206 protein-coding genes, 3 rRNA genes, 3 pseudogenes and 1 riboswitch (2 of these 213 running past the window's edge) are annotated in these 230,686 nt (G+C 70.2%); of the genes and pseudogenes, 89 read left to right on the top strand and 123 right to left on the bottom strand.

Features of this window, described 5'->3' with window-relative positions:
- The 7 genes from OG266_RS35675 to OG266_RS35645 all read left to right on the top strand — a co-directional run.
- A protein-coding gene (locus OG266_RS35675) for a S8 family peptidase (protein ID WP_266466682.1) crosses the window boundary here: on the top strand, positions 1-409 show its 3' portion. The gene continues 800 nt to the left of window position 1, outside the view; 409 of the gene's 1,209 nt are visible here — the last part of the coding sequence; the start codon falls outside the window, past its left edge; its stop codon occupies positions 407-409.
- Between the two features lie 190 nt (positions 410-599).
- Positions 600-1,019, top strand: coding sequence for a hypothetical protein (locus tag OG266_RS35670; RefSeq protein WP_371550758.1), 420 nt, complete (start codon positions 600-602; stop codon positions 1,017-1,019).
- Between the two features lies 1 nt (position 1,020).
- Positions 1,021-2,115, top strand: coding sequence for a GNAT family N-acetyltransferase (locus tag OG266_RS35665; RefSeq protein WP_371550756.1), 1,095 nt, complete (start codon positions 1,021-1,023; stop codon positions 2,113-2,115).
- A gap of 372 nt (positions 2,116-2,487) precedes the next feature.
- Positions 2,488-3,306, top strand: coding sequence for a glycosyltransferase family 2 protein (locus OG266_RS35660; protein ID WP_266466676.1), 819 nt, complete (start codon positions 2,488-2,490; stop codon positions 3,304-3,306).
- Entirely contained in the window at positions 3,303-4,319 is a 1,017-nt protein-coding gene (locus OG266_RS35655) for a glycosyltransferase family 2 protein (protein WP_371550753.1), read from the top strand. Before OG266_RS35660 ends, OG266_RS35655 begins: the two co-directional genes overlap by 4 nt.
- Positions 4,316-5,113, top strand: a complete 798-nt coding sequence (locus OG266_RS35650) for a polysaccharide deacetylase family protein (RefSeq protein WP_371550751.1) — start codon at positions 4,316-4,318, stop codon at positions 5,111-5,113. The genes OG266_RS35655 and OG266_RS35650 overlap by 4 nt, the downstream gene beginning before the upstream one ends.
- Positions 5,106-8,948, top strand: a complete 3,843-nt coding sequence (locus OG266_RS35645; protein WP_371550748.1) for a lipopolysaccharide biosynthesis protein — start codon at positions 5,106-5,108, stop codon at positions 8,946-8,948. The genes OG266_RS35650 and OG266_RS35645 overlap by 8 nt, the downstream gene beginning before the upstream one ends.
- 30 nt (positions 8,949-8,978) lie before the next feature.
- Here the strand turns inward: OG266_RS35645 and OG266_RS35640 are convergent, their stop codons facing one another.
- Positions 8,979-10,394 (bottom strand): xylan 1,4-beta-xylosidase, encoded by a 1,416-nt coding sequence (locus tag OG266_RS35640; protein WP_371550746.1) that lies wholly within the window; start codon positions 10,392-10,394, stop codon positions 8,979-8,981.
- Between the two features lie 216 nt (positions 10,395-10,610).
- On the opposite strand from OG266_RS35640, the gene OG266_RS35635 reads away from it, so the two are divergent.
- Positions 10,611-11,705, top strand: coding sequence for a DUF5925 domain-containing protein (locus tag OG266_RS35635; RefSeq protein WP_266466666.1), 1,095 nt, complete (start codon positions 10,611-10,613; stop codon positions 11,703-11,705).
- A gap of 199 nt (positions 11,706-11,904) precedes the next feature.
- Here OG266_RS35635 and OG266_RS35630 read toward each other — a convergent pair whose 3' ends face one another.
- Positions 11,905-12,273, bottom strand: coding sequence for a GntR family transcriptional regulator (locus OG266_RS35630; protein ID WP_266466664.1), 369 nt, complete (start codon positions 12,271-12,273; stop codon positions 11,905-11,907).
- Between the two features lie 71 nt (positions 12,274-12,344).
- Here OG266_RS35630 and OG266_RS35625 point away from each other — a divergent pair, with 71 nt between their 5' ends.
- Both OG266_RS35625 and OG266_RS35620 read left to right on the top strand, forming a co-directional pair.
- Positions 12,345-13,274 (top strand): GNAT family N-acetyltransferase, encoded by a 930-nt coding sequence (locus OG266_RS35625; protein WP_371550743.1) that lies wholly within the window; start codon positions 12,345-12,347, stop codon positions 13,272-13,274.
- A complete protein-coding gene (locus tag OG266_RS35620; RefSeq protein WP_371550740.1) occupies positions 13,255-13,773 on the top strand; it encodes a DUF402 domain-containing protein in 519 nt (172 codons plus the stop codon). The genes OG266_RS35625 and OG266_RS35620 overlap by 20 nt, the downstream gene beginning before the upstream one ends.
- A gap of 17 nt (positions 13,774-13,790) precedes the next feature.
- Here OG266_RS35620 and OG266_RS35615 read toward each other — a convergent pair whose 3' ends face one another.
- A complete protein-coding gene (locus tag OG266_RS35615; RefSeq protein WP_266466658.1) occupies positions 13,791-14,414 on the bottom strand; it encodes a bifunctional 2-polyprenyl-6-hydroxyphenol methylase/3-demethylubiquinol 3-O-methyltransferase UbiG in 624 nt (207 codons plus the stop codon).
- A 137-nt stretch (positions 14,415-14,551) separates the two neighbouring features.
- Between OG266_RS35615 and OG266_RS35610 the strand changes: the two genes are divergently transcribed.
- Complete coding sequence (locus tag OG266_RS35610) at positions 14,552-14,686, top strand: hypothetical protein (protein ID WP_266466656.1); 135 nt, start codon at positions 14,552-14,554, stop codon at positions 14,684-14,686.
- Between the two features lie 40 nt (positions 14,687-14,726).
- Here OG266_RS35610 and OG266_RS35605 read toward each other — a convergent pair whose 3' ends face one another.
- The gene (locus OG266_RS35605; protein WP_371550737.1) at positions 14,727-15,206 is read right to left on the bottom strand and encodes a GNAT family N-acetyltransferase; all 480 of its coding nucleotides are present in this window, start codon (positions 15,204-15,206) and stop codon (positions 14,727-14,729) included.
- Positions 15,207-15,399: 193 nt separating this feature from the next.
- On the opposite strand from OG266_RS35605, the gene OG266_RS35600 reads away from it, so the two are divergent.
- On the top strand, positions 15,400-16,431 hold the full coding sequence (locus OG266_RS35600) for a lytic polysaccharide monooxygenase (RefSeq protein ID WP_323178344.1): 1,032 nt from the start codon (positions 15,400-15,402) through the stop codon (positions 16,429-16,431).
- Positions 16,432-16,497: 66 nt separating this feature from the next.
- Here the strand turns inward: OG266_RS35600 and OG266_RS35595 are convergent, their stop codons facing one another.
- Both OG266_RS35595 and OG266_RS35590 read right to left on the bottom strand, forming a co-directional pair.
- Positions 16,498-17,373 (bottom strand): triacylglycerol lipase, encoded by an 876-nt coding sequence (locus OG266_RS35595; RefSeq protein ID WP_266466650.1) that lies wholly within the window; start codon positions 17,371-17,373, stop codon positions 16,498-16,500.
- Positions 17,374-17,546: 173 nt separating this feature from the next.
- Positions 17,547-17,993, bottom strand: a complete 447-nt coding sequence (locus tag OG266_RS35590; protein ID WP_371550735.1) for a MarR family winged helix-turn-helix transcriptional regulator — start codon at positions 17,991-17,993, stop codon at positions 17,547-17,549.
- Between the two features lie 101 nt (positions 17,994-18,094).
- Between OG266_RS35590 and OG266_RS35585 the strand changes: the two genes are divergently transcribed.
- Positions 18,095-18,469 (top strand): cupin domain-containing protein, encoded by a 375-nt coding sequence (locus tag OG266_RS35585; protein WP_371550733.1) that lies wholly within the window; start codon positions 18,095-18,097, stop codon positions 18,467-18,469.
- On the opposite strand, the gene OG266_RS35580 is transcribed toward OG266_RS35585, so the two are convergent.
- Positions 18,447-19,589: an NADAR family protein gene (locus tag OG266_RS35580; RefSeq protein WP_371550731.1), complete on the bottom strand. Its 1,143-nt coding sequence runs from the start codon at positions 19,587-19,589 to the stop codon at positions 18,447-18,449. The two genes, OG266_RS35585 and OG266_RS35580, sit on opposite strands and share 23 nt — an antisense overlap.
- A gap of 164 nt (positions 19,590-19,753) precedes the next feature.
- On the opposite strand from OG266_RS35580, the gene OG266_RS35575 reads away from it, so the two are divergent.
- Positions 19,754-23,218, top strand: a complete 3,465-nt coding sequence (locus tag OG266_RS35575; RefSeq protein WP_371550729.1) for a DNA polymerase III subunit alpha — start codon at positions 19,754-19,756, stop codon at positions 23,216-23,218.
- A 62-nt stretch (positions 23,219-23,280) separates the two neighbouring features.
- Here OG266_RS35575 and OG266_RS35570 read toward each other — a convergent pair whose 3' ends face one another.
- Positions 23,281-24,114 carry an alpha/beta fold hydrolase gene (locus OG266_RS35570; protein WP_266466636.1) on the bottom strand — a complete coding sequence of 278 codons (834 nt, stop codon included), beginning with the start codon at positions 24,112-24,114 and terminating at the stop codon, positions 23,281-23,283.
- A gap of 261 nt (positions 24,115-24,375) precedes the next feature.
- The gene (locus OG266_RS35565; RefSeq protein WP_266466633.1) at positions 24,376-24,678 is read right to left on the bottom strand and encodes a tautomerase family protein; all 303 of its coding nucleotides are present in this window, start codon (positions 24,676-24,678) and stop codon (positions 24,376-24,378) included.
- Between the two features lie 330 nt (positions 24,679-25,008).
- On the opposite strand from OG266_RS35565, the gene OG266_RS35560 reads away from it, so the two are divergent.
- Genes OG266_RS35560 through OG266_RS35545 form a run of 4 tightly spaced genes read left to right on the top strand, consistent with a single transcriptional unit; the run spans position 25,009 to position 27,005 of the window.
- A complete protein-coding gene (locus tag OG266_RS35560; protein ID WP_266466629.1) occupies positions 25,009-25,416 on the top strand; it encodes a nuclear transport factor 2 family protein in 408 nt (135 codons plus the stop codon).
- Between the two features lie 55 nt (positions 25,417-25,471).
- A complete protein-coding gene (locus OG266_RS35555) occupies positions 25,472-25,762 on the top strand; it encodes a YciI family protein (protein ID WP_266466627.1) in 291 nt (96 codons plus the stop codon).
- Positions 25,759-25,980: a hypothetical protein gene (locus tag OG266_RS35550; protein ID WP_371550724.1), complete on the top strand. Its 222-nt coding sequence runs from the start codon at positions 25,759-25,761 to the stop codon at positions 25,978-25,980. Before OG266_RS35555 ends, OG266_RS35550 begins: the two co-directional genes overlap by 4 nt.
- 50 nt (positions 25,981-26,030) lie before the next feature.
- The gene (locus tag OG266_RS35545; protein WP_371550722.1) at positions 26,031-27,005 is read left to right on the top strand and encodes a zinc-dependent alcohol dehydrogenase family protein; all 975 of its coding nucleotides are present in this window, start codon (positions 26,031-26,033) and stop codon (positions 27,003-27,005) included.
- Positions 27,006-27,025: 20 nt separating this feature from the next.
- Here OG266_RS35545 and OG266_RS35540 read toward each other — a convergent pair whose 3' ends face one another.
- Positions 27,026-29,818: an AAA family ATPase gene (locus tag OG266_RS35540; protein WP_371550720.1), complete on the bottom strand. Its 2,793-nt coding sequence runs from the start codon at positions 29,816-29,818 to the stop codon at positions 27,026-27,028.
- A gap of 237 nt (positions 29,819-30,055) precedes the next feature.
- Here OG266_RS35540 and OG266_RS35535 point away from each other — a divergent pair, with 237 nt between their 5' ends.
- Positions 30,056-31,039 (top strand): hypothetical protein, encoded by a 984-nt coding sequence (locus OG266_RS35535; protein ID WP_371550718.1) that lies wholly within the window; start codon positions 30,056-30,058, stop codon positions 31,037-31,039.
- Positions 31,040-31,170: 131 nt separating this feature from the next.
- Here the strand turns inward: OG266_RS35535 and OG266_RS35530 are convergent, their stop codons facing one another.
- The 11 genes from OG266_RS35530 to OG266_RS35480 form a co-directional block, all read right to left on the bottom strand.
- A complete protein-coding gene (locus OG266_RS35530) occupies positions 31,171-32,250 on the bottom strand; it encodes a S1 family peptidase (RefSeq protein ID WP_371550716.1) in 1,080 nt (359 codons plus the stop codon).
- A gap of 280 nt (positions 32,251-32,530) precedes the next feature.
- A complete protein-coding gene (locus OG266_RS35525; protein ID WP_371550714.1) occupies positions 32,531-33,400 on the bottom strand; it encodes a slipin family protein in 870 nt (289 codons plus the stop codon).
- A 163-nt stretch (positions 33,401-33,563) separates the two neighbouring features.
- Positions 33,564-34,466, bottom strand: a complete 903-nt coding sequence (locus OG266_RS35520; protein WP_266466607.1) for a S1 family peptidase — start codon at positions 34,464-34,466, stop codon at positions 33,564-33,566.
- Between the two features lie 440 nt (positions 34,467-34,906).
- On the bottom strand, positions 34,907-35,689 hold the full coding sequence (locus OG266_RS35515) for a DUF1684 domain-containing protein (protein ID WP_266466605.1): 783 nt from the start codon (positions 35,687-35,689) through the stop codon (positions 34,907-34,909).
- A gap of 4 nt (positions 35,690-35,693) precedes the next feature.
- Positions 35,694-36,992, bottom strand: coding sequence for an NtaA/DmoA family FMN-dependent monooxygenase (locus OG266_RS35510; RefSeq protein ID WP_371550711.1), 1,299 nt, complete (start codon positions 36,990-36,992; stop codon positions 35,694-35,696).
- Entirely contained in the window at positions 36,989-38,068 is a 1,080-nt protein-coding gene (locus OG266_RS35505; protein WP_371550709.1) for an LLM class flavin-dependent oxidoreductase, read from the bottom strand. Before OG266_RS35505 ends, OG266_RS35510 begins: the two co-directional genes overlap by 4 nt.
- Positions 38,069-38,139: 71 nt before the next feature.
- Complete coding sequence (locus OG266_RS35500; RefSeq protein WP_329548489.1) at positions 38,140-39,117, bottom strand: ABC transporter substrate-binding protein; 978 nt, start codon at positions 39,115-39,117, stop codon at positions 38,140-38,142.
- A gap of 59 nt (positions 39,118-39,176) precedes the next feature.
- Positions 39,177-39,953 (bottom strand): amino acid ABC transporter ATP-binding protein, encoded by a 777-nt coding sequence (locus OG266_RS35495; protein WP_371550707.1) that lies wholly within the window; start codon positions 39,951-39,953, stop codon positions 39,177-39,179.
- The gene (locus OG266_RS35490; protein ID WP_371550706.1) at positions 39,950-40,831 is read right to left on the bottom strand and encodes an amino acid ABC transporter permease; all 882 of its coding nucleotides are present in this window, start codon (positions 40,829-40,831) and stop codon (positions 39,950-39,952) included. The genes OG266_RS35495 and OG266_RS35490 overlap by 4 nt, the downstream gene beginning before the upstream one ends.
- 88 nt (positions 40,832-40,919) lie before the next feature.
- Positions 40,920-42,737, bottom strand: coding sequence for an FAD/NAD(P)-binding protein (locus OG266_RS35485; protein WP_371550704.1), 1,818 nt, complete (start codon positions 42,735-42,737; stop codon positions 40,920-40,922).
- On the bottom strand, positions 42,734-43,579 hold the full coding sequence (locus OG266_RS35480) for an amino acid ABC transporter permease (RefSeq protein ID WP_266466586.1): 846 nt from the start codon (positions 43,577-43,579) through the stop codon (positions 42,734-42,736). Before OG266_RS35480 ends, OG266_RS35485 begins: the two co-directional genes overlap by 4 nt.
- 514 nt (positions 43,580-44,093) lie before the next feature.
- Here OG266_RS35480 and OG266_RS35475 point away from each other — a divergent pair.
- Positions 44,094-45,056 (top strand): ABC transporter substrate-binding protein, encoded by a 963-nt coding sequence (locus tag OG266_RS35475; protein ID WP_371550702.1) that lies wholly within the window; start codon positions 44,094-44,096, stop codon positions 45,054-45,056.
- 62 nt (positions 45,057-45,118) lie between these two features.
- On the opposite strand, the gene OG266_RS35470 is transcribed toward OG266_RS35475, so the two are convergent.
- The gene (locus tag OG266_RS35470) at positions 45,119-46,312 is read right to left on the bottom strand and encodes a DUF5685 family protein (protein ID WP_371550700.1); all 1,194 of its coding nucleotides are present in this window, start codon (positions 46,310-46,312) and stop codon (positions 45,119-45,121) included.
- Positions 46,313-46,602: 290 nt separating this feature from the next.
- Here OG266_RS35470 and OG266_RS35465 point away from each other — a divergent pair, with 290 nt between their 5' ends.
- Entirely contained in the window at positions 46,603-47,043 is a 441-nt protein-coding gene (locus tag OG266_RS35465) for a cell division protein SepF (RefSeq protein ID WP_266466576.1), read from the top strand.
- A 65-nt stretch (positions 47,044-47,108) separates the two neighbouring features.
- Here OG266_RS35465 and OG266_RS35460 read toward each other — a convergent pair whose 3' ends face one another.
- Together OG266_RS35460 and OG266_RS35455 are read right to left on the bottom strand one after the other, a co-directional pair.
- On the bottom strand, positions 47,109-48,299 hold the full coding sequence (locus tag OG266_RS35460) for an acyl-CoA dehydrogenase family protein (RefSeq protein ID WP_371550698.1): 1,191 nt from the start codon (positions 48,297-48,299) through the stop codon (positions 47,109-47,111).
- A 179-nt stretch (positions 48,300-48,478) separates the two neighbouring features.
- The gene (locus OG266_RS35455; protein WP_266466570.1) at positions 48,479-50,086 is read right to left on the bottom strand and encodes an MFS transporter; all 1,608 of its coding nucleotides are present in this window, start codon (positions 50,084-50,086) and stop codon (positions 48,479-48,481) included.
- Positions 50,087-50,389: 303 nt separating this feature from the next.
- On the opposite strand from OG266_RS35455, the gene OG266_RS35450 reads away from it, so the two are divergent.
- Both OG266_RS35450 and OG266_RS35445 read left to right on the top strand, forming a co-directional pair.
- On the top strand, positions 50,390-51,595 hold the full coding sequence (locus OG266_RS35450) for a glycosyltransferase family 39 protein (RefSeq protein WP_371550696.1): 1,206 nt from the start codon (positions 50,390-50,392) through the stop codon (positions 51,593-51,595).
- A 239-nt stretch (positions 51,596-51,834) separates the two neighbouring features.
- Positions 51,835-52,863 carry a phosphatase PAP2 family protein gene (locus OG266_RS35445; RefSeq protein ID WP_266466562.1) on the top strand — a complete coding sequence of 343 codons (1,029 nt, stop codon included), beginning with the start codon at positions 51,835-51,837 and terminating at the stop codon, positions 52,861-52,863.
- A gap of 108 nt (positions 52,864-52,971) precedes the next feature.
- Here the strand turns inward: OG266_RS35445 and OG266_RS35440 are convergent, their stop codons facing one another.
- Entirely contained in the window at positions 52,972-53,187 is a 216-nt protein-coding gene (locus tag OG266_RS35440) for an I78 family peptidase inhibitor (protein ID WP_266466558.1), read from the bottom strand.
- A gap of 401 nt (positions 53,188-53,588) precedes the next feature.
- Between OG266_RS35440 and ctaD the strand changes: the two are divergent.
- A pseudogene (ctaD, locus tag OG266_RS35435) lies at positions 53,589-55,115 on the top strand (cytochrome c oxidase subunit I); the annotation flags it as partial.
- A gap of 43 nt (positions 55,116-55,158) precedes the next feature.
- Here the strand turns inward: ctaD and OG266_RS35430 are convergent.
- From OG266_RS35430 to OG266_RS35420, 3 genes are all read right to left on the bottom strand, one after another.
- Positions 55,159-56,205 (bottom strand): helix-turn-helix transcriptional regulator, encoded by a 1,047-nt coding sequence (locus tag OG266_RS35430; protein ID WP_371550694.1) that lies wholly within the window; start codon positions 56,203-56,205, stop codon positions 55,159-55,161.
- A 79-nt stretch (positions 56,206-56,284) separates the two neighbouring features.
- Positions 56,285-57,571: an ABC transporter substrate-binding protein gene (locus OG266_RS35425; protein WP_371550692.1), complete on the bottom strand. Its 1,287-nt coding sequence runs from the start codon at positions 57,569-57,571 to the stop codon at positions 56,285-56,287.
- On the bottom strand, positions 57,546-58,082 hold the full coding sequence (locus OG266_RS35420) for a hypothetical protein (RefSeq protein WP_371550690.1): 537 nt from the start codon (positions 58,080-58,082) through the stop codon (positions 57,546-57,548). The genes OG266_RS35425 and OG266_RS35420 overlap by 26 nt, the downstream gene beginning before the upstream one ends.
- A 136-nt stretch (positions 58,083-58,218) precedes the next feature.
- Between OG266_RS35420 and OG266_RS35415 the strand changes: the two genes are divergently transcribed.
- Genes OG266_RS35415 through OG266_RS35405 form a run of 3 tightly spaced genes read left to right on the top strand, consistent with a single transcriptional unit; the run spans position 58,219 to position 62,644 of the window.
- Positions 58,219-58,701 carry a hypothetical protein gene (locus OG266_RS35415; RefSeq protein WP_266466545.1) on the top strand — a complete coding sequence of 161 codons (483 nt, stop codon included), beginning with the start codon at positions 58,219-58,221 and terminating at the stop codon, positions 58,699-58,701.
- Positions 58,701-61,922, top strand: coding sequence for an ATP-binding cassette domain-containing protein (locus OG266_RS35410; RefSeq protein WP_371550688.1), 3,222 nt, complete (start codon positions 58,701-58,703; stop codon positions 61,920-61,922). Before OG266_RS35415 ends, OG266_RS35410 begins: the two co-directional genes overlap by 1 nt.
- Positions 61,919-62,644 (top strand): ABC transporter ATP-binding protein, encoded by a 726-nt coding sequence (locus OG266_RS35405; protein WP_371550687.1) that lies wholly within the window; start codon positions 61,919-61,921, stop codon positions 62,642-62,644. The genes OG266_RS35410 and OG266_RS35405 overlap by 4 nt, the downstream gene beginning before the upstream one ends.
- On the opposite strand, the gene OG266_RS35400 is transcribed toward OG266_RS35405, so the two are convergent.
- Both OG266_RS35400 and OG266_RS35395 read right to left on the bottom strand, forming a co-directional pair.
- Positions 62,541-63,203, bottom strand: coding sequence for a transglycosylase family protein (locus tag OG266_RS35400; protein WP_371550685.1), 663 nt, complete (start codon positions 63,201-63,203; stop codon positions 62,541-62,543). The two genes, OG266_RS35405 and OG266_RS35400, sit on opposite strands and share 104 nt — an antisense overlap.
- Before the next feature lie 121 nt (positions 63,204-63,324).
- Complete coding sequence (locus tag OG266_RS35395) at positions 63,325-63,999, bottom strand: transglycosylase family protein (protein ID WP_371550683.1); 675 nt, start codon at positions 63,997-63,999, stop codon at positions 63,325-63,327.
- A gap of 533 nt (positions 64,000-64,532) precedes the next feature.
- On the opposite strand from OG266_RS35395, the gene OG266_RS35390 reads away from it, so the two are divergent.
- Positions 64,533-65,306 (top strand): hypothetical protein, encoded by a 774-nt coding sequence (locus OG266_RS35390; protein WP_326724078.1) that lies wholly within the window; start codon positions 64,533-64,535, stop codon positions 65,304-65,306.
- A 73-nt stretch (positions 65,307-65,379) separates the two neighbouring features.
- Positions 65,380-65,754: a hypothetical protein gene (locus OG266_RS35385; protein WP_266466527.1), complete on the top strand. Its 375-nt coding sequence runs from the start codon at positions 65,380-65,382 to the stop codon at positions 65,752-65,754.
- Positions 65,755-65,812: 58 nt separating this feature from the next.
- Here OG266_RS35385 and der read toward each other — a convergent pair whose 3' ends face one another.
- The 6 genes from der to OG266_RS35355 all read right to left on the bottom strand — a co-directional run bounded on the left by der (position 65,813) and on the right by OG266_RS35355 (position 70,864).
- Positions 65,813-67,288: a ribosome biogenesis GTPase Der gene (gene der, locus OG266_RS35380; protein WP_371550680.1), complete on the bottom strand. Its 1,476-nt coding sequence runs from the start codon at positions 67,286-67,288 to the stop codon at positions 65,813-65,815.
- 76 nt (positions 67,289-67,364) lie between these two features.
- Complete coding sequence (locus OG266_RS35375) at positions 67,365-68,042, bottom strand: 1-acyl-sn-glycerol-3-phosphate acyltransferase (protein ID WP_266466518.1); 678 nt, start codon at positions 68,040-68,042, stop codon at positions 67,365-67,367.
- On the bottom strand, positions 68,039-68,734 hold the full coding sequence (gene cmk / locus OG266_RS35370) for a (d)CMP kinase (RefSeq protein ID WP_371550679.1): 696 nt from the start codon (positions 68,732-68,734) through the stop codon (positions 68,039-68,041). Before cmk ends, OG266_RS35375 begins: the two co-directional genes overlap by 4 nt.
- Before the next feature lie 135 nt (positions 68,735-68,869).
- Complete coding sequence (locus tag OG266_RS35365) at positions 68,870-69,955, bottom strand: prephenate dehydrogenase (protein WP_266466504.1); 1,086 nt, start codon at positions 69,953-69,955, stop codon at positions 68,870-68,872.
- On the bottom strand, positions 69,952-70,314 hold the full coding sequence (gene aroH / locus OG266_RS35360; RefSeq protein ID WP_054234458.1) for a chorismate mutase: 363 nt from the start codon (positions 70,312-70,314) through the stop codon (positions 69,952-69,954). The genes OG266_RS35365 and aroH overlap by 4 nt, the downstream gene beginning before the upstream one ends.
- A gap of 118 nt (positions 70,315-70,432) precedes the next feature.
- Positions 70,433-70,864, bottom strand: a complete 432-nt coding sequence (locus OG266_RS35355) for a YidB family protein (RefSeq protein WP_266466497.1) — start codon at positions 70,862-70,864, stop codon at positions 70,433-70,435.
- Positions 70,865-71,053: 189 nt separating this feature from the next.
- Here OG266_RS35355 and OG266_RS35350 point away from each other — a divergent pair, with 189 nt between their 5' ends.
- From OG266_RS35350 to OG266_RS35335, 4 genes are read left to right on the top strand one after another with little or no spacing between them, the layout of a single operon-like run.
- Positions 71,054-71,737: a hypothetical protein gene (locus OG266_RS35350; protein ID WP_266470809.1), complete on the top strand. Its 684-nt coding sequence runs from the start codon at positions 71,054-71,056 to the stop codon at positions 71,735-71,737.
- 46 nt (positions 71,738-71,783) lie between these two features.
- Positions 71,784-72,368, top strand: a complete 585-nt coding sequence (locus OG266_RS35345; RefSeq protein WP_266466494.1) for a DUF6529 family protein — start codon at positions 71,784-71,786, stop codon at positions 72,366-72,368.
- Positions 72,365-72,778: a Rieske (2Fe-2S) protein gene (locus OG266_RS35340; RefSeq protein ID WP_266466490.1), complete on the top strand. Its 414-nt coding sequence runs from the start codon at positions 72,365-72,367 to the stop codon at positions 72,776-72,778. The genes OG266_RS35345 and OG266_RS35340 overlap by 4 nt, the downstream gene beginning before the upstream one ends.
- 22 nt (positions 72,779-72,800) lie before the next feature.
- A complete protein-coding gene (locus OG266_RS35335) occupies positions 72,801-73,544 on the top strand; it encodes a DNA polymerase beta superfamily protein (protein ID WP_266466487.1) in 744 nt (247 codons plus the stop codon).
- On the opposite strand, the gene OG266_RS35330 is transcribed toward OG266_RS35335, so the two are convergent.
- The 15 genes from OG266_RS35330 to OG266_RS35260 form a co-directional block, all read right to left on the bottom strand.
- Positions 73,470-74,219 (bottom strand): nucleotidyltransferase domain-containing protein, encoded by a 750-nt coding sequence (locus tag OG266_RS35330; RefSeq protein ID WP_266466484.1) that lies wholly within the window; start codon positions 74,217-74,219, stop codon positions 73,470-73,472. The genes OG266_RS35335 and OG266_RS35330 overlap by 75 nt on opposite strands.
- Before the next feature lie 3 nt (positions 74,220-74,222).
- Positions 74,223-75,245: an ADP-ribosylglycohydrolase family protein gene (locus tag OG266_RS35325; protein ID WP_266466482.1), complete on the bottom strand. Its 1,023-nt coding sequence runs from the start codon at positions 75,243-75,245 to the stop codon at positions 74,223-74,225.
- The gene (locus OG266_RS35320) at positions 75,242-76,000 is read right to left on the bottom strand and encodes an NUDIX domain-containing protein (RefSeq protein WP_266466479.1); all 759 of its coding nucleotides are present in this window, start codon (positions 75,998-76,000) and stop codon (positions 75,242-75,244) included. The genes OG266_RS35325 and OG266_RS35320 overlap by 4 nt, the downstream gene beginning before the upstream one ends.
- Before the next feature lie 80 nt (positions 76,001-76,080).
- Positions 76,081-77,517 carry an MFS transporter gene (locus OG266_RS35315; protein ID WP_266466476.1) on the bottom strand — a complete coding sequence of 479 codons (1,437 nt, stop codon included), beginning with the start codon at positions 77,515-77,517 and terminating at the stop codon, positions 76,081-76,083.
- 31 nt (positions 77,518-77,548) lie between these two features.
- On the bottom strand, positions 77,549-78,157 hold the full coding sequence (locus OG266_RS35310) for a TIGR03086 family metal-binding protein (RefSeq protein WP_266466473.1): 609 nt from the start codon (positions 78,155-78,157) through the stop codon (positions 77,549-77,551).
- Positions 78,154-79,113, bottom strand: coding sequence for a sigma-70 family RNA polymerase sigma factor (locus OG266_RS35305; protein ID WP_329548464.1), 960 nt, complete (start codon positions 79,111-79,113; stop codon positions 78,154-78,156). The genes OG266_RS35310 and OG266_RS35305 overlap by 4 nt, the downstream gene beginning before the upstream one ends.
- A 100-nt stretch (positions 79,114-79,213) precedes the next feature.
- Complete coding sequence (locus tag OG266_RS35300) at positions 79,214-80,476, bottom strand: pseudouridine synthase (RefSeq protein ID WP_266466468.1); 1,263 nt, start codon at positions 80,474-80,476, stop codon at positions 79,214-79,216.
- Positions 80,476-81,132, bottom strand: a complete 657-nt coding sequence (scpB, locus tag OG266_RS35295) for an SMC-Scp complex subunit ScpB (RefSeq protein ID WP_266466465.1) — start codon at positions 81,130-81,132, stop codon at positions 80,476-80,478. The genes OG266_RS35300 and scpB overlap by 1 nt, the downstream gene beginning before the upstream one ends.
- Complete coding sequence (locus OG266_RS35290; protein WP_371550671.1) at positions 81,129-82,136, bottom strand: ScpA family protein; 1,008 nt, start codon at positions 82,134-82,136, stop codon at positions 81,129-81,131. Before OG266_RS35290 ends, scpB begins: the two co-directional genes overlap by 4 nt.
- Positions 82,137-82,155: 19 nt before the next feature.
- Positions 82,156-82,725, bottom strand: a complete 570-nt coding sequence (locus OG266_RS35285) for a hypothetical protein (protein ID WP_371550669.1) — start codon at positions 82,723-82,725, stop codon at positions 82,156-82,158.
- Positions 82,710-83,837 (bottom strand): ParA family protein, encoded by a 1,128-nt coding sequence (locus OG266_RS35280; protein ID WP_266466456.1) that lies wholly within the window; start codon positions 83,835-83,837, stop codon positions 82,710-82,712. The genes OG266_RS35285 and OG266_RS35280 overlap by 16 nt, the downstream gene beginning before the upstream one ends.
- Positions 83,838-84,226: 389 nt before the next feature.
- Positions 84,227-85,342 carry an alanine dehydrogenase gene (gene ald, locus OG266_RS35275; protein ID WP_266470808.1) on the bottom strand — a complete coding sequence of 372 codons (1,116 nt, stop codon included), beginning with the start codon at positions 85,340-85,342 and terminating at the stop codon, positions 84,227-84,229.
- Between the two features lie 172 nt (positions 85,343-85,514).
- On the bottom strand, positions 85,515-87,596 hold the full coding sequence (locus OG266_RS35270; RefSeq protein WP_329548460.1) for a tetratricopeptide repeat protein: 2,082 nt from the start codon (positions 87,594-87,596) through the stop codon (positions 85,515-85,517).
- 182 nt (positions 87,597-87,778) lie between these two features.
- Positions 87,779-88,405, bottom strand: coding sequence for an NUDIX hydrolase (locus OG266_RS35265; protein WP_266466452.1), 627 nt, complete (start codon positions 88,403-88,405; stop codon positions 87,779-87,781).
- A 127-nt stretch (positions 88,406-88,532) separates the two neighbouring features.
- Positions 88,533-90,200 (bottom strand): CTP synthase, encoded by a 1,668-nt coding sequence (locus tag OG266_RS35260; protein WP_266466449.1) that lies wholly within the window; start codon positions 90,198-90,200, stop codon positions 88,533-88,535.
- A gap of 462 nt (positions 90,201-90,662) precedes the next feature.
- Between OG266_RS35260 and OG266_RS35255 the strand changes: the two genes are divergently transcribed.
- The 3 genes from OG266_RS35255 to OG266_RS35245 all read left to right on the top strand — a co-directional run bounded on the left by OG266_RS35255 (position 90,663) and on the right by OG266_RS35245 (position 95,673).
- Entirely contained in the window at positions 90,663-92,465 is a 1,803-nt protein-coding gene (locus OG266_RS35255) for a glycoside hydrolase family 15 protein (RefSeq protein ID WP_266470806.1), read from the top strand.
- Positions 92,466-92,585: 120 nt separating this feature from the next.
- On the top strand, positions 92,586-93,971 hold the full coding sequence (locus OG266_RS35250; RefSeq protein WP_371550668.1) for an FAD-binding oxidoreductase: 1,386 nt from the start codon (positions 92,586-92,588) through the stop codon (positions 93,969-93,971).
- 73 nt (positions 93,972-94,044) lie between these two features.
- Positions 94,045-95,673, top strand: a complete 1,629-nt coding sequence (locus OG266_RS35245; protein WP_329548457.1) for a PucR family transcriptional regulator — start codon at positions 94,045-94,047, stop codon at positions 95,671-95,673.
- A gap of 15 nt (positions 95,674-95,688) precedes the next feature.
- On the opposite strand, the gene OG266_RS35240 is transcribed toward OG266_RS35245, so the two are convergent.
- The 6 genes from OG266_RS35240 to OG266_RS35215 all read right to left on the bottom strand — a co-directional run bounded on the left by OG266_RS35240 (position 95,689) and on the right by OG266_RS35215 (position 102,071).
- Positions 95,689-96,825 (bottom strand): glycosyltransferase family 4 protein, encoded by a 1,137-nt coding sequence (locus tag OG266_RS35240; RefSeq protein WP_371550666.1) that lies wholly within the window; start codon positions 96,823-96,825, stop codon positions 95,689-95,691.
- Positions 96,826-97,192: 367 nt separating this feature from the next.
- Positions 97,193-97,951 carry a hypothetical protein gene (locus OG266_RS35235; RefSeq protein WP_371550664.1) on the bottom strand — a complete coding sequence of 253 codons (759 nt, stop codon included), beginning with the start codon at positions 97,949-97,951 and terminating at the stop codon, positions 97,193-97,195.
- Between the two features lie 191 nt (positions 97,952-98,142).
- Positions 98,143-99,873, bottom strand: a complete 1,731-nt coding sequence (recN, locus tag OG266_RS35230) for a DNA repair protein RecN (RefSeq protein WP_266466434.1) — start codon at positions 99,871-99,873, stop codon at positions 98,143-98,145.
- A 167-nt stretch (positions 99,874-100,040) separates the two neighbouring features.
- Entirely contained in the window at positions 100,041-100,946 is a 906-nt protein-coding gene (locus OG266_RS35225) for an NAD kinase (protein WP_266466431.1), read from the bottom strand.
- The gene (locus tag OG266_RS35220) at positions 100,943-101,758 is read right to left on the bottom strand and encodes a TlyA family RNA methyltransferase (protein ID WP_371550663.1); all 816 of its coding nucleotides are present in this window, start codon (positions 101,756-101,758) and stop codon (positions 100,943-100,945) included. Before OG266_RS35220 ends, OG266_RS35225 begins: the two co-directional genes overlap by 4 nt.
- A 7-nt stretch (positions 101,759-101,765) precedes the next feature.
- Positions 101,766-102,071: a hypothetical protein gene (locus OG266_RS35215; RefSeq protein WP_371550661.1), complete on the bottom strand. Its 306-nt coding sequence runs from the start codon at positions 102,069-102,071 to the stop codon at positions 101,766-101,768.
- Between the two features lie 42 nt (positions 102,072-102,113).
- Here OG266_RS35215 and OG266_RS35210 point away from each other — a divergent pair, with 42 nt between their 5' ends.
- Positions 102,114-102,461 (top strand): SCP2 sterol-binding domain-containing protein, encoded by a 348-nt coding sequence (locus tag OG266_RS35210; protein WP_266466423.1) that lies wholly within the window; start codon positions 102,114-102,116, stop codon positions 102,459-102,461.
- A gap of 12 nt (positions 102,462-102,473) precedes the next feature.
- On the opposite strand, the gene OG266_RS35205 is transcribed toward OG266_RS35210, so the two are convergent.
- The 4 genes from OG266_RS35205 to OG266_RS35190 all read right to left on the bottom strand — a co-directional run bounded on the left by OG266_RS35205 (position 102,474) and on the right by OG266_RS35190 (position 106,650).
- The gene (locus OG266_RS35205; RefSeq protein ID WP_371550660.1) at positions 102,474-103,364 is read right to left on the bottom strand and encodes an ABC transporter ATP-binding protein; all 891 of its coding nucleotides are present in this window, start codon (positions 103,362-103,364) and stop codon (positions 102,474-102,476) included.
- Positions 103,361-104,443 (bottom strand): FecCD family ABC transporter permease, encoded by a 1,083-nt coding sequence (locus OG266_RS35200; RefSeq protein ID WP_371550658.1) that lies wholly within the window; start codon positions 104,441-104,443, stop codon positions 103,361-103,363. The genes OG266_RS35205 and OG266_RS35200 overlap by 4 nt, the downstream gene beginning before the upstream one ends.
- Positions 104,440-105,483 (bottom strand): FecCD family ABC transporter permease, encoded by a 1,044-nt coding sequence (locus tag OG266_RS35195; RefSeq protein WP_371550656.1) that lies wholly within the window; start codon positions 105,481-105,483, stop codon positions 104,440-104,442. Before OG266_RS35195 ends, OG266_RS35200 begins: the two co-directional genes overlap by 4 nt.
- Positions 105,484-105,621: 138 nt before the next feature.
- The gene (locus tag OG266_RS35190) at positions 105,622-106,650 is read right to left on the bottom strand and encodes an HAD hydrolase-like protein (protein ID WP_371550654.1); all 1,029 of its coding nucleotides are present in this window, start codon (positions 106,648-106,650) and stop codon (positions 105,622-105,624) included.
- A gap of 72 nt (positions 106,651-106,722) precedes the next feature.
- Here OG266_RS35190 and OG266_RS35185 point away from each other — a divergent pair, with 72 nt between their 5' ends.
- Positions 106,723-108,015, top strand: a complete 1,293-nt coding sequence (locus OG266_RS35185) for a DUF1015 domain-containing protein (RefSeq protein WP_371550652.1) — start codon at positions 106,723-106,725, stop codon at positions 108,013-108,015.
- A gap of 65 nt (positions 108,016-108,080) precedes the next feature.
- On the opposite strand, the gene OG266_RS35180 is transcribed toward OG266_RS35185, so the two are convergent.
- The 6 genes and pseudogenes from OG266_RS35180 to OG266_RS35155 all read right to left on the bottom strand — a co-directional run bounded on the left by OG266_RS35180 (position 108,081) and on the right by OG266_RS35155 (position 116,862).
- On the bottom strand, positions 108,081-108,956 hold the full coding sequence (locus OG266_RS35180; protein ID WP_371553076.1) for a hypothetical protein: 876 nt from the start codon (positions 108,954-108,956) through the stop codon (positions 108,081-108,083).
- Between the two features lie 495 nt (positions 108,957-109,451).
- Positions 109,452-110,312, bottom strand: a pseudogene (locus tag OG266_RS35175) (hypothetical protein); the annotation flags it as partial.
- 141 nt (positions 110,313-110,453) lie between these two features.
- Positions 110,454-110,570 (bottom strand): 5S ribosomal RNA (rrf, locus tag OG266_RS35170).
- 138 nt (positions 110,571-110,708) lie between these two features.
- Positions 110,709-113,833: ribosomal RNA gene (locus tag OG266_RS35165) — 23S ribosomal RNA — on the bottom strand.
- A gap of 318 nt (positions 113,834-114,151) precedes the next feature.
- Positions 114,152-115,679: ribosomal RNA gene (locus OG266_RS35160) — 16S ribosomal RNA — on the bottom strand.
- The 16S, 23S and 5S rRNA genes sit together here, the layout of an rRNA operon.
- 541 nt (positions 115,680-116,220) lie before the next feature.
- Positions 116,221-116,862 (bottom strand): DNA-3-methyladenine glycosylase, encoded by a 642-nt coding sequence (locus OG266_RS35155; protein WP_371550650.1) that lies wholly within the window; start codon positions 116,860-116,862, stop codon positions 116,221-116,223.
- Between the two features lie 167 nt (positions 116,863-117,029).
- Between OG266_RS35155 and OG266_RS35150 the strand changes: the two genes are divergently transcribed.
- The 3 genes from OG266_RS35150 to OG266_RS35140 all read left to right on the top strand — a co-directional run bounded on the left by OG266_RS35150 (position 117,030) and on the right by OG266_RS35140 (position 119,048).
- Positions 117,030-117,815, top strand: a complete 786-nt coding sequence (locus tag OG266_RS35150; protein WP_266466403.1) for a sporulation protein — start codon at positions 117,030-117,032, stop codon at positions 117,813-117,815.
- A gap of 41 nt (positions 117,816-117,856) precedes the next feature.
- The gene (locus OG266_RS35145) at positions 117,857-118,396 is read left to right on the top strand and encodes a YbhB/YbcL family Raf kinase inhibitor-like protein (RefSeq protein WP_266466400.1); all 540 of its coding nucleotides are present in this window, start codon (positions 117,857-117,859) and stop codon (positions 118,394-118,396) included.
- Positions 118,397-118,541: 145 nt separating this feature from the next.
- Positions 118,542-119,048 (top strand): HNH endonuclease, encoded by a 507-nt coding sequence (locus OG266_RS35140; RefSeq protein WP_266466397.1) that lies wholly within the window; start codon positions 118,542-118,544, stop codon positions 119,046-119,048.
- 69 nt (positions 119,049-119,117) lie between these two features.
- On the opposite strand, the gene OG266_RS35135 is transcribed toward OG266_RS35140, so the two are convergent.
- The 3 genes from OG266_RS35135 to OG266_RS35125 form a co-directional block, all read right to left on the bottom strand.
- The gene (locus OG266_RS35135; protein WP_266466395.1) at positions 119,118-120,056 is read right to left on the bottom strand and encodes an SPFH domain-containing protein; all 939 of its coding nucleotides are present in this window, start codon (positions 120,054-120,056) and stop codon (positions 119,118-119,120) included.
- A 130-nt stretch (positions 120,057-120,186) separates the two neighbouring features.
- A complete protein-coding gene (locus OG266_RS35130; RefSeq protein ID WP_371550644.1) occupies positions 120,187-120,621 on the bottom strand; it encodes an NfeD family protein in 435 nt (144 codons plus the stop codon).
- A gap of 93 nt (positions 120,622-120,714) precedes the next feature.
- Positions 120,715-121,506 carry an ABC transporter ATP-binding protein gene (locus OG266_RS35125; protein WP_266466391.1) on the bottom strand — a complete coding sequence of 264 codons (792 nt, stop codon included), beginning with the start codon at positions 121,504-121,506 and terminating at the stop codon, positions 120,715-120,717.
- Between the two features lie 121 nt (positions 121,507-121,627).
- Here OG266_RS35125 and OG266_RS35120 point away from each other — a divergent pair, with 121 nt between their 5' ends.
- Positions 121,628-122,416, top strand: coding sequence for a hypothetical protein (locus tag OG266_RS35120; RefSeq protein ID WP_266466388.1), 789 nt, complete (start codon positions 121,628-121,630; stop codon positions 122,414-122,416).
- 205 nt (positions 122,417-122,621) lie between these two features.
- Here OG266_RS35120 and OG266_RS35115 read toward each other — a convergent pair whose 3' ends face one another.
- The 4 genes from OG266_RS35115 to OG266_RS35100 all read right to left on the bottom strand — a co-directional run bounded on the left by OG266_RS35115 (position 122,622) and on the right by OG266_RS35100 (position 125,262).
- Entirely contained in the window at positions 122,622-122,861 is a 240-nt protein-coding gene (locus OG266_RS35115) for a chaplin (protein ID WP_266466385.1), read from the bottom strand.
- A 228-nt stretch (positions 122,862-123,089) separates the two neighbouring features.
- Positions 123,090-123,338, bottom strand: coding sequence for a chaplin ChpE (gene chpE, locus OG266_RS35110; RefSeq protein ID WP_266466382.1), 249 nt, complete (start codon positions 123,336-123,338; stop codon positions 123,090-123,092).
- Positions 123,339-123,482: 144 nt separating this feature from the next.
- Positions 123,483-124,124 carry a response regulator transcription factor gene (locus OG266_RS35105; protein WP_266466379.1) on the bottom strand — a complete coding sequence of 214 codons (642 nt, stop codon included), beginning with the start codon at positions 124,122-124,124 and terminating at the stop codon, positions 123,483-123,485.
- On the bottom strand, positions 124,117-125,262 hold the full coding sequence (locus OG266_RS35100) for a GAF domain-containing sensor histidine kinase (RefSeq protein ID WP_266466377.1): 1,146 nt from the start codon (positions 125,260-125,262) through the stop codon (positions 124,117-124,119). The genes OG266_RS35105 and OG266_RS35100 overlap by 8 nt, the downstream gene beginning before the upstream one ends.
- A gap of 189 nt (positions 125,263-125,451) precedes the next feature.
- On the opposite strand from OG266_RS35100, the gene OG266_RS35095 reads away from it, so the two are divergent.
- The 3 genes from OG266_RS35095 to OG266_RS35085 all read left to right on the top strand — a co-directional run bounded on the left by OG266_RS35095 (position 125,452) and on the right by OG266_RS35085 (position 128,278).
- Entirely contained in the window at positions 125,452-126,147 is a 696-nt protein-coding gene (locus tag OG266_RS35095; protein WP_371550640.1) for an SDR family NAD(P)-dependent oxidoreductase, read from the top strand.
- Positions 126,144-127,229, top strand: a complete 1,086-nt coding sequence (locus OG266_RS35090) for an S-adenosylmethionine:tRNA ribosyltransferase-isomerase (protein ID WP_371550638.1) — start codon at positions 126,144-126,146, stop codon at positions 127,227-127,229. Before OG266_RS35095 ends, OG266_RS35090 begins: the two co-directional genes overlap by 4 nt.
- A 299-nt stretch (positions 127,230-127,528) precedes the next feature.
- Entirely contained in the window at positions 127,529-128,278 is a 750-nt protein-coding gene (locus tag OG266_RS35085) for a transglycosylase SLT domain-containing protein (protein WP_371550637.1), read from the top strand.
- Between the two features lie 80 nt (positions 128,279-128,358).
- Here OG266_RS35085 and OG266_RS35080 read toward each other — a convergent pair whose 3' ends face one another.
- Entirely contained in the window at positions 128,359-130,848 is a 2,490-nt protein-coding gene (locus OG266_RS35080; RefSeq protein ID WP_266466367.1) for an FHA domain-containing protein, read from the bottom strand.
- A gap of 241 nt (positions 130,849-131,089) precedes the next feature.
- On the opposite strand from OG266_RS35080, the gene OG266_RS35075 reads away from it, so the two are divergent.
- Together OG266_RS35075 and serB are read left to right on the top strand one after the other, a co-directional pair.
- Positions 131,090-132,856: a streptophobe family protein gene (locus OG266_RS35075; protein WP_371553074.1), complete on the top strand. Its 1,767-nt coding sequence runs from the start codon at positions 131,090-131,092 to the stop codon at positions 132,854-132,856.
- Positions 132,857-133,016: 160 nt separating this feature from the next.
- Positions 133,017-134,228, top strand: a complete 1,212-nt coding sequence (serB, locus tag OG266_RS35070; RefSeq protein ID WP_266466365.1) for a phosphoserine phosphatase SerB — start codon at positions 133,017-133,019, stop codon at positions 134,226-134,228.
- Positions 134,229-134,314: 86 nt separating this feature from the next.
- On the opposite strand, the gene OG266_RS35065 is transcribed toward serB, so the two are convergent.
- The 4 genes from OG266_RS35065 to OG266_RS35050 form a co-directional block, all read right to left on the bottom strand.
- Positions 134,315-134,833, bottom strand: a complete 519-nt coding sequence (locus OG266_RS35065; protein ID WP_266466362.1) for a histidine phosphatase family protein — start codon at positions 134,831-134,833, stop codon at positions 134,315-134,317.
- A gap of 200 nt (positions 134,834-135,033) precedes the next feature.
- A complete protein-coding gene (locus OG266_RS35060) occupies positions 135,034-135,249 on the bottom strand; it encodes a hypothetical protein (protein WP_266466360.1) in 216 nt (71 codons plus the stop codon).
- A gap of 205 nt (positions 135,250-135,454) precedes the next feature.
- Complete coding sequence (locus tag OG266_RS35055; RefSeq protein WP_266466357.1) at positions 135,455-135,571, bottom strand: SGM_5486 family transporter-associated protein; 117 nt, start codon at positions 135,569-135,571, stop codon at positions 135,455-135,457.
- A gap of 85 nt (positions 135,572-135,656) precedes the next feature.
- Entirely contained in the window at positions 135,657-137,015 is a 1,359-nt protein-coding gene (locus tag OG266_RS35050) for a CynX/NimT family MFS transporter (RefSeq protein WP_371550633.1), read from the bottom strand.
- A gap of 76 nt (positions 137,016-137,091) precedes the next feature.
- On the opposite strand from OG266_RS35050, the gene OG266_RS35045 reads away from it, so the two are divergent.
- Positions 137,092-137,799: a FadR/GntR family transcriptional regulator gene (locus OG266_RS35045; RefSeq protein ID WP_371550631.1), complete on the top strand. Its 708-nt coding sequence runs from the start codon at positions 137,092-137,094 to the stop codon at positions 137,797-137,799.
- Here the strand turns inward: OG266_RS35045 and OG266_RS35040 are convergent.
- From OG266_RS35040 to fabG, 3 genes are all read right to left on the bottom strand, one after another.
- Entirely contained in the window at positions 137,783-138,133 is a 351-nt protein-coding gene (locus OG266_RS35040; protein WP_371550629.1) for a hypothetical protein, read from the bottom strand. The two genes, OG266_RS35045 and OG266_RS35040, sit on opposite strands and share 17 nt — an antisense overlap.
- A 179-nt stretch (positions 138,134-138,312) precedes the next feature.
- The gene (gene fabI / locus OG266_RS35035; protein WP_326724029.1) at positions 138,313-139,080 is read right to left on the bottom strand and encodes an enoyl-ACP reductase FabI; all 768 of its coding nucleotides are present in this window, start codon (positions 139,078-139,080) and stop codon (positions 138,313-138,315) included.
- Positions 139,081-139,085: 5 nt separating this feature from the next.
- Positions 139,086-139,805 carry a 3-oxoacyl-[acyl-carrier-protein] reductase gene (gene fabG, locus OG266_RS35030; RefSeq protein ID WP_266466342.1) on the bottom strand — a complete coding sequence of 240 codons (720 nt, stop codon included), beginning with the start codon at positions 139,803-139,805 and terminating at the stop codon, positions 139,086-139,088.
- Positions 139,806-140,114: 309 nt separating this feature from the next.
- On the opposite strand from fabG, the gene OG266_RS35025 reads away from it, so the two are divergent.
- Genes OG266_RS35025 through tyrS form a run of 3 tightly spaced genes read left to right on the top strand, consistent with a single transcriptional unit; the run spans position 140,115 to position 144,348 of the window.
- Positions 140,115-141,638 (top strand): TldD/PmbA family protein, encoded by a 1,524-nt coding sequence (locus OG266_RS35025; RefSeq protein ID WP_266466339.1) that lies wholly within the window; start codon positions 140,115-140,117, stop codon positions 141,636-141,638.
- Positions 141,635-143,035: a metallopeptidase TldD-related protein gene (locus OG266_RS35020; protein ID WP_371550626.1), complete on the top strand. Its 1,401-nt coding sequence runs from the start codon at positions 141,635-141,637 to the stop codon at positions 143,033-143,035. Before OG266_RS35025 ends, OG266_RS35020 begins: the two co-directional genes overlap by 4 nt.
- Before the next feature lie 44 nt (positions 143,036-143,079).
- Entirely contained in the window at positions 143,080-144,348 is a 1,269-nt protein-coding gene (gene tyrS / locus OG266_RS35015; RefSeq protein WP_371550624.1) for a tyrosine--tRNA ligase, read from the top strand.
- Positions 144,349-144,417: 69 nt separating this feature from the next.
- On the opposite strand, the gene OG266_RS35010 is transcribed toward tyrS, so the two are convergent.
- Positions 144,418-144,693, bottom strand: a complete 276-nt coding sequence (locus tag OG266_RS35010) for a GlsB/YeaQ/YmgE family stress response membrane protein (RefSeq protein ID WP_266466328.1) — start codon at positions 144,691-144,693, stop codon at positions 144,418-144,420.
- Positions 144,694-144,938: 245 nt separating this feature from the next.
- Here OG266_RS35010 and OG266_RS35005 point away from each other — a divergent pair, with 245 nt between their 5' ends.
- A complete protein-coding gene (locus tag OG266_RS35005; protein WP_371553072.1) occupies positions 144,939-145,325 on the top strand; it encodes a DUF3099 domain-containing protein in 387 nt (128 codons plus the stop codon).
- Between the two features lie 268 nt (positions 145,326-145,593).
- The gene (locus OG266_RS35000) at positions 145,594-145,836 is read left to right on the top strand and encodes a hypothetical protein (RefSeq protein WP_266466325.1); all 243 of its coding nucleotides are present in this window, start codon (positions 145,594-145,596) and stop codon (positions 145,834-145,836) included.
- Here the strand turns inward: OG266_RS35000 and moaA are convergent.
- From moaA to OG266_RS34985, 3 genes are all read right to left on the bottom strand, one after another.
- Complete coding sequence (gene moaA / locus OG266_RS34995) at positions 145,833-146,822, bottom strand: GTP 3',8-cyclase MoaA (RefSeq protein ID WP_371550621.1); 990 nt, start codon at positions 146,820-146,822, stop codon at positions 145,833-145,835. The genes OG266_RS35000 and moaA overlap by 4 nt on opposite strands.
- 148 nt (positions 146,823-146,970) lie before the next feature.
- Positions 146,971-148,590 (bottom strand): cation acetate symporter, encoded by a 1,620-nt coding sequence (locus OG266_RS34990; protein ID WP_266466320.1) that lies wholly within the window; start codon positions 148,588-148,590, stop codon positions 146,971-146,973.
- A complete protein-coding gene (locus tag OG266_RS34985) occupies positions 148,587-148,943 on the bottom strand; it encodes a DUF485 domain-containing protein (RefSeq protein ID WP_266466317.1) in 357 nt (118 codons plus the stop codon). The genes OG266_RS34990 and OG266_RS34985 overlap by 4 nt, the downstream gene beginning before the upstream one ends.
- A gap of 379 nt (positions 148,944-149,322) precedes the next feature.
- Between OG266_RS34985 and OG266_RS34980 the strand changes: the two genes are divergently transcribed.
- A complete protein-coding gene (locus OG266_RS34980; protein ID WP_371550618.1) occupies positions 149,323-150,849 on the top strand; it encodes a S8 family serine peptidase in 1,527 nt (508 codons plus the stop codon).
- Between the two features lie 78 nt (positions 150,850-150,927).
- Here OG266_RS34980 and OG266_RS34975 read toward each other — a convergent pair whose 3' ends face one another.
- Together OG266_RS34975 and OG266_RS34970 are read right to left on the bottom strand one after the other, a co-directional pair.
- On the bottom strand, positions 150,928-151,269 hold the full coding sequence (locus tag OG266_RS34975) for a DUF6281 family protein (RefSeq protein WP_371553070.1): 342 nt from the start codon (positions 151,267-151,269) through the stop codon (positions 150,928-150,930).
- Positions 151,270-151,344: 75 nt separating this feature from the next.
- Positions 151,345-152,397, bottom strand: coding sequence for a peptidase M10 (locus OG266_RS34970; protein ID WP_371550616.1), 1,053 nt, complete (start codon positions 152,395-152,397; stop codon positions 151,345-151,347).
- A gap of 485 nt (positions 152,398-152,882) precedes the next feature.
- Between OG266_RS34970 and OG266_RS34965 the strand changes: the two genes are divergently transcribed.
- Positions 152,883-154,268: a CoA transferase gene (locus OG266_RS34965; protein WP_371550615.1), complete on the top strand. Its 1,386-nt coding sequence runs from the start codon at positions 152,883-152,885 to the stop codon at positions 154,266-154,268.
- A 142-nt stretch (positions 154,269-154,410) separates the two neighbouring features.
- Positions 154,411-155,427, top strand: coding sequence for a CopD family protein (locus OG266_RS34960; RefSeq protein WP_371550613.1), 1,017 nt, complete (start codon positions 154,411-154,413; stop codon positions 155,425-155,427).
- A 51-nt stretch (positions 155,428-155,478) separates the two neighbouring features.
- Here the strand turns inward: OG266_RS34960 and OG266_RS34955 are convergent, their stop codons facing one another.
- From OG266_RS34955 to OG266_RS34920, 8 genes are all read right to left on the bottom strand, one after another.
- Entirely contained in the window at positions 155,479-156,522 is a 1,044-nt protein-coding gene (locus OG266_RS34955) for a zinc-dependent alcohol dehydrogenase family protein (protein ID WP_266466304.1), read from the bottom strand.
- Positions 156,523-156,562: 40 nt separating this feature from the next.
- Positions 156,563-157,234, bottom strand: a complete 672-nt coding sequence (locus OG266_RS34950; protein ID WP_371550611.1) for a lysoplasmalogenase — start codon at positions 157,232-157,234, stop codon at positions 156,563-156,565.
- Entirely contained in the window at positions 157,231-158,103 is an 873-nt protein-coding gene (locus OG266_RS34945) for a sterol desaturase family protein (protein WP_371550609.1), read from the bottom strand. The genes OG266_RS34950 and OG266_RS34945 overlap by 4 nt, the downstream gene beginning before the upstream one ends.
- Before the next feature lie 130 nt (positions 158,104-158,233).
- A complete protein-coding gene (locus OG266_RS34940; RefSeq protein WP_371550607.1) occupies positions 158,234-158,932 on the bottom strand; it encodes a VIT family protein in 699 nt (232 codons plus the stop codon).
- Between the two features lie 46 nt (positions 158,933-158,978).
- Positions 158,979-160,205, bottom strand: coding sequence for an amidohydrolase family protein (locus tag OG266_RS34935; protein WP_371550606.1), 1,227 nt, complete (start codon positions 160,203-160,205; stop codon positions 158,979-158,981).
- Positions 160,202-161,488: an amidohydrolase family protein gene (locus OG266_RS34930; RefSeq protein WP_371550604.1), complete on the bottom strand. Its 1,287-nt coding sequence runs from the start codon at positions 161,486-161,488 to the stop codon at positions 160,202-160,204. The genes OG266_RS34935 and OG266_RS34930 overlap by 4 nt, the downstream gene beginning before the upstream one ends.
- 10 nt (positions 161,489-161,498) lie before the next feature.
- A complete protein-coding gene (locus OG266_RS34925) occupies positions 161,499-162,383 on the bottom strand; it encodes an SDR family NAD(P)-dependent oxidoreductase (RefSeq protein WP_371550602.1) in 885 nt (294 codons plus the stop codon).
- Positions 162,383-163,180 carry an acetoacetate decarboxylase family protein gene (locus tag OG266_RS34920; protein WP_371550600.1) on the bottom strand — a complete coding sequence of 266 codons (798 nt, stop codon included), beginning with the start codon at positions 163,178-163,180 and terminating at the stop codon, positions 162,383-162,385. Before OG266_RS34920 ends, OG266_RS34925 begins: the two co-directional genes overlap by 1 nt.
- 260 nt (positions 163,181-163,440) lie before the next feature.
- On the opposite strand from OG266_RS34920, the gene OG266_RS34915 reads away from it, so the two are divergent.
- From OG266_RS34915 to OG266_RS34895, 5 genes are all read left to right on the top strand, one after another.
- Entirely contained in the window at positions 163,441-164,409 is a 969-nt protein-coding gene (locus tag OG266_RS34915) for a DEDDh family exonuclease (RefSeq protein WP_371550598.1), read from the top strand.
- A gap of 119 nt (positions 164,410-164,528) precedes the next feature.
- On the top strand, positions 164,529-164,762 hold the full coding sequence (locus tag OG266_RS34910) for a hypothetical protein (RefSeq protein ID WP_266466275.1): 234 nt from the start codon (positions 164,529-164,531) through the stop codon (positions 164,760-164,762).
- An 84-nt stretch (positions 164,763-164,846) separates the two neighbouring features.
- Positions 164,847-165,638, top strand: coding sequence for an SURF1 family protein (locus tag OG266_RS34905; protein WP_266466270.1), 792 nt, complete (start codon positions 164,847-164,849; stop codon positions 165,636-165,638).
- 92 nt (positions 165,639-165,730) lie between these two features.
- The gene (locus OG266_RS34900) at positions 165,731-167,515 is read left to right on the top strand and encodes a glycoside hydrolase family 15 protein (protein WP_371550596.1); all 1,785 of its coding nucleotides are present in this window, start codon (positions 165,731-165,733) and stop codon (positions 167,513-167,515) included.
- Positions 167,516-167,520: 5 nt separating this feature from the next.
- Positions 167,521-168,276: an SDR family oxidoreductase gene (locus OG266_RS34895; protein WP_371550594.1), complete on the top strand. Its 756-nt coding sequence runs from the start codon at positions 167,521-167,523 to the stop codon at positions 168,274-168,276.
- A 169-nt stretch (positions 168,277-168,445) separates the two neighbouring features.
- Here the strand turns inward: OG266_RS34895 and amaP are convergent, their stop codons facing one another.
- From amaP to OG266_RS34870, 5 genes are all read right to left on the bottom strand, one after another.
- On the bottom strand, positions 168,446-169,024 hold the full coding sequence (amaP, locus tag OG266_RS34890; RefSeq protein WP_371550592.1) for an alkaline shock response membrane anchor protein AmaP: 579 nt from the start codon (positions 169,022-169,024) through the stop codon (positions 168,446-168,448).
- A 5-nt stretch (positions 169,025-169,029) separates the two neighbouring features.
- Positions 169,030-169,707 (bottom strand): DUF6286 domain-containing protein, encoded by a 678-nt coding sequence (locus tag OG266_RS34885; RefSeq protein WP_266466251.1) that lies wholly within the window; start codon positions 169,705-169,707, stop codon positions 169,030-169,032.
- On the bottom strand, positions 169,704-170,087 hold the full coding sequence (locus OG266_RS34880) for an Asp23/Gls24 family envelope stress response protein (protein WP_266466248.1): 384 nt from the start codon (positions 170,085-170,087) through the stop codon (positions 169,704-169,706). Before OG266_RS34880 ends, OG266_RS34885 begins: the two co-directional genes overlap by 4 nt.
- Positions 170,088-170,090: 3 nt before the next feature.
- Positions 170,091-170,276 carry a hypothetical protein gene (locus OG266_RS34875; protein WP_266466246.1) on the bottom strand — a complete coding sequence of 62 codons (186 nt, stop codon included), beginning with the start codon at positions 170,274-170,276 and terminating at the stop codon, positions 170,091-170,093.
- Positions 170,277-170,351: 75 nt separating this feature from the next.
- Positions 170,352-170,834, bottom strand: a complete 483-nt coding sequence (locus tag OG266_RS34870) for an Asp23/Gls24 family envelope stress response protein (protein ID WP_266466245.1) — start codon at positions 170,832-170,834, stop codon at positions 170,352-170,354.
- 87 nt (positions 170,835-170,921) lie between these two features.
- Between OG266_RS34870 and OG266_RS34865 the strand changes: the two genes are divergently transcribed.
- Positions 170,922-171,650 (top strand): nucleopolyhedrovirus P10 family protein, encoded by a 729-nt coding sequence (locus OG266_RS34865; RefSeq protein ID WP_371550589.1) that lies wholly within the window; start codon positions 170,922-170,924, stop codon positions 171,648-171,650.
- A 68-nt stretch (positions 171,651-171,718) separates the two neighbouring features.
- Here the strand turns inward: OG266_RS34865 and OG266_RS34860 are convergent, their stop codons facing one another.
- From OG266_RS34860 to OG266_RS34845, 4 genes are all read right to left on the bottom strand, one after another.
- On the bottom strand, positions 171,719-172,510 hold the full coding sequence (locus tag OG266_RS34860; protein WP_326724005.1) for an enoyl-CoA hydratase/isomerase family protein: 792 nt from the start codon (positions 172,508-172,510) through the stop codon (positions 171,719-171,721).
- 131 nt (positions 172,511-172,641) lie between these two features.
- Positions 172,642-172,863, bottom strand: coding sequence for a helix-turn-helix domain-containing protein (locus OG266_RS34855; protein WP_006123601.1), 222 nt, complete (start codon positions 172,861-172,863; stop codon positions 172,642-172,644).
- Positions 172,864-173,249: 386 nt separating this feature from the next.
- Complete coding sequence (locus tag OG266_RS34850) at positions 173,250-174,848, bottom strand: ABC-F family ATP-binding cassette domain-containing protein (RefSeq protein ID WP_266466235.1); 1,599 nt, start codon at positions 174,846-174,848, stop codon at positions 173,250-173,252.
- Between the two features lie 92 nt (positions 174,849-174,940).
- Positions 174,941-175,798 carry a hypothetical protein gene (locus tag OG266_RS34845; protein ID WP_371550583.1) on the bottom strand — a complete coding sequence of 286 codons (858 nt, stop codon included), beginning with the start codon at positions 175,796-175,798 and terminating at the stop codon, positions 174,941-174,943.
- 189 nt (positions 175,799-175,987) lie between these two features.
- Between OG266_RS34845 and OG266_RS34840 the strand changes: the two genes are divergently transcribed.
- The gene (locus OG266_RS34840; protein ID WP_266466223.1) at positions 175,988-176,878 is read left to right on the top strand and encodes a neutral zinc metallopeptidase; all 891 of its coding nucleotides are present in this window, start codon (positions 175,988-175,990) and stop codon (positions 176,876-176,878) included.
- Positions 176,879-176,972: 94 nt separating this feature from the next.
- On the top strand, positions 176,973-177,386 hold the full coding sequence (locus tag OG266_RS34835) for a VOC family protein (protein WP_266466218.1): 414 nt from the start codon (positions 176,973-176,975) through the stop codon (positions 177,384-177,386).
- 31 nt (positions 177,387-177,417) lie between these two features.
- On the opposite strand, the gene OG266_RS34830 is transcribed toward OG266_RS34835, so the two are convergent.
- The 3 genes from OG266_RS34830 to OG266_RS34820 form a co-directional block, all read right to left on the bottom strand.
- On the bottom strand, positions 177,418-178,818 hold the full coding sequence (locus OG266_RS34830; RefSeq protein WP_266466212.1) for a hypothetical protein: 1,401 nt from the start codon (positions 178,816-178,818) through the stop codon (positions 177,418-177,420).
- 156 nt (positions 178,819-178,974) lie between these two features.
- Entirely contained in the window at positions 178,975-180,102 is a 1,128-nt protein-coding gene (locus OG266_RS34825) for a S9 family peptidase (RefSeq protein WP_266466209.1), read from the bottom strand.
- A 374-nt stretch (positions 180,103-180,476) separates the two neighbouring features.
- Positions 180,477-181,208 carry a class II aldolase/adducin family protein gene (locus OG266_RS34820; protein WP_266466205.1) on the bottom strand — a complete coding sequence of 244 codons (732 nt, stop codon included), beginning with the start codon at positions 181,206-181,208 and terminating at the stop codon, positions 180,477-180,479.
- Positions 181,209-181,405: 197 nt separating this feature from the next.
- Between OG266_RS34820 and OG266_RS34815 the strand changes: the two genes are divergently transcribed.
- From OG266_RS34815 to cobI, 10 genes are all read left to right on the top strand, one after another.
- Positions 181,406-182,149, top strand: a complete 744-nt coding sequence (locus OG266_RS34815) for a lysozyme (RefSeq protein WP_371550581.1) — start codon at positions 181,406-181,408, stop codon at positions 182,147-182,149.
- Positions 182,150-182,350: 201 nt separating this feature from the next.
- Complete coding sequence (locus OG266_RS34810; protein WP_266466198.1) at positions 182,351-183,583, top strand: inorganic phosphate transporter; 1,233 nt, start codon at positions 182,351-182,353, stop codon at positions 183,581-183,583.
- 12 nt (positions 183,584-183,595) lie between these two features.
- The gene (locus OG266_RS34805; protein ID WP_266466195.1) at positions 183,596-183,817 is read left to right on the top strand and encodes a hypothetical protein; all 222 of its coding nucleotides are present in this window, start codon (positions 183,596-183,598) and stop codon (positions 183,815-183,817) included.
- Positions 183,818-183,956: 139 nt separating this feature from the next.
- Positions 183,957-184,099: riboswitch (cobalamin riboswitch) on the top strand.
- Between the two features lie 99 nt (positions 184,100-184,198).
- Positions 184,199-185,143, top strand: coding sequence for a cobalamin biosynthesis protein (locus OG266_RS34800; protein WP_371550578.1), 945 nt, complete (start codon positions 184,199-184,201; stop codon positions 185,141-185,143).
- A complete protein-coding gene (locus tag OG266_RS34795; protein WP_371550577.1) occupies positions 185,140-186,690 on the top strand; it encodes a cobyric acid synthase in 1,551 nt (516 codons plus the stop codon). Before OG266_RS34800 ends, OG266_RS34795 begins: the two co-directional genes overlap by 4 nt.
- Positions 186,687-190,340 carry a cobaltochelatase subunit CobN gene (cobN, locus tag OG266_RS34790; RefSeq protein ID WP_371550575.1) on the top strand — a complete coding sequence of 1,218 codons (3,654 nt, stop codon included), beginning with the start codon at positions 186,687-186,689 and terminating at the stop codon, positions 190,338-190,340. Before OG266_RS34795 ends, cobN begins: the two co-directional genes overlap by 4 nt.
- Entirely contained in the window at positions 190,337-192,337 is a 2,001-nt protein-coding gene (locus OG266_RS34785; protein WP_371550573.1) for a putative cobaltochelatase, read from the top strand. The genes cobN and OG266_RS34785 overlap by 4 nt, the downstream gene beginning before the upstream one ends.
- The gene (gene cobO / locus OG266_RS34780; protein WP_266466175.1) at positions 192,337-192,936 is read left to right on the top strand and encodes a cob(I)yrinic acid a,c-diamide adenosyltransferase; all 600 of its coding nucleotides are present in this window, start codon (positions 192,337-192,339) and stop codon (positions 192,934-192,936) included. Before OG266_RS34785 ends, cobO begins: the two co-directional genes overlap by 1 nt.
- Complete coding sequence (locus OG266_RS34775) at positions 192,930-194,375, top strand: cobyrinate a,c-diamide synthase (protein WP_371550571.1); 1,446 nt, start codon at positions 192,930-192,932, stop codon at positions 194,373-194,375. The genes cobO and OG266_RS34775 overlap by 7 nt, the downstream gene beginning before the upstream one ends.
- Positions 194,372-195,103, top strand: a complete 732-nt coding sequence (gene cobI / locus OG266_RS34770) for a precorrin-2 C(20)-methyltransferase (RefSeq protein ID WP_329548400.1) — start codon at positions 194,372-194,374, stop codon at positions 195,101-195,103. The genes OG266_RS34775 and cobI overlap by 4 nt, the downstream gene beginning before the upstream one ends.
- Before the next feature lie 17 nt (positions 195,104-195,120).
- Here the strand turns inward: cobI and OG266_RS34765 are convergent, their stop codons facing one another.
- A complete protein-coding gene (locus tag OG266_RS34765; RefSeq protein WP_266466167.1) occupies positions 195,121-195,849 on the bottom strand; it encodes a ZIP family metal transporter in 729 nt (242 codons plus the stop codon).
- Between the two features lie 148 nt (positions 195,850-195,997).
- Here OG266_RS34765 and cobM point away from each other — a divergent pair, with 148 nt between their 5' ends.
- The 6 genes from cobM to cobC are packed head-to-tail and all read left to right on the top strand — an operon-like array spanning position 195,998 to position 202,528.
- Complete coding sequence (gene cobM, locus OG266_RS34760) at positions 195,998-196,834, top strand: precorrin-4 C(11)-methyltransferase (RefSeq protein ID WP_266466165.1); 837 nt, start codon at positions 195,998-196,000, stop codon at positions 196,832-196,834.
- Positions 196,831-198,138, top strand: a complete 1,308-nt coding sequence (cbiE, locus tag OG266_RS34755) for a precorrin-6y C5,15-methyltransferase (decarboxylating) subunit CbiE (RefSeq protein WP_323178326.1) — start codon at positions 196,831-196,833, stop codon at positions 198,136-198,138. Before cobM ends, cbiE begins: the two co-directional genes overlap by 4 nt.
- The gene (cobJ, locus tag OG266_RS34750; RefSeq protein ID WP_371550569.1) at positions 198,135-199,907 is read left to right on the top strand and encodes a precorrin-3B C(17)-methyltransferase; all 1,773 of its coding nucleotides are present in this window, start codon (positions 198,135-198,137) and stop codon (positions 199,905-199,907) included. Before cbiE ends, cobJ begins: the two co-directional genes overlap by 4 nt.
- Before the next feature lie 14 nt (positions 199,908-199,921).
- On the top strand, positions 199,922-200,524 hold the full coding sequence (locus OG266_RS34745; RefSeq protein WP_371553068.1) for a precorrin-8X methylmutase: 603 nt from the start codon (positions 199,922-199,924) through the stop codon (positions 200,522-200,524).
- Positions 200,521-201,459, top strand: a complete 939-nt coding sequence (locus OG266_RS34740; protein ID WP_371550567.1) for a sirohydrochlorin chelatase — start codon at positions 200,521-200,523, stop codon at positions 201,457-201,459. The genes OG266_RS34745 and OG266_RS34740 overlap by 4 nt, the downstream gene beginning before the upstream one ends.
- Positions 201,437-202,528: an Rv2231c family pyridoxal phosphate-dependent protein CobC gene (gene cobC, locus OG266_RS34735; RefSeq protein ID WP_266466155.1), complete on the top strand. Its 1,092-nt coding sequence runs from the start codon at positions 201,437-201,439 to the stop codon at positions 202,526-202,528. Before OG266_RS34740 ends, cobC begins: the two co-directional genes overlap by 23 nt.
- A gap of 213 nt (positions 202,529-202,741) precedes the next feature.
- Here cobC and OG266_RS34730 read toward each other — a convergent pair whose 3' ends face one another.
- Positions 202,742-203,644, bottom strand: a complete 903-nt coding sequence (locus tag OG266_RS34730) for an SCO1860 family LAETG-anchored protein (protein WP_371550565.1) — start codon at positions 203,642-203,644, stop codon at positions 202,742-202,744.
- A gap of 382 nt (positions 203,645-204,026) precedes the next feature.
- On the opposite strand from OG266_RS34730, the gene OG266_RS34725 reads away from it, so the two are divergent.
- Entirely contained in the window at positions 204,027-210,983 is a 6,957-nt protein-coding gene (locus tag OG266_RS34725) for a polymorphic toxin-type HINT domain-containing protein (RefSeq protein ID WP_371550562.1), read from the top strand.
- 79 nt (positions 210,984-211,062) lie between these two features.
- On the opposite strand, the gene OG266_RS34720 is transcribed toward OG266_RS34725, so the two are convergent.
- The 5 genes from OG266_RS34720 to OG266_RS34700 form a co-directional block, all read right to left on the bottom strand.
- Positions 211,063-211,722, bottom strand: coding sequence for a hypothetical protein (locus tag OG266_RS34720; RefSeq protein ID WP_371550561.1), 660 nt, complete (start codon positions 211,720-211,722; stop codon positions 211,063-211,065).
- Positions 211,723-211,792: 70 nt separating this feature from the next.
- Positions 211,793-212,884: an amidohydrolase family protein gene (locus tag OG266_RS34715; protein ID WP_371550559.1), complete on the bottom strand. Its 1,092-nt coding sequence runs from the start codon at positions 212,882-212,884 to the stop codon at positions 211,793-211,795.
- Between the two features lie 10 nt (positions 212,885-212,894).
- Positions 212,895-213,725: an amino acid ABC transporter ATP-binding protein gene (locus OG266_RS34710; RefSeq protein WP_371550557.1), complete on the bottom strand. Its 831-nt coding sequence runs from the start codon at positions 213,723-213,725 to the stop codon at positions 212,895-212,897.
- The gene (locus tag OG266_RS34705; RefSeq protein WP_266466140.1) at positions 213,722-214,555 is read right to left on the bottom strand and encodes an amino acid ABC transporter permease; all 834 of its coding nucleotides are present in this window, start codon (positions 214,553-214,555) and stop codon (positions 213,722-213,724) included. Before OG266_RS34705 ends, OG266_RS34710 begins: the two co-directional genes overlap by 4 nt.
- Complete coding sequence (locus OG266_RS34700; protein ID WP_371550555.1) at positions 214,552-215,394, bottom strand: ABC transporter substrate-binding protein; 843 nt, start codon at positions 215,392-215,394, stop codon at positions 214,552-214,554. The genes OG266_RS34705 and OG266_RS34700 overlap by 4 nt, the downstream gene beginning before the upstream one ends.
- Positions 215,395-215,587: 193 nt before the next feature.
- Here OG266_RS34700 and OG266_RS34695 point away from each other — a divergent pair, with 193 nt between their 5' ends.
- The 5 genes and pseudogenes from OG266_RS34695 (at position 215,588) to thpD (ending at position 220,341) form a co-directional block, all read left to right on the top strand.
- Positions 215,588-216,688 (top strand): alanine--glyoxylate aminotransferase family protein, encoded by a 1,101-nt coding sequence (locus OG266_RS34695; RefSeq protein ID WP_371553066.1) that lies wholly within the window; start codon positions 215,588-215,590, stop codon positions 216,686-216,688.
- A 416-nt stretch (positions 216,689-217,104) separates the two neighbouring features.
- Positions 217,105-217,644, top strand: a complete 540-nt coding sequence (gene ectA, locus OG266_RS34690; RefSeq protein ID WP_371550553.1) for a diaminobutyrate acetyltransferase — start codon at positions 217,105-217,107, stop codon at positions 217,642-217,644.
- Between the two features lie 75 nt (positions 217,645-217,719).
- A complete protein-coding gene (gene ectB, locus OG266_RS34685; RefSeq protein ID WP_266466131.1) occupies positions 217,720-218,991 on the top strand; it encodes a diaminobutyrate--2-oxoglutarate transaminase in 1,272 nt (423 codons plus the stop codon).
- Between the two features lie 52 nt (positions 218,992-219,043).
- Positions 219,044-219,448 carry an ectoine synthase gene (locus tag OG266_RS34680; protein ID WP_266466127.1) on the top strand — a complete coding sequence of 135 codons (405 nt, stop codon included), beginning with the start codon at positions 219,044-219,046 and terminating at the stop codon, positions 219,446-219,448.
- Between the two features lie 5 nt (positions 219,449-219,453).
- Positions 219,454-220,341 (top strand): annotated as a pseudogene (thpD, locus tag OG266_RS34675) (ectoine hydroxylase).
- A gap of 33 nt (positions 220,342-220,374) precedes the next feature.
- Here thpD and OG266_RS34670 read toward each other — a convergent pair.
- The 6 genes from OG266_RS34670 to OG266_RS34645 all read right to left on the bottom strand — a co-directional run bounded on the left by OG266_RS34670 (position 220,375) and on the right by OG266_RS34645 (position 225,618).
- Positions 220,375-221,397, bottom strand: a complete 1,023-nt coding sequence (locus OG266_RS34670; RefSeq protein ID WP_371550551.1) for a maleylpyruvate isomerase family mycothiol-dependent enzyme — start codon at positions 221,395-221,397, stop codon at positions 220,375-220,377.
- 103 nt (positions 221,398-221,500) lie between these two features.
- Positions 221,501-222,097 (bottom strand): RNA polymerase sigma factor, encoded by a 597-nt coding sequence (locus OG266_RS34665; RefSeq protein WP_266466118.1) that lies wholly within the window; start codon positions 222,095-222,097, stop codon positions 221,501-221,503.
- Positions 222,098-222,151: 54 nt separating this feature from the next.
- Positions 222,152-223,201 (bottom strand): aminotransferase class V-fold PLP-dependent enzyme, encoded by a 1,050-nt coding sequence (locus OG266_RS34660; RefSeq protein ID WP_371550549.1) that lies wholly within the window; start codon positions 223,199-223,201, stop codon positions 222,152-222,154.
- Between the two features lie 96 nt (positions 223,202-223,297).
- A complete protein-coding gene (locus OG266_RS34655; protein WP_371550548.1) occupies positions 223,298-224,017 on the bottom strand; it encodes a DsbA family oxidoreductase in 720 nt (239 codons plus the stop codon).
- Positions 224,018-224,092: 75 nt separating this feature from the next.
- Positions 224,093-224,593 carry an N-acetyltransferase family protein gene (locus tag OG266_RS34650; protein ID WP_371553064.1) on the bottom strand — a complete coding sequence of 167 codons (501 nt, stop codon included), beginning with the start codon at positions 224,591-224,593 and terminating at the stop codon, positions 224,093-224,095.
- Positions 224,593-225,618, bottom strand: a complete 1,026-nt coding sequence (locus OG266_RS34645; RefSeq protein WP_371550547.1) for a GlxA family transcriptional regulator — start codon at positions 225,616-225,618, stop codon at positions 224,593-224,595. The genes OG266_RS34650 and OG266_RS34645 overlap by 1 nt, the downstream gene beginning before the upstream one ends.
- Before the next feature lie 70 nt (positions 225,619-225,688).
- On the opposite strand from OG266_RS34645, the gene OG266_RS34640 reads away from it, so the two are divergent.
- Positions 225,689-227,080 carry an MFS transporter gene (locus OG266_RS34640; protein ID WP_371550545.1) on the top strand — a complete coding sequence of 464 codons (1,392 nt, stop codon included), beginning with the start codon at positions 225,689-225,691 and terminating at the stop codon, positions 227,078-227,080.
- Between the two features lie 244 nt (positions 227,081-227,324).
- Here the strand turns inward: OG266_RS34640 and OG266_RS34635 are convergent, their stop codons facing one another.
- Together OG266_RS34635 and OG266_RS34630 are read right to left on the bottom strand one after the other, a co-directional pair.
- Positions 227,325-227,933 (bottom strand): DUF1349 domain-containing protein, encoded by a 609-nt coding sequence (locus OG266_RS34635; RefSeq protein ID WP_329548381.1) that lies wholly within the window; start codon positions 227,931-227,933, stop codon positions 227,325-227,327.
- A gap of 48 nt (positions 227,934-227,981) precedes the next feature.
- Positions 227,982-229,511 (bottom strand): aldehyde dehydrogenase (NADP(+)), encoded by a 1,530-nt coding sequence (locus OG266_RS34630; protein ID WP_371550543.1) that lies wholly within the window; start codon positions 229,509-229,511, stop codon positions 227,982-227,984.
- 132 nt (positions 229,512-229,643) lie between these two features.
- On the opposite strand from OG266_RS34630, the gene OG266_RS34625 reads away from it, so the two are divergent.
- Together OG266_RS34625 and OG266_RS34620 are read left to right on the top strand one after the other, a co-directional pair.
- Positions 229,644-230,417 (top strand): IclR family transcriptional regulator, encoded by a 774-nt coding sequence (locus OG266_RS34625; RefSeq protein WP_266466091.1) that lies wholly within the window; start codon positions 229,644-229,646, stop codon positions 230,415-230,417.
- 142 nt (positions 230,418-230,559) lie between these two features.
- Positions 230,560-230,686, top strand: the start of a protein-coding gene (locus OG266_RS34620; RefSeq protein WP_371550541.1) for a peptidoglycan D,D-transpeptidase FtsI family protein. It continues 1,322 nt past the right edge of the window; only the first 127 of its 1,449 coding nucleotides appear in the window; the start codon lies at positions 230,560-230,562; the stop codon falls past the right edge of the window.

Here is a 230,686-nt window from a genome sequence, read left to right as displayed (position 1 = left end):
CTCGAACTCCATCGCGAGCGGCGTGACCTACGCGATCGCGGCGGGCAACAGCAACGCCAACGCCTCCTCGTACTCCCCCGCCCGGGTCGCCACAGCGATCACGGTCGGCGCCACCACCAGCACGGACGCCAGGGCCAGCTACTCCAACTACGGCTCGGTCCTGGACATCTTCGCCCCCGGTTCCTCGATCGTCGCCGGTTACAACACCAGCGACACCGCCACCGCCACGCTCTCGGGTACGTCGATGGCCACGCCGCACGTCGCGGGCGCGGCGGCGATCTACCTCGCGAGCCACACCTCGGCCACCCCGGCGCAGGTCTCCGCGGCCCTGGTCGCCGGTGCCACCTCCAACGTGGTCACCAGCCCGGGCACCGGCTCGCCGAACAAGCTCCTGAAGCTCGTCCCGTAACGCCCCAACTCGCTTGACCTGAGCGGCAGTTCCCCGGAGGCAGCCGGCGCCTCCGGGGAACCGTTGTCTGAGGACCGGAGTGAGTCTCGCCAACGGCTTCCGCATCTTGACGGCCACGCGTACGCTGCGCGACATTGAAGCCCGGCATCCGGCGCTTCGGGGGGCAAAGTCGCCAATGCAGACCATACGTATGAAGACACCTTCATCAGGCACCACGGACACCACGAAGGAGACGGGGCAGGGTCCGGGGAGGGACCTGCTGCCGCTGCTCGCCGGTGCCGCGACGGTCGTGGGAGCCGTCGGCGCGATTCTTGCGTTCGCCGACGCGGACTCACCGCTGCGCGGCCCTTTCACGCTGTTCTTCCTGCTCGCCGCGCCGTCGGCCGCCATCGCGGCCGCGCTGCGCGGCCTTGAACCGTTCGGCCGCGTCCTGGCGTCGGTCGCCGGAGGGGGCGCCGTCAACATGCTGGTGGCCCAGGGCATGCTGGCCCTGCACCAGTGGTCGATGCCCGGTGGGATCGCAGCCGTCACCGCGCTCAGCACCCTCATGCTCCTGCTGGTACTGGTACGACGCCTGCGTGGCCGTACCTCGAGTAGGCGGGCCTCCTGACGTGGACATCAGCGTGTACCGTCCCGGCGAGCTGACAGCCACCGACCGGGCGGCGTGGACCGCCCTGCAGTCGAAGGCCCATCTGAACGGCTCGCCCGAGCTGGCGAACCCGTTCCTGTCCCCTGAGTTCGCACTCGCGGTGGGCCGCTGCCGGCGCGGCGTGCGGATCGCCGTCGTGCGGGAGAACGGCGAGGGAGTGGCGTACTTCCCCTTCCAGCGCACCGGAGCCGGCATCGGCCGGGCCGTCGGCATCGGCGTCTCGGACTGCCAGGGTGTCGTGCACCGGCCCGGCTTCGCCTGGGACGCCCACGAGCTGCTGCGGGCCTGCGGGCTCGCCGTGTGGGAGTTCGACCATCTGGTGGAGGGGCAGGCGCCGTTCGAGGCGGGCGCCTCCGGCACCTTCCCCTCCCCGGTCATGGACGTCGACCAGGGGTACGAGACGTATCTGAGCCAACTGCGCGAGCGGTCACCGAAGTTCACCAGGACGACGCTCGCCAAGGAGCGCAAGCTCGGCCGGGACGCCGGCGAGGTGCGCTACGTCCACGACGAGCGCGACCCCGAGGCGCTGCGCACCCTGATGGACTGGAAGTCCGCGCAGTACCGCAGGACCGGGCGCAGCGACCGCTTCGCGCACCCCTGGATCACGCATCTGGTGCAGCAGCTCTTCCACACCCGCTCCGAGCAGTTCGCGGGGATCCTGTCGGTGCTGTACGCGGACGGCAGGCCGGTCGCCGGGCACTTCGGGCTGCGCTCCGGACGGGTTCTGGCCTGCTGGTTCCCGGCGTACGACCCGGCGTTCTCGAAGTACTCCCCCGGGCTGATCCTGCATTTGCGCATGGCCGAGGCGGCCGCCGCCGACGGAATTGCATATCTGGATCTTGGGCGCGGCCAGAAGGAATACAAGGACTCCCTGAAGACGCGGGAACTCGCCGTATCGGAAGGGTGGGTGACCCGGCGTCATCCGATCGCCATCGGGCACCGGGCGCGCCGCGCCCCGGTCCGGGCACTGCGCAATGCGGTGCTGGCCCGGCCGGAGCTGTTCGAGCCGGCCGACAGGATCCTCAAGCGGATGGGCAAAATCCGTTCGAGGCATTAGGTAACGGTCAAACCATCAAAAACGTGAGGCCTTCGTTCCAGGTCTTGCCATACGGTCTCATTCATCAATACCGTCGTACATCTCACCCGCATCGGGTCATCAACGCATATGCGATCTAGGGGAGGGCTCAAGATCGCGACGACGGCCCGGAGCGGGGCGCGGTAGGGGGGTGCCGTGCTCGGTGACCACTTGTGCCGAGTCGTCCGCGCGACCGGCTTTTGCGTTTTCTGAAAGCCGGCAGCTTTGCCAGCTCACCCGGCACGCACGGAGATCTATTTCGTTATGCCGTAAGTGAGAACCCCCCTTTCGAACCGGACAAAGAGCCGGACCGCCCAGGGGCGGGCGGTCCACCGGACGAGAGGGACCAGACTCATGAGCTCAGTTCTGCGCCCAGCAGTTTCGGGCCAAGATCCGACCATGGCCGCCAAATACCGACCGATCTCCTCTCACCTGGCCATTGCGCCACCGGTGAGTGTGGTGATTCCGGCCATGAATGAGGCCGAGAATCTTCCGTACGTCTTCAAGACACTTCCCGACTGGATACATGAAGTGGTTCTTGTGGACGGCAATTCCACCGACGACACCGTCGAAGTGGCCCGTGGACTGTGGCCCGACGTCAAGGTCGTCAAGCAGCGCGGAAAGGGCAAGGGGGATGCCCTGATCACCGGGTTCGAGGCGTCGACCGGCGACATCATCGTGATGGTCGACGCGGACGGCTCGGCCGACGGCAACGAGATCGTGTCGTACGTCTCGGCGCTGGTGTCCGGGGCGGACTTCGCCAAGGGCTCGCGGTTCGCCAACGGCGGCGGCACGTCCGACATGACACCGATCCGCAAACTCGGCAACCATGTGCTGTGCGCGGCCGTCAACGCCAAGTTCGGCGCGCGTTACACCGACCTCTGCTACGGATACAACGCGTTCTGGCGGCACTGCCTGGACAAGATCGACCTCGACTGCACCGGCTTCGAGGTCGAGACCCTGATGAACATCCGGGTCGTCAAGGCGGGTCTCAAGGTCCAGGAGATCCCGAGCCACGAGTACCTCCGCATCCACGGCTCCAGCAATCTGCGGGCCGTCCGGGACGGAATCCGGGTGCTCAAGGTGATCCTCAAGGAGCGCTCCAACCGGCGTGCGCTGCGCCGCAGGCCGCACGCCGCTCAGATCAACTCGGGCCTGGGAGAGGTGTCTTGAGCGAGCATGACATCTCCGTTGTGGTCTGCGTCTACACCGAGGACCGCTGGGAGGACATCCTCGCGGCGGTCTCCTCGGTAGCGGCGCAGTCCCTGCCCGCGCTGGAAACGCTCCTGGTCGTGGACCACAACGCCGCTCTCCTGGAGCGGCTGACCAGGGAGTACAAGGAGACCGACGGGGTGCGGGTGCTCGCCAACGCGGGCCCCCGCGGCCTGTCCGCCGGCCGCAACACCGGTATCGCCGCCGCGCGCGGCGGGATCATCGCCTTCCTCGACGACGACGCCGTCGCCGAGCGGGACTGGCTGCGGTACTTCGCGTCGGGTTACGCGGATCCGCGGGTCATGGCCGTCGGCGGCCGCACGATGCCGATCTGGGCGTCGGGCCGCCGGCCCGCCTGGTTCCCCGAGGAGTTCGACTGGGTGGTGGGCTGCACATACCGGGGCCTGCCCCCGGGCCGGGTCCAGGTCCGCAACGTCCTCGGCGGCAACGCCTCGTTCCGCCGTACGGCGTTCGACGCGGCCGGGGGCTTCGCGACCGGCATCGGCCGCGACGGCGACAAACGCCCGCTGGGCTGCGAGGAGACGGAGCTGTGCATCCGCCTCACCCGCGCCAGACCGGACGCGATCCTGCTGATCGACGACCGGGCGGTCATCCACCACCGGGTGCCGGAAGCACGCGAGCACTTCGCGTACTTCCGCACGCGGGCGTACGCCGAGGGCCTCTCCAAAGCCCTCGTCGCCCGAAGTGTCGGCGCCGACAAGGGACTTGAGTCCGAGCGCCGCTACACCACCCGTGTGCTGCCCGCCGGAGTCGCCCGCGGACTGCGGGACGCGGTACTGGCACGCCCGGGCGGCGCCGGCCGCGCGGGAGCCATCGTCGCCGGAGTGCTGACGGCCGCGGGCGGGTACGCACTCGGGAGCATCCGGGCCCGCAGGGGCGGCGCCACGTTCTCCGTCGTGGAGATCGAGGTGGCCCCGCCCCCGGCAGCGGACGACGAGGAGGCCGCGGCATGAACGGACCTGTGCCGATCCTCATGTACCACTCGATCGCACGGCAGCCGAGCGACGCGACGCGCGAACTGTCCGTCACGCCCGACGCCTTCGCCGAGCAGATGGCGCTGCTCTACGACCAGAGGTTCACCCCGGTCAGCACGGCTCGGCTGGCGGCGAGTTGGCGCGAGGGCGGACCGCTGCCGCTGCGGCCCGTCCTCGTCACCTTCGACGACGGCTACGAGGGCGTGCACCGGCACGGGCTGCCCGTGCTCGCCAAGCACGGCTTCGCGGCCACGCTGTTCGTCTCGACGGGGTGGATCAGGGGCGCGTACGACACCGGGGGCAGCCTCGACACCATGCTGGACTGGGACCAGGTGCGCAAACTCGCCGCCGAGCAGGTCGAGATCGGCGGGCACAGTCATACGCACCCGCAGATGGACCAGCTCGCCGAGGACGCGCTCCGGTTCGAGGTGCTGCGCTGCAGGGAGATCATCGCCGACGAACTGGGCACCGGCCCCGCCTCGTTCGCGTACCCGTACGGCTACTCCAGCCGCCGGGTGCGCCAAGCGGTGCGTGCGGCGGGCTTCGCCCAGTCGCTCGCCGTCGGCAACGCCCTGGCGCGCCGCCGCCAGGGACCGTACGCCCTGCAGCGTGTCACCGTGCGCCGCAGCACCGGGATAGAGGAGTTCGAGCGGCTCGTCGAAGGCCGCGCGATCGCCCTCAACTTCGCCAGGGACCGCGCCCTCACCAAGGGGTACGCCATGGTCCGAAGAGCACGACAGGTCCGCCGAAAGGCCATCAGTTCCCGTGTCTGACACGACGACCACCACCCAGGCTTCATCGCCGACCGCCGAGGCGCCCGCACAGCGCACGGGCCGCCGCCTCCGCCTGCCCGGCCGCGGCAAGGGCGGGAGCGGAGGAAACCAGCTGTTCCGCAACGCCTACGCCCTGATGCTCAACACCGGTATCTCCGCGGTGCTCGGGCTCGGCTACTGGCTGGTCGCCGCCCGCTACTACTCCGAGACCGCGGTCGGCCAGGGTTCCGCGGCGATCGCCGCGATGAAGCTCCTCGCGGGCCTCACCGCGGTGACCCTGACGGGCGCCCTGGCGCGCTTCATCCCGGTCGCGGGGCGCGCCACCGGGCGCCTCATCTTCCGTACGTACGCGGGCAGTTCGGTGGTCGTGGCGCTGGCCGCCGTCGCCTTTCTGCTCACGCTGAACATCTGGGGACCCTCGTACCGGTTCCTGCAGGGACCGCTGCCCGGCCTCGGCTTCGTCCTCGCGGTCGTCGCCTGGTCGCTGCTGACGCTCCAGGACGGGGTGCTGACCGGCCTGCGCAGCGCGCTGTGGGTGCCGGTCGGCAACACCGTGTTCTCCGTGGTGAAGCTGGTGCTGCTCGTCGCCCTGGCCTCCGCGATCCCCGCGACGGGCGTCTTCGTGTCGTGGGTCGCGGCGATCGCCATGTCCGCCGTACCGCTCGGCTGGCTGGTCTTCCGGCGCCTGGTGCCCCGCCATGTGAAGGCGACCAAGGAGGACACGGAAGCACCCTCGGTCAAGGAGATCGGGCACTTCCTCGCGGGCGACTACACCGGCTCGCTGTTCTCCCTCGCCGTGGTCTACCTCGTCCCGGTGATCGTGGCCTCGCAGGTCAGTTCCGCCGACAACGCGTACTTCTACATCACCGCGACCATCGGCGGCACGGTCAACCTGCTGGCCATCAACATGGGTGCCTCGCTCACCGTCGAGGGCTCGCACGACCCGGCACGGCTGGCCGCCAACACCCGGGCAGCGCTCAAGCGGATGGCGCGGATCATGCTGCCGGTGGGCGCGCTCCTGTTCCTCGGCGCGCCGTTCATCCTGCGCGTCTTCGGCCAGGGGTACGCGGACGCGGCGACACCGCTGCTGCGCTGGTTCGCCATCGGCGGGCTGCTGCGGGTCGTCATGGAGACGTACTTCGCGGTCCTTCGCGCCCAGAGCCGCACGGCCGGACTCGCCTGGCTCCAGGGCCTGTTGTGCGCCCTGGTGCTCGGTCTGACGGTGATCCTCCTGCCCCGGATGGGCCTGACCGGCGCGGGCGTCGCGGAGGTCGCCAGCCTCGCCGTGATCGTGACGATCTCCGCGCCCCGGCTGTACCGGATCCTGCGGACCGCGCCCGCCGAGGTGCCCGCGGGCGCGGCACCGGACGGGGACCTCGCCGACCTCGGGGCGCGCGAGGTGCCCAAGCCGAAGCGCGGGCCCGCGTGGGCGCTGGACGCGGACACCCTCGCCATGGGCGTCCATGTCGACTTCGACCACCTGGAGCGTCGGCCGGACGTGCGGCCGGGCCCGGGGACACCGCCCAGCGGAACACCGGCGGTGCGCCCCATTCACCGGCCGACCTGGGCGCTGGGAACGAAGCCGTCGGTGGTCGGGCTGCCCGTGGAGGCACGGGAACCGGGTTCGGAGGCCTCGGTGGGCCCTTCGGAAGCTCCGGAGATAGACGCCCCCTTCGAAGCACAGGAGTCGGAAAGCGCCCCGATAGGGGCGCGGGGCGTGACATCCAGCGGCTCCGCCGCGTGGGCGCGACCAGCCACAGAGAACCCGCACCCGGCAGACAGGGAAGACCCCCCACCCCCGTCCCCGCACAAGGGGTTGACACCCCCGACCAAACCGGGGGTGATCCTCGGCTGCCTGCTGATCTCGGCCCTGCTCCTCTACTGGGTCCCCGCACTCACCCTCAACGACGGCGCCCTCGACCGCATGGGCGGGCTCGGACTGATCTCCGTGCTGCCCCTGCCGACCCTCGTCGGCGCCGCCCTCCTGATCACGGTCTTCGCCTCACTGCTCTGGATGGCCCGCGAACACAAGGGGCTCCTCCTCGTCACCCTGCTCGCCACCGTGGTCTCGCTGCACGCGCTCCCGGCTGTGATCGAGACGGAGCCGCGGTTCGCGACGGCATGGCAGCACCTGGGGTTCCTGGACTACATCGACCGCACCGGATCCGCCGTACCCGACCTGGACGCCCGCTGGAGCTGGCCGGGCTTCTTCGCGGCGGCCGCGTTCGTCGCGAAGGCCTGCGGGGTCACCGACCTCACCGAGGTGATCCGCTGGTGGCCGCTGGCCATGCAACTCCTCTACCTGGCACCGATGTTCCTGCTCGTACGCTCGATGCGGGCGGGCTGGCGGGCCAAGTGGACCGGCATCTGGATCTTCGTACTCAGCGGCTGGGTCGGCCAGGACTACTTCTCCCCGCAGGGCTTCACCTATCTGCTGTACCTCGTCTTCGTGGCGATCCTCCTCGTCTGGTTCCGGGCACCGCGCGTGCTCTGGACGAAGAGGCGGCCCGGCGAGGCCGAGGTCGAGCCGGCGAACCGCCGCCAACAGGCCGTGCTGCTCATGGTGTTGATCGGCCTGTTCGCGGCGACCGTACCGGCGCACCAGCTCACCCCGTTCGTGATGCTGGGCGTCCTCGCGGTCCTCGTCCTCGTCGGCCGCTCCGAACTGCGCGGCCTGCCCATCCTGTTCGCGGTACTGGTCGCCGTCTGGGTCGGCTTCATGGCCGAGCCGTACTGGTCGGGCCACTTCAACGAGCTGTTCGGCGGGGTCGGCGGCGTGGGCGGCAATGTGTCCTCGTCGGTCTCCGGGCGCATCGAGGGCGGCAGTTCGACCCACAAGCTCGTCCTCTACACGCGTGTGCTGCTGGCCGCCGGCGTGATGACCTTCGCCTGCTACGGCTGGTGGCGCCGCCGCGAGAACAAGTACCGCGAGCGCTCGCTGCTCGTCCTCACCTTCGTGCCGTTCCTGGGCTTCGGCATGCAGTCGTACGGCGGCGAAATGGCGCTGCGCGTCTTCATGTTCGCCCTCCCGGGCGCGGCCATGCTCGCCGCACTCGCCCTCTTCCCGCGCACCGGCGTCACCGCGAAGGAACGGGACAGGGACCGCGTGAGCCTCGCACCGCTCGCCGCCCTGATGGCGGGCCTGGTCCTCATGGGCGGCTTCCTGGTGGCCCGCTGGGGCAACGAGCCCTTCGAGCGGGTCAGGCCGGGCGAGGTCGCCGCCATGAACTACGTGTACGCGCACGACGATCCGACCGTGCGGCTGCTGTGGATGAGCAACGACACCGTCGAGAACGTCACGCCCTCGATTCCCTGGGGCTCGCGGGACATGGAGAAGGTGGAGTACGTGCCCACGCTGGCGCCCGTCGATCCGGTCCTGGTGTCGGGCCTGGTCAAGGCGCTCAAGGACGCGGGCCCGAACTCGTACCTGATGATCAACCGCAGTCAGGTCGTCTATCTCCAGCTGGACGTGGGCTATTCACCGACCTGGCAGACGCGGCTCCTCAAGAACCTCGACGAACGACAGGAGCTGAAGAAGGTCTTCGTCAACGACGACGTCACGATGTACTCCCTGCGCAAGCAGCCCGAGGGCGAGATCCCGAAGGCCGATCCGGGGCCGATCGGGCCCCAGGTGACCTGGACGCCGTGGTCGGTCGTGGGTGGTCTCGCGGCCGTCGCGCTGATCGTGCTGCTGACGGCGCGGGAGGCCGTACGGGTCGCGGTCCGGCCCAGCGTGCGGCAACTGCGGTGGCTGCAGAGCAGCTTCTGGTTCGCGCTGCCGCTGCTCGCGGTGCTGCTGGCTTCGCTGGTGCAGCGGTTCCTGACGATGAAGTAGTTCTTGGTAGGCGTACGAGGGTGAAGTGGCTCAGCGGTCCAGCCACTTCACCTCGTAGGCGCCCAACTCGAGCTGCTTCCCGTCGACCTTCGCGCTGATCGACCGGTCCAGCGCGTTGACGACGAGGACCGTCCTGTCGGTGGCGAGGACACGGACGCGGGGCACGTCGGCGTCGGCGACGGACACCGTCTCGTACGCCGTCCCCGGCGGGAACTCCTCGCCGAACCTCGAGACGAGGTCGAACATCGGCAGGGCCGCACCGCCGTCCGCGCTGTCCGTCGGCGTCCACAGACAGCCCGCGCAGTCGGGGCCCTTCTCGTTCTCCGGGTTCCAGTAGAAGCCGGAGGTGGCGCCGCCGCGGGCCATCGCGATCAGACCGGCGGCCTGGACGGCGACACGGCGGGTCTCGGACCAGCCCTCGCGCTCGTCGTCGCCGTCGGCCGGTTCGACGTAGTACTCGGCCCACCACAGTGGCAGGTCGCCCGTCCGCTCCCGCACCCACTCGCCGACGGCCGTGAACTTGTCGGTGGCCGCGAACTCGTCGGGCAGCAGCTCGTCGTCATTGGTGTAGCTGGACCCGTCGACGACGACGAAGTCCGCGCCCGCCTTGTGCTTGTTCCAGTAGTCGAAGGCGTCCAGGACACGCTGGTCCATGGTGCCCCAGGCGCCCTTCACGGTCGGCGAGGCGTCGTGTGTCTGGCGCGGGTCGAGACTGTCCATGACGAGATAGGGCCCGCCGACCATGATGTCCTCGTCGACCTTCTTCAGCGCCTTGTAGACCAGGTTGTAGAGCTCGGTGTAGCCCTCGTAGTCCCAGCGGGCCTTCGAGTCGTTCCAGAAGCCCTTGAACTCGTTCCAGACGATGAAGTGGCGTACGTCCGGATAGCGCTTGGCGACGGTCGCGGCGAGCGCGGCGAAGTCGTCGTAGTGCGCGGGGTCCGGAGCGGTCTCCAGAGCGGCCTCGCTCCAGTCGGTGTCGCCGGACCCGCCGCCCTTCATCCAGTCCGGGGAGCAGCACAGGGTGACGACCGGGGTGCCGCCGGACGCACGCATGAAGTCGACACGGCGGTCCATCTCGACGAAGTCGTAACGCCCCTTGGACGGCTCGGGGTTGCCGGCCCCCCAACCCATGATGTGCTGGATCTGCGGCATCGGCTGCTTCGAGAGCAGGCCCTCCACGCGCCCGGTGGCCGCGGCGCTGCCCTCGTCGGCGCTGAACTGGGTGTGCGTGAAACCCCAGCCGACCTCCGGCTCCGCCGCCTTCGCCGGGGCGGCGGGCGTGCCGTGCACCTTGTCCCCGTCGCGGGTCGTGCCCTCGGTGCCCGCGCCGTCCCCGGGCAGGGTGTTGAGCAGGGTCACCAGCAGGGCGAGCGCGGCCGCTCCCACGCCGAGCACCGCGGTGAGCCGCCACCGCCGTGCCCCCGAATTCCACCCATGACGTCCCATCAAGGGCAACAGTAACGTCGGGCATCGGCGGTGGAACAGGTTCCGTATGGCCACGAAACCGCCTCGTTCTCCGGCGGCCGTGACACCGGCGGCGGCGCGGGATCCTCTCGGACACCCGGCCGAAAGCCGGTTGAGCTGGGGCCACTCACGGGGGACACCTGGACCGGGCCGCGGAAATCCAGTGCATAGGTTCCCTTGGTGACGGATCATGGCGGCATGTCTGCCAACCCACACGACGCTCTGCCGATCCGGCTCAACGTCGATGACAGCGACTCACCGTCGGACGTCATCGACGCGCTGTTCCTCGGCCGCTTCGCGACGGGCGAGCAGCCTCACTCGCACGCCGTCAACATCGACCGCGTACGGTCCGGGGCGACGCTGCTCCCGCCCGGCGCCCGCGTGCTGCGCTCCGCCCGCGACGACGACCGCAGCGCGACGCTCGCCGAGGGCGAGGGCTGGACCCTGCTCGTCTCCCGCTGGAACCGCGGCGCCGACGTCACCGTCACCGCGACCAGTACCGAGCTGGCAGAGAAGGTCCTCGACCAGGCCACCGACGGCGCGGCCGACGAGCCCGAACCCCAGCCGGAGAACGTGACGATGGGGTTCTGGTACGTGTCCCCGCGCCGCGGCCCGCACCGCACCACCCGCCAGATCTCGGCCGGCACCTGGGACGAGGTGCGGCCGAACTACACCACGCCGGTGGCGGACGCGATGGACACCCTGATGAAGACGACCCCGGAGGACATCGCGGGCCGGCTGCTCCTGCTGCACGGCCCGCCCGGGACGGGCAAGACCTCGGCCCTGCGCACCCTCGCCCGCTCCTGGCGCGACTGGTGCCAGGTGGACTGCGTCCTGGACCCCGAGCGGCTCTTCTCCGACGTCGGATATCTGATGGACATCGCGATCGGTGAGGAGGACGGCACGGGGAAGAGCCGCTGGCGGCTGCTCCTCCTCGAGGACTGCGACGAGCTGATCCGCGGCGAGGCCAAGCACACGGCGGGCCAGGCCCTCTCGCGCCTGCTCAACCTCACGGACGGCCTCCTCGGCCAGGGCCGCAACGTCCTCGTCGGCGTCACCACCAACGAGGACCTGGAGCGCCTCCACCCGGCCGTCGTCCGCCCCGGCCGCTGCCTCGCCCGTATCGAGGTCGGCCCGCTGACCCGCCGCGAGGCCGTGAACTGGCTCGGCACGGAAGAGGGCGTCTCCCGCGAGGGCGCGACCCTGGCGGAGCTCTACGCGCTGCGCCGGGGCACGACTCCGACGCAGGTACCGGATCCGCGGGAGGGGGCGGACGCGGGGCTGTATCTGTAGGGGGCGGCCAGTCGAACCCCGCCGGGACGGCGATCGGCCACGACGGCGGTCTTCGGCGGTGCCGGACCCTGCGCAGCCGATCCGGCACCGCCGGGGGCCGGATTGGGGCCTTGGGCGCCCCATCCGCGTATACGACTCCCAAGCGCGCCCGGCGTACAGGCGCCCCTACTCCCAAGCGCGCCCGGCGCACAGACGCCCCCTACTCCCCGTACGCCGCCCGCAGGGCATCGCGCGCCGCGTCCAGCGCGGCGGACTCCGTGAGGCCCAGGCGGCGTACGCGCTCGGCGTAGGCCTGCGCCGCCGTCGCCGCCTCGCGCTCGGCGGCCGAGCCGGCGGCGGCCACGACCGTCCCGTTGCGCCCCCGCGTCTCGATCACCCCGTCCGCCTCCAGCGCCCGGTACGCCTTGGCGACCGTGTTCGCGGCGAGGCCGAGCGACTCGGCCAACCCCCGCACGGTGGGCAGCCGGTAGCCGACCGGAAGCGCCCCGGACCGGGCCTGCTCGGAGATCTGGGCGCGCACCTGCTCGTAGGGCGCGGCCCCCTCATCAATGTGGATCTTCAGCGTCACGGGCCGATTGTCCCGCACCCGGCGGAAAATGAGAGGCACCGCTGCACAGCCCACGCGTAGCGTGCGTCTTCATGACAGTGATCGTTCGTGACGTCCGACCCGACGACCGGCGGGACGCCGAGGGCTTCGCCCGGGTCCGCCACCTCGCCCTCCCCTTCATGCTGCACACCCCCGAGTCCGTCGCTTACGACGCCACGCATGCTCACCCCGACGCCCACTACCGGCCTTTGCTCGCCGAGCAGGACGGCGAAGCGATCGGCACGGCCAACGTCGGCATCGTGCACGACAGCCCGGAGGCGGACCAGGGCTATCTCAACGTGTACGTCGCTCCGGACAGCACCCGCCGGGGCGCGGGCTCGCTCCTGGTCCGCGCCGCCGAGGAGCACCTGACGGCCATGGGTGCCACGAAGCTCTTCGCCTGGGTCCTGGACTCCCCCGCCAACCGCGCCTTCGCCGAGAAGCACGGCTACCGCGCGAGCCGCTCCGCGTACTTCCTCCGCCTGGACCTGGCGAACGGTGCCCTGCCACCCCGTCAGGCCCTCCCCCCAGGCGTCGAACTCCGCAAGGGCTCCGACTACGCCGCCGATCCGCGCCCCCTGTTCGACCTGGACGCGGAGACGATGGCGGACGAACCCAGCGACGTCCCCCAGGAGTTCACGGACTACGAGGCCTGGCTCCAGGAGACCTGGAACCACCCCCTCTTCAGCCCCGAGCTGACCTCGGTCTCGGTCGTCGACGGCCGCCCCGCGGCGTTCAGCGCGGCCCGCACGGACGGCGGCACCCGCTACGGCACGGTGATGACGGGCACCGCCCGCGCCCACCGCGGCCGCGGCCTCGCCAAGCTCGCCAAGAACGACTCCCTGCACCGCGCCCGCGCCGCCGGCTTCACGGAGGCGTTCACGGGCAACGACTCCGGCAACGGGCCGATGATCGCGATCAACAGGTGGTTCGGTTACGAGATCTGCGCCACGGAGGTGCGTTATGTCCGCGAACTCGGCTGAATCCCTCCCCCAGTTGGAGATCGTCCTCGTCAAGGCGGGCCGTACGAAGATCCGTTACCCCGCCGAACTGCTCGCCGACGACGGCACCCGCGTCACCGTACGGGCGCCGTGGGCGGGCGAAGGCGTCCGCGACTTCGGCTTCGTACGCTTCGAGGCGGGCGATGTCTTCACCGAGTACTACTGGCGGGACCGCTGGTACGCGGTGAAGGAGGTCCGCGACGCCGAGGGCGTGCTGAAGGGCTGGTACTGCGACATCACCCGCCCGGCCGTCGTCTCCGGCGCCCCCGGCGGTGCCGCCGCCGAGCTGGTCGTCGAGGATCTCGACCTGGACCTGTGGCGCTCCGCCGACGGCACGGCCGTACTCCGCCTGGACGAGGACGAGTTCGCCGCGAGCGGCCTGGCGACGACGGATCCGGCGGCCGCGGCCGCCGCCGAGAACGCCTTGGACGAACTCGAACTCCTCGCCCGGAAGGGTGACTTCGAGGACCTGCTCGCTTAGGAGGAGGCCCTGTTCACTCAGAGGCCGGCCACCACCGCGTACCGCTCGTCCTCGACCTCCCTCCCCCACAACCGCGAGTCGTCCGAGAGCCGCTCCACCCGGACGTCCGCCGCGAGGGGCTCCAGAAGCGCGGTGAGCCGGTCCGCGGATATGCCGACCGGGCTCACCGTCCCCCACACGCCCTCCACGAGGACGAGCCGCCCGCCGGGGCGCAGCAGTCCGCACCAGTGCCGCAGGACGCGCCCGGGGTCGGGCAGCGTCCACAGCACATGGCGGCAGAGCAGGACGTCGAACAGCTGCTCACCGACGGGCGGTGCCGCAGCGTCACCGACCAGGAACACCGCGTCACGCCCGGCGAGCTTGGCGCGGGCCAGGTCGACCATGCCCGGCGAGAGGTCGACCCCGGTGACGTGATGCCCCCACCCGGACGCGAGGAGTGACAGGCTGCCGGTGCCGCAGCCCAGGTCGAGGACGTCGGAGGCCCGCTCCGGCAGCCACGTGCTCAACCGGGCGGCCCAGGCCTCCCGTACGACGGGATCGCGCAGCCCGTGGTCCGGCTCCTCGTCGAAGGTGACGGACTCTACGTCCCAGTCGACGTCAGCCCCTGGAATCACTGGATTCATCTCGTTGTTACTCGCCATGTGCACCAGGGTGACAGTCACCACTGACAGTCGAATCGTGACTGGCACCACAGACAGATCGCGACCGATGAGGAACTCTCCCCGAAAGGGTCTACCTCCGTGTCACCGCGGACATAGGTAGACGCAAGGAGGCAGCCATGCGCCGCGTAACCCTGCAGAAGCCCCTGAGGAAGTCGGACTCCCGCCGCGTGCGGGACGAGGCCGACGAGCGCCCGGTAGAGCGTCCGGAGGTCCGAAAGGACATCCACCGCACGTGGTGGCCGGACGGGTGAGCGGCGCCTGCCCGCCCGGCCATGAGAACCCCGGGAACAGTCAGGCGAGCCGCTTGCGGTAGTGGATGCGGTCGTAGGGGCCGTCCACGCGCCGCTCCGTGACCTCGTACCCGTACTTCGGGTAGATCTTCTGGTTCTCCCACATCATCGCGTTCGTGTAGAGCCTGACCTCGGGCAGTCCGAGGGCTCGCGTGTGTGCGTCCACGAATGCCAGCAGCCGTCGTCCCACGCCCTTTCCATGGGCGTCGGGACGGACGGCGATGCTGTCGAGGTATAGATGGTCCTCGTACGCCTCGATCACCACGAGGCCCGTCACGGGCTCTCCCGTGACGAACACCCGCCCCGCCGCCACGTTCGCCGCGTGGTCCGCCTCCATGGGCTGCGGCACCACTCCGATGCGTTCGATGTAGTGGTGGTAGGCCGCGTCGGTCACGGCCTTCACCGCGGGTACGTCGGAAGCGACGGCCCGACGGACATCGAGGTCACTCAAGGCGGCTGTCTCTCTCGGTGCATCTGTCATGGCGCGAACGCTACCTACCTGATCGCAGTCTCAGCGCTCCCTTAACGCCGCCATAAGGATCTCCATCTCCCGCCTCCAGCAGGCGATTTCGCGGTTTCTTCGGGCTAGCTTGCTGATCGCCCCCACGGGTTCGGCCCACAGGTTCAGCCCATGCATCCGGGACGTTTCGAGGAGTTCCCCCATGACCGCCGCCCTGCCCACTCGCCGTAAGGCCGCCGCGATCGCCGTCGCCGGTGTCGCCCCGCTCGCCCTGACCGCGCTCGCCGCCGCGCCGGCCGCCGCGCACGGCACGATGGGAGACCCGGTCAGCCGGGTCTCCCAGTGCTACGCGGAGGGTCCGGAGAGCCCCAAGTCGGCCGCCTGCAAGGCGGTCGTCGCGGCAGGCGGCACGCAGGCGCTCTACGACTGGAACGGCATTCGCATCGGCGACGCCAACGGGCAGCACCAGGCGCTGATCCCGGACGGCAAGCTGTGCAGCGCGAACAGCGACGAGTTCAAGGGCCTGGACCTGGCCCGCGAGGACTGGCCGGCCACGAGCGTGAGCAGTGGCTCGTACACCTTCAAGTACCGGGTGACCGCGCCGCACAAGGGCACCTTCAAGGTCTATGTCACCAAGGCCGGCTACGACCCGTCGCAGCCCTTGGCCTGGGACGATCTGGACCTCCAGAATCCGGTCGCCTCGGCCACCGACCCGACCGCCTCCGGCGGCTTCTACACGTTCTCCGGCACCCTCCCGCAGCGCTCCGGCAAGCAACTGCTCTACGCGATCTGGCAGCGCTCGGACAGCCCGGAAGCCTTCTACTCCTGCTCGGACATCACGTACGGCGGGAGCGACAGCGGCACCGGCGATGACAGTGGTGACAGCGGCAGCGGCACGACGACCACTGCTTCCCCGGCCCCCGCCCCGACCGCCTCGGCACCCTCCGAGGAGCAGATCGAGGCCGGTACCGACAAGTCGACCGTCGAGCACAACGGCCACGGCGACAACGACGCCAGTACGTCCGCGGGACCCACCACGGCCTCCCCGGTCGCGGAGACCGCCACCCCGGCCGGCCAGGTCGAGGCCCAGGCGGCCGGCGCCTCGGAGAACCTCGCCGAGACCGGCGGAGACGGCACCACCCCGTACCTCGCGGTCGGCGGCGCCGCCGCCCTGGCACTCGGCGCGGCCACGCTCTTCGCTTCGGTCCGCCGCCGCGCGGTGAGCGGCGGACGCCACGGCCGTTAGGCCCGCCCGGCACGGCAATCCGGGGTCTGTCCGGCGGCTCAGGCAGGACAGACCCCGGCGGCGTGCTCAGCCGAGCACGGACGCGCAGGTGGTGGCGGTGGCGTGCGAGGGATCGAGCGCGTTGACCACCTCGTGGAAGGCGATGCGGTCGAGGAGGCCGATCGCCGCGTGCTCGGAGAGGTCGACGGCGCACAGGTCCTGCAACAGGACGTTGTGGACGTCGGATCCGGTGAGGAACTGTGAGCGGTACGGCGTGACCACCTCGTCGTACTTGGTGGCGATGACCGTGTAGTGGACGCCCGCGACGGTGTCCCCGCCCGCGTTGAGCTTGGTCAGGAACGCGGATCCGGCGATCTGGTCGGCGAGTGCCGGAGTCGCCGTGGAGAGCAGGTCCTCGGCGCCGGGGAAGTACGCCAGCAGGTTGGTGAGGCCGTTGAGGGTGGTGCCGTGGTTGTCGGGCGCGATGCCGACGAGGGCGTTCACCTTGGCGGCTCCGCCGAGGAACTTGAGGTAGTAGCGGGGCATCATGCCGCCCTGCGAATGGCCCACGAGGTCGGCCTTTGTGGAGCCGGTCGCGGCGAGCACCTTGTCGACGAAGACCTGGAGCTGCTCGGCCGACTTGTCGATCGGGCCGAGGCCGTTGAAGAGCGGGACTCCGGGCAGTTGCCCGTAGTCGAGGGAGTAGACGCAGTAGCCCCGGTTCACCAGGTAGGGCGCGAGGCCCAGCCAGTTGTCGACGGAGTTCGCGAAGGTGCCGTGGACGAGGACGACGGGGCGGGGGTGTGCGGTGGACGGTTTGCAGGAGTAGTTGTTCCAACCGCTGGTGGGCGCGGCGGCCTCGGTGGCTGCGGTGGCGGTGGCGGAGGCGGTGGGGACGATGACGACCGTGGCGGTCAGGAGGAGCGCGGCCAGCGGTCTGAGCATTCGCTTCCAGGGCAGCATCGTGTGATCTCCTTGCGGCTCAAGGGAGTTGCGACGGCGTACGCCCTGTGATCCGGATCACGAGGATGCTGTTCACTCGTCAAGTTACGAGTGAGTAGTCCAAGTGTGAAGTTACGCGTCAGTAAAAACTTCCAGCGGTAGTCGATGGCTGTGATAGAGCCACTGACGTACCGTCACCAGGCGGGCTTGATGGGACCGTAGGGCGCAATACGCGCCAAACGGTCGCGCAACGCCCGAACTTCACCCTCGCCGAGCAGTTCGACCCAGGGCCGGACGGCCTCCGCCGCCGCTTCCTCCGCCGCACGTGTGCAGGCCCAGCCGAGCTCGGTCAGCACGAGCAGCCGGGCGCGCGCGTCACTGGGATGCGGCCGCCGCTCGACGTACCCCTTGCGCACCACCTCGTCGACGAGCTGACTCGCGGCCTGCTTGGTGACCCCGAGATGCGCCGCGAGGTCGGTGACCGTCGCCCCGTGCGGCGCGAGCCGCGCGAACGCGAAGCCGTGCGCGGGCCGCACCCCCTCGAACCCCCGGGCGACGACACCTTCATGGATACGCTGCGTCAGCTCGCCCGCGGCGGCGAGCAGCACGGCGGACAGGGCGATGGCCTCGGAGTTCTGCACGGAAGCATTGAAACACTCTTGACGACTTGGTCAAGCTGCTTGACTATGTACCAAGTAGTCAAGCAGCTTGACCAAATAGCCATTGCAGAGGGAGATCCGCCATGCCCGTAGTCCGCTCCTCCGAAGGCCTCGTCCACGAGATACACGGCGCCCGCTTCGTCTCGTACGCCACTCCCCGCACCGGCAGCAAGGAGCTGTGCGCCTGGCGGGGCGAGATCCCCGCCGGGACCAAGGCCCCCGTGCACACCGTCAACCGCGAGGAGATCTTCCATCTCCTCTCCGGCGAACTGCTGATCACCCTCGACGGCCGCGCCGAGCGGATCACCGCGGGCGACACGGTGATCATCAACCCCGGCGCGACGTTCGGCGTCGAGAACCCCACCCAGGAGACCGCGACCTCCTGGGTCACCACGTCCATCGGCCTCCAGGCGGAGCTGGCCGACGGCACGGTCCTCACTCCGCCGTGGGCCAACTGACCTGCCAGGCAAGCTCGGAGCGCGTCAGCTCCAGCAGCCGGCCCATCCAGTTCCGTCCGCGGTTGTCGGGGACGTCTCTCCAGTAGGGGGATTCCGAGTAGCCCGTGTAACTGAGCCTCGCGTCCCCCGTGGAGAGGAGCACCTCCGCGAGTCCGGGGTGCTGGGTGAACTTCGCGCGCAGCAGCCCGGCCATGACGGCGAGCCGCACCTCGGGCCAGTCGGCCCGCCGCGCGGCCCGGCCACCCAGGTCGTGCGCCTCCCGGCCCGAGGGCGCCTCCCGGATGCGCCTGCTGTCGGTGATGTCGGCCGCCGACAGCGACCAGTACCCGTGCAGTACGGAGGCGTACGTCTCCCCCGCGAAGGCGATCTCCACGGGGTAGTCGTTGCGCAGCACGAACAGGTCCGGCTCCTCCGGCCAGCCGCGCGGGTAGATGACCTGGTGGGAGACGACGGCCGGCCGGCCCGTCCCGGCCGGGTCGTCGGCGTACCGGACGGCTCGTTGCTCCTCCTCGCGCCGGACGCCCTCGTCTCCGCGACGGAAGTAGTCGAGGGCCTCCTGCCGCAGTTCCGGCGTCACCACGGGTCCGTCCCCGTCGACGGCCTCGCCGATGGCGGTGGTCAGGATGCGCAGGGGACGGTCCTGGCGGTCCATGTCGCCCAGGACGTAGATACGGAGGTGGGGCGGGACCGCGAGATAGGCGTCGCGCAGCGCGAGCCGGTGGGGCTCGGTCGGCTTCTGCCGGTAGCGCTCGATCGCATCGTGGCACCGCCGTACGACGGTCGGCCGTCCGCTCAACTCCTCTATCAGGTCGGCGACTTCGAGGAGGAAGCCGTCCGGGGTCAGCGGTTCACTGTCGCGGGAGGCCCACTTGGACTTGGGCGGTTCGGCGGGACGGGCCGGGGCGTCGGGCCGGGTCGCCGAGATCCGGCCCGAGGCCAGCAGCTTCTCCAGGCCGGCCAGGTCGGTCCTTTCCCGACAGTGGACCGCTCCGTCCGCGAAGACGACCAGATCCTCGACGAAGTACTCCTCACTCCACTCACTCCGCCGCCAGACGTGGCACCAGGCCCCGTCGATCCGCTCTCCGTCCACTGTCCGATACGTCGGTCTCCGCCAGCTCATGGGAGAACGCTAGTACCCACTGCCCGGCGGTCGGTCTGCCTGCTGCGCGAGCGCCGCTTCGAATCGCATACATGTTCGATGCTGGTCTATTGTGGTGTCACCACCCCGGAGGGACCGGAGTGGCGATACGGAGACAGGGGGCAGTCAGTGGCGAGGTGGTACGGATGCGCGGTTTTACGCATCTGCATGCCGTCTCCGGGTTCTCCCTGCGGTACGGCGCCTCGCACCCCGAGCAGCTTGCGGAGCGGACCGCCGAGCGGGGGATGGACGCGGTCGCCCTGACCGACCGGGACACCCTCGGCGGCGCCGTCCGCTTCGCCAAGGCCGCAGGCCAGGCCGGTGTCCGGCCTCTGTTCGGAGTGGATCTCGCGGTGGAGGCGCCTCCCGAAGCGGCCGGACGCACGGAGCGGCGACGCACGCCGGCCCGCGGCGGTGCCTTCGTCGACGAGTCGGCGCAGCGCGTGGTCTTCCTGGCCCGGGACGGGGCCCGCGGCTGGGCCGAACTGTGCCGGCTGGTGAGTGCCGCGCACGCGGACACGGCAGGCAGCAAGCGCCCCTTGCTGCCCTGGAACGCCCTCGGTGGTGAGCACCTCACCGTGCTGCTCGGCCCCACCTCGGACGTCGGCCGTGCCCTGGCGGCGGGACGCCCGGACCGCGCCGCCCAGCTGCTCGCGCCCTGGCGGGAGCGGTACGAGGACGCGGCACTGCGCATCGAGGTCGTCTGCCATGGCCGCAGCGGCACCGGCACCGGTTCGCTGCGGCTCGCGGCCCGCGCTCTCGGCTTCGCCGTCGACCAGCGGATCACGCCCGTCCTGAGCAATGCCGTGCGTTATGCCGACCCCGGCCAGGGCCCGGTCGCGGACGTCCTGGACTCCGCGCGCCGCCTGGTGCCGATCGATCCGCGCGGCGAGCGCGACTGCGGCGAGCGGTGGCTCAAGCCCACCGCGGACATGGCTCGTATCGCCGAGCAGGTGGCCGAGGCCGCCGGATACCGCGCGAGCACCGCCCGTCGACTGCTCGAGGTCACCGAGGAGACCGCCGCGGCCTGCCGTGTCGACCCCGAGGACGATCTGGGACTCGGCCGCGTCCACTTCCCCGAACCGGGGCTCGTCGGTGCCCATCGGCGCACTCCCGAGCGGGTGCTGCGTTCGAAGTGCGCCGCCGCGATGCTGCTGCACCACTACGACCGCGACCGCCACCGCTGGGAGCGCCTCGAGGACGAGCTGCGCCTGATCGAACGGCTGGGATACGCCTCGTACTTCCTCACCGTCGCCCAGGTCGTCGCCGACACCCGCGAACTCGGTATCCGGGTCGCCGCCCGCGGCTCCGGCGCGGGTTCCCTGGTCAACCACCTCCTCGGGATCGCCACCGCCGACCCTGTCGAACACGGTCTGCTCATGGAGCGCTTCCTGTCCGACAAGCGCGCGGAACTGCCCGACATCGACATCGATGTGGAGTCCGCCCGCCGCCTGGAGGTCTACCGGGCGATCATCGACCGCTTCGGCCCGGAGCGGGTGGCCACCGTGTCCATGCCGGAGACCTACCGGGTGCGGCACGCCGTGCGCGACGTCGGCCTTGCCCTCGGCCTGGATCCGGCCGAGGTGGACCGGCTTGCAAAATCGTTTCCTCATATCCGGGCCCGCGACGCCCGAGCCGCCCTGCAGGAGCTGCCGGAGCTGCGCGGCATCGACCCGGAGGCGTACGGCCCGCACATGTGGGACCTGGTCGAGGCTCTGGACGCACTCCCACGCGGCATCGCCATGCACCCGTGCGGCGTGCTGCTCTCCGACGCCACACTCCTCGCCCGTACGCCGGTCATGCCGACCAGCGGCGAGGGCTTCCCGATGTCCCAGTTCGACAAGGAGGACGTGGAGGACCTCGGACTGCTCAAGCTCGACGTGCTCGGCGTACGCATGCAGTCCGCCATGGCGCACGCCGTCGCCGAGATCGAGCGGACCACCGGGCACCGCATCGACCTGGACGACGCCGCCCAGGTACCGCCGGACGACGCGAAGACGTTCCAGCTGATCAAGTCCTCCCAGACCCTGGGCTGCTTCCAGACCGAGTCACCCGGCCAGCGCGACCTCATCGCCCGGTTGCAGCCCGAGACCTTCCACGATCTCGTCGTCGACATCTCGCTGTTCCGGCCGGGGCCGGTCGCGGCCAACATGGTCGATCCGTTCATCAAGGCCCGGCACGGGCGGCAGGCGCCCCGCTGTCCGCACCCGGACCTGGAGCCCGCACTGCGCGAGACGCACGGCGTGGTGGTCTTCCACGAACAGATCATCAAGATCCTGTCGGTCATGACCGGCTGCACCCTGGCCTTCGGCGACTACACGCGGCGGGCACTGTCGAACGCCGACCAGGTCGGACGGGTACAGGCGTGGTTCGCGCAGGAGGCGCGCAAGCGCGGATACGAGGAGGAGGTCGTCAAGCGGACCTGGGAGATCGTCGAGGCGTTCGGGGCGTACGGCTTCTGCAAGGCGCACGCGGTCGCCTTCGCCGTGCCCTCGTACCAGTCGGCGTGGCTGAAGGCCCATCATCCGGCCGCCTTCTACACCGGGCTTCTCACACACGACCCGGGGATGTATCCGAAACGGCTACTGCTCGCGGATGCCCGGCGGCGGAGCGTGCCGATCCTGCCGCTGGATGTGAATGCGTCGGATGCCGCCTATCGAATCGAACTGGTGTCCGATGAATGGGGTGATCGGCCCGTCCACGGGATCCGGCTCGCCCTGTGCGACGTGCGCGGGATGAGCGAGAGAGAGGCGGAGCGGATCGTCGCGGGGCGCCCGTACAGCTCACTCCAGGACTTCGTCTCCCGGGCCCGGCCGTCCCGACCTGTCGCCGAACGCCTCGCCCAGGTAGGCGCGTTGGACGCCTTCGGCCGCAACCGCCGCGACCTCCTTCTGCACCTTGCCGAGCTGCACCGCGGCCAACTGCGTTCTTCACAGGGACAGTTGACTCTGGGTGCGGCCGACGGGTCCCAGAGCACGGTCGCCCCTGCCCATCTGCCCGACCTGGACGACGCCGAGCGGCTCGGTGCCGAGCTCGGGGTGCTCGGCATGGACACCTCCCGCCATCTCATGGGCGATTACCGGGAGTTGCTCGACGAACTCGGCGCCGTCTCCGCGAAGCAGCTGAAAGACCTGCCGCACGGACAGGTGGTGCTCGTCGCCGGCGCGAAAGGGGCCGTTCAGACCCCGCCGGTCCGTTCCGGCAAGCGGGTCATCTTCACGACGCTGGACGACACGACAGGCCTGGTGGACTGCGCGTTCTTCGAGGACAGCCATGACGCCTGCGCGCACACCGTCTTCCACTCCTGGCTACTGCTCGTGCGCGGCGTGGTGCAGCGCCGCGGCGGAGGCAGCGGCAAGGCGCTGTCGGTGACCGGCTCCGCCGCCTGGGACCTCACCGAACTGGCCGAACTGCGCCGCGAGGGCGGCCTGTCGGCGGTGACGGAACAGCTCACCAGGACCGGCCCGCCGCCGAGCAGAGGTACGAGCAACCGCAGCCTCCAGCTGGAGACCGGTTACGCGCTGCATCCGTGGGCAGATCTGCAGCCGCCCGGCGAGTCCGTCAAGCAGAGCCGCAAGCTGTGGCACCAGAGCCCGGGTTCTGCAGGCTGACATGTGTCTCGCGGGCGGGCAGGAGGTGGCAGTGGCCGGGCTCCCGTCCGCCCGCGTGATGACTAGGAAGCGAGGAAGTCGACGAGCGCGGTGTTGACCTGGTTCGCGTGGGTCCACAGCAGCCCGTGGGGGGCGTCGTCGATCTCGACGTACTGCGCGGCGGGCACCGCCTTGGTGAACTGTCGCCCGGTGGCGTCGATCGGCAGGATCCGGTCGGCGGTTCCCTGGAGGATGAGCGTCGGTACGTCGATCTTGGCGATGTCGGCGCGCATGTCGGTGTGCCAGCTGGGCACGACGGCGGACGACGCGAACGGCGACATCTTCGTGGCGGTGATCCAGCTGCCCCGGACCGCCTCCTCGCTGATGCGGGTGCCCAGGTTCACGTCGAGGTTGTAGAAGTCGTTGAAGAAGCTGGTGAACCAGGCGTACCGGTCCTGCTGCGCGGCCGCGATGATTCCGTCGAACACGCCGGCGGGAAGGCCGGTGGGGTTGTCGGGGGTCTGCAGCAGGAACGGTTCGATGGGTGCCAGGAACGCGACCTTGCGCAGGTTGGCGGTGCCGCGGGTGCCGATGTAGCGGCCGATTTCTCCAGTACCCATGGAGAAGCCGACCAGGGAGACGTCCTTGAGCCGCAGCACGTCGAGCAGTACGTCGAGGTCGTTGGCGAAGGTGTCGAAGTCGTAGCCGGTGGTGGGCTGGCTCGACTGGCCGAAGCCGCGGCGGTCGTAGGTGATGACCCGGTGCCCGGCCTCGAGGAGCGCCGGGATCTGCAGCTCCCAGGACTTGCCGTCCAGCGGGTAGCCGTGGATCAGCACGACGGGCGAGCCCTGGCCGTGGTCCTCGTAGTACAGGTCGACGTCGGTGGTGTTTTCCTTGGCAACGGTGATGTAGGGCATGGCGCTGCTTTCTGTGCGGGAGGGGAGGGATTGGATGTGACGGAGCGGTGGTGCGAGAGGGGCGCAGGGACCGCGAAGGCGGCGATCTCGTGGTCCTGGGCAGGTGATACTTCGCCCGCTCCCAGCGCCCCGACGGCGTCACTGATCGGGACGCCGTCGGCAGCGAAGGCCGGCGGGAGCGTGGTGCACCGCGGGGGGGGCGGCGGATCGGCGGTCGCGGCGCCGAGGTACACGGACGTACGGGCCTTGGCCCGGGAAGTGTCACTTCTCCACGTAGGGGGCGGCCTTGGCGAGGTCGGGGCGGGTGACGGGGTGGCCGTCGATGGTCTGGTAGGTGGCGGCGGAGCGGCCGAGGGTGTCCAGGAGGGTGGCGGGGCCGGCGAAGGGCTTGCCGCCGATGTGCCAGCCGTCGGTGTGGAGTTCCTCGATGAGGACCCAGACGATCTCGCGGAAGGCCTCGGATCCCTCGAACTTGACCATGACCTCGGTCAGTGCGGCGGCCATGTCGTGCTTCTCCTGGGTGGTGAACACTCCGTCGACCAGCTTGACGTTGACGAACGGCATGGGGTGCTCCTTGGGTCGGGATGCGTTGTCCCGCCGAGTGGCGGGGACAACTGAATCGTCATCCCGGGGGCATCCGGCCCGCACCAGTCATCCGACCTGACTGCAAGGACTTCCTGAGCAGCGGCGCCGCCGCGCTGAGGCCGTGCCGCCCATCGCACCACGTGCCATGGTCCCGCACAGGCATGCATCGGGCCGGTGCCCGCACGCGCCAGTGGTGGCCCCGCGCGGCCCGAACCGGGTCGGATGACTCGTGCTCGGCGCGGCAGGGGCGACGACCATGGAAAGGACGGCGCAGCCGCCGAATCCCCCACCGATGAAACGAGAAACTCCATGTCCGAGAAATCCAACAAGCAGCTGGTCGCGGAGGCGTTCGACGCCTGGGCCGCCGGCACCGGTGGGGTGTTCGACCTCCTCGCCGAGGACGCCGACTGGACCATCGTCGGCAACAGCGTCGCCTCCGGCACCTACCCCACCCGCGAGGCGTTCCTCTCCACGGTCATCGCCCCGTTCAACGCGCGGATGAGCAGCCCGCTCGTGCCGACCGTCCGCGCGCTGTACGCCGACGGGGACACCGTGGTCGCCCTGTTCGACGCGAGCGCCACGGTGCGGGACGGCTCTCGCTACGACAACACCTACGCCTGGTTCCTGACCATGCGTGACCAGCGGATCGTCAGCGCTGTCGCGTTCTTCGACAGCGTCGAGTTCAACGATTTCTGGGCCCGGGTCGAGCCTGCCTGACCCCTACCGCCTCAACCCCCTTGACCGCCCCGTCCGAAGATCGGAAGTGCACACCATGTTTGTTGTGATCCTCGACTACACCGCGCCGCTCGAAGAGATCGACCGCCACCTGGAAGCCCACAACGCCTGGCTGGAGGAGAACTACGCGGCCGGCCACTTCATCGCCTCCGGCCGCCAGGACCCCAGGACCGGCGGCCTCGTCCTGGCCCGGGCCGCCGACCGCGAGGCGCTGGACCGAATCCTGGCCCTGGACCCGTTCGGCATCGCCAAGGTGGCCACGCACACGGTCATCGACTGGCGCCCCTCGCGCGCGAGCGCCGAAGCCCAGTGGCTCCTGCAGCCGTGATCCTCACACCGGTGATGCGAGTGATCGTGCCCCACCTCCGGGGCCACGACCCCACTCGCTCCCGGGACCCCGCCACCTCACAGTCGGGGCAGCAGCGCCGGGTGCCGCACGCCGGGCACAACCTCCCCCAGGAGAACCCCGCCGCCTTCACGGCAGCGGTCCTCGACATGGTGGCCCCCGCGCAACCGGCCCGACCCCAGATCCACCGCCCCTCATGACGGCGGCCACCACCCGGACCCACCGAAAGACAGTGACCATGCGCGCAGCCGTGCTCAGACAATTCGCCACCCCGCTGGAACTGGCCGACATCGCCACACCAATGCCCGGCGCCGGCCAGATCCTGGTCAAGATCGCCGCCAGCGGCGTGAACCCCCTGGACACCAAGATCCGTGCCGGTCTGGCCTCACACGCCCGTACGGTCCTGCCCACGGTGCTGGGCCTGGACCTGGCCGGCACGGTCGAGGAGGTCGGTCCGCAGGTAACCGGCTTCGCCGTCGGCGACGAGGTGTACGGGCTGAGCGGCGGCGTCGGCGACCTGCAGGGATCACTGGCTCAGTACGTCGCCGCCGATGCCCGCCTGCTCGCCCACAAGCCCACCTCTCTGACCATGCGCCAGGCCGCGGCGCTGCCGCTGTCGGTCGTCACCGCATGGGAGGGGCTGGTGGACCGAGCCAAGGTCGGCGCCGGGCACAAGGTCCTGGTGCACGGCGGAGCGGGCGGCATCGGCCACGTCGCGGTACAGATCGCCCGCGCCCGCGGCGCCGAGGTCTTCGCCACCGCCTCGGCCGCCGACGCCGAGACCGTCCGCCGGCTCGGCGCCACCGCGATCGACTACGCCACCACCGAGGTGGAGGAGTACGTCGCCGCCCATACCGGCGGCGAAGGCTTCGACATCGTATTCGACACCGTCGGGGGCACCGTCCTGGACAACTCCTTCGCCGCGGTACGCCCTTACACCGGCCACGTCCTGAGCGCCCTGGGCTGGGGCAGCCACAGCCTGGCCCCGCTCTCCTTCCGCGGCGCCACCTACTCCGGGGTCTTCACCCTGCTGCCCATGCTCACCGGTAAGGGCCGCGAGCACCACGGCGAAATCCTGCGCGAAGCCGCCACCCTGGCCGACGCAGGCCTGCTCAAGCCACTGCTGGACCCCCGCCGCTACACCCTGGACGCGGTTGCCCAGGCCCACGCGGCCGTCGAGGACGGATCGGCCCACGCCAAGATCGTCGTCGACATCGAGGCCTGACCCGTCGCGAAGGGCCCCGGCTACGGAAACTCTGGGTCATCGTGCTGCTCGCTCAGGGCGGTGAGCGCGTCCCGCAGGCCGGCGCGCGCGGTGACGCCGAGCTTGGGGAACACGTGGTACAGGTGCCCGCTGACGGTGCGCGCGGACAGGTGCAGCCGCTCCCCTATCGCCTTGTTCGTCAGACCCGAGGCCGCGAGCGTGGCGATCTGGAGCTCCTGCGGAGTGAGCTGCACCTGGCTCACGTCGGCCTGCCGGCGCGACAGGCCGGTGGCGCTCATTTCGTTCCTGGCCCGCTCGGCCCAGGGTGCGGCCCGCAGGCGGTCGAACAGCGCCAGGGCGGCGGCCAGTTGCACACGTGACTCGACCGTGGCGCGCTCACGGCGCAGGTGCTCGCCGTACGCCAGCAGCACGCGCGCGCGTTCGAAGGGCCACAGCTCCTCGGGCGCCGCCGCCAGTGCTCGCTCGAAGTGGGCACTGGCCACCTCGCCGCCGGACACCAGCCCCTGTGCCGCCGCCACGAGCAGCGACCAGCGGGAGGAGATCTTCGTGATGCCCATGCGCAGCATCGCGTCGACGAATCCCTGGGCCTGGACCGTGCGACCGGTCCGCACGGCCGCCTCGACCAGGTCGTAGGCCACGAACAGCTGTAGTTGATGGGCGGTGCCGGGCTCCAGTCCGCGTGGACTGATCCTGGTCGCCTCTGTGTACGCCGTCTCGAAATCGCTGCGTCCTATGGCAGCGAGGGTCCGTACGCGGTGCACGTGCTGCGGCACGATGAAGGCATGGCGGGGGATCGACCAGGCCAGCATCTCCTTCAACGGTTCCTCGGCCTCTTCCTGCTGCCCGAGCGCGGCTGCGGCGAGGGCCCTGCTGTAGTGCAGGAACCAGATGAAATTGACGTACCCGTAGGCCTGGGCGCGTTCGAGCCCCTCCTCGGCGAAACGCTGGGTGTCGTCCCACCGCCCGGCAAGATAGCTCTCCGCGCACAGCAGCATGAGCGCATTGGTGACGGAGGCGACGGCACCCGTGCGGGCGGCGTCCTGCCAGACGCGTAGCAGCGGTTCCCGCAGGTCGGCGAGGCGGTCGACATCGTTGGCGACATAGCCGACGCGGATGATCTGCCCGGGGTCCCGCTCCGTCGCCAGCGCCGCGATCTGCCGGTCCAGGATGTCCAGGGCCTCCGTGGAGACAGTGGCCGGATTGGACACGACCTCGGAGCGGATGAGCAGGCCGCCCGGCAGCTTGTCGCGGTACCTGTCCACCATTTCGAGGTAGGGGTCCCACATCTCCTTGCGCCCGTTGAGCGAGGCGATCACCGAAAGGACCCAGATCGCGGCCTTGACCTCGTCCGCGGTCGGTTCCGCGGCGGGGGCCCGCAGAGCGGTGGTGAGCACCCGGAACGCCGAGACGACGTCCGCGTCGGAGTACAGCATGAGGGAGGCCGCGGCCGAGGCGGTCGCGAGCGAGCCGGCGTTGGCGTGGAGGCGGCGTGCGTCGGTGAGCAGCTGCGAGACCGACTGGAGGTCTCCCATCACCTCGGCCGCGAAGTGCGCGGCCCCCGCCAGGCGCTGTGCTCGGTGCTCGGCATCCGGGCTCAGATCGGCCGACCGGGTCATCGCTGCCACCGCCGCTGACGGGTCTCCCCGTTTGAGTGCCTGGATCGACTCGCGCTGAAGGAGGGTGGCCACCTCCTCGTCGGGGCCGATGGACGCGTCGGCGAGGTGCCAGGCGCGGCGGCCGGGGTCCGCGGTAGGGCACTTCGCCAGTGCCCGGTGGGCCCTGCGCCGCGACTCGGGTCCGGCCAGTCCGACCACTGCGGAGCGCACCAGCGGGTGCCGGAAGACCACCGAGTGGCGGTCGATCACGACAATGCGCTCGCGTTCGGCGATGTCCAGCTGGGCTGCGGCACCGGGGCCGGCCACGCCCTCGTCGGACAGCGCGTGGCCCGAGCCGTCGAGTGCGAGCAGCAGCAGTAGATCCTGGGTCTCGGAGGCCAGCGCGGCGATACGGTCGGTGAACATCCGGCTGAGCCGCTCGGTCAACGGCAGGACGGCGGGCAAAGCCTCGGCGGTCGGGTACCGGTCCGAGGTCAGGGTGGCCGGCAGTTCGACCAGGGCGAGCGGGTTCCCCTGGGCCTCGGTGACGATGCGCAGCCGCACGTGCTCGGCCAGATCCGGGTAGCGGTCGATCAGCAGGGTCTCGGCCGCCGAGTCGTCGAGGGAGCGGATCGTGAGGCTGTTGACCTCCCCGCGTACCGGGAGGGGCTTCTCGGTTGTGCGGACCGTCGACAGCACGCGCACCGCGGTGCCGGCGACCCGACGGGCCACGAAGGCCAGGACGTCGGCGCTCGCCTCGTCGAGCCACTGGGTGTCGTCGACCAGGACGACCAGCGGCTGGTCCTGTGCGGCGAGCAGGAGCAGTGACAGGGCCGCGGTCGAGATCATGATGCGCGAAGGGGTCGCACCCTCACCGAAGCCCAGCGCCACCCGCAGGGCGCTCTCGTGCGGCGAATCGAGCTGGGGGAACATCGCGGCCAGCGGCACGAGCAGCTGATTGAGTCCCGCGAACGCGATATTGGCCTCGAACTCGGCCCCGGCCGCCCGCAGCGTCCGCATGCCATTCGCCACGGCCAGGTCGGCGGCGGCGTCGAGCAGGGCCGACTTCCCCACGCCGGGCTCGCCGAAGAGCGTGAGCGAGCCGCCCAGCCGCGCGGTGTCCTCGATGACGGCCCTGATGAGGTCCAGTTCGGCGGAACGTCCCGTCAAGTCGGAAACGGCCTGACCGTACTCGGGTCGTTCATGTTCCGCGGTCATCGGGGTGGCTCCTCTTCGCGGGTGCACAACCCATTGTCGGTCACCTCGACAAGGAGGGGCCCTGGTGTGGCGGGTGGTGCCTCACTGCCGCTCCCGAACAACGGCGACCACTCGCAAGCCGGTGCCGACGAGTCACGACGACACCGCACCTGCCAAGAGTCGCGTGTTCGAATTACGTTCGATATATTGTTCGGGGGCGGACGAACCACCCCTGCAGCTGGAGGTGGGCGGAGCGGGATGAGCATCCTCTACATCCACTTCCACGACCTGTCGGACGAGCGGATCCACTGCCGTCTTCTCGCCCTGCTGGCCGAGTACACCCCCCTGGTGCAGTCGCTGCCGCCGGACGCCGCACTGGCCGATGTCTCCGGCAGCCTGCGCTACTTCGGCACGGACGCCACGGCACTGGCCGAACGCATCCGGGCACGCACCGGAGGGCTGTACGGGCTCCGCTCGACGGTCGGGGTCGCCGCGAACCCACTGCTCGCCCGCATGGTCGCGGCCGACGGCCCGCCCTCGGCAGTGCGCACCCTGCCCGACGACATCGACACGGTCACCGCCTTCCTCGCGAAGAAGCCCGCCGCCGCTCTGCAAGGCGTGGGACCTGCGACCGCCCGCACCCTGTCCTCGTACGGCCTGGACAGCGTCGGCAGGATCGCCGCCGCACCGCTCGGCACGCTGCAGCGCATCCTGGGCGCCACCGCCGGCCGCCGCCTCCATGACGCGGCGCGCGGCCTCGACCCGACACCGGTGATCCCCTCAGCAGCGTCCCGCTCGATGAGCGTCGAACACCGCTTCGCCCAGGACGAACTGGACCGGGAACGGCAGCGCGCCGCCCTGCTCTCGCTCACCGACCGCCTCGGTCTGCAGCTGCGCGCCGAGTCCCAGGCCGCGCGCACTCTCACCCTCAGCGTCCGCTACGCGGACCGTTCGACGACAACCCGCACCCGGAAACTGAGCGAACCCACCGCCCACACACGCTCCCTGACAGCACTCGCCTACGAGCTCCACGACCGGCTCACCCTTCAGCGCGCCCGCGTCCGCACCCTCTCCCTGCGGGCGGAGGACCTGATCGCCGCCGAACTGACCTCTCATCAGCTGGCCTTCGATCCGATCGACGAGAAAGCCCGCCGCATCGAGGCCGCCGCCGACCGCGCCCGGAACCGGTTCGGCCCCGGGACGGTGCATCCGGCAGGAGCGGTGACACCCCACGTCGCCTGAAACCGGCTTCCGCGGTGGTACGCCCTCCCCCGGTCGGCAGTACGCCCGTAGTACGCCGCACACGAGAAAGCCCCGCCCCCGCAACGTGCGCGGGGACGGGACTCCGTCTCTTCAGTGAAGCGGTGAAGCCGTCAGCCGATCGAGGAACCCGTCGCGGAAAGCGCCTCCGTGACCGGCTGGAAGAAGGTCTCGCCACCGGAGGTGCAGTCGCCGCTGCCGCCCGAGGTGAGGCCGATCGCGGTGGAGCCCGAGAAGAGCGAGCCGCCGCTGTCACCGGGCTCGGCGCAGACGTTCGTCTGGATGAGCCCGTTGACGATGTCGCCGTTGCCGTAGTTCACGGTGGCGTCCAGGCCGGTGACCGTGCCGCTGTGCACCTGGGTCGTCGAACCGCTGCGGGTCACCGACTGGCCGACGGTCGGGTCGCCGGCCTGGGTGATGGCCTGCGCCGAGCCGTTGTAGAGGTCGACCTCGCTCGGGTGGTCGACGTCGGCGGTGTACTTGACGAGGCCGTAGTCGTTGCCGGGGAAGCTGGACTGCTCGTTCTCGCCGATCACGGTTCCGCCCGCGGACCAGGTGGAGATCGCCTCGGTGCAGTGCCCGGCGGTGATGAAGTACGGCTCGCCGCCCTTGACCACGTTGAAGCCGAGCGAGCAGCGGCCACCACCACCGGTGATCGCGTCGCCGCCCGCGACGAAGGGCTTGAACTCCCCCTTCGTACGCTGGAGTTCGGCCTTGGAGCCGAGCCCCTCGACGACCTCGGTCAGCTTGGCCAGTTCGGCCTTGGAGACCGTGCTGTCCGCGGTGACGACGACCTTGTTGGTCTGCGGGTCGGTCGCCCACGAGGTGCCAGGGATGGTCGCGTCGTTCTTGAGCGTCGTACGGGCGCTCGTCAGCTCGGCGAGGGAGTTCTCGACGATTCTGGCCTGGGCGCCCGCCGCCTGGGCGGTCTTCGCGGCGGTCTCGTCGAGCACGTTGACGACGAGAAGCTTGGCCTTCGCGTCGTAATACGTTCCCGCCGCGTCGGCGCCGAGGTCCTTGCCGAGGGTCGAGGCGAGCTTTCCGGCCGCCGCGATCGAGAGGGTCTCGGGCGCGGGGGTCTTCGTCACCTCACTCGCGTTCGCAGTCTGGAAGGTGACTCCCGCGGCGACCAGTGCGGCGATGCCCGCACCTGCCACGGCGGCACGCCGCTTGGGTATGCGTCGGTGCTTCAAGTTACGTCCTCCTGTGGGGGGAGCGGCCGGGAGGTTGTGGGGACCTCTCCGACCGGAAGGCGTACGGACATGTACCCGGCTCACAACAGAAAACGCCGCGTCCATGCCAATTTGTTCGTCACCCACTATTCCCAGCCTGACAGGGGGCACACAAGGTCGACTTCAGGACGCGCGTAGACAACGGGCGCACGCTCCCCCGGACTTGACCCTGCGTGGTCAGGGCACGTCGGTTCCCAGTGCAAACACTGGGTGCGAGCGCCCGTTGTGCAGCCTGTGAGGTCTAGTCCTGTCCTGTTTTCGACCCCTCGGGGTCCGATTCCATCGGAGGCTCGGCAGGCGGGAGTTGCTCCTGCACCGGTTGCTGAGGCACTGCCGCCGGAGATGCCGGGGGCTGCTGCGCCCGCTCCAGGAACCGCAGCAGCTCCACCGGGAAGGGCAGCACCAGCGTGGAGTTCTTTTCAGCGGCGACCGCCACCACCGTCTGCAGCAGCCGCAGTTGGAGCGCCGCGGGCTGCTCGGACATCACCCCGGCGGCCTCCGCCAGCTTCTTCGACGCCTGAAGTTCCGCGTCGGCGTTGATGACCCGGGCGCGGCGCTCACGGTCGGCCTCGGCCTGCCGGGCCATCGACCGTTTCATCGTCTCCGGCAGCGACACGTCCTTGATCTCGACGCGGTCGATCTGCACACCCCAGCCGACCGCCGGGCTGTCGATCATCAACTCCAGTCCCTGGTTGAGCTTTTCGCGGTTGGAGAGGAGATCGTCGAGATCGCTCTTGCCGATGATCGAGCGCAGCGATGTCTGCGCCATCTGCGAGACCGCGAACTGGTAGTCCTCGACCTGGATGACGGCGTCGGCGGCGTCGATCACCTTGAAGTAGATGACGGCGTCCACCCGGACCGTGACGTTGTCCCTGGTGATGCCGTCCTGCGCCGGCACCGGCATCGTCACGATCTGCATATTGACCTTACGCAGCTTGTCGACGAAGGGCACGATCATCGTGAACCCGGGACCGCGTACCTGCGTGCGCAGCCGGCCGAGCCGCAGCACCACGCCCCGTTCGTACTGTTTGACGACACGGGCCCCGGCCATCACATAGACCAGCCCCACCGACGCGACGGTAACTCCCGCCGCCACCAGCTCCTCCACCATTACGGCCCCCCAGGGTCCGAAGTGGGCGCATCAGGCATGTACGTCGACGGTAACTCCGTCACCCGAGCAAGGGCGAGCCCCCGCACGTCAGTTGAGTGCGGGGGCTCGCCTGCTGCTGGCTGCACGGTCAGGTCGTGCGCGTGCTTGTGGTGCGCCGGTCGGGTCAGTAGACGGAGACACCGTAGCGGCTGAGGGCCTCGGCCACGGGCTGGAAGAAGGTCGTGCCGCCCGAGCTGCAGTTGCCGCTGCCACCGGAGGTCAGACCGAGCGCGACGCCACCGGAGGTGTAGAGGGCGCCACCGGAGTCGCCGCCCTCGGCACAGACGTTGGTCTGGATCATCTGGTAGACCACGTCGCCGCTGCCGTAGTTGACGGTGGCGTTGAGGCCGGTCACGGTCCCGGTGTGGATGCCGGTCGTGGAGCCGTCACGGATGACCGCCTGGCCCACGGAGGCATTGCCGGAGCTGGTGATGTCGGTGTTGCCCGCGGTGCCGGACTTGGTGACCGACGTGTTGGTGTAGCGGACCAGCGCGTAGTCGTTGGTCGGGAAGCTGTAGCCGTAGTTCGTGCCCAGCGTGGTGGTCTGACCGGAGTTGGAGTACCAGGTCGAGGCGACCTCTCCGCAGTGCCCGGCGGTCAGGAAGTAGTAGGTGCTCCCGCTGACGACGTTGAAGCCGAGCGAGCAGCGGTAGCCGCCACCGTAGATGGCGTCGCCGCCGTTGATCAGCTTGTTGAACTTGCCCGGGGTGTGCTTGATCGTGAGGGCGCCGGCGTTGCCGCCCGCGTCCTTCTTGATCTCCGCGATCTCGGCCGCCGAGACCGTGCTGTCGACGGTGACGACGACGCGGTTCGTCTTGGCGTCGACCACCCAGGCGGTACCCGCGATGTCGGACTTGAGTACCGACTTGTTCACGGAACTCAGTTGGGTGGTGCTGAAGGTGTGGACGTCGGCCGCGCTCGCGTTGGGGACGGTGATCGCTGCCGCGGCTACGAGTCCGGCGCTGACGGCGATCAGCCGGGTCCGTCTCGCTATGCCGTTGCGGGGGGTAGTGCGCTTGATCCTCACGTGTCATTCCTCCGAGGGGAAGTAAGGGGCCCGCGTGGGGTCGGGGCCCGTGAGGCGCAGCCAGAGACACCCCTGCCCGGATTCCGGACAAGCCGTGCTCCTGGGAAGCGCTGTGGGGGAGTATTCGGCCGCGCGGCTGATGGGCGCAAGGGCGCCTTTCGGCCGTACAGGGTTCAACTGTTGGACAGCGCGGGGAGGTAGATCTTGCGCGGACCACGCCCACGAACTACGCGTGTTGACAGGCATTGACCACGTCACCGCAGTGGCCGTCGGCGAGTGCCGCCCGCGACAGATGCCGAAGCTCAACAGACGGCGCGCCGGCCCAGAATGGCGTATTCCTGTCATGCACACGGCGGATGCACGGGGCGGCGGAATACGAGCACACGAACGCGCGCCGACGAAGACCACCGTCGGCGCGCGCATGCCGGAAACCGGGCGTCTCAGAGCAGGTTCCGCTCCCCCGCCTCGACCGCCGTGCCCAGGGTGTTCCCGGGCGGCGGGAACGGGCAGATGAAGTGGTCCGCGAAGGCGCACGGCGGGAGCACGGCCCGGTTGAAGTCCACCGTCGTACGCCCCTCGGCGTCGGGCGCCGCGGGCCGCAGGAACCGGAAGCGGTAACTGCTCTCCCCGCTCGTGGAGTCGGCGAACACGGCCCAGAGCGAGCCGTCGCCCTCGACCGAGACCTGAAGCGTGAGGTCCTGTCCGTCGAGGGTGAAGGCGAGCACCCCGCCCAGCCCCAGCCCGCGCGCCTGTCCGTCCGCGTTCTCGACGCGTACGGTGCGGCCCTCGCCGTACGGCGTGAAGTGCCCCGGCACCGACCAGCGCGGGTCGTACCCGGTCGCGTCGATGCCCTTGAACGCCTGCCGTGCGGGTGAGCCGGGGTCGAAGTCGCGTACGCCCCAGACCCCTTCCCGCACGAGGACGACGAACCGGCGCTCGCCGCGCCCGACGCGGGCCCCGTCCGCCGGACCGAGATCGGCGCCGAGCGTCACCTCGCCGGTGAAGGGCTCCCCGTCGACGGTGAGACCGTCCTCGGCTGTCGCCGTCAGTACGACCGCGTCGTCCCCGGCGGTCCATCGCCCCGGAATGCCCGGAAGTTGCCCTTCCGGATGGTCCTCGATCCAGTACGTGCCCGTGAGCGTGAGCGGTCCGTAGGGCGCGGACACCGATTCGTCGCGGTGCTCGTGCCAGTGCTTCCAGTCCTCGGATGCGTCCGTCGTCATGTGATCAACCCTTCCACACCGGATCCGGCAACCCGAGGTGTGAGCGCAGCGTCGTGCCCGTGTATTCCGTACGGAACGCGCCGCGCTCCTGGAGCAGCGGCACCACCCGGTCCACGAACTCGTCGAGGCCGCCGGGTGTCAGATGCGGTACGAGGATGAAGCCGTCGGCGGCGTCGTTCGTCACGAACTCGTCGAGCTCGGCGGCGACGGACTCCGGGGTGCCGATGAAGGACTGCCGGCCGCTCGCCTCGATCACGGTCTGCCGGATGGACAGGCCCTTCTCCCGCGACAGGGCCCGCCACTTCTCGGCGATCGCGAAGGGGTCGGCGATTTTCACGCGCCCCTGCACGAGGGTCGACTCCGGATCCGGGTCGATGTCCGGAAGGGGCCCGTCGGGGTCGTACGAGGAGAGGTCGACGCCCCAGATCTGCTCCAGGGCGAGGATCGCGCTCTGCGGCGAGACCTGCAGGCGGCGGATGTCGGCCGCCCGCTCCTGCGCCTCGGCGGCCGTGTCCCCGAGCACGACGGTGACCCCGGGCATGATCTTCAGGTCCTCGAGCGCCCGCCCGTACCTCGCGAGCCGCCCCTTCACATCGGCGTAGAACTCCCGGCCCGCCTCCAGGCTCCCGTGGCGCGTGAAGATCACGTCGGCGGCGGACGCGGCGAACTCACGGCCATCCGGGGAGTCCCCGGCCTGGATGACGACGGGGTGCCCCTGCGGGGAGCGCGGCAGGCCGAACTCGCCCGCGATGTCGAAGTGTTCGCCTCGGTGCGCGAAGGGGCGAGGAAGACCCTCGGGCGTCCAAGAGTCCCACAACTCCCTTGCCGTGGAGAGGAATTCGGCGGCGCGGGTGTAGCGGTCCGCGCGGTCGAGGAAGCCGCCGCGGCGGAAGTTCTCGCCGGTGAAGGCGTCGGAGGAGGTCACCACGTTCCAGGCGGCCCGGCCCCCGCTCAGATGGTCCAAGGTGGCGAACCTGCGGGCGAGTTCGTAGGGCTCGTTGAAGGTCGCGTTGACCGTGGCGGCGAGCCCGAGCCGCTCGGTGACGGCCGCGAGCGCGTTGAGCACGGTGATCGACTCGGGCCGTCCCACGACGTCCAGGTCATGGATACGTCCCCGGTGCTCCCGCAGCCGCAGCCCCTCGGCGAGGAAGAAGAAGTCGAACAGACCGCGCTCGGCGGTGCGCGCGAGGTGCTCGAAGGACGCGAAGTCGATCTGGGACTTCGACCGGGGATCGGCCCACACGGTGGTGCTGTTGACGCCCGGGAAGTGGGCGGCGAGGTGCAGCTGCTTGCGTACGGTCATGACGTTCCCCCTGCCACGGCGTACTGGTTGGCGGGCCGGGCGAGCCCCAGGTGCTCCCGGAGCGTGCTGCCCGGATAGAAGGTGCGGAACAGGCCGCGGTGCTGGAGCAGCGCCACCGTTCCGTTGACGAGCCGTTCCAGGTCACGGAGTGGTTCGACGGGCGTGAGGTGGAAGCCGTCGGCGGCGTCGGCCTCGTGCCAGGAGGCGATCAGGTCGGCGAGGTCGACAGGGCCGCCCCGGTACAGCGGGCCCTGGGCGGTCTGCCGGGGTCCGCCGCCGCCGTGGCCCGGTTCGGCCGCGTGCTCGCCGTCACCGAGGTCGACGGTGAGTCCGGCGAGGACGCGCAGGTCGTCGGGGTCGCGCCCGAACCGGGCGGCCCCTTCCCGCAGTTCGGCCCGTACAGCGCGGGCCTGCGCCGGGCGCGCGACCCGTACGAGCGCCACATCGGCGTACCGGGCCGCGGTCTGCCGGGCATGCCCCTCGGTCGCGTCGACGACCCGGACGGGGTGACCCTGCGGCGGGCGCGGCACGATCGAGGGGCCCTTCACCGAGAAGGTCGGCCCCTCGAAGTCGACGTAGTGCAGCCTGTCCCGGTCGATGAAGCGGCCTGTCGACTCATCGCGTATCTCGGCGTCGTCCTGCCAGCTGTCCCACAACCGGGCGGCCACGTCGGCGACTTCACCGGCCTCCCGCCACAGCGCGTCGGCGGGCGCGGCGTGCCGCCGGCCGAACAGCCGCGCCTCGCCCTCGGACGTCGACACGTCGATCTGCCAGCCGGCCCGCCCATGACTGACCCAGTCGAGGGTCGCCACGGCCGCCTGTACATGGAAGGGCTCGGTGTGCGTGGTGGTCACGGTCGGCACCAGACCGACCCGGCGGGTGACCGGCGCGACCCGCGCAAGCACGGCGAGCGCGTCGGGCCCCGGACGCGCGAAAGTGTCGCCGAGCGTCACGAAGTCGAACGCCCCACGCTCCGCGAGCTGCGCCAACTCCACATGGGAGGCGGCATCGTAGGCCGCCTGCTGATCGAGAGCGGCGGCCAGATGCAGAAGCGCCCGGCCGTTCGGTGCGGTCATTGAGGAGAACCTTTCAGCGGGGAGCGAGGAGGCGGCGGGATCTGTGCGGATCCCGCCGCCACCCACATGGACTACGACTCGGTCTTCGGCAGGCCCGGAGGGTTGATCTCGGACTTCTCGACGGCCTCGGTCGTCAGCCCCCAGCGCTTGAGCACCTCGGCGTACTGGCCGTTCTCGATCACGTGGTCGATGGCCGCCGCGTAGGCGTCCACGAGACCGCTGTCCTTCTTCGTGGTGGCCGCGATCTTGCCCTGGAGCTTGTCGCCGGCTCCGGAGAGAGTGCCGACGACCTCGGTCTGCCCGGCGGACGAGACGTGGTACGCGGCGGACGGGCTCGGGCCGAGATACGCGTCGATACGTCCCGACTGCAGCGCCAGGTAGTAGTCCGTGTCCTTCTGGTAGTACTTGATGTCGACGGGCTTCAGACCGGCGTCCTCGTTCTGCTTGCTCCAGTCGACGAGGATCTTCTCCTGGTTGGTGCCGGAGGAGACGGCGATGGTCTTGCCCGCGACGTCCTTGGGCTCCTTGACCGTCCAGTCGACGCCCTTCTTCGCCTCGAAGGCGATGTTGTCGAGGCGGTAGGTCGCGAAGTCGTACTTCTCCTTGCGTTCCTCGGTGACGGTGACGTTGGAGAACACGGCGTCGAACTTGCCGCTGTCGAGCCCGACGAAGAGGTTCTCCCAGGAGACCTCCTCGTTGTCGAGCTTGAGGCCGAGGGTGTCCGCGACGAGCGTCGCGAGGTCGATCTCCGAGCCGATCCGGGTTTTGTCGTCGGTCGCGTAGAACCCGAGTGGCGGCGAGGCGTCGGCGCTCTGGCCGAGCTTCAGCGTGCCGCGCTCACGGACGGCCGCCGGCACGAGCGCGGCGATCTCGTCGACCTTCTTGCCGCGGACGCGGTTCTGGTCGGGACCGATGTTGATGTTGCCGACCTTCTTGGTGTCCGAGCCGCCCGTCCCGGTCGCCGCGTCACTGTCACCGCCGCAGGCGCTGAGCAGCGGAGCGGTGACGAGGGCGGCGATGGAGGCTGCGAAGGTGCGTCGGGACAGCATGGGCGAACTCCTATGAGTGTTAAGGGATTTCAAGAGCCGTTCCAGAGGAAACGGGGGCTTCAGAGGACCTTGGACAGAAACGCCCGGGTCCGTTCGTGCTGCGGCTTGTCGAGTACGTCGCCGGGGGCGCCCTGCTCGACGACGCGGCCGTCGTCCATGAAGACAACGGTGTCGGCGACCTCTCGGGCGAAGCCGATCTCGTGCGTGACCACGATCATCGTGGTGCCCTGGTGGGCCAAGTCCTTGATGACGTCGAGGACTTCGCCGACCAGCTCGGGGTCGAGCGCGGAGGTCGGCTCGTCGAAGAGCAGCAGCTTCGGCTCCAGGGCCAGCGCGCGGGCGATGGCGACGCGCTGCTGCTGACCGCCGGACAACTGCTTCGGGTAGGCGTCGGCCTTGTCGGAGAGCCCCACCCGGTCGAGCAGTTTCCGCGCGGTCTCCACGGCGTCCTTGCGGGGCCGCTTCAGCGCGGAGACCGGCGCCTCGACGATATTGTCCAGCACGGTGAGGTGCGGGAAGAGGTTGAAGTTCTGGAAGACGAAGCCGATCTGGGTGCGCTGCTTGAGGATCTCGCGCTCACGCAGCTCGTACAGCTTGTCGCCGGAGCGCCGGTAACCGACGAGGGTGCCGTCGACGCTGATCCAGCCCTGGTCGACCTTCTCCAGGTGGTTGATGGTGCGCAGCAGCGTCGACTTGCCGGACCCGGAAGGGCCGAGGATGACGGTGACCTCTCCGGTCCGCACTTCGAGGTCGACGCCTTTGAGCACTTCCAGCGAACCGAAGCTCTTGTGGACGGACTTGATGTCGACCATGGCGGAGTTCGTGGGCGCGCTCATCGGACGGCTCCCTTGGCGTAGTGACGTTCGACGTAGTACTGGAGGACGGAGAGTGCGCTGGTCAGGAGGATGTACCAGGCGGTGGCGACCATCAGGAGGGGTACGACCCTGCCGTTGCGCCCGTAGATGACCTGGACTTGGTAGAAGAGTTCGCCGATCGCCATGACGGAGACGATGGAGGTTCCCTTGAAGAGGGAGATCACCTCGTTGGCGGCGTTCGGCAGGATCGAGCGCATCGCCTGGGGCAGCACGATCCGCCGGATCTGCCGCAGCTTCGGGATGCCCAGCGCGGCCGCCGCATCCAGTTGCCCACCGTCCACGGCCAGTACGCCCCCGCGCACGATCTCCGCGGCATACGCGGCCTGGTGCAGGGCCAGTCCCAGCACGGCCGCGCTCATCGCCCCGACCAGGCCCATCGTGTCGAAGGAGAAGAACCCCGGCCCGAAGGGGATCCCGAACTGCAACTCCGGGTACAGGTAGGCCAGGTTGAACCAGAACAAGAGCTGGACGATGAGCGGGATCGACCGGAACGCCCAGACATAGCCGAAGGCGACGGCCTTGAGGAACCGGCTCTGCGACAGCCGCATGAAGGCCAGCACGATGCCGAGCGCGAAGCCCAACGCCGTGCCGTAGAAGGTGAGTTGGAGCGTGACCCAGACGGCCTTGAGAACCACGTCCGCCGCGAAGTAGTCGGCGAACACCTCCCATTCCCAGCCGGCGTTGGTGACAAGCCCGTGCGCGAACTGCGCGAGCAGTACGGCGGTCGCGACGACGGCGGCCCAGCGCCAGGGGTGGCGGACGGGCACGACCAGGAGCGCGCCGAGGTCCTCCGGTTCGGGGGCCGTTTTGGTGCGGGGTGGATCACTGGTCAGAGACATGGGGGTTCCTCGGGGCGTGATGGGACATGAGCGGAACGCCGGGCGGGTGCGGTGGAATGGTCCGAACTACGGCGTCAGGGCCGGAACTTCAGGCCGCGGCCCGACAGGACAGCGCGCGCAGGAACGCCAGCACGGCACGCGCCGCCGCGTCGTTCTGCCGGAAGGCCGGGCCCCCGGTACGCGGCCGGGTGAACGCCCCCGAGCCGCGGGCGTCGGTGTGCGGGCCGAGCGCGAAACGCCGGGGGTGCGGGGTGCCGGAGCGGTCCAGGACCCGCCCGTCGGAGGGGTCCACGGCGAGCAGCCCTTCGGGGGTCGCGGCGGCCCCGTCGGCGTACAGCTCACGCAGCAGCGAGTCGCTGGTGCGCTCGACCGTGGGGTGCGGCAGCCGTGCCTCGACGAGCGCGCGGGCCTCGACCGTCGCGCCCGGCACCGTGGCACTGCCCGCCCGGAAGACCCCGTCCTCGGCGGTGACCGTCATGTCCGCGCCCACGAACTTCAGGATCCCGGCCCGCGACAGGGCCAGCATCTGCCGCAGCCGAGGTCCGGGCGGCCCCGACGCGAGATAGCTGAAGAAGCCGTGCCACCACGGGCCGATGTCACCGAGCCGGACCAACTGACCGTATACGGAGAGCAGCCCGAGGAAGACGGCCAGGTCCGGGCTGTTCGACGGGTCGTGACGCCGCGTCAGATCGCCTTCGATGTACGCGCGCAGGCCCCTCTGGAGTTCCTCCTGCGAGGTGTACCGCACCCCGTCCAGCGGGTGGTCGAGGGCGGCGAGGTCGAGCCGGTCGGCGGGGTCCGGAACGGCGGACGCCACCAGTGCCTGGATCTCGGCGGTGTCCGTGGCCGCGTACTTCTCCTCGAAGTCCGTCCAGGCCATCCGCGTCCGCTCGGGGTGTGCCGCGAACAGCCGGTGGTAGTGCGCGAACCCGAGCTCCTTCTCGATCAGCGGCTGGACATCCCGCCGGAAGTCGAACCCCTCCGGGCGCGCCAGCAGTTCGTCGATCTCCGCGGGCCCCAAGAACCTTGGCAGCGGCGGCCGTTCACCCTCCCAGCCGTAACCGATCTTGGAGTGGTAGGGCACCCCGCGCCGGGAGCCGACGTACAGGATCGGCTCACGCCCGGACGGGACGTACGTCTCCCCCTCATGGCGTCCGCCGCGCCCCTCCGTCAGCAGCACCATCAGGTCGACGAAGGCGAGCCCGAAGCCGCGCACGAGGACGGGTTCACCCGCCTCCAGCGCGGACAGGTCACTGTCGGCGGTGAAGTCCGGCGGCAGATGCACCAGCCCGTGACGCTCGGCGTACGCCGCCAATTCCCGCTGTTCGTCGTCGAGTTCGGCGTCGAGGTGACCGAGCGCCAGGACCACGAGGTCGGCGAGGAGCGGCTCCGGCCGACCCTCCAGCCACACCTGCTGACGGCCGCCACGGGGCCCGTCGACACGCAGGGCCCGGCGCGGGTGGTGCTGGACCCGGACGCCCGGAGGCAGGGCGTCCACGGCCCGTTCGTACACCCAGCGCAGGTACGTGCCCTGGCGCTGCCGGTCCGCGAAGACCCGCCCGTCGACGCCCGCCCACTCGTGCAGCGTGGGACCTTCGAGCACCGGCCCGTCCATGGCCACGGTCTCGTCGGTGAACATCGTGACGTCCTGGGCCTGCGAGTTCATCCACAGCAGCGACGACTGCTCCTCGCGCCAGATGCGCCCGCCGCCCGGCGGATAGGGGTCGACGAGATGGATATCGAAACCCTCGGAGCCCCCGAAACTCCCGGAGCTCACCGAACCCTGCGCGCCTTGCGACCCCGAATCGCCGTACAGCTCAGGCAGGTTGGCGGCGATCCGCTCCAGGACACCGGTCCCCCGCGGCCCGGCGCCCACGATCACCAGCGAGGGCCGCCCGGCGCTCATCGGGTGCGCTCCGAACCGCGCGCATAGTGCCGCTCCACGTAGTACTGGCCGACGCTGAGCACCGAGGTGACGATGACGTACCAGAGGGTGGCCACCATCAGCAGGGGCATGACCTGGTAGGTGCGGTGGTAGACGAGCTGGACCGAGTAGAGCAGGTCCTGTACGGCGATGACGCTGACGATGGAGGTGCCCTTGAGGGTGCCGATCAGCATGTTCCCGGCCGGCGGCACGATGGAGCGCATCGCCTGCGGCAGCACGATCTTCCACCAGCGGCGCCACCGGCTCAGCCCGAGCGCCTGCGCGGCCTCGATCTGGCCGCGGTCGACGGAGAGGATGCCGCCGCGCACCACCTCGGCGGCGTACGCGGCCTCGTGCAGGGTGAGGCCGACGATGGCGACGGTGACCGGGCCGAGCAGGTTCACCGTCTTGATCCCGAGGATCTCCGGGTACAGCACTCCGATGTTGAACCAGAACAGCAGCTGCACCAGGATCGGCATCGACCGGAACAGCCAGACGTATCCCCAACTCACCGCCCGCAGCACGGGATTGGTGGAGAGCCGGAACGCGGCGAGCAGGGTGCCGAGGGCGAAGCCGAGCGCCATCACGAGCGCGGTCAGCCAGAGGGTGAGCCAGAGTCCGCGCAGGACCGCGGCGGTCGTGAAGTAGTCGCCCACGACGTCCCACTGGAACGCGTCATTGCGCACTACGGAGTTGAGGGCGAGCCCGAGCAGGACCAGGACGACGACGGCGGCGGTCCACTGGCCCAGGCGGCGCTGCGGGACGATGCGCAAAGGCACCGCATCTTCCGGTGCGGCCACCTTGGTAAGGGTGTCGGAGGACATGCGAAGGCTCCGTGATGCGTCGAGTCGAACACGGTGGTGCCTTCACACGGGCCGCACGGTCACAGGGACCGTACGGACCACACGGCGCGCCACGAGGACGCACCACGGCCGAGCCCCTCAGCATGGCCGTCCGTCGAGAGTACGGGGGCGTTTCCCGTCCCTGTCAAGGGTGTCCACACTGTGAGCGCTACGTCTCATGTCAGTTGACGCGGAAACGGATGCCTGTTCCACTTGCCCCATGCATTCGCAGCAGTGGCTGGTCACGCGCTCCCACATCGACTTCGGTCGAGTGTGGTCCTCTTCCTGTTGAGCTGACCTCTGGCGCCCCCTCTGACGGGCGCTTTCTGCTTTTCTCCGGCGCCGCCTGAGCGCCGATGCCCACGCCTTCACACGCGTATCCCGCGCTCCCCTCGCGCACAGAACTCACTTTTCCCGCCGCTTTTCCCGGCTGCCCTCTGCCTGCCTTCTCCCTGTCTTCCGTCTGCCTTACGCCTGCTCAGGAGATCCGTACGCCATGAGTACGCCCTCGCGACCCCGTAGTCGCCATTTCATCCCCTTTGCCCTGGTTACCTCCGCGGCGCTGCTGCTCACGGCGTGCGGTTCCGGTGACTCGGGAAGCACGGGCTCCGGCGGAACCGACGCCCAGGCCGCGGTCAACAACGACGGAATCCCCACGGCGGACGTGCTCTCTTCCGTCAAGAAGGACGCGGCGGCGGCCAAGTTGCTGCCCTCCGGGACCACCGGTCTCAGCATCGCGGTCAGCGTCTCCGGTCAGCCGCCGGGCACCTCGTACCTGGAGGACGGCAAGACCCTCGCCGGCCAGGACGTCGACTTCGCCAACGCGGTCGCGAAGACCCTCGGCATCAAGCTGGACTACGAGGCCGCGAGCTTCGAGGCGATCCTGCCGGCCCTCGACAGCGGCAAGTACGACCTCGGCATCGGCAACTTCGGTGTGACCGACGAGCGCCGCAAGACCATCGACTTCGTCACCTACATCAACGACGGCCAGGGCTTCGCCACCCGCGACGACAGCAAACTCACGAAGATCACCGACCTGAAGCAGCTGTGCGGCCTGAACGTCGCGACCGCCGCGGGCACGACCTTCGAGGCGACCCTGGAGGACAACAAGAAGGTCTGCACGGACGCCGGCAAGGACGCCTACAAGGTGCAGACCTACAGCGAGCAGGGCGCGATCTGGTCCTCGCTGCAACAGGGCCGCAGCGACATCGTGATGAGCACGATCAACGGCCTGCGCTACGCGGTCGCCCACCAGGAGGGCGTGAAGTTCCTCAGCGAGTACCACCGCCTCGACGTCGGCTTCGCCTTCAAGAAGGGCACGAAGCTGGCCCCCGCCTTCCAGGCCGCGGTGAACGAACTCATCGCCGACGGGACGTACGACAAGATCCTCGAGAAGTGGGGCACCACCGGCTCGGAGATCGAGAAGTCGGAGATCTCACCATCGGAGATCAAGGACTGAGGCGGCCGCTTCCCGGCGAACCCGGGTTCCGTCCCGTACTGGTGACGGGACGGAACCCACCCTCAGCAGCCGCCGCAATCACACCCGCAATCACACCCGTCGCAGCAATTGCCGCAACAATCACCGCAGTCGCAGCAGTCACCGCACCCACTGCAGTCGCAGTCGCACTGACTGCAGAGCCCTTCCCTGCGCTCCCGGCTCCACGGGTCCTCGTACTCGCCGCAGCACATCTGGCACGTGCAGGCCAGCCCCGCCCACACCAAGCAGCCCACGATGAGCCCGCGCCGGTCGCGGTGCGGCGGCTCCGGGGGAAGCGGCGGTCCGCCCGGGCCGCCGGGAGGCGCGTACGGTCCGGTCGGCGGGCCGTATACGTCCGCCTGATGCGACTGGTGTGAGCACGAGCTCGTGCCGAAGGCGCGGTCCACGGAGTTCCGCAGCTCGTGCGCGAGCAGCGTGTGCGCCAGCCTGCCGTCACTGAACTCGACCTCGCGCAGCGCCAGCCGTATCCCGTGCAGCGCGTCGTCCGCGAGCCGCCGCGCCTCCACGAGCGAGGTCCCGGTGGCCGTCAGCGGATTCCAGGCGCCCGACGCGGCGTCAGTTTCCCTGTCCTCCACGGCATCCAGGAGATGCGCGAGCCGTCCGAAGAGCCGTCCCGCCTCGGCGAGCGGCACGGCGTTGCCCGGTCTCCCGGCGAGCACGGCGGTGTGCGCGAAGGCCGCGGCGGTCGCGGTCTCGGTCGGCTCGGTGACCGTCAGAAGCGGCGTCCCGAGCCCGGCCAGCGCCTCGACACCGATCTGCCGGTCCACGGCGTCGACCAGCACAGCCGTGTCGAACCCGACTGCCGAACCGGTACGCGCACCGGCGCGCCCCCAGCTCCTGGCGACCCGGCGCGCGGCGAGCGCCACCGGCTTGCGGGCCAACAGCCCGTCCCCGTCCGCCACGTGATCGCGCACCTTGGCCGACGCCAGCACCAGCGAGACGGCGGCGGCGAGCCGCGCGCCCTCGCCCTGCGCGACGGACGCGGTGCGCATACCGCGCAAGGGACAGGGCCCCGCCGTACGCCGCCCCCCGGTGGCGCGCGCGGCCTGAGCCTCCGTCAAAACCGATACCAGCAGCCCGTCATAGTTCGTGACGACCCTGGCGAACTGACCGTGATCCCCGCGCAGCGCGAGGCACAGCCCGCACAAATGCGCCATCCACTGGGTCTTCAGCCCCTCACCGAGACGGTGCCGGCAGGGCCTGACTATTCCGAACACGACACTCCCCCGTGACCTGTACGACGTTGAGCTGCGGCATCGTATCGACCACCCCGTTCACCCGTACGCACCGCTCGTCACCCATACGCCGTGAAGAATCATATTTCACTCCTAGTCAGCAGCCGTACACAGCAAGACCCTTGGGAAACGCGGGCTCTCGACGTATTCGCTGTGCACCAGTACCGTCACGAAACCCCCGCGCGGCGTCTATCCACTTGGCGCGACATCCGCATCATGGACGACCATGGGGATGCGGAAAGCAAGAAAGACCGCTGTGAGAGGAGGCGTCCATGGGATCGGTGCGCAAGGCGAGTGCCTGGCTTGGCCTCGTCGACGACAACGATGACGAGCGTTACTACGACGACGACAACTACGCCGAGGGCCAGGCGGCCGGCGATGCCTGGGTCACCGACCCTCGTGTGAAGGTCGCGTCCGAGACGGCGGAGGAAAAGGGCCGCCGGATCGGCACGGTCACCCCGGACAGCTTCCGGGACGCACGTGGAATCGGCGAACTCTTCCGGGACGGCGTCCCGGTCATCATCAACCTCACGGCCATGGAACCCGCCGACGCCAAGCGCGTGGTGGACTTCGCGGCCGGCCTGACCTTCGGCCTGCGCGGCACGATCGAACGGGTCGCCACCCGCGTCTTCCTGCTGACCCCTGCCAACACGGAGATCGTCAGCGGCGAGGCCGCGAGCCGTCCGCAGGACGGTTTCTTCAACCAGAGCTGAGGCAGGGCCGCTCACCGGCCCTGCCTTGCCGGGGTCCTTGCGGGTTCTTCCGGGGTTGCGAGTTCCTACCGGAAGGCATCGAGTCCGGTGAGCGCCTTGCCCAGCACGAGTTGATGCATTTCGACGGTGCCCTCATAGGTGAGCACCGACTCCAGGTTCGTGGCGTGCCGCATCACGGGGTATTCGAGCGAGATGCCGTTGGCGCCGAGAATGGTGCGGGCGGTCCGGCAGATCTCGATCGCCTCCCGCACGTTGTTGAGCTTCCCGAAGCTGACCTGCTCCGGGCGCAGCCGCCCCGCGTCCATCCGCCGCCCCAGGTGATGGGCGAGCAGGATCCCCTTGTGCAGTTCGACGGCCATGTCGGCGAGCTTGGCCTGGGTGAGCTGGAAGCCGCCGATGGGCCGCCCGAACTGCTCGCGCGTCTTGGAGTATTCGACGGCGGACTCGAAGCTGGCCCGCGCGGCGCCCATCGCACCCCACACGATCCCGTACCGCGCGTGCGACAGACAGGCCAGCGGCCCCTTCAGCCCGGTGACCTCCGGCAGCACGGCATCGGCGGGCAGCCGTACGTCGTCCAGGATCAGCTCGCTGGTGACGGAGGCCCGCAGCGACCACTTGTGCTTGATCTCCGGAGCGGAGAACCCGGCCGCGTCGGTGGGCACGACGAACCCGCGGATCCCGTCGTCGGTCTGCGCCCACACCACGGCGACCCCGGCGACGGACCCGTTGGTGATCCACATCTTCCGCCCGTTGAGGACCCAGTCCCCGCCGTCGCGCTTGGCGTACGTCCGCATGGAGCCCGGGTCGGACCCGTGGTCGGGCTCGGTGAGCCCGAAGCACCCGATGACGTCACCCGAGGCCATGGAGGGCAGCCACCGCTGCTTCTGCTCCTCAGACCCGAACCGGTGGATGGCGTACATCGCGAGCGAGCCCTGCACGGAAACGAGCGACCGGATCCCGGAATCGGCGGCCTCGAGCTCCAGACAGGCAAGCCCGTACTGCACGGCGCTGGCCCCCGCACACCCGTACCCCTGGAGCGACATCCCGAGCGCCCCGATCCCGCCCAACTCCCGCGCCAGCTCCCGGATCCCGGGCAGCTCCCCCTTCTCGTACCACTCGGCGACATAAGGGAGCACCCGGTCCGCGGCCCACGCCCGCACGGTGTCGCGGATCGCCAGGTCCTCCGCGTCCAGAAGGTCGTCGATACCGAGGGGGTCGGCGGGGTCGAAGGGGGGCAACTTCGAGGACGCGGACATGGCAGAGCCTCCGGAACTCTAAAACTAGCGCCGCTAGTTACGAATACGGCGCAGACGTTACGACGCAGTGTCCCGTACGTCCAGAGCTCCGAGATCCGGCAGCCGCCGACGGCGGACAACCCCCACGGGAGACCCGCACTTGTCGGCTGGGCCGCACGGGCGGTGCGCGGGCGGGAGAACTAAACAGGCACGCGGGCCGACGCGACTTCCCGGGGCGCCGGAATCTCCGCCGAGCCCGCCGCAGGCGCCCCGCACTCCATGACCCGCGGAAGCCGCAGCGCCATAACGGCCCCGAGCAGCAACAGCCCCGCACTGACCAGCAGGGTCACATGCAGCCCGTGCACAAAGGAGTCCCGAGCGGCGTGCCGCAGAGCAGCACCAGGATGCCCGCCAAGCCGCGCAGCGACTTCGTACGCCTCCCCCAGAGAGTGCCCCGCCGCCTTGGAATCCGAAGCCGGAACGCCCGGCACCGACGACAGCCGGGGCGTGTACGCCGCGTTCATCACACTCCCCAGGAGCGCGATCCCGATGCCGGCGCCCAGCTGGTACGAGGTCTCGCCGATCGCCGCGGCCCCGCCGGCCTGCGCCGGAGGAGCCTCGCTGAGCATCGACTCGTACGCGCCGAAGAGCGTCATCTCAAGGCCGAACCCGAGAAGCACGAACCCGAAGAGCAGCAGCCCGGTGTTGTCACGCCCGCCCATCGGGACGAGCGTGATCACCGCGGCCGCGGTGATGCAGAACCCGGAGCAGACCATCGCGCGCGGCCCGAACCGCCGCAGCATCTTCGCGCCGGCGAGCCCCGCCGCCATCGCCGCGACGGTGAGCGGCAGCAGTCGCAGCCCGGTCTCCAGCGGCGAAAGGCCGAGCACGAGCTGCAGATACTGGGCGGCGATCAGCTCGAGCCCGACCAGGGCGAGCATGGCGAGCACGATGCAGCAGACGGACGTACTGAACGCGGGCCTGGAGAACATCCGCAGATCGACCAGCGGATGTTCGCGCCGCCGCTGCCGGCGTACGAAGGCGACCATCAGCGCCGCACCCGCGAGCAGTGGCACCAGCGTGAACGGGCTGAACGGCGCCTCACCCCCGCCGAGCCGCTTCACGCCGAGGACGATTCCGAACAGCGCGGCCGCGCCCATGAGCGCGCCGACGACGTCCCAGGGCCCTTTCCCGTCGCCCTTGGACTCGGGCAGCAACAGTCGCCCGATGGGGAGGCTGACCAGCATCAGCGGGATGTTGATGAGGAAGACGGACCCCCACCAGAAGTGCTCCAGCAGGAACCCGCCGAGGAGCGGCCCGACCGCGGCGCCCACAGCGGCCACGGCGCTCCAGATACCGATCGCGAGCGCCCGCTCCCGCCGGTCGGGGAAGACCTGGCGCAGGATGGAAAGCGTCGCGGGCATGATCATCGCGCCGCCGACGCCGAGCAGGGCGCGCGCGCCGATGAGGACCTGTGCGCTGTCGGCGAGGGCCGCGAGTCCGGAGGCGACGCCGAAGAGCGCGTACCCGAGGAGGAGGATCCGGCGGCGCCCGACGCGGTCGCCCAGCGTGCCGAAGAGGATGAGGAGCGAGGCGCAGACGAGCGGGTAGACGTCGACGATCCAGAGCAGCTCTATCCCGCCGGGCTTGAGGTCCTCGGTGACGGCCGGTACCGCGACATGCAGCACGGTGGCGTCGAGGGCGACAAGGAGCAGGCTGACGCAGAGGACGACGAGGACGACCCAGCGGTTGGCAACGGCCCCGGTCTCCCGACGGCATCGCGCAGCGGCCGTAGTCGTCCCGGACATGCACTACCTCCCAGATGTTCCCTCGCGTTCGGCGGGACCGCGGGGTGGGGACTCCCTGCGGTTGCGGCCTGGGAGAGCGGAATCCCGGCCCACGCAACAAAGGCGAGTGAGCCGTCAGCGTACGCGAGTTCCAGCCGATGACGCGTGGCGGACCTCTCACGTTCCACTCAGCGGGGTGTGGCGTACGCCACGCTCCACCTGGCACGCCGGGCCTTGAAGGGCCGGGCTCCCCTTTGCCGCACCCTTTGCTGGACCACGCCCCGGCGGGTCCCCCGGTTCCGTGGGCCCCCGATAATCGAGCCCGTGACCGATCTTGAGACGCCCGTAGCGACGCCGCCCCGCACGGGCGCCCTGCGCCGGGCCGCGCCCGCCCTCCTGGGCTACGCGGCCGTGCGCGCCCTGGGCCTCATCACGCTGGCCGTGTGGAGCGCGGCGAACGGCAAGAGCGCCCACACGCTGCTGACCGCCCGCTGGGACTCGCTCTGGTACACCCGGGTCGCCGAACTCGGCTACGGCTACGAGGTCCGCCTCCCGAACGGCGACGTGCACTCGAACCTCGCGTTCTTCCCGCTGCTGCCCTGGCTGGAACGGCTCGTCTCGGCGCTCACCCCGCTGTCGTACGCGGACGCGGGCCTCCTCGTCGGCACGCTGGCCTCGCTCGCCGCGGCCTGGGGGATCTTCGCGGTCGCGGACCATGTGTACGGGCGCCGGGCCGGTGTCTGCGCCGTGCTCGTGTGGGCGGTGCTGCCCATCGGCATCGTGCAGTCGATGGCGTACAGCGAGTCCCTGTTCACGGCGCTCGCCGCCTGGTCGCTCTACGCGGTACTGACCGGCCGCTGGCTGACGGCGGGCACGCTCGCCGCGCTCGCGGGCCTGACCCGCCCGGTGGGCGCCGCGGTCGTCGCGGCCCTGTGGGTGGCGGCGATCACCTCGTTCGTACGGGACACGCCGACCCAGCGGGATACCTCGTACGTACCGAATCGAAGCGCGCCGCATCCGGACGGCGCCCCCGCGTGGCGGCGCGCCCTCGGCATGCTCCTAGCGCCCCTCGGCGCCGCCGGGTACGTCCTGTGGGTGGGCCACCGCACGGGCGGGGGGCCGCTGGGCTACCTCGATGTCCAGGCGCAGTGGGGCAACGGTTTCGACGGCGGGTACGCTTTCGCCCGCTTCGTCGGCGACAAGTTCACGTCCTTCCCCTCCGCCCTGGCCGGCCTGGGACTGGTCGTCGGGGTCGTGCTGGTGGTGTGGCTGTACGTGACATGCCTGCGGCAGGGCCAGCCGCTGCCGCTCCTGGTGTACGCGGGGATCGTCACCGCGCTCGCCCTGTGCGCGTCGGGGTACTTCGGCTCGAAACCACGCCTTCTGCTCCCCGCGTTCCCCCTGCTGCTGCCCCTCGCGGTGGCCCTGTCCCGGCTGCGTACGCCCAGGTCAGCGCTGGTGCTCGGCGGTGTGGCGGTGGCCTCGGCGGCCTACGGGGCCTTCTGGCTGAACGGCACCGGGCCGCCATGATCGACTCCATGGCGCCCGGTGAGCGGCCAGAGAATTCCACACCAGTTCCAGGTGAACGGAAATATAAGAGACATAAAACCGAACTCACACTTGATCGATGGAATTGAAGGGTCCGGCCAGGGAGGATTAGCGATTCATTGGAAATTGACATCATCCTGAGAGGAATCCCACATCACATCGTCATCACAAAGCGAGTGATTCGACCTTGAACGCAGCTCACTCGCTGTAACGTCGATTGAGTGCGTACCGAACGAACCCTCAAGCGTCTGGACCGGGTCTTCGCCCGGCTGGACCGTGAGCCGGAACGACCGGCCCACATCGATGTGCCGAAGATGAGTCGGCACAGGGTTGTGCTCTTCGTAGCCACCCTGGCCTTCTACTTGGCCATTGTGTGGGCCGTGGCGATCACGTCGTGGCTGGTCCGGTTCGACTGGCAGGTCATGTTCTTCCGGCCCTATCAGCAGTGGCCGGAGATCCACGCGTTCCTCGACTACTACGTGGTGCTCGGCCAGCGCGGCCCCACTGCCGTGATGGTCTGCGCCTGGCTGGGCTGGCGCTCCTGGCGGCAGCACACCCTGCGCCCGCTGCTCACACTGGGCGCCTCGCTGCTGCTGCTGAACATCACGGTCGGCGCCGCCAAGATCGGCATGGGCCGCCTCGGCCCGCACTACGCGACCACGATCGGCTCGAGCGAGATGGGTCTCGGCGGCGATATATTTCCTTCGGGACACACCGCGAACGCCGTCGTGACCTGGGGAATCCTGGCCTATCTGGCCTCGACCCCACGGGCCAGGCGCTGGCTGTCCGCGGTCTCCGCCGTGGTCTCCCTGGGTGTCGGTCTGACCACCGTCTACCTCGGCACGCACTGGCTGAGCGACGTGGTCCTGGGCTGGGCGGCGGGGCTGCTGATCCTGCTGGCGCTGCCCTGGGTCGAGCCGCTGATCGCCCGCGCCGAGGTCTGGATCTTCTCCCTGCGCGACTCCTGGCGCGCCCGTCGTGCCCGTCCCGCGCCTGCCCAGGCGCCCGCTCCGGTCGGCGTGCCCGTCATGGTCACGCAGCCCGCCGACGTGGACGGGGAGGCTCCGGCGCGCGAGACGGTCAGCGGTTCCCTCCCGCCCCGGGCGCCCGTCTACCTGGCCCCGGGCCCGCACACGACCCGCTCCGAGCGCACCCCGGTCACACCGATCGGCAGCCGCCGGCCGCCGCACGCGGACCGCGTACCGCGCACGACCAGCAGCACCCCGGTCCGCCCCGCGGCAGGCGGCTGAGCACACAGAACCCGCGGGGCCGGTACGCACACAGCCTCTCCCCGCACCGCGAAGGCCCCCGGCTCCTGACGAACCGGGGGCCTTCGCGTATGTCCGTCTGCGGCGCCGTCAGCCCTTCCAGCAGCGGGTCACCCTGCCGTCACTGACCTCGAAGTTCAGCCGCCCCGCGCGGTACTCCATGGTGATGATCGCGCCGGGCGGCAGCGAGCGCACCGTGGACCAGCCGCGCTCCCGGGCACGGCGCTCGGCGCTTCTCGCCTCCAGCCCGACATAGGTCTCCGTACTGTCCTGGGGCTCTGCGGGAGGAGTGGGAATGGGTGCCATGAACGCCACGTTAGGCGGCCCTTCGCCGGTGGGGAAGCCCAACCCCGCACCATGCGCCTCTTATCCCTCACCGGTCACATTTCTGTCACAGGACCACGACAAGCGTTTCAGCCGAACTCCGTCACACGTACGGGGGGTTCGGTAGGTGTTTCGCACGCCTTCGAACGTAATTCGGGACTACGGTGACGCCGTCCCGAATAGCCCATTGGAATGTGCGGAGTCGGTCGTGCTGCGCGGCCTTTCCATTGCGATTCCGGGGCGTGTCCCGGAAGCTGACGCCGCATAGGAAATACACGGTTCCAGCACACAACCCCCGCACGCCCTCTGTCGGAGCGCGGGGCGACGCGAGCATCATGGCGTGAGCTCAGCAGGCCCGGAAGGCGATCGCGAAGGGGCGAGCGATGGGGACGGACACCGCGCAGGCGGCGGCGCGACCCGTACGGATCAAGCAGCCGGGGCGCGTGATCGTCGACTGGCTGACCACCACCGATCACAAGAAGATCGGGCACCTCTACCTGATCACGTCGTTCGCGTTCTTCCTGACCGGCGGCCTGATGGCGCTGCTGATGCGCGCCGAACTCGCCCGGCCCGGTCTGCAGCTCATCGACAACAACCAGTTCAACCAGATGTTCACCATGCACGGCACGATCATGCTGCTGCTGTTCGCGACCCCGACCTTCGCCGGCTTCGCCAACGAGATCATGCCGCTGCAGATCGGCTCCCCGGACGTCGCCTTCCCGCGGCTGAACATGCTGTCGTACTGGCTGTTCCTCTTCGGCGGCCTGATCGTCCTCGGCTCGCTCCTGGTACCCAGCGGTCCCGCCGCCTTCGGCTGGTTCGCCTACGCGCCGCTCAACAGCCTGGAGCGCTCGCCGGGCATCGGCGCCGACATGTGGATCATGGGGCTCGCACTGGCCGGCTTCGGCACGATCCTCGGCGCGGTCAACTTCATCACGACGATCATCGGGATGCGCGCGCCCGGCATGACGATGTTCCGGCTGCCGATCTTCACCTGGAACACGCTCTTCACCTCGATCCTCATCCTCTTCGCGTTCCCGGTGCTGGCGGCGGCGCTGCTGGTGCTCGAGGCGGACCGGCGGTTCGGCTCACAGGTGTTCGACGCGGCGAACGGCGGAGCGCTGCTGTGGCAGCACCTGTTCTGGTTCTTCGGGCATCCCGAGGTCTACATCATCGCGCTGCCGTTCTTCGGGATCATCACGGAGATCCTGCCGGTCTTCAGCCGGAAGCCGATCTTCGGCTATCTGACGCTCGTCGCCGCGACGATGGCCATCACCGGCCTGTCGGTGGTCGTGTGGGCGCACCACATGTTCGCGACCGGCGCCGTGCTCCTGCCGTACTTCTCGTTCATGTCGTTCCTGATCGCGGTGCCCACGGGCGTGAAGTTCTTCAACTGGACCGGCACGATGCTCAAGGGGTCCCTGTCCTTCGAGACCCCCATGCTGTGGGCCGTCGGCTTCCTGGTGTCGTTCCTGTTCGGCGGCCTGACCGGGGTGATCCTGGCCTCGCCGCCCCTCGACTTCCATGTGACCGACTCGTACTTCGTGGTCGCCCACTTCCACTACGTCGTCTTCGGCACCGTCGTCTTCGCGACCTTCGGCGGCTTCTACTTCTGGTGGCCCAAGTTCACCGGCAAGATGCTCGACGAACGGCTCGGCAAGATCCAGTTCTGGACGCTCTTCGTCGGCTTCCACACGACGTTCCTGGTGCAGCACTGGCTGGGCGCCGAGGGCATGCCGCGCCGGTACGCCGACTACCTCGCGGCCGACGGCTTCACGGCACTCAACACCATCTCGACGATCGGCGCGTTCCTGCTGGGCATCTCCACGCTGCCGTTCCTCTACAACGTCTGGAAGACCGCCAAGTACGGCACCAAGGTCGACGTCGACGACCCCTGGGGCTTCGGCCGCTCCCTGGAGTGGGCGACCTCGTGTCCGCCACCGAGGCACAACTTCAACACGCTGCCCCGGATCCGCTCCGAGTCCCCGGCGTTCGACCTTCACCATCCCGAGTACGCGGCGGTGTCCCCGGCTCCTGCCCCCGCTCCAGAGCCCGGGACAGCCGGTCCCGCGCCGTCCTGATCGCCTCGTTGAGCTCCGCGGGTTCGATCACCTCGAACTCCAGGCCCGTCATCATCACATGAAGCACCATCACATCGAGGCTCGCGGCCCCGGTGCGCAGGATGCAGCTGTCCTTCCCTGCCGCCTCCAGCGTCCCGGCGGAGGGCGAGATCCGCGCGGCGGCCTCCTCCATGGGCACCAGCAGCCTGATGACGGCATGCGAGGCGTACGCGCGCGTGGAGACGCCTTTGGAGACGTACGCCGACAGGTCCTCGGCGGGTGGCGTACGGGGCGTGAAGCGGGGTCCGTGCGGCGGCCTGGGCGTGATGCGGTCCACCCGGAACGTACGCCAGTCCTCGCGGTCGACGTCCCAGGCGACCAGGTACCAGCGCCACTCGGTGCACACCAGGCGGTGCGGTTCGACGGTACGGCGGGTCGACACTCCGTCATGGCTGCGGTAGTCGAAGCGCAGCCGTTCGGCGTCCCTGCAGAGGTTGGCCAGCTCGGTGAGCACGGCCGGGTCGATGGCTGACGGCTGCGGGCCGCGCAGCATCGGCACGGTGAACGCGTTCAGGGCGCCCACCCGGCGGCGCAGCCTGTGCGGGAGCACCTGCTCCAGCTTGGCGAGCGCCCGTACGGAGGTCTCGCCGATGCCCTCGATGCCCTGCCCCGCGGCCGTCCGCAGACCGACCGCCACGGCCACCGCCTCGTCGTCGTCCAGGAGCAGCGGCGGCAGCTCGGCCCCCGCGCCCAGCTGATAGCCGCCGCCCGTGCCGGGGCTGGCGTTGACGGGATAGCCCAGCTCGCGCAGCCGGTCCACGTCGCGGCGCACGGTCCTGGGCGTGACCCCGAGCCGGTCCGCCAGATCGGCCCCGGACCATTCGCGATGGGCCTGCAGCAGCGAGAGCAGGCGCAGCAGTCGTGCCGATGTCTCCAACATGGATGCGAGTCTGGCAGCCCTTGCGGACAGCGGCTGTCCGCAAGGGGGGAGCTGGGGTGGGGGTGGGTTTTTCGCCCCCTCAAGGCCGATAACCCAGCTGCGGCACCTCAAAACAGTTGCTGTTCATGTCCCCCTGGGAGACCCAGCCCCGGTCGTCCTCCCAGCGCGCCACCGACACACACGTCCGGCGCGTCGCAGGCGGCTCGGACAGCCGGTCGTACACGACCGGAATCAGCAACCCGTCGGCGCTGTACGGCTCCCCCCGGTTCATGAACCTGTCGACACACGCCCGCGTGACCCCCGTAGACGCACAGGACTCGGCCGCGTCCGAGAACCACATGGCGGCGGCCCACCCCTCCAACTGCCACTGGGAGTGGGTCTTCAGCCCCTTCGTCGCGTCCCGGAACTCCCGCACGGCGGCATCCCCGGTGTCCGAGTAGTTGCGACTGGCCCCGGTGGCCCACAGAGCGTTGCGGCAGCGCGGAGAGTCCTTGTAGTCCGAGGCAACGGCGGACGTCCAGTTCTGCACGTTGGTGACCTTGGCGATGACCGAGGCCCCGACGTCGTCCATCGCCTCGCAGAGCTGGGCGTTGCCATGCGTGTCGAGGGCGTCGAAGACGAGGTCTGCGCCCTGTTCCTTGAGGTCGGCCGCGACGGCACGGAAGTTGGGGAGCGCGAAGTCGACCTGTTCGGCGACGACTTTGTAGCCCTCGGCCTTCAGTCCCTGGGCGACGAGCCGGGCGTAGGCGGCCGAGGCGGACTGGTTGTAGGAGACGACGGCGGCGGTGCGGGCGCCCTGCTCGCGCTTGAAGTAGCGGTAGACCTCGGTGCCGCCGTACAGCTCACCGCCCCAGCCGGGCGTGCCCGCGCGGGGCGCGAGGCTGCCGTAGATCCCGTAGAGGTACGGATAGGTGTCGTAGGCCGGCCCGATGGGCTGACCGCCGATGTCGGGCACGCGCGCGTGGGACACGCGAGGGGCGCCCGCGTAGTCGAGGGCGGTGGTGGCGACGAGGGCGACGACCTTGTCCTCGTCGACGAGCCGGTGCACGCACTCGTTGTTGCCGACCCCGCTGCCCCCGTCGTCGCACAGCCGCACCTCGACGGGCCGCCCGCCGATGCCGCCGCGCGCGTTGAGACGGTCGAAGTAGGCCTTCGCCCCGTCGCGCGGTCCGGTGAAGGCGGAGCCGCCGACGGGGCTGGTGGCGCTGGTGATGATGCCGACTCGGATCGGGGCGGTGTCGCCCTGCCGGGTGGGCGTGGACCGGTTCTCGAAGTCGCTCTCCGGGAGGCGGCTGCCGCAGGCCGCGCTCAGCAGGAGCAGCAGGCCCGCGGCGAGGGCCTCAGCAGCCCGGGCCCGGCGACGCATTGCCGCTCAGTGTCACCAGTGCGCAGAGCGTCTTCACGGACACCTTCCAGGTGCCGTCCTGCTCGACCGCCGTTCCGGAGGCGCCCGGCAGCGCGGTCGCGCCCTGCAGGAGCAGCGAGTACGTCACGTTCGCGTCGGTCGGCGAAGCGAACTCGACCTTCTCGACGACGGCCTTCACCTGCTGGCCGCGCTGATCGCCGCTGAATCCTTCCAGGACCTCGGTCATCTGGTCGCCGTTCTCCAGGACGGCCGTCTTGTCCTTCTGGGCGACGGCAGGGTCGAAGAACTTCTCCCAGTTCTCCTTGATCTCCTGCTCGGCCGCCGCGGGATCGGCCGGAGCCGTGGGGCTGGGCTCCGCGCTGGTGGACTGCTCCACGGAGGGGGTGGGCGGATTCGTGTCTCCGCCGCCGCTCTCGTCGCTGCACGCCGTGAGGGCCGCGGCGAGGAACAGGACCGCCGCTGCCGCCACCCCCCGGCCGTTCCCCCGCCTGAGGTCTGTCCCGAGAACCATCTGGCTCACCACCGGGTGTCGGACCGGGCCCAGGTGCGCCCGGTGCTTTCAGGGTCAGCTTGCAGAAGGCATAGTGCAAGCCATTGGCTGACATGGACAGTCAACGGACCAAACACACGACGTGCTGGAGCCCCGGATGCGGACAGCTCGACTGCGGACTGTGCACCCCGTCCTGTGGGCGGGGTGGGCCGCGCTCGCCGCGGGAGCGGTGTTGTGCGTGATCGGCTGGTACGGCATCTCGGGCGAGCGCTACGCGGAGCGGCAGCTGCCGTTTCTCGCGTCGTGCACGGTTCCCGGCGCCGCGCTGATCATCGCGGGCGCGGTACTGCTCACCCATGGCAGGAACGCGCTGGCGGCGGCGCGCGTGGAGGAGCTGTACGGGCTCCTCGTCGCCGCGGAGCCCGCCGACGTGGACGAGTCCGGGCAGGCCGCTGCCGTGCCCGTCGCCGTCAGCGGCGAGCTGCTGACGGTGCCGGGCGGCACGTTGTGGCATCGCGCGGACTGCCCGCTGGTCGCCGGGAAGGCGGAGGCCGTGCCGGTGGACTCGCTGCTGCTGGCGAGCGGGGAACTGGGGCCCTGCCCGATCTGCGAGCCGTCCGCCGCCGATCCGGACGACTGATGGCGTCACTGACGTACGACCTCACCCTCGCCGGTCTCTCGGTCGGCAGCGCCGCCGCCCTGACCGGGATCGGGCTGATCGTCACCCACCGGGCGACCGGCGTGCTCAACTTCGCGCACGGCGCGATCGCGATGGTCTGCGCGTATCTGCTGCGCCAGTTCACGGTCGAATGGGGCTGGCCGCTGTGGCTCGGCGCCGCGGTGACGCTGCTCCTTGTGGCCCCGGCGATCGGCGTGGCCCTGGAGCGTTTCGTCTTCCGTCCGCTGTCCGTCCTCGGCAGTGACCCCGCGCAGACGCTCGTCGCGTCCATCGGCGTCTTCGTCCTGCTGGTCGGCGGGGCCGCCCTGGTGTGGGGCACCGGGGCACGGGCGGACGCGCCGACGCTGGTGTCGGCGGATCCGTGGGGGCAGCTGGCGGTGGCCGTCGCGCTGGCCGTGGGGGTCGGTGCCGTCACGCGCTGGACCCGCATCGGCACGGAGCTGCGCGCCGTCGTCGACGACCGCTCGCTCGCCGTGCTCGGCGGCATCGATGCCGACCGGGTGGCGGCGGCGGGCTGGGCGTTCGGCTCGTTCACGGCCGGTCTGACGGGCGTGCTCCTCGCCCCTTACGTGCGCCTCGACCCGTACGGCATGCCCCTGCTCGTCATGGAGGTGCTCGCGGTCGCCGTGGTCGCCCGGATGCGCAGCCTCCCGGTGGCCGTCGTGGTGGCGCTGGGCATCGGGGTCGCCCAGAGCCAGCTGACGCGGCTGCACCCGTCCGGCTGGGGTGAACCGCTGCTCCAGGCGGTCGGCGCGAACCTGTTCGTCGTCGCGCTCCTGATCGCGGCCCTCGTCCTCCCCGGCATCGGCACCCGCGACGCGCTCCCGCGCACGGCGACGGCCCGGGTGGCGACACCGCCGGGGGCGTGGATCGTGGCGGTCGTCCTCTTCCTGCTGCCGCTGGGCTTCGCGGGCTCGGACCTGCATACGTCGGTGCAGGTGCCGGCGCTGGGCGTGGTGCTGCTGTCGTTGGTCGTCGTCACCGGCCGCGGCGGCCAGATCTCGCTCGGGCAGGCGGCGTACGCGGGTCTGGGCGCCCTCTTCACGGCCCTGCTGGCGGCGGGCCGCTTCCCGGGCCTGCCGCGGCTCCCGGAACTGGCCGCGCTCGCGGTGGCGGTGATCCTGGTCGCCCCGCTCGGCCTCCTGACCGGCTGGCCCGCCATCAGCCGCCACGGCCTGGCCCTCGCCCTGGCCACCTTCGCGGTGGGCGTCGGCGTCAGCCGCTTCGTCTTCAGCCAGCCGTACGCCACCTCGGGTCTGTCCCTGGACCGCCCGGCGGGCTTCGACGGCGACCGCGCGTACTACCTGCTCGAACTGGCCCTGCTGGCCTGCGCGTTGCTGGCGGCCGGCGCGCTGCGCCGCGGCCGCACGGGCCGGGCCCTGGCCGCGATGCGCGACCACGAGTCGGGCGCGTCGGCGGCGGGCATCCGCGTCCCCGCCCTGAAACTCACCGCCTTCGTGGCGGGCGCCGCCCTGGCCGCACTGGGCGGCGGCATGCTCGGCATGGGCCTGCGCGCTTTCGACGCGACGGCGTACGACCCCGTCCGCGGCCTGCTCTGGTTCGCGGCGGTCGTCGTCCTCGGCGCCGACAGCGTGCTCGGCGCCCTCGCCGCCGCGGCCCTGCTCGTCGGGCTCGACGCGGGGGCGCGCGGCGGGGTGGCGGCGGCCCTCATCGGCGTACTGGCCGTCTTCGTCGGCCGCTTCCCCGGGGGCCCGTACGAGGCCCTGCGCACCGCCGCTTCCCGGCTGCGCCTGCGCCGCCGGGCGACACTCACCCCCTTGGGGGCCCGCGTACGACGCCAACTGCGGCCGGTGCGACCGCGGACGGCCAGGGAGCTGGTACCGGCGGGGGCCACCGCGATGACATCCACGAGGCGGCACGCACCGGGAGGGCCTGGGGTACCCGAGCGCGGACACCGTCCAGCCGGTTGGGACCCCTCGGGGGCGGGACACTCCGGGCAACAGGGCAGGCAAGGTGGCCTGTCCGAGCCGAGCCACACAGCTTCGAGGCATGGCGCCAAGCCGCCCCCCGATACCGCGCCGCTCAGCAGTGCCGGGCGACCCGGCATCGGCGGGCAGGCGCCGGGCTCCGGACAACCGCAGGGCAACACCCCCGCCGGCAGTCCCGGTGAACTCCGGCACGACCACCCCAGCACCGCAAGGTCCGGCCACCTCGCCACGCCACCCGACACCCCCGGACAACCCGGAACCGACGGGACGACGCCAGGCACCGAACAGCCGGGAAGTGCGGCACAGCCGCGGGGCGAGGCTCCCGGCTCGGAAGCGGGTGGACCCCGGAGTCGACGGGACGACTCCGCACCACCGCGTAGCCGCACGTCCGCTCAGGATCCGGGTCGACCCCCGAGCCGACAGGACGATCCCGTGGGGGCGGGAGGCGCCGCGCAAGCGCGCGGGGACGCCACGGCACCGCCCGGCCCGGCGAGCGGGGCACCAGCCCCGCGGCCCGCACCCCGCCGCTCGCACCCCCCACTGGAGCCCACCACCCTGCGCGCCCGCCGACTGCACGTCACCTACGGGGGTTTCACCGCCCTCGACGGAGTCGACCTCGAAGTCCGGCCCGGGCGGGTCACCGCCGTCGTGGGTCCCAACGGCGCGGGGAAGAGCACCCTCTTCCACTGTCTCGCCGGGACTCTGCGCCCGGCGCGCGGGCAGGTACTGCTCGGGGAGCGTGACATCACCCGGCAGGCCGCGCACGCCCGTACTCGCCTCGGGATCGCCCGGACCTTTCAACAGCTGGCGGTTTTCCCCTCGTTGACCGTGGCCGAGAACGTGCGGGTGGGCGCCGAGCAGGGACGGATCGCTGATCCGGGGGCCGTGGAGCGGGCGTTGCGCCTTTTCGGTCTCGACGGGCCGGTGCGGGCGCTGCCCGCGGCGGGGCTGCCGACCGGGACGCTCAGGCGCGTCGAGCTGGCGCGGGCGCTCGCCGGAAGTCCGCGGGTGCTGCTGCTCGACGAGCCTGCCGCGGGGCTCGACAGCGGTGAAGTGGCCGCCCTCGCGCGCGTGTTGCAGGCCCTCGCCGCGGACGGCATGGCCCTGCTCGTCGTGGAGCACGATCTCGATCTGGTCGCCGACCTGGCCCATACCGTCCATGTCATGGCCGCGGGGCGGATCGTCACCTCCGGGCCCGCCGACCGCGTACTCGAGACGGGGACCGGCGGATGAGCATCGCCTTGCGCCACGCGCGCGTGCGCTACGGCCCCTTGGAGGCCCTGCACGGCGTGACCCTCGTCGCCCCCGGCCCCGGCCTCACCGTGCTGCTCGGCCGCAACGGCTCCGGCCGCACGACCGCGCTGCGCGCCCTCGCGGGGGACGTACCCCTGTCCGGCGGCGCCGTCGTCTGGGACGGCGCGGACGTCACCCGGCTACCCGCCTACGAACGCGCCCGCCGCGGACTGTGCCTCGTCCCGGAGCGCCGGGCCGTCTTCGGCTCACTCACGGTCCGCGAGAACCTCGAACTGGCCGCCCCCAAGAACGACTTCGCCGCCGCCCTCGACGCCTACCCCCAGCTCCGCCCCCTCCTCCCCCGTCGCGCGGGCACCCTCTCCGGCGGCGAGCAGCGCATGCTCGCCCTCTCCCGCGCCCTGCTGGCACGCGCGCGCGTGGTGCTCGTCGACGAGCCCGCGCAGGGCATGTCACCGACGGTCGCGGCACGGACGTACGAGCTGCTCGGCGGCCTCGACGCGTGCGTGGTGGTCGCGGAACAGCGGCTGCCGCCCGGCCTGCTGGAGAGGGCCGGGCGGACGGTGTACGTCCATGAACTGCGCCGCGGCGCGGTCGTGTTCAGCGGAGAGGCGGCCGAAGCGACACGGGGGCCAGGGGGGACAGGGGCGGGCCGAACAGGGCACGGGCCGAGATCCGGGCGCCGCCCGAACCCTTCGGGATGACGAGCAGAGTGCCCACGTTCAGCCGGTCCGGATAGGCACCGATCATCTGCTTGTTGGCCTTGTAGAGCGCCTGCCAGCCGCCCTTGACCTGGTACTTGCGGGCGATCGACGAGAGCGTGTCGCCACGCTTCACCACATGCATGCGGCCCTGGAGTCCGTACCTCTTGGCACAGACGGGCCAGGCCTCCCACCCCTGGGCGGCCAACACCCCCTCGGCGACGGTGATCTGCTCCGCGCGCGTGGCCAGATCGGCACGCGCGGCGTACTTCAGGCCGCCGTACTCCTCCCAGGTCGGCGGCCAGAACTGCAGCCCGCCGTAGAAGCCGTTCCCGGTGTTCGCGTCCCAGCGGCCGCTGCTCTCGCAGTCGGCGAGGCAGCCCCAGGGCCACTGGTCCTTGACGCAGTCGTACGGCACCCGCGCCGCCTGAGGGCCGGGAAGCGGTGGCGGTGGCGCGGCCATCGCCCGGGAAGGGGCGAGTACGGCCAGCGCGGCGGCGATCACGGCCGCGTACCGAACGCACTTGCCCGACATGGTCGATGGGAACCGCGTGGGATGCATCGGCCCACGCTAGGCAGCCCGCCACGCGTGCCCGGCCAGCCGCGCCCGGCTCGGCCGGGGCCCCACCCGGTCGGCGGACCGACCGGGCAGGACCCCCTCTCTCAAGGGCGACGGGCGGGGCTCAGAGGTCGAGCCGCTGCCCGGGCAGGATCAGGTCGGGATCACCGCCGATGACTGCCTTGTTGGCGGCGTAGATCTTCCGCCAGGTGGTCCCGTGCGACACCGCGATGGTGCTCAGCGTGTCGCCGCTGCGGACTGTGTAGTCGCCCCGGGACGAACTCCGGTTCGTGTGGTCGTCCGCCGGGCGCTCGGGCGCCTTCGACGGGGCCGACTTGGGTGTCGACTTCGGCGCCGACTTGGGTGTCGACTTCTTGGTGGCCGAGCCTCCGGCCGACCCGGCGCCCGAGGACGCGGGTGCGCCTCCGTACGCTCCGGCCCGCGCCGAACAGGTGGGCCACGCGCCCCATCCCTGTGCGCGCTGGACCTTGGTGGCGACGGCTATCTGGGCGCCCTTGGAAGCCTTGTCGGCGGTTGCCGCATAGGCGCCACCGCCGTACGCGCGCCAGGTGCTTGCGGAGAACTGGAGCCCTCCGTAGTAGCCGTTGCCGGTGTTGATGTGCCAGTTTCCGCCGCTCTCGCACTTGGCGATGCGGTCCCACACTCCGCTGTCGGCCGCGGCGGCGTTGCCGCTCGCGGCGAGCAGTCCGAGCGGGGCGAGCAGGGCCGCCCCGGCGAGGACCGCAGCCGTACGCGTCGTACGACCTTTATGAGTGTTGTTCTCGGCACACGCGGACATGTAATTCCTCTCCACGGACCCGGGGTCCCCCAAGACGGGGCGCGACGCCCTGCGCGTTTGACGCGGTTGTCGCGCTCCGCCCCGTCCGCCGGAGGCTGTGCTGCGAGCTGGCTGGTTCGGCCGGCGGACGTACCCGAGCGGTGCTCGTTGCACACGGTCGAGGAATCTATGGAGCTTGTCGCCCTATATCAACCAACTCCTTGTCATTCGAGGCCAGTTAGCCGTTACCGAGGGTATCGTCGATTTTCGGCCACCCACTTCATTGGGTGATTTCCTGATTTGTCGACCTGCCACCCTGACGATCTGTGACCCACTTCACCGAACCAACTTCCCTGGTACACCCAGAAGTTGGCTTGGAGTGACGAATTCCGCAGGTGACCTCACCCTGCGCGCCGGATGGTTCGATTCCGTTCGCTCCCGGGCGTGACTCCCGCCACAGATCGCCCGTTGTCATCTTCATGAGCCGGGGACCCCCCAGCTCATGAGCCGGGGGCCACCCGGCGACGCCACGCACCGCATCCCGAGGAGCCACCGTGCCGCGCATGCTCGACGTCAGCGACGACGTACGCGCCGAGATCGGCGACGAAGAAGCCGACCGGCTGCTCGCCGGAGAGAACGCCCCGGGCAGTTACGACTGCACGTCCTGCCGCACCCAGGGCGACTCGGAACAGGAGCGCACCAGCACCGTCCTGTTCATCGGCGACGAGACCGCAGTCCTAGCCTTCGCCCACGCGTCCTGCCTGCCCTCTCAGGTCGTCCAGGTCACCGAGGAGCAACTCCAGGGCGCCGTCCGATCGATCACCGCCGAGGGCGGGCCGGCCGGCGCCGGGCCCGAGCAGGCCGTGCTCGGGGTCACCAGCGGACTGGTCCTGATCAACGGCGAGTTGCACCCGGCGCTGGTCGTCGAACCGACCGGGCCCATCGTGCGCCCCGGCTCGACCGACATCGGCGACGACTTCCTGCCCCTCCTCATCGAGCAGGGCTTCATGCCGGTGACCGAGCTCAACTCGGTGCCGCCCGTGCTGCACGGCTGGTCCGTGCTGCTCGCCGCCGGCCAGTTGCATGCCGTGCTCCAGCCGGGCACCGGCGGCGGCTCGCCCGTCGCCTGGTGGCAGGCGCACCAGGCGCTCCAGGTCGCCGACAGCTGGCGCGCGGCCGCCAACAAGCACCAGCAGGTGCTCCTGTTCGCGGCCCCGGTCGGCTCGATCGGCCGCCAGCCCCGCGAGGACCTGCTGCGCGACGCCCTGGACAAGGCCGCCGCCAACGGCAAGCTCGTCGGGAGCGCCCTGCCGCTCGCCGGAACCTGAGCGCTCCCCCGGCCTGCGCCAGTTCGGGCGCACAGGACAGTATCCGTCCGGCGGCGGGGTCGTTGGCACGTACGTGCACACCTACGACGTCCCCCGCCGCCAGCCCTTCCAGCCGGTCCAGTCCGTGCGACCGGCCCAGGATCCTCCCGGCGGCCCATCGGCCACGCCGATCTACGACGCGCTGTACGCCGAGTGGGTCAAGTCCTTCAGGGCCCTGCCCGGCGACCGCCACGGCGAGGAGGAGCTGGACTTCGCGGCCTTCGGGCGCCTCCCGCAGGGCACGAACTCGTTCAGCTCGTACGGCTCGTACAGCCCCCACAACTCCTACAGCTCGTACAGCGCGGGTGCGTACTCCGCGCGGCAGCACACGAGCGGGCGGCAGCAGCACAGCACCGGAATGCACCACGTCCCGGCCGCGCTGCCACCCGCGCCGCGCAGGGGTCTCTGAGGGCGGAACAACGGGAAAGGGGCGGCTCCTTCGAGGAGCCGCCCCTTTCCCGTCACCGCTACTTCTTCTTGGCGCCGCGCTTCTCGCGCACCCGCACCGAGATGTGGATCGGCGTCCCCTCGAAGCTGAACTCCTCGCGCAGCCGGCGCTCGATGAAGCGCCGGTAGCCGTGCTCGATGAAGCCGGAGGCGAAGAGCACGAACCGCGGAGGCCTGGTACCCGCCTGCGTACCGAAGAGGATGCGCGGCTGCTTGCCGCCGCGGATCGGGTGCGGGTGGGCGGCGACCAGTTCGCCGAGGAAGGCGTTCAGCCGACCGGTCGGGACGCGGGTCTCCCAGCCCGCCAGGGCCGTCTCGATCGCCGGGACGAGCTTCTCCATGTGCCGCCCGGTGCGCGCCGACACGTTCACGCGCGGCGCCCAGGCGACCTGGAGGAGCTCGGTCTCGATCTCGCGCTCCAGGTAGTAGCGGCGCTCCTCGTCGAGGGTGTCCCACTTGTTGAAGGCGAGGACGATGGCGCGCCCGGCCTCGACGGCCATCGTGACGATGCGCTGGTCCTGGACGGAGATGGCCTCGGAGGCGTCGATCAGGATGACGGCGACCTCGGCCTTCTCGACCGCGGCGGCCGTCCGCAGCGAGGCGTAGTAGTCAGCGCCCTGCTGGAGGTGGACACGCTTGCGGATGCCCGCCGTGTCGATGAACTTCCAGGTGATGCCGCCGAGTTCGATGAGCTCGTCGACCGGGTCACGGGTGGTGCCCGCGACCTCGTTGACGACCACGCGGTCCTCGTTGGCCACCTTGTTCAGCAGGGAGGACTTGCCGACGTTCGGGCGGCCGATGAGGGCGATACGGCGGGGGCCGCCGACCGCGACGCCGAAGGTCTGCGCCGGGGCCTCCGGCAGCGCCTCCAGGACGGCGTCCAGCATGTCGCCGGTGCCGCGGCCGTGCAGGGCGGACACGGGGTGCGGCTCGCCGAGGCCCAGGGCCCAGAGGTACGAGGCGTCGGCCTCGCCGCTCAGGCCGTCGACCTTGTTGGCGCACAGGACGACGGGCTTGCCGGCCTTGCGCAGCAGTCGTACGACCGCCTCGTCGGTGTCGGTGGCGCCGACCTTGGCGTCGACGACGAAGACGACCGCGTCGGCCGCGTCGATCGCGTACTCGGCCTGCGCGGCCACGGAGGCGTCGATGCCGAGGACGTCCTGCTCCCAGCCGCCGGTGTCGACGAGCTTGAAGCGGCGGCCCGCCCACTCGGCCTCGTAGGTGACGCGGTCGCGGGTGACACCGGGCTTGTCCTCGACGACGGCCTCGCGGCGGCCGATGATCCGGTTCACCAGGGTCGACTTGCCGACATTGGGACGGCCGACGACGGCGAGCACGGGCAGCGGACCGTGGCCCGCCTCCCCGATCGCGCCCTCGACGTCCTCGACGTCGAAGCCCTCTTCCGCGGCGAGCTCCATGAACTCCGCGTACTCGGCATCGCCAAGCGCCCCGTGCTCGTGCTCTGCCGAGCCGTCGGGCTGGATGTGGTCGTTCATGAAGTCCGTACCTCGTCGTTTTCGTGGTGATCGGTGGAGCGCCCGCGTGTCGGGAGATCCACTACTCAAGTGTCGCCTAGTGCCCGGTGGGGCGCCCGGCGTTTTCCCGGCGTCCGGTGAGACGCCTGGCGTCTTCCAGGTGCGCGGTCAGCTGCTTCTGGATGCGTACGGTCGCCTCGTCGAGCGCCTTGCGCGTACGCCGTCCGCTGCCGTCGCCCGCTTCGAAGGGGTCGCCGAAGACGACGTCGACCCGGCTGCGCAGCGGGGGCAGCCCCTTTATCAACCGGCTGCTCTTCTCGGAACTTCCCAGTACCGCCACCGGGACGATGGGCGCCCCGCTGCGTACGGCGAAGTACGCGAGCCCGGCCCGCAGCGAGGCGAAGTCTCCTTCGCCCCGGCTGCCCTCCGGGAAGATCCCGAGTACGCCACCGTTGTCCAGGACGCCGAGCGCCCTGGTGATCGCCGTGCGGTCGGCGACCGAGCGGTCCACCTTCAGCTGGCCGATGGAGAGCAGGAAGGGGTCGAGCGGGCCGATGAACGCTTCCTTCTTGATCAGGAAGTGCGTGGGCCTGGGCGCCACGCCCATGACCATCGGTCCGTCGATGTTGTGCGCGTGGTTCACGGCCAGGATCACCGGGCCGCTCGCGGGAACCTTCCAGGCGCCCAGGACGCGCGGCTTCCACAGCCCGTACATCAGTCCCACGCCGATACGGCGCCCGACCTCGGCACCCCGTACCGATGGTGCTTCGGTCACTTCGCGGCCCGCTTCTCCTCGACGAGGGTGACGACGCACTCGATGACCTGCTGGAGTGTGAGGTCGGAGGTGTCCACCTCGACCGCGTCGTCCGCCTTGGCGAGCGGGGACGTCTTGCGGCTGGAGTCGGCCGCGTCCCGCTTGACCAGGGCCTCGCGGGTGGCGTTGATGTCGGCGCCCTTCAGCTCACCGCTGCGCCGGGCGGCACGCGCCTCCGGGGAGGCGGTGAGGAAGATCTTCAGATCGGCGTCGGGCAGCACGGTCGTCCCGATGTCACGCCCCTCGACGACGATCCCGGTCTCCGCGCCGGCGGCGATCGAACGCTGCAGCTCGGTGATCCGGGCGCGCACGTCGGGCACCGCGCTGACCGCGCTCACCTTGGAGGTGACCTCGTCCGTGCGGATCGGGCCCGCGACATCGGTCCCGTCGACGGTGATGGCCGGCGCGGCCGGGTCGGTGCCGGAGACGATCTCCGGCTTGCCCGCCGCGGCGGCGATCGCGCTCGGGTCCGTGACGTCGATCCCGTTGCTCACCATCCACCAGGTGATCGCCCGGTACTGGGCGCCGGTGTCCAGGTAGCTCAGCCCGAGCTGTGAGGCCACGGCCTTCGAGGTGCTCGACTTGCCCGTGCCGGAGGGGCCGTCAATCGCGACAATCACAGCCGGTATGGTCCGGGCGGCGCCGTTTTCCACGGTGGGAACACCTTCCTGGTGCGGGGCGGAGGCTTGTACGGGACACGAGCGCGCCCCGCACAAGGTTACTGGCTCCACGGACCCCGGCTTACTGGCCCTTCCAGGGGCCATCCCGAGCGAGCTGTCGCGCGGGGGCTACTGCCGCAGCGCCCAGCCCCGCTCCCGCAGCGCGGCGCTCAGCACCGGCGCCGCCTTGGGCTCCACCATCAGCTGCACCAGACCGGCTTGCTGCCCGGTCGCGTGCTCGATGCGTACGTCCTCGATGTTGACCCCCGCCATCCCAGCGTCCGCGAAGATGCGGGCGAGCTGGCCGGGCTGGTCGTCGATGAGGACGGCCACGACCTCGTAGTCGCGCGGCGCCGAGCCGTGCTTGCCGGGGACGCGGACCTGGCCGGCGTTCCCGCGGCGCAGGACGTCCTCGATGCCGGTGGCACCCTCGCGCCGCTTGGCCTCGTCGGAGGACTGGAGGGCGCGCAGGGCCTGGACCGTCTCGTCGAGGTCGGCGGAGACGTCCGAGAGGAGGTCGGCGACCGGGCCGGGGTTCGCGGACAGGATGTCGATCCACATCCCGGGGTCGGAGGCGGCGATCCGGGTCACATCACGGATGCCCTGGCCGCAGAGGCGTACGGCGGCCTCCTCGGCGTGCTCCAGGCGCGCGGCGACCATGCTGGACAACAAATGCGGCATGTGGGAGACGAGCGCGACGGCCCGGTCGTGGGCGTCCGCGTCCATGACGACCGGTACGGCACGGCAGTGCGAGACGAGTTCGAGGGCGAGGTTGAGCACCTCGGTGTCGGTGTCCCGAGTGGGCGTCAGGACCCAGGGGCGCCCCTCGAAGAGGTCTCCGGTGGCGGCCAGCGGTCCCGACTTCTCGCGGCCCGACATGGGATGCGAGCCGATGTACGAGGACAGGTCGAGGCCGAGCGCCTCCAGCTCCCGGCGCGGGCCGCCCTTGACGCTCGCCACGTCGAGGTAGCCGCGCGCGACCCCGCGCCGCATGGCGTCCGCGAGCGTCGCGGCCACGTGCGCGGGCGGTGCGGCCACGATCGCGAGGTCGACGGGCCCTTCGGGCGCCTCGTCCGTGCCTGCGCCGAGCGCGGCGGCCGTACGGGCCTGCTCCGGGTCGTGGTCGGTGAGGTGGACCACGACACCGCGGGCCGCGAGGGCCAGGGCGGCGGACGTGCCGATCAGTCCGGTTCCGATGACGAGGGCGGTCCTCACTGGGCGATGTCCTTGCGGAGTGCGCCCGCGGCGCCCAGGTAGACGTGCGCGATGTCGGCGCGGGGCTTGTCGGACTCGATGTGCGCGAGGACTCGTACGACTCTGGGCATCGCGCCCTCGATGTCCAGTTCCTGTGCGCAGATCAGCGGCACGTCGACGATGCCGAGCTTGCGTGCGGCGGCCGCCGGGAAGTCGCTGTGCAGATCGGGCGTCGCGGTGAACCAGATGCTGATCAGGTCGTCCGTGGTGAGGCCGTTCCGCTCCAGGACGGCGGTGAGCAGCTCGCTGACCTGCTCGTCCATGTGGCCGGCCTCGTCCCGTTCCAGTTGGACGGCGCCCCGGACCGCTCGTACCGCCACGGTGATGCTCCTTGCTGATGTACGTAGACGTCTTGTCACACCAGCGTAGTCAGCCCGCAACGCGCGGGTGCGCGGCGCCCGCCTGACGAGACGGCCACCGCGCACGCGACACAGGGCGTCAGACCTGCTGCGCCTTGATGAGGTCCTCCAGGGAGGCGGAAGGCAACTCACCGTTCGGGGACAGCTTGTCGACCGCCTGGGGCAGGGTCTCGGCGATCTGCATCGCGGCCTGGTCGGGGGTGACACCGGCCTGTTCGGCGACCTGCTTGAGGGTCTCGTCGGGCAGCGCCTGCTGGATCTGCGCGCCGGTCACGGACTGGTTCTCGCCGGTGCCGACCCAGGAGTCCTTCTGCTCGGTGAGCCCGGATTTGGTGAGCATCTCCAGGAGTCCGCCCAGCGGGTTGCTGCTACCTCCCGAACCACTGCCCGAGCCGCCGGCCAGGGACTGGAGCAGCGCCCCCAGGATGCCTGCGCCGGAACCGCCTGACGCACCGCCCTGGCCGCCGCCGAGGAGACCGCCGAGCAGGCTGCCGAGATCGTTACCCGCCATGGTTGGTCACGCCTTTCGAGAGTGCGGCCAGGAGCAGGTCACCGCCCGGCCTGAGACCCTGCCAATGTCACTTGAATCGCCCTATTCCGCCACTTGTAGTGAGAACACACCCGTGCGCCTCTGGACGCGGGGGCGTGGATCCGCTCTCATAGCGGGAGACTCGCCTCGGGGGAGGCCCGCATGGCCCGTATGAAGCGTCCAGGACCCGTTCTCACCCTTCTCGCGGGACTGGTGCTCGGCCTGTTCCTGCTGTCGCTCAACGCGACGACGGGGACGAAGAGCGCCTCGTCGTCCCAAGTAAAGGTGCCTGCCGCGTCCACCTCGCCGAGCCCGAAGGCAAGCGCGACGTCGAGCCCGTCACCCACGAAGACCACCGCTTCGCCGACTCCGTCGAAGAGCGCGCCGCCCAACGCCGACTACGCGGGCCGCACCGACGACGACTCCTCGGCGATCGCGGTCTCCCTGCGCAACGGAAAAGCGATCGCGTACTTCTGCGACGGCCACGACAAGGAGTCCTGGCTCAAGGGCGACGTCAAGGACGACGGCACCATGAAGCTCACCGGCAAGAACGGCTCCGAGCTGAACGGCACGCTCCAGGGCAAGCGGATCCGCGGCACCGTCGACCTCGAAGGGCAGCGCTACGGCTTCACCGCCGACAAGGCCGTCAAGCCGTCCGGGCTCTACCGGGCGACGGCCACCGTGCGCGGCGCCCAGGTCGACGGCGGCTGGGTCGTGCTGCCCGGCGACGGCCGCGATCAGGTCGGCATCGTCAACCGCGACGGCGAGCCCTCGGCGGCGCCCGACATCGACCCGGAGACCGGCGCCGTGACGATCGACGGGGAGCAGCTCACTGCCGAGCCCGTCACCCCCTGACCTCCAGTTCCCCTCATCCGACCCCCTCTCGCGCAGGGAGCCGTTCATGACCGTGGATCCGAACGCCGCCACCCAGGCCTTCCCGCCTCCGCAGCCCGCGCACGGCCGTCCGAACCCGGCCCGCTATCTGGTCCCGGCCCTGGTCGCCGCGGCGGTGGCGGTCGGCTTCGGGGCGTACGGCAAGGTCCACGACCCGGCGGGGACGGCCTTCAACATCGCCGGCTTCAGCAGCACGGGTGCCGTGAAGTCATGGCTGGCGACGGTGGCGTTCGCCTTCGCGCTCATCCAGGTGGTCTCGGCGTTGATGGTGTACGGGAAGCTGCCGGGGCCGAGCTGGTCGGCGGTGCTGCACCGCTGGTCGGGGCGGATCGCGTTCCTGGTGTCGGTGCCGGTCGCGGTGCACTGTCTGTACGCGCTGGGCTATCAGACGTACGAATCACGCGTTTTGTGGCACTCCCTCCTGGGTTGCTTCTTCTTCGGTGCCTTCAGTGCCAAGATGCTGCTGCTCCGCTCGGAGCGACTGCCCGGCTGGCTGCTGCCGATCGTCGGCGGACTCGTGTTCGCCGTCCTCACCGTCATCTGGCTGACGTCCGCCCTCTGGTTCTTCCGCACCTTCGGAGTGACGACATGACCCATCGCCCGACGAGGCGCACGATTCTTCTCGCGAGCGGCGCGGCGGCTCTCGTCGCGGGCTGCAGTGAGTACGGCGGCAGCAACGACAGCAGCGACTCGTCGTCCGCCGGCGCCTCCGCCGGACAGGAACTGGCCAAGACGACCGACATCCCCGTCGGCGGCGGCAAGATCTTCAAGGACGAGCAGGTGGTGGTGACCCAGCCGGAGAAGGACCAGTTCAAGGCCTTCACCAACATCTGCACCCACCAGCAGTGCCCGGTGGCCAGCGTCTCCGGCGGCACCATCAACTGCAACTGCCACGGCAGCAAGTTCAGCATCAAGGACGGCTCGGTGGCCAACCCCCCTGCGACGCAGCCGCTGGCCGAGAAGCAGATCACGGTCAAGGGAAATTCGATCACCCTGGCGTGAAGTCGGCACGTACGCTCCGGACATGGATCCCCAGGCCCTGGTGCGCGACCACACGATCTACTCCTGTGTGATGGGTTCGCGCGCCTTCGGCCTGGCCACGGACACGAGCGACACCGACCGCCGGGGCGTGTTCCTCGCCCCGACCCCGCTCTTCTGGCGCTTCGAGAAGCCGCCGACCCATGTCGAGGGCCCGGCCGAGGAGCAGTTCAGCTGGGAGCTGGAGCGCTTCTGCGAGCTGGCCCTGCGCGCGAACCCGAACATCCTGGAGTGCCTGCACTCCCCCGTCGTGGAGTACGTCGACGACACGGGCCGCGAACTCCTCGCCCTGCGCGAGGCGTTCCTCTCCCGGCGGGCCCACGGGACGTTCACGCGCTACGCGCTCGGCCAGCGCAAGAAGCTGGAGGCCGACGTACGTCAGCACGGTGCCCCGCGCTGGAAGCACGCCATGCACCTGCTTCGGCTCCTGATGAGCGCCCGTGATCTGCTGCGCACGGGCGAGCTGACGATCGACGTGGGCGATCAGCGCCAACCGCTGCTCGCGGTGAAGCGGGGCGAGGTTCCGTGGCCGCGGGTGGAGACGTGGATGAGCCAACTGGGGACGGAGGCGGACGAGTCGGCCGGCCGCAGTCCCCTCCCCGCCGAGCCGGACCAGGCACGCGTCGAGGCCTTCCTCGTACGCGTCCGCCGGGCGTCAGCTCTCCAGTCGGACCCGGACGACGAACGCGTGCAGGGCGTCGTACGCGGACGGAGCCTCGGGCAGCGCTGACAGGCCCTGCGCCTCGTCCAGCAGGATGCGCAGCCGCTCGACATCGCCCTCCACGCGCGCGTGGCGCACATCCGCGGCCCCGTGCTCCCGCTCCGCCTTCGCGGCGATCAGGTCCGGCAGATAGACAGGAGCCCCGGTCTCCCCCATCAGCGCGCGCAGATCGGCCTGCACCTCACCGCTGCGCATCAGGTGGATGCCGGTGAGCAGCACACGGAACGTGTAGAGCAGCGGCTTCAGTTCGCCGGTCTTCTCGAAGAGCCGCCACTGCGTGTTCGCGAACCCTTGGTAGTGGTGGGCGTGATGGCTGGTGAGGACGCCGGGGGCGAGACCCGCCAGCTCCCGGTGGGCGTCGGTGGTGTGCACGACGAGCGGTGAGAGCAACTGCTCCAGCACATAGCCGTTGCGGCGCAGCATCAGCCGTACGAACTTGCGCAGGTCGTGGGTGACCAGGTCCATCTCGACCCCGTCCTGCTCCCACATCCGGGACCGGGTCTCCTCCGGCTCCCGCAGTCCGACCAGTTCGGCCGCCGGCAGCAGATGCACGCCGCGCAGATCGACGTCCGAGTCGCGTGACGGGAAGCCGTAGAGGTGTGCTCCGGAGACGGTGGCGAACAGCACGGGATCGGGCTGCTCGGACACCACCGCCTTGAGATCGAGGTCCAGGAGGTCGGTCATCCCTCAAGCGTCCCAGAGCGCTCCAAGGGACATGAGGTCGCCTTGGTACTCGATGCGGTCGGCCCAGGACGTCGGCCACGCGTCCGAGCCGTGGTAGGCGCCCGCGAAGGCGCCCGTCAGACAGGCGATGGAGTCGGAGTCGCCGGAGGTGCAGGCGGCCCGGCGTACTGCGGTGAGGGGCTCGTCGACGAACAGCAGGAAGCACAACAGGCCGGTGGCGAGCGCCTCTTCGGCGACCCAGCCCCCGCCGGTGGCCAGGCAGGGGTCGGACTCGGGCGAGACCGTTCGCACGGCATGCCGGAGGTGGTCGAGGATCTCCAGGCACTCGTCCCAGCCGCGCCCGATGAAGTGCTCCGGCGTGGGGTCCTGGCCGCGGGTCCACAGGTCGCCGAGCCAGCGGGAGTGGTAGCGGTGACGGTTCTCGTACGCGTACGACCGCAGCCGGCCGACCAGTCCCATCGGCTCGGTCCCGTTTGCGAGGAGCCAGATCGCGTGTGCGGTGAGGTCGGCGGCGGCGAGCGCCGTGGGGTGCCCGTGGGTGAGGGCGGCCTGCAACTGCGCGGCGCCCGCGCGCTGTTCTTCGCTCAGTCCGCGGACGAGTCCGACGGGCGCCACGCGCATGTTGGCGCCGCAGCCCTTGGAGCCGATCTGGCTTGCCTCCTGCCAGGGCCGCTTCTCGTTCTTCAGGAGGTCGCAGGCGACGAGACAGGTGCGGCCGGGCGCACGGTTGTTGTCGGGCGACTGGTACCAGTCCACGAACTCCTCGCGCACCGGCCGCTCCATCCGCAGCGGGCCGAGCAGGCCGCGGTCCATGGCCGTCCGCAGTCCACGTGCCAGCGCCAGCGTCATCTGGGTGTCGTCGGTGACGATCGCGGGCCTGGGCAGGTCCATCTCGCGCCACGGGCCGCACTTCGCGAGGATCGCCGGCACCGAGTTGAACTCGGTCGGGAACCCCATCGCGTCGCCGAGGGCGAGGCCGAGCAGGGATCCGGTGGCGGCACGTTTCGCGAGCGTCGTGGTGGTCATGTGGGTCGTCCTTCCTGAGTGGGACGCAGCAGGGGTGGGTGCAGGGTTTTGGCGCCGCCCGCGCGGTACAGCGCGGCGGGTTTGCCGCGGCCTCCGGTGAGGCGTGCGGCACCCGGCACCGGGTCGACGAAGCCCGGCGTGGCGAGGACCTTGCGCCGGAAGTTGGGCCGGTCGAGCGCGGTGCCCCACACGGTCTCGTACACCTGCTGCAGCTCTCCGAGGGTGAACTCGGGCGGGCAGAAGGACGTGGCGAGACAGCTGTACTCGAGCTTGGAGCCGATGCGGTCGTGGGCGTCGGCGAGGATCCGGTCGTGATCGAAGGCGAGCGGATCGAGCGCGTTGTACCGCAGCCACTGGGCCTGCGCCGCGTCACCGCCGCCGTGCGGCTCGGGAGGGTCCGCGAGCAGCGCGGCGAAGGCGACGGAGACGACGCGCATCCTGGGGTCGCGGCGGGGTTCGCTGTACGTCCTCAGCTGTTCGAGGTGGAGCCCGGAGATGTCCGACAGGCCGGTCTCCTCGGCGAGTTCGCGCCGGGCCGCCGCCTCCGCGGACTCGTGCGGCAGCACGAAGCCGCCGGGGAGCGCCCAGCGGCCCATGTACGGCTCCTGCCCGCGCTCGACGAGAAGCACCTGGAGCACGCCCGCGCGGACGGTCAGGACGGCCAGGTCGACGGTGACGGCGAAGGGCTCGAACGCGTACTTGTCGTAGCCCTCGGGTGCGCTCCCGCCAGGCGCGCGACCTTCCCGTGCGAGCACGCCCACCCACCCCCTATTAATAGTCAGAACGACTAATAGTCATTACGACTATAAGGAGGTGAGTGGGCTCACACAACCCTTTAACTGGGCTGGTTCGAGGCCTTGTTGGCGGGTCGGGAGGGTGCGAACGCCGCCACCGCCGCTCCCGCCGCAGCGGCCCCTGCCGACACCCACAGCGCGGGCCCGCACCCGTCGACGAAGGCCTCCGCCGAGCCGTAGCCCCCGTACCGGCTGAACACGGCCGCGGCGACGGCGACTCCGAAGACGCCGCCCAGTGCGCGCAGTGCACTGTTGACGCCGGCCGCCACGCCCGCGCCGCCGGGCGGCACCGATGAGGTCACGGCGTTGGCGATGGTGGGGAAGGCCAGAGAGATGCCGACCCCGGCGAGGATCAGCGGCACGACCAGGCTTCCGTAGTCCACGCCGGGCTCGATCTGCCGGGCCAGCAGCCCGAGCCCGACCGCCTGGAGGACCAGGCCGGTCAGCATGAAGGGCCTGTTCCCGAACCGGTCGGCGAGCGCGCCCGCGAGCGGCGAGACGGCCAGCGGCATGCCGGTCCACACAAGGATCCGGACGCCCGCCTCCAGCGGAGAATTGCCCAGGCCGAGCTGAAAGAGCTGCGTGATCATGAAAATCGAGCCGAGCAGCGACATGAACATCAGGAAGATCGTGCCGTTGGCGGTCGAGAAGCCGCGCCGCCCGAAGTACGTGACCGGCAGCATCGGGTAGCGCGCCCGCGACCGCTCCCAGCCGAGGAAGGCCGTCAGGAACACGATTCCGACCGCCAGCCCGCCCAGCACCTCGGCACTCCCCCAGCCCGCCTCCGGCGCCCGTACCGGCGCCCAGGCCAGCCCGGTCAGACCCACGGCCGCCAACACCAGTCCCACGGCGTCGAGTTGGGGACGGGGACCGTAGCTCTCGCGGAGTTTGACGGCGGCCAGGGGAAGCATCGCGAGCCCCAGCAGCACGTTCAGCCAGAAGATCCACTGCCAGGAGAGGCCCTCGGTGACGGCACCGCCGAGCACGGGCCCCGAGGCGACCCCGAGCCCGGTCACCCCGCCCCACACGCCGATCGCCACGCCCCGTTTCTCGGCCGGGAACGCCTCACTGATCAGGGTCAGCGTGAGCGGCAGCAGGACGGCCGCTCCGGCGCCCTGGACCACGCGGGCGGCGATCAGCTGACCGGGACCGCCGGCGAGCGCGGCCAGGGCCGAGGCCAGTGTGAAGACGGCAAGACCGACGACGAACATGCGCCGCCGCCCGAACCGGTCGCCGAGCGCGGCGCCGGTCAGAGTGAGGCAGGCGAAGACCAGGTTGTACGCGTTGAGCGTCCACTCCAGTTCGGACAGGCTCGCCCCGAATTCGGCCCGCAGGGTGGGCAGCGCGGTGACGACGACCACCACGTCGAGGGAGCAGAGCAGCGCTCCGAGTGCGGCCAGTACGACGGTCCACACCCGCCGTGGCGGAGCGGCACCGGCGGCTGGTTCGCGGACCGGGACACGCAGGGTGTCAGCCATGACGGTTCCTTTCGTGAGGTCGAGGGATCACTCACGGAAGGCAGACCGGGCCCGGTCCGGAAAGGAATCGCGGCGGGCTAGGACGCCGCCCCAGGAAGGCCAGCAACCGGTCCCCGGGCCGGGACCAGGACGACGGCGCGCCGACCGGTTCGGCGAAGCGCACACCCCGGTCGGCGTCCGCCACGGACCACCGCGCCACGGGGAGCAGTTCGGCGGCGAGGGCGGGCGGGATCGGCCGCGCCCGCCCGCACGCCTGCGCCACGTCCCATCCGTGTACGGCGATCTCGACGGCGCCGACGGCCGCCAGGAGCCCGAGATCCAGCGACCCGTCCCCCACACCCACGGAAGGCTCGGCCGACGGCACGTCGCCCGACACCACCGCCCAGGCGCCGAGCAGGGCGCACGCCCGCTCCCGGAAGGCACACACGGGATCGGCGGCGGCCGGCGAGGAACACAGCCCGACACGCCCCGCGGCGACCCCTTCGTAGAGCGCCTCCACCGAGTCGTCCAGATGCCGGAGCAGCTCCCCCAGGTCCCACCCGGAACACGGCGTGGCCCGCCCGAGGCTCCCCGGCACCACTACGGCGACGCTCCCCAGCGCATACGCGAGCGACCGCTCCAGCAGCTCCCCGGGGTTCACGAGAGCACCTGGGACAGTCCGAAGTGCCCGAACAGCCCCACATCGAAGAAGGCGGTGATCCTGGCGATGCCCGCACCGCTCACCTCGAGAACCTGCACGGAGTGCGCCCTGTACACCCCGTCTCCATCGCGCGCGTACGCCACCACCGCCGGCTGCCCGTTGGCCCGCGTGGGCACCATCCGCAGGCGCCCCGCGTAGCCGACCCGCGTCCCCAGGAAGCGCATCACGTCCTTCTTGCCGCTGAACCAGTCCAAGTAGGGAGGCATTTCGAGCTCGACGCCGTCCTGGAGGAGCCCCAGGAGCGCGTCCATGTCGGCGTGTTCGAAGGCGGCCATGTAGCGGTCGAGCAGTTCTCGGTCCTCGGGGCCGTCGGGCTCGGTGACGAGTTCCTCCTCGGGTGCCAGCTCGTCGAGCCGGGCACGCGCGCGCTGGAGGCTGCTTTTGACGGCCGCCGTGGAGGTCCCGAGCAGTGCGGCGACCTCGGGCGCCCGCCAAGCCAGCACGTCCCGCAGGATCAGCACGGCCCGCTGCCGCGCCGGCAGATTCTGCAGCGCGGCGACGAGTGCGAGCCGCAGACTCCCACGGGCCGCCACGACGTTCGCCGGGTCGACGAGCGCGTCCGGCAGCGGCTGCAGCCACGGGACATCCGTCACAGGGGCCCTCAGAGGCCCCTCAGGCGCGTCTCCCGGCCCGCCGAGCCCGGAGGGCAGCGGACGGCGCACACGGCCCTCCAGAGCCGTCAGACACGTATTCGTGGCGATCCGGTGCAGCCAGGTCCGCAGGGACGCCCGGCCCTCGTACCCCTCGTACGACCGCCAGGCCCGCAGATACGTCTCCTGCACCAGGTCCTCGGCGTCGTCGACCGACCCGAGCATCCGGTAGCAGTGCGCGAGCAGCTCCCGCCGGTACGGGTCTGTCAGCCGTACGAACTCCTCGCGCTCCGTCGTGGCGCCCATCGCGCGCTCCCTTCGCTCACCGGTACAGACCGGCGGGGAGCCGAAAACGCATCGGCCGGTCCCGGGGCAATCCCGGAACCGGCCGAAACGGCGGGCACCCCTAGAGGTCGACCTCCTGCATGAGCATTCCGACCTCGGTGTTCGACAGGCGGCGCAGCCAGCCCGACTTCTGGTCGCCGAGGGTGATCGGGCCGAAGGAGACGCGCACCAGCTTGTCGACCGGGAAGCCGGCCTCCGCGAGCATGCGGCGCACGATGTGCTTGCGGCCCTCGTGCAGGGTCACCTCGACCAGGTAGTTCTTGCCGGTCTGCTCGACGACGCGGAAGTGGTCCGCCTTCGCGTAACCGTCCTCCAGCTGGATGCCGTTCTTGAGCTGCTTGCCCAGGTCACGCGGGATCGGGCCCACGATGTGCGCGAGGTAGACCTTCTTCACGCCGTACTTGGGGTGGGTCAGGCGGTGCGCCAGTTCACCGTGGTTGGTGAGCAGGATGACGCCCTCGGTCTCGGTGTCGAGCCGCCCGACGTGGAAGAGCCGCGTCTCGCGGTTCGTCACGTAGTCGCCGAGGCACTGACGGCCCTCGGTGTCCTCCATGGTCGAGACGACACCGGCGGGCTTGTTCAGCGAGAAGAACTGGTACGACTGCGTGGCCACGGTCAGCCCGTCGACCTTGATCTCGTCCTTCTCCGGGTCGACGCGCATGCCCTGCTCCACGACGATCTCGCCGTTGACCTCGACCCGGGACTGCTCGACCAGCTCCTCGCAGGCACGCCGCGAGCCGTAGCCGGCGCGCGCGAGCACCTTCTGCAGGCGCTCGCCCTCCTCCTCGGCCCCGGGGTGGGTCTTGGGCGTCTTGATCTCCGGCTTGCCGGCGTACCGGTCCCTGTTGCGCTCCTCGGTCCGTGTCTCGTACTCGCGGGAGCGCGCGGGCTCCGTACGGCCGCCGCGCTGCTGGCTCTGCCTGGGGCCGCCCTTGGCGCCGCCGCGGGCCGCGTTGCCGCGACCGGACTTCGGGCCCTCGTGGGTCGCCGAAGGGCCTACGTCGTAGCGGCGCTCCTCGGGACGAGGCTTGCCGGGACGCTTCGGCTGGTCGTCGCGCCCTCCCGCGCTCCTCGGCTGGGAGCCACCGCCGCCACCGGCGGCCCTGGGGTTGCCGCCACCGCCGGAACCGCGGGGGCCACCGCCACCGCTGGAACCGCGAGGGCCACCGCCCCCACCGGAACCGCGGGGACCGCCGCCCCCACCGCTCCCGCGCGCACCGCCGCCACCGCCGCCGGACCCGCGGGCGTTGCCGCCCCCACCGGTCCCGCGGGGGTTGCCGCGCCCGCCGCTGTTCCTGCCACTACCGCTGCCACTGCTTCGCATCAAAGTTCCGTCGTCGTCGTGTCGTCTGCATCTGCATCCGGTGCATCCGGATCGAACGACGGGACCCCTTCCAGCGTCTCGGCTTCGATCGCGTCCGCCTCTGGGAGGAAGGGCGCGAGCTCCGGGAGCTCATCCAGGCCGCGCAGGCCCATTCGCTCCAGGAAGTAGTTCGTCGTCCTGTACAGGATCGCACCTGTTTCGGGTTCCGTGCCCGCCTCCTCGACCAGACCGCGCTGCAGGAGGGTGCGCATCACGCCGTCGCAGTTGACTCCGCGGACCGCGGAGACCCTGGATCGGCTGACCGGCTGACGGTACGCGACGACCGCGAGGGTCTCCAGGGCCGCCTGGGTGAGGCGGGCCTGCTGCCCGTCCAGGACGAAGCGTTCGACGGCCATCGCGTACTCGGGCCGGGAGTAGAAACGCCAGCCCCCGGCGATGAGCCGCAGCTCAAAGCCACGCCCCTGAATGGTGTACTCGTCGGCCAGCTCGCGCAGAGCGGCCGCGATCCGTCGCTTCGGCCGCTCCAGGATCTTCGAGAGGTGCTCCACGGTCGCGGGTTCGTCCACGACCATGAGGACGGCCTCCAGGGCGGGCTTGAGATCGAGGTCGGCGACGGTGCGCGGCCCGCCCTCGGTCTCGGTGGTGTCCTCGCTCACGCCTTCTTCTCCTCCTTGGGCGGCACCTCGGGCGGCCGGTCGAACTCGTCCGTGACCCTCGGCTCCTCGTCGCTGTCCCCGCCGGTCCAGCGCACGACGAGCCCCCCGAGCGCCTCCTCCTGGTCCAGCGACACGGCCTTCTCGCGGTACAGCTCGAGCAGGGCGAGGAAGCGGGCCACGACGGTCAGGGTGTCGTCGGTGTCGTCGACGAGGTCGCGGAAACTGGCAGCCCCCAGCTCCTTCAGCCTCGCCACCACGATCCCCGCCTGCTCCTGCACGCTGACCAGCGGCGCGTGGATGTGATCGACGTACACCTGAGGCTTGGGCCTGGGCTGCATCGCCTTCACGGCGAGCTTCGCGAACCCCTCCGCCCCGATGCTGATGACCACCTCGGGAAGCAACTCGGCGTGGTGGGCCTCCAGGCCGACGGTACGGGGGTAGCGGCGGGCCTCTTCCTCGAGGCGGGCGTTGAAGATGTCCGCGATCTGCTTGTACGCGCGGTACTGCAGCAGCCGCGCGAAGAGCAGGTCCCGCGCCTCCAGGAGCGCCAGGTCCGCCTCGTCCTCGACCTCGGCCGACGGCAACAGCCGTGCCGCCTTGAGATCGAGCAGGGTGGCGGCGACGACGAGGAACTCGGTCGTCTGGTCCAGATCCCAGTCCGGCCCCATCGCCCTGATGTGTGCCATGAACTCGTCGGTGACGCGCGACAGCGCCACTTCCGTGACGTCCATCTTGTGCTTCGAGATCAGCTGAAGCAGCAGGTCGAAGGGCCCCTCGAAGTTCGCGAGCCGCACCTTGAAGACACCGTCGTCGGGCTCGGGCGGTTCCTCGGTTACCGGCGACTCGCTCACCGCCGCAGGCGGTTCAGGCTCCTCTTCGGGAGGAGGTACGGCCAGATCCTCTGCGGGAGCGGGAGCCGGGTCCGGCCCAGGACCCCGCCCCAGAACACGCCGACGACCGGCACCAGGGCCGGCGGACGGGACGGAGGCGTCGTACGAGGGCATAGCGCTCGCAGGCTACCTCCTACCGCCCACGAAGCCGTCGTACGAGAATGCTCGCGTCCCCACGGGATTCGAGATCGGCGAGGACGACGGCGACCGCCTCACGGACGATCCGCCCACGGTCGACCGCGAGCCCGTGTTCGCCCCGGAGCACCAGACGGGCGTGCTCGAGATCGATGAGCTCCTCGGCGGAGACGTACACGGTGATCTTCTCGTCGTGGCGCTCCCGGCCACTGGGCTGCCGACGCCCCTGCCCCTGGCCCCGCCCGCGCTTGCGCGAGGACTGCCCGGCGGCAGAACCTTCCTGCGCCGCCTGACCTGGCCCCGAGCGCTCCGGAGCCGCACCCCGGCTGCGGGAGCCCCCCGAGCCGGAGTCGGCCGCGACATGTTCGTCGCCCTCACCGTCACCGCCCTGGACGGGCACCGACTGCGGTGCGTCCTCCCCGGCGGCCGCCGCGTCGCTCTCGCCCGCGGGAGCCGGCACCCGGGCCTCGCCGTTGGTCCGGCGCGAGGGCGAGGACGACTGGAGCGCCATTCCCCCGGTGGTACGGAACAATTCGTCGGCCCCCGGCAGACTCACTCGGCGTGACACCGGGCGAGCACCTCCCTGGCGAGCTGACGATAAGCGGCGGCACCTACGGAGTTGGAGGCGTACGTGGTGATCGGCTCTCCGGCGACGGTGGTCTCCGGGAAGCGCACCGTGCGCCCGATGACCGTGTGGTAGACGTGATCGTCGAAGGCCTCGACCACGCGCGCGAGCACCTCACGGCTGTGCACCGTGCGGGAGTCGTACATCGTGGCGAGGATGCCGTCGAGCTCCAGCTCGGGGTTGAGCCGCTCCTGGACCTTCTCGATGGTCTCGGTGAGCAGCGCGACACCGCGCAGTGCGAAGAACTCGCACTCCAGGGGCACGATCACCTTGTGGGCTGCCGTCAACGCGTTGACGGTGAGCAGGCCGAGCGAGGGCTGGCAGTCGATCACGATGTAGTCGTAGTCGGCCATCAGCGGCTTCAGGGCGCGCTGGAGTGTGGACTCGCGCGCGACCTCGCTCACCAACTGCACTTCGGCGGCGGACAGGTCGATGTTGCTGGGCAGCAGGTCCATGTTCGGGACCGCCGTCTTCAGGAGCACGTCGTCGGCCACCATGCCCCGCTCCATGAGCAGGTTGTAGACCGTGAGGTCGAGCTCCATCGGGTTGACGCCGAGGCCGACCGAGAGCGCGCCCTGCGGGTCGAAGTCGACGAGCAGGACCCGGCGTCCGTACTCCGCGAGCGCGGCACCCAGGTTGATGGTCGACGTGGTCTTGCCGACGCCGCCCTTCTGGTTGCACATCGCGATGATCGTCGCGGGGCCGTGGTCGGTCAGCGGGCCCGGGATCGGGAAGTACGGCAGCGGGCGCCCGGTCGGACCGACGCGCTCACGGCGCTGACGGGCCGCGTCGGGCGCGAGCGTGGCCGCGTACTCGGGATCTGGCTCGTACTCGGCGTCGGGGTCGTAGAAGTGCCCCTCGGGCAGTTCGTCGTAGTCGGCGAAGTGGGTGCGGTTCTCGCCACTTCCGTTGCCGGCCATGGCGTTCACGTGATGGCCATCCATGCTCGGGTGTGCTGTCTGAGTCATCCGGGGACTCTTCTGGGCTGCGAAGGTGCGGACAGCGACGGAGCCGACAGCCTCGAGCCCCGTGGGGCCCTGGCCCCGCGTCGGCATTCCTGGTTGACCACCCCCGGGAGTAAATGTCGACTCATTCACAAGTCGTCTTACCTCCTTGGTGACCAGGAAACTTCTCGATAGGTCAGCGTGGCACCATGCCGACGGTTGGCGACTCTATGGCGTGTCACCGGTCCGCAGCAACACAATCCGCCGGACCCGACCCGATGTGTCGGCAACCGAACACCCCTCTGTCAAGGGCGTAAGGCCGTCGCACGGTAGGTTTCACCGGTGTACGAATCGGTTAAAGAGTTACGTTCGTGGCGAGTTGAACGAGTGTCACAAAGTGACCCGACACACACCCGGCCGGGCCTTGTCGGGCAAGGTCCGGCCGGGTGTGCGGTGTTGACGACCCGTGTTGACGTATCGCCTTTTTACCCGTTGATGACTTAACCGAGCAAGGACTCCAGCTCGACGTGCTCCAGGCCGTGCGCCTCGGCGACCTCGCGGTAAACCACCTTGCCGTCATGGGTGTTGAGACCCTTGGCGAGCGCCGCGTCACGGCGCAGCGCCTCGACCCAGCCGCGGTTCGCGAGCTCCACGATGTACGGAAGCGTCGCATTGGTGAGCGCGTACGTCGACGTGTTGGGCACGGCGCCGGGCATGTTGGCGACGCAGTAGAAGACCGAGTTGTGGACCGGGAAGGTCGGCTCGGCGTGGGTGGTCGGACGCGAGTCCTCGAAGCAGCCACCCTGGTCGATCGCGATGTCGACAAGAACACTTCCCGGCTTCATTCGCGAGACAAGTTCGTTGGTGACGAGCTTCGGCGCCTTGGCACCCGGGATGAGAACCGCGCCGATGACGAGGTCGGCGTCCAGGACGGCCTTCTCCAGCTCGAAGGAGTTGGACATGATCGCCCGGACCTTGGTGCCGAAGACCTTGTCGGCCTCGCGGAGCTTGTTGATGTCGCGGTCGAGCAGCGTGACGTGGAAGCCCATGCCGACGGCGATCTGCGTGGCGTTCCAGCCGGAGACACCGCCGCCGATGACGACGGCCCGCGCGGGCTGCGTGCCGGGGACACCACCGGGGAGCACGCCACGGCCGCCGACCGAGCGCATCAGGTGGTAGGCGCCGACCTGCGGGGCGAGGCGGCCCGCGACCTCGGACATCGGGGCGAGGAGCGGCAGCGCACGGCTGGGCAGCTCGACCGTCTCGTATGCGATCGCCGTGGTGCCGGACTCGACGAGCGCGTCCGTGCACTCCTTGGAGGCGGCCAGGTGCAGGTACGTGAAGAGCGTCTGGTCCTTGCGGAGGCGGTGGTACTCCTCCGCGATGGGCTCCTTGACCTTGAGCAGCAGGTCGGCGGTGGCCCAGACCTCGTCGGCGGTGGCGAGGATCCGCGCACCGGCGGCGACGAACTCGTCGTCCGTGATCGAGGAGCCGACGCCGGCGTTCTTCTCGATGAGCACCTGGTGGCCGTGGCGCACCAGCTCGTGCACGCCGGCGGGGGTGATGGCCACCCGGAACTCGTTGTTCTTGACCTCGCGGGGGATGCCGACCTTCACGTCGATCACGGTCCTTGGCTCAGAGGGTTCTGGGGCTGTGCATGCCGAGGCGATGCGAGCCGGGGCATTGCATGTCATACCCGACGTACGGGAGCACAACGGGAGACACCACGAAAGAGCGCGGCGGAGCCAGTCTAATGAAGGGATTCCCTCTGTCTAGCCTTTCAATGCATCAATCTTCTTCGGATGTACTACGGATTTCGCAGGCGTTAGCGTCTTGTTCCCTGGCCGATGCGCTCTCCGGGAGCTCGTCACCCAGCATTCGCTCGGCCGCACCCCGGTGCAGTCGCGCCGCCGCCGGGTCGCCGAGCCGGTCCAGCGTGTCGGCCAGCCTGAGCTGCAGCGCGGCCTGCAGTCGTACGTCGTCGGCGCGGCGCGCCCACTCGGCCGCCTCCTGGCAGGTGCGCAGTGACTCCTCGGGCCGTCCGGCGTACTCCTGGACACGTGCCATCTCGCTCAACGCCCGTGCCTGGGCGGCCACATCGCCGTTCTTGCGGTGCCCGGCTACGGCGGCCCGCCAGTTGCGCAGCGCCTCGCCGTAGCGGCCCGCGTAGGTGTGCGCGGCGGCGATCCGGCCGTACAGCCGGGCGGCGTCCACGCGCTCGTCGCGGGCGAGCCGATCGGCGAGCGCCCGCCCGTACCAGTCGGCCGCCCGGTCGTAGTCCCCGAGCTCCTGGTGGGCGCCGCCTACGGATTCCATCGCGCGGCCGGTCGCATACGGATCGTTCGCCTCGCGTCCGGCGTCGAGTGCGGCCCGGTAGCGGGCCAGGGCGTCCGCCGTACGACCCGTCTGGGCGTCCAGATCCGCGAGGTTCAGCAGGGCCGCGGCCTTCTCGCGGGGCAGTTTCCGGCGCTCGGCGACGTCCAGGACGAGCCGGTGGATGCCGTACAGCTCGGGCGCAGCGGCCTGCGTACCGACGTGCGCGACCATCGCCCGCACCAGCGCGGCCATGATGCGGCGGGCCAGGGTGTCCAGCTCGCCGTCGGCGACCGCAAGCCGGGCCGAGGCGAGCAGCGCGGGCTGCCGGATGCGCAGCCAGTCGGCGGCGGCCCGGGGGTTCGGGAAGCGCAGGGCGCGGGGCATTCCGGCGAGCTTCTCGCGGGCCGGCGAGCTGTCGGTCTCGGTGATGGCGCGGCAGGACACCAGCAGCCGTACGGTCCGCTCCAGCATCCGGGCGCGGGCCAGCTGGAGCTCGGCGGGGCGGTCGTGGGTCTCGGTGAGGGCGTGCAGCAGCGGCAGCAGGCAGCCGGGCACCTCGTACTGCGGCAGCGGCGACTCCACGGGCCGCAGGAGGCCGAGCGCGGCGAAGTCGTCCAGTGTGGTGCGGGCGGCGTTCACCGAGCAGCCCGCGAGCGCGGACGCGGTGTGCGGGTCGACGAGCCCGGCCGGGGCGAGCGACAGCAGTCGCAGTATCCGCGCGGCGGCGCTGGGCAGCGAGGCGTACGTGAGCCGGAAGACGCGGGCCAGCGGCGAGCCCTCCTCGCCGTCGGAGCGCAGTTGCTTGGCGAGGTCGGCGACGGCCGACTGGGGGCGGGTCGCGAGCCAGCCGCCGGCGAGCACCAGGGCGGCGGGCTGGCCCGCGCACAGCTCGACCAGGCCCTCGGCGGCGAACGGATCCACGGTGATGCGCACCGAGCCGGTGAAGCGGCCGAGCAGTTCGAGGGCGGACTTGGTGTCCAGGCCCCCCAGGGTGCAGGGGCGGACGTCCGCGATGCCGGTCAGCGGCCCGCCGGAGACGGCCACGACCAGACACTCCGGCGTGTCCGGGAGCAGGGCGTCGACCTGCTCGGCGTCGGCCGCGTCGTCGAGGACGAGCAGGACGCGGCGGACGGCGAGCGCCTCGCGCAGCGACTCGCCGAGGTCCTCGGCGCCCGCCCCGGGCGGTGTGGGACGCTCCAGGGCGGTGAGCAGCTCGCGGGCGGTGCGCTCGGTGGGGACCGGGGTGCCGTCGGGTTCGGTGAGCCGGGCACGCAGAACTCCGTCGGGGTAACTCTCGGCGACCTGCTCCGCAAGCTCCTCGGCGAGCGCGGTGCGGCCCGAGCCGGGCTTGCCCGCGATGAGCAGCACGCGCGCGCGTGGCGCCTTACGGCCGGAGATGGTGTCCAGGCCAGCGCGCTCGATGTCGGCCCGGAGTTCCTTCAACTCTCTTGTACGACCCAGGAACTGACTCTCCGTAGGAGCGGACCCGGCAGCCGGGCGCTGCCCCTCTGCCGACACCTTCGTGCCGCCGTTGTCCACCGCCTGATCCGTCACGGGCCACACTCCCGTCCCACTGCACGCGCAAACCCGCCGGGACTCCGGACGGGGCGTTTTCAGAGCCTAGTTCACGCTCTGCGACGATCCGTGCGGAGCGCGGCGGGCACGTCCCCCGATCGGATCAGGCGATCGTAGGACTGTCTGCGTCAGACGGGTGTCAGGTGGGCGTCGGCAGCCCGTCAGACCTCGAAGGGCCGCGCCGGCCACGGCGCCTCCGCCGGACGCAGCGCGTCGAGGCCCTCGCCGTGCCGTGCGGCGACCAGCGAAAGTACGCCGACGACGAGGCAGTTGTTGTGCAGCTCTCCGGCGAGTACGCCCCGTACGAGCTCGTCGACGGAGACCCGGGCCAGTTCCATGTCGGCCTCTTCGTCCTCGACCTCGAAGCGTTGCCCCTCGGCTTCGGAGAGGTCGCGGGCCAGGAAGATGCGGACGGCCTCGTCGCAGCCGCCGGGCGTGGTGTAGGCGTCGGTCAGGACACGCCAGTTCTCGGCCTTGATATGGGCCTCTTCGTAGAGCTCGCGCTGGGCTGCGTGCAGAGGGTTCTCGCCGGGGATGTCGAGGAGTCCGGCCGGGATCTCCCAGAGCTTGTGGCGGACGGGGTGGCGGTACTGGCGCAGCACCAGGACGCGGTTCTGGTCGTCGAGGGCGACGATGGCCACGGAGCCGGGGTGGACCTGGTAGTCGCGGCGGGCGACCGATCCGTCGGGCATGACCACGTCGTCGGTGCGGACCGAGGTCTTGTTGCCGACGAAGGGGGTCTCGCTCGCCCTGATCTCCCACTCCTCGGCGGTGTCCTTGATGGTCATGCCCTGTCCTCCCACACGTGCAAAAAAGCTGTCGGCCCCGCACAAGAATCCGTTACCTGTACCCGCAACGGAAAACGGGGTGCGCACCTCGAAAGGCACACACCCCGGCCACCGTACAACCCTTGCGTCACTTGCCCGTCTTGCGTGCCACCGCGGCCTTGACCAGGCCCGCGAAGAGCGGGTGCGGGCGAGTCGGACGCGAGCGCAGCTCGGGGTGCGCCTGGGTCGCGACCAGGTACGGGTGGATGTCGCGCGGGTACTCGACGTACTCGACGAGCTTGCCGTCCGGCGAGGTTCCGGAGAACTGCAGACCGGCCTTCTTCTCCAGCTCGGCGCGGTAGGCGTTGTTCACCTCGTAGCGGTGACGGTGACGCTCCTCGACGTACTCCTTGCCGTCGTACACCTCACGCGCGATGGAGCCCTCGGCGAGCTTCGCGGGGTACATGCCCAGGCGCATGGTGCCGCCCATGTCGCCCTCGCCGGCGACGATGTCGAGCTGCTCGGCCATGGTGGAGATGACCGGGTGGGCGGTGGCGGAGTCGAACTCGGTGGAGTTGGCGTCCGCGATGTCGGCCAGGTTGCGCGCGGCCTCGATCACGATGCACTGCAGGCCGAGACAGAGGCCGAGCAGCGGGATCTTGTTCTCGCGGGCGTACTGGATGGCGCCGACCTTGCCGGACACGCCTCGGTCGCCGAAGCCGCCGGGGATGCAGATCGCGTCGACGTCACCGAGCTGCTTGGCCGCGCCCGCCGGGGTCTTGCAGTCGTCCGAGGTGACCCACTTGATCTTCACGCGGGCCTTGTTGGCGAAACCGCCGGCACGCAGGGCCTCGGTCACCGAGAGGTAGGCGTCGGGCAGGTCGATGTACTTGCCGACGAGCGCCATGTTGATCTCGTGGAGCGGGTTGTGGACGCGGTCGAGCAGGTCGTCCCAGGCCGTCCAGTCCACGTCACGGAAGGGCAGGTCCAGCTTGCGGACGACGTACGCGTCCAGGCCCTCGGTGTGCAGGACCTTCGGGATGTCGTAGATCGACTTGGCGTCGATGCACGCGACCACGGCCGCCTCGTCGACGTCGCACATCAGCGAGATCTTGCGCTTGATGGCGGTGGGGACCTCGCGGTCCGCGCGCAGCACGATCGCGTCCGGCTGGATACCGATGTTGCGCAGCGCCGCAACCGAGTGCTGGGTCGGCTTCGTCTTCAGCTCCCCGGAGGGGCCGATGTACGGGAGGAGCGAGATGTGGACGACGAACACATTGTCGCGGCCGACCTCGTGACGGACCTGACGGACCGTCTCCAGGAACGGCAGGGACTCGATGTCGCCGACCGTGCCGCCGACCTCCGTGATGACTACGTCGACGTCATCGGTGGCCATACGGCGGATGCGGTGCTTGATCTCGTTGGTGATGTGCGGGATGACCTGCACGGTGTCGCCCAGGTACTCGCCGCGCCGCTCCTTGGCGATGACGGTCGAGTACACCTGGCCTGTAGTGACATTGGCGGAGCCGTCCAAGTCAACGTCGAGGAAGCGCTCGTAGTGTCCGATGTCCAGGTCGGTCTCGGCGCCGTCATTGGTGACGAACACCTCGCCGTGCTGGAAGGGGTTCATGGTGCCAGGGTCGACGTTCAGGTACGGGTCGAGCTTCTGCATGGTGACTCGCAGGCCCCGCGCTTTGAGCAGCGCACCCAGACTCGAGGCCGTGAGGCCCTTGCCGAGGGAGGAGGCGACACCCCCGGTGACGAAGATGTGCTTTGTCGTCGTGGCTGCATTGTTTCGAAAAGCAGCGGGCGTCATGGCCAAGAGGGGGCTCCCGTGGTCGCGGTCTGGGGTGCGTGCCGGCATGGTGTCCGAAGATTTCCGGAGGCGCCGTCGCTGCGGTTCGGGGGTTTTTCTCCCACCGGTCCACGGGCTACCAGGGTATCAGCGCCGCGAGGAGGCTGCTTCCGGCCACGCTCCGCACACAAGTCGCCACGCGCCCCACACGCCACTCACTCGATCAGCCCAGCCGGGTTACCGGGAGCGGCACGCGGATCTTCCACGTGCGTCGTATCCTGCTCGGACACTCGCTGCCGAGCCCGGCCGACACACGGCACCATCCCCGTCCGTATCCCGGAACACGAGAGCTCGTCAGTTCGTTTCGCAACGACAATCGCACCGACTAATTGACGTTTCGTAGCGACGCAATACCAACGTTCCCTTGACCGCAAGAGCGACCGCCCCTCCGGGGGCGACGTGGCCGTTCGACTGGAGATGCACGTGGCCGGGCGCATCGAGGACTACGCACTCATCGGAGACATGCAGACAGCCGCGCTGGTCTGCCGGGACGGCACGGTCGACTGGCTGTGCCTGCCCCGCTTCGACTCCCACGCCGTCTTCGCCGGACTGCTCGGCACGGAGGAGCACGGATTCTGGCGGCTCGGCCCGGCGCACGCCGCCGACGCCAAACCGCCGACGGCGGCGCGCCGCACCTACCGCGGCGACTCGCTGATCCTGGAATCCGAGTGGGACACCCCGCGCGGCACTGTCCGCGTGACCGATTTCATGCCCCCGCGTGACGGCGCGCCGCAGCTGATCCGGATCGTGGAGGGCATCACGGGCCGGGTCCCGATGCGCTCCGCGCTGCGGATGCGTTTCAGCTACGGCCGTGTGGTGCCCTGGGTGCACAAGCACGAGGGCCGGACGGTTGCCGTCGCCGGACCCGACTCGGTGTGGTTCGACACCGCCTGCGAGACCTACGGCAAGGCGCTGACCACGTACGCCGACTTCACGGTGGCGCCCGGTGACCGGATCGCGTTCACCATCTCGTGGGAGCCCTCGCACAAGGCGCCCCCGGCTCTGCCCGAGCCGGAGGAGTCGCTGGAGGCCACCGAGGAGTTCTGGCGCGACTGGGTCGACCAGTGCACGTACCACGGCCCCTACCGCGAGGCTGTCGTACGCTCCCTGATCACGCTCAAGGCCCTGACGTACGGGCCCACGGGCGGCATCGTCGCCGCGCCCACGACCTCGCTCCCGGAGGAGATCGGCGGCGTACGGAACTGGGACTACCGCTACACCTGGCTGCGCGACGCGGCCATCACGCTCTCCTCGCTGCTGCGCACCGGCTACCGCGAGGAGGCCCGCGCCTGGCGCGAATGGCTGCTGCGCGCGGTCGCCGGCGACCCGGAGAACCTGCAGATCATGTACGGCATCGCGGGCGAACGGGAGTTGGGCGAGGCGGAGCTCCACTGGCTTCCCGGGTACGAGAATTCGGGGCCGGTACGGGTCGGCAACGGCGCCGCGGGTCAGCTTCAGCTCGATGTGTACGGCGAGGTCACCGAGGCCCTGCACCTGGCGCACATGACGGGCCTGTCCCGCAACGACTACGCCTCGCTCCTCCAGCTCAAGCTGATCCGCTACCTGGAGGATCACTGGGACCAGCCGGACGAGGGCATCTGGGAAGTCCGCGGCCCGCGCCGCCACTTCGTGCACTCCAAGGTGATGGCCTGGGTCGCCGTCGACCGCACCATCAAGCTCATCGAGTCCGGTGACGCGGACGGCCCGCTGGAGAAGTGGCGCGAACTGCGCGACGACATCCACCGGGACGTCTGTGAGAAGGGCTACGACAAGGAGCGCAACACGTTCACGCAGTCGTACGGCTCCAAGGAGCTGGACGCCTCGCTGCTCCTCATCCCGCAGATGGGCTTCCTGCCGCCGGACGACAAGCGCGTGATCGGCACCATCGAGGCCATCCAGCGCGAGCTGTCGACCTCGGATGGCTTCATCCTGCGCTACCCGACCAGCGGCGAGCACGCGGGCGTGGACGGCCTGGAGGGTGACGAAGGTGCCTTCCTCGCCTGCTCGTTCTGGATGGCGGACGACCTCGCGATGATCGGGCGGGTCGACGAGGCCCGCAAGCTCTTCGAGAAGCTGCTCGCGCTCCGCAACGACCTGGGTCTGCTCGCCGAGGAGTGGGACCCCCGGCTCAAGCGCCAGGTCGGCAACTTCCCGCAGGCATTCAGTCACGTTCCGCTGATCGACACGGCGCTGCGACTGACGGCGAGCGGGGCGTACGGCGGCTGAACGCGCACGAATCCGCCTGAATGCAGATGAATGCGCCTGAATCCGTCTGAACGCGCCCGATCCACCGTGCCCGCCTAGGCTGAGAGCAGTCCTGTCCCCTGCTGAAAGGGGTCGGCTGCCATGGCTCCCCTCTCCAAGGCGGGCGCGGCCCTCGCTGCGCTCCGCGCGGATCTGTCCGGCGAGGTACTCGCCCCCGACGACCCGGGCTACGACGAGGCCCGGTCCGTCTACAACGGGATGATCGACCGGCGCCCGGCGGTGATCGCACAGTGCGCGAACGAGGCCGATGTCGTCCGGGCCGTGCGCTTCGGGCGGGAGCTGGACCTCGCCATAGCGGTGCGCGGCGGCGGTCACAGCGTGGCGGGCATGGCCCTGAACGACGGCGGTCTGGTGGTCGACCTGCGCAGGATGCACGAGGTGACGGTCCACCCCGGATCCCGGTCGGTACGCGTCCAGGGCGGCGCCCTCATGAGCCATCTCGACCACGCGACCCAGCCGCACGGCCTCGCGACCACCGGCGGCCGCGTCTCGACCACCGGGGTCGGCGGCTTCGTACTCGGTGGCGGCAGCGGCTGGCTCGACCGGACCGTCGGTCTCGCCGTCGACAATCTGCTCGGCGTCGACCTGGTGACGGCCGACGGCAGGACGGTCCGCGCCACCGAGGCGGAGAACCCGGAACTGTTCTGGGCCCTGCACGGCGGCGGCGGGAACTTCGGTGTCGCCACCGCGCTGACCCTGAAGCTGCACGAGTTGCCCGAGTTCTCCATCGCCATGTTGATGTACCTGCCGGAGCGCGGCCCGGAGGTGGTCGGCCTCTACCGCGAGATCATCTCGACGGGACCCCAGGAGGCGAGCGGCGGCGTCATCTACCTGACCGGCCCGCCCGAGGAGTTCATCCCCGAGCACCTGGTCGGCGAGCCACTGTGCTGCGCCCTCCTGACGTACGCGGGCGGCGAGGAGGACATGCGCAAACTCGCCCAGCCGCTCCTTGCACTGCCGCACGAGGCCGAGATCGTCACCGCCCTCCCCTACGTGGACTTCCAGTGCATGCTCGACGACCCGCCCGGCATGCGGAACTACTGGTCCGCCGAGTACCTGACCGGTCTGCCCGACGAACTCGTGGACGTCTTCTGCGCCCTCGGCGACACCGTTCCCGTACCCACCACCCAGCACGTCCTGTTCCCGCAGGGCGGCGCGATCGCCACGGGCCCCACCGAATTCCCGGTGCCCTACCGGGACGCGCCATGGGCCGTGCACCCCTTCGGCGTCTGGGAGGACCCGGCGGACGACGAACGCTGCGTCCAGTGGGTCAAGAGCGTCCGCTCCGCCGTCCAGCCGTGGAGCACCGGTGCGGTCTACCTCAACTTCATCGGCGACGAGGGCGCCGACCGGGTGGTGGCCGGCCTCGGGGCAGAGAACACCCGGCGCCTGGCAGCGGTGAAGGCGGAGTACGACCCCGACAACGTCTTCCGCTTCAACCACAACATCGCCCCCGTGCCCGGCTGAGCACTCCTCAAGGACGGCGCACGTCAGGGGCCGGAGATGTTCCGCGCCGCCTCCGCGGGTAGCGTCCGGGAGCATGGACAGCCGTTACGACACCCAGGGCGCCGGAATCACCGTGCAGCGGGCGCTGGAGCTGCCCGGGCTGCGCAGTGGGCTCCCGGAGATCCTCGCGGGGGCCGACCGGCTGCAGCGCACCGTGCGCTGGGTGCACGCGGGCGAGGTCCCGAACATCGCCTCGCTCCTCAAGGGCGGCGAACTCCTCCTGACCACGGGATATGGCCTGGGCACCCGCCCCGCCGAACAGCGCGCGTTCGTCCGCACGCTGGCCGAGCGCGGCATCGCGGCCCTCGTGGTGGAACTCGGCCCGCGCTTCACCCGGCTGCCCGCCGCCCTCGTGGACACCGCCAGATCCGCCGGTCTCCCCCTCGTCCAGCTACACCGCGAGGTGCCCTTCGTGGCCGTCACGGAGGAGATCCACACCGAGATCGTCAACGGCCACTACGCCCTGCTCCAGCAGGCCGAGGAGGTGCACCGGCGATGCACCGAGGCCTTGCTCGGCGGGGGCGGCGTACCTCAGGTGCTCGGCATTCTCGCGGACTTCAGCGGCAACCCGGTGTTCCTGGAGACGGCGGAGGGACAGCTCCTGTACGCCGCCGGGTCCGGGGGCGCAGGCGCCGATCCGCTCCAGGTGTGGGAGGGGCTGCGCGGCCAGCACAAGGAGGAACCACCTGCCGGGACGACACTCGTGGACGTGCCCGGGGGCGGCCCCGGCACCGGCTCGGTCCGCGCCCGGCTGGTCCTGCTGCCCGTCAACGCCCCGGTCGCCCCGGTGCACAGGCTCGCGATGGAGCGGGCCGCCGGCATCCTGGCCGTCGTCCTGATGCAGGCCCGCCAGGAGGAGGAGCTCGCGGCGCGCGGACGCGGCGACTTCCTCACCGACCTCGCCGAAGGCCGTATCGAGGCGGAGGACGCACCGGCGCAGGCCCGCGTACTCGGCTTCAAGCCCGGCAGCAGCCCGCTCCTGCCGGTGGTGATGCGGCTCGCCGACGGCCTCTCCCCCGGCGGCGGCTGGGCGGTCCTGGCCCGCGCGGTCGCCGAGGAGCTCGCCTCGGTCGGTGTGCCCGTCCTGCTGGGCGTACGTCCCGTCGAGGGCCGTGTCCCGCTCCTGCTGGGCCTGCGCTCGGAGTCCGAACGCTCGGCCGTCGCGGACCGGGTCGCGGCGGCGCTGCGGGCGGGCGTGGAGCGCGCGGGCATGCAGCGGCCCGGCGCGCAGCCGCCGGTGGTCGTCGTCGGCGTCGCGGGCGGCTGGGCGGCGGCCTCCGCGGGCCTGCGGCACGCGGCGGAGACGGCGACGGCCGCGCAGGGACTGACCGACCGCCCCTGGTACGACGCCCGCCGCCTCGACATCGACCTGCTCCTGTGGCGCCTGCGCGACCACCCGGACCTGGCGGCCTTCGTGGACCGCGCCATCGGCCCCCTGCGCGACCACGACAACCGCTCCAAGCCGCCGCTGCTGCCCACCCTGGAGACGTATCTGGCCCACGCGGGCCGCAAGGCGGAGACGGCCCGGGAGCTGCACCTCAACCGCCAGACGCTCTACAACCGCCTGGCCCGCATCGGGGAGTTGCTGGGCACTGACCTGGACGACCCGCAGACGGTACTGGCGTTGAGCCTGGCGCTGCGCGCGCGGAGGCTTGTGCCGTAGGGGCGCAGGGCTCGCTCAGGGAAGCGGTCGCGCCTGGGTCAACTCGTCGTAGACACTCAGCACTTGGGCCACCGTGTCGTCCTCGGTCGGCCAGGTGGCGGCCTGTCGGGCGCCCTTCTCCCTGAGGAGCTCCCGGCGCGCGGGATCGCCGAGAAGGCGTACGACGGCTTCGGCGAGCGCCTTCTCGTCTCCGTGCGGGACGAGTTCCGCCGCGTCGCCGACCAGTTCGGGGATGCCGCCGACGGCGGTCGCGACGAGCGGCACGCCCATGTGGAGGGCCTCCTGCGCGAGGACGGAGCGGGACTCCCAACTGCTGGGCAGCAGCGCGAGATCGGCCGCCGCGAGAAGCTCCGTGATGTCGTCGCGCCGCCCGACCAGGCGGACGGGCAGCCCTTCGTCCTCGATACGGCGCTGCAGCACCGTCCTGAGCGGCCCCTCCCCCGCGATCACGAGCAGCGGCAGGGGGTCGAGGTCCCGCCACGCCCGCGCGGCGTCCAGCAGGGTGTCGTAACCGCGGCCCCGGTCGAGGGAGCCGACGGCCATCAGCAACGGGCGGTCGGTGGCGCCCAGTTCGGCTCGCGCCTTGAGCCGCAGCCGGTCGGGGTCCCCGTTCTCGGCGGAGCCGCGCGGCACCGGGAACGCGACGGCGGCGAGCCGCGCGTCGCGAGCACCCCTGCTGCGGGCCCGGTCCACCAGGTCGGAGGACGTGCCGAGCACCACGGCGGCGGCCTTGGCGACCCGCCGTTCGAGGAGGCGCAGCAGATGTGCCCGCGCGCCCTCGGCGTGCGAGCGCGTGTGCCAGGTGACGACGAGCGGGATACGCCGCCCACTCAGCGCCAACGCGGCCCTCAGCGCCGCGTGCAGCCCATGCGCGTGCACCAGGTCGGCGTCCGCACAGGCCGTCCGCAGCGCGGCCACGGAGGCGGGATCGCTGCTGCGCGGCACCGGAACATGCCGCGCGCCCACACCGCTGAACCCGTATGCATGATCGGCATCGCTGGGGGCGCACACGGTGACCCGCACTCCCCGGGCGACGAGACCCGAGGCCAGCGACCGCACATGCGCGCTGCTGCCAGCGCTCCCGCCGCCGAGCACCTGCACGGTGCGCAGCGGCGACTGGCCGTGCGGTGAGTGGCTGCTCACGTGGCTCACGTGGCCGGGGCTCCTGGTTCGGCGTCGGACGGTCACGAAGAAACGTACAGAAGAATCCTGCGGAGAACCGTACAGAGGGGGTGTACCGCACGTCGCGCTCCGCGTACAACGCCAAGGATGCCAGGCCGCACGGGCGTTCCGACACCGCTGCCCGAACGCGATCGCGACGGCATGGGCAACTCGGGGGCTTCAGTCACTCACATGAGTGAGAAGTGCCGTGTTTTCGTGCGGGTTTGTGCACCTGGTGATCGCGCGGGGCGCAACGGCACGCACACCGTCGCGTTTCACGCCGTCGCGCCTCACACCCCACGCCGTCGCGCCCCCGCGCCTCACGCTTCAGGAACCGTGCGAGCCCGCGTGTCGTCGCTCACCCCAGTGACCGCGCCGCCTCGCTGACCTTGTCCCCGTACACCGTCGCCGCCACCAGTGCCGCGGCGTGTGCGACGAGCCCCGCCCGGCCGTTGCCCGCGGCGATGGCGGTGCCCAGGGCCGCGCCGAGCGCGTGGGCGCCGGTGTCGCCGATCATCGCGCGTTCGCCGAGGTCGTCGGGGAGTACGGCCGCGGCGGCCCCCATCGCCACGGCGGACAGCCGCCCCGCGGTCCCGTCCCGCAGCAACCCGGGCGCCCCCAGGGCGAGCACGGCACCGGCAGCCCTCCCGGGACGCACATCCACGAGGTTGACGAAGTGCGCGGTCCCGGCGATCACCACACCCGCGAGCAGCTTGTCGAAGGCCCGCTCCTTGAGCATCGCCCCGGCCACCAGCCCCGCCGCCGATATCCCGAACAACTTGACCGCCCCGCTGGTCACTTCACCGTCCCGCAGCGCCCCCAGGTGCGCCCGGAACCCCCGCCGGGGATCACCCGCCCCAGCAACATCGTCGTACGCACCACACGCACCGGCGGCCAGCACGGCGAACCCGGCCGCACGATGGGTCCGCGCGGCCCCGAGCGCCGCTCCCACGGCAGCGGCGGGGCCGGCGTACAGCTCGACGGTCCGCCCGGCGTAGTTCTCGCGCTCCCAACGGGTGGGGCCACCCGGCGCCTTGGCGCGCAGCGCGGTGATTCCGGCGCGGGTGAGGGTCAGGGCGGTTCCGAATGCGGCGGTCCTGCCGTTGCGTGTGATCATGCGGGCAACTTTAGGAGGGCCGCGGAGCGGCCGGGATCCGGGGACCGCGGAGCGGTCAAAAGGGGCGGGCGGGCGGGAAAACGCCGCGGAGCGGCGGAGATCGGACCGCGGAGCGGTCAAAGCCACCCCGCGCAGCGGACAAGGCCACACACCGTCGCGGAGCGGCGGAGAATCCCCCCGCCCGCCGGCGGCTACCCGTCCGCCCTGGCCGTCGCCAGCAACTCCTCCGCATGTGCCCGGGCCGTCTCCGAGTCCTCCTGCCCCGCGAGCATCCGGGACAGCTCGCGGATCCGGTCCTCGCCCTCCAGGACCTTGACCCCGGACCGGGTCACCGACCCGTCGTTGGTCTTCTCGACCAGCAACTGCCGGTCGGCGAACGCGGCCACCTGCGGCAGATGCGTGACGACCACGACCTGCGCGGTCTTCGCGAGCCGGGCGAGCCGCCGCCCGATCTCGACCGCGGCCTTGCCACCGACACCGGCGTCGACCTCGTCGAACAGATACGTCGGCACCGGATCCGTACCGGCGAAGACGACCTCCACCGCGAGCATCACGCGCGAGAGCTCACCGCCGGAGGCACCCTTGGCGATGGGCCTGGGCGGCGCGCCGGGGTGCGGAGCGAGCAGCAGCTCGACCTCGTCGACGCCCGCGGGACCGTACGCGACCGTACGCCCGCCGAGTTCCACGCCCTCCGGGTCGTCGGTCTGCCGGATCTCGAACGACACGCGCGCGTGCGGCATGGCGAGCGAGGCCAGCTCGGCGGTCACGGCGGCGGCGAACCGTTCGGCGGCCTCCGTACGGGCCTCCGTCAACCCCTGGGCGAGTCCGCCCAGTTCGGACCGGAGCGCGTCCCGCTCGGCGGTCAGTTCGTCGATCCGCTCGTCGTCGCCTTCGAGTTCGAGGAGCCGTGCGGCGCCCTGCTCGGCCCAGGAGAGCACGGCGTCGATGTCCTCGCCGTACTTGCGGGTGAGCTGGGTGAGCGCGGCCCGCCGCTCCTCGACCGCCGCGAGCCGCAGCGGGTCGGCGTCGAGGTCGTCGGCGTACCCGGCCAGCTCCCCCGCCACATCGCGCAGCAGGATGTTGACCTCGCCGATCCGCGCGGACAGCGCGCCGAGCGAGGAGTCGTGCGACCGTACGGCCTCGAGCGCCCGATGCGCGCCCGCGACGAGCGTCGCCGCGTCGATGCCTTCCGGGTCCTCGGGATTGCCCGCGAGCGCCGCGTGCGCGACCGTGGCGGCCGACGCCAGCGCCTCCGCGTGACCGAGCCGCTCGGCCTCGGCGGCCAGCTCCACGTCCTCGCCCGCGCGCGGTTCGACCCCCGCGATCTCGTCGAGCCCGAAGCGCAGCAGGTCGGCTTCCTGGGCCCGCTCACGCGCGCGCGTCGTGATCTCGTCCAGTTCGCCCGAGATCGCGCGCAGCCGACGGTAGGCGCCCGCGTACTTGGCGAGCGGCACGGCGACCGCGTCCCCCGCGTACCGGTCGAGCGCCTGCCGCTGCCGGGACAGCTTGAGCAGCCCCTGCTGGTCGGTCTGGCCGTGCACGGCCACGAGCTCGTCGGCGAGTTCGGCGAGCACCCCCACCGGCACGGAGCGCCCGCCCAGGTGCGCCCGTGAGCGCCCCTCGGCGGAAACGGTACGGCTGATCAGTAGCGCCCCGTCGTCGAGTTCGGCTCCGGCCTCCTCGGCCCGTACGACCGCCGTCCCGCCCGCGGGTACGGTGATCCGCCCCTCCACGACCGCGTTCTTGGCGCCGATCCGCACGAGCGCCGGGTCGGCACGCCCGCCCAGCAGCAGCCCGAGGCTGGTGACCACCATCGTCTTGCCCGCACCGGTCTCACCGGTCACGGCGGTGAAGCCTGGCGACAGCTCGACCACCGCGTCGTCGATGACTCCGAGCGACCGTATCCGCATCTCCTCCAACACGCCCCCGACCTTACGAGGTCAGGGACCGGATGTGCGACGGCCCCCACCCCCCTGGTACGAAGGCGCAGGTGACAAGGACCCACAAAGGGTCCGTTGTCACCCGCGGGAGTGGGCCACCGTACAGACGCCGCACACAAGTCGTGCACGCCAGCCACGCCGTCGTACGACTAGTGCGGCGCCCCGCGCCACCCGGAAACCGGCAGAGCGAACTTCGCCACCAGCCGATCCGTGAACGACGCGTGATGCAGCCGGGCCAGTCGCACCGGCACAGCCCCCCGCCGCACCTCCACCCGCGCTCCCGGCGGCAACTCCACCGACCGGCGCCCGTCGCACCACAACACCCCCGGCGGAATGTGTGGCAGCACCTCGATCGCGAGTACCGAGTCCGGCGAGGTCACCAGCGGCTTCGCGAACAGCGCGTGCGCACTGATCGGCACCATCAGCAGCGCCTCGACCTCCGGCCACACCACGGGCCCGCCCGCGGAGAAGGCGTACGCCGTGGAGCCGGTCGGCGTGGCGCAGACGATCCCGTCGCAGCCGAAGCCGGTCACGGGCCGCCCGTCGATCTCCAGCACGACCTCAAGCAGCTTCTCGGCGGACACCTTCTGTACGGCGGCTTCGTTCAGCGCCCAGTCGGTGTGCACGATGTCGCCGTTCTTGTGCACGACGACGTCGACGGTCATCCGCTCCTCGACCTCGTACGCCTTGGTCACCACCCGGTCGACGACCTTGTCGAGGTCGTCCCGCTCGGCCTCCGCGAGGAAGCCGACGCGGCCGAGGTTGACGCCGAGCATGGGCACCCCGGACGCGCGGGCGAACTCGGCGCCACGCAGCAGCGTGCCGTCACCGCCGAGCACGATCAGCAGCTCGCACCCGTCGAGGCACTGCGGTGTGGCCTCTTTCACCAGCTCCACTGTCGGTGGCAGCGGCAGGTCGGCGGCCTCCGCCTCCAGCACACGTACGCCGATCCCGGAGCGCAACAGCCCCTGGACGACGAGTTCGGCGCTGCGGATCGCAGCGGGCCGCCCGGTGTGGGCGAGCAGGAAAACAGTACGAGCTCGGGTCTGTGTCAACGCGGCCCCTCCGCCACTGCACGGTCAACGTCTGCCGGATCGAGTTCGGGTGCCCCGGCACGCAGCCACAGAAAGTACTCGACATTGCCCGACGGGCCGGGCAACGGGCTGGCCGTGACCCCCCGCACACCGAGCCCGAGCCCCCAGGCACGCGCGGCCACACCGCGCACGGCCTCGGCCCTCAGCTCCGGGCTGCGCACGACACCGCCGCTGCCCAGCCGTTCCTTCCCCACTTCGAACTGTGGTTTGACCATCATCACCAGATCGGCGTCGGGCGCCGCGCACCGCGCGAGGGCGGGCAGCACCAGGCCGAGCGGGATGAAGGACAGATCCCCGACAACAAGATCCACGGGCTCCCCATCGATCGCCTCCAACGTCAACTCGCGTACGTTCGTACGGTCCTTGACGGTGACGCGTTCATCGCTCTGCAGAGACCAAGCAAGTTGACCGTAGCCGACGTCGACGGCGAGCACATGGGCGGCTCCCGCGCGCAGCAGTACGTCGGTGAAGCCGCCGGTGGACGCACCGGCGTCCAGCGCCCGCCGTCCCTCGACCTTCAGCCCCTGCGGAACGAAGACCTCCAGCGCGCCGGCGAGCTTGTGTCCGCCGCGCGAGACGTAGTCCGGGTCGCTGTCGTCCTGGGTGACCACGATCGCGGCCGCGGTCTCCACCTGTGTGGCGGGCTTCACCGCGACGGTCTTGCCGACGCTGACCCTCCCGGCGGCGATCAGCTGTCCGGCGTGCTCACGCGAGCGGGCGAGCTTGCGGCGGACCAGCTCGGCATCCAGGCGGCGGCGTGCCACTCCTGCCACGTTCGGTTCAGCTCCTGCGGTCGTACGGCGTTGGGGGCACCGGAGGTCCCGGGCGGGCGTCGAGCGCGGTGAGCGCGTCGCGCAGCCCCCGGTGTACATCCTCGTACACCTCGACATGTCCCTCCGTGGCGAGGTGGTCGGCGTCGGCCAGCCGGTCGAGCTGGGCGTCGATGTCCGCGTTGCCGGTGGGGGTGCGGGGCACGTTCAGCGGGGCGGGGACGGCAAGGTCGTAGGCGGGGCCGGCATCGACCGGAACCTCCGGCTCCGGGACCTCGTCCTGCGGAGACGGGATCTCCGGCACTGAGTCGCTCATGCCCCGACGCTACCGCGAAGCCCTGCGGTACCGTCGATCACGATGGCGACGATTGAGGAGTGCCGCACGGCGCTCGAGAAGCTCTCGGACAACATGGCGAGCGCCGAAGGGGACGTACGCACCGCTGCGGCCCTGGACCGCTCGCTGAGCTGCCGTATCACCGACCTGGACATCACCTTCGTCGGCCGTCTCCAGGACGGCCGGATCAAAGTGCTGGACACACTCCAGGGCTCGCCGGCCGAGAAGGCCCAGATCCGGCTCACGATGAGCGGTGACGACCTGGTCGCGATGGTGAACGGCGAGCTGAACTTCGCGAAGGCCTGGGGCTCGGGCCGGGTGAAGTTGGAGGCGGGCCTGCGCGACCTGTTCCGGCTCAGGACCCTTCTGTAACCGACTTCCGCCTCAGGACCCTTCCGTAGCCGACACCGACACCGGCGCCTTGGCCGAGTCCGAGGCGGCCGTACGGGCCTTGCGCGCCGCCGGCACCACCAGTGGTGTCCCTGTCTCCGGGTCGTCGATGACCTGGCAGCGCAGTCCGAAGACCTCCTCGACCAGGCCGGCCGTGACGATCTCGCTCGGCGCGCCCTCGGCGATGACCTCGCCTTCGCGCAGGGCGATGAGGTGGGTGGCGTACCGGGCCGCGTGGTTGAGGTCGTGCAGTACGGCGACCAGGGTGCGGCCCTGTTCCTCGTGGAGTTCGGCGCAGAGGTCGAGGACGTCGATCTGGTGCTGGATGTCGAGGTAGGTCGTGGGCTCGTCGAGGAGCAGCAGCGGTGTCTGCTGTGCGAGGGCCATGGCGATCCACACGCGCTGCCGCTGTCCGCCGGACAGTTCGTCGACATAGCGATCGGCGAGCTCGGCGACTCCGGTCGAGGCCATCGACTCCTGGACGACCCGCTCGTCCTCCGTGGACCACTGGCGCAGCAGCCCCTGGTGCGGATAGCGGCCCCGGCCGACCAGGTCGCCGACCGTGATCCCGTCCGGCGCGATCGACGACTGCGGCAGCAGCCCGAGCGTCCTGGCGACCTTCTTCGCGGGCATCGACTGGATGACCTGCCCGTCGAGCAGCACCCGCCCCTCGGACGGCTTGAGCATCCGCGAAAGGGCGCGCAGCAGTGTCGACTTGCCGCAGGCGTTCGGGCCGACGATCACGGTGAAGGAGTTGTCGGGGATCTCCACCGACAGCTTCTCCGCGATGACGCGCTGGTCGTAGGCGAGGGTGACGTTGTCGGCGGACAGGCGGTTCACGGTGCTGGTGCTCCTCTTGGTGTTCTCGTTCGCTGCGGCGCTCATATCCGGCCCGCCTTCCGCTCGGTGACCAGGAGCCACAGCAGATAGACGCCGCCGAGGACTCCGGTCACGACGCCGACGGGCAGCTGGTCGGCGCCGAAGGCCCGCTGCGAGGCCCAGTCCGCGACGATCAGCAGGGTCGCGCCCATGCACATGGAGGGCACGATGTTCGGTCCGGGTGAGCGGGTCAGCCGCCGGGCGAGCTGCGGCGAAGTCAGCGCCACGAAGCCGACCGGCCCCGCGGCGGCGGTGGCGCCCGCGGTGAGCAGTACGGCGGCCACCATCAGCAGCAGCCGTGTCCGCTCGACCCGCACTCCGAGCGCGTACGAGACGTCGTCGCCCATCTCCATCATGCGCAGCGCTCGCGTGTTGGCGAGGACCAGGGGTATAAGGACGGCGCACATGACGAGCAGCGGCCATACCTGCTTCCAGTCACGGCCGTTGAGCGAGCCGGTCATCCAGACGATCGCGCGGGCCGCGTCGACGATGTCGGCCTTGGTGATCAGATAGCCGTTGACCGCCGTGACGATCGCGGAGACACCGATACCGACCAGAACCAGTCGATAACCGTGCACTCCTCGCTTCCAGGCGAGCAGATAGATGGCGATCCCGGTCACGAGTCCGCCGACGAGCGCCCCGAGAGCGACCTGGTTCGCGCTCCCCGAGAACAGCACGATCATGATGAGCGCGCCGGCCGTGGAGCCCTGCCCGAGGCCGAGCACGTCCGGACTGCCCAGCGGATTGCGGGAGATGGACTGGAAGATCGCCCCGCCGAGCCCCAGTGAGGCCCCCACCAGCAGACCGACGAGGACCCGCGGCAGCCGCAGGTCGCCGACGATGTACTCCTGGATCGCGGTCCCCTCGCCGAACAGCGTCTTGAGGACGTCCGCGGCCGAGATCGGGAAGTCGCCGGTGCCGATCAGCACGACGCTCGCGGTGAGCGCGGCCACGATCAGCAGGACGACGACGGTGAACGCCCGGACGTCGAACCGGACCGACAGCCCGCCGCGTGTCCGGACGGCTCGGGTACCCCGGACACGGAGGGCCGGGGGGCGGGTGGCCGGATCGTGTGTGGTGGTCACAGCTGCGCCGTCCTCCGCCGTCGTACGAGATAGATGAAGACCGGGCCGCCGAGGACCGCGGTGACGATGCCGACCTGCAACTCCGCGGGCCGCGCCACCATCCGTCCGACGACGTCGGCGCCCAGGAGCAGTACGGGCGACAGCACGGTGGCGTACGGCAGGATCCAGCGCAGGTCGGGCCCGGTGAAGGACCGGACGACGTGCGGGACCATCAGGCCGACGAACACGATCGGCCCGCAGGCGGCGGTCGCGGCCCCGCACAGCACGGTCGCGGCGGCCATGGAGAGCGCGCGGGTGCGGTTCAGGTTGGCGCCGAGCGCGCGGGCGGTGTCGTCGCCCATGGTCACGGCGTTCAGCGGCCGGGCGAGGGCCAGCGCGAGGATCGTGCCGACCGCCAGGAACGGCAGCACCTGCCTGATGGTGGTGTCGGTGGCCGAGGCCAGTGAACCGACCGTCCAGAAACGCATCTTGCCGAGCGCGGCGTTGTCCATGATCATCACGGCTTGCAGATAGCCGTAGAGCGCGGCACTGATCGCCGTACCCGCGAGCGCGAGCCGCACCGGCGTCGCCCCCCGGCTGCCACCGAGGAACCAGACCAGCGCGCCAACCGCCGCCGCCCCGAAGAAGGCGAACCAGACGTAGCCGCTCAGGCTCGTGACGCCGAAGAACGTGATGGCGGTGACGACCGCGGCGGACGCGCCCGCGTTGATCCCGAGCAGTCCGGGGTCGGCCAGCGGGTTACGGGTGAGGGCCTGGAGGACGGCTCCCGAAAGCCCCAGCGCGGCGCCGGCCAGCAGGCCGAGGACGGTACGGGAGAGCCGGTCACCGACCACGACATCGGCGTACGTCCCCGAGTCATGGAACAGGCCGTGCCAGACCTCGTCCAGCGGCAGCGCTTTCGCACCGATCGCGATGCTCGCCAACGCGACGAGCACCAGGAGCCCCACGGACGCGAGGAGCCCAAAAGCACGTATCGCCCGGCGGGTTGGGGGCGCGGGGGCGGTCTCCGCGCGCTCTTCAGGAGGACTGTCAACCAACACGCAGTTAGGTTAGCCTACCCTCCCATTGGGCCTCGATCCCGAGTCGCCCCTGATGAGCCGCCTGTTGCTCCGCCTGTTGCTCCGCTTGTTGTTCCCCCTGCCGCTCTCCTTGTCGCGCCTGCTGAGCCCTCTGCGCGCTCAGAGCCCCAACCGCGCCAGCGCCTTCCCCCCGTCCAGCTCGCACGCCCCGTCGCCGGCCGCCGTCCACGCCGCCGCACACAGCGCACGCAGACCGTCGAGGGCCTCGCCGTCGCCCTCCAGCTCCAGCCGCTCGCTGGCGGCCGTCGCGGTCCAGCCGCCGCAGCGGAAGCCCCCGGCCGCCTCGACGACCTCCGGCTGCCCGGTGAGCAGACCGCGCAGATCGGCGTCCAGGTACGTCGGCCGGTGCTGCGGCGGAGCGGCGAGCAGCTGGGCGCCGTCCGTGACGCCGGTCAGCACGAGCAGCGAGTCCACCTCGCCGTTGAACGCACCCTCGATGTCCGTGTCCAGCCGGTCACCGACCACCAGCGGTCGCTCGGCCCCGGTCCGCAGAATCGTCTCCCGGTGCATCGGGGGCAGCGGCTTCCCCGCCACCTGCGGCTCGGCGCCCGTGGCGATGCGCACGACCTCCACCGCCGCGCCGTTGCCCGGAGCGATCCCGCGTGCGCTCGGGATCGTCAGATCGGTGTTGGACGCGAACCACGGAACCCCGCGCGCGATGGCGTAGCACGCCTCCGCGAAGCGCCCCCAGGGCAGATCCGGGCCACCGAATCCCTGGACGACAGCAGCAGGATCGTCATCGGCCGACTCGACCGGTTCGAGCCCGCGCTCACGCAGCGCGACCCGCAGCCCCTCCCCGCCGATGACCAGCACACGCGCGCCGGCGGGCACCTGCTCGCTGATGAGCCGTGCCGCGGCCTGCGCCGAGGTGATGACGTCGGAGGCCCCGGTCGGTATCCCCAGCTCCGTGAGGTGCTCGGCCACCACGTCCGGCGTCCGCAGCGCGTTGTTCGTGACGTAGGCGAGACGCATCCCGCCCGAACGGGCCGTGCCGAGGGACTCAACCGCGTACGCGATCGCGTTCCCGCCCGCGTACACCACCCCGTCCAGATCGAGCAGAGCCGTGTCGTACGCCTCACTCAGGGCCTGTGCACTGCCCTCGGGCCGCGTCCTGACGGTCTGACTCATTCCGCATCGCTCCTCGTTCGATCCCTTTGCCCCGATCATCGCGCATGCCACTGACACACTTACGATGCCTGAATGAACTATGCAGGTCCCGCGCACGTACCCGCACGCATGGGCCTTGATCTGAACCCCTTCCGGGGCCTGCGCTACGACCCCGACCGGGTCGGCAGCCTGGCCGCCGTGACCTCACCGCCGTACGACGTCGTCGTGCGGCCGGACGGTCTGCTGCACCTCGAATCCGCGGACCCGCACAACATCGTCCGGCTGATCCTCCCGCAGGATTCCACCCCCACCGCGCGCAACCAGCAGGCGGCCGAAACCCTGCACCGCTGGCTGTCCGAGGGCGTCCTCACCACCGACACCGAGCCGGGTCTGTACGTCTACGAACAGCGCGACGGCGACGGCATGCTGCAACGCGGCATCATCGGCGCCCTGCGCCTGTCGGAGCCTGCGGACGGCGTCGTCCTCCCCCACGAGGACGTGATGCCGCACGTCATCGCGGACCGCGCGGCCCTGATGCGCGCCACCTCCGCCAACCTCGAACCCCTGCTGCTGACCTACCGCGGCAACGGTTCCCGGGTCGGCACCGCCGCCGTCATCGAGCGCACCGCCCAGCACCCGCCGCTCCTGTCGACCACCACGGAGGACGGTTTCAGCCACCGCCTGTGGGCGGTCACCGACCCCGCAGACCTGGCCGAGATCCAGACAGATCTCGGTCACCACCAGGCCCTCATCGCCGACGGCCACCACCGCTGGGCGACGTATCTGCGTCTACGCGCGGAGCACCCCTCCCCCAGCCCCTGGGACTACGGCCTGGTCCTCCTGGTCGACACCACGCGCTACCCGCTCCGCGTCCGCGCGATCCACCGCCTCCTGCACCGCCTGCCGGTCGCCGACGCGCTGGCCGCCCTCACCGGCTCCTTCCGCATACGCCACCTCGACGTCCCCCTCTCCGAGGCCCTGGACGCCCTGGCCGCGGCAGCCGCGGACGGAAACGCCTTCCTCCTTGCCGGCGACGGCGCCTTCCACCTGGTCGACCGCCCGTCTCCTGACCTCCTCGCCCGTACGATCCCGGGTGACCACCCCGAGGCCTGGCGCACCCTGGACGCGACGGTCCTGCACGCCACGCTCCTCGAACACGTCTGGGGCATCCCGGAGGACTCGCCCGAGCACATCGCCTACATCCACGACACGGCGGCCACCGTCGACAAGGCGGAGCGCGACGGCGGCACGGCAGTCCTGATGCACCCGGTCCGCGAGGACGTCGTACGCGACCTGGCCCGCCAGGGCGTCACCATGCCCCGCAAGTCGACGTCGTTCGGCCCGAAACCGGCCTCGGGCCTGGTACTGCGGGCACTCGCGCGCTGAAAACGCGGACGGGCGGAACCCCTTCCGGAGTCCCGCCCGTCCGCGTCTACGTCTCTTGCGTGGCGTCAGTCCTGAGCCGCGCTCTTGGAGCCATCCTCGTCATCGCCGGCGTCGACCTCGGCCGGCGTCTGCTCGCCCTGCGAAGACTCGTCCTCGGGCTCGATGTCGTCCTCGGGCTCGATCACTGTGTCGATCTCGACCTCGGCCGGCGCCTCCACCTCGGTCACAGTCACCGTCACCGACTCCGACTCGTCCTCATCCTCGACGAGCGCGTCGACGAACTCGACGCCGTCCAGCTCAGCGAGCCGGTCGGAGGCGTCCGTGCTGCCGTCCTTGTCGGACTCGATGGCCTTCGCGAACCATTCGCGCGCCTCGCCCTCGCGACCGGCGGCGAGCAGCGCGTCGGCGTACGCGTAACGCAGGCGCGCCGTCCAGGGCTGCGTCGAGTTCGAGGCGAGCTCGGGGCTCTGGAGGGTCACGATGGCGGCGTCGATCTGCCCCATGTCCCGCCGCGCACCGGCGGCCACGAGACGCATCTCGACCTGTCCGGCCTTGTCCAGCTTGTGCACCTCAGGCGCACCGGCCATCTCCAGCGCCTTCTCGGGCCGGCCAAGACCGCGCTCGCAGTCCGCCATGACCGGCCAGAGGTCCACGCCACCGGTCATACGGCGCGCGGCCCGGAACTCGGCAAGCGCCTCGCTGTACTTCTGGCTCGCGTACGCGGCGAAACCGGCCGCCTCACGTACGGCGGCGACACGCGACGCCAGACGCAGGGCAACCTTCGAGTAGCCGTACGCCCCCTCGGGGTCCTCGTCGATGAGCCGGGCGACCATCACCAGGTTCTTGGCGACATCCTCGGCAAGCCCCTTCGGGAGGCTCTGCAGTTCCTGCCGTACGTCCTTGTCGATCTCGTCGCCGGTGACGTCCTCGGGGATCGGCAGTCGCTTGATCGGCTCACGGTCCCGGTCACGGTCGTCACGGAAACCGCCGCCACCGCGCCGGTCGTCACCACGCCGGTCGTCCCGGCCTCGGAAGCCACCGCCAGCGGGGCGACCGCCCCTGTCGTCACGACGCGGGGCAGCACCGCGGTCGTCACGACCACGGAATCCGCCGCTTCGGCTGTCGCCTCGGCTGTCGTCGCGGCGGAACGCCGGACGGTCGTCCCTGCGGTCGTCACGACGGGCATCGCCACGGTTGTCGTCCCGACGGAAGCCACCACGGTCCCCGCTGTCACGCCGGTCGTCACGACGGAAGCCACTGCCTCCGCGGTCGTCATCACGACGGGGCCCACTGCTGGGACGGTCGTCACGACGGAACCCGCCGCCACGGTTGTCGTCCCGACGGAAGCCACCACGGTCGCCGCTGTCACGCCGGTCGTCACGACGGAAGCCGCTCCCGCCACGGTCGTCATCACGACGCGGAGCACTGCTGGGACGATCGTCACGACGGAAAGCCGGACGGTCTCCCTCACGACCGCTTCCACGGTCATCACGACGCGGGCCACTCGGGCGATCACCGCCCCGGAACGGCGGGCGGTCCCCGTCGCGACGGAATCCGCCGCTTCGGCTGTCGCCTCGGCTGTCGTCGCGGCGGAACGCCGGACGGTCGTCCCTGCGGTCGTCACGACGGGCATCGCCACGGTTGTCGTCCCGACGGAAGCCACCACGGTCGCCGCTGTCACGCCGGTCGTCACGCCGGAACCCACTGCCTCCGCGGTCGTCATCACGACGCGGACCGCTGCTCGGACGATCGTCACGACGGAAGCTGCTGCCGCCACGGTCGTCATCACGACGGGGCCCACTGCTGGGACGGTCGTCACGACGGAACCCGCCGCCACGGTTGTCATCACGGCGCGGGGTGCTGGGACGGTCATCCCGGCGCGGGCCACCGCTGGGACGATCGTCACGACGGAAAGCCGGACGATCCCCCTCACGACCGCTTCCACGGTCATCACGACGCGGGGCACTGCTGGAACGATCGTCACGACGGAACGGCGGACGCCCACCGCGGTCGCCCTCCCGCCGGTCGTCGCGGCCGCGGAATCCGCCGCCACCACGGTTGTCGCCACCACGGTTGTCGCCGCCACGGTTGTCATCACGGCGGTTGTCGTCACGGCGCGGGGCCGCGGGACGGTCATCCCGACGGAAACCGCCACGGTCGCCGCCACTCCTGTCGTCGCGCCGGCCCTGACCCCCGCGGTCGCCTTCACGGCGATCACTGTCGCGGGGCGGGCCCGCGCGGTAGCCTCCGCGGTCACCACTGTCCCGGCGTCGCTGGTCGCGCTCCGGTCGCTCATCGGGAGAGTTGGTGGACATGGTGACTCCTGTCTTCGGTACCGCAAGTCATTCTCGCGCAGCCGGGTACCCGGCGCGCTTCGGAAAAACAAAAAAGGACCTCTAGCCCCAGCGAGTCGCTGGGACCAGAGGTCCTCAAGATTTGTTCGGCGGCGTCCTACTCTCCCACAGGGTCCCCCCTGCAGTACCATCGGCGCTGTGAGGCTTAGCTTCCGGGTTCGGAATGTAACCGGGCGTTTCCCTCACGCTATGACCACCGAAACCCTTTCAGACACCCCGCCGCAAAAGCGAGGCCTCGAACGGGCAGCGAACAAGCACACTTTTCAATTGAATTAGTGAAACTGTTCAGCCAGCACAACCGTTCGTTGTCTGGGAACTACACAGTGGACGCGAGCAACTGAGGACAAGCCCTCGGCCTATTAGTACCAGTCAGCTTCGCCCATTACTGGGCTTCCACATCTGGCCTATCAACCCAGTCGTCTACTGGGAGCCTTAACCAATCTAGTTGGTGGGAATACTCATCTCGAAGCAGGCTTCCCGCTTAGATGCTTTCAGCGGTTATCCCTCCCGAACGTAGCCAACCAGCCATGCCCTTGGCAGGACAACTGGCACACCAGAGGTTCGTCCGTCCCGGTCCTCTCGTACTAGGGACAGCCCTTCTCAATATTCCTGCGCGCGCAGCGGATAGGGACCGAACTGTCTCACGACGTTCTAAACCCAGCTCGCGTACCGCTTTAATGGGCGAACAGCCCAACCCTTGGGACCGACTCCAGCCCCAGGATGCGACGAGCCGACATCGAGGTGCCAAACCATCCCGTCGATATGGACTCTTGGGGAAGATCAGCCTGTTATCCCCGGGGTACCTTTTATCCGTTGAGCGACGGCGCTTCCACAAGCCACCGCCGGATCACTAGTCCCGACTTTCGTCCCTGCTCGACCCGTCGGTCTCACAGTCAAGCTCCCTTGTGCACTTACACTCAACACCTGATTACCAACCAGGCTGAGGGAACCTTTGGGCGCCTCCGTTACTCTTTAGGAGGCAACCGCCCCAGTTAAACTACCCATCAGACACTGTCCCTGATCCGGATCACGGACCCAGGTTAGACATCCAGCACGACCAGACTGGTATTTCAACGACGACTCCACCTGAGCTGGCGCTCAAGCTTCACAGTCTCCCAGCTATCCTACACAAGCCGAACCGAACACCAATATCAAACTATAGTAAAGGTCCCGGGGTCTTTCCGTCCTGCTGCGCGAAACGAGCATCTTTACTCGTAGTGCAATTTCACCGGGCCTATGGTTGAGACAGTCGAGAAGTCGTTACGCCATTCGTGCAGGTCGGAACTTACCCGACAAGGAATTTCGCTACCTTAGGATGGTTATAGTTACCACCGCCGTTTACTGGCGCTTAAGTTCTCAGCTTCGCACACCCGAAAGTGCACTAACCGGTCCCCTTAACGTTCCAGCACCGGGCAGGCGTCAGTCCGTATACATCGCCTTACGGCTTCGCACGGACCTGTGTTTTTAGTAAACAGTCGCTTCTCGCTGGTCTCTGCGGCCACCCCCAGCTCATGGAGTAAATCCAATCACCGGTGATGGCCCCCCTTCTCCCGAAGTTACGGGGGCATTTTGCCGAGTTCCTTAACCATAGTTCACCCGAACGCCTCGGTATTCTCTACCTGACCACCTGAGTCGGTTTAGGGTACGGGCCGCCATGAAACTCGCTAGAGGCTTTTCTCGACAGCATAGGATCATCCACTTCACCACAATCGGCTCGGCATCAGGTCTCAGCCTTAATGTGCGACGGATTTACCTATCACACGGCCTACACCCTTACCCCGGGACAACCACCGCCCGGGATGGACTACCTTCCTGCGTCACCCCATCACTCACCTACTACCAGCTCGGGTCACCGGCTCCACCACTTCCCTCAACTCCGAAGAGATCAGGACGGCTTCACGGGCTTAGCATTACTGGATTCAATGTTTGACGCTTCACAGCGGGTACCGGAATATCAACCGGTTATCCATCGACTACGCCTGTCGGCCTCGCCTTAGGTCCCGACTTACCCTGGGCAGATCAGCTTGACCCAGGAACCCTTAGTCAATCGGCGCACACGTTTCTCACGTGTGTATCGCTACTCATGCCTGCATTCTCACTCGTGAACCGTCCACCACTAGCTTCCGCTGCGGCTTCACCCGGCACACGACGCTCCCCTACCCATCCCAGCCCCCGTTGGGGGTATGTGCTGGAATGACACGACTTCGGCGGTACGCTTGAGCCCCGCTACATTGTCGGCGCGGAATCACTAGACCAGTGAGCTATTACGCACTCTTTCAAGGGTGGCTGCTTCTAAGCCAACCTCCTGGTTGTCTGTGCGACTCCACATCCTTTCCCACTTAGCGTACGCTTAGGGGCCTTAGTCGATGCTCTGGGCTGTTTCCCTCTCGACCATGGAGCTTATCCCCCACAGTCTCACTGCCGTGCTCTCACTTACCGGCATTCGGAGTTTGGCTAAGGTCAGTAACCCGGTAGGGCCCATCGCCTATCCAGTGCTCTACCTCCGGCAAGAAACACACGACGCTGCACCTAAATGCATTTCGGGGAGAACCAGCTATCACGGAGTTTGATTGGCCTTTCACCCCTAACCACAGGTCATCCCCCAGGTTTTCAACCCTGGTGGGTTCGGTCCTCCACGACCTCTTACAGCCGCTTCAACCTGCCCATGGCTAGATCACTCCGCTTCGGGTCTTGAGCGCGCTACTAAATCGCCCTATTCGGACTCGCTTTCGCTACGGCTTCCCCACACGGGTTAACCTCGCAACACACCGCAAACTCGCAGGCTCATTCTTCAAAAGGCACGCAGTCACGACGCACCAAGTAAACTTGATGCGCGACGCTCCCACGGCTTGTAGGCACACGGTTTCAGGTACTATTTCACTCCGCTCCCGCGGTACTTTTCACCATTCCCTCACGGTACTATCCGCTATCGGTCACCAGGGAATATTTAGGCTTAGCGGGTGGTCCCGCCAGATTCACACGGGATTTCTCGGGCCCCGTGCTACTTGGGTGTTTCTCAAACGAGCCGTTGACGTTTCGACTACGGGGGTCTTACCCTCTACGCCGGACCTTTCGCATGTCCTTCGCCTACATCAACGGTTTCTGACTCGTCTCACGATCGGCAGACCGTGAAAGAGAAATCCCACAACCCCATATACGCAACCCCTGCCGGGTCTCACACGCATATGGTTTAGCCTCATCCAGTTTCGCTCGCCACTACTCCCGGAATCACGGTTGTTTTCTCTTCCTGCGGGTACTGAGATGTTTCACTTCCCCGCGTTCCCTCCACATACCCTATGTGTTCAGGTATGGGTGACAGCCCATGACGACTGCCGGGTTTCCCCATTCGGAAACCCCCGGATCAAAGCCTGGTTGACGGCTCCCCGGGGACTATCGTGGCCTCCCACGTCCTTCATCGGTTCCTGGTGCCAAGGCATCCACCGTGCGCCCTTAAAAACTTGGCCACAGATGCTCGCGTCCACTGTGCAGTTCTCAAACAACGACCAACCACCCACCACCCCACCCTGAAGGGCGAGTTCACTGGGGCCGGCACTGAAGAAACAGGCTTGAACAGCCCGTACCTTCAGACACCCAACAGCGTGCCCGGCACCCTCGCCACTCATGATCAGCTTTCCACGCCCCGAAGGACAGTACTTGCAGCCCGAGATGACTGAGAGTGCCGAATAATCAACGTTCCACCCATGAGCAACCAGCACCGGACGTACGCCGATGTACTGGCCCTGGACCACCAGACAATGCCTGGCGGCCTAGATGCTCCTTAGAAAGGAGGTGATCCAGCCGCACCTTCCGGTACGGCTACCTTGTTACGACTTCGTCCCAATCGCCAGTCCCACCTTCGACAGCTCCCTCCCCACAAGGGGGTTGGGCCACCGGCTTCGGGTGTTACCGACTTTCGTGACGTGACGGGCGGTGTGTACAAGGCCCGGGAACGTATTCACCGCAGCAATGCTGATCTGCGATTACTAGCAACTCCGACTTCATGGGGTCGAGTTGCAGACCCCAATCCGAACTGAGACAGGCTTTTTGAGATTCGCTCCGCCTCGCGGCATCGCAGCTCATTGTACCTGCCATTGTAGCACGTGTGCAGCCCAAGACATAAGGGGCATGATGACTTGACGTCGTCCCCACCTTCCTCCGAGTTGACCCCGGCAGTCTCCTGTGAGTCCCCATCACCCCGAAGGGCATGCTGGCAACACAGAACAAGGGTTGCGCTCGTTGCGGGACTTAACCCAACATCTCACGACACGAGCTGACGACAGCCATGCACCACCTGTACACCGACCACAAGGGGGGCACCATCTCTGATGCTTTCCGGCGTATGTCAAGCCTTGGTAAGGTTCTTCGCGTTGCGTCGAATTAAGCCACATGCTCCGCTGCTTGTGCGGGCCCCCGTCAATTCCTTTGAGTTTTAGCCTTGCGGCCGTACTCCCCAGGCGGGGAACTTAATGCGTTAGCTGCGGCACCGACGACGTGGAATGTCGCCAACACCTAGTTCCCACCGTTTACGGCGTGGACTACCAGGGTATCTAATCCTGTTCGCTCCCCACGCTTTCGCTCCTCAGCGTCAGTAATGGCCCAGAGATCCGCCTTCGCCACCGGTGTTCCTCCTGATATCTGCGCATTTCACCGCTACACCAGGAATTCCGATCTCCCCTACCACACTCTAGCCTGCCCGTATCGACTGCAGACCCGGGGTTAAGCCCCGGGCTTTCACAACCGACGCGACAAGCCGCCTACGAGCTCTTTACGCCCAATAATTCCGGACAACGCTTGCGCCCTACGTATTACCGCGGCTGCTGGCACGTAGTTAGCCGGCGCTTCTTCTGCAGGTACCGTCACTTTCGCTTCTTCCCTGCTGAAAGAGGTTTACAACCCGAAGGCCGTCATCCCTCACGCGGCGTCGCTGCATCAGGCTTTCGCCCATTGTGCAATATTCCCCACTGCTGCCTCCCGTAGGAGTCTGGGCCGTGTCTCAGTCCCAGTGTGGCCGGTCGCCCTCTCAGGCCGGCTACCCGTCGTCGCCTTGGTGAGCCACTACCTCACCAACAAGCTGATAGGCCGCGGGCTCATCCTTCACCGCCGGAGCTTTTAACCCCCACCCATGCGGGCAGGAGTGTTATCCGGTATTAGACCCCGTTTCCAGGGCTTGTCCCAGAGTGAAGGGCAGATTGCCCACGTGTTACTCACCCGTTCGCCACTAATCCACCCCGAAAGGCTTCATCGTTCGACTTGCATGTGTTAAGCACGCCGCCAGCGTTCGTCCTGAGCCAGGATCAAACTCTCCGTGAATGTTTTCCCGTAATCGGGACGACACCACGAGAGCGGAACCGAGGAGAGGAATAATCCCCACGGTCCACAGCGTCCTCGCTGATGTTTTACTTCAAAGGAACCTCGTCCCAGCCATGATGACTGGAGACGGGGTATCAACAAACTTGGCGTTGATTTTTGGCACGCTGTTGAGTTCTCAAGGAACGGACGCTTCCTTTGTACTCACCCGAGAGACTCTCTCAGGCTTTCCTCCGGGCAGTTTCCCTTCGGTCTTGCGTTTCCGACTCTATCAGACTCTTTCGTGTCCGATTCCCTGTCGGTGGGTTTATCTCGGGCCTTTGAGCGCTTTCGCGTTCCGGCTTTTCGACATTCACTACGTTAGCCGATTCCCTCCGCAACTCATAATCGAGTTCCGCGAGTTCGAATTACGGCATACAGGCACGCCGAATTCGCCCCCGCCGAGGGGAGTCGTAGGTAGTGGGTTGGCCGCTCTCGGCTGCTGGCTGAACGCCGTAACCGGTTCAAGCGGCTCGGGCTACATTACGGACCCCCCAGGGGCGAGTCAAGTTCGGGGACGCCGGGGCGTATGGGCCCGATAAGGGCTCACCGTCGGGTCGTTGTCGATCCAAAAGCGCCACGGGTGCACGCCACCGTCGCCGGCCACGCCCGTGCGGGGACCGTTGCGTACCTGGTCGGAGTGGACGGGAGTGCCCGTGAGGAGGGTCAGCGGAGCGCCCTCGGGAGCGCAGGCGTCGGTGCCGTCGAGGGTGCGGTCCACGTCCAGGGCCGTGGCCAGGCGGGCGGGCCCTTTGGCCAGTTCCTTGTCATTTCGGGCTGAGAGTCGACGTTTGCGGGCGAGTTCTGCACCCTCGGTGACCTCGCCGGCGCGGAGCAGGACCCCGCAGGGCATGCCCTCCGGACCGCACACCAGGTTCATGCAGAACCACATGCCGTAAGTGAAGTAGACGTACACGTGTCCGGGCGGACCGAACATCACGTCGTTGCGGGGCGTGCGTCCGCGATAGGCGTGGGAGCCGGGGTCGTTCGGGCCGTCGTACGCCTCGACCTCCGTGAGGCGGAGCTCGATCGGACCGTCCGGGGTGGTGCGTACAAGGGTGCGCCCAAGAAGGTCGGGGGCTACATCCAGTACAGGGCGGTCGAAGAACTCGCGTGTGAGGGGCGTACGGTCAGTGGCCGCGATCATGACGTCCGAGCGTAGTCCAGATGGGTGCGTGTCGGCGGGGTGGTCAGGGGGCGTCCCCCTTGCAAGGGTGAGGGCGCGGAACCGGCCGCGGTCGGATCGCGTTTGTAGGGATCAAGGGATCCGGACAGACACAGGACAGAACAGGCGTTGCCTGGGGAGGAAGTGACATGGGGTTCAAGCGGCTGCTTGCGAGCCTGGGGGCCGGTGGGGCTTCGGTCGAGACGGTGCTGACCGAGATCAACACCGTTCCGGGCGGCGTCGTCCAGGGCGAGGTGCGGATCCAGGGTGGGTCCGTGAACCAGGCGATCGAGGGTCTGTCGGTCGGTCTGCAGGCCAAGGTCGAGGTCGAGGGCCAGGACAACCAGGAGTACAAGCAGGACATCGAGTTCACCAAGCTGCGGCTCGGCGGGGCCTTCGAGCTGCAGGCGGGTGGCGTGCACGCCGTTCCCTTCGGGCTCGAGATCCCGTGGGAGACGCCGATCACAACGATCGACGGCCAGCCGCTGCGTGGGATGCACATCGGTGTGACCACGGAGCTGGAGATCGCGCGCGCCATCGACTCCAGTGACCTGGACCCGATCAACGTGCACCCGCTGCCCGCGCAGCAGGCGCTCCTGAACGCGTTCATCCAGCTGGGCTTCCGCTTCAAGAACGCGGACCTGGAGCGCGGTCACATTCGGGGTACGCGGCAGAAGCTGCCCTTCTACCAGGAGATCGAGTTCTTCCCGCCGTCGCAGTACCGCGGGCTGAACCAGGTGGAGCTGAGCTTCGTCGCGGACGACCGTGAGATGGACGTCATCCTGGAGATGGACAAGAAGCCGGGCCTCTTCAGTGAGGGCAGCGACTCGTTCCGTTCCTTCCAGGTGGGGCTGCACGACTACCAGGGCACGGACTGGGCCGCGTACCTCAACCAGTGGCTGTCGGAGGTCGGCAGCAAGCGCAGCTGGTTCTAGGCTCGGCCGGGAACCGTCACCACCGATCAGGAGGTACCGAGGTGACCGAGCTCAAGCGGCCGCCGCTCCCCCACGACTTCCATCCGCCCGTGCCGTCCTTCACGGTCGCGAGCGATGATGTCGAGCAGGGTGCGACGCTCAAGGACGCTCAGGTCTACGCGGCGGGGAACACCTCGCCGCAGTTGCGCTGGGAGGGCTTCCCGCCGGAGACCAAGAGCTTCGCCGTGACCTGCTACGACCCGGACGCCCCTACGGGGAGCGGGTTCTGGCACTGGACCGTGTTCGACATCCCGACGTCGGTCACCGAGCTGCCTGCGGGCGCGGGTACCGGCAAGTTCGAGGGGCTGCCCGACGGCGCGGTCCAGGTGCGCAACGACTACGGGTCCAAGGACTTCGGCGGCGCCGCGCCACCGCCCGGGGATCCGGCGCACCGGTATGTCTTCACGGTGTATGCCGTGGATCAGGAGAAGCTCGGTCCTGATTCGGATGCGTCGCCCGCGGTCGTGGGCTTCAATCTGCGGTTCCACACCCTGGCACGAGCCCAGCTGATCGCTGAGTACGCGGCACTCGCGGACAGCTGAGGGTTCACTGAACGTTTGCCCGTCTCTGGTCTTGGAAGTGATCAGAGGCGGGCATTTTTTATTGCGTTGTCCATCTCGGCGTGCCCGGCCAGAGTTGATCCAAGCCCGCCGGGGAGTGGGCTTGTGCGCATAGGAGGTGGGCTGGATGCGGGACACGCTGGTGCTGAATGCGAGCTTTGAGCCGCTGTCGACGGTGACGTTGAACCGAGCCGTCGTTCTCGTGCTGCAGGACAAGGCTGTCGTCGAGCAGGCCCACCCCGAACTCCGTATGCGCGGAGCCGCACTCGACATACCCGTGCCCCGGGTGATCAGGTTGTGCCGCTATGTCCGGGTGCCGTTCCGAAGACAAGCTCCGTGGTCGAGGCGCGGTGTGCTGATCCGCGACAGGCACAGGTGCGCGTACTGCGGGAGGCGGGCGACGACCGTGGACCACGTGGTGCCGAGGGCGCAGGGCGGTCAGGACTCCTGGCTGAACACGGTCGCCTCGTGCGCGGAGGACAATCACCGCAAGGCGGCCCGTACGCCGGAGCAGGCGGGTATGCCGCTGCTGCGGCAGCCGTTCGAGCCGACGCCGGCGGACGCGATGCTGCTGGCGCTTGGCCGGGACGACTTCGACGCGCTGCCGCAGTGGCTGGTGCAGCCGGCGGCCTAAACCGTCGTACGTGACTGGGGCCCACCTTCTTGTCGGAAGGTGGGCCCCAGTCACGTACAGGCGCGTTCGTCAGTCGGTGACGGACGGCTTCTCGCGGCGCTCGTTGCCTCCGCCGCCGCCCGAATTGCCGCCCATCGGGCCGAAGTTACCCATGGCGCCGCTGAGTCCCTTGAGCGCGTCGCCGATCTCGCTCGGCACGATCCAGAGCTTGTTGGCGTCGCCCTCGGCGATCTTCGGGAGCATCTGGAGGTACTGGTAGGCGAGGAGCTTCTGGTCGGCGTCTCCGGCGTGGATGGACTCGAAGACCGTACGGATGGCCTGGGCCTCGCCCTCGGCGCGCAGGGCGGCGGCCTTGGCCTCACCTTCGGCGCGCAGGATCGCGGACTGCTTCTCACCTTCGGCGGTGAGGATCGCGGACTGGCGGATACCTTCGGCGGTGAGGATCGCGGCGCGCTTGTCGCGGTCGGCGCGCATCTGCTTCTCCATCGAGTCCTGGATGGAGGTGGGCGGCTCGATCGCCTTGAGCTCGACGCGGTTGACGCGGATGCCCCACTTGCCGGTGGCCTCGTCGAGGACGCCGCGCAGGGCCGCGTTGATCTCCTCGCGGGAGGTGAGGGTCCGCTCCAGGTCCATGCCGCCGATGATGTTGCGGAGCGTGGTGACGGTGAGCTGCTCGATCGCCTGGATGTAGCTGGCCACTTCGTACGTCGCGGCGCGGGCGTCGGTCACCTGGTAGTAGATGACGGTGTCGATGTTGACCACCAGGTTGTCCTGGGTGATCACCGGCTGCGGCGGGAACGGGACGACCTGTTCACGCAGGTCGATGCGGTTGCGGATGGAGTCGATGAACGGGACGACGATGTTCAGTCCGGCGTTCAGCGTCCGGGTGTAGCGGCCGAAGCGCTCGACGATCGCCGCGCTGGCCTGTGGGATCACCTGGATGGTCTTGATCAGGGCGATGAAGACCAACACCACCAGAATGATCAGGACGATGATGATCGGTTCCATCGTTGCTCCCCGTACCCTTCTCCGCTCGGTAATTCCTGAAGATCTTATGGTTGTTGAAGATCTTGCTGGACGAGTGTGACAGACAGTCGTCTGTGCTGTGGGGCGTTCGGTTCACTTGCGTAGTGCGAGGTCACATGACGATCGCCGTGGCTCCGTCGATGTCCACGACGTCCACCTCCTGGCCTACCTCGTAGGCCTGTCCGGAATCGAGGGAGCGCGCCGACCAGATCTCTCCGGCGAGCTTGATGCGGCCGTCGCCCGAGCCGTCGACCCGCTCGAGGACCACCGCCTGCCTGCCCTTCAACGCCTCAATGCCTGTGGCGAGTTGGGGCTGCTGGACGCGGTGCCGGGCCGCGATGGGGCGTACCACCGCGAGGAGCGCGACCGACACGGCGGCGAAGACGACGACTTGGAGTACGACACCGCCTCCGAGGCCCGCTGTGACCGAGCCGGCGACGGCGCCCACCGCGAGCATCCCGAACTCCGGCATCGCGGTCACGACGAGCGGGATGCCGAGCCCGGCCGCGGCGATCAGCCACCACACCCATGCATTGATGTCGTCCACATGGTCATGGTAGGACCGCGGGTCCCGCCGCGGACAGGGCGCCGATCAGGTTGGAACACGCTTCTTACCGGGGGCTTCCCGAGGTTTGCGCGGTCAGGACATGGGCAGGCCCTGCGCGGTCCAGCGCTCGCCGACCTGCTCCACGACGAGCGGGAGGCCGAAGCAGAGGGAGAGGTTGCGCGAGGTGAGTTCGAGCTCCAGGGGGCCTGCGGCGAGCACCTTGCCCTGACGGATCATCAGGACGTGGGTGAAGCCGGGGGCGATCTCCTCGACGTGGTGCGTGACCATGATCATGGAGGGGGCGATCGGGTCGCGGGCGAGGCGGCCGAGGCGGCGTACGAGGTCCTCGCGGCCACCGAGGTCGAGGCCAGCGGCGGGCTCGTCCAGGAGCAGCAGCTCGGGGTCCGTCATCAGGGCGCGGGCGATGAGGGTGCGCTTGCGTTCGCCCTCGGAGAGCGTGCCGAACTTGCGGTCCAGGTAGTCGCTCATGCCGAGGCGGTCGAGGAAGGCGCGGGCACGCTGCTCGTCGACGTCCTCGTAGTCCTCGTGCCAGCCGGCGGTCATGCCGTACGCGGCGGTGAGCACGGTCTGCAGGACGGTCTGGCGCTTGGGGAGCTTCTCGGCCATGGCGATACCGGCCATGCCGACGCGGGGGCGCAGCTCGAAGACGTCGACCTTGCCGAGGGTCTCACCGAGGATGGTGGCGGTGCCCTGGCTGGGGAAGAGGTAGCTGGAGGCGAGGTTCAGAAGGGTCGTTTTTCCGGCGCCGTTCGGGCCGAGGATGACCCAGCGCTCTCCTTCCTTGACCGACCAGGAGACCTGGTCCACCAGAGCCCGGCCCTCGCGGACCACGGATACGTCCTCCAGCTCCAGTACATCGCTCATGAGCGCGTTGTCTCCCATTGCAGTCTCGGCCGTCGCTTACGTCTGTGGACGCAGCCCCCAGGGAAAACCTACGCCACCGGTCGGCCGCTCCATTCCATCGGTCGGTCCTTAGGGTGGAGGCATGCTCTCGGAACCACGCTCAGGACGACTGGCCGCATGGGGAAATGCCCTTTTGGCCGGACTTATTTCACCGGATGACGCGGTCCTCGCCATCGTCGGGGAGGACGCGGTGCACCGGGTCGAGGGGCTGCCGGGCGAGACGGGGCCGGTCGGTCTCACGCTCGCTCTCGGCCGGCTGCGCGCGCTCGGGGCGACCGGGCTGCGGGTCGCGCTGCCCGCGCCGGGGCATCCGCTCGGGCTCAGCGGACCGCCGGAATTCAACGCGCGCGCCCTCGACGCCGAGGAGGCCGTTGTCTGTCACGGGGTGGCGCTCGGGCTCGTCCCCGAGGTGTACGAGGCCGGGCCCGCCGGCGATGTCCATGTCGAGGTCGTCTGGCACTGCCTCGCCGTGCGGGAGGCGCCGCCGGCCGATGTGCCGTCCCTCGGGGAGGCCGAGCGGGAGCTCGCGGAGGCGTTGCGTGATGCCACGGAGGTGTTGTCGCGGCTGGATGTGGCCGGGTCGGGGCCGGTTGCCGAGGCGGCGGTCGAGGCGTATCGGGCTCGGGCGGAGCGGGGGCGGGAGGTGCTTGCTCCTGGGTATCCGCCGCGTGCGGTACGGGTGTTGGAGCTTGCCCAGCGGGTGGGGCTGCTGATCTCCGTCGCTTACGAGAACGGGCATGGCGGGGCTGTGAGTGCGTCGGAGATTGCGGCTCGGGCGGAGGCGTTGCGGCCGGTGGAGCGGACGGGGCGGCGGGCGCAGGTTGCTGCGTACAACGCGTTTGTGGAGGAGCGGGAGCGGGGGGTTCGCTGAGGCGGTTGTTTCTTGGCGCCGGTTTCCCGTTGCCCGGCGTTGGGGCTGGGGTCGGGGTGGGTCGCGCGGCCCGGCGCTGTGCGGGGTGCCGCTGTGCCCACCCGTGCCGCCCCTAGCGGCACGCATGCCCACAGCTGAGACGGCAGTTGAAAAGAGCCCCGCCGACCTGGTTCGGTCGTGGGGCTCTTTTTTGGTGGGGCGGACTTCAGTCGTTCACGCCCGTGTTGCCGAACGCCGGGTTCAGGGCGCCGATCAGGTTGGCGGTGTTGCCCACGACGTTGACGGGGATGTGGATCGGGAGCTGGGCGACGTTGCCCGAGGCGACGCCCGGCGACTTCACGGCCGCGGCTCCGGCTTCCGCGTCGGCGACAGCCGCACCGGCAGAGGCGCCCGCGGCGATACCGGCGACGGTGAGGGCCACGGCGGCCTTCTTGGCGATGTTCATGAGAAGCGTTCCTCCTGCGGGTCCATCCCCGCATACGCGGGGAGCACTGCGTTTACCAATCCGACCCAGCCGCGGGTCGTACGCTGAGGAACGCCTGAAGCATCCGTTATGGCACGGGGGCCCTCACCGAACTGCCCATTCGGTCCATTGGGCCGACGAGCGGACAACCTGACCGGCCCCCCGGGGGCACCCGGGAGGCCGGTGGTCATGATCGGTCCGGTACGGACCTCAGTGGTTGACGCCGAGGTTGCCGAAGGCCGGGTTGAGAACGCCGATGACGTTCACGCTGTTGCCGACCGCGTTCACGGGGATGTGGACCGGGGCCTGGATGAGGTTGCCCGAGACGACGCCCGGCGAGCCCACGGCCTTGCCGTCCGCGTGCGAGCCACCGTCCGTGGCGGAGGCGAAACCGGCACCGGCGGCGACGAGGCCACCCGCCACCATCGTGACAGCTGCGGCCTTCTTCAGGTTCTTCACTTCTGAGCCCTCCTAGCGATCACTGCGGCAAGCGCCGCAGCACGCACTGGAGAACGGCCGAGATCCACAGAGGTTGCGCCATTCGGGGGACATACACACGACGGTATGAATCTCAGCTCGGAGCGAGACCCTCCGAATTGCCGGTCACCCGGCCGCACCGTGTCTTACGGCCCACAGCGCGGCCTGCGTACGGTCGGCGAGGTCGAGCTTCATCAGGATGTTCGAGACATGCGTCTTGACGGTCTTTTCGGAGAGGACGAGCGCGCGGGCGATTTCGCGGTTGGAGCGGCCGTCCGCGATCAGGCCGAGCACCTCGCGCTCCCGCTCGGTGAGTGAACCTCCTCTCCCCTGACCCGAGTTGACCTCCTCCTGGGACAGCAGGACACCCGCCACCTCGGGCTGGAGCAGGATGTGCCCGGCGTGCACGGAACGGATGGCGCCGGCGAGCGCCTCGGGGTCCACGTCCTTGTACACGTACCCGGCGGCGCCCGCGCGCAGGGCCGGGACGACCGTGCGCTTCTCGGTGAAGCTGGTGACGATCAACACCCGTGCGGGGTTGGTGAGTTCGCGGAGCTTGCGCAGCGCGTCGATGCCGTCCATGCCCGGCATCCTGACGTCCATGAGGACGACGTCGGGCTTCAACTCCTCGGCGCGGGCGACTCCTTCGGCGCCGTCGGACGCCTCTCCCACGACTTCGATGTCGTCCTGTATCTCGAGGAAGGTGCGCAGGCCCCGGCGGACCACTTGGTGGTCGTCGACAAGCAGCACCTTGATTGCGTCAGCCACCAGGGACCTCCATCTCGATCGTGGTGCCCTTTCCGGGCGCCGATTTCACGGTGAGCGTGCCGCCCACCCCGCTCGACCTGTCGCGCATGGACACCAGGCCCAGGTGACGTCCCGCACTGCGTATCACCGTTGGCTCGAAGCCGCTGCCGTTGTCGGTGACGCGCAGGACGGCGCCCTGTCCGTACCGCTCCAGGGTGACGTCGACCTGGGTCGCTCCGGAGTGCCGCAGGGCGTTGTGCAGGGCCTCCTGGGCGACGCGCAGCATGGCCTCCTCCTGGGAGGCGGGCAGCGCTCGTACGCCGCAGCTGCTGAAGGTCACACGCGCGGAATGGGCGCGGTCGAGGACCTGGATGTGGGTGCGCAGGGTGGCGACAAGACCGTCCTCGTCGAGGGCGGTGGGGCGCAACTCGACGACCGCTGCGCGCAGTTCGTCGGCCGCTTCCGCGGCGAGCGCGGCGACCTGCTGGAGTTCGCCCTTGGCGCGTGCCGGGTCGCGGTCGACGAGGGCCGCGGCGGCCTGTGCGGTGAGGCGCAGGGAGAAGAGCTTCTGGCTGACGGCGTCGTGGAGTTCATGGGCGAGCCGGGAGCGCTCCTCGGCGATGGTGAGCTCGCGGCTGCGCTCGTAGAGGCGGGCGTTCGTCAGGGCGATCGCCGCGTGCTGGGCGAGGATCGTCAGGAGTTCCTCGTCGTCCTCGGTGAAGCCGCAACCGCCGTCCGGCTTTGGACAGTTCTTGTTCGCGAGGAAGAGGGCGCCGATGACCTCGTCGCCGTCCCGGATCGGCAGCCCCAGGAAGTCGGACATGTCGGGGTGGGCGCCGGGCCAGCCCTCGAAGCGGGGGTCCTTGCGTACGTCGGCGAGGCGCTCGGGGCGGGCCTCGTGGAGCATCGCGGCGAGGATGCCGTGCTGGCGCGGGAGCGGGCCGATGGCCTTCCACTGGGCGTCGCTGATTCCGTCGACGACGAACTGGGCGAAGCCTCCGTGGTCGTCGGGGACCCCGAGCGCCGCGTACTGGGCGTCGAGCAGCTCGCGGGCCGAGGCGACGATCGTCTTGAGGACGTCGCGCACCTCGAGGTGCCTGCTCATGGCCAGCAGCGCGGCACTCACCGCGTACAGGCCGGACCGGGGGCCTTGACTCATGACCCCAACGTACCGGCGGGGTGTGACAACCCGTATCCGACCTGTGGCCGCGGTCGCCTAGGCTGCTGGGCCTAGGGCCAAGGGCCCCGGATCTTCGCGACCCGCGTACGAGGCGGTGGGGGCGGTCCGGTTCCTACGTTGAGGTCATCGCCGATCGGAGGCGGTCGAGGACGAGGGGACGTGTGGGTCATGCCGGTAGCGATCATCACGGGGGCTTCGAAGGGGCTGGGGCGGGCGCTCGGTGCGGCCCTGGCGGAGCGCGGCTGGGATCTGGTGCTCGACGCCAGGACCGCGGGGGTGCTGGAGGAGACGGCGGTGGCGCTGTCCGCTTACGGGACGCGGGTGGAGGCGCTGCCCGGGGACGTCACGGACGCCGGGCACCGCGCCGAGCTGGTGGCGGCGGCCCGGAAGCTCGGGGGCGTGGACCTGCTGGTGAACAACGCGAGCGCACTGGGTGCCGAGCCGCTCGTACGACTGGAGGGCCTGCCGCTGGACGGGCTGCGGCAGGCCCTTGAGGTCAACGTGGTCGCCGCGCTGGGACTGATCCAGGAGGCGTTGCCCCTGCTGCGGGCCTCTCGGGCGGGCTCGGTCATCGACATCAGCTCGGACGCGGCCGCCGAGGCGTACGAGACGTGGGGCGGGTACGGGGCGTCGAAGGCCGCGCTCGACCATCTGTCGGCGGTGCTCGCCGAGGAGGAGCCGGGGCTGCGGGTCTGGGCGGTCGACCCCGGGGACATGGGGACGGACCTGTACGCGGCGGCCGTACCGGACGACGACGATCCGCGGCCGACGCCGGACAGTGTGGTTCCGGCCTTTCTGCGGCTGCTCGACCAGCGTCCGGTGAGTGGTCGTTATGGTGCTCCCGCTCTGCTGGAGGCGCGATGACCACCGCTCTGCGTGTGCCGGAGGAGCTGTCGGCCCGCGTCCCGGTCGAGCAGCGGGGGCCGGGGCTCGACCGGGACTCCGTACGGCTGCTCGTCTCGCGCGGCACCGATGTCTCGCACCACGGGTTCGTGGAGCTGCCGCGACAGCTGAGAGCCGGGGACCTGCTCGTCGTCAACGTCTCCCCCACTCTGGCGGCGGCCGTCGACGGGAAGATCGGGCACGCGCGCGTAGTGGTGCATTTCTCCACGCGCGGTGATGACGGGCGGTGGGCCGTCGAGCTGCGGGATCCGGACGGAAGGGGCACCACGCGTGCGCGTGCGGGCGGGCCCGCGGGGACGGAGGTGCACCTCCCCGGGGACGTACGCCTCGTACTGGAGGAGCCGCTGGCCGCGCACAGCCCGCGGCTGTGGTGGGGGCGGATGTCGGACCCGGACGTGCCTCGGCTGCTGCGGCGGCACGGGCGTCCCGTTCGCTACTCCTATACGGAGAGGGACCAGCCGCTGTCCGTCTATCAGACGGTGTTCGCGCTGCCGTCCGCCGACGGCTCGGGCAGTGCGGAGATGCCGAGTGCGGCGCGGCCCTTCACGCCGCGTCTGGTGGCGGAGCTGGTGAGCCGGGGTGTGCAGTTCGCGCCGATCACGCTGCACACCGGGGTCGCGTCGGCGGAGTCGCACGAGCCGCCGTACCCGGAGAGGTACGAGGTGCCTCCGGCCTCGGCGCGGCTGATCAACGCGGTGAAGGCGGGGGACGGCCGGGTCGTCGCGGTCGGTACGACGGCCGTACGCGCCGTCGAGTCCGCGGCGGACGCCGACGGGGTGGTCCGGGCGCAGGAGGGCTGGACGGACCTCGTGGTGACCCCTGAGCGCGGTGTGCGGGTGGTCGACGGGCTGCTGACGGGGCTGCACGAGCCGGAGGCCTCGCATCTGCTGATGCTGGAGGCGATCGCGGGAGGGGCCGCGATCGACCGCAGTTACGAGGAGGCGCTGAGCGGGCTCTACCTCTGGCACGAGTTCGGGGACGTGCACCTCATCATCCCGGACGAGACCCCTCACTCAGAGCATTGCTCCAGCAACTGCTGGTGAGACCGGAGCGCGGCCGGTGTGACCCCGCGCACGGGACGCACATCACGTACTAGGGGGCATAGGAGATAAAGGGGACGTACGTGAGCGGGAAAGGCGTGACAGTCTGTCCCGATTTGCCCTTACAGGGTCCACTATCCGGCTTCGTACGTCACACCTTTGCCACAGGATTTTGCGACCGCTAAGAATGGCCACCGTCGCTCAGCGCCGCGGGTTTCCACCCCGCGGCGCTTGTTCCGGAAACACTCTGTCCCCACCGGACCGGGAGCGACCTCCGCGCTATTCGAAGAGGTCCATCAGTCATGCCCAAGAACACCACCACTCCTGGTCATAGTCCCAAGCTGACCAAGACCCACAAGCTTTCGATCGCCGGTGTCGCGACCCTCGGTGCCGCCGCCCTCGCCTTCTCCCTGGTGCCGGGCAACGCGGGGACCACCACGACCGACGCCGTCTCCTCGGCGAAGGTCGCCTACAGCGAGCAGCAGATCCAGGACGTGAAGGCCAGCGTCACCGACCAGCTGGCCGGCGCGGACCTGAAGGCCCAGGACATCGCGGCGAAGAAGGCCGCCGCCGACGCCGCCAAGAAGAAGGCAGCTGAGGCAGCGGCCAAGAAGAAGGCTGCCGCCGAGGCCGCCGCCAAGAAGAAGGCCGCCGAAGCGCGCGCGAAGGAGCAGGCCGCGAGCCGCTCCACCGCGCGCCTCGAGGTCGAGACCGTCGCTGTGAAGACGTACGCCAACAACCTCGACGGCTGGATCCGCGAGTCCCTCGCCATCATGGCGAAGAACGGCATCCCGGGTACGTACGACGGTCTGTACCGCAACATCATGCGGGAGTCGACGGGCAACCCCAACGCCATCAACGGCTGGGACGTCAACGCCCAGAACGGCACCCCGTCGATCGGTCTGCTGCAGGTCATCAAGCCGACCTTCGACGCGTACCACGTCGCCGGCACGGCCTGGAGCCAGTACGACCCGGTCGCCAACATCACCGCCGCAGCCAACTACGCGGCCGACAAGTACGGCTCGATCGACAACGTCAACAGCGCGTACTGAGGCCGGGCGCGGAGCTCTGACACGTACGCCGAAGGGCGGCACCCCAGCCGGGGTGCCGCCCTTCAGTCGTGTCCGCGCGCTTACTTGCGCATGACCTCGGGCTCGTGGCGGCGCAGCAGGCGTGCGACCACGAAACCGCAGATCACGCCGATTCCGATCAGCACACCCATGTCGATGAACCACTGACTCAACTCGTGTTCCCACAGCGGGTCGCCCTTGCCGGGCTCCCAGGGCAGCAGGACGTTCAGATCCGCCGTCGTACCCGCCGCGGCGACCGCCCAGCGCGCGGGCATCAACCAGGCGAGCTGCTCGACGCCGACCTTGTCGTACAGCTGGAAGAGGCAGCCGGTGAAGACGACCTGGACAATCGCGAACATCACCAGCAGCGGCATGGTCTTCTCGGCTGTCTTCACGAGCGCCGAGATGATCAGGCCGAACATCATCGCGGTGAAGCCGAGCGCCATGATCGGAAGGGTGAGTTCGAGGGCGGGCGAGTTCTTCAGCAGCAGGCCCTCCTTCGGCAGCTTGTCGCCGAGCGAGAACAGGCCGATGGCACCCATGATGGCGCCCTGCAGGGCGGTGATCACGCCGAGCACGATGACCTTGGACATCAAATACGCCGAGCGGGACAGGCCGGTCGCCCGCTCCCGTTCGTAGATCACCCGTTCCTTGATCAGCTCGCGCACCGAGTTGGCCGCGCCGGAGAAGCAGGCGCCCACCGCGAGGATCAGCAGGATCGTGCTGCCGTCCCGGTTCGAGAACGGCGGATTTCCGTTCTTCGGGCCGAGGGCGAGACCGAAATCAGCCGGGATGAGCACGCTCACGACGCCGAGGACGGCGGGCAGGATCACCATCAGGCCGAGGAAACCCTTGTCCGACACGATCACCGACACATAGCGCCTGATCAGCGTGGACAGCTGGGACAGCCAGCCCTGCGGCTTCGGCGGGCGCATCGCCTGCGGCGGCGGCATGTGCACCGACTGCGCGGCGACGGCGTCGATGTCCGCGGCGTACATCTGGAAGTGCTGCGAGCCCTTCCAGCGGCCCGCCCAGTCGTACTCGCGGTAGTTCTCGAAGGAGGAGAAGACGTCGGCCCAGGTCTCGTAGCCGAAGAAGTTGAGGGCCTCCTCGGGCGGACCGAAGTACGCCACCGCACCGCCAGGGGCCATCACCAGGAGCTTGTCGCAGATCGCCAGCTCGGCCACGGAGTGCGTGACGACGAGGACCGTACGGCCGTCGTCGGCGAGGCCGCGCAGCAGCTGCATGACGTCGCGGTCCATGCCCGGGTCGAGGCCGGAGGTCGGCTCGTCCAGGAAGATCAGCGACGGCTTGGTGAGCAGCTCCAGGGCCACGGAGACACGCTTGCGCTGGCCACCGGAGAGGGAGGTGACCTTCTTCTCCTTGTGGATGTCCAGCTTCAGCTCGCGCAGCACCTCGTCTATGCGGGCGTCGCGCTCCTGCGCCGTGGTGTCGGCGGGGAAGCGGAGCTTGGCCGCGTACTTGAGTGCCTTCTTGACGGTCAGTTCCTTGTGCAGGATGTCGTCCTGCGGGACCAGACCGATGCGCTGGCGCAGCTCGGCGAACTGCTTGTACAGGTTCCTGTTGTCGTAGAGGACGTCACCTTCGTTGGCAGGGCGGTAGCCCGTGAGCGCCTTCAGGAGCGTCGACTTGCCGGAGCCCGAGGGGCCGATGACCGCGACGAGCGACTTCTCGGGTACGCCGAAGGAGACGTCCTTGAGGATCTGCTTGCCGCCGTCGACGGTGACCGTCAGGTGGCGGGCCGAGAAGGAGACCTCACCGGTGTCGACGAACTCCTCGAGGCTGTCGCCGACGAGGCGGAACGTCGAGTGGCCGACGCCCACGATGTCGTTCGGGCCGAGCAGCGCCGAGCCGCCCTTGGCGATCGGCATACCGTTGACGTACGTGCCGTTGTGCGAGCCGAGGTCGCGGATCTCGCAGCGGCCGTCGGGCGTCGCGTGGAACTCGGCGTGGTGGCGCGAGACCTGCAGGTCCGAGACGACCAGCTCGTTCTCCAGGGCGCGGCCGATGCGCATCACACGGCCGAGCGAGAACTGGTGGAACGTGGTCGGGCTGCGGTCGCCGTAGACCGGCGGCGCCCCCGCGCCTCCACCGGGTCCCTGCTGCTGCGGGATGTTCGCGCCCTGCTGCGGCCGCTGCCAGCCCTGCTCCGGAGCCTGCTGCTGCGGCGGCTGCTGAGCCCAGCCGGGGCTCGCGCCCTGCGCCGCGAACGGCTGCTGCGGCTGCGCGACGGCGGCCGCGGTGCCGGACAGTTTCAGGCGCGGTCCGTCGGTCGCGTTACCGAGGTGTACGGCCGAGCCGGGGCCGATCTCCATCTGGTGGATCCGCTGCCCCTGCACGAATGTGCCGTTGGTGCTGCCGTGGTCCTCGATGACCCAACTGCGGCCGTCCCAACTGATCGTCCCGTGCCGCCAGGAAACCCTGGCGTCGTCGAGCACGATGTCCCCCTGCGGATCACGTCCGAGGGTGTATGGCCTGGACGCGTCGAGCGTCCAGGTCCTTCCATTCAATTCCAGTACGAGTTCCGGCACTCCATGCCCCACTGAGTTGTCCCCCGAAGTTGCCCCATCACAGGGAGTCTAGGGATGTCGAACATCGTGGGGAACTATTTCAGTTGGAGCCCCCTGACCGAAAGTCGGGCCTTGTGAAGGGTGCGTACGGGCGGGTTGCCCGTTTCCGTTGACGGGGTTGAAACCGGCCCGGAGAGTGGTAATCCCACGCGAGGGGGACATGCGCGGTGGTTCGCCGCGGCGCGGATCGGGGGGGCTGATGATGAGCATCGAGACCAGTGAGCACGGTGGGCGGGTGCCGTGGGGAGACGTACTGCTGTCCGCGGTGGCCGCCGTGAGCTGGGCGTTGATCGGGATGGCGGGCACGGCCGCGCTCGGCCTGCATCTGCTCGGCGCGGACGCGGCGGGCTCGCTGGGGCCGATGACCGCTGCGGTTGTGGCGCTTGGGGCGGGTGGTTCGGTCACGCCGTCCGGCGATGTGTCGGCCTTCGGCCTGAAAGGGGCGGAGGCGACCACGGCCATACAGATCACGCCACTGGGTGTGGGCCTCGTGGGCGCGCTCCTGCTGTCGTGGTTCTTCTTACGTTCCCTGCGCGGAGCGGGAGTTGTGATCGCGCCGTCCGAACTCCTCGCGCGCGCGGGCTCGGTGGTCGTCCTCTTCGTGGCGATGCTGGGCGGGCTCGCCTGGGCGGGGCACGACATCATCACCATCGACGGGAGCCGGCTCGGGCTCGACGAGGTGACGGGCGGCGGGGGCCTCGGCGACATCACGGACCAGCTTCCCGGCGGGCTCGGGGACATCGGGGACATCGGAGGGCTGCTGCCCGACCAGATCGGCGGCCTCGTGGACGCGAAGGCGGCCGTGGGCTTCACCGTCGACACCGTGCCGACACTCCTCGGCGGTGCGGCCTGGGCGGCCGGGATCCTGGTGATCGCGCTGCTGGCCTCTCGGCGTACGCCTCTGCCGCGCGGCTGGGAGGCCGTGCACCGGGTGGTCAGGCCGGCCGCGTCCGCGCTGGTCACGGTGTTGCTGGTGGCGGTCCTGGCCGGGTTCGCGGCGGCGGGGTACGCGGCGATCAGCGACGACAACCCCAAGCGGATCGCGGGCGCGGCCCTGCTCGGCGCACCCAACGGGGTGTGGCTCGGCATCCCGATCGGCCTCCTCGTACCGGTGGACGGCCAGGCCACGGGCGAACTCGCCAAGCTGCTGCCGGATCCCATCGACGAACTGCTCAGCATCAGCTCCGACCAGCCCGTCACCCTGGGCCGTCTCGCCGAACTGGACGGACGGGTCTGGCTGTTGGGGGTCGCGGCCGCGATGATGATGTTGTTCGCGGGCGTACTGGCCGCCGCGCGTACGCCATTTGTACGGGCGCGGGATGCCGCCGTTGCGGGAGCGCCGGGTGCCACAGATGTACGGGGGCAGAGTGCCCTCGGCTTCGCAGGGCGCTGCGCTCTTCGGCTCGGGGTGGTGACGGCACTGGCACTGCCGCTGCTGGCGTGGCTGACGGAGGTGTCCGTGGACGCCTCGCTGTCGGTGCTCGGCTTCGACGCGTTCGGCGCGGGGATCGAGCTGCACGGGCAGCTGGGCATGGCGCTGCTGCTCGGCGCCCTGTGGGGTGCGGGCGCGGGGGCGGCGGGGGCGCTGCTGGCGTACGCGAGCGGGGCCGCTGGGCACCGGGCGGCGCCGCTGGCACGGGGTGACGTCACGGCTCCGGTCGCTCAGGGGGCCGCGGAACTCCCCCGGCAGCCGGGACCGTACAGCCCGAGTACGCCGCACCGGGCACCGAACCCCGACACCAATCCGTATCTGCGGATCCCGGACGAGTTGCGGGAACCCGGGGACGGCCGGCGGGCCGAGCGGGCGCGGCCGCCCGACGTCTACGGCGCGCCGACGGTGATCGGGCCGTATACGCCGCCACCCGCCCCGTCGAAGCGGCGACCGCGGTCGCGGAGCACGCCTCCTCCGCCGCCGCCCCCGCCCGAGGAGGGGCCGCCGCCACCGGGGAGTTCTCGGCGCCGGGACTGAGCGTCGTCCGGCGCGACCGGTCAGTGCAGCGGCTGCCGTCCGGAGTGGCCGTCGCTGCCGGGACATGCCCACGCTACGAATCGGACACCCAGTGTTTCCTGTCCGCAGGGCGGACCTCAGGGGCGGAAGGCACAGGGTGCCCGATACGGTGGATACCACCATGAGCGCATCGCAGACCTCTGATGTCCCCACACTTCTCGTCAAGATCTTCGGCAAGGACCGGCCGGGAATCACCGCCGGCCTCTTCGACACCCTCGCCGCCTACTCCGTCGACGTGGTCGACATCGAGCAGGTCGTCACCCGTGGCCGGATGGTGCTGTGCGCGCTCGTGACCGAGCCGCCCGGCGGGCTCGAAGGTGATCTGCGGGCGACCGTCCACAGCTGGGCGGAGTCGATAAAGATGCAGGCGGAGATCATCTCCGGCCACGGCGACAACCGGCCGCGCGGGCTCGGGCGCTCGCTCGTCACCGTGCTCGGGCATCCGCTCACGGCGGAGTCGACGGCCGCGATCGCCGCGCGGATCACGAAGACCGGCGGCAACATCGACCGGATCTTCCGGCTCGCCAAGTACCCCGTGACGGCGGTCGAGTTCGCCGTGTCCGGTACGGAGACCGCGACGCTGCGCACCGCGCTGGCCCCCGAGGCCGCGGGGCTCGGCGTCGATGTCGCGGTGGTCGCGGCCGGGCTGCACCGCAGGGCGCAGCGCCTGGTCGTCATGGATGTGGACTCGACGCTCATCCAGGACGAGGTGATCGAGCTCTTCGCCGCGCACGCCGGGTGCGAGAAGGAGGTCGCCGAGGTGACGGCGGCCGCGATGCGCGGTGAGCTGGACTTCGAGCAGTCGCTGCACGCGCGCGTGGCGCTCCTGAAGGGCCTGGACGCCTCGGTGGTGAAGAAGGTGCGCGAGGAGGTACGGCTGACGCCGGGCGCGCGCACGCTGATCCGTACTCTGAAGCGGCTCGGCTTCCAAGTCGGCGTCGTCTCCGGCGGGTTCACTCAGGTCACCGATGACCTCAAGGAGCGGCTCGGGCTGGACTTCGCTCAGGCCAACACCCTGGAGATCGCCGACGGGAAGCTGACCGGCAGGGTCACGGGCGAGATCGTGGACCGCGCGGGCAAGGCGCGACTCCTGCGCCGGTTCGCCGCCGAGGCGGGTGTGCCGCTCGCCCAGACGGTGGCGATCGGCGACGGCGCCAATGACCTCGACATGCTCAACGCGGCCGGTCTCGGTGTCGCCTTCAACGCCAAGCCGGTCGTACGCGAGGCCGCGCACACCGCCGTGAATTTCCCCTTCCTGGACACCGTGCTGTATCTGCTGGGCGTCACGCGCGAAGAGGTCGAGGCGGCGGACATGCATCTGGACGACCACTGAACCGGTGAGCTGCTGAGCTCAGGCTGCTCGCGACGGGGGCCCGGCACCGTGGTGGTGCCGGGCCCCCGTCTCTTGGCTAGGTCGGGTTACTCGCTCGGCGCCCAGTAGTCGATCAGCGTGGCCACTCCGGGCTCCAGGGATTTCCAGGAGCCGTCGAAGGAGAGCACCGCGAATGCGGCGGCGGGGAAACCGCGGCCGTTCATCCGGGTGCGGGCTTCGCCCTCGGCCTGTCCGGCCAGGATGTCGGCGAGGCCCTGCACGCCTGGGTTGTGGCCGATCAGGACCACGTCCTGCGCGTCGTCGGGGGTTTCGTTGAGCACGGCGATCAGCTCGCCGGGCGAGGCCTCGTAGAGCCGCTCCTCATAGACCGTTTTCGGCCGGTGCGGGAGCTCATGGACGGCGAGCTTCCAGGTCTCGCGGGTCCGGGCCGCGGTGGAGCAGAGGGCCAGATCGAAGGGGATGCCGGTGTCGGCCAGCCTGCGTCCGGCGATGGCTGCGTCCGTGCGGCCCCGGTCGGCGAGCGGCCGCTCGTGGTCGGACACCTGTGGCCAGTCGGCTTTCGCATGCCGGAAGAGGACAATCCTGCGGGGTTCTGCGACGCTCATACGTCCCAGCTTCGCATGAAACACGCCATGGGGCGCAGGGAGTTGACTCGCTCACCCGGGAGGGGCCATGGGGGCTCCTGGGGCGGGGGTGCGGGGCGGTTGGGGACGCCGGGGCGGGGCGCTTACGGCGCCTGCTGGGCGGCGGAGCACGGTGTGTCGCGCGGAGGGCTCACGGTGCCTGGCGCCTGGCACCTGGCGGATCACGGTGCCGTGTGCAGCACCGTCCGCTGGACGTGCTCGAAGACGTCGGTGATCGCGGGGGCGCCGCCCGCCGCGTGGGCGTCCACCGGATTGAGGATCAGGAGCAGCAGGGTGACGAAGGCGAGGGTCGGCAGCGCGAGGGCCCACCAGGGCAGCCGGATGTCGACGCGGCCCTTGGTCGCCGGGTGGGGCGGGATGTGCGTAGGGGCCGACATGCCGCCTCCGTGGGTCTTCGAGTCTCCGTGGGCCGCGTCCTCGCGGCCACAACTCGAAGTTACGGACTCCGGAGCCCTCAACCCATCCGGTGATCCACCCACTTGACCCTGACACTCACCCCCTAGGGGATGGTGGGGCTAGCACCACCATGGCCGCCGAGCGGGCCTCTCGAAGACCTCACCGGACGCAGTGACGGCGCGGCGGTCAGGGTGAGGCGATCGTCGCGATGATGCCGATGATCACGGTGATGGCAAGGAACGCGCCGAAGACGAGCAGCATCTTCTTCTGGCCGTTCGGGGGGTTCGGATCGAGCACTGGCATACGCCCAGTCTCGCACCCTTCGCCCCCACCCTCACGGGTGGGGTCGCAACCTCTGGGTCGCAACCTCTCGGACGGAATCAGACCCTCATGCACGGGATCGGCGCGCGGCCTCGTCCTCCACCGTGCGGTTGCGGCCCGCGAGGATGCCCACCGCGATCTGCGGGATCATCAGCCCGGCCATGAGCGCGAGGGGCAGCCCCCAGCCGCCGCTGTGCTGGTAGAGCACGCCCACGAGGAGCGGTCCCGGGATGGAGAGCAGATAGCCGGCGCTCTGCGCGAAGGCCGAGAGCTTGGCCACGCCCGCGCCGGTCCTGGCCCGCATGCCGACCATCGTGAGGGCCAGCGGGAAGGCGCAGTTGGAGACGCCGAGCAGCAGGGCCCAGGCCCAGGCGCCGCCCGCCGGCGCGAGGTAGAGGCCCGCGTATCCGGCGAGACCGCAGACGCCGAGCGCGACAACGATCGGCCCCTGGTGGGGCAGGCGTGTGGCGAGGCGCGGGATGACGAAGGCCAGCGGCACGCCCATCACCATTGTGACGGCGAGAAGCAGGCCCGCGGTGCCCGCCGGGACTCCCGCGTCGCGGAAGATCTGCGCCATCCAGCCCATCGTGATGTACGCCGCGGTGGCCTGAAGTCCGAAGAACACGGCGAGCGCCCAGGCGGTACGGCTCCGGGTGATCCGCAGCGCGTCGGGCTCGTGCGGGACGGAGCCGGTGCCCACGGAGGACCCCGCGGAATGCCTCTGCGGGGCGGAACCGGCGCCTCCGCTCTCGGCTCCCGCCCCCCGCACGCGCGCGAGCACCGTCCACGGCAGTACGGCCACCGCCGCCAGCCCCGCCCACACCACGAGCCCGGACCGCCAACTGCCGCCCAGGGCGTCGGTCATGGGCACGGTCACCGCCGCCGCGGCCGAGGTGCCGAGCGCGAGGGCCATCGAGTACAGGCCCGTCATGGAGCCGACCCGCTCCGGGAACCAGCTCTTGACGATCACCGGCATCAGGACGTTGCTGACGGCGATGCCCATGAGCGCGAGCGCGGTGGCGGCCAGGAAGCCGGCCGTGTTCCCGGCGTACGGCCGGATCGCCAGGCCCGCCGCGATGGCGGCCATGCCCGCGCAGACGACGGCGCCGGGCCCGAAACGGCGGGCGAGCCGCGGGGCCATGACCCCGAAGACCGCGAAGCAGAGCGGCGGTACGGAGGTGAGCAGCCCGGCGACGCTGCCGCTCATGCCGAGCCCGTCGCGCACCTCTTCCAGGAGGGCGCCGAGGCTCGTGATCGCGGGGCGGAGGTTGACGGCCGTGAGGACGATGCCGACGACCACCAGCCGCGTCATCCACGCGCGCGTGGCGGGCGTTTCGCTCTCGCTCTCCGTCTCCGTGCCTGCGGAGCTGCGTATGGGTGTGGACGTCATCGTCCGGGTCTCCTCGCTTGCCATGTTCCCCATCATAGAATCATGGGATGATTGGTTGTCCAATCCCCTTGCGCTAGTCTCCGGAGCCTCCGGCCCCGCACGAAGGACCGTCATGCCGCTGAGCCACCCACGCCGTTCGGCGCTGTCCGAGCAGGTCATCGCCGAGCTGCGGAACCAGATCACCTCGGGCGAGTGGCCGGTGGGCTCCCGCATCCCCACCGAGCCGGAGCTGGTCGAACAGCTGGGCGTCGCCCGCAACACGGTCCGCGAGGCCGTCCGCGCGCTCGCGCACAACGGGCTGCTCGACATCCGTCAGGGGTCCGGCACCTACGTCGTGGCGACGAGCGAGCTGGCGGGCGTGATGCACCGCCGCTTCGCGGACGCCGATCCGCGGCACATCGCCGAGCTGCGCTCCACGCTGGAGTCGAGCGCAGCGAAGCTGGCCGCCGAGCGGCGCACCGAGCGCGATCTCAAGCAACTGGACAGCCTGCTCGTACGCCGTGAGGAGGCCTGGGAGTCGGGCGACGCGGAGGCTTTCGTGACCGCCGACGCGACCTTCCATCTGGCGGTGGTGGCCGCGTCCCACAACGACGTCATGTCGGCGATGTACGCGGACCTGGGCGAGGTGCTGCGCGACTGGCTGCGCGAGGACGTCGGCGAGGAGCTGACGCCGGAGACGTACATGGACCACGCCAGGCTCGTGGACGCGATCCGCACGGGCGACGCGGAAACGGCCGCCACGGAGGCCGGGGGCTATCCGTTCCTGTGCCGCCCGGGACGGCTCGACCCGAAGGACCCGGACGTCACTTCTGGTGGCTGACCCAGGCCGACCGGATCTCCTTCCAGCACCGGCCGGTCAGCCGTACGGTCTCAGCGGGCCCCGCGCCGACCGGGGCGCCGTCGCTGTCGATGTCCCACCAACGGTCGCACTCGATGTGCAGGCGTACGCGATCGGTGTCCACGTAGGGGTTGTGGCAGTACGCGACGGCGTGCGAGCCGGTGACCGTGGTGCGGCACTCGGCGCCGAACGGCTGTGGCACGGCCGGATTCTCGGATCCCACTCCCACGCGCGCGTGCGGCACGGCGTCGGACGGCAGAGCCGTCACGAGAGCGACAGCGGCGAGCAGCGGGGCGACATGGCGGGAAAGGCGCACAAGGGGACCTCCTCGGCCGTACGGCTGCGGGGCGGTGCGTCCTCCCAGCGTGCGCGGTGCGTCGTCCCGGATGCCCGTCAAATAGGCCTAACGGGTGACGCCCCGCTCCCCGCGCGCTGCGGGAAACGGGGCGTCGGCCTCGTACGAGAAATTCGGCCTCGTAGGAGAACTACGAGAGATCACGCACCGATGGCGTGCAGACCGCCGTCCACGTGGATGATCTCGCCGGTGGTCTTCGGGAACCAGTCGCTCAGCAGCGCGACGACGCCCTTTCCGGCCGGCTCCGGATCCTTGAGGTCCCACTCCAGGGGAGCACGGGAGTCCCACACGGCGGCCAGCTCGCCGAAGCCCGGGATGGACTTGGCGGCCATGGAGCCGATGGGGCCCGCGGAGATCAGGTTGCAGCGGATGTTCTGCTTGCCCAGGTCACGCGCCATGTAGCGGCTGGTGGCCTCCAGGGCGGCCTTGGCCGGGCCCATCCAGTCGTACTGCGGCCAGGCGTACTGCGCGTCGAAGGTGAGGCCGACGACGGAGCCGCCGTTCTGCATCAGCGGCAGGCAGGCCATGGTCAGCGACTTCAGGGAGAAGGCGGAGACGTGCATGGCGGTGGCGACCGACTCGAACGGGGTGTTGAGGAAGTTGCCGCCGAGAGCGTCCTGCGGGGCGAAGCCGATGGAGTGCACGACGCCGTCGAGGCCGCCCAGCTCCTCGCCGACCAGGTCGGCCAGGCGGGCGAGGTGCTCGTCGTTGCTGACGTCGAGCTCGATGACCTTGGTGGGCTTGGGAAGCTTCTTGGCGATGCGCTCGGTCAGCGTGGGCCGCGGGAACGCGGTCAGGATGATCTCGGCGCCCTGCTCCTGGGCCAGCTTGGCGGTGTGGAAGGCGATGGAGGACTCCATCAGCACACCGGAGATCAGGACGCGCTTGCCCTCGAGAATTCCGCTCATGGTGATCAGTGACCCATGCCCAATCCGCCGTCTACGGGAATGACGGCTCCAGTGATGTACGAGGCGTCGTCCGAGGCCAGGAACCGCACCGTCGCGGCCACTTCCTCGGGCTGCGCGTAACGGCCCAGCGGCACCTGCTTCATGATGGCCTCACGCTGGTCGTCGGTGAGCGCCTTGGTCATGTCGGTGTCGACGAAGCCGGGCGCGACGACGTTGAAGGTGATGTTGCGCGAGCCCAGTTCACGGGCGAGCGAGCGCGCGAACCCGACCAGGGCGGCCTTGGAGGCGGCGTAGTTCGACTGGCCGGGACCGCCCATCAGACCGACGACCGACGAGATCAGGACGACACGGCCCTTCTTGGCGCGCAGCATGCCGCGGTTGGCGCGCTTCACGACGCGGAAGGTGCCCGTGAGGTTGGTGTCGAGGACGGACGTGAAGTCCTCCTCGGACATGCGCATCAGGAGCTGGTCCTTGGTGACGCCGGCGTTGGCGATCAGGACCTCGACCGGACCGTGCTCGGCCTCGATCTCCTTGTAGGCCTGCTCCACCTGCTCGGTGTCGGTGATGTCGCACTTGACGGCGAGGCAGCCCAATTCGGTGAGCGCGGTCGGCGGCTCACCGGAGCGGTATGTGATCGCGACCTTGTCGCCGCCCTCGGCGAACGCGCGGGCGATGGCGAGGCCGATGCCCCGGTTGCCTCCGGTGACGAGAACCGAGCGGCTCAACGGATCACCCTTTCGATAACGGTCTGGAACCCCTGCAGGACAGGCGCCTTACTCGAAAACCTATCGGTCCTGTCCGGCTCGCGAAGAATCGGGCACCGACAGTGGCGTAGGGGACTCACTGTCGGATCCCTACAGAAAGCCGTGGTTCGCAGACCGAAATCGATAGTCCGCAGGGCGAGAGGCTCGGTCCGCGGACCGAAAGAGGCGTCGGCCGACCGAAAGGCGCGGCCGGCAGCGGAAAGGCGTGGCCTCCGGGCCCGCCCGCGCGACATGATCGGTCCGACAGGCCACGACAGCAGGGAGACCTCCGTGCCTCATTCCATCGACGAAGCCTTCACGGCACTACCGCTGCGCGCCCTGGCCGATGCCGCGCTCGCGCGGGCCCGTGCCCTGGGCGCCGATCACGCCGACTTCCGGTTCGAGCGGGTGCGCAGCGCGGCGTGGCGGCTGCGGGACGCCAAGCCCGCCGGGTCCTCGGACACTACGGACCTCGGGTACGCGGTGCGGGTGGTGCACGGCGGGACCTGGGGGTTCGCGTCCGGGGTCGATCTGACGATGGACGCGGCCGCGAAGGTCGCGTCTCAGGCCGTGGCGATGGCGAAGCTGTCGGCCCAGGTGATCAAGGCGGCCGGGTCCGACGAGCGGGTCGAGCTGGCGGGTGAGCCGGTGCACGCCGAGAAGACGTGGATCTCCTCGTACGAGATCGACCCCTTCTCCGTACCGGCCGAGGAGAAGGCCGGACTGCTCGCGGAGTGGAGCGCGCGGCTGCTCGCGGCCGACGGCGTGAGCCATGTCGACGCCTCGCTGCTGACCGTGCACGAGAACAAGTTCTACGCCGACACCGCCGGGACCGTGACCACACAGCAGCGCGTACGGCTGCACCCGCAGCTGAACGCCGTCGCCGTCGACGAGTCCAGCGGCGAGTTCGACTCGATGCGGACCATCGCGCCGCCGGTCGGGCGTGGCTGGGAGTACCTGACGGGCACCGGCTGGGACTGGGAGTCCGAGCTGGAACAGATCCCGGAGCTGCTCGCCGAGAAGATGCGCGCGCCGAGCGTGGAGGCGGGGCTGTACGACCTCGTCGTCGACCCGTCCAACCTGTGGCTGACCATCCACGAGTCCATCGGGCACGCCACCGAGCTGGACCGGGCGCTCGGCTACGAAGCGGCGTACGCCGGGACCTCCTTCGCCACCTTCGACCAGCTGGGCAAGCTGCGGTACGGCTCCGAGCTGATGAACGTCACCGGTGACCGGACCGCCGAGCACGGGCTCGCGACCATCGGGTACGACGACGAGGGGGTGGCGGGCCAGTCCTGGGATCTGGTGAAGGACGGGACCCTCGTCGGCTATCAGCTCGACCGGCGCATCGCGAAGCTCACCGGGTTCGACCGCTCCAACGGGTGCGCGTACGCCGACTCCCCCGGCCATGTGCCCGTGCAGCGCATGGCGAACGTGTCGCTCCAGCCGGATCCCGCGGGGCTCTCGACCGAGGATCTGATCGGGAGTGTGGACCGGGGCGTGTACGTCGTCGGTGACCGGTCCTGGAGCATCGACATGCAGCGCTACAACTTCCAGTTCACCGGGCAGCGGTTCTTCAGGATCGAGAACGGCCGGATCACCGGCCAGCTGCGCGATGTCGCGTACCAGGCGACGACCACCGACTTCTGGGGCTCGATGGCCGCAGTGGGCGGCCCGCAGACGTACGTCCTGGGCGGCGCCTTCAACTGCGGCAAGGCCCAGCCGGGTCAGGTCGCGGCGGTCTCGCACGGCTGCCCGTCGGCCCTCTTCAAGGGCGTCAACATTCTGAACACCACGCAGGAGGCCGGTCGATGAGCACGACGTCTCGTACGAACAAGCCGCACGAGGTTGTCGAGCGCGCCCTCGAACTCTCCCGCGCCGACGGCTGCGTGGTGATCGCCGACGAGGAGTCGACCGCGAACCTGCGCTGGGCGGGCAACGCGCTGACCACGAACGGGGTCACGCGCGGGCGCACGCTCACCGTCATCGCCACCGTCGACGGCCGCGAGGGCACGGCGTCCGGCGTCGTCTCACGCTCGGCCGTGACCGCCGATGAGCTGGAGCCCCTGGTGCGGGCCGCGGAGGCGGCGGCGCGCGGCGCCGGTCCGGCCGAGGACGCCCAGCCGCTCGTCTCGGGCGTGGCGGAGTCCCCCGACTTCACGGACGCGCCCGGTGAGACCTCGTCCGCCGTGTTCGCGGACTTCGCGCCGGCGCTGGGTGAATCGTTCGCCCGCGCGCGGGCGGGTGGCCGCGAGCTGTACGGGTTCGCCAACCACGAGCTCGTGACCAGCTACCTCGGTACGTCGACGGGGCTGCGTCTGCGGCACGACCAGCCCAAGGGGACGCTGGAGCTCAACGCCAAGTCGCCGGACCGTACGCGTTCGGCCTGGGCGGGACGGTCGACCAGGGACTTCAAGGACGTCGATCCGGCAGCGCTGGACGCCGAGCTGGCCGTACGGCTCGGCTGGGCGGAGCGGCGCGTCGACCTGCCGGCGGGGCGCTACGAGACGCTGCTGCCGCCGACCGCCGTCGCGGACCTGCTGATCTACCAGCTGTGGTCGGCGGCGGCCCGGGACGCGGCCGAGGGCCGGACGGTGTTCAGCAAGCCCGGCGGCGGCACCCGCGTCGGCGAGAAGCTCACCGAGCTGCCGCTCACGCTGCGCAGCGACCCGAACGAACCCGGCCTGGAATGCGCCCCCTTCGTCCTCGCGCACTCCTCCGGCGACGACGCGTCCGTGTTCGACAACGGACTGCCGCTCTCCGCGACGGACTGGATCCGCGAGGGCACGCTGGCCCATCTCTCGACCACCCGGCACAGCGCGGGGCTGACCAAGCTCCCGGTGGCGCCGTCGATCGGCAACCTGATCCTGGACGGCGGCGACGACCGCTCCCTGGAGGAGATGGTCGCCGCCACCGAGCGCGGTCTGCTGCTGACCTGCCTCTGGTACATCCGCGAGGTCGACCCGGCGACCCTGCTGCTGACCGGGCTGACCCGGGACGGCGTCTATCTGGTCGAGAACGGCCAGGTCGTCGGTGAGGTCAACAACTTCCGGTTCAACGAGTCGCCGGTGGACCTGCTGGGGCGGGCGACGGAGGCGGGGCGGACCGAAAAGACTTTGCCGCGCGAGTGGAGCGATTGGTTCACTCGAGCTGCGATGCCCGCGCTCCGCATCCCGGACTTCAATATGAGCTCTGTCAGTCAGGGCGTATAACCTCGTACGAGCTCGACCGGACCTTCCAAGGAGATAAGAGAACCGTGACGGACATCGTCGACGAACTGCAGTGGCGGGGGCTGATCGCCCTCTCCACTGACGAGGACGCATTGCGCAAGGCGTTCGCGGACGGTCCCGTCACGTTCTATTGCGGCTTCGACCCGACCGCGCCCAGCCTGCATCTCGGCAACCTCGTGCAGATCCTCACGATGCGCCGGATCCAGCAGGCAGGCAACCGCCCGCTGGGCCTGGTCGGCGGCGCCACCGGCCTGATCGGCGACCCGAAGCCGAACTCCGAGCGCACGCTGAACTCCCCCGAGGTCGTCGCCGAGTGGGTGGGGCGGCTGCGCGCGCAGATCGCACCGCTGCTGGACTTCGAGGGTCCGAACGCCGCGGTGATGGTCAACAACCTGGACTGGACCCAGGGCCTGTCGGCCATCGAGTTCCTCCGGGACATCGGCAAGCACTTCCGGGTCAACAAGATGATCGCGAAGGAGGCCGTCTCCCGGCGGCTCAACTCCGACGCGGGCATCAACTACACGGAGTTCAGCTACCAGATCCTGCAGGGGATGGACTTCCTGGAGCTGTTCCGGAGGCACGGCTGCACGCTGCAGACCGGCGGCAGCGACCAGTGGGGCAACCTCACCTCGGGCACCGACCTGATCCACCGGGTCGATCCGGAGGCCGTGGTGCACGCGCTGGGCACCCCGCTGATCACCAAGGCGGACGGCACCAAGTTCGGCAAGACGGAGTCCGGCACGATCTGGCTGGACGCCGAGATGACCACGCCGTACGCGTTCTACCAGTTCTGGCTGAACGCGGACGACCGGGATGTCTCCAAGTTCCTGCGCATCTTCAGCTTCAGGTCCCACGAGGAGATCGAGGAGCTGGAGAAGCAGACCGAGGAGCGCCCCCAGGCCCGCGCCGCACAGCGCGCGCTCGCCGAGGAGCTGACGACTCTGGTGCACGGCGCCGACCAGACGGCCGCCGTGACCGCCGCGTCCAAGGCCCTCTTCGGTCAGGGCGAGCTGGCCGAGCTCGACGAGAGGACACTGGCCGCGGCCCTCTCCGAGGTGCCGCACGTCCAGGTCGCCGAGCTCGCTCCCGTGGTGGACCTCTTCGCGGAGGTCGGCCTGGTGGCCAGCAAGTCGGCCGCGCGCCGCACGGTCAAGGAGGGCGGCGCGTACGTGAACAACGCGAAGGTCCCCGCCGAGGACGCGGTCCCCGCCAAGGAGGACCTGCTGCACGGGCGCTGGCTGGTGCTGCGCCGGGGCAAGAAGAACCTGGCGGCGGTGGAGGTCACGGGGGGCTGAGGTCCTGCGTACGTACGGCGAAGGGGCGGGCCCGTGACGGGTCCGCCCCTTCGCCGTACGTACGCAGGCTCAGGCTTTCTGCTTGTTGCCCCGTACTGCCATGTAGGCCATGTCTCCCAGGAAGACGATGACGACCGCGGCCGCCAGCTGCAGCCCGTGCCGGCCCCAGTCGATGCCGCGCGTCTCGTCGATCCCGATGCCCCGGGCGATCGCGTTGCCGACGATGGCGCCGATGATGCCGAAGACAGTGGTCAGCCAGAGAGGGCTGTGCTGCTTGCCCGGAAGAATGGCCTTGGCCAGCAGGCCCAGCACAAACCCGACGATGATCGCCCACAACCAGCCCATGTCTGCCTCCTAGTACGGCTCTACGTGAGCAGTACGCTCAGTCTCGGTCTGTCCTCCATACGGCGCATGTCGGGCGGAGCCATACGCGGTACGACGCAGGAAGTCCGGCCCGTGGGAACCGGCCCCGGTCTCGAAGACGACGCAGCCACGGCGTAACGTGGAGCGTGTTCGGGCCTGCTTCCCTGACCGCGTTCGGACCGGGCACGGGCCGGGGAGAGTCCGACACAGGCGGGTGGTGGAAAGTGCTGCGGAAGCGGAGCAACGGCCAGGTCTTCCGGATCACCGGGGCCAGGCAGGGGCTCGACGAGGACGTACGGGGCAGGCAGCGCCGCTATGTCATCTCGATGTCCGTCCGCACGGTCGCCGTGATCCTCGCCGCCACTCTCTGGAACGTCGAGCGCCATGTCGCTTTTGTCGCCCTCGTACTGGGCGTACTCCTGCCGTACATCTCCGTGGTGATCGCCAACGCGGGCCGCGAGAACGTGCCGTCGCTGCCCTCTACTTTCGTCGCCGCCCCCACCCGTCCGATGATCGCGCCGCCGAGGCAGGAGGGTTTCGCGGACCCCGTGCCGGAGGACGTCGCGGCCGACCCCGGGGCGCGGCTGCGGGCCGAACCGCACGACCCGAGCTGACCCCGTCCCGGCCCTTCGCCACCCCCGGGCCGACCATGGAGGATCCGCCGAAAACGGAATCCAAGCGGGCGCCAAGCTCAAGAAAAGCTCAGATCAATCATGTTGTTCCGGTGCCAGGCACCGGGTCCCCCATGACATACTTCGTACGCGCTCCGCATCCCCCGTCGGAGCGACGGACCGACGCCGGGCAGCTCCCCCCGTGGCTGCTCGGCGTCGCCTTTTTGGGAGCTGTTTCCGGTGCCGTTCCGGCGCCGTCTAGGGTGGAGGCGTGACCTTCCCGTTCTTCCCCGATGACTCCCCCTCCACTCCCCAGTGCTCGGCCAAGGCCTGCCGCGCCGATGCGGAGTGGGTGCTCGCGTGGAACAACCCGAAGCTGCACACTCCGGAGCGCCGCAAGACGTGGCTCGCGTGCGAGGACCACCGCGAGCACCTCTCCAAGTTCCTTGGTGTACGCGGCTTCCTGAAGGACGTGGTGCCCTTGGCGGAGTGGGAGTCGGACGAAGTCCGCTAGCCGCCGATCGCCGACATCGGCCGCTCCGGCTGGAGGAACGACGGATCGTCCAGGCCGGAGCCCGCCTTCTTGCCCCACATCGCGAGCCGCCATATGCGGGCGATCTCCTCGTCGGGAGCGTCCGAGCGCAGGGCGGCACGCAGGTCGGTCTCCTCCCTGGCGAACAGGCAGGTGCGGACCTGGCCGTCGGCCGTGAGGCGCGTACGGTCGCAGGCCGAGCAGAACGGGCGGGTGACCGAGGCGATCACGCCGACGCGATGCGGGCCGCCGTCGACGAGCCAGCGCTCGGCGGGGGCGGAGCCACGTTCGGCGCTACCTTCCTCGGTGAGCTCGAAGCGGGTGCGCAGCGAGGTGAGGATGTCACCGGCGGTGACCATGCCCTCGCGCTTCCAGCCGTGCTGGGCGTCCAGGGGCATCTGCTCGATGAACCGCAGTTCGTAGTCGTGCTCGACGGCCCAGGCCAGCAGGTCCGGGGCCTCGTTCTCATTGAGGCCCGGCATCAGGACCGTGTTGACCTTGACCGGGGTCAGGCCGGCGTCGCGGGCGGCTTCGAGGCCGTCGATGACGTCCTTGTGGCGGTCACGGCGGGTGAGGGTCTTGAAGGCGTCGGGGCGCAGGGTGTCCAGCGAGACGTTCACCCGGTCCAGGCCCGCCGCCTTCAGGGCCGCGGCCGTGCGCTTGAGGCCGATGCCGTTGGTGGTCAGGGACATCTGGGGGCGGGGTTCCAGGGCGGCGACCCGCTCGACGATGCCGACGAGGCCGGGGCGCAGCAGGGGCTCGCCGCCAGTGAAGCGGACCTCCGTGATGCCGAGGCCGGTGACCGCTATGCCGATGAGGCGGACGATCTCGTCGTCCGTGAGCACCTCGGACTTGGTCAGCCACTGCAGGCCCTCCTCGGGCATGCAGTACGTGCAACGCAGGTTGCACTTGTCGGTCAGCGAGACGCGCAGGTCGGTGGCCACTCGGCCGTAGGTGTCGATGAGCACGTGGGCCCCCTCCCCTCGATGCGGTTCATTTTTGTCAGACACCAGCGAGCCTACGTGACAGGACTGACATCGAGAGGGGCCCGATCCCACGAGACACGGCGCGGCCGCGTCGTAGAGATCTACGACGCGGCCGTCACCGAAGAAATACTCAGTGCGCTCCGGTACCGGTGAGGGAGCGAACCTCCAGCTCGGCGTACTTGCCGGTGTCCGGCTCCTCCTTCGAGAGGATGGTGCCGAGCCAGCCCAGCAGGAAGCCGACCGGGATCGAAATGATGCCCGGGTTCTCCAGCGGGAACCAGTGGAAGTCGACGTCCGGGAACATCGACGTGGCCTTGCCCGAGACCACCGGCGAGAACAGCACCAGGCCGACGGCCGTGGTGAGACCGCCGTAGATCGACCAGAGGGCGCCCTGCGTCGTGAACTTCTTCCAGAAGAGGCTGTAGAGGATCGTCGGTAGGTTGGCGGAGGCGGCGACCGCGAACGCGAGCGCGACCAGACCGGCGACGTTCAGGTCGCGGGCGAGGGCGCCGAGGCCGATGGAGACGACACCGATGGCGACCGTGGCGTAGCGGGCGGCCCTGACCTCTTCCTTCTCGGTGGCCGTGCCCTTCTTGATGACGTTCGCGTAGATGTCGTGCGCGAACGAGGAGGACGAGGCCAGGGTCAGACCCGCGACGACCGCGAGGATGGTGGCGAAGGCGACCGCCGAGATGGTGGCCAGCAGGATCGCGCCCCAGGCCGAGTCGACTCCGCCGAGGTGCAGCGCGAGCAGCGGGGCCGCCGTGTTGCCCGCCTTGTTGGAGGCGATGATCTCGTCCTGCGAGATGAGGGCCGCCGCGCCGAAGCCGAGCGCGATGGTCATCAGGTAGAAGCCGCCGATGATGCCGATCGCCCAGTTCACGGACTTCCGCGCGGCCTTGGCGTTCGGCACCGTGTAGAAGCGGATCAGGATGTGCGGCAGACCGGCGGTGCCGAGGACCAGTGCGATGCCCAGCGAGATGAAGTCGATCTTCGAGGTGGTCGTGAGGCCGTACTTCAGGCCGGGCTCCAGGAACGCCGAGCCCTTGCCGCTGTTGGTGGCCGCCGAGCCGAGCAGGTCGGAGATGTTGAAGTTGAACTTGAGCAGCACGAGGAAGGTGATGAGCAGGGTGCCGCTGATGAGCAGGACGGCCTTGACCATCTGGACCCAGGTGGTGCCCTTCATGCCGCCGATCGTCACGTACACGATCATCAGCAGGCCGACGAGCGCGACGATGCCGACCTTGCCCGCGTCGCTGGTGATGCCGAGCAGCAGCGAGACCAGGACGCCGGCGCCCGCCATCTGGGCCAGCAGATAGAAGATCGAGACGACGATCGTGGAGGTGCCTGCCGCCGTACGGACCGGGCGCTGGCGCATCCGGTACGCGAGCACGTCGCCCATCGTGTACTTGCCGGAGTTCCGCAGCGGTTCGGCGACCAGGAGCAGCGCCACCAGCCAGGCGACGAGGAAGCCGATGGAGTAGAGGAAGCCGTCGTACCCGAAGAGGGCGATCGCGCCGGCGATGCCGAGGAAGGACGCGGCGGACATGTAGTCGCCGGAGACGGCGAGCCCGTTCTGGAAGGCGCTGAACTGGCGCCCGCCGGCGTAGAAGTCGGCCGCGTCCTTGGTCTGGCGGCCCGCCCAGACGGTGATGACGAGAGTCGCCACGACGAACACCGCGAACAGGGAGATGATCAGCGGCCGGTGCTCGCTGGCTTCACCGGCCGCGAGAACGAACTGGGGGCTCATTCGCCGCCCTCCATCCGGGACTTGATGGCTTCGCCCTTGGGGTCGAGGTTCGCGGCGGCGTGCCGCGAGTACCACCAGGCGATGAGGAACGTGGTGAGGAACTGGGCGAGACCGAGCACCAGGGCGACATTGATGTTGCCGAAGAGCTTGGTGCCCATGAAGTCGCCCGCGTAGTTCGAGAGCAGGACGTACAGCAGGTACCAGGCGATGAAGCCGATGGTCAGCGGGAAGGCGAAGGAGCGGTGGGAGCGGCGCAGTTCACCGAACTCGGCGCTCTCCTGCACCTCGATGAACTCCTGGGTGGAGGGGGCGTGGGGTTCTGTCTTCGAGGGGGGCGGTGCGTCGGTAGCCACGGAGTCTCCTCGCGTTGCGGGTGCGGTGACGACGGTGGACGGGGGCGAGTCGGAACTCGCGGACGGGGACGGACTGGGCACGGACATGGCTGTTTCTGACCTCACGTTTACGCGGACCACGTGGGCCGGACGGCGATGTCAGGTGTCCACGGGCGTGATCCAACAGGGGGCACGATCGTGCTCGTGCTCCCTGCTCAACGTCACGGCGCCACGCATGGACCGGTTCAACTCGGATCACTTCTTTCGGAAGTCGTCGCCGGAAGTCATTGCTGGCCAGGTCGGGCGGGGGATAACTTCGGGCCTGCACCACTCCGTCATGTACCTGCCCGGGCACCACCCGTGTTCGGGCCGCTCGTTTTCCGGATGATGTGGAGATCCCATGGCTCATCTGCGTTCCAGACGCCGCCTCGCCCTCGCGGTGCCGGTCGTCCTGTCGCTCACCGCCTCGCTCGGTTTCCTGCCGGGTGCCGCCACGGCCGCCCCGCTCACGGCGACCGCCGCGACGAGCGCGGACGGCCCGGTCCTGTCGTACGTGGTGAACACCAAGGCCGACCACCGCACGGTCGAGTCGGTGAAGAAGGCCATCGCCAAGGCCGGCGGCACCGTCGTCATCGCGTACGAGAAGATCGGTGTGATCGTCGTCCATTCGGCCAACCCGGTCTTCGGCGAGCAGATCCGCGCGGCCCGCGGAGTGCAGACGGCGGGTGCGACGCGGACGGCGCCGCTGACCGCCGCGGGGACCACGGAGGAAGGCGCGGCGCAGATGCTGTCGGCCGCGGACGCCGCCGAGCTGTCGCAGAGCGCCGCGGCGGGCGCGGAGCCCCTCGAGGCCGACCAGTGGGACCTGCGTGCGATCGGCGCCGACAAGGCCGCGAAGATCAACCCGGGCAGCAGGAACGTGACGGTCGCCGTGATCGACACCGGCGTCGACGACACCCACCCGGATCTCGCCCCGAACTTCTCCGCCTCGCAGTCCGCGAACTGCGTGGGCGGCAAGCCGGACACGACGTACGGCGCCTGGCGCCCCGTGGACGCCGACCACTACCACGGCACGCATGTCGCGGGTGAGATCGCCGCGGCCCGCAACGACATCGGTGTGGCGGGCGTCGCGCCGGGTGTGAAGGTCGCGGGCATCACGGTGGCCGAGCCGGACGCCGGTCAGCTCTTCTTCCCGGAGAGCGTCGTCTGCGCCTTCGTGTTCGCCGCCGACCACGGCGTCGAGATCACCAACAACAGCTACTACGTGGACCCGTGGCTCTACAACTGCCTGGACGACCCCGACCAGCGGGCGATCGTCGACGCGGTGAACCGGGCCCAGCTGTACGCCCAGAAGAAGGGCACCCTCAGTGTCGCCGCAGCGGGCAACTCCAACCACGACCTCGACTCGGACGCCATCCTCGACGAGTCCAGCCCCGACGACTCGACTCCGGTGCCGCGCACGATAGACCCGCACGAGTGCTTCGACATCCCGACCCAGCTGCCGGGTGTCGTCACGGTGAGTTCGACCGGCGTCAACAGCACCAAGTCGTACTTCTCCACCTACGGCTACGGTGTCATCGACGTCGCGGCGCCGGGCGGCGACCGCTACCAGATCCCGGACACGCCGTCGCAGAACGGCCGCATCCTCTCCACGATGCCGAACAACCAGTACGGCTTCCTGCAGGGCACGTCGATGGCGTCGCCGCACGCCGCGGCCGTGGCCGCGCTGCTGAAGTCCAAGTACCCCAAGGCGACCCCGGCCCAGCTCCAGGCGCTTCTCAAGGCCCAGGCGGACAACCCGGGTTGCCCGACCGACCCGTACGACGGGAACGGCGACGGTGTCGTCGACGCCACCTGCGTGGGCGGCAAGCGCCTGAACGGCTTCTACGGGGCCGGGATCATCAACGCGCTGAAGGCGGTCAAGTAACCCCGGGGACGATCCCCGGGCGAACGACTGGAAACAGCAGGTCGGGCCGGTGCGGGGCGGTGACGCCCCGCACCGGTGTCAGGATCCGTCGACCAGTTTCTGCACCTCGGGCGGCAGTTCCTTGTTCGAGTAGACGGCGACGAGCCGCGCGTCCGCAGGCGTGTCGCCGACCGCGATGGCCATCTCGGGTGGGATGCCGTCCACTTCGTAGGCCGTCATCGTGTCCGCCGGCAGGGTCTCGTCCTGACCGCCGGTGTCGTCGCAGGCCGGGTGGGTGGCGGTGCCCAGCTTTCCGCCGGCCTTGAACGTCACGTCCGCGACGTCCTCGTACGTCCGGTCCTGGTACAGGATCCGGTAGGCGCAGGACGCCGCCCCGTCGCCGTCACTGCTGCTGCTCGTCGTGCACGCCGCAGCCGCCACGGCCAACGCCGTCAACATCATTGGCAGAACCGCGGATCGCCCGGACCATCTCATCGACGCCTCCATGGGGGCTGCCTAGTAGATACTGCGCAGCGCCAGGATCTCGCCCTTGCCGAGGGTCCTGGCGATCGTCTTGCACCTGAACGAATCCGTGTACATGGTGAGGTTCTCGTGCCCCGCCCCGACATGACCGAGTCCGAAGATGTGTCCGGCCTCGTGCGTACCGACGGAGCGGACGTCGAAGTACCTGTTCGCGCAAGTGCTGGTCGGCTTGTTCGTGAAGTCCTTGTCGTACGTGTTGAAACGGACGTCGGCCTCACGCAGATCGTTCTTCACCCCCGGCATCGACCAAGTGTACGAACAGGTCGTGGCGACGGCGGTGTCCTTGATGTCGCCGGCGTCCCACACGCTGAGGCCGTCCTGGCCGGTGCACTGGCTGCTCTTGTTGACGCTCGCCTCCCGGCTGGTGGTGGCCAGGTAGTTCTCCTTGGCGCCGACCGAGTCGCTGTAGCCGCAGTTGTTGTAGCTGTCGGTGATGTTGTCGAGGGCGTCCATGAACACGTATATGGCGTCGTTCTTGGACAGCCCGGCGGGCAGACCGCCGTCGCCGATGTACCAGTTGTAGGTGCCGTACTCCTTGCGGTCGTCCGTCTTGTACGCACCGTCGCTGCATGCCGACGGCGAGGCGGCGGCGTCCACGTCGGCCACCTCGGCCTCGGTGGAGGAGTCCGCGGAGTCGGTGACCGTGTCCGCCTCCGCCGGGACGTCGGACGCCGGGTCGGGTGTCGTCGGCTCGGGCACGTCGTGGCCGGCGGTGGAGGAGTCCGCGGTGGCTCCCTCGAGGAGGTAGGAGATCTTGCCGTCCGCCGCGACCTCCAGCGTGAATCCGTGTGACTCGCCGTCCACGGTGAGCATGTCGACGCTCACGGCCATGCCCGGCTCGGGCACGGTCACACCGGCACCGTCGTGGACGACGACCCGTCCGACCGCGCCGCACGTGATCACGGACGATCCGGTGGGCAGTTGCTCGACGCCCAGTTCCCCCGTCTCGGGAAGCTTGCACTCGGTCGTACCCGCATGCGCGCTGCCGGCGAAGGCCGACAATCCGGCCACGAGCGCGAACGCCATGACCGATCTTCCTACGAGTCCTGGGTTTCTCCCAGCCACTCTCCACCCCCTGAAATCGGCCCCGCTGTACGGGACTTGATCAATATCAGTGGAGAGTAGTCACCAATTGATCGCAAAACTTTCACAGTTCAAGACAAATGATCGCGCGGCGAAGGATGGGCTCTCCGGCGCGACTTCTGCGCCGGACGGCTGTTCACGGCGGTGCGCCGACATCCGGAGCCATGCCCGGCGCCCGGTCCTCGTCCACAAGCCCGAGATGCCCTGCTGTCTGCTGCCGGTTCCGGTTGGTGTTCCCCTGCTTCCCGATCCGCCCGCGGGTCGCCCCTGCCGATGTACCGGTCGGGTTCCGGAACATCCGGAACAGGGAGGAGGCTGGACAGCGGGCCGGAACGGCCTGTTCCCCACTCACGGAATTCCGCCCCGGCATGCTTCCCCTGTCACCCCGGGTCGACATGTTGATTCAGTACACCCGGCATAGTGCCTCTATGACTGCTGAGGACACCGAGTTCGTCTGGTCGGCGCTGGGTGGCGATGCCGCCCTGGTCTCGCGGATATCGAACGTCGTACGGGGTGGGGTACTGGAAGCGCGGCTGCCCGTACGGGAGTTGGCGCGGGCCTGTGTCGGGGCCTGCGCGCTGGCGGGCGCCGAGCTGGGCGCGCGGCGGGCCGGGCTGCCGGACGTGCCCGAGGTGCGGGTCGACGACGGTGCCGTCGCCACGGCGTTCGTGAGTGAACGCCATCTGCTGGTCGACGGGCGGGCGCCGGTGAACTTCGCGCCGCTGTCCCGGTTCTGGCGCGCCGCGGACGGCTGGGTGCGGACGCACGCGAACTATCCGCATCACCGGGCGCGGTTGCTGAGCGCGCTCGGGCTGCCCGGGGACGCGTCGGTGGACACCGTCGCCGGTCGCCTCGCCGAGCGGTCCGCCGTGGAGGTGGAGGACACGGTGTGCGCGGCCGGGGGCCTCGCCGTCGCCCTGCGTACGGCGAAGGAGTGGGCGGCGCACGAGCAGGGCGCGGCGGTGGCGCGCAGGCCGCTGCTGAGCCGGGAGCGGGTCGGCGACGCGCCGGTACGCGCGCTCGCGCCGCTCGCCGGTGACCCGCTGCTGCCCGCGGCGGGCGTACGCGTCCTGGACCTCACACGGGTCATCGCGGGCCCGGTCGCGACCCGTACGCTCGCCCTGCTCGGCGCCGACGTCCTGCGCGTGGACTCGCCGCGGCTGCCCGAACTCCCCGACCAGCACGCCGACACGGGCTTCGGCAAGCGGTCCGCCTCCCTCGATCTCGGCCACGCCGGCGACCGGGAGTCCTTCGAGGCGCTGCTCGCCGGGGCCGACGTCGTCGTCACCGGCTACCGGCCCGGCGCCCTGGACCGGTTCGGGCTCACGCCGGAGGCGCTGGCCGAGCGGCACCCCGGCCTGGTGGTGGCGCAGCTGTCGGCGTGGGGCGGGTACGGGCCATGGGCGGAGCGGCGCGGCTTCGACAGTCTGGTGCAGGTCGCGACCGGGATCGCGGAGACGGAGGGATCGGTGGAGCGGCCCGGTGCACTGCCCGCGCAGGCCCTCGACCACGGCACGGGGTATCTGCTGGCCGCCGCGGTGCTGCGTTCGCTCACCGAGCAGTCGGAGCAGGGCGGGACCCGGCTCGTACGGCTGGCCCTTGCGCAGACGGCGGCGTGGCTGGTGGGCGGGCTCGACGACTCGGGTGAGGGGGCCGCGGATGCCCCGTACGAGGCGGACGCCTGGCTCACCGAGAGGGACAGCGGGCTGGGGAGGCTGCGGTACGCCCGGCCGCCGGTGTCCTTCGCGGGCGGACCGGACGACTGGGCACGGCCGCCGGTTCCTCTGGGGGCGGACTCGGCCCGCTGGGCCTGATCCCGGGCCCGGGCCTGGGCCTGATCCCGGATCTGGGCCTGAGTCGCCCGGCCGACGGAGACGTACCCATGGGCGGAATGCCGTTCCGCCAGTTGTTTCACTGCACTTGCCCGGATCTGTGACGACTGGTGAAGATCTTGAGGTGACGTTGACAAGACCGACCGCCGAGGTGGCCGACGGACCCGAGCCGGCCCGGCGCCATGCCACCGGCCGGGCCGTCGCCGTGCTCGCCCTGGTGGCGGTGGCGGCCCTGATCCCGCTGCTCGGCCCGCGCGCCGCGCTGGACGGCACCGGAGAGGCCGCGCCCCCCGGCGCCGGCGGCATCGCCCTGCTGCGCGCGGTGCTGTTCGCGGCGCTGTGCGTCCCCGTGGGCGAGCTGTTCGCGGCCCGGCTGGCCCGCCGCGTGGGTGCGCCCCTGGGTGATGCGCCGCGCAGCTGGGCGCCGTTCGCCGCGGCCGCCGGTTTCGTGGCCGCGCTCGGGCTGGCCTCGGTAGTGGCCACCGGGAATCTGCTGCCCCATCACCTCTCCGACATGGACGTCGGCGGGCTCTACCAGACCCGGGAGGGCAAGCTCGCGCTCCTGGAGGTCAACGCCTTCGGAGTGGCCGGCCTCTGCGCCTTCTACCGCCGCCCCGCCCTCCAGGTGTGGCCGCTGGCCGCGGTGGCCGTCGCGGAGGCGCTGCGCGCCCACCCCCCGACGGAGGACAGCCCGCTGGTCGGCTCCGGCCTGACGCTCGTACACCTGATCTGCGCGTCGCTGTGGGTGGGCGGTCTGCTGTACGTCCTGCGGATGCTGCGGGAGTTGCGAAAATCGGGTCCTACGGAGACGGGGGTCGCGCTGCTCGGCCTCTACGCGCGCGTGGCGGCCGTCCTGTTCGCGGCGCTCACCGCGACGGGCACCTGGAGCGCGCTGCGCCGGATGCCGCCGGGGACGGTCCTGGACCAGCTGACGACGACGGCGTACGGGCGCACGCTGCTCGCCAAGTTGCTCCTGGTGGTCGCCGTGGCCGTCCTGGCCCTGTGGGCACGCCTGCGGCTGCGCCGGGCCACGGACCCGCTCAGCGCCTGCTCCCCCGCGCGCGCGGAGGTGCTGGCACTGGGCGTGGTCGTCGTGGTCTCGGGCGTGCTGACAGCGCTGCCGGTGCCGATCCGGTGGTGAGCCTGAAGGACGGCGTCAGTCAGTGACCAGCACCTTGCCCGACGAACGGCGTCAGTTGGTGACGAGCACCTTGAGAGCCGTGCGCTCGTCCATCGCCTTGTAGCCCTCGGGCACGTCCTCGATGCCGACCGTCCGGTCGAAGACGGGCGACGGGTCGATGGTCCCGTCGAGGATGTCGGGCAGCAGCTCCGGGATGTACGCGCGCACCGGCGCGACCCCGCCGCGCAGGGCGACGTTCCGGTCGAACATCACGCCCAGATCCAGCCCCGTACCACTGCCGTGCGGAACCCCGACGAAGCCGATGGCGCCGCCGTCGCGGGCGATGTTCAAGGCCGTCTTCATGGACTGCTCGGTTCCGACCGCCTCGACGACACAGTGCGCGCCCTGGCCCCGGGTCAGCTCCCGGACGGCCTCGACGGCCGCGTCGCCGCGCTCGGCGACGATGTCAGTGGCTCCGAAGAGGCGCGCGATGTCGGTGCGCGCCTGGTGGCGGCCGAGCGCGATGATCCGCTCGGCGCCGAGCCGCTTGGCGGCCAGCACGGCGCACAGCCCGACGGCGCCGTCCCCGACGACGGCGACGGTGGAGCCCTTCCGGACCCCCGCGCCGAGCGCCGCGTGGTGCCCCGTGCCCATCACGTCGGACAGCGTGAGCAGAGCCGACAGCAGGTGGTCGTCCGAGGCCGCGTCCTTGGGCAGTTGTACGAGGGTGCCGTCGGCGTAGGGAACGCGGACGGCCTCGCCCTGCCCGCCGTCGTGCCCGACGGCACCCCAGAAGCCGCCGTGCTCGCAGGACGTGGTGAGCCCTTCGCGGCAGTAGTCGCACACTCCGTCGGACCACATGAAGGGGGCCACGACCAGGTCGCCGCGCCTGACGCCGGTCACCTCGGAGCCGGTCTCCTCGACGATGCCGAGGAACTCGTGCCCGATCCGCTGCCCCGGCTGCCGCGCCGCCTCGCCGCGGTACGCCCACAGGTCGCTGCCGCAGATGCAGGACCGCAGCACCCGCACGACCGCGTCGGTGGGCAGCTGCACCACGGGCTCGGGAACGTCCTCCACGCGCATGTCGTACGGGGCGTGGATGGTGGTGGCGCGCATGGCGAGGGTCCTTCTCGTGCGGGGCGACGGTGGGATGCGCTCAGGGGGTGGTTGAGCGCATCCCACCGTACGCCGCCCTCGGCGCCGAACGCGCGCCGAGGGTGCCCAGCACGCCATCGACCAGCAGGAACTGGGCGGCGACGTACGTGAGCATGATCCAGAAGTCCGGCCTGGGGAGCTGCGGCCAGTCGGCGACCCCGGTCGCGATGAGCGTGTCGGAGAGCATGAAGAGGGCGCCGCCGACGCCCGCCACGGGCCCCAGCCGGGTCGCGCCGTACGCCATCGCGGTCAGCAGCAGGCTGTATCCGGCGACGGGGAGGCGCAGTTCGGCGGGCAGACCGGGCCACAGCAGGGTGACGGTGGCGACGAGGGCGATGCCGTACGCGCCGGCGAGCCATGCTCCACGCGCGCGTGGAGCGCTCTTGAAGAGCGCGAGGTAACAGACGTGACCCGCCGCGAAGGACGCCATCCCCGCGAGGAAGGCGGGTTCGGCGTCGAGGAGGAGCAGGGTGTCGCCGCCCCAGCCGAAGAGCAGCGCGGCGATGAGCAGCCGGGGTCCGCCGCGTGCGGCCGCATGGGCGGCGAGGAGGGGCATCAGGAGAGGCTTGGCAAGCGTGTGCCCGGGGTCGAAGTCCGCGGCCAGGGAGACGAGGTCCGCGGCGGCCGCCGCACCGAAGGAGACGAGGAGCACGCGCGCGAGGCGTGGGTTCACGCGACGGGCTCCGTGACCGGCGTCTTCGGAGCGGCCGTCTGCGCGGGCTGCCAGCCGGGCCCGCGGAAGACCCGCCCTGCCCGCTCGCGCCAACTGCCCGCCGCCTTCAGGTCCCTGGCGATGGCGGCGTACTCGTGGGTGGCGACGCGCAGGGGGTTGTACGTGGAGATGTTCTTGGTGAGCCCGTAGACGGGCCGCTCGGTCTCCTCGGTGAACGACCCGAAGAGGCGGTCCCAGACGATGAGGATGCCCCCGAAGTTGCGGTCCAGATAGCCGCCTTGGGAGGCGTGGTGGACGCGGTGGTGGGAGGGCGTGTTGAAGACGAACTCGACGGCCCGGGGCAGCTTGTCGATGCGCTCGGTGTGGATCCAGAACTGGTACACGAGGTTCGCGGACGAGCAGAACGCGAGCGCCGCCGGATGCACGCCGAGGGCGATGAGCGGGACGTAGAAGGGCCAGACGGTCCAGGTCGTCCAGGGCTGGCGCAGGGCGGTGGTGAGGTTGAACTTCCGGCTGGAGTGGTGCACGACGTGGCAGGCCCAGAGGATGCGGATGACGTGATGCCCGCGGTGCGACCAGTAGTAGAAGAAGTCCTGCCCGAGCAGCATCAGCGGGACGGTCCACCACAGGACGGGCACGCTCAGGGGCGTCAGTTCGTAGATCGCCGTGTACAGGGCGACGATCGGGATCTTCCACAGGAAGTCGAAGGCGAGAGAGCCAAGTCCCATGCCGACGCTCGTAGCGGCGTCCTTCGCCTCGTACCCCGCGGCATCCTCGTCGGGATGGATCCTGACGCTCACCATCTCGATCACGGTGAGCAGCAGGAAGGCGGGTATCGACCACAGCACGACATCGGGCAGGTTCGGCATGGGTGAACCGTAGGACCGCTGGTGAGCCCCGGCTAGGGGTTGTTACCGACAAGTATTACCGGCGGTACGCGCTTACTTCTTGGTGATCTCCGCCAATGGCCGGGGCTCTGCGCGAGGGCCCCGGCCGGATTCACCCCAGCAAGACCCCCGCCGCGTACGTCACCGCCATCGCCAGCCCGCCCCCGACCACGTTCCGCAGCACCGCCCGCCGCGGGTCCGCCGCCCCAAGGCCCGCGCTCGCCCACCCGGTGACGACCAGGGCGGCGAGGACCGACACCACGGTGACGGGCACGCGCCAGTCGCTCGGCGGGAGGACGATCGCGAGCAACGGCAGGAGCGCGCCGACCGTGAACGACAGGAAGCTCGCCCAGGCCGCGTTCCACGGGTTGGTGAGGTCGTCGGGGTCGATGCCGAGCTCCACGCGCGCGTGGGCCCTAAACGCGTCCCGCTCGGTGAGCTGCTCGGCCGCCTCGCGGGCCACGTCCCGGGTCAGGCCCCGCTCCTCCAGGAGTCCGGTCAGTTCCTCGAGTTCGGCCTCCGGCTGTTCCCGAAGCTCCCGTTTCTCCAGCTCCAGCGCGGCCTTCTCGGAGTCCCGCTGTGTGGACACCGACACGTACTCGCCCGCCGCCATCGACATGGACCCGGCCAGCAGGCCCGCGAGCCCCGCCGTGAGCAGCGTCTGGCTGTCGCTGGTGGCGCCGGCCACGCCGACGACGATGCCCGCGGTGGAGATGATGCCGTCGTTGGCGCCCAGGACGGCGGCCCGCAGCCAGTTGAGCCGTGAACCGAGGCTGCCGCCGTGGGCCTCGTCGTGCGTAGGTTGCGTCACACGGGGAGGATCGCACCCCGGGCGCCACCGGTGACGTATCGACCCGTCACCACACCCGCACCGACCCTCCCTTCGCGAACACCGGGCTCGTCGCGTCCGCCGGCGGCTCCCCCAGCGGCTCCGCCAGCTCCTCCACGGTCGGTCCCACCTTCGCCGCGATCGGGTCGAGGAGTCCGAGGTCGAAGCCGTACACGCGGGCCGCGTTGCCGCCCACCATCGCCGCGATCTCCTCCTGCGGCAGACCCGCGTACGCGATCCGCAGGCCCTCCCGGGAGTAGGGGTAGGTGCCCTCGTCGTGCGGGTAGTCGCTCCCCCACATGATCTTGTCGAGGCCGATGCGGTCGCGCAGCGGCACCTCGTGGGGGCGCATGAAGCTCGCGCCGACCCAGCAGTTGTCGCGCCAGACCTGCGAGGGCCCCTTGCCCATCGAAGCGGCCAGGCCCGCACCGAACTTGGACTCCGCGGTGGACGACCTCGTCGCCGCTGCCACCAGCCGGCCGTGGTAGTAGTCGAGCATGTCGAGCACGCCCGGAATCCAGCCGGAGCCCTGCTCGGTCAGGACGAGCCGCAGCTCCGGGTGACGGCGGAACGCGCCCCCGAACACCAGGTGCCACAGCGCCCGGTGCGAGAACCAGGTCGTCTCCACCATGAAGACCGCCCGCGCGGCCGGCTCGTCCCCCAGTGGCGGCGAGGCCGAGCCCGCGTGGTGGTTCACGGGCACACCCAGCTCCGCGCACACCGCCCAGATCGGGTCGTACGTCGACGAGTAGAGCTCGGGTAGACCCGAGCCCGGGGGTGTGCCGGGCAGCAGCAGCCCGCCCTTGAGCCCCGCGCCGGCGGCCCACCGGATCTCCTTCACCGCCTCGTCCACGTCGTTCAGGAGGATCTGGAAGACACCCGCGCGGCGGCCGGGCGCGGCGGCGCAGAAGTCCGCGAGCCAGCGGTTGTGGGCCCGCAGCCCTGCCCACCGCCGCTCGAACTCCTCCGCCGTCGGCGCGGGCGCCATCAGGGAGGCCGACGGGAAGAACGGCGGGATCGTGTTCGGGAAGACGACCTCCGCGACGATCCCGTCCGCCTCCAGCTCCGCCAGGCGCCGCTGGGAGTTCCAGTTCCTGTCGGCCGTGTCGGCGAGCAGGTCCTCGTACGGGTTGACGTAGGTGGCCGCCCAGTCGTCGAAGTCCTCGTGGTGTTCCTTGGCCAAGTAGGGCCGGTAGTCGAGGAGATCGGCGCCCGCATGGCAGTCGGCCGAGACGACGGTGTAGCGATCGTTCACGGGGTCACCCCCAGACTCGGGAAGTCGTGGTCGGTGAGCCAGTGGCGGCCCACCTCGCGCGAACGCGCCCAGGACGCCTCGACGGCCGACTGGTCCTCGGACTGGCCGAGTTCGGCGGGGGTCGGACCGATGCGCCGGGCGAGCGGGGTCAGCCGTTCGACGTCGAAGCCGAAGACCTCCGCCGCCGCGAGACCGAGCATGCGGCGGGTCTCCTCGACCGGTATGTCGTGGAAGGTTTTCGACAGCCACGCGCGCGTGTCGGGCCAGGTGCCTTCGGGGTGCGGGAAATCGCTGCCCCAGAGGATGTTGTCGACGCCGATCTCGTAGCGCTGGGCCAGTTCACGGCGCTTGGTGTTCGTCGCGCAGATGAAGACCTGACGGTCCAGATACTCGTGCGGGGGCCGCTTCATCTCCGCGAAGGGCGACAGCTTCTTGCCCCCGTGCGCGCCCAGGTAGAGGCGGTCCATGAACCACAGGAGGTTCGGCAGCCACCAGCAACCCGACTCCGCTACCCCGAACTTGAGGCCGGGATGGCGCTCGAAGACCCCCGCCCAGAGCAGGAACCACAGCGGCCGGGCGGGCCACCAGGTCACCTCGCTCACATAGATGCCCAGATGGTCGCCGTACTCATGGCGCGGCGCCGCCCCGGAGTGGGTCACCACCGGCATCCCGCACTCGGCCGCCGCCGCCCACACCGGGTCGTAACGGCGGTCGTGGTACGGCGCCTTGTCGACCCACATGGAGGGGATCATCAGGGCGCCGAGCCCCGACTCCTTCGCGCGGTACACCTCACCCACGACCCGCTCGACGTCACCGGTGATGGGCAACAGGGCCACCCCGCAGTGCCGTTCGGGGTTCTGCGCCACGAACTCCGCGAGCCAGCGGTTGTGCGCCTGCGCGCCCGCCATGCCCAGCTCCGGGTCCTGGTCGCCGGAGAGACCGAGGCCCACGCCGAAGGGTGCGGCCGTCTGGCTGTCCACTGCGTCCGCGTCGGGGAAGACCACCTCGGCGGCCACCCCGTCGCCGTCGAGCTCCTTGAGCCGCTGCGCGCTGTCCCAACCGCCCTTCAGGCCTTCCTCGTTGTCCTGGAACCACTTGTTCGCGAACGCCTCGTTCCGGATGCCGAGCCGCGTCATCTCCTCGCGGCGCGCGTCACGCCCCGCGAGGAACTCGTCGAAGGCCCGGTGGAAGCGGGCGTCCAGATAGGGCCGGTACTCCTCGGTGGGGAGGCCCGCGTGGCAGTCGGAGGAGATGATCAGGTACGGGTCCTGCGGGTCCGTCATCACGACTCCCTCAATCCAGAATGAAGTTCTCCAGGTACGCCGGATCGGCCCGGTCCAGCATCGATTGCGACCTCGCCCGGATCTGCGCGTCGCTGTGCTCGCTCTCGGGCAGCAGCCAGAACCGGTCGGCACGGATGCCGTCCGCCACCAGGTCGGCGACCTGCTCGACCGGCGTGAACCGCACCTCCTGACCCGCCTCCTTCATCGCTGCCTCCCACTGACCGAGGCTGCGGTACGGGGTCTTCCTGGGCCGCTCCTTCGCGTAGCGCGAGGGCCGGTTGCGGTGCGACTCCCACAGGCCCGTACGCAGCATGTGGGGCCCGGGGAAGAGCACGGAGGCACCCACGCGCGCGTGCTCCGCCCTGAGGTGCGCGTACAGCGACTCGGTCATCGTCACGACGGCCGCCTTGGTGACGGCGTACACGGAGGCGGTGGGCAGCGGGGCGATCCCGCCGTCGCCCGACGAGGTGTTGACGACATGACCCGGCTCCCCCGAGGCGATCATCCGCGGCACGAACGCCTGGATGCCGTGGAAGACGCCCCACACGTTGACGGCGAACGCCCACTTCCAGTCGTTCGGGTCGTGCTCCCACATCCGGCCCTCGGCCCCGGAGCCGACACCGGCGTTGTTGCACAGCACGTGCACCGCGCCGTACGTCTCGTACGCGTCCTCGGCGAGCGCCAGGACCTCCGAGCGCTCCCCGACGTCCACCACGCGCGCGTGCACCTCGGCCCCGTCCTCCCGCAGCCCGGAAGCGGCCTTCTCCAGAGCCCCCTCCTCGACGTCCGCGAGGACCACCTTCAGCCCGTCGGCCGCGAACCGCCGTGCCATCGCGAGCCCGATCCCGCTCGCCGCGCCGGTGACGACAGCGACCTGCCCTTCCCGCAGATCCATCAGGCGCTCCCCTCGGGCGGCCCGTCGAGGATCTGCTGGGGATCGTCGTAGCGCTGATGGATGTACGGCAACAGGGCCTGGGCGCTGACGCGTTCGACGACCTTGCCCCGCTGGTCGGTGGTCTTCTCGCCGAGGGTGATCTCGACCAGCCGCCGTACGGGGAGGTCGGCGACCGGGTCGTACATCGACTCGCGCAGCACGACGTCCCCGGTCACGCGCTCCAGCTTGCGCACCTTCTCGTTGCGCACGCAGTGCACGAGGACCGGCTCGGCGTCGAAGCCCGAACCGTCCACCGCGGGAAGGAACTTGAAGTAGAAGTCGGTCTTCTGGCCGGGCTCGGGCAGCGGCAGGTCACCGCTGACGGCGCCGCGTACCTCTACGAACGCGATGCCGTGCCGGGCCAGTGAGGCACGTACGACGAGACCCTCGCGCTCGACGGTCACCTCGCCGAGCTTCTTGGGCTCCCCGAAGACCTCGCGCCCGCCGATGAGGGCCCGTTCATGGGTCATCGGCATGACGAGCGGGTACCAGCCCTCGACGCCGTCGTGCGCGGCGGCGACGGCGAACGAGCCCGCACCGAGCGGGTATCCGGGCAGGTCGACCTTGCTGATGTTGACCCGCACCAGGGGCCGCCCGGTGGGTTTGAGCGGGGGCGGCAGGACCGCCGCGACCGCGTCCGGGTCGCTCTCCCAGACGGCGACCACACCGGTCGACCAGATGTCGGGGAGCTTGGAGCTCGCTGTGCGCGCGGCGGCGATCTCCGCCTCGGTCCGTGCGCCGTACCTCACTCGTGCCATGTCTCGTACCGCCCTTCGCAGGCCGTCGTCCACTGGGCGCGCAGCACGTTCGCACCAGGCGGGCCAAAGGTCCATAGCCATGCGCTTCGGGCTTCGCCCCAACCCGCACGAGGGGACCCGGCAGAAACCTGTGCAACTCCCGCCGGGGCTGCCGACGCGGCGGGCACCGGGCGGTCGGCGCCGTGGGCTTCTGACGGGTACTCCGAAGAGTGCGGAGTCGGGGACGGGACTGTCAGTCGCGCCCCGTATTCTCAGTGACCATGCTCGAAGACCTGACGACCGCAGCGTCCCCAGCCTCCTGGCCGGCCGCGTATCCACAGGGATACGCGGTCGTCGACGTGGAGACCACAGGCCTGGCCCGGGACGACCGGATAATCTCGGCGGCCGTCTACCGGCTGGACGCGCGCGGTGAGGTCGAGGACCACTGGTACACGATGGTCAACCCGGAGCGGGATCCGGGCCCGGTGTGGATCCACGGCCTGACGAGCGACGTACTCGAAGGCGCTCCGCTCTTCCAGGAGATCGCCGAGGAGTTCGCCGCCCGGCTCGCGGACCGCGTGCTCGTCGCGCACAACGCGGTCTTCGACTGGTCGATGATCGCGCGGGAGTACGCGCGCGCGGAGCGTGAGGCGCCGGTACGGCAGCGTTTGTGCACCATCGCGCTCTCCAAGGAGCTGGGACTGCCGCTGCCCAACCACAAGCTGGCGTCGCTCGCCGCGCACTTCGGCGTCGTACAGCAGCGGGCGCACCACGCGCTGGACGACGCGCGCGTGCTGGCCGAGGCGTTCCGGCCGAGCCTGCGGGCCGCCGCGCACCGCGGCGTCCGGCTGCCCCTCCTCGAATGCCGGCCGCTCACGGAGTGGTCCTCCGCCCCGTCGATCGGGCGGCAGCAGTCCGGCGGTTACCCGTCCGGGAGTTGGCGGCCCTCACGCAAGCGCCCCGCCTGCCCCTACCCCAACCCAGGCCGTTACGAAGAGGACAAACCACTCAAGCAGGGCATGCGGATCGCGTTCTCCGGGGACACCTCCGTCGACCGCGAACTGCTGGAGGACCGAGCCGTCGAGGCCGGGCTGCATGTCGCGACGAGCCTGTCCCGGCTCACCAGCCTGCTCGTCACGAACGACCCGGACTCCAGTACGTCGAAGGTGGTCAAGGCCAGGCAGTTCGGGACGCCGGTGATCGACGAGGCGGCGTTCGGGCAGCTGCTGCGGGATGTGGAGCCGGCATGACGATCCTCACCGACGGGGGCGTCGGGGCCTGACCGGCCTGGGCGTCAGACGGGTGATTGCGGGGCGACTCGCCCGGCGTCCGCTCGCCCGCGCCGCGTCGGCGCCCCACCCTGTGGCGCATGGCGAGATGTGAAGTATGTGGCAATGACTACGGCATGACGTTCGAGGTGCACGCGCAGGGCGCGGTGCACGTCTTCGACTGTTTCTCCTGCGCGATCCACCGGATGGCCCCCATCTGCGAGCACTGTCGCGTCCAGATCATCGGCCAGGGGGTCGAGGTCGAGGGTCACTGGTTCTGCGGCGGGCACTGCGCCCGCGCGGAGGGGAAGGTGGGGATCATCGACAAGGTCTGAGCCTCCCCCGGGAGCCGGGCCCCGCGCCCGCTTCGACGCGTACCCCCCTCAATACGCCCCACGACCGAGTTGTACGGTCGTGGGGTGTACCGCTTCCTGTTGTCCCGGCAGTGGGTGATTCTCACCCTCCTGGCCCTCGCGCTCATCCCCACGATGATCAAGCTGGGCTTCTGGCAGCTGCACCGCCATGAGCACAAGGTGGCGCTCAACACGGTGATCGCCAACTCCCTCGGCGCCACGCCGGTGCCCGCCGAGTCGCTCACCGCGCCGGGGCAGACCGTCACGCACGACGACCTCTACCGCCGGGTGACCGCGAAGGGCCACTTCGACACCGCGCACGAGGAGGTCGTACGCCGCCGCACCAACTCCGACGGTGAGGTCGGCTACCACGTCCTGACCCCGTTCGTCCTGGACGACGGCCGGGTCCTCGTGGTCAACCGGGGCTGGATCGCGGCGGACGGCGCGCAGAGCGAGTTCCCGAAGATCCCGGCGCCCGCGACGGGTGAGATCACCGTCACCGGACGGCTGATGCCCGACGAGACGACCGCCGACAGCGGCATCAAAAACGTCCAGGGCCTGCCCGACCGCATGGTCATGCTGATCAACAGCGAGCAGGAGTCGAAGCGGCTCGGCAAGCAGGTCCTCGGCGGCTACATCGAGCAGACCGCCCCGGAGCCCAAGGGCGACATCCCCGAGCTGATCCCCGCCCCCGAACACAACGACATCGGTCCGCACATGGCGTACGCGGTCCAGTGGTGGCTCTTCTCCTCGGGCGTCCCCGTGGGCTGGGTGATCCTGGTCCGCCGCGAACGCCGTGACCGTGCGGAGGCAGCGGCGGCGCGGGAGACGCCGGAGACGGCTCCGGCACCCGTCTAGCACCAGAGCCCGGTCCACGAAGCCCGGGGGCCTGCGTCCACGCCACTCTGGCGGCCCGATTGACCGGCCTCCCGCTCGGGAACCCGTCCACCGTGCAACGACGCATCGAGGACTACGCGCTCATCGGGGACGAACAGACCGCCGCCCTGGTAGGACGGAACGGCTCCGTCGACTGGCTGTGTCTGCCAAGGTTCGACTCCGCGGCCTGCTTCGCCGCGCTCCTCGGCGGCGACGAGCACGGCCACTGGCGGATCGCGCCCAAGGGGGCGGGCGACTGCACCCGCCGCGCCTACCGGCCCGACACCCTGGTGCTCGACACCGAGTGGGACACGGCCGAGGGCTCGGTCCGGGTGACCGACCTGATGCCGCAGCGCGAGGGCGCCCCCGATCTCGTACGCATCGTCGAAGGGCTGAGCGGCCGGGTGGAGATGCGCGGCCTGCTCCGGCTGCGCTTCGACTACGGGCTTGTCGTGCCGTGGATGCGCCGGGCGGACGGCCATCGGGTGGCGGTCGCGGGACCGGACGCGGTGTGGCTGCGCAGCGAGCCGCCCGTGCACACCTGGGGCAAGGACTTCCGCACGCACTCGGAGTTCACGGTCGCCGAGGGCGAGAAGGTCGCCTTCGTCCTGACCTGGCATCCCTCGCACCGGCCGCGCCCGGCGCTCTGCGATCCCTTCGAGGCGCTGCGCACCAGTGTCGAGGACTGGCAGGCGTGGTCGGCGCGCTGCCGCTACGACGGCCCGCACCGGGACATCGTCATGCGCTCCCTGATCACCCTCAAGGCCCTCACCTACGAACCGACCGGCGGCATCGTGGCCGCCCCCACCACCTCGCTGCCCGAGGAGCTGGGCGGCGTCCGCAACTGGGACTACCGCTACTGCTGGCTGCGCGACTCCACCCTCACGCTCGGCGCGCTGCTGGCGGCCGGCTACCACGAGGAGGCCGAGGCCTGGCGCGACTGGCTGCTGCGCGCGGTCGCGGGCGATCCGGCGGACCTGCAGATCATGTACGGCCTCTCCGGCGAGCGCAGGCTGACCGAGTACGAGATCCCGTGGCTGCCCGGCTTCGCCCGCTCGAGCCCGGTCCGGGTCGGCAACGACGCCGTCAACCAGTTGCAGCTGGACGTGTACGGCGAGGTCATCGACTCGCTGTCGCTGGCCCGGAGTTCGGGCATGCCCATGAAGCCGCACATGTGGCGGGTCCAGGTTGCGCTGATGGAGTTCCTGCGCACGGCGTGGCGGCAGCCGGACGAGGGGATCTGGGAGGTGCGCGGCCCGCGCCGGCACTTCGTGTACTCGAAGGTGATGGCCTGGGTGGCCGCCGACCGCGCCGTACGCGCCCTGGAGGCCGACCCGAAGCTCGGCGGCGACCTGAACGGCTGGCGCGCCATGCGGGACGAGGTGCACCAGGAGGTGTGCGAGCGCGGCTACGACCCCGGGCGGAACACCTTCACGCAGTCCTACGGTTCAAGCGAGCTGGACGCCTCACTGCTGCTCATCCCCCGCGTCGGCTTCCTGCCGCCCGACGACCCCCGGGTGATCGGCACGGTCGACGCGGTCCGCGACGAGCTCGGCCACAGCGGTTTCCTGCGCCGCTACAGCCTCGAGGAGAACGAGGTCGACGGACTCCCGGGCGATGAGGGCACGTTCGTGGCCTGCTCGTTCTGGCTCGCGGAGGCACTGCATCTGACGGGCCGTACGCAGGAGGCGTACGAGCTGTTCGAGCGCCTGGTGGCGCTGGCCAACGACGTGGGCCTCCTCGCCGAGGAGTACGACCCGCTCGCCGGCCGCCAGCTCGGCAACTTCCCGCAGGCGTTCAGCCATATCGGCCTGGTGAGCACCGCCCTCGCCCTGTTCGGGAGCGAGGGGACAGAATAGGGGCCATGGATCTTGGACTGAAGGACCGTGTGTACGTCGTCACGGGAGCCACCCGTGGCCTGGGCAACGCCGCCGCGCGTGAGCTCGTCGCCGACGGCGCGAAGGTGATCATCACCGGGCGCGACGAGAAGACCGTCACCGAGGCGGCGACCGCGCTCGGCCCCAACGCGGTCGGGGTGGCCGCCGACAATGCCGACCCCGCGGCCGCCGCACAGCTCGTCAAGGCCGCGCGGCAGCACTTCGGCCGCTTCGACGGCATCCTGATCAGCGTCGGCGGCCCGGCTCCCGGGTTCGTCGCGGACAACACGGACGAGCAGTGGACGGCCGCGTTCGAGTCCGTCTTCCTGGGCGCGGTCCGGCTGGCCCGTACGGCCGCAGAGGAGCTCGGCGAGGGCGGCGTCATCGGCTTCGTGCTCTCCGCCTCCGTCCACGAGCCGATCCCGGGTCTGACGATCTCCAACGGGCTGCGCCCCGGCCTCGCAGGGTTCGCCAAGTCCCTCGCGGACGAGCTGGGCCCGCGCGGCATCCGCGTCCTCGGCCTGCTCCCGTCCCGCATCGACACGGACCGCGTCCGTGAGCTGGACGGCCTCTCGCCCGACCCGGACGCGACCCGCGCCGCCAACGAGTCCCGCATTCCGCTGCGGCGCTACGGCACTCCGGACGAGTTCGGCCGCACGGCCGCGTTCCTGCTCTCCCCGGCGGCCTCGTACCTGACGGGCATCATGCTGCCGGTGGACGGCGGCATGCGGAGCGGGTTCTGAGCGGGCGCTGAGTGCTCCTCTGGAAGGTCGGTTGTCGCCTGCGGGTCCGTCGTGGCTGGTCGCGCCCACGCGGCGGAGCCGCCGCATATGTCACAGCCCCGCGCCCCTTCGGGGCGCTGCCGAACCGCACCGGACTTCGCCGGCCCAGCCCAGTACGCCTGGCCGGGGTTCAACTGACGCGCTCGGCGCGGTGCTTGACCCCGCGGAGGCGTACCTCGGCGGGGAGCGCGGCAAGGCCCGCCGAGTCGCGTGCGTGCGCGAGCGCCTCCGTGGTCAGCGAGTGCAGTGCCTGCCCCGGGTCCACATGCGGTTCAAGGAGCAGCTGGACGCGTGCCTCGGGGCCGCTGCGCCGCCCGGTCAGATGGACCTGCGCCCGCTGGACGCCGTCCAACTGCCCGGCCTCGTCGGCCAGTACGCCCTCCAGGGCCCGCCCGCGCAGCAGCGCGCCCTCGCCGTCGCCGGTGTCGACGAGCACCTCGGCGAGCCGGCGCCGCCGCAGCACGGCGGACAGCCACCACAGGGCGAGCAGGACGAGCAGCGCGAGGACGGCGATGACGACCGGCCACCACCAGCCCTCGTCCCGCCATCGCGCGCGGTCCGCGTCGCTGAGCAGCACGTCGTGCCGCCCGTCGTGGATCCACCACGAAGGCGGATTCGCACCCAGCCCCACCGCGAGCACGGAGCCGCCGAGGACGACCAGCGCCAGGCCGATGACGCCCAGCAGTACCCGGTTGACGATCCGGAGCATCCGTCTCATCCCTTCCGGCCGGGGCGGGCGACGTGCACCGACAGGGCGGGCGGCCGGGAGAGGCCGAGCCCCTTGATGCCGTCGGCGAGGGTGGAGTCCAAGTCGCCGCGTACGTCGTCGAGTTCACGGAAGTGGGAGACCGCCCGGACGTCGACCTTCGTCCGTCCCATCCGGACGCGGACCGACTGGACTCCGGCGACCTCCATGGCCCGGTCGCGCAGCGCGGTCGCGGCGGCGTCCCGGTGCAGACCGGCCCGTACGTCGGCGTGGGTGCGCCGCATCGGCAGTACGTCGCGCAGTCCCGGCGTCGCCGCGAGGACGATCAGCCAGAGCCCGAGGGCGGTGGCCACTCCGGCGCCGACGAGGACCCAGGTGTCGTCGAGGGGGCGTTCGGCGAGCTGCTGGGCCAGCGACCTGCGCCAGTGCATGGCGGGCCGGTCGGCGCGTACGGCCGCGACGTCGTACAGGAGGGCGCCCGCTCCGACGAGGACAAGGACCGCGAGAATCCCCGCGGGGATGCGGCGGGCCGACCAGAAGCGGCCTTCTCCCCCGTCCTCGTCGTCGAGGGTGGGCAGCGGTTCGTAGGCCGCCGCGGAGGCGGACTGGCCGAGTTCGGTCTCGGCGGCCTTCTCCAAGACGGGCAGCCGTTGGGTGCTGCCCTCGGATCCCTGGGACTCGCTCATTGCGTCCTCCCGTGTGCCGCGCCGGGTGCCTGCACCAGATGCAGCCGCTCCACCTGGACGGCCACCTCCGGTACTTCCATCCCCGCCAACGCATCTACCCGCTCGGCGACATGACGACGCACCGCATTGCACCGGCCACCGATGTCGGAGGGATAGTCGAGTTCGAGGCTCACGCGGATGCGGGCGGTGTCGTGGTGGACGACGACCGTGGCGTGCGGGGGCGCGGCGTCCGGGGGCAGCGCCTCCAGCACCTCGCGTGCCGCCTGCCCGGCGATCTTCGCCACGACCCGGTCGGCGATCCGGGTCGCGCCCCGCTCGGCCGGCGCGATGTCCGCCGCTCGCCGCCGCGTCTCACCGAGCCGGTCGGGCTGAGGGGGCACGCGTCACCGCCGCCGGTCGTCGCGGGAACGGAAGAAGTCCCCGACGTCCAGGTCCCCTTCGAGGAACCGACCGACGACGAAGCCGATGGCACCGAGGGCGGCCACCAGGAGGAAGGCCCCGAAACCCCCGAAGTACCCGGCGAAGCCCAGCGCCATTCCGGCGATCATGCCGATCACGGCCAAGCTCATGGTGCGCTCCTCAGCGGTTCGTTGGCTGGTTCGAGCGGTGTGGTGGCGGGGTTGGTCGATTCAGCGTCCGGGATGTCACTGGAGCCGCGACTCCGGCTCCTCGTCCTCTTCGTCCGGCAGCTTTACGTCGCTGACGGCGATGTTGACCTCGACGACCTCGAGTCCGGTCATGCGCTCGACGGCCGCGATGACGTTCTCCCGCACTGCGCGGGCCACGTCCGCGATCGACACGCCGTAATCGACGACGATCTCCAGATCGAGCGCGGTCTGCAGCTCCCCGACCTCGGCCTTGACACCCCGTGACACGGACTTCGTACCGCCGGGCACCCGGTCCCGCACGGCCCCGAAGGTCCGGCTGAGCCCGCTGCCCATCGCATGCACGCCCAGTACGTCGCGGGCCGCGAGGCCGGCGATCTTCTCCACCACTCCGTCCGCGATGGTGGTCCGACCCCTGGTCGCGGGGTCACCACCGCCACGTTTGGTGGGCTTACGCGTCCCCAGCGGCTCTTTCTCGCCCTCGGGGGTCTCCGGCCGCTTCCGCTCCGTCATGTCGGTCATCGCCGTACATCCCTTTCGGTCGTCGTCCTTCGCCCACAGTAAGTGGGGTTGCGCCCTCCCGCGCCGGGGATGCGGCAGGCTGGAGCAATGACGGCGGACGGATGGGCTCAGGTCGTACGGCATCAGCTCGGGCTCGGCAGGCTGCTGCCCCTCGGCGGCCCGCGCGACGGCGCGTGGATCACGGAGGGCGCCGCCGACTCCGTACTGCGGCGTGCGGCGGCTCCCGTGCGCGGAATCCGCCTCGGCACGCTCCGGATCGCCCTCGCCGACCCCGACCAGTCGTACGACCCCGCGGTGCCCCCGCCGCCCAGCGCGCTGCCGCCGGGCCCCCTCCGCATCAGCGCGGAGTTCACGGCCTCGGCGGACCCCACGGCCCCCGGCGTCGAACCCCTCCCGACAACGGCGGCCCGCCTGCGCCAGTCCCTGGCCACGGCGGCAACGGAACGACTGGGCCTCACGGTCACGGAGGTGGACCTGCGGGTAACAGGGCTGGACACCGACGAAACCCCTGCGTCCGCGCCCCGACCCGACGAGCACCCCGCTGCCGAGCCGACGCACGCCGACGAGTCCCGGGTCGCCACCGCCGCCCTGTCCGTCCCGGGCGTGACCCACCTGACGGACACCTTGGGGCGCCCGGTGCACATCGAGGACACCCGGGGCGGTGACGCGACGGTGCCACGCCGCCATGTACGCGTGGAAGTGGCGGTCTCGGGAGACGAGCGAGCCCTCGACGTGGCAAGGGCAGTCAGAACAGCCGTCACGAACGCCCTGAAGGACACCCCATCAGTGGCGGTACTGGTAACCAGGGCCCACTAGAGAAGCCCCTTCAGGGGCGCGGGGAACTGCGCGACCAGCCCCCACCGGCCCGCAGCCAGCGGACGGCCTCAGTCCCCCACCCCGGCAAGATCCCGCAGCCGGCGCCCTTGAGCGGCCCGCTCGGCAACACGCTGCTCCTCATAGGTGCGGTCCTGCGCCCCGCGCAACAACGCCTTCGTCTCCACGACCGCATCCCGCGGCGCAGCCAAAAGCGCCCCGACGAGATCACGTACGGCGTCGTCAAGCTGGTCGGCGGACACCGCAAGGTTGGCAAGCCCCGTGCGCTCGGCCTCCTCGGCCAACACAAACCGCCCCGTCGCGCAGATTTCCAGCGCACGGGCGTACCCCACGAGGCTCACCAGCGGATGCGTCCCGGTGAGGTCGGGCACCAGGCCCAGGCTGGTCTCGCGCATGGCGAACTGCACGTCGTCCGCGACGACGCGCAGGTCACAGGCGAGGGCAAGCTGGAACCCCGCACCGATGGCGTGCCCCTGCACGGCGGCGATGGACACGACGTCGCTGCGCCGCCACCAGGTGAACGCCTCCTGGTACTCGGCGATGGTCGCGTCCAGCTCCGCGTCGGAGCCGCGCGCGAGGTCGATGAACGACGGCTCACCGTCGAAGCCCTCGGGCGTGAACGCCTGCCGGTCGAGCCCCGCGGAGAAGGACTTGCCCTCGGCGCGCAGCACGACCACACGGACGGTGCCCGGCAGTGACCGACCGGCCTGCGTCAACGCCCGCCACAGCGCGGGACTCTGGGCGTTGCGCTTGGCCGCGTTGGTCAGGGTCACCGTGGCGACCGATTCGTCGACGGTGAGCCGTACGCCGTCCTTGTCGAGAACGGGGTCGAGCGAAGCCATGGACGCCTCCGATGCGTGCGGTCAGAGTGGATGCCGAATGACGACATCCTTAAGTGACTGCACAGTAACCACCCGGTCGATCAACGGACCGACCGGGTGGTCACCACCGAAGCCGATGGGGACGCCCGGCCTCAGGCCGAGGCGGCCTTCTTGCCCCGCGTCGCTCCGCCACGCCCACGAAGCGTGACGCCCGATTCGCTGAGCATCCGGTGCACGAAGCCATACGAACGGCCGGTTTCTTCGGCCAGCGCTCGAATGCTCGCACCGGAGTCGTACTTCTTCTTCAGGTCTGCCGCGAGCTTGTCGCGCGCGGCGCCGGTTACCCGGCTGCCCTTCTTCAGAGTCTCGGCCACCCGTGCCTCCTCATGGGAAGTGCGCTCTGGACTTCTCATGATCACCCCTCCCGGGCCTCATGGCCACCCATTCGGCAAGGTCCGTAAGACAAGGTTTTGACGACAGGAGCCCGTCCCCACGACTGGAATCTGTGATTCCGCCGTGCGGTGTCCATACGGCCGAACGGGTTCATCCGCGAAGTGCCAGGTCAGAGACGCAGGACGGCCGAGCCCTTGGGATCGAAGGGCTCGGCCGGAAAATCGATGTAGGACACACCTCGGTACGAGGAGATCTCACACCATTGATGGATCACGGATCGGCCGAATGATCCATACGCAGTGGATCAGTCATTCGATCAAGCGGCGCTGACCGGTCGCACGGGGCTCGGACGACGGCGTCCCGGGGCTCAGGCGAGAGCAACCAGGTCTTGGTAGTCCGCGCCCCACAAGTCCTCGACGCCGTCGGGCAGCAGGATGATGCGCTCCGGCTGGAGCGCCTCGACCGCGCCCTCGTCGTGGGTGACGAGGACGACGGCGCCCTTGTAGGTCTGCAGCGCGCCGAGGATCTCCTCGCGGCTGGCCGGGTCGAGGTTGTTGGTGGGCTCGTCGAGGAGGAGGACGTTCGCGGAGGAGACCACGAGGGTCGCGAGCGCGAGACGGGTCTTCTCACCGCCGGAGAGGACGCCGGCCGGCTTGTCGACGTCGTCCCCGGAGAAGAGGAACGAGCCGAGCGTCTTGCGCACCTCGACGAGGTCCAGGTCGGGGGCGGCGGTGCGCATGTTCTCCAGGACCGTGCGCTCCGGGTCGAGGGTCTCGTGCTCCTGCGCGTAGTAGCCGAGCTTGAGGCCGTGGCCCTCGACGACCGAGCCGGTGTCGGGCGTCTCGACGCCGCCGAGGAGCCTGAGGAGGGTCGTCTTGCCCGCACCGTTCAGGCCGAGGATGACGACACGGGAGCCCTTGTCGATGGCCAGGTCGACGTCGGTGAAGATCTCCAGGGAGCCGTACGACTTCGACAGTCCCTCGGCCATGAGCGGGGTCTTGCCGCAGGGCGCGGGCTCCGGGAAGCGCAGCTTGGCGACCTTGTCGGAGACACGCACCGCGTCGAGTCCGGCGAGCAGCCGGTCGGCCCGCTTGGCCATGTTCTGCGCGGCGACCGTCTTGGTGGCCTTGGCGCGCATCTTGTCGGCCTGCGAGTGCAGTACGGCCGCCTTCTTCTCGGCGTTCTGCCGCTCGCGCTTGCGGCGCTTCTCGTCGGCCTCGCGCTGCTGCTGGTAGAGCTTCCAGCCCATGTTGTAGACGTCGATCTGGGCGCGGTTGGCGTCCAGGTAGAAGACCTTGTTGACGACGGTCTCCACGAGGTCGACGTCGTGGGAGATCACGATGAAGCCGCCGCGATACGTCTTCAGGTAGTCGCGCAGCCAGACGATCGAGTCGGCGTCGAGGTGGTTCGTCGGCTCGTCGAGGAGGAGCGTGTCGGCGTCCGAGAACAGGATGCGGGCCAGCTCGATACGGCGGCGCTGGCCACCGGAGAGCGTGTGCAGGGGCTGGTGGAGCACGCGGTCGGGCAGGTTGAGCGCGGCGGCGATGGTGGCGGCCTCGGCCTCGGCGGAGTACCCGCCCTTGGTGAGGAACTCCGTCTCCTGGCGCTCGTACTGCCGCATCGCCTTCTCGCGGGTGGCGCCCGAGCCGTTGGCGATGCGCTGCTCGTTCTCGCGCATCTTGCGGATCAGGGTGTCGAGGCCGCGGGCGGAGAGGATGCGGTCGCCGGCGAGTATGTCGAGGTCGCCGGTGCGCGGGTCCTGGGGCAGGTAGCCGACCTCGCCGGAGCGGGTGACGTTGCCACCGGCGGGGGTGCCCTCACCTGCGAGGACCTTGGTGAGCGTCGTCTTGCCCGCGCCATTGCGGCCGACCAGGCCGATGCGGTCGCCCTTGGCGATACGGAAGGTGGCGGACTCGATGAGGAGACGGGCGCCGGCGCGCAGCTCGATACCGGAGGCGGAGATCACGGACAGACTCCAGGGCAGGGTTGTTTGGCGGGGTGGACGGCTGAGGACGTTCCCGCCGTCTAATGCGCGAGGAGAATGGCCATGGGCCAAGTCTAACGGGGCCGTGCAACCACTTTTTCTGCCTTCGGGTGTCCGGCACTGTGACGCTCATTGCCCAGCGGCGTACGGTCCGGGGTGATCCTGCCAAGGTCGTCCACCGCGATGATCTCGCCGGTCCAGGAGCCGGCGGCGTCACCGGCGGGGCATGGCTGTGCGATCAGGAGCGCCGTGCCGAGGCGCACCGCGCGCGCGGGCGCGAACTCACATCCCCGTCGGGCGGGCAGTACCCAGCGCAGATCGCCGTCCGCGATGCGGTAGGCGGCGATGCGCTGCGGGGTGACGACGGCGAGCATGCGGGCGCCGAGAGGCCGCAGCACGCCACTCCCCCCGTGGTCCGCGAGCCACGGGGAGACGCCCGGAAGGGCCCGGTGCCAGCGCACCGCGCCGCCGTCGTCGCGCGCGGTGTCGGTGACCAGCCCGTCGTCCCAGAGCGCGATCGCGTCCCCGCGCGCGGGGACCACGGCCAGCGGACGACGCCCCTCCCGCGCGTAGCTCCAGCGAGGGCGGCCCGTCTCCGCGTCGTACGCCTCGACGGCGTCCCTCGTCGTACGCAGTGACGGCCGTGCCTCGTGCGCCACGCGCGCGTGGACGGTGATGTGGTCCCCGAAGGGGGTGGACCGGGCTTGGTGGGCCGCCGCGAGGACGGGGGCGGCGAGGAGGAGGGCGAGGGCCGGGGGCAGGAAGCGGCGGAGGGGGTGACACGGGTGGTGCCGAGGCGCGGATTCTGCGGGCGGCACGGTCGCGGGGCGTGGCAGGGCCGCGGACCGCTGCGGGGCGGGCTCGGCGGCCGGGGGCCGGGGTGGTGCCGCGTCTGGGTGCGGGGCCGTCACCTCGACCGGTAGAACAACCACCTTTCCCCCTCTTCGCCCACTCGGTCCACGGATCAGGCGCAGAGCGTAGGCGTGGGCCGGCGCACTGGCTGCCGGGACACGGCGGGTGGGCGGGGGCGTCCCCCGTTCGGACCTCCGCTCGGGGCCGGGGTCCTGGGGGCGTACGAGGATGGCGCCACAGAGCGACGTACGGCAGAGGGTGGTGTGCCCATGCAGTTCGACGACGACGCCGACCTGGACACCTCCGAGGTTCAGGACGTGCGCGGGAGCCGGATCCCCGGTGGCAAGGCGACCGTGGGCGGCGGCATCGCCGGGCTGATCGCCCTACTCCTCGGGCTGTTCCTCGGGGTGGGGCCCGACCAGCTCGGACTCTCCTCCGGCAGTGACGAGCCCGCGGCGACCGCCTCGTCCCTCGCGCAGGTACAGCAGACGTGCAGGACGGGGCAGGACGCGAACACCAAGGACGACTGCCGCATCGTGGCGGTCGTCAACAGCGTGCAGACCTACTGGACGCAGGAGTTCACGCGCCGCAGCGGCACCTACACGCGCTCCCCCACGGTCCTCTTCGGCAGCCGCGTCGGCACGGCGTGCGGCACCGCGACGTCCGCCGTGGGGCCCTTCTACTGCCCCGGCGACCGCAAGGTCTACCTGGACCTGGGCTTCTTCGACGAGCTGCGCACCAAGTTCGGTTCGAGCGGCGGCCCGTTCGCGCAGGCGTACGTGGTGGCGCACGAGTACGGGCACCATGTGCAGGACCTGATGGGGACGCTGAGCAGGTCGCAGGACGGTGTGACCGGCGCGAACAGCAACTCGGTGAAGGTCGAGCTGCAGGCCGACTGCTATGCCGGGGTGTGGGCGCACCACGCGACGACCACGAAGAACCCGTCGACGGGCAAGCCGCTGATGACGAGCCTCACGGACGCCGACATCCGCGACGGCATGGACGCGGCGGCGGCCGTCGGCGACGACCGGATCCAGGAGAGGTTCCAGGGCCAGGTGACCCCGGAGACCTGGACGCACGGCTCGGCCGAGCAGCGGCAGCAGTGGTTCCACCAGGGCTACAGCACCGGCGACATGGCCCAGTGCAACACCTTCCGCTGAGCCCTCCCCGCTTGGGCCGGGGCGTTGTCAGTGCCCGGTGCCAGACTGGGCAGCGGATCGGATTCCGGCGGCGGGACAAGAGGGAGTGATCGGCATGGCAGGCATCGACGGCGGGCGCCCGAGCATCTACCCGACACTGTTGTACGCGGACGCGAAGGCGGCGATCAGGCAGCTCACGGAGGCCTTCGGCTTCACCGAGCTTTCGGTGTACGAGGGCGAGGACGGCGCGGTGATGCACGCCGAACTCGTGCAGGGGAATGGCGCGGTGATGCTCGGCTCCAAGGGCACCGGCAGCGTCTTCGACGGCGCGATGAAGGGCGCGGGCCCGACGGGGGTGTATGTCGTCGTGGACGACGTCGACACACACCACCAGCAGGCCGTGGACCACGGCGCGGAGATCCTGATGCCCCCGACGGACCAGGAGTACGGCTCGCGGGACTACATGGCCCGGGACATCGAGGGCAACATCTGGAGCTTCGGCACCTACGCCCCCGAGATAGCGGCGTAGGCGCCTCCCCAGCAGGCGTCGGGCCGTCCGGTCAGTTCCCTCCGGTGTGCACCTGGAAGGCGGCCCGGCGTACGGCCTTGGCCAGCGCCGGGTCCGGGTGGGCGGCGGCGAGCGCGACCAGGACCTGCACGGTGCGGGGGTGCCCGACGGCACGCACCTCGTCGAGGAGCATGGGCACGGTGGGCTGCACGGCTGACTCCAGGTGGCGTACGAGGAGCGGTGCCTCCCCGTGGTCGGCGACGGCGGCGGCGGTGTCGACCCAGAGCCAGGTGGCCTCCGTGCGGGTGAGCACCTCGTGGGCGTCCTCGGGGTCGTGGCCGTCGTGCACGGCGAGCCACAGCAGGGCGTAGGGGCGCAGCGAGGTCTCCTCGGCCACGGCCCGCACATCGGGTTCGGCGGGGGCGCCGACCACACGCAGCGCCTCGAAGGCGAGGCCGCGGCTGAGGGCGTCCTCGCCGCGGGCGGCGTCGAGGAGTTCGGTGATGGCGCTGCCGACGGGGCGGGCGGCGAGCCAGGCGCGGTACTCGGCGCGGGCCGCGTTCGGGCGCAGCTGAGCGCAGCCGCGGAGCATGTCCTCGGCGGAGGCCTCGATGTTCCCGGCGGGGCTCTGCGCGGCGACGCAGATCTGCTCCAGCTTGACCCAGACCGCCCAGCTGCCGAGCGGGGTGAGGGTGGCCTGTCCGTCGGCGCAGGTGAGCGCGCCCACGGAGGCCAGGGCGTGCAGGGCCCAGTCGAGGAGGGGGGCGAGCGGGGTGTTCTCGGCGGCGGCCTGGGAGGCCGGTTCGGGCTGGGGGCCGTAGGGGATTTCGCAGCGCTCGGTGCGCAGTTCCGTGACGCGCTGTTCGAGCAGGTCGAGGAGTTGCTCCATGGGGACGGGCCCCGCGGAGAGCTGGAGGAAGGAGAGCACCTGGGGCATCGCGGAGACGACTTCGGCGACGGCGGACGGTTCGTGGTCCGCGGGCTCCGGATAGGCCAGCGACCAGGCGTCGAAGAGGGCGACCCAGCCGCGCAGTACGGCGCTGTCGTCGCGGTTCCAGGCGCGCAGTCGCCAGCCCGGGCGGGCGTTGCCGCCGTGTACCTCGATGAGGCCCGCCAGGCGTGCGGTGTCCCAGTCCGCGCGGACCTGAACCGGGGTCAGCCCCAGTTCGGCGGCGGCCCGTTCGGCGGAGGCGTCGGAGAGGGTGCCCTTGCCGTCGGGCGTCGCGCCGTCGCGCCCGGGGCCGAGTGCGGCATCTGCCCAGCGGGCCACGCGGGCGGCGTCGGACAGGCCGGTGCGTGCCATACGGGCCAGTTCCCCGGGCGGCGGTGTGCCTTCGGGCGGACGCGGTGCGGGGCGGGGCGAGCGGCGCTGGGTCACCGCTCGGGGGGCGGCAGCCAGGGGCCGCGGGCGGACGAGTCGGAGCCTGGAGTCGCGCGGATTACGGGACGTCACGGGTGCAGTCTTCCGGTTGACAGTCCGAAAACCCAAACGGAATGAGGCTTGGCCCTTCCGAGGGCCCCGCCCGCAAGCCCCCGTTCAGCCGGAACGGGCCCGTCCTCGCACGGCGGACAGGCCGAAAACAGCCCCTCCGGCGCTTCCCATCGGCTTCTACATCAGCGGTGTGAGGAATCGGCGCAGGGCCTCTTCGTAGCCTGCCGGGTCGGCGTTCCACATGGCGCCGTGCGGGGCGTGCGGGACCGTGCGCAGGGTGACCAGCTCCGGACGGCGCTCGGCGAGGCGGCGTGAGGGGCCCCAGGGGGCGATGGTGTCGTCCGGGCCGTGCACCAGCAGGGTCGGCACCTTGAGGTGGTCGGGGTGCGCGGCGTTCTCGATGCGGTCACCGCGTACGCCCGTGCGGCCCTGGGCGGCGCGTACCGCGAGCGGCAGCAGGGGCTTGGGGGTGTGGCGGGCGGTGGCGAGGGCGCGCAGCGTGGTCTCCCAGCTGAGGACGGGCGAGTCAAGGACGAGGCCGGAGATCCGCTCGCGCAGCGCGGAGTGCGCGGCGGCGCGCAGGGCCATCGTGGCGCCGGTGGACCAGCCGAACAGGACGACCTGGTCGGCGCCGTAGCGCACGGCGTAGCGGATCGCCGCGTCGAGGTCGCGCCACTCGGTCTCGCCGAGGTGGTTCAGACCGTCCGGGGAGCGGGGGGCGCCGAGGTCGCCGCGGTAGGCGAGGTCGAGTACGGGGAACTGGTGGCGGTTCAGGAACTCCAGCACGTTCATGGGGTGTTCGCGGGTGGCGCCCAGGCCGTGCACGGTGATCACCCAGGTGTCGCGGACGCCCGGCACGAACCAGGCGGGCAGGGAGCCGAGTTCGCCGGGGACGTCGATGTCGGCGTGGTCGAGGCCGAGGGCGGCGCTCGGGTTGCCGATGTGGACGTTCGGGGTGAGCCACACCTTGTCGCCGGGTTCCAGGGTGCCGTGGGTGACGCGTTCCAGGCGGCGTACGACCGTGTCGGCGGGGTGGGGCGTGGCCTCCATGACCGGGCCCACGACGGCGTGGGAGCCGTCGCCGGAGAGGCCGTACCTGCCAGGGCGCAGCGAGGCCAGGTCACGGGTGAGCGTGATCCCGCCCGCCGCCGTGGCGTGCACGGTGAGCCGGGGCTCGGTGGGCAGCGGCCTGCCGGGCGACGCCTTCAGCGCGGCGTCGCTGGCGAACCGGCCCGCCGCGACGGAGGCCGCGCCCGCGGCGATGGCTACGGTGACGGCTGCGGCCGTCGCTTTGACAGTGCGCACGCGTTCAGTCTCCCGGGGGAGCCCGTTATCGGCCAGCGGGAGCGGGGCTCGGGATGACGTACCCCTGCGCGGGTGGGGCCCTTGTTTCCGGGGGTGCGTGTGATTCGGCGGCGCCGGGGCGTGTCGGGGGGAGCCGGCTGCGCGCCACGGCGAGCGGGGACTTCCGGCGCACCGCCGCGGGGAGAGACACCCGCGCTGCGGCGCGGTCAGACCTCCAGGGCTGCCGGATGGTTCGACACCGCCGAATCGGTGCGTCCGGGCCGAGCAGCGCTGCGGCGGGAAGGAACTCGCTGCGGCGGGAAGGAACTGCCACCCGGCGCGGCGAGGCCGAGCCCCGCCCGGCGGAGCGGCCAAGGGGGTACGAGTAGTCCCCCTTACCCCCGTTGCCCGTACCCCCTCAGCCGCTCCCCCGCCTCCTCCACCTGCTCGCGTGTCAGCAGCGTGGGGGACAGTCCTGGTACCGAGGAGGCTGTCAGCCAGACGCGGCACATCCACTCCAGCTGGGCGGTGCGGTCGTAGGCCTGGCCGAGGGACGAGCCGTGGGCGATCGTGCCGTGGTTCTGGAGAAGGCAAGCGGCGCGGTCGGTGAGGGCCTGGCGCATGTTCTCGGCCAACTCTGGGGTGCCGTAGGTCGCATAGGGGGCAACACGGACCGGGCCGCCCAGATCGCCCGCCATGTAGTGGATCAGCGGGAGCTCGGGGACGAGTGTCGAGACGGCCGTCGCGTGCGGGGCGTGGGTGTGGACGACGGCGCGGGCGTCGGTGGCGCGGTAGACGGTGAGGTGCATGGGCAGTTCGCTCGTCGGAAGGAGCGAACCGCGCACCTGCCGGCCGTCGAGGTCCACGCCGACGATGTCGCCCGGTGTCAGCCGGTCGTACGGCACTCCTGTCGGCGTGACCAGGACGGTGTCCCCGACGCGTACCGAGACGTTGCCCGACGTACCGACGACCAACCCGTCGGTCACGGTGCGGCGGGCCGTCGCGACCAGCTCGTCCCACGCCCGCTCCTCCGCGCCCCGCACATCCGGCGCGTGCCGCTCACGCGCCACCTGTGCGCCCTCCCGCCCGCCCCGATCGCCCCGCGCGTCCCGCCGCTGTTCAGCCATGCCGCGATCCTGCCAGGCACTGTCGCCAACGCGGCGTCGGCGAGGGCACTTTAGGGCGGAATCCGGGCGTCCGTAAGATCGCATATGGGCATAGATCGACCCTCTGTGGGGGATTGGCCGGAGATCGACGAGCTTTCGATGATCTTCCAGTAGCCTCTGGGGGATTTGTCACGCACGTCGCCATTCCGGGGGGAAATATGGCCCGTGATCACAGACCGTCCCGCCACCGTGCCCGCGTCGTCGCGGCCACCCTCACGGCGCTCACCGTCGGGGGGACCGCTCTCGCCGAGGCTCCCGCATCCGCAGCCGGCAAGCCCAAGGGGCACGACGTCTCCTCGCACCAGAAGAACGTCGACTGGCAGAGCGCCAAGGCGAAGGGCGCACAGTTCGTCTACGTCAAGGCCACCGAGTCCCACACCTACCGCAACCCCTACTTCAGCCAGCAGTACAACGGGGCGCGCAGCGCCGGCATCATCCGCGGCGCCTACCACTTCGCCCTGCCGAACAAGTCGTCAGGCACCGCCCAGGCGGCACACTTCCTGCGCTATGGCGGCGCCTGGCGCGGGGACGGGTGGACGCTGCCGCCCGCGCTCGACATCGAGTACAACCCGTACGGCAGGAACAAGTGCTACGGCCTGACCAAGGCCAAGATGGTGAGCTGGATCAAAGCGTTCAGTGACGAGGTCAAACGGCAGACCGGACGCCGTCCGGTGATCTACACGACCACGCACTGGTGGAACACCTGCACCGGCAGCAGCCGCGCCTTCGGCGCGAACCACTCGCTGTGGCTCGCGCGCTACGACTCGGCGACCGCGGGAGCGCTGCCGGCCGGCTGGTCCTTCTGGACTTTCTGGCAGTACGACAACAGCGGCAGCCTGCCGGGTGACCAGAATCTCTTCAACGGCTCCACCGCCCAGCTCAAGAAGCTCGCCAGGGGGTAGCGGAAGTACCGGAACCCGTTGTTCCGCCTGTGTTCGAGACGTCGAGCCGGGCACCGAAACAGTCATCGAGCCACCCCTTCAGCACCATCGAAGGGGTGGCTCGACACATGAGACACTTTCAATGCCCCGCCAGTTCACTTTCCGTTCATTCAGGTTGCCTACGGTCCACCTGCCACTGACGTCCAACAGAAGCCTGGGTTAATGGAACACATCACGCTCCTCCTCGGAATCGTGATCGTTACCGCTCTCGTGTTCGATTTCACGAACGGTTTCCACGACACCGCCAATGCGATGGCGACGACCATTTCGACTGGTGCTCTCAGACCGAAGACGGCGGTGGCCATGTCCGCCGTGCTGAATCTCGTCGGTGCTTTCCTCTCCGTGGAGGTCGCCAAGACGATCTCCGGCGGCATCATCAACGAAGAGGGCATACGCACCGAAGTGATCTTCGCGGCGCTCGTCGGCGCCATCCTCTGGAATCTGCTGACCTGGCTTCTGGGTCTCCCGTCCAGCTCTTCCCACGCACTCTTCGGCGGCCTCATCGGCGCCGCGGTCATGTCGGCCGGCTGGTCGTCGGTGAACGGCTCGACCGTCATCACCAAGGTGCTGCTCCCCGCGATCGCCGCGCCCCTCGTGGCCGGACTCGCCGCGATGCTGGCCACCCGCCTGACGTACAAGATCGGCAGCCGTGCCGACGAGAAGGCGACCGCCAAGGGCTACCGCGCCGGTCAGATCGCCTCGGCCGGTCTGGTCTCGCTGGCCCACGGCACGAACGACGCCCAGAAGACGATGGGCATCATCACCCTCGCGCTGGTCACCGGCGGTGTGATCGCGCCGGACTCGAACCCTCCCACCTGGGTCATCGTCTCGGCCGGTATGGCCATCGCGCTCGGCACCTACCTGGGCGGCTGGCGCATCATCCGCACCATGGGCAAGGGCCTCACCGACCTCGCGCCGCCGCAGGGCTTCGCCGCCCAGACCAGCGCGGCCACGGTCATCCTGGCCTCCTCCCACCTGGGCTTCTCGCTCTCCACCACGCAGTCCTGCTCCGGCGCCGTGATGGGCTCGGGCCTCGGCCGCAAGGGCGGCGTCGTCCGCTGGTCGACCGCGACCCGCATGTTCATCGCCTGGGGCCTCACTCTCCCGGCTGCCGGTCTGGTCGGCGCGGGCGCCGAGTTCCTCACCAAGCAGGGCACGTGGGGCATCGTCCTGACGGGTGCGCTCCTGGTGGCCGGCGCGGGCACCATCTGGAACCTGTCGCGCCGCCAGCCGGTGACCATCGACAACGTCAACGAGGTCGGTGCCGAGCCTTCGGGCGTCGTCACCGCGGCGATCGCCGCGGTCACCCCGCCCCCCGCGGGCCCGCTCACCGGCGACCTGAAGGCCACCATCCCGTCCCCGGACGCGGAGCCCACCGCTCCGGCCACGGTCTAAGGAACGAACAGCATGCACATCGACTGGGCAGCCCTCGGCTCCGTCTTCGGAGTCAGCCTCGTGTCCACCGTGGCCCTCGTCGGCCTCTTCACCCTGGGCATCGTCGGCCTCTCCAAGCGCGAGTCGGCCTCGGCGCAGGGCGGCTCCGCCGCTCTCGCGGTCACCGGCGCGTACGCCTGCTTCGCGGCGTGCGCGGCGGCGGTGGCGTACGGGATCTATCTGATCGTGGCCTGACGGCCATCCCGAGAACGCACGAATACCGCACGAACCAGGCATCACCTCGGGTGGGGCGCGGGACGTATCAACGTCCCGCGCCCCACCCGTATGTGGGCCTTCGCACACTCTCCCCCCGCAGGTCAACAGCAAGTTGACGGGTCTTCCAACCCCATGGTGGACTGCCGGAGCCAAGTACGGCGGCAAGAGAGGAAGCCGGTGCGAATCCGGCGCGGTCCCGCCACTGTCACCGGGGAAGAAATCCCCGGAAGCCAGGAACTCTCACCGCCGGTCTCTTCGAACCAGGGCGTGGACACCCTGAGTGAGGACATATCGCCATGCGCGGCTGCCCAAGTGCCCTGCGAACCACGGTTGTGCCTGACCTGACGGTCGGCTGAACCGGTGCGTGCCGATCGCGTCTTCGCGTACGGCGCCGCCGCCGGCCTTCTCGGTGACCTGCTGCTCGGCGATCCCCGCCGGGGCCATCCGGTCGCCGCGTTCGGACGTGGCGCGGGAGCCGTCGAGCGAGTGCTGTGGCGGGACCACCGGGGGTGGGGCGCGCTGCACACGGCCGTGTGCGTGGGCGGCGCCACCGGGCTCGCGGCGCTCGCGAGTCGTTCCGTACGTGGATCCCGTACCGCCTCCATCGCGCTGACCGCCGCCGCCACTTGGGCCGTCGTCGGCGGAACCTCGCTCGGCCGGGAGGCCCGCGCGATCGGCAGCGCGCTCGAAGCCGGTGATGTCGAGAGGGCCCGGGAGCGGCTGCCGCATCTGTGCGGGCGGGATCCGCAGGCGCTCGACGCGGACGGGATCGCCCGGGCCGTCGTCGAGTCCGTCGCCGAGAACACCTCCGACGCCGTGGTGGGAGCACTTGTGTGGGGCGCCGTGGCCGGCGTGCCCGGGCTCGTCGGGTTCCGCGCCGTCAACACGCTCGACGCGATGGTCGGGCACAGGTCCCCCAAGTACCGGCGCTACGGCTGGGCTTCCGCGCGGCTCGACGATGTCGCGGGCTGGCCGGGGGCGAGGCTCACCGCCGTTCTCGCGGCCGCCGCCGGAGGCGACCCGCGGGGCGCCGCGCGCGCCTGGCGGGTGGACGCCTGCAAGCATCCGAGCCCCAACGCCGGGCCCGTGGAGGCCTCGTTCGCGGGGGCGCTCGGTGTGCGGCTCGGCGGGACCCTCGCGTACGGGGGAAGGGTCGAGCACCGGCCCGTACTGAACGGCAAGGGTCGCGCCGTCGCGGTCGGCGACATCGAGCGGGCCGTACGGCTGTCGCGGCGCGTGAGCTGGCTCGCGCTGGGTGTGTGTGCCGCCGGGCGGCTGTTGGGGCAACGGGGAGGGAACTCATGAGCGGCGGCGGCCTGCTGATCGCCGGAACCACTTCCGACGCGGGCAAGAGCGTCGTGACCGCCGGGATCTGCCGGTGGCTGGTGCGGCAGGGCGTCAAGGTCGCGCCCTTCAAGGCGCAGAACATGTCGCTGAACTCGTTCGTGACACGTGAGGGCGCCGAGATCGGCCGGGCGCAGGCCATGCAGGCGCAGGCCGCTCGCGTGGAGCCGACCGCGCTGATGAATCCCGTGCTGCTCAAGCCGGGGAGCGACCGCAGCAGTCAGGTCGTGCTCATGGGGAAGCCCGTGGGTGAGATGAGTGCTCGCGGGTTCTTCGGGGGGTCTGGGGGGTCGTCCCCCGGGGAAAGGCTGCACGGAGGGCGGCAGGAAGCTCTGCTCGGGACCGTGCTGGAGTGCCTAGCCGAGTTGCGGGGCACGTATGACGCGGTGATCTGCGAGGGAGCGGGGAGTCCCGCCGAGATCAATCTGCGGCGGACCGACATCGTGAACATGGGGATCGCGCGCAACGCGCGGCTGCCCGTGCTCGTCGTCGGCGACATCGACCGCGGGGGCGTCTTCGCGTCCTTCTTCGGGACCGTCGCACTGCTGTCCCGCGAGGACCAGGAGCTCGTCGCCGGGTTCCTCGTGAACAAGTTCCGCGGGGATGTCTCCCTCCTGGAGCCGGGGCTCGACATGCTCCACGGGCTCACCGGGCGGCCCTCCTACGGGGTATTGCCCTTCCAGCACGGCCTCGGGATCGACGAGGAGGACGGGCTGCGGGTCTCCATGAGGGGCGCGGTCCGGGAGTCCACGGTCACCGCGCCCGTCGGCGAGGACGTACTGCGGGTCGCCGTCTGCGCGATCCCCCTGATGTCCAACTTCACGGACGTGGACGCGCTGGCCGCCGAGCCGGGTGTCGTCGTGCGTTTCGTGGACCGGGCCGAGGAGCTGGCCGACGCGGACCTCGTCGTCGTACCGGGGACCCGGGGGACGGTGAAGGCGCTGGAGTGGCTTCGGGAACGCGGGCTCGCGGACGCGATCGCGCGACGGGCCGCCGAGGGGCGGCCCGTGCTCGGCATCTGCGGCGGCTTCCAGCTCCTCGGCGAGCACATCGAGGACGAGGTCGAGTCACGGGCAGGTCATGTCGACGGGCTCGGACTGCTGCCCGTACGCGTGCGGTTCGCGCGGGAGAAGACGCTCACGCGGCCCGTGGGCGAAGCGCTGGGCGAGCCCGTCGAGGGGTACGAGATCCACCATGGCGTCGCCCAAGTCACCGGCGGGGAGCCCTTCTTGGATGGCTGCCGGGTCGGTGAGGTCTGGGGCACGCACTGGCACGGCTCGTTGGAGTCGGACGGGTTCCGGCGGGCCTTCCTGCGCGAGGTGGCGGCCGCCGCGGGGCGCCGCTTCGTACCGGCCGCCGACACGTCGTTCGCGGCGCTGCGCGAGGAGCAGTTGGACCGGCTCGGCGATCTGATCGAGGAACACGCGGATACGGACGCGCTGTGGCGGCTCATCGAGTCCGGCGCGCCGACAGGACTGCCTTTCATTCCACCGGGAGCGCCCGCATGAGCACAGTGTTGTTGTTGTCGACCGCCGACACGGATCTGCTGGCGGCCCGGGCCTCCGGCGCCGCGTACCGGATCGGCAATCCGACCCGGGTGGATGTCGCCGCCGAACTCCCCGCGCTCGTCGGGGGCGCGGATGTCGTCGTCGTACGGCTCCTTGGCGGCAAGCGCGCCTGGGAGGACGGGCTCGCCTTCCTGAAGGCGTCCGGCGTTCCGACCGTTCTGCTCGGCGGGGAGTCCGTCCCCGACGCAGAGTTGATGGCCGAGTCGTCGGTGCCCGCCGGTGTGGTCGCCGAGGCGCTGCGCTATCTCGTCGAGGGCGGCCCGGAGAACCTGACCGAGCTGGCCCGCTTCCTCTCCGACACCGTGCTGCTCACCGGCGAGGGCTTCGAAGAGCCGCGCAAGACGGCCGAGTACGGCGTCCACGGCGAGCGTGCGTTCGTCGAGGGCCGGCCGACGATCGGCGTGCTCTTCTACCGGGCACACGAGCTGTCCGGCAACACCGCCTTCGTCGACACGCTGTGCGACGCGATCGAGGCGCGGGAGGCCAACGCCCTTCCCGTGTACTGCGGTTCGCTGCGCGGCGCCGACGCGGGACTGTACGAGATCCTCGCCAAGGCCGACACGCTGGTCGCGACCGTGCTCGCGGCCGGCGGCACGCACGCCTCAGAGGCGTCCGCCGGCGGTGACGAGGAGGCCTGGGACATCGGGGAGCTCGGCGACCTCAACATCCCTGTCCTGCAGGGGCTTTGCCTCACCTCCTCGCACGCCGCGTGGGAGGCCTCGGACGCCGCCCTCTCCCCCATGGACGCGGCGATGCAGGTCGCGATCCCGGAGTTCGACGGGCGGCTCATCACCGTGCCGTTCTCCTTCAAGGAGCAGGGTCCCGACGACGTCCCGGTGTACGTCGCCAACCCTGAACGGGCCGCGCGCGTCGCCGGGATCGCGGTGCGCCACGCCCTGTTGAAGCACAAGCCGAACCAGGACAAGAAGCTCGCGCTCGTCTTCACCGCCTACCCGACCAAGCACTCCAGGGTCGGTAACGCGGTCGGTCTCGACACGCCCGCCTCGGCTGTGCGGGTGCTGGACGCGCTGCGGGGCGCCGGGTACTCCCTGACCGAATACCCGGACAACGGCGACGAGTTGATTCACCGCCTCATCGCGGCGGGCGGCCACGACGTCGAGTGGCTGACCGAGGAACAGCTCGCCTCGGCCCCCGCACGCGTGCCGCTCGCCGACTACCAGGCCTGGTTCGACAAGCTCGATCCCGAGCTGCGGAACGGGATGCTGGAGGCGTGGGGCGAGCCGCCGGGCAACCTGTACGTGGACGGCGACGACATCGTGCTGGCCTCCCTCCAGTTCGGGAACGTCGTCGTGATGATCCAGCCGCCGCGCGGCTTCGGTGAGAACCCGATCGCGATCTACCACGACCCCGACATGCCGCCGTCGCACCACTACATGGCGGCGTACCGGTGGCTGGAGAACTCCTTCGGCGCCGACGCCGTCGTCCACATGGGCAAGCACGGCACGATGGAATGGCTGCCGGGCAAGGGACTTGGCCTCAGCGGCGGCTGCGCCCCCGACGCCGTACTCGGTGAACTCCCCCTCATCTACCCCTTCATCGTCAACGACCCCGGCGAGGGCACCCAGGCCAAGCGGCGCGGGCACGCCACGGTCGTCGACCACCTCGTGCCGCCGATGGCGCGCGCTGACACGTACGGCGATCTGGCGAAGCTGGAGCAGCTCCTCGACGAGTACGCGCTCGTGTCCGACCTGGACCCGACGAAGGCGCCGGCCGTGCGCGCGCAGATCTGGACGCTGGTCAAGGCGGCCGAGCTGCACCACGATCTGCATGTCGACGACCAGCCGGACGACGGCGACTTCGACTCGTTCGTCATGCACATCGACGGCTATCTGTGCGAGATCAAGGACGTGCAGATCAGGGACGGTCTGCACATTCTCGGCGGCGGCCCTGAGGCCGAACCGCGCGTGAATCTCGTACTGGCCGTGCTGCGGGCCTCGCAGGTGTGGGGCGGCACGGCGAACGCGCTGCCCGGTCTGCGGGCCTGCCTCGCCGAGCATTTCGGCCTGGTGGAGAAGGAGTTGCTCGGCGAGCCCGGTGCGCCGGTGAAGGTGCCGGTCGAGCTGACCTCGCTGGTCGAGGGGCCTGCGCGGTCCGGCGCCGATGCGATCGACCTCCTTGAGCAGCTGTGCCGCCGGTTCGCGGAGGGCATGGAGGAACGCGCCTGGGATGCGGCGGCCGTCCCCGCTCTCGTGCGCGAGGTCGTGGGCGTCGAACTCCCGGACGCCGTCGCGGTGTTGAAGTTCGCCTGCGACGAGGTCGTGCCCCGGCTCGCGAAGACGACCGACGAGATCGACCACATCCTCAAGGCACTCGACGGCGGTTACGTCCCGGCGGGACCGTCCGGATCGCCGACCCGCGGACTCGTCAACGTCCTGCCGACCGGCCGCAATTTCTACTCCGTCGACCCCAAGGCGATCCCGTCCAGGCTGAGTTGGGAGGTCGGGCAGGCCCTCGCGGACTCGCTGATCCAGCGGTACCTGAGCGACACCGGCGCATACCCGACCTCCGTCGGCCTCACCGTCTGGGGCACCTCCGCCATGCGCACCCAGGGCGACGACATCGCGGAGATCCTCGCGCTGCTCGGCTGCCGCCCGGTGTGGGACGACGCGTCGCGGCGCGTGACGGGCTTCGAGATCGTGGGCCTTGAGGAACTGGGCCGGCCGCGCATCGACGTCACGGTCCGTATCTCCGGGTTCTTCCGGGACGCGTTCCCGCACGTGGTCGGTCTCATCGACGACGCGGTGCGCGCGGTGGCCGAGCTGGACGAGCCCGCCGACGGCAACTACGTACGCAAGCACGCCGACGAGGACACCGCCGAGCACGGGGACCGGCGGCGCGCGACGGCTCGTATCTTCGGGTCGAAGCCGGGCGCGTACGGGGCCGGGCTGCTGCCGCTCATCGACGCGCGGAACTGGCGCTCGGACGCCGACCTCGCCGAGGTGTACGCGGTGTGGGGCGGCTACGCGTACGGGCGCGGGCTCGACGGGCGGGCAGCACGCGGGGACATGGAGACCGCGTTCAAGCGCATCGCCGTCGCCGCGAAGAACGTCGACACGCGCGAGCACGACCTCGTCGACGCCGACGACTACTTCCAGTACCACGGCGGCATGGTCGCCATGGTCCGCCATCTGACGGGCACCAGCCCCGAGGCGTACGTCGGTGACTCCGCCACGCCCGACCAGGTGAAGACCCGGACGCTGGGCGAGGAGACGCACCGGGTGTTCCGCGCCCGCGTGGTCAACCCCCGCTGGATGGCGGCGATGCGGAGGCACGGCTACAAGGGTGCCTTCGAGATGGCGGCGACCGTCGACTACCTCTTCGGGTACGACGCGACGGCCGGGGTCGTGGACGACTGGATGTACGAGAAGCTGTCGGCCGAGTACGTCTTCGACCCCGAGAACCGGGACTTCATGAAGAAGTCCAACCCCTGGGCGCTGCGCGGGATCACGGAACGGCTCCTGGAAGCGGCCGACCGCGGGCTGTGGGCCGAGCCAGACGCTGACACGCTTGAGCGGCTACGCGCCACCTATCTGGAGCTCGAAGGCGACTTGGAGGGCGACGACAAGTGAGTACTCCCTTTCCGTTCACGGCCGTTGTCGGCCAGGACGACCTGCGGCTCGCGCTGCTGCTGAACGCAGTGAGCCCTGCCGTGGGCGGCGTGCTCGTGCGAGGCGAGAAGGGCACCGCCAAGTCCACCGCCGTACGCGCCCTTTCGGTGCTCATCCCGGAGGTGGACGTCGTCGCCGGGTGCCGGTTCTCGTGTGCGCCTGCCTCCCCCGACCCCGCCTGCCCGGACGGACCGCACGAGATCGGGCCCGGTACGAAGCGTCCCGCGCGGATGGTCGAGCTGCCCGTCGGTGCCTCCGAGGACCGCCTCGTCGGCGCCCTCGACATCGAGCGGGCGCTCGCGGAGGGCGTGAAGGCCTTCGAGCCGGGCCTGCTGGCCGACGCGCACCGCGGGATCCTGTACGTCGACGAGGTCAATCTTCTCCACGACCACCTGGTCGACCTGCTGCTTGACGCGGCCGCAATGGGAGCCTCGTACGTCGAGCGCGAGGGCGTCTCCGTGCGCCATGCCGCCCGATTCCTGCTCGTCGGGACCATGAACCCCGAAGAGGGGGAACTGCGGCCGCAGTTGCTCGACCGGTTCGGGCTGACCGTCGAGGTGGCCGCCTCGCGGGAGCCCGATCAGCGGGTCGAGGTGGTGCGCAGGAGGCTCGCGTACGACGACGATCCCGAGGGGTTCGCCGCCCGTTGGGACGACGAGGAGTCCGCCGTACGGGCGCGGATCGTGGCGGCGCGTGCGCTGTTGCCGTCCGTGCTGCTCGGGGACGGGGCGCTGCGGCAGATCGCGGCGACCTGTGCGGCCTTCGAGGTGGACGGTATGCGCGCCGACATCGTGATGGCGCGCACGGCGACCGCGCTGGCCGCGTGGGCCGGGCGGACCGAGGTGCTCGCGGAGGACGTACGGCAGGCGGCGCTGCTCGCGCTGCCGCACCGGCGTCGGCGAAATCCCTTTGACGCGCCGGGACTTGACGAGGACAAGCTCGACGAGACGCTGGAGGAGTTCGGCGAGCAGGCCGGCGGCGAGGACGACGATCCGGATCCGGACGGGCCCGGCGGTGGCGGTCAGCCTCCGCAGGAAGACCCCGACGACGGTTCCGGGCCGGGCGAAGCTCCCGCGCAGGCCGAGTCCGGCGAGGGTGGGCAGCCTCAGGGTGGCGGCGAGCAGTCCCCCGTACGGGCCGCCGAACCCTTCCGTACGAAGGTGCTGAGCGTGCCGGGGCTCGGGGAGGGTGCGGCCGGGCGGCGTTCGCGGGCGCGGACCGAGCACGGGCGGACGACCGGGTCGCGGCGGCCCCAAGGGGCGCTCACCAAGCTGCACTTGGCGGCGACCGTGCAGGCGGCGGCGCCGCATCAGCTGGCGCGCGGGCGGTCGGGGCGCGGGCTCGTCGTACGGCGGGACGATCTGCGGCAGGCCACCCGGGAGGGGCGTGAGGGGAACCTCGTGCTCTTCGTCGTGGACGCCTCCGGGTCGATGGCGGCGCGGCAGCGGATGAGTGCCGTGAAGGGTGCGGTGCTTTCGCTGCTGCTCGACGCGTATCAGCGGCGGGACAAGGTGGGGCTCGTGACCTTCCGCGGATCCGCGGCCGAGGTCGCACTGCCGCCCACCTCTTCGGTGGATGCCGCCGCCGCGCGGCTGGAGTCGCTGCCCACCGGTGGGCGGACGCCGCTCGCGGCCGGGTTGCTGCGGGCGCACGACGTGCTGCGGGTCGAGCGGTTGCGGGATGCCGCGCGGCGGCCGCTGGTCGTCGTGGTGACGGACGGGCGTGCCACGGGTGGCCCGGAGCCGGTGGCGCTCGCCGGGCGTGCGGCGCGGCTGTTCGCGGTCGACTCGGTCGCGTCCGTGGTCGTGGACTGCGAGGCGGGGGCCGTACGGCTGGGTCTTGCCGGACAGCTCGCGGTGGAACTCGGAGGCACCGCGGTGACTTTGGACGAGTTGCGGGCCGATTCCATCGCCGGTCTTGTCAGGGACGTGCAGGGCAACAGCAGGAGGGCCGCGTAATGCCGCAGGGGCAGCCGAGTGTCGTGCCGGACGACGGGCTGACGACACGTCAGCGGCGTAACCGGCCGCTTGTCGTGGTGCACACGGGGGTGGGCAAGGGGAAGTCCACCGCCGCGTTCGGGCTTGCCCTGCGCGCCTGGAATCAGGGGTGGCCCATCGGGGTGTTCCAGTTCGTCAAGTCGGCGAAGTGGAAGGTCGGCGAGGAGAACGCGCTGCGGGTGCTTGGCGCCAGCGACGAGGGCGGGTCCGTCGACTGGCACAAGATGGGCGAGGGCTGGTCCTGGGTGCAGCGCGACTCCCAGATGGACAACGAGGAGAAGGCCCGCGAGGGGTGGGAGCAGGTCAAGAGGGACCTGGCGGCGGAGACGTACCAGCTGTATGTGCTCGATGAGTTCGCCTATCCCATGCACTGGGGGTGGATCGACGTCGACGAGGTCGTGGCCGTACTGCGGGACCGGCCCGGGACCCAGCATGTGGTGATCACCGGGCGCAACGCTCCCGAGAAGCTGGTGGAGTTCGCCGATCTGGTGACCGACATGTCCAAGGTCAAGCATCCGATGGACGCCGGTCAGAAGGGCCAGAGGGGCATCGAGTGGTGATTTCCGTTCCTCGGCTGGTCATTGCCGCGCCCTCTTCGGGCAGCGGCAAGACCACCGTTGCCACGGGGCTGATGGCGGCGTTCGCCTCGCGGGGGCTTGCCGTGTCTCCGCACAAGGTGGGACCCGACTACATCGATCCCGGGTATCACGCGCTCGCCACCGGGCGTGTGGGGCGGAATCTCGATGCGTATCTGTGTGGGGCGGAGCTTGTCGCGCCGTTGTTCGGGCATGGGGCTCGTGGGTGCGATGTCGCTGTTGTCGAGGGTGTGATGGGGCTGTACGACGGGGCTGCGGGGGAAGGGGAGTTGGCCTCCACGGCTCATGTGGCGAAGTTGCTGCGGGCGCCTGTGGTGCTGGTTGTCGATGCTTCGTCTCAGGCTCGGTCCGTGGCTGCGCTTGTGCATGGGTTTGCTTCCTGGGATCCCGAGGTGCGGGTGGCCGGGGTGATTCTCAACAAGGTGGGGTCCGCGCGGCATGAGGGGATGCTGCGGGAAGCTCTCGACGAGTCGGGGGTGCCGGTGTTCGGCGCCTTGCGGCGGGTTTCTCAAGTGGATACGCCTTCTCGGCATCTGGGGCTGGTGCCTGTTGCCGAGCGGCGGGCGGGGGCCGTGGACGCTGTTGCCGCCATGGCCTCTCAGGTGCGGGAAGGGTGTGATCTCGGGGGGCTGCTTGCGTTGGCGCGTAGTGCTCCCGCGTTGTCGGGTGCGGCTTGGGATGTGGCTGAGGTGGTTGGTTCTTCGCCCCCTCCGCCCCTTCCCGTTCCCGATCTTGGGGGCTGCGCCCCCAAACCCCCCTTCGCCCGAAGGGCTCGTCCTCAAACGCCGGACGGGCTAAAACCAACGATCATCGCCGTCGCCGGTGGGGCCGCCTTCACCTTCTCCTACGCCGAACACGCCGAGCTGCTCGCCGCCGCCGGCGCCGAAGTCGTCACCTTTGACCCTCTCCGCGATGAGCAACTGCCCGAAGGTGTCGGCGGGTTGGTCATCGGAGGTGGGTTCCCCGAGGTGTACGCGCCTGAGCTGTCTGCCAATGAGCCGTTGCGGAAGGCTGTTGCGGCGCTCGCTGAGCGCGGTGCGCCGGTCGCTGCCGAGTGTGCCGGGCTGCTGTATCTGTCTCGCGAGCTGGATGGGCAGCCCATGTGTGGGGTCATCGACGCCAAGGCGCGCATGGACGAGCGGCTGACCCTCGGGTACCGGGACGCCGTTGCCGTGTCCGACAGTGTGCTCGCCGTGGCGGGGACGCGGATGCGTGGGCACGAGTTCCACCGGACCGTTGTCGAGCCCGGTGCCGGGGCGGCCCCCGCCTGGGGGGTGCGTACCCCGCGGAAGCGGGTCGAAGGTTTCGTACAACAAGGTGTGCACGCGAGTTATCTGCACACGCACTGGGCGTCCGAGCCCGGTGTCGCCCGTAGGTTCGTGGAGAGGTGCCTGACGTCATGAGCAGCAAGCTGACCGGAGTCGGGGTCGGGCCCGGTGACCCGGAGCTGGTGACCGTCAAGGGCGTCAACGCTCTGCGCGCCGCCGAGGTCGTCGTCGTACCCGTGATGGACACAGGAGAGCGGGGGCGGGCCGAGGCGACCGTCCTGCACTACGTGCCCCAGGAGAAGGTCGTCCGGGTCGTGTTCGCGCTGAACGAGCGGACCGACCGGGGGCGGCGTGAGGCCGCCTGGGACGCGGCCGGGGAGCGGGTGGCCGGGCTGCTGCGCGCGCACGCGACCGTCGCCTTCGCCACCATCGGCGATCCCAACGTGTACTCGACGTTCACCTATCTCGCGCAGACCATCGCGGAGCTGGTGCCGGGGACCGTCGTCGAGACCGTGCCCGGTATCACCGCCATGCAGGATCTCGCCGCGCGGTCGGGGGCGGTGCTCACGGAAGGGACCGAGCCGCTGACCCTCGTTCCGGTGACCGCGGGGGCGGCCGTGCTCAAGGACGCTCTCAACGGGCCCGGCACCGTCGTCGCGTACAAGTTCGGGCGGCAGGCCGCGGAAGTGGCCGAGGCGCTGCGCGAGACGGGACGGCTCGACGACGCCGTGTGGGGGTCCGCGCTCGGTCTTGAGAGCGAGTCCATCCGGCCCGCGGCCGAGCTCGACGGCGGGCCGCTGCCCTACCTCTCCACGCTCATCGCGCCCGCGCGGCGCGAGGGCGGGCGCGGCGGGAAGTTGTGAGCCGACCCGGCGAGGGCTCAGCCCGCGAGGCCCACCACCAGCCAGATGAAACCCGCGCCCGCGACCGTGCACAGCAGGGTCGAGCGGGCGGGGTGTTCGTGGTGTGCCTCGGGGAGGATCTCGGCGGCGGCGAGGTAGAGGAGTACGCCGCCGAAGAGGCCGAGATAGCAGCCGAGCAGTTGCTCCGGGATGGTGACGAAGAGCGTCGAGGCGGCGCCGGCCACGGGGGCCACCGCGTCGGCGACGAGCATCATGATCGCCTTGCGCCGGTCGTTCCCGTACAGGCTCGTGAGCGTGTAGGTGTTGAAGCCGTCCGCGAAGTCGTGGGCGATGACGGCGAGGGCCACCGCCAGGCCCATCCCGCCGCCCACCTGGAAGGCCGCTCCGATCGCCACGCCGTCCATCGCGCTGTGGCCGACCATCGCGGCGGCCGCCGTCAGGCCGACCTCCGGCGCCCGGCCGCCGTTCTCGTCAGCGCCGTGCGCCGCCTGCCGGGCGGCCAGCAGACGTTCCACCAGGTGGGCCAGCAGGAATCCGGCCACGAACAGCAGCAGCGCGGCCGGTACGCCGAAGACCTCGTCGCCCGCCGCGCTCAGCGCCTCCGGCAGCAGGTCCAGGCCGACCACGCCGAGCATCAGGCCGCCGGCCAGGCCGAGGACCAGATGACGTCGGTCGGTCACCCGCTGTGCCGTCCAGCCGCCGGCCAGCGTCATCAGGAACGCGCCGAGCGCGACGAGGACCGCCATAGGCCCTTGCTATCCGATCGACCGCCGTTCACGCACGCCCATGGCCCCGTGTCCGCGTGTACGCCCTGAAGTTTCGTCACACACGCACCGTTCGAGCGCACTGATGTTCCGCAAGTTCCACATGTTCCGTAGGAGAGGACCCCATCCCATGGCCGACGCCCCCACCGGCAAGGTGACCATCGTCGGGGCAGGGCCCGGCGCCGCCGACCTGCTGACGTTCCGCGCCGCGCGCGCCATCGCCGAGGCCGACGTCGTGATCTGGGCGGCCAGCCTGGTGCAGGCGGAGGTCCTCGACCACGCGCGCGAGGGCGCGGAGATCCTGGACTCGGCGACGATGTCGCTCGAGGACGTCGTGGCCGTGTACGAGCGTGCCGCCGAGGAGGGGCTGAAGGTGGCCCGCATCCACTCCGGCGACCCGGCGCTGTGGGGCGGCACGCAGGAGCAGCTCGACCGGTGTGCGGACATCGGGGTCGAGACCGAGATCATCCCGGGTGTCTCGTCCTTCTCCGCCGTGGCCGCGCTCGCACAGCGCGAGCTGACGATTCCCGAGGTCGCGCAGTCCGTGATCCTCACCCGGCTCGGCGGCGGCAAGACGCCGATGCCGCCCGGAGAGGAAGTACGGGAGTTCGCCCGCCACGGGACGACGATGGCGCTGTTCCTGTCGGCGGCGCGCAGCGGTCAGCTGGTGCGCGAGCTGCTGGAGGGCGGCTACCCCACGTCCACGCCGGTCGTGGTGGCGTACCAGGTGACCTGGCCGGAGGAGCTGCTCGTGAAGTGCACGATCGAGACGCTGGAGGAGACGGTCAAGGAGCACAAGCTCTGGAAGCACACCCTCTTCCTGGTCGGCCCTGCACTCGACGCGAGCGGCACGCGCTCGCACCTCTACCACCCCGGTCACTTCCACGAGTTCCGCAAGGCCGACCCGCGGGCGCGTGCGGAACTGCGCGCGGAGCGGCGTGCGGCGCGCAAGGGCAGTCCGTCGTGACGACCGTCGTCGGTACGGATGCGGTCACCGTCGCGGGGACGGCTGCGATCACCGTCGTCGGTACGGGTACGGGGGCGCCGTTGCCTCCGGATGCCATGTCCGCCGTAGCCGGGGCCGGGCTCGTCGTCGGCGCCGCGCGGCATCTGGCCGCGGCACTGCTGCCGGAGGGGGCGGAGCGTGTCGTGCTCGGTCCGCTCGCACCGGCGCTCGATGTGATCGAGCGGCACGTGGACAAGGGGGACAAGCAGGGGCGGGTCGTCGTGCTCGCCTCCGGTGATCCCGGGTTCTTCGGGATCGTGCGGGCGCTGGCCGAACGCTTCGGGGCGGAGCGGCTGGACGTCCGGCCCGGTGTCTCGTCCGTCGCCACCGCCTTCGCCCGGCTCGGGCTGCCCTGGGACGACGCCGTGGTGGTCAGCGCGCACGGCCGCGATCTGCGTACGGCCGTCAACGTCTGCCGGTCACAGCCGAAGGTGGCCGTGCTGACCGGTCCCGGCTCGGGACCCGCCGAGCTGGGCGCCGCGCTCGCCTACCGGTGCGGGGACCGCGTGCTCGTCGTCGCGAGCGCCCTGGGCGACCCCGCGCACGAGCAAGTGGAGCGGGTCACGCCCGCCGAGGCCGCGGCCCGTGACTGGGGTACGGCGGTGAGCGTCGTCCTGTGCCTGGACGAGTCGCGTGCCCTGGCCCCCGTGCGAACCATGGCCGGACCGTCCGCCGGACCCGTCCGATGGGCCCTGGACGAGAGCGAGTTCGCGCACCGCGACTCGATGATCAGCAAGTTCGAGGTACGGGCGCTCGCGCTGGCCCGGATCGGGCCGCGGCTCGGCGAACTGGTCTGGGACGTCGGCGCGGGCTCCGGGTCCGTCGCCGTCGAGTGCGCGCGGTTCGGCGCCGCCGTCACCGCGATCGAGAAGACGCGGGACGGCTGCGACCGCATCCGCGCCAACGCCGAGGCGCACGGCGTCGATGTACAGGTCGTGCACGGGGCCGCGCCGACGGTGCTGTCCGATCTGGACGACCCGGACGCGGTCTTCATCGGCGGCGGCGGGCGCGAACTGCCCGCCATCGTCACGGCCTGCGCGCGGCGGGCCCGGCGGGCCGTCGTGATCGCCATGGCCGCCCTCGACCGGGTTCCGGCGGCCCGGGACGCGCTCACCGGTGCCGGGTTCGACTGCGACGGCGTACTGCTGCAGTCGTCCCGGCTCGCGCCGCTGCCGGGTGGCGTCGACCGGCTCGCGGCCACCAATCCCGTCTTTCTGCTGTGGGGCGTCCGGCCTCCGGCCCGTACCGAAGGAGTCCCCCAGTGATCGGCCTGATTTCCGCGACAGCGGCGGGCGCGGCTGCCCGTGACCGGCTGGCCGCGGCCTGGCCCACGCGTGCGCGGGTGTACGACGGGTCCGTCGGGGACGCCGTTCGGCGGGCGTTCGCCGAGTGCGACCAGGTGGTGTGTTTTCTTGCGACGGGGGCGGTTGTGCGGCTTGTCGCGCCGCTGTTGAGCGACAAGGCGTCCGACCCGGGGGTCGTGTGCGTCGATGAGGGCGGGCGGTTTGCCGTGTCCCTCGTGGGGGGCCACGGGGGTGGTGCGAATGAACTCGCCCGCGAGGTGGGTGAGTTGCTCGGGGCCGAGCCTGTGGTGACTACCGCGACGGATGCGGTGGGGATTCCTGGGCTGGATACGCTCGGGTTCCCGGTGGAGGGGGATGTCGCCGGGGTTTCTCGGGCCATGTTGGACGGGGAGCCCATTGCGCTGGAGGCGTCGGTCAGTTGGCCTCTGCCTGCGCTGCCGTCGAATGTGGGGAGCCCGGCACTGGAGGCTGTGCCCAGCCTCCCCCACTCTCGGCTTCGCTCGAGCGGGGGGACCCCCATCGCCCAGCGGGACGAGCGGTACCGGATCTTCCTCACCGACCGTGTCCTTGAGCCCGCCGACCATGAAGTGGTCCTCCGTCCGCCCTCCCTCGTCGTCGGGGTCGGCGCCTCCAAGGGTGCCCCCGTCGACGAAGTCCTCGGGCTCGTCCAAGACGCCCTGCGGGACGCCGGGTTGTCGGCGAAGTCCGTTGCCGAGTTCGCGACCGTCGATGCCAAGGCCGGGGAGCCGGGCATCGTGGGGGCGGCCGAGCGGCTCGGGGTGCCGGTGGTGACGTACGGCGCCGAGGAGTTGGCGGGCGTCGAGGTGCCGAACCCGTCCGAGGCGCCGCTCGCCGCCGTCGGTACTCCCTCTGTCGCGGAGGCTGCGGCGCTCGCGGGCGGGGGTGAACTCCTCGTGCCCAAGCGGAAGTCCGTACGGGCGGACGGGCAGCCGGCGATGGCGACCTGTGCGGTCGTACGCCGGGTCGCGCGCGGCCGGCTCGCGGTGGTCGGGCTCGGGCCCGGCGCCCGTGATCTGCTGACGCCGCGTGCGAAGGCGGAGCTGCGGCGGGCGTCCGTGCTCGTCGGGCTCGACCAGTACGTCGACCAGATCCGCGATCTGCTGCGCCCGGGTACCCGGGTCCTGGAGTCGGGGCTCGGGGCCGAGGAGGAGCGGGCGCGTACGGCGGTCGCGGAGGCCCGGCGCGGGCAGGCCGTCGCGCTGATCGGCAGCGGGGACGCGGGGGTGTACGCGATGGCGTCGCCCGCGCTGGCCGAGGCGTCCGACGACATCGACGTGGTCGGGGTGCCCGGGGTGACGGCCGCGCTGGCGGCGGCGGCGATCCTGGGAGCGCCGCTCGGGCACGACCATGTGTCGATCAGCCTCTCCGATCTGCACACACCGTGGGAGGTCATCGAGCGGCGGGTACGGGCGGCGGCCGAGGCCGACATCGTCGTGACGTTCTACAACCCGCGCAGCCGGGGCCGGGACTGGCAGCTTCCGAAGGCGCTGGGGATCCTCGGCGAGCACCGGGAGCCGACAACGCCGGTCGGTGTCGTACGGAACGCTTCACGGCCGGACGAATCCAGTCGTCTCACCACGCTCTCGGGACTCGACCCGGCGACGGTGGACATGATGACCGTGGTGACCGTGGGCAACACGGCGACCCGTGAGATCGCCGGCCGTATGGTGACGCCGCGCGGCTACCGCTGGCAGGAGGAGGCCAAGTGAGCGCTACGACCGGGGTGACACGTGTGGTGCACCCCATCGAGCAGGAGTCCTTCCGGCGGCTGCGCACGCGCCTGGACACCTCGCACTTCCCGCCGCTGACGCGGGCGGTCGTGGAACGGGTCATCCACTCCGCGGCCGACCTCGACTACGCGGCGGACCTCGTCACCGACGAACACGCCCTGGAGCGGGCGCATGCCGCGCTGCACGCCGGTGCGCCCGTCGTCGTCGACGTCGAGATGGTCGCGGCGGGCATCACCCGCCGCGACACCGTCTGCCGGCTCAAGGACGCCAAGTCCGGTCCGGGGCTGACCCGTTCGGCGCACGCGATCCGGCTCGCGTACGAGGACGTCGGGCCCGGCGCCCTCTGGGTGATCGGCTGTGCGCCGACCGCTCTGGAGGAACTGCTGACCCTGAACGCCGACCCGGCGCTCGTCATCGGTCTGCCCGTCGGTTTCGTCGGCGCGGCCGAGTCCAAGGCCGCGTTGCGCGAGAGCGGGCTGCCCTCGGTCAGCAACGTGTCCGAGAAGGGCGGCTCCGCGGTCGCCGCGGCGGCGCTCAACGCCCTCCTGTACCACCCCGTTTCCAAGGCTTTCGAGCCCTCTAAGGAGAAATCGTGACCACCCCGTCCCCCGCCCTGCTGATCGCCGGACACGGCACCCGGGATGAGGCCGGAGCCGAGGCCTTCCGTGACTTCGTACGGGAGTTGGGGCGCCGGCACCCCGAACTGCCCGTCGCGGGCGGGTTCATCGAGCTGTCCCCACCGCCGCTGGGTGACGCCGTGGCCGAACTGGTCGAGCAGGGGGTACGGCGTTTCGCCGCCGTTCCGCTGATGCTGGTGTCCGCCGGGCACGCCAAGGGGGACATCCCGGCGGCGCTGGCCCGTGAGAAGGAACGGCACCCCGGGATCTCGTACACCTACGGGCGTCCGCTGGGCCCGCACCCGGCGCTCCTCGCCGTCCTCGAGCGGCGCCTCGACGAGGCCCTCGGCTCCACTTCCCGTGCGCCCGAGGACCGGGCCGATGTGACCGTCCTGCTGGTGGGGCGCGGTTCCACCGACCCGGACGCCAACGCCGAGGTGCTCAAGGCGGCGCGGCTGCTGTGGGAGGGCCGGGGTTACGCGGGCGTCGAGACGGCGTTCGTGTCGCTGGCCGCGCCCGACGTGCCGTCCGGGCTCGACCGCTGCGTGAAGCTGGGCGCGCGCCGGATCGTCGTACTCCCCTACTTCCTCTTCACCGGCATCCTGCCCGAGCGGGTGCGCCAGCAGACCGAGGGCTGGGCGGCCGCGCATCCGGAGGTCGAGGTGCGTTCCGCCGATGTCATCGGTCCCGAGCCGGAGTTGCTCGACCTGGTCATGGAGCGTTACCGCGAGGCCGTGCGGGGCGACCTGCGGATGAACTGCGACTCCTGCGTCTACCGCATCGCCCTGCCCGGCTTCGAGGACAAGGTCGGTCTGCCCCAGCAACCGCACTTCCACCCCGACGACGACGGTGACCACCAACACGGACACCACGGACACCACCATGGCGGCCATGCACACTCCCACGCACACTGAGGGCGCGTCCGACGGCGACGCACACGATCTGCGGCACCACGGGGACGCCGAGGTGCGCGACGACGGTTCGGCGCTCGTCGATCTCGCCGTGAACGTCCGCGCCGACACGCCCCCCGAGTGGCTGCGCGAGCGGATCGCCGCCTCGCTGACCGGGCTCGCGGCCTACCCCGACGGGCGGGAGGCGCGGGCCGCGGTGGCTGCGCGGCACGGACTGCCCGTCGAGCGGGTGCTGCTCACCGCAGGTGCCGCCGAGGCCTTTGTGCTGCTCGCGCGCGCCCTGAAGGTGCGCCGGCCCGTGGTCGTGCATCCGCAGTTCACCGAGCCCGAGGCGGCGCTTCGGGACGCCGGGCACTCCGTCGACCGTGTCCTGCTCCGCGCGGAGGACGGGTTCCGGCTCGACCCTGCGGCCGTTCCCGAGGACGCGGATCTCGTCGTGATCGGGAACCCGACCAATCCGACGTCCGTACTGCATCCGGCTCGCCTGATCGCCGAACTCGCCCGGCCCTGGCGGACGTTGGTCGTCGACGAGGCGTTCATGGACGCCGTGCCGGATGAGCGGGAGGCGCTTGCCGGGCGGACGGATGTGCCCGGGCTCGTGGTGTTGCGCAGCCTCACCAAGACGTGGGGGCTGGCCGGGCTGCGGATCGGCTACGTCCTCGCCGCCCCCGAGACGATCGTCGAGCTGGAGCGCGCCCAGCCGTTGTGGCCGGTGTCCACGCCCGCGCTTGCTGCGGCCTCGGCGTGTGTGTCCTCCCGGGCGCTCGCGGAGGCCGCCCACGCTGCCCACCGGGTTGCGGCGGATCGGGCCCATCTGGTGGCTGGGCTCAAGGAGTTCGAGGTGGACGGGTTGTGGGTGGTGGAGCCTGCGGAGGGGCCGTTCGTGCTGGTGCGGATTCGTGGGGCTGCCCTTGTGCGGCGTCAGTTGCGGGGGCTCGGGTTCGCCGTGCGGCGGGGGGACACGTTTCCCGGGCTGGGCGAGGAGTGGATCCGGCTGGCGGTTCGGGACCGGGTGACTGTGAATGGGTTTCTGCTGGCGCTGGATCGGGCGGTGACGGTGGTTGGGGGTTGAGGTGGGTGGGTTTTCGCCCCCTCCGCCCCTTCCCATTCCCGTCACTTGGGGGCTCCGCCCCCAAACCCCCGCTCCTCAAACGCCGGAGGGGCTAAACATCTTTAGCCCGTCCGGCGTTTGAGGACGAGGCCGTCCAGGCCGACAGCGGGGGTCTGGGGGCGGCAGCCCCCAGGAACGGGACGGGTAGGGGCGGAGGGGGCGAAAAACCCTCCCTCACCCCCGACTACGCCGCCCCAAAGCCACCGCTCCCCCACCCACCGCAAGCAACACAACCGCCCCACCCACCACATACGGCGTCATCGCCCCACCTCCCGTCTCCGCAAGCCCCGCCTCCGCAGGCGCCCCCTGCGGCTTCACGTCCGCCACCGGGGCGTCGTCGGACGACACGACCGGCGCCTCACACGTCGCCCCCGCCAGAGTCACCGTCCCCTCCACCTCGGCCACATTCAGCTTCAACGGGTTGATGGACACCTTGAGTTCGAGCGCGGACGCGGCCGCCGTACGGGACGTGGTCGACGTCTTGGAGAGGTCGAGGCGAACCGAGCCGACCCCGGGTACCTCCACCACGGTCGGCCCGCCGGCGGACAGCGTCACCTTCTTGCCGAGGACAGTGACCCCGCCCAGCAGATTCGACGTGGCCACGGGCTTCTCGCCCGCCTCACAGGTCGCCCGGGACGCGACCGACTCGACCTCGATGAGGGAGAGCAGCGGAAGCCCGGGAACATGGACCTTCGCATGGGCGAGGTTCGTGTACCCCTCGGCCTTTTGAGCGGACACCGTCGCCTTCGCGGCAGCGACCTCCGCACCGAGCACACTGAACGGCTGCCCGCCGTCGACGCCCTCCAACTGGGCGGTGAGCGCGGTCTTTTCGGAGCTCTGCGGCGCCCGCACCTCGTTGAGGGAGACGGCGAGCGGAACGTTCACCGTCCTGTTGAGCAGGGACACGTCGAGCCCGGTGCGCAGCACGACGGCGCTCGCGCTGCCCTGCTCGCCGGTGTCGTCGGTCGCGTGCGCGGACCCCGCGCCGGCGAGCGCGGCGGGACCTGCGGCCAGAGCCGTTGCGGCGGCGACGGTGGCGAACCTGCGTGCGGGCATGCGGAAGTTGTTGCCGTTCAAGGTGGGGGACCCCTCGTAAGAGACATGCTTGGGACCCGGTCAGGATTACGCACAGCGAGTGAACCGTGAGCGATCCTGCGTGACTTCACTCCAACGTGGCTTTTTGGTGCGTGCATTCGAATCCCCAGGCACGGATGTTCCACGACGCCACCCCCACACCCCCATATCGAGCGGCGCGCCGTTCACCACCCAGCGCGCGGGGTGAAAGTGCTCAACGAGACGGCGAGCTGACACGTCACGCCCCGTCAACATCGTTCACAGTCCGGAACTCACCTTTCCATTTTGCATGCCCTTGACAAGCTTTTGGAGAAGCCTGATAGGACAGGTGCGCTTGGCGATTCCTGTGCGTCCGCTGTGCCCACGGGGACAAGGAGCCCACCACATGGCAACCTCAGACCGCACCCACATCCGCTTCGCCCCCTTCCTCCACCGACCCTTACGCCGCTCCGGCCTCCGCACCGCCGTGATCGGCGTCGTGGCCTCGGCGATGATCGTGGCCGCCGCTCCGGCGGCTCCCTCGGTCCAGGACAAGGCGAGACCCACCGCCGTTTCCGGCCCCGACACCAGCGATCCACGCGACGGCTGGCGTCCCAACAGTGAACGCGGCGACGACAGGAACGAGGACCCGCTCAAGGGCGAACAGCCCGCCGGTATCGCCCTCGACCGCACCCGGGGCGCCGGCTCCGCCCGCCCGGCAGTCGCGGGCGAGGCCGACGGCGTACGGATCGAGGAACCCCGCACGGCGCACGCCACCGGTGCCGACCTCGTCTGGACTCCGTACCAGGGCAAGGACCTTCTGGAGTACGAGGTCCACCGCTCCACCACGAAGGACTTCAAGCCGACCGCCGAGACGCTTCTCGCCCCGGTCGACCGCGACACCCGGACCTTCGCCGACCGTTCCGCCTCCCCCGCGCCGGTCGGCGACGAGGGCAGGACGTACCACTACCTCGTCGCCGTGCACACAAAGGGCGGAGAGCTGCTGACCAGCCCGGTCCGCGCGGTTGAGCTGCCTGCCGTCGGGCAGGTCGCCCAGGGCGGGAAACTGCTCGCCGCGCCCGAGGCCGAGACCTACTTCCTGCCGTACACGCCGGCGCGGGTCGTCCCGGGCGAGACCTCCACCGTCGAGGCGACGCTCACCAACACCACCGGCACGGTGTGGAAGAAGGGCGAGCGCGTCCTGTCGTACCGCTGGACGCTGGACGGCAAGGACGTCACCAGCCTCCTCAACAAGGACGCCACCCCGCTCCCCCAGGACGTCCCGCCGGGCGGCTCCGTCACCTTCGACGCGCAGCTCAAGGCGCCGGTCCTCATCGACCCGCTCGACAAGCGGCTGACCTTCGGCCTGGAGTGGGACCTGCGGGAGAAGGCCACCGGCAAGTGGCTCTCCGAGACCGACGGGGTACCGCCGTCCAAGCACCAGGTGACCGCCGAGTACCCGACCTCCGACCAGCTCGGTCTCGAGGACTTCTACTCCTACGCGGGCAAGAACACCGGCGCGGGCTCCGCCCTGATGAGCAACCTCTACGCGGGGAACGCGGTCTGGTCGTACAACGCCTTCTCGAACCCGTCCCTGGGCTTCTCGACCTTCCTGAGGCTCTCCTACAACTCGCAGGACGCCTCCTCCACCCCGGCCGGACCCGGCTGGTCCCTCCAGGCGTCCTCGCCCGTCCGGCTCGGCACCCCGCTGGACTTCCACCCCTCCGCGCTGCTGCCGGCCCGCATCACGATGACCGACGGCGACGGCACCAGCCATGTCTTCAGCAAGAACAAGAAGGGTGAGTGGGACTCCCCGTCCGGGGTCCACTTCAAGGTCAGGCAGCTGGAGAAGAGCTGTCTGCTGCACCCGCACGAGCGGGAGGCCTGGGAGTTCCTGCGCCCGGACCGCACCCGGTTCCTCTTCGACTGCCAGGGCTATCCGAGCGCCATGGTGGACAAGAACGGCAACCGGATGGAGTTCACCTACGAGCAGCGGCTGCTCGGCCAGAAGCTGCTGAAGTACGTCACCGACGCCGAGGGCCGGCGCACTCTCACCGTCGACTACTGGGAGAAGGGCGAGCCGTACTCGTACCTCGACAAGGACGGCGAGCTGCGCACCGGTGACCATCTCCTCAACCCGTTCATCATCGACAAGGTCCGTTCCGTCACCGACATCTCGGGGCGGCGGGTCGACTTCACGTTCACCGAGAAGGGGCTGCTCGGGCGGCTGACGGACGGTGCCGGCGCGAACGACAAGCTGCGCAAGGAGTTCGGGTTCACCTACGGCAAGGAGCTCGACCACCCGGGCATCAAGCTGGTCCAGGTCACCGACCCGCTCGGTCACGCCACCGACCTCGACTACATCGGCCCGCACGACGACAAGGACCAGCTGCCCTACCTGGGGTACACCAAGTCGATCAAGGACCGCCTTGGCGGTCTGACCGGCTACCGCTACGCGGACCCGGACGGCCATGACGGCAAGGCGGCGCAGACCGTCGTCACCGACGCCGAGGGCAATCCGAGCACGCAGCTCCTGGACAGCTACGGGCGGCCGGTGAAGCTCACCAACGCCAAACGGCAGACCACCAGGCTCGCCTGGGACGCGGACAACAACGTCACGCGCCTGGAGGAGAACAACGGCGCCGCCCGCACCTGGAAGTACGACCCCAAGACCGGCTATCCGCTGGAGGTCAGGGACGCCGAGGCGGTCAAGAACGACCGGCCCGCCGCCACCCTCACGTACGCCACCGGGGAAAACGGCTACATCGCCGACCTGACCCAGCGGGTCTCCCCCGAGGGCCGAATCTGGCGCTTCGGCCATGACGCCGTGGGCAATCCGACCTCGGTCACCGACCCCAAGGGCGTCACGACCGAGCCCGAGGGCGACTACACCTCGACGAGCACCTACGACGCGCGGGGCCGGCTCACCGCGGCCACCGACGCCAACGAGCACACCACCCGGTTCGAGGACTACGACCCGTCCGGCTATCCGCGCACCATCGTCGACGCGCTCGGCAACCGGACGCGGACGACGTACGACGTGCGCGGCAACGTGACCGAGCTGGAGGAGGCCAACGGGGCGACGACGACGCAGACGTACGACCTGTTCGGGCGTCCGCTGGAGAACCGGATCCCCAAGGACCAGGAGGCGGGCGACTTCCTCGTCACGCCGGCGCCGGTGTACGACAGGAACGACAACACCGTCGAGTTCACCTCGCCCAACGGCGCGTCGAGCACCAGCCGTTTCGACGCCGCCGACCAGCAGGTCGAGCTGGTGCAGCCCGGCGACGAAGCCGGCGACCCGCTGCGGCGGACGACGTACACGTTCGACAAGGTCGGCAACCAGCTGACGTCGACGCAGCCGAAGGGCACGCTGACCGAGGACCCCGACGACTACACCACGAAGATCACCTACAACGAGATCTACCAGCGGATCGCGACCGAGGACGCGGCCGGTCACCGTGCCACCGCCGCGTACGACGGTGTCGGCGATCTGGTCGAGGTCGTTGACGCGCGCAAGGCCGAGAGCCAGGATCCGGACGACTACACCAGCCGGTTCCGCTACGACCTCGACCACCGGCTCCTTGAGACGACGGACGCGACCGGCAACTCGACGACGAGCAGCTACGACTGGGACGGGCTGACCACCGCCACCACGGACGCCGACGGCAACCGCGCCGAGTTGGTCCTCGACGCCCGCGCCGCCCTGGTCGAGGCGCGCACCCCGCACGAGAAGAACGGTGCCGACACCGTCTTCCGCACCACCCGCTTCGAGTACGACGAGGCGGGCAACCAGACCCGGGTCATCACCCCGCGCGGCGTCGAGACGGGCGGGGACCCCGAGGACTTCGCCGCCGAGACCGTCTACGACGAACTGAACCGGGTCAAGGAGACCCTCACCCCCTACGACCCGGACGACGAGCGCTACAACAAGCCCGACCGGACGACCTACCAGTACGACAAGGTCGGTCGGCCGGTGAAGGTCAGCGCCCCGCCGTCGGAGGGCCAGTCCGTCCGCAACGAGACGCGGTACAGCTACTTCGACACCGGCTGGATCCGGACGTCCACCGACGCCTTCGACATCAAGAGCACCTACGAGTACAACGAACTCGGCCAGCAGATCCAGAACACCCTGACCAGCGCGGGCGGTTCGGTCTCCCGGACCCTCAACTCCTCCTTCTATCCGAGCGGCGCGCTGAAGTCCCGGTCGGACAACGGCGTCCCGGTCGGTCTCCAGGTCGCGCTCGTCGACAACTCCGACGTCAACAACACGGCGACACAGGGGACTTGGGACGAGGTCACCGCCGAGGGCTCGTACGGCTTCAACGCGCAGACCCATGCCGCGGGGTCCGGCGAGTCCCGGTTCGTGTGGCAGCTGAACATCCCGCAGAACGGCGACTACACGGTCTACGTCCGCAACCCGAAGGTCGAGGGCGCGGCGAAGGACGCCACGTACGAGATCAAGCACAAGGACGGAACCGAGGAGAAGACCCTCGACCAGACCGAACTCCCGGGTGAATGGCGGTCGCTGGGCAAGTACGCCTTCGAGGAGAACGCCGGCCAGGCCGTCACCCTGACGGACAAGGCGACCGGTGTCGTCGTCGCGGACGCGGTGCGGCTGGTCCGCGACAACTCCGCGGACACCGACAACGAGAACAAGGACTTCTCCTACCGCTACGACGCCAATGGCAACCAGACCGAGATCACCGACCGCAGCCCGGGCGTCGAGGTCGACCGCTACACCCTCGGCTACGACGGGATCAACCAGCTCACCAAGGTCGTCGAGCACGACGGGGACACCGTCCGCAACACCGCCGAGCTGACCTACGACGCCAACGGCAACACGCTCACCACCACGCACGACCTGACCTGGAGCAAGCTGGAGTACGACGCCCTGGACCGGGTGGAGCGGATCACCAACGCCGCCTCGCCGACGGCCGGGGACCAGCAGGTGACCGGCCTGGAGTACACCTCCCGCGGTGAACTCGCCGAGGAGACCAAGCCCAACGGCAATGTCCTCACCGTCGACTACTACCTCGACGGGGCGACGAAGCGAACGAGCGAGAAGAAGTCCGACGGCACGGTCGTCGCCGAGCACGCGCTGACCTACAACGCCAACGGTCACAAGCTCGAGGACGTCCTCAAGGTGATGGACGCCGACGACCACGGCGACACCGTCGACAACACCTACGCGTACGGCTACGACCCGCAGGACCGCATCGCCAAGGTGACGAAGACCGGCGACGACGAGGCGACTGAGGAGTACCGGCACGACGCCGCCGGCAATGTGATCCGGCAGACCGTCGACGACACCACGACCACCCACCGCTACGACCGCAACCGGCTCCTCACCTCCACCGAGGACGGCGCCTCCTCGACGTACAACTACGACCCGCTCGGCCGTCTCGACACCGTCTCCTTCGGCGGCGAGACCATCCAGAAGTACCGCTACGACGGCTTCGACCGGCCCGCCTCGATCACCGCGGGCAGCGGCGACGCGGCGAAGACGACCCGGATGACGTACGACGCCTTCGACCGCACCGTCAAGGAGTCCCAGGGCAGCGGCGACGACGCGAAGACCACCCTCTTCACGTATCTCGGGATCACCTCCCTGTCCCTGCGGGAGGAAGTGACCGACGAGTCCGTGACGTCCTTCCAGTACGCCTCCTGGGGCCAGAAACTCACCCAGATCAAGGACGAGGAGGACAAGGACCCCGAGACCACCCAGTACGCCTACCACCCCCACGGTGACGTCGAGGCGCTCACCGACAAGGACGGCAACACCAAGGCGACGTACGGCTACACCGCCTACGGCAAGAACGACAACGCCCAGTTCACCGGCGCCGACAAGCCCGGGTCGGGCGGCGAGGAGCCGTACAACTCCTACCGGTTCAACGGCAAGCGCTTCGACTCCACCTCCGGCACCTACGACATGGGCTTCCGGACCTACGACCCCGGCCTGAACCGGTTCCTGACCCGGGACATGTACGGCGGCGCGCTCGCCGACATGGGCCTGACGACCGACCCGTTCACCGGCAACCGGTACGCCTTCGCGGGCGGCAACCCGGTCTCGTTCGTCGAGATCGACGGCCACCTGTTCGGGATGTCGTGGTCGGACATCGGTCACCTGGCGCTCGACGTCGTCGGCCTGATCCCGGCCGTCGGTGAGATCGCCGACCTCGCCAACTGCGGCTGGTACGCGGCCGAGGGCAACTATGTGGACGCTGGCCTGTCCTGCGCCTCGGCGATCCCGTTCGCGGGGTACGGGGCCTCGGCGGCCAAGGCGGTCAAGTACGGCGACGAGGTGATCGACGCCGTCGATGCCGCCAACGACGTCCGCCGTACGGCCGACAACGCCCTGCCGCCTGCCGGCGCCGCTCCCCCGGCGGGCGCCGCCCCGCCCGCGAACGCGGCTCCGCCGGCCAACGCGGCGCCGGCTCCGGCTCCGGCGAATCCGGTGCCCGCCCCGGCCCCGCCGAAGGTTCCGGAGCAGCCGCCCAGCAGCGGTGCGAGCTGCAAGGTCCGCAACAGCTTCACCCCGGGCACCCAGGTCCTGATGGCCGACGGCACCACCAAGGCGATCGAGGACATCCTGGTCGGAGACCGGGTCGCGGCCTCCGACGTCGAGACCGACGACACCCGGTCCCGTGCGGTGACCGCCACCATCACCGGCAAGGGCGCCAAGCAGCTCGTCACGCTCACCGTCGACACCGACGGCCGTGCCGGGGACGCCACGTCGACGATCACGGCCACGGACGGCCACCCGTTCTGGCTGCCCGACGTGGGCCGTTGGGTGGATGCCGGCGACCTGAAACCCGGGCAGTGGCTGAGCACAGGCAGCGGGAGCTGGATCCAGATCACGGCCGTCGACCCCTGGTCGGCGAAGGCGACCGTCCACAACCTCACGGTCGCCGGGGTCCACACGTACTACGTGGTGGCCGGGGGCAGTCCGGTCCTCGTACACAACGGCTGCGGTCCGGACGATCTCGAAGAGGGACTGCAGCAGGCGGCCGACGCGGCGAACCAGTTCGCGAACCCCGGGGGCATGACCGGAGCCCTGCACCTGCCGGGCTGGAACGGTCCGATCCCGGTGTCCTCGGGCAGTCGCAACCTCAGCCCGTCCTATGCGGGCAATCTTCCGCCCGGGGCGACCGGCCAGAACTTCCACCACCTGGAAGCGCAGGCGGCGGGCGCGATGCGGGCCCAAGGTGCCACCGAGGCCCGGCTGTTCATCAGCGGCAACTACGTCTGCGGAGGATGCACGGCCGCCCTGCCCACCATGTTGCCGTCGGGCGCGACGCTGACGGTGATCTTCCGGGACGCGGGGGGTGCGATCCGTCAACTGCCCTTCCTGGGGCGTTGACCATCTGACGCATCCCGCTCCGCCCTCATCGGCCCCGGCAGCCTCGTGTTGCCGGGGCCGATGGCCTGCCTGACGGCGGTCAGGGGAACGGCTTGATCCAAGGGATGTCAGTCATGTCGTCCAGGTAGGCCAGACGCTCGGGCTCCGTGGTGGCCACGCGCACCTCCGCGTATCCCGGCCTGTTCTCCCAGGGGCTTCCGGGGGCCATCGCGGGCCCCGTCGCGGCGACCAGGGTGTCGCTCATGAAGATCCGGCCACCGGGTCGGGGCGAACCCCAGCCGCCGAACGCGATGCATGTCATCGGCGCGAGGACGGAGTCGAGCCGGTGCTCCTCCACCTGGGCGCACTCCCGCCACGAACTGCCCGTGTACGTGGCCTCGTACAGGACGCTGTGCGTCAGGAGTTCCGGGAGGCTCTCCGCGCACCGCTGCCACGGCTCGTAGAGCTCGGCTTCGTGGACCACGTCCGGCTCGGCAGTGTCGAACGCCCACCGCCAGTCGCCGGTTGCGTCCTCCATGAAGACGGCCGTGCTGTCCTCGCCCGCCTTCACCTGTTCCGGCGCGATCATCCGGTTCACCGTCATGAGCGGGGTCGACCACCGGGACGCGAGCCTGTGCCACTCCTTGAGGGGGGCCGGCAGCCAGTCGCAGGTGGTGGGGAGCGTCCCGGACGGGCCGTCGGGAGGGCCGTACCAGCGCTCCAGGAATTCGGGCACGTCGATGGTTGCCGGATCGATCATCTCCGCCAGCGCTCCCTCGTTGAAGGCAAGTGACTCTCTCTGTACCGGGATCCCGGGGATCCCATGGCGCCTAACCCACGACCCGCCCGTTCAGCACGATCCGCCGCGGGGCGGCCAGCACGCGTACGTCCGCCCGCGGATCCCTTTCGTACACCACGAGGTCCGCCGGTGCCCCCTCGTCGAGGCCCGGCCGTCCCAGCCACCGACGCGCCCCCCATGTCGTGGCCGACAGCGCCTCGACGGGCGGGATGCCGGCGGTGACGAGTTCGGCGACCTCGCCCGCGACAAGACCGTGGGCGAGCGAGCCGCCCGCGTCGGTGCCGACGTACACGGGGATCCCGGCGTCGTAGGCGGCGCGCACGGTGTCGTAGCGACGTTCGTGCAACTGGCGCATGTGCGCGGACCATTGGGGGAACTTCCCGTCGCCGCCGGCCGCGAGCTGCGGGAAGGTCGCGATGTTCACCAGCGTGGGGACGATCGCGACGCCGCGTGCGGCGAAGAGCGGGATGGTGTCCTCGGTCAGGCCCGTCGCGTGCTCCACGCAGTCGATGCCGGCCTCGACCAGGTCCCGCAGGGAGTCCTCGGCGAAGCAGTGCGCGGTGACGCGGGCGCCGAGGCGGTGTGCCTCGGCGATCGCGGCCTCGACGGCGTCCCGGGGCCAGCAGGCGCTCAGGTCGCCGGTGCCGCGGTCGATCCAGTCGCCCACGAGTTTGACCCAGCCGTCGCCGCGCCGGGCCTCCTGGGCGACGTACGCGACGAGGTCCTCCGGCTCGATCTCGTGCGCGAAGTTCCTGATGTAGCGGCGGGTTCGGGCGATGTGGCGGCCCGCGCGGATGATCTTCGGGAGGTCTGCGCGGTCGTCGATCCAGCGGGTGTCGGAGGGCGAGCCCGCGTCCCTCAGCAGCAGGGTGCCGGCCTCGCGGTCGGTCAGCGCCTGCTTCTCGGCGACGTCGGCGTCGACGGGGCCGTGCAGGCCGAGCCCTACGTGGCAGTGCGCGTCGACGAGGCCGGGCAGGGCCCAGCCCTCGACGGTGCGGATGTCACGGACGCCGGCAGGGCGCTCGTACGAGATCCTCCCGCCGACGACCCAGAGTTCGTCCCGGACGTCCTCGGGCCCGACGAGGACCCGTCCCCTCACGTGCAGCACGGTGCGATCGCTCATGGACTGCACCCTAATTGGGGCCGTGGTCCCCCTTGCCCACCCGGTCCGAGACCTCTTCCTCCACGTCCGCCATCGCGGGGTCAAGCAGGCGTGACAGGAAGTGGCGCGTCCGCTCGTGGCTCGGGTTGCCGATGACCTGTGCGGGGGCGCCCTCCTCGACGATCACGCCGCCGTCCATGAAGACGACGCGGTCGGCGACCTCGCGCGCGAAGGTCATCTCGTGGGTGACGACCATCATCGTCATGCCCTCGTTGGCGAGCATCCGCATGACCGCGAGTACGTCGCCGACGAGTTCGGGGTCGAGCGCCGAGGTCGGCTCGTCGAAGAGCATCACCTCGGGGCCCATGGCCAGGGCCCGGGCGATCGCGACGCGCTGCTGCTGGCCGCCGGAGAGGGAGGAGGGGTACGCGTCGGCCTTCTCGGAGAGGCCCACGCGCCGCAGGTTCTCCGCGGCGATCTTCGCGGCCTCGGCCTTGTCCCGCTTCAGCACCCGGCGCTGCGGCAGCGTGAGGTTGTCGGTCACCGACAGGTGCGGGAAGAGGTTGAACTGCTGGAAGACCATGCCGATACGGCGGCGTACGGCATCGATGTCGACGTCGGGGTGCGTGACCTCCGTACCGCCGACGAAGACCTCGCCCTTGGTGGGCTCCTCGAGGAGGTTCACGCAGCGCAGCAGCGTGGACTTGCCGGAGCCGGACGGGCCGATGACGCAGACGACCTCACCCGAGCCGATCTCCAGGTCGATGCCGCGCAGCACCTCGTTGTCCCCGAAGGACTTGTGCAGGCCCTTGACCTGGATCTCTGGTGTCCGACGGATCTCTGATGGCTGGGACGTGCTCACTTGGTGGCCTCCCCGGCCTTCGTCTCGAGGCGGCGCACGACGAAGCCGAGCGGGATCGTGACCAGCAGATAGCACAGGCCCGCGACCAGGATCGGCGTGGAGTTGGCGGTCTGGCTCGCCAGGTCGCGCCCGAACTTGGTGAGTTCGCGCTCCTCCAGAGTGACACCGAGGAACAGCACCAGCGAGGAGTCCTTGAAGAGGAGGACGAGTTCGTTGGTGAGCGGCGGGATCACGATGCGGAAGGCCTGCGGGATGATGATCGAGACCATGGCCCGGGTGTGCGAGAAGCCCAGCGAACGGGCCGCCTCCATCTGCCCCTTGGGCACGGCCTGGATGCCCGCGCGGATCGTCTCGGCCATGTAGGCGGCCGAGACCAGGCCGAGGGCCAGCGCCACCTTGCCGTAGGTGCCGCCGGGGATCTCCGTGCCCGGGAACGCGAGCGGTACCGCGACGCCCACGAACACGAAGATGAGCAGGGCGGGCAGGCCCCGGAAGATCTCGATGTAGATGCCGGCGACCCAGCGGTAGGGGCCCACCGGAGACAGCCGCATCAGGGCGACGACCATGCCGAGCACCAGGCCGAAGACGAACCCGGACATGGTGTAGAGCACGGTGTTCTTCAGCGCCATCGTGATGACGTCCGGGAACATCTGCGTGACCAGGTCCCACTGCGCGAACTGGTTCTTCAGCCGCCCCCAGTCGGCCGTGGCCGCGAAGGCGACCACGGCCGCGACGAACACGACGTACTGGACACCGCGTGACAGCGCACGCTTCTGACGCCGGGTCAGACCGCTTTTGCGTGGCTGGAGTTGTGCGTCGGCTCCACTCATGAGGCGGACGGGGAGGCGGAGGCCGCGGCGGCGTCGTACGGGCCGATCCACTTCTCGTACAGCGTCTCGTACGTGCCGTCGGCCTTCGCGTCCGCGATCGCCTTGTTGATGGCGTCGACGAGCGCGGTGTTGCCCTTCTTCACCGAGAAGCCGTACTGCTCACCGGTGTTGATGTTGTCGGCGACCTCGAAGGCGTCCGCGTTGGCCTTGTCCTTCAGCCAGCCCTGGACGACCGGGTAGTCGATGATGACGGCCTGGACCTGGCCGGTGCGCAGCCCGTTGAGGAGGGCGTCGGAGGACTCGAAGGAGACGGGGTCGAGGCCGTGGCTCGTGGCGTAGTCCTCGCCGGTCGTCTGGGCCTGGGTGCCGACCTTCTTGCCCTTGAGGTCGGCGAAGGAGGTGATGCCGCTCTTCTTGTCGGCCAGGACGGCCTGCGTCGCCTCGAAGTACGGGTCCGAGAAGTCGACGTTCTTCTTGCGCTCGTCGGTGATCGTCATGCCGGCCGCGGCGAGGTCGCACTCGCCGGAGTTGAGGAACGCGCCGGTCTTGAAGTTCTCGAAGGGCGTGTCGATGAACTCCTGCTTCACGCCCAGGTCCTTGGCGACCAGGTCGATCAGCGAGACGTCGAAGCCCTGCACCTTGCCGTCGATCTCCGACTGGAAGGGCGGGTACGGGAGGTGAGTGCAGGTGGTGATCTGATCCGCCTTGACGAGCTTGACGCCCTTGACGGTGGTCGAGCCTCCGCCGTCGTCCGAGGAGCAGCCGGCCACGAGCAGCAGCCCGGCCGTCGCGGTGGTGGCGGCCAGAAAGCGGGTTCGGCGTCCGAGGACCGAGTTCACGGAGACCTCCTGTGGGGGGACTGAGGGTTCTGATTATAAGGAAAGGTTTGACTCACTCAAATCAATCCGATGGTCACCGCGCCGTCCGGCCTCAGAAGTCGCCGGTCCAAACCGGTGCGGTGTCGCCGGTTACGCTCTGATCCATTGCCCCCCATGGGCCTCGTTAGACCCCGTGAGCGAAGAGAGCACCGTCGTGACCCACCCCTTCCTGGACCTGGCCCCGCTCAGCGCGGCGCACTTCGCGTCGATCGAGGACCGGGTGGCGCGGCTGCTCTCCACCGAGCAGGACGTCGTGATCATGCAGGGCGAGGCGCTGCTGCCGCTGGAGGGGGCCATCCGTGGCACGGCCGGGCCGGGCACGACCGCGCTCAATGTGATCACCGGCCCCTACGGGCAGACCTTCGGGGACTGGCTGCGGGACTGCGGCGCGACGGTGATCGACCTGGCGGTGCCCTTCCATACGGCTGTCACCGCCGCGCAGGTGCGGGAGGCGTTCGCCGAGCATCCCTCGATCGACTTCGTGTCGCTGGTGCACGCGGAGGCGGCGACGGGGAACACCAACCCGGTCGCGGAGATCGGTGAGGTCGTACGGGAGCACGGGGCGCTCTTCTACCTCGACGCCGTCGCGTCGATCGGGGCCGAGCCGGTGCTGCCGGACGCGTGGGGTGTCGACCTGTGCGTGATCGGGGCGCAGAAGGCGATGGGCGGGCCCGCCGGGGTGTCGGCCGTGTCGGTGAGCGAGCGGGCGTGGGCGCGGATGGCCGCCAATCCCGCGGCTCCGCGCCGGTCGTACCTCTCGCTCCTCGACTGGAAGCAGCGGTGGGTCGACGGGGGCCGGAAGGCGCTGCTGCACGCGCCCGCGCAGCTGGAGATGCTGGCGCTCGAGGCGTGTGTCGAGCGGATCGAGGGCGAGGGGCTCGACGCGGTGATGGCGCGGCACGCTTCGGCCGCGGCGGCCACGCGCGCCGGGGCGCTCGCCCTGGGCGGGGGGCTTGAGCCGTATGTGTACGAGGCGGTGGACGCGGCGCCCGTCGCCACGACGTTGCGGGCGCCGTCGGGGGTCGACGCGTCCGGGCTTGTGGCCAAGGCGCTGGCCGCGGATCCGGTGTTGCCGTTGGTCGCGGGTGGGGGTGCGCTCGCAAAGTCGATGATCCGGGTGAACCACTATGGGCCCGATGCGACTCGGGGGGTTGTGCACTCCAGCCTTGCGGCGCTGGGCGCTGCGCTGGCTGAGGCGGGGCTGGCTGTTGACCTTGAGGGGGCTCGGCGGGCTGTGGCGGGGGCGTGGGGGTGAGCGGTGGGGTTTTTCGCCCCCTCCGCCCCTTCCCGTCCCGTCCCTGGGGGCTGCGCCCCCAGACCCCCTTATCGCGCTTCGCGCTCGTCCTCAAACGCCGGACGGGCTAAATTCGTCTCGCTTATCCTGCTATTAATTCTGCGCAGCTTCCCATATTCTCCTGCCCGCTTTTTTCGTGCGTAAACGCTAAGATTTCGCGAACGCCAACCTCGTAATTCGGGCACATCTCGTGGTGATTACGTGGCTGTGACGCACTCCACAGGACGTCCGGTTCCTGTTGAATTTTCCGGGTAAAGCGGGATCAAACGGAGCCGACTCGTGCGGCTGCACGCGCCCGCGTGATAACACTCGGGCGCCTCGTGCGTAACCCCGTGGGTCAATGCAATTTCGAATTTCCCTCGCTAAGTTCAATCCGCATGACCGCCGCACACGCAGACCCGCAAGCGGAATTCCTGGAAATGCCGGAGGGCCTTCGGATCGACCGTCCGGAGGTGGCCGACGGGGCCGCACTCTGGCGTATCGCCAAGGACTCCCGAACCCTCGACCTGAACTCCTCGTACAGCTATCTGCTGTGGTGCCGTGACTTCGCCGGTACGTCGGCGGTGGCGCGGGACACGGACGGCGCGACCGTCGGTTTCGTCACCGGGTACGTGCGGCCCGAGCGGCCGGGCACGCTGCTCGTGTGGCAGGTGGCCGTCGACGCCGCCCACCGCGGGCGCGGTCTCGCCGGGGCGCTGCTCGACGGGCTGACCGCGCGGGTCGCCGGGGAGCAGCGGATCACCGCCGTCGAGACCACCATCACGCCGGGCAACACCGCCTCCGAGCGGCTCTTCACCTCGTACGCCGCACGTCACGGTGCGGGCGTCGAGCGTGAAGTGCTGTTCCAGGCAGGGCAGTTCCCGGACGGTTCGCACGACCCCGAGGTGCTGTACCGCATCGGGCCCTTGTCGCTCTGAACCCCACACGGCTCGAACCCCGGCCCCACACGGCTTCGACCCCCCACGACTTCGTCTCCCAGGAGGAGATCCGCTGTGACCATCACCCAGCCCGACCTGAGCGTCTTCGAGACCCTGGAGTCGGAGGTGCGGAGCTACTGCCGCAGCTGGCCCACCGTCTTCGACCGAGCGCAGGGCAGCCGGATGTACGACGAGGACGGCCATGAGTACCTGGACTTCTTCGCGGGCGCCGGATCACTCAACTACGGGCACAACAACCCCGTACTCAAACGGGCGTTGATCGACTATCTGGAACGGGACGGTGTCACCCACGGTCTCGACATGTCGACGACCGCCAAGCGCGCGTTCCTGGAGTCCTTCCAGAAGGTCGTGCTGCAGCCGCGCGATCTGCCGTACAAGGTCATGTTCCCGGGGCCGACGGGCACCAACGCCGTCGAGTCCGCGCTGAAGCTGGCGCGCAAGGTGAAGGGGCGCGAAGCGATCGTGTCCTTCACCAACGCCTTCCACGGGATGTCGCTGGGCTCGCTCGCCGTGACCGGCAACGCCTTCAAGCGGGCCGGCGCCGGCGTCCCGCTGGTGCACGGCACCCCGATGCCCTTCGACAACTACTTCGACGGCCAGGTCCCGGACTTCCTCTGGTTCGAGCGGCTCCTGGAGGACCAGGGCTCCGGGCTCAACAAACCCGCCGCCGTGATCGTGGAGACGGTGCAGGGCGAGGGCGGCATCAACGTCGCGCGGCCCGAGTGGCTGCGGGCCCTCGCCGCGCTGTGCGAGCGCCAGGACATGCTGCTGATCGTCGACGACATCCAGATGGGCTGCGGGCGTACGGGCGCGTTCTTCTCCTTCGAGGAGGCGGGGATCGTGCCCGACATCGTCACCGTGTCCAAGTCCATCTCCGGGTACGGACTGCCCATGTCCCTGTGCCTGTTCAAGCCCGAGCTGGACATCTGGGAGCCGGGCGAGCACAACGGCACCTTCCGCGGCAACAACCCGGCGTTCGTCACGGCCGCCGCCGCCCTGGAGGCGTACTGGGCCGACGGTTCCGCCATGGAGAAGCAGACCCGCGCCCGCGGCGAGCAGGTCGAGCAGGGGCTGATCTCCATCACCGAGGAGAACCTCGCCGACGTCAAGGAGTACCGCGGGCGGGGCCTCGTCTGGGGCATCGAGTTCAAGGACAAGGAGCGCGCGGGCCGCATCGCGCAGCGCGCCTTCGAACTCGGGCTGCTCATCGAGACCTCGGGCCCCGAGGGCGAGGTCGTCAAGCTGCTTCCGGCGCTGACGATCACGCCGGAGGAGCTGGACGAGGGGCTGCGCACCCTCGCCCGCGCCGTACGCGAAACCGTCTGAGAAGGCACGAGAAAACACGCGAGAGCACCCGAGAGAGAGGGAGCGCACCACCGTGATAGTCCGTTCGTTCAAGGACATCGAAGGCACCGACCGGCATGTGAAGGCGGCATCCGGGACCTGGGAGAGCAAGCGCATCGTCCTCGCCAAGGAGAAGGTCGGCTTCTCCCTCCACGAGACGACGCTGTACGCGGGTACCGAGACGTCGATGTGGTACGCGAACCACATCGAGGCCGTGCTCTGCGTCGAGGGCGAGGCCGAACTCACCAACGACGAGACCGGCGAGACGCACTGGATCGCGCCGGGGACGATGTACCTCCTGAACGGCCACGAGCGTCACACGATGCGTCCCAAGACCGACTTCCGGTGTGTCTGCGTCTTCAACCCGCCCGTCACCGGACGGGAGGACCACGACGAGAACGGCGTCTACCCCCTGCTGACCGAATCCGAGGAGGTCTGAATCCCATGACCACGCTCACCGATCTCTACCCGAGCCGCGCCGCCGTCGAGGTGTCCGCGCCCCGCCGGGACCCGGTCGTCTGGGGCGCCCCCGGCACTCCGGGCCCGATCGCGGTGTCCGAGCTCCAGGCGTACGAGCGCGACGGCTTCCTCCCTGTCGAGGAGCTCATCGACGAGGACGAAGTCGTCGTCTACCGGCAGGAGTTGGAGCGGATCGTCACCGATCCCGCGATCCGCGCCGACGAGCGGTCCATCGTCGAGCCGAAGTCGCAGGAGATCCGGTCCGTCTTCGAGGTGCACCGGATCAGCGAGGTCTTCGCCCGCCTGGTGCGCGACGAGCGGGTCGTCGGCCGGGCCCGGCAGATCCTCGGCTCCGACGTGTACGTCCACCAGTCGCGGATCAACGTCAAGCCCGGCTTCGGGGCGAGCGGCTTCTACTGGCACTCGGACTTCGAGACCTGGCACGCCTAGGACGGTCTGCCGAACATGCGGACCGTGTCCGTGTCGATCGCGCTGACCGAGAACTACGACACCAACGGCGGCCTCATGATCATGCCGGGGTCGCACAAGACCTTCCTCGGGTGTGCGGGGGCCACGCCGAAGGACAACTACAAGCAGTCGCTCCAGATGCAGGACGCGGGCACGCCCTCCGACGAGGCCCTCACCCGCTTCGCCACCCGGCACGGCATCAAACTCTTCACGGGCAGGGCCGGTTCGGCGACCTGGTTCGACTGCAACTGCATGCACGGCTCGGGGGACAACATCACCCCGTTCCCGCGCAGCAACGTCTTCATCGTGTTCAACAGCGTGGAGAACGCGGCGGCGGAGCCGTTCGCGGCGCCGGTGCGGCGGCCCGAGTTCATCGGGGCGCGGGACTTCACGCCGGTGAAGTGAGCCACTGGTGAGGTGAGCCGCCGGTGAGGTGAGCTACAGCCAGGCCAGTGACGCCGCCCTCGTCAGTACGTTGGCGACGGCGGCGTCGTCCCCCACCGCACCCCGCGGCACGTCCTCGGGTGTGTACCGGCCGCCCACCAGCAGGCAGAAGTCGACGGGGTCCAGGACGAGTTCGGCCCGCACGGGCTCGTCCTCGGAGCCCAGCACCCACTGGGCGTCGGTGCCTGCCCCGGTCACCGCGAACAGCACCGGGGGCGCCTCGGACCCCAGCGCCATGCCGAGGATGCGGACGGCCAGGCGGACGAGCTGCCACAGGTGCGGATCCGGCGGCGGGGGCACGGGGAACCCGAGGGCGCGCCCGATGTCGTCGGTGTGGATCCACGCCTCGAAGGCCCGCACGACGAAGTGGTCCGCGACGGGCAGCCGTACGCCCATCAACGTCGTGGCGAGGGAGGCAAGTTCGGAGTCGCGCGCCTCGGGTGTGGCGAGCAGCGCCCCGGCCCGGGCACTCCACGCGGCGACCGTCTCCTCGGGTGTGCGCCCCTGCTCGTACGCGATCACGTCGGCGGTCCGCGCGGCCCAGACGTCCTCCCACCGCGTCCCGTCCGGTGCGGGCCTCGATGGCGGCACATGTGCGTCGAGGCCGAGCCTGGTGGCCAACGGCTCGTCGGCGGCGATCAGATGGGCGACGGTGCTGTGCACGTCCCAGTCGTGCACGACCGGCGTACTCCACGCTCCGAGCCCGTCCAACTCCCTCAGCAGCGACTGCAGTCCGGCGACCGCGGCAGCGTAGGGGGCGGCATGCGGGGCCACCAGGGGCGCCGCGGGCCGGGTGCGCAGAGCGAGGGCGAGCGCGCCCCCCGACTCATGCGAGCCGTTGGCGGCTCCCGGAGGTCCGTCCAGTATCCGGACCGTCTCCCGCAGCCGTTCCGCCTCCGCCGCGCAGGACTCGCAGTCGGCGAGGTGCGCGGGGACCGTCTGCCGCTCCGCGGCCGGCAGCGCGCCGAAGGCCCAGGCCGCCAGCAGATCCCGTACGTCTTCGTGCTCGGTGCTCATCACATGCCGCCCTTCCGGGACATGGCCGGCATGGCGGCCGCACCTCGCCCCGCTGAGCCCACCATACGCACGCCCGGCCCGCCCGGAGCCACCCCCGCCGCCATCACGCACCCCTTTCCAGTGCCGGATCCGGTGGATCGGCAAGGGACTCCGCGAGCTTGCGCAGCGCCGAGCGCAGCCGGGTCTTGGCAGTGCCCTCCGGTATGCCGAGCTCCACCGCGGCCTGGCGGTAGGTGCGGCCCGCGAAATAGGCGAGGTGGACCACTTCGCGCTGGGGTCCCGGGAGTTCGGCGAGGGCCGTGTGCAGGAGCAGCGAGCGTTCCCGGTCGACGACCGTCTCATCGGGGCCGGGCGCGGCGTCGGGGATGGCGTGCAGCGCCGAGTCGTCCGCGCGGACGTCCTTGCGGTGCCTGGCCTCGCTGCGCACCCAGTCCACGGCCCGCCGGTGGGCGAGCATGGACAGCCAGGTGCGCAACGACCCGCGGCGCGCGTCGAAGGCGTACGGCCTGCTCCACAGCTGCGCGAAGACCTCCTGCGCGACATCGTCGGCGGCGGCCGGGCTGCGGGTGACCCGGACGGCCACCCCTCGCACGAGCGCGCCGTACGCGGCGTACACCTCGCCGAGCGCGGACTCGTCCCCGTACACCAGCCGCCGATGCAACTCGGCGTCCGCGAGCGTAGGTTCCACCGGCACCACCACCTCGTGGTGCCCTTCCTAGCGCCCCCGCGCACCCCGCGCCAGTGGGCAGGGCGCTCAGCCGGACAGGACGTCCAGCAGTCGGTCGACGTCGGCGGTGGTGTTGTACAGGTGGAAGGCGGCCCTCAAGTTGCCCGCCCGGTCCGAGACTTCGATTCCCGCGGCGCTCAACTCGGGCTGGAGGCGGCCGAGTCCGGGCACGGAGACGATGGCCGAGCCGGGGGCGGCGACGGGTTCGTGGCCCAGTCCGTGCAGGCCTGTGCGGAAGCGGTCGGCGAGGCCGAGGTCATGGGCGCGTACGGTGTCGACGCCCAGTTCCTCGATCAGTTCGAGGGAGTGCCGGGCGCCCGCGTACGAGAAGAGGCTGGGGCTCTCGTCGAACCGCCGTGCGGAGTGGGCGAGTTCCTCGACGGGGCCGTAGCAGCTGTCCCAGGGATGCTCGCCCGCGACCCAGCCGGCGAAGACCGGGATGAGCCCGCCGAGGTCCTCCGGAACGACCAGGAAGGCCACTCCACGCGGGCACACGAGCCACTTGAAGGCGACGGAGGAGACGTAGTCGTACGCGTCCGCCTCGATCGGCAGCCATCCGGCGGCCTGGGACACGTCGACGTAGGTACGGGCGCCGTGCTCGCGCGCGGACTCGCGGATCGCCGGCAGGTCGGCGATCCGTCCGTCGGCGGACTGTGCGGCGCTGACCGCGACGAGTGCCGTGTCCGGGCGCACCGACTCGGCCATCCGCTCCAGCGGCACCGTGCGTACCTTGAGGTCGCGGCGCATGTGGAACGGGTTCACGACGGACGTGAAGTCGGCCTCCGCGGTGAGGACTTCGGCGCCCTCGGGGAGCGAGGCGGCGATCAGGCCGGTGTAGACGGCGACCGAGGCCCCGGCCGCGACCCTGCGGTCCGGGACGCCGACCAGTCGCGCGAAGGCGGACCTGGCCGCCTCCACGTCCGCGAACATGTCCTGCGCCTGCCCTGCCGCCACGGACTCGACGCCGGCCCGCATGGCGTCGACCGCGCGGACCGGGAGCAGCCCGGTGCTCGCGGTGTTCAGGTAGGTGTTCTTCGGGGCGAACTCCGCACGTACGAGGGTCTCGAAGGTCTCCATGGGACCACTCTGCGGCCCCATGAAGACCACGTCCATTGCCGATTTCTACGTGGATCCGCCAAGGACCGCTTATAGATGCCCTCCGACCTGCGCTTTTCAACCCTGCGGTACGGCGCACCCGTCCGGTCCGCAGACCTCCGAGCCGTCGGAGGCCTCCTGGATCAGCTTCAGCGGCGGGCGCTCGCCCCACGCCTGCGTCAGCGCCTGGGCGAAGACCTCGGCGGGCTGGGCGCCGGACACGCCGTACTTGCGGTCGAGGACGAAGAAGGGCACCCCGTTCGCGCCCAGCTCGGCGGCCTCGCGCTCGTCGGCGCGCACGTCGTCGGCGTACGCGGTGGGGTCGGCGAGCACCTCGCGGGCCGCGTCCTTGTCGAGCCCGGCGGCGACGGCCAGCTCCACGAGCCGCTCGTCGTCACCGAAGACGGACCGCTCCTCGGCGAAGTTCGCCCGGTAGAGGGCGCCGATCAGCTCGTCCTGCCTGCCCTGCGCCTTGGCGAAGTGGAGCAGGCGGTGCATGTCGAAGGTGTTGCCGTGGTCGCGGTCCCGGGTGCGGTAATCGAGCCCCTCGGCGGCGGCCTGCGTGCCCAGGTTCTCCTCGCCGGCCTGCGCCTGCGCCTCGCTCATGCCGTACTTCTTGGTCAGCATCTTCAGGACGGGCTGGATGTCGCCCTTGGCCCGGTTCGGGTCGAGCTCGAAGGAACGGTGCACCACCTCGACCTCGTCGCGGTGCGGGAAGGCGTCGAGCGCCTTCTCGAAGCGGGCCTTGCCCACGTAGCACCAGGGGCAGGCGATGTCGCTCCAGATCTCGACGCGCATGTCTTCGGCTCTCTCCATGTCGTACGGGCACGGAGGCGCCCTCCGCTCACTGTGTGAACGTTCAAGCGGCGCGGCTCATTCCCCGGTGATCACCGTGAAACCGAGCGTCACATGGTGCTCGTCCGCCACGGGCTCCCGGTCACGGGTCCAGCCCTGGCGGGCGTAGAAGACCTGGGCGCGCTCATTGTCGACGTGCACGTCGAGGGTGGCGGTCCGCTTCCCGTCGGCCCGCCACTGTTCCACGCAGGCCGCGTGGAGGTCCGCGCCGATTCCGGCCCTCCAGTGGTCCGGGTCGACGTGGAACTGGAAGAGGGTCACGGTGTCGGCGGGGGCGTCCTCCTCGGTGCGGAAGGAGGCGATGCCCACGAGGCGTCCGTCGCGGATCGCGCACAGGACGTGGGCGTCCGGGCGCTCGATGGCGCTCCGCCAGCGCGCGGGCCAGTCGAGGCCGTCCTGCGGCAGGCCGTCCGGGTAGTAGGTGGCGCGGGCCCGCGTATGCAGCTCGGCGATGGCGGTGGCCTCGCTGGGCAGGGCGGTTCTGATCAGCGGGTGGCCGATGGTTCGGTGCGTTCTGATCACGCAGCGGAGGACGTGACGGGCTCCGGTGTGGTTCCGAGGCGGCTGAACTGGGTGCGGTACGCACTCGGTGTCAGACCGGCACGGCGGACCAGATGGGCGCGGAGCGAGTCGGCGGTGCCCAGGCCGCTGGCGTGGGCCACCTGGTCCATGGGGAGAGTGGTCGTTTCCAGGAGTTCCTTGGCGCGTTCGATGCGCTGGTGGAGGAGCCACTGGAGAGGGCTGACGCCACTCTCGGCGTGGAAGCGGCGGGTGAGGGTGCGCACGCTGACGCCGGCGTGGCGGGCCAGGTCGGTGAGGGTGAGCGGCTTGTCGAGGTTGCGCATCGCCCAGCCCCGGGTGTCGGCGCACGCGGTGCCGCGCTCGGGCGGCAGCGGGGTCTGGGTGAACTGGGTCTGGCCACCGGGCCGTACGGGGGCGACCAGCGCGGTGCGGGCCACCTCGTTGGCGACGGCGGCACCGTAGTCGGTGCGGACGATGTGGAGGCAGAGGTCGATTCCGGCGGCGTACCCGGACGACGTCATGATCTGGCCGTCCTGCACATAGAGGACGTCGTCCGTGAGGTCGATCCGCGGGTACCGCCTGCGCAGTTCCTCGGCCTGGTTCCAGTAGGTCGTGGCCCGGCGGCCGTCCAGCAGGCCCGCCTCGGCGAGCACGAACGCGCCGCTGCAGATGGACGCGATCCGCTTGCCCGCGGCGGCGGCATCCCTCACCGCCCCGACCGTGCGCGGGTCGGGCGTGAACCGCTGCCCGGTGCCCACGACGACGACCATGTCCGCGTCCCGCACGACGTCGAGACCGTGCCGGACATACAGGTCGAGGCCCCCGGTGGTGGGGACCGGACCCGGATCCGGGGCGCAGATGACCACTTCGTAGCCCGGACCGCCGTCGACCTCGACCTTGTCCAGCAGGAGTTCTGGGATGGCGAGGTTGAACATCGACACAGGGTTCGCCGCGATGACGGCGACGCGGCGGGGGCCGCTCGACAGGGTCGTCGAGGGGGTCGAGGTGGTCGATCGGGCCATGGCCAGAACCTCCGGACGTATGGCATTCGGGCCACTACTGTACCGCTCCGAAGATCCGCAGCATGGAGGCATGTCGACCAACCAGACCACCGAAACCGGGTCTCCCGCTCATCAAGTCCATGACACAAAGGCCGAGTTGGGGCGCTCACCCGCTCCCTCCCCCGCCCTCACGCTCACCGCCGCCCTCCTCGGCTTCGCGTTGATCACACTTGACGCCTCGGTCGTCAACGTGGCGCTGCCGTCGATCGGGTCGACGCTCGGGGCCGGGATGTCGGGCCTGCAGTGGGTCGTGGACGCGTACACGCTGTCCTTCGCGGCGCTGATGCTGTCCACCGGGGCGTTCTCGGACCGGGCCGGGGCGAGCCGCGCGTACGGGATCGGGATCGCGGTGTTCACTCTGGCGTCCGTGGCCTGCGGGCTCGCGCCGAGTCTGCCGGTGCTGGTCGGTGCGCGCGTCGTGCAGGGCGCCGCTGCGGCCGTGGTGCTGCCGGCCTCGCTCGCGCTGGTGCGGCAGGCGTACGCGGATGCCGCGAAGCGGGCGCGGGCCGTTGCCCTGTGGGCTGCGGGCGGGTCGGTCGCGGTGGCGCTCGGGCCGGTGGCGGGCGGTGCGCTGACCACGGTGTGGGACTGGCGGGGGATCTTCTTCATCAACGTGCCGTTGGGGGCGGTGGCGCTGACGCTCCTTGTCCGGGCGCCGCGTTCGGAGCGCCGGCCCGCGCCGCTGGACCTGCCCGGACAGCTGGCGGCCGTCGTGGCGCTCACGGCGGTGACCTTCGCGGTCATCGAGGGCGGTACGGCGGGGGTGGTCTCGCTGGTGGTCGCCGTGGTCGCGGGTCTGGTCTTCGTCCGGGTCGAGGCGCGGCAGGCGCATCCGGTCGTGCCGCTGGGGCTCTTCCGCAGCCGGAACGTGAGTGTGGCCGTCGCGGCGGGGGCGGCGTGCAGCGTGGCCTTCTACGGCGTGGTGTTTCTCTTCTCCCTCTTCTTCCAGCAGGTCCAAGGGCGTTCGGCGCTGTATGCGGGGCTGATGTTCCTCCCGATGACCGGGCTCATCGCCGTCACGAACATCGCGGCGGGCAAGCTTGCGGGGCGGTTCGGGCCGCGCCTGCCGATGCTGCTCGGTCAGTCGCTGGCGGTGGTGGGGGTGCTGGTCCTGCTGTGCGTCGACGCGTCCACCCCGCCTGTGGTGGTGGCTGTGCTTCTCGTGCCGATGGCACTGGGGTGCGCGTTGACGATTCCGCCGTTGACGGCCTTGATGATGGATGCGGTGCCCTCCGACCGGGCGGGGCTGGCGGCGGGGGTCCTCAACTCGGCCCGGCAGGTTTCCGGGGGGCTTGCCATCGCTGCGTTCGGGTCGCTTGTGTCGGGGGGATTCGAGGCGGGGTTGCGGGTGAGCCTCGCGTTGAGTGCGGGGGCGCTGGCCGCGACGGCGGTGGCTTCGGTGGGCTTGCGGGTGGCGCGCTAGAGAGTTGTTTCGCCCCCTCCGCCCCTACCCGTCCCTTGCTTCCTGGGGGCTGCGCCCCCAGACCCCCCTGTCGCGCTGCGCGCTCGTCCTCAAACGCCGGACGGGCTGAAAGATCTCCCCCGGCCGAGGCGGAAGATTTCAGCGCCGGCCGGGGAAATATTCAGCCCCTCCGGCGTTTGAGGAGCGGGGGTTTGGGGGCGGAGCCCCCAAGGGACGGGAATGGATAGGGGCGGAGGGGGCGAAATCAGCTTCCGTCTCTCAAGTCCCGCGGCCAGTTCTCCCGGAACTCGATCCCGTCGTACGTCACGACGCACCCCTCCCCCATGGGGGACTGAGTCATGAAGCCGACGAGAGCCGCCCCGGTCTCCTTCTCGTCGCCGAGGGTGAAGAGGCGGACGAAGGTCCAGTGGGCGCCGTCGCGGGAGGCGTGGAAGGCGAAGGCTCGGCCGGTGCGGCTGATGCGGAGCCAGACGGAACTGCCGTCGACGGTGAAGGAGTTGGCGTCGTCGGAGTGGCCCCGGGTGACCACCGTGCAGACGGTGGGGACATCCGGGGAGTACTCCAGGCAGAGCTTCGCCCAGGCCCGCTCCCCCACGTGGACGTAGAGCACACCCGCGTCGAAGGAGCCCGAGAACCCGACCGTGACCCGCGCGATCAGCTGGAAGTCGCCCTCCGGCGCACCGAGCAGGCGAGGCGCGTCGGAGGCGGCGTCCAGGGCCTCACCGGTGGGCGGCACGAAGCGGTCCTGCCGCGCGCCCGCCCAGCCGGTGAGCACCCCGTCCTCGTAGGACCAGTGACCGTCAGGCCCGTAGGTGCGAAGCCGGAACGGGAGTTCGGGAATTTCGACGTCCATCCGCCGAGTCTTCCAGGTCGTCCCTGCCATGTCCCGGGCGGCTCCCACTCAGCGTTCCAGCCGGCCGTCGTAACGGCGCGGCAGCCCCAGCGGGTTGTCGTCCCGCAGCTCCGGCGGCAGCAGCGCCTCGGGCGCGTTCTGGTACGCCACCGGACGCAGCCAGCGCTCAATGGCCGTACCGCCGACGGAGGTCGAGGTGGACGTCGTCGCCGGGTACGGGCCGCCGTGGTGCTGGGCGGGGGCGACCGCGACGCCGGTCGGCCAGCCGTTGACCAGGACGCGGCCGGCGAGCGGGGTCAGCTCGGCGAGGATCTCCGCGCCGCGCCCCTTGCCCGCCGCTTCCTCGGTGGAGAGCTGCACGGTCGCGGTGAGGTTGCCGGGGAGACGGGAGAGGACCGCGCTGGCCTCGGCCTCGTCCTCGTAGCGCGCGACCACGGTGAGCGGGCCGAAGCACTCCTCGAGCAGCAGGTCGTGCTCGCCCTCGGCGGTGAGCTTCTGCGCGGGCACGGTCAGGAAGCCGGGGCTCACCGTGTGCTCGCTGCCCGCGCCCGGGGTCACCGGGGCCTCCACGTCGGGGAGCTGGGCGCGCTCGGCGACACCGGCGATGAAGTTGTCGCGCATGCGGTGGTCGAGCAGGACGCCCGCGTCGGTGTCGCTGACCGCGTCCGTGAGGGACTTGACGAGACGGTCGCCCGCCGCGCCCGCGGGGGCGAGGACGAGCCCCGGCTTCACGCAGAACTGGCCGACGCCAAGGGTCATCGAGCCCGCGAGCCCGGTACCGATGGCTTCGGCGCGCTCGGTCGCCGCGGCCTCGGTGACCACGACGGGGTTCAGGGATCCCAGCTCGCCGTGGAAGGGGATCGGCACGGGGCGCGCGGCCGCCGCGTCGAAGAGGGCACGGCCACCGCGTACGGAACCGGTGAAGCCGGCCGCCGAGACCAGCGGGTGCCTGACCAGCTCGACGCCCGCTTCGAAGCCGTGGACCAGGCCCAGGACACCCGCGGGGATGTCGTGCTGGGCGGCGGCCCTGCGCAGTACGGCCGCGACCAGCTCGGAGAGCCCCGGGTGGTCCGGGTGGGCCTTGACGACGACCGGGCAGCCCGCCGCCAGCGCGCTCGCGGTGTCGCCGCCGGCGACCGAGAAGGCGAAGGGGAAGTTCGAGGCGGAGTAGACGGCGACGACGCCCAGCGGCACCTTGTAGCGGCGCAGGTCCGGGATCGGCGGGGTCGCGGTGTCGTCGGGGTGGTTGATCACGACGTCGAGGAAGGCGCCCTCGTCGACGATCGTGGCGAAGGCCCGCAACTGGTAGCAGGTGCGGGCGAGTTCGCCGGTGAGCCGGACCGGGCCGAGCGCGCTCTCCGCGTCCGCGGCCTCGACGAGGTGGCCCTTCGAGCCTTCGAGCAGGTCGGCGGCGGTGCGCAGGAAGGCGGCGCGTACCGTGCGGTCGGCGAGGGCCGGGCGCGCGGCGTGCGCGGCGCGGACGGCCTCGTCGACCTCCTGGGCTGTGGCCTCCACCGCAACCTGTTCCCGCTGCTTCCCGGTTCGGGGGTCGACACTCCAGACTGGTGCTGCTGCCACCGCGGGTCCCTCCAAGATGTGATGCCGCAGTTCTGTGTCACTCACCAGGGGCGTTCGATATGCTGAACGCTGTCTCTGATGGTGAATATGCTGTTGGAGACTATTTCCCGTCCAACGAAGGGGTCAAGGGCGATGTCGGCAGTCGAGACAGGCGGCGGGGCGCAGGTCAAGTCCGCGGTGCGGACCGTGGAATTGCTCGAGTACTTCGCCGGCCGGCCCGGTATGCACTCCCTCGCCTCCGTGCAGGAAGCCGTCGGCTATCCGAAGTCCAGCCTGTACATGCTGCTGCGCACGCTCGTGGAGCTCGGTTGGGTCGAGACGGACGCGACGGGCACGCGGTACGGCATCGGCGTACGGGCCCTCCTTGTCGGCACCTCGTACATCGACGGCGACGAGGTGGTCGCCGCGGCCCGCCCGACCCTCGACCGCCTCTCCGACGACACGACGGAGACCATCCACCTGGCCCGCCTGGACGGCACGAACGTCGTCTACCTGGCCACCCGGCAGTCGCAGCACTACCTGCGCCCCTTCACCCGGGTCGGCCGCCGCCTCCCCGCGCACTCGACCTCGCTCGGCAAGGCGCTGCTCGCCACCCACACCGACGAGCAGGTCCGCAAGCTGCTCCCCGAGACCCTGCCGGCGCTCACCGAGCACACGATCACCGACCGGGAGAAGCTCATCCAGGAGCTGCACCAGGTCCGGGAGCAGGGCTTCGCCGTGGACCGCGAGGAGAACACCCTTGGCCTGCGCTGCTTCGGCGTCGCCATCCCGTACCGGACGCCCGCCCGTGACGCGATCAGCTGCTCGGTGCCTGTTGCGCGCCTGACCCCCGCGCACGAGCAGATGGTCAAGGACGCACTGTTCGACGCCCGCGACCGCCTGACGCTGGCGACGCGGAGGCTGTGACCGAGGGAGCCCGCTCACGGACGGCGGGCTTCATGAAGGGCCTATGAGACTTCATGAAGGGCCAATGACTTCATGAACGGTCTATGAGAAATGCGGGCGGAAGGGAACGATTCCCTCCCGCCCGCTCGTCCTTCTGAGCGGGATGAACAAGACGATCAGGCGGTCCGCCGTCTTCACTCTGCTGCTCGTGCTCGCCCTGCTGGTCAGGGCGACATGGGTGCAGTTCTACGAAGGCCAGGCGCTCGCGGACGACAAGGACAACCGGCGGA

The sequence above is a fragment of the Streptomyces sp. NBC_00554 genome, from assembly GCF_041431135.1.
Lineage (GTDB): Bacteria > Actinomycetota > Actinomycetes > Streptomycetales > Streptomycetaceae > Streptomyces.
Note: the sequence above shows the minus strand (reverse complement) of the source record. Positions and strands in the feature narration are given on the sequence as shown.

Coding starts and splice junctions, on each gene's coding strand:
- OG266_RS35535 (WP_371550718.1), top strand. CDS start 30,056: ATGAGCATCCTCTACATCCACTTCCACGACCTGTCGGACGAGCGGATC.
- OG266_RS34640 (WP_371550545.1), top strand. CDS start 225,689: ATGTCGACCAACCAGACCACCGAAACCGGGTCTCCCGCTCATCAAGTC.
- OG266_RS35250 (WP_371550668.1), top strand. CDS start 92,586: ATGGCTCCCCTCTCCAAGGCGGGCGCGGCCCTCGCTGCGCTCCGCGCG.
- OG266_RS35465 (WP_266466576.1), top strand. CDS start 46,603: ATGGGATCGGTGCGCAAGGCGAGTGCCTGGCTTGGCCTCGTCGACGAC.
- OG266_RS35505 (WP_371550709.1), bottom strand. CDS start 38,068: ATGACCGCACCGAACGGCCGGGCGCTTCTGCATCTGGCCGCCGCTCTC.
- OG266_RS34720 (WP_371550561.1), bottom strand. CDS start 211,722: ATGATCGATCCGGCAACCATCGACGTGCCCGAATTCCTGGAGCGCTGG.
- OG266_RS35055 (WP_266466357.1), bottom strand. CDS start 135,571: ATGCCAGTGCTCGATCCGAACCCCCCGAACGGCCAGAAGAAGATGCTG.
- OG266_RS35540 (WP_371550720.1), bottom strand. CDS start 29,818: ATGACCGCGGAACATGAACGACCCGAGTACGGTCAGGCCGTTTCCGAC.
- OG266_RS35555 (WP_266466627.1), top strand. CDS start 25,472: ATGTTTGTTGTGATCCTCGACTACACCGCGCCGCTCGAAGAGATCGAC.
- OG266_RS35610 (WP_266466656.1), top strand. CDS start 14,552: ATGCGCCGCGTAACCCTGCAGAAGCCCCTGAGGAAGTCGGACTCCCGC.
- OG266_RS34860 (WP_326724005.1), bottom strand. CDS start 172,510: ATGGCTTCGCTCGACCCCGTTCTCGACAAGGACGGCGTACGGCTCACC.
- OG266_RS34965 (WP_371550615.1), top strand. CDS start 152,883: ATGACTGCTGAGGACACCGAGTTCGTCTGGTCGGCGCTGGGTGGCGAT.
- OG266_RS35190 (WP_371550654.1), bottom strand. CDS start 106,650: ATGAGTCAGACCGTCAGGACGCGGCCCGAGGGCAGTGCACAGGCCCTG.
- OG266_RS35290 (WP_371550671.1), bottom strand. CDS start 82,136: ATGCCCTCGTACGACGCCTCCGTCCCGTCCGCCGGCCCTGGTGCCGGT.
- cobN (WP_371550575.1), top strand. CDS start 186,687: ATGAGCACAGTGTTGTTGTTGTCGACCGCCGACACGGATCTGCTGGCG.
- OG266_RS34955 (WP_266466304.1), bottom strand. CDS start 156,522: ATGCGCGCCACCACCATCCACGCCCCGTACGACATGCGCGTGGAGGAC.
- OG266_RS35605 (WP_371550737.1), bottom strand. CDS start 15,206: ATGACAGATGCACCGAGAGAGACAGCCGCCTTGAGTGACCTCGATGTC.
- OG266_RS34930 (WP_371550604.1), bottom strand. CDS start 161,488: ATGACGGACCCGCAGGACCCGTACCTGATCATCTCCTCCGACTGCCAC.
- OG266_RS35480 (WP_266466586.1), bottom strand. CDS start 43,579: ATGTCCTCCGACACCCTTACCAAGGTGGCCGCACCGGAAGATGCGGTG.
- OG266_RS34670 (WP_371550551.1), bottom strand. CDS start 221,397: ATGAGCACCGAGCACGAAGACGTACGGGATCTGCTGGCGGCCTGGGCC.
- serB (WP_266466365.1), top strand. CDS start 133,017: ATGAGCGCATCGCAGACCTCTGATGTCCCCACACTTCTCGTCAAGATC.
- OG266_RS35355 (WP_266466497.1), bottom strand. CDS start 70,864: ATGGCGGGTAACGATCTCGGCAGCCTGCTCGGCGGTCTCCTCGGCGGC.
- OG266_RS34635 (WP_329548381.1), bottom strand. CDS start 227,933: ATGGACGTCGAAATTCCCGAACTCCCGTTCCGGCTTCGCACCTACGGG.
- OG266_RS35425 (WP_371550692.1), bottom strand. CDS start 57,571: ATGCGTCGCCGGGCCCGGGCTGCTGAGGCCCTCGCCGCGGGCCTGCTG.
- OG266_RS35615 (WP_266466658.1), bottom strand. CDS start 14,414: ATGGCGAGTAACAACGAGATGAATCCAGTGATTCCAGGGGCTGACGTC.
- OG266_RS35625 (WP_371550743.1), top strand. CDS start 12,345: ATGACAGTGATCGTTCGTGACGTCCGACCCGACGACCGGCGGGACGCC.
- OG266_RS35350 (WP_266470809.1), top strand. CDS start 71,054: ATGAAGCGTCCAGGACCCGTTCTCACCCTTCTCGCGGGACTGGTGCTC.
- OG266_RS35415 (WP_266466545.1), top strand. CDS start 58,219: ATGCGGACAGCTCGACTGCGGACTGTGCACCCCGTCCTGTGGGCGGGG.
- OG266_RS35120 (WP_266466388.1), top strand. CDS start 121,628: ATGCTCTCGGAACCACGCTCAGGACGACTGGCCGCATGGGGAAATGCC.
- cobM (WP_266466165.1), top strand. CDS start 195,998: ATGGCCGACGCCCCCACCGGCAAGGTGACCATCGTCGGGGCAGGGCCC.
- OG266_RS34705 (WP_266466140.1), bottom strand. CDS start 214,555: ATGAGTGGAGCCGACGCACAACTCCAGCCACGCAAAAGCGGTCTGACC.
- OG266_RS35490 (WP_371550706.1), bottom strand. CDS start 40,831: ATGTCTCTGACCAGTGATCCACCCCGCACCAAAACGGCCCCCGAACCG.
- OG266_RS34870 (WP_266466245.1), bottom strand. CDS start 170,834: ATGACCGACATGACGGAGCGGAAGCGGCCGGAGACCCCCGAGGGCGAG.
- OG266_RS34945 (WP_371550609.1), bottom strand. CDS start 158,103: ATGCCGAACCTGCCCGATGTCGTGCTGTGGTCGATACCCGCCTTCCTG.
- OG266_RS35265 (WP_266466452.1), bottom strand. CDS start 88,405: ATGACCATCAAGGACACCGCCGAGGAGTGGGAGATCAGGGCGAGCGAG.
- OG266_RS35090 (WP_371550638.1), top strand. CDS start 126,144: ATGACCACCGCTCTGCGTGTGCCGGAGGAGCTGTCGGCCCGCGTCCCG.
- OG266_RS34725 (WP_371550562.1), top strand. CDS start 204,027: ATGGCAACCTCAGACCGCACCCACATCCGCTTCGCCCCCTTCCTCCAC.
- OG266_RS35510 (WP_371550711.1), bottom strand. CDS start 36,992: ATGACCGTACGCAAGCAGCTGCACCTCGCCGCCCACTTCCCGGGCGTC.
- OG266_RS34655 (WP_371550548.1), bottom strand. CDS start 224,017: ATGCGCGTCGAGATCTGGAGCGACATCGCCTGCCCCTGGTGCTACGTG.
- OG266_RS35400 (WP_371550685.1), bottom strand. CDS start 63,203: ATGCATCCCACGCGGTTCCCATCGACCATGTCGGGCAAGTGCGTTCGG.
- OG266_RS34895 (WP_371550594.1), top strand. CDS start 167,521: ATGGATCTTGGACTGAAGGACCGTGTGTACGTCGTCACGGGAGCCACC.
- OG266_RS35345 (WP_266466494.1), top strand. CDS start 71,784: ATGACCGTGGATCCGAACGCCGCCACCCAGGCCTTCCCGCCTCCGCAG.
- OG266_RS35305 (WP_329548464.1), bottom strand. CDS start 79,113: ATGGGCGCCACGACGGAGCGCGAGGAGTTCGTACGGCTGACAGACCCG.
- OG266_RS34840 (WP_266466223.1), top strand. CDS start 175,988: ATGCAGTTCGACGACGACGCCGACCTGGACACCTCCGAGGTTCAGGAC.
- OG266_RS35010 (WP_266466328.1), bottom strand. CDS start 144,693: ATGGGCTGGTTGTGGGCGATCATCGTCGGGTTTGTGCTGGGCCTGCTG.
- OG266_RS35060 (WP_266466360.1), bottom strand. CDS start 135,249: ATGTCGGCCCCTACGCACATCCCGCCCCACCCGGCGACCAAGGGCCGC.
- OG266_RS35155 (WP_371550650.1), bottom strand. CDS start 116,862: ATGATCGCGGCCACTGACCGTACGCCCCTCACACGCGAGTTCTTCGAC.
- OG266_RS34810 (WP_266466198.1), top strand. CDS start 182,351: ATGGAACACATCACGCTCCTCCTCGGAATCGTGATCGTTACCGCTCTC.
- OG266_RS34915 (WP_371550598.1), top strand. CDS start 163,441: ATGCTCGAAGACCTGACGACCGCAGCGTCCCCAGCCTCCTGGCCGGCC.
- OG266_RS35580 (WP_371550731.1), bottom strand. CDS start 19,589: ATGAGCTGGCGGAGACCGACGTATCGGACAGTGGACGGAGAGCGGATC.
- OG266_RS35245 (WP_329548457.1), top strand. CDS start 94,045: ATGGACAGCCGTTACGACACCCAGGGCGCCGGAATCACCGTGCAGCGG.
- OG266_RS35640 (WP_371550746.1), bottom strand. CDS start 10,394: ATGGGACGTCATGGGTGGAATTCGGGGGCACGGCGGTGGCGGCTCACC.
- OG266_RS35395 (WP_371550683.1), bottom strand. CDS start 63,999: ATGTCCGCGTGTGCCGAGAACAACACTCATAAAGGTCGTACGACGCGT.
- OG266_RS35485 (WP_371550704.1), bottom strand. CDS start 42,737: ATGAGCGCCGGGCGGCCCTCGCTGGTGATCGTGGGCGCCGGGCCGCGG.
- OG266_RS35115 (WP_266466385.1), bottom strand. CDS start 122,861: ATGAACATCGCCAAGAAGGCCGCCGTGGCCCTCACCGTCGCCGGTATC.
- OG266_RS35185 (WP_371550652.1), top strand. CDS start 106,723: ATGAACTATGCAGGTCCCGCGCACGTACCCGCACGCATGGGCCTTGAT.
- OG266_RS35525 (WP_371550714.1), bottom strand. CDS start 33,400: ATGGTGGAGGAGCTGGTGGCGGCGGGAGTTACCGTCGCGTCGGTGGGG.
- OG266_RS35420 (WP_371550690.1), bottom strand. CDS start 58,082: ATGGTTCTCGGGACAGACCTCAGGCGGGGGAACGGCCGGGGGGTGGCG.
- OG266_RS35280 (WP_266466456.1), bottom strand. CDS start 83,837: ATGCCGACGCGGGGCCAGGGCCCCACGGGGCTCGAGGCTGTCGGCTCC.
- OG266_RS35515 (WP_266466605.1), bottom strand. CDS start 35,689: ATGACGACGGACGCATCCGAGGACTGGAAGCACTGGCACGAGCACCGC.
- OG266_RS35215 (WP_371550661.1), bottom strand. CDS start 102,071: ATGAGCGACTCAGTGCCGGAGATCCCGTCTCCGCAGGACGAGGTCCCG.
- OG266_RS34820 (WP_266466205.1), bottom strand. CDS start 181,208: ATGGCTGAACAGCGGCGGGACGCGCGGGGCGATCGGGGCGGGCGGGAG.
- OG266_RS35500 (WP_329548489.1), bottom strand. CDS start 39,117: ATGCTGTCCCGACGCACCTTCGCAGCCTCCATCGCCGCCCTCGTCACC.
- OG266_RS35050 (WP_371550633.1), bottom strand. CDS start 137,015: ATGATGGGGAACATGGCAAGCGAGGAGACCCGGACGATGACGTCCACA.
- OG266_RS34920 (WP_371550600.1), bottom strand. CDS start 163,180: ATGGCACGAGTGAGGTACGGCGCACGGACCGAGGCGGAGATCGCCGCC.
- OG266_RS34885 (WP_266466251.1), bottom strand. CDS start 169,707: ATGAGCGAGTCCCAGGGATCCGAGGGCAGCACCCAACGGCTGCCCGTC.
- OG266_RS35560 (WP_266466629.1), top strand. CDS start 25,009: ATGTCCGAGAAATCCAACAAGCAGCTGGTCGCGGAGGCGTTCGACGCC.
- OG266_RS35210 (WP_266466423.1), top strand. CDS start 102,114: ATGGCGACGATTGAGGAGTGCCGCACGGCGCTCGAGAAGCTCTCGGAC.
- OG266_RS35065 (WP_266466362.1), bottom strand. CDS start 134,833: ATGAGCGTCGCAGAACCCCGCAGGATTGTCCTCTTCCGGCATGCGAAA.
- der (WP_371550680.1), bottom strand. CDS start 67,288: ATGAACGACCACATCCAGCCCGACGGCTCGGCAGAGCACGAGCACGGG.
- OG266_RS34970 (WP_371550616.1), bottom strand. CDS start 152,397: ATGGCGTTCGCGCTCGTGGCCGGATTGTCGGCCTTCGCCGGCAGCGCG.
- OG266_RS35075 (WP_371553074.1), top strand. CDS start 131,090: ATGAGCATCGAGACCAGTGAGCACGGTGGGCGGGTGCCGTGGGGAGAC.
- OG266_RS34910 (WP_266466275.1), top strand. CDS start 164,529: ATGGCGAGATGTGAAGTATGTGGCAATGACTACGGCATGACGTTCGAG.
- OG266_RS35565 (WP_266466633.1), bottom strand. CDS start 24,678: ATGCCGTTCGTCAACGTCAAGCTGGTCGACGGAGTGTTCACCACCCAG.
- OG266_RS35135 (WP_266466395.1), bottom strand. CDS start 120,056: ATGGAACCGATCATCATCGTCCTGATCATTCTGGTGGTGTTGGTCTTC.
- ectA (WP_371550553.1), top strand. CDS start 217,105: ATGACCGCCGCACACGCAGACCCGCAAGCGGAATTCCTGGAAATGCCG.
- OG266_RS34865 (WP_371550589.1), top strand. CDS start 170,922: ATGACGGCGGACGGATGGGCTCAGGTCGTACGGCATCAGCTCGGGCTC.
- OG266_RS35570 (WP_266466636.1), bottom strand. CDS start 24,114: ATGCCCTACATCACCGTTGCCAAGGAAAACACCACCGACGTCGACCTG.
- OG266_RS34715 (WP_371550559.1), bottom strand. CDS start 212,884: ATGAGCGATCGCACCGTGCTGCACGTGAGGGGACGGGTCCTCGTCGGG.
- OG266_RS35315 (WP_266466476.1), bottom strand. CDS start 77,517: ATGGCTGACACCCTGCGTGTCCCGGTCCGCGAACCAGCCGCCGGTGCC.
- OG266_RS35430 (WP_371550694.1), bottom strand. CDS start 56,205: ATGTTGGAGACATCGGCACGACTGCTGCGCCTGCTCTCGCTGCTGCAG.
- OG266_RS34660 (WP_371550549.1), bottom strand. CDS start 223,201: ATGGAGACCTTCGAGACCCTCGTACGTGCGGAGTTCGCCCCGAAGAAC.
- OG266_RS35205 (WP_371550660.1), bottom strand. CDS start 103,364: ATGAGCGCCGCAGCGAACGAGAACACCAAGAGGAGCACCAGCACCGTG.
- OG266_RS35475 (WP_371550702.1), top strand. CDS start 44,094: ATGAGTACGCCCTCGCGACCCCGTAGTCGCCATTTCATCCCCTTTGCC.
- cobI (WP_329548400.1), top strand. CDS start 194,372: ATGAGCAGCAAGCTGACCGGAGTCGGGGTCGGGCCCGGTGACCCGGAG.
- amaP (WP_371550592.1), bottom strand. CDS start 169,024: ATGCTCCGGATCGTCAACCGGGTACTGCTGGGCGTCATCGGCCTGGCG.
- OG266_RS35460 (WP_371550698.1), bottom strand. CDS start 48,299: ATGTCCGCGTCCTCGAAGTTGCCCCCCTTCGACCCCGCCGACCCCCTC.
- OG266_RS35300 (WP_266466468.1), bottom strand. CDS start 80,476: ATGCGAAGCAGTGGCAGCGGTAGTGGCAGGAACAGCGGCGGGCGCGGC.
- OG266_RS35660 (WP_266466676.1), top strand. CDS start 2,488: ATGAGCTCAGTTCTGCGCCCAGCAGTTTCGGGCCAAGATCCGACCATG.
- OG266_RS35325 (WP_266466482.1), bottom strand. CDS start 75,245: ATGACCACCACGACGCTCGCGAAACGTGCCGCCACCGGATCCCTGCTC.
- OG266_RS35635 (WP_266466666.1), top strand. CDS start 10,611: ATGTCTGCCAACCCACACGACGCTCTGCCGATCCGGCTCAACGTCGAT.
- OG266_RS35335 (WP_266466487.1), top strand. CDS start 72,801: ATGGATCCCCAGGCCCTGGTGCGCGACCACACGATCTACTCCTGTGTG.
- OG266_RS34875 (WP_266466246.1), bottom strand. CDS start 170,276: ATGAGCTTGGCCGTGATCGGCATGATCGCCGGAATGGCGCTGGGCTTC.
- OG266_RS35045 (WP_371550631.1), top strand. CDS start 137,092: ATGCCGCTGAGCCACCCACGCCGTTCGGCGCTGTCCGAGCAGGTCATC.
- OG266_RS35140 (WP_266466397.1), top strand. CDS start 118,542: ATGCGGGACACGCTGGTGCTGAATGCGAGCTTTGAGCCGCTGTCGACG.
- fabI (WP_326724029.1), bottom strand. CDS start 139,080: ATGAGCGGAATTCTCGAGGGCAAGCGCGTCCTGATCTCCGGTGTGCTG.
- cobO (WP_266466175.1), top strand. CDS start 192,337: ATGCCGCAGGGGCAGCCGAGTGTCGTGCCGGACGACGGGCTGACGACA.
- OG266_RS35620 (WP_371550740.1), top strand. CDS start 13,255: ATGTCCGCGAACTCGGCTGAATCCCTCCCCCAGTTGGAGATCGTCCTC.
- OG266_RS35595 (WP_266466650.1), bottom strand. CDS start 17,373: ATGCTGCCCTGGAAGCGAATGCTCAGACCGCTGGCCGCGCTCCTCCTG.
- OG266_RS34990 (WP_266466320.1), bottom strand. CDS start 148,590: ATGAGCCCCCAGTTCGTTCTCGCGGCCGGTGAAGCCAGCGAGCACCGG.
- OG266_RS34815 (WP_371550581.1), top strand. CDS start 181,406: ATGGCCCGTGATCACAGACCGTCCCGCCACCGTGCCCGCGTCGTCGCG.
- OG266_RS35575 (WP_371550729.1), top strand. CDS start 19,754: ATGCGCGGTTTTACGCATCTGCATGCCGTCTCCGGGTTCTCCCTGCGG.
- OG266_RS35650 (WP_371550751.1), top strand. CDS start 4,316: ATGAACGGACCTGTGCCGATCCTCATGTACCACTCGATCGCACGGCAG.
- OG266_RS34795 (WP_371550577.1), top strand. CDS start 185,140: ATGAGCGGCGGCGGCCTGCTGATCGCCGGAACCACTTCCGACGCGGGC.
- OG266_RS35100 (WP_266466377.1), bottom strand. CDS start 125,262: ATGAGTCAAGGCCCCCGGTCCGGCCTGTACGCGGTGAGTGCCGCGCTG.
- OG266_RS35095 (WP_371550640.1), top strand. CDS start 125,452: ATGCCGGTAGCGATCATCACGGGGGCTTCGAAGGGGCTGGGGCGGGCG.
- OG266_RS35260 (WP_266466449.1), bottom strand. CDS start 90,200: ATGACGCCCGCTGCTTTTCGAAACAATGCAGCCACGACGACAAAGCAC.
- OG266_RS35340 (WP_266466490.1), top strand. CDS start 72,365: ATGACCCATCGCCCGACGAGGCGCACGATTCTTCTCGCGAGCGGCGCG.
- OG266_RS35440 (WP_266466558.1), bottom strand. CDS start 53,187: ATGGCACCCATTCCCACTCCTCCCGCAGAGCCCCAGGACAGTACGGAG.
- cobC (WP_266466155.1), top strand. CDS start 201,437: ATGCACACTCCCACGCACACTGAGGGCGCGTCCGACGGCGACGCACAC.
- OG266_RS35455 (WP_266466570.1), bottom strand. CDS start 50,086: ATGTCCGGGACGACTACGGCCGCTGCGCGATGCCGTCGGGAGACCGGG.
- OG266_RS34765 (WP_266466167.1), bottom strand. CDS start 195,849: ATGGCGGTCCTCGTCGCGCTCGGCGCGTTCCTGATGACGCTGGCCGGC.
- OG266_RS34625 (WP_266466091.1), top strand. CDS start 229,644: ATGTCGGCAGTCGAGACAGGCGGCGGGGCGCAGGTCAAGTCCGCGGTG.
- OG266_RS35235 (WP_371550664.1), bottom strand. CDS start 97,951: ATGATCACACGCAACGGCAGGACCGCCGCATTCGGAACCGCCCTGACC.
- OG266_RS35410 (WP_371550688.1), top strand. CDS start 58,701: ATGGCGTCACTGACGTACGACCTCACCCTCGCCGGTCTCTCGGTCGGC.
- OG266_RS35495 (WP_371550707.1), bottom strand. CDS start 39,953: ATGAGCGCGCCCACGAACTCCGCCATGGTCGACATCAAGTCCGTCCAC.
- OG266_RS35330 (WP_266466484.1), bottom strand. CDS start 74,219: ATGACCGACCTCCTGGACCTCGATCTCAAGGCGGTGGTGTCCGAGCAG.
- OG266_RS35405 (WP_371550687.1), top strand. CDS start 61,919: ATGAGCATCGCCTTGCGCCACGCGCGCGTGCGCTACGGCCCCTTGGAG.
- OG266_RS34645 (WP_371550547.1), bottom strand. CDS start 225,618: ATGGCCCGATCGACCACCTCGACCCCCTCGACGACCCTGTCGAGCGGC.
- OG266_RS35125 (WP_266466391.1), bottom strand. CDS start 121,506: ATGAGCGATGTACTGGAGCTGGAGGACGTATCCGTGGTCCGCGAGGGC.
- OG266_RS35085 (WP_371550637.1), top strand. CDS start 127,529: ATGCCCAAGAACACCACCACTCCTGGTCATAGTCCCAAGCTGACCAAG.
- OG266_RS35585 (WP_371550733.1), top strand. CDS start 18,095: ATGCCCGTAGTCCGCTCCTCCGAAGGCCTCGTCCACGAGATACACGGC.
- OG266_RS35020 (WP_371550626.1), top strand. CDS start 141,635: ATGAGCACGACGTCTCGTACGAACAAGCCGCACGAGGTTGTCGAGCGC.
- OG266_RS35670 (WP_371550758.1), top strand. CDS start 600: ATGAAGACACCTTCATCAGGCACCACGGACACCACGAAGGAGACGGGG.
- OG266_RS34835 (WP_266466218.1), top strand. CDS start 176,973: ATGGCAGGCATCGACGGCGGGCGCCCGAGCATCTACCCGACACTGTTG.
- OG266_RS34925 (WP_371550602.1), bottom strand. CDS start 162,383: ATGGATCTGCGGGAAGGGCAGGTCGCTGTCGTCACCGGCGCGGCGAGC.
- OG266_RS34805 (WP_266466195.1), top strand. CDS start 183,596: ATGCACATCGACTGGGCAGCCCTCGGCTCCGTCTTCGGAGTCAGCCTC.
- OG266_RS34980 (WP_371550618.1), top strand. CDS start 149,323: ATGGCTCATCTGCGTTCCAGACGCCGCCTCGCCCTCGCGGTGCCGGTC.
- OG266_RS35150 (WP_266466403.1), top strand. CDS start 117,030: ATGGGGTTCAAGCGGCTGCTTGCGAGCCTGGGGGCCGGTGGGGCTTCG.